Source organism: Rhodococcus aetherivorans (genome assembly GCF_025722975.1).
Classification (GTDB): domain Bacteria; phylum Actinomycetota; class Actinomycetes; order Mycobacteriales; family Mycobacteriaceae; genus Rhodococcus; species Rhodococcus aetherivorans.
In genome coordinates, this window is the sequence record NZ_CP106982.1 from 3,838,293 (window position 1) to 4,068,978 (window position 230,686).

General features: G+C 70.7%; 213 protein-coding genes, 3 tRNA genes and 2 pseudogenes (2 of these 218 only partly in view). 70 read left to right on the forward strand and 148 right to left on the reverse strand.

Annotated elements, in window-relative coordinates:
- The 4 genes from infB to rimP form a co-directional block, all read right to left on the reverse strand.
- Window positions 1-163: the 5' end (the start) of a translation initiation factor IF-2 gene (infB, locus tag OCS65_RS17295; RefSeq protein ID WP_185712710.1), read on the reverse strand. The gene continues 2,762 nt to the left of window position 1, outside the view; 163 of the gene's 2,925 nt are visible here — the first part of the coding sequence; it begins with the start codon at window positions 161-163; the stop codon falls past the left edge of the window.
- Between the two features lie 150 nt (window positions 164-313).
- Window positions 314-634, reverse strand: a complete 321-nt coding sequence (locus OCS65_RS17300) for a YlxR family protein (RefSeq protein WP_080688557.1) — start codon at window positions 632-634, stop codon at window positions 314-316.
- Between the two features lie 44 nt (window positions 635-678).
- Window positions 679-1,707, reverse strand: coding sequence for a transcription termination factor NusA (nusA, locus tag OCS65_RS17305; RefSeq protein WP_006937408.1), 1,029 nt, complete (start codon window positions 1,705-1,707; stop codon window positions 679-681).
- A complete protein-coding gene (gene rimP, locus OCS65_RS17310) occupies window positions 1,704-2,312 on the reverse strand; it encodes a ribosome maturation factor RimP (RefSeq protein ID WP_006937409.1) in 609 nt (202 codons plus the stop codon). Before rimP ends, nusA begins: the two co-directional genes overlap by 4 nt.
- 164 nt (window positions 2,313-2,476) lie before the next feature.
- Here rimP and OCS65_RS17315 point away from each other — a divergent pair, with 164 nt between their 5' ends.
- Complete coding sequence (locus OCS65_RS17315) at window positions 2,477-2,989, forward strand: hypothetical protein (RefSeq protein ID WP_029543274.1); 513 nt, start codon at window positions 2,477-2,479, stop codon at window positions 2,987-2,989.
- Window positions 2,986-3,432: a ferritin-like domain-containing protein gene (locus tag OCS65_RS17320; protein ID WP_006937411.1), complete on the forward strand. Its 447-nt coding sequence runs from the start codon at window positions 2,986-2,988 to the stop codon at window positions 3,430-3,432. Before OCS65_RS17315 ends, OCS65_RS17320 begins: the two co-directional genes overlap by 4 nt.
- 54 nt (window positions 3,433-3,486) lie before the next feature.
- On the opposite strand, the gene OCS65_RS17325 is transcribed toward OCS65_RS17320, so the two are convergent.
- Together OCS65_RS17325 and OCS65_RS17330 are read right to left on the reverse strand one after the other, a co-directional pair.
- Window positions 3,487-4,143, reverse strand: coding sequence for an O-methyltransferase (locus tag OCS65_RS17325; protein ID WP_029543269.1), 657 nt, complete (start codon window positions 4,141-4,143; stop codon window positions 3,487-3,489).
- A gap of 59 nt (window positions 4,144-4,202) precedes the next feature.
- On the reverse strand, window positions 4,203-5,936 hold the full coding sequence (locus OCS65_RS17330) for a proline--tRNA ligase (RefSeq protein WP_006937413.1): 1,734 nt from the start codon (window positions 5,934-5,936) through the stop codon (window positions 4,203-4,205).
- Between the two features lie 53 nt (window positions 5,937-5,989).
- Here OCS65_RS17330 and yaaA point away from each other — a divergent pair, with 53 nt between their 5' ends.
- Window positions 5,990-6,733 (forward strand): peroxide stress protein YaaA, encoded by a 744-nt coding sequence (gene yaaA / locus OCS65_RS17335; protein ID WP_185712709.1) that lies wholly within the window; start codon window positions 5,990-5,992, stop codon window positions 6,731-6,733.
- Here the strand turns inward: yaaA and OCS65_RS17340 are convergent.
- From OCS65_RS17340 to mqo, 5 genes are all read right to left on the reverse strand, one after another.
- The gene (locus tag OCS65_RS17340; protein ID WP_168579554.1) at window positions 6,704-7,855 is read right to left on the reverse strand and encodes an FUSC family protein; all 1,152 of its coding nucleotides are present in this window, start codon (window positions 7,853-7,855) and stop codon (window positions 6,704-6,706) included. The genes yaaA and OCS65_RS17340 overlap by 30 nt on opposite strands.
- Window positions 7,856-7,915: 60 nt before the next feature.
- Window positions 7,916-9,397: an MFS transporter gene (locus OCS65_RS17345; RefSeq protein ID WP_006937416.1), complete on the reverse strand. Its 1,482-nt coding sequence runs from the start codon at window positions 9,395-9,397 to the stop codon at window positions 7,916-7,918.
- 11 nt (window positions 9,398-9,408) lie between these two features.
- Window positions 9,409-10,665 carry a uroporphyrinogen-III C-methyltransferase gene (gene cobA / locus OCS65_RS17350; protein WP_373566473.1) on the reverse strand — a complete coding sequence of 419 codons (1,257 nt, stop codon included), beginning with the start codon at window positions 10,663-10,665 and terminating at the stop codon, window positions 9,409-9,411.
- A 142-nt stretch (window positions 10,666-10,807) separates the two neighbouring features.
- Entirely contained in the window at window positions 10,808-12,490 is a 1,683-nt protein-coding gene (locus OCS65_RS17355) for a long-chain-fatty-acid--CoA ligase (RefSeq protein WP_029543258.1), read from the reverse strand.
- Between the two features lie 135 nt (window positions 12,491-12,625).
- Window positions 12,626-14,155 (reverse strand): malate dehydrogenase (quinone), encoded by a 1,530-nt coding sequence (gene mqo / locus OCS65_RS17360; RefSeq protein WP_263507324.1) that lies wholly within the window; start codon window positions 14,153-14,155, stop codon window positions 12,626-12,628.
- Between the two features lie 234 nt (window positions 14,156-14,389).
- Between mqo and OCS65_RS17365 the strand changes: the two genes are divergently transcribed.
- Window positions 14,390-15,397, forward strand: coding sequence for an alpha/beta hydrolase (locus OCS65_RS17365; protein WP_029543255.1), 1,008 nt, complete (start codon window positions 14,390-14,392; stop codon window positions 15,395-15,397).
- Window positions 15,398-15,428: 31 nt separating this feature from the next.
- On the forward strand, window positions 15,429-16,802 hold the full coding sequence (gene mtr, locus OCS65_RS17370; protein WP_102800118.1) for a mycothione reductase: 1,374 nt from the start codon (window positions 15,429-15,431) through the stop codon (window positions 16,800-16,802).
- Between the two features lie 66 nt (window positions 16,803-16,868).
- Here the strand turns inward: mtr and OCS65_RS17375 are convergent, their stop codons facing one another.
- The 3 genes from OCS65_RS17375 to OCS65_RS17385 all read right to left on the reverse strand — a co-directional run bounded on the left by OCS65_RS17375 (window position 16,869) and on the right by OCS65_RS17385 (window position 20,072).
- On the reverse strand, window positions 16,869-17,435 hold the full coding sequence (locus OCS65_RS17375; protein WP_029543250.1) for an alpha/beta fold hydrolase: 567 nt from the start codon (window positions 17,433-17,435) through the stop codon (window positions 16,869-16,871).
- A 48-nt stretch (window positions 17,436-17,483) separates the two neighbouring features.
- A complete protein-coding gene (gene map / locus OCS65_RS17380) occupies window positions 17,484-18,341 on the reverse strand; it encodes a type I methionyl aminopeptidase (protein ID WP_065922640.1) in 858 nt (285 codons plus the stop codon).
- Window positions 18,342-18,413: 72 nt separating this feature from the next.
- Entirely contained in the window at window positions 18,414-20,072 is a 1,659-nt protein-coding gene (locus OCS65_RS17385; RefSeq protein ID WP_065922641.1) for an AMP-binding protein, read from the reverse strand.
- Between the two features lie 106 nt (window positions 20,073-20,178).
- Here OCS65_RS17385 and OCS65_RS17390 point away from each other — a divergent pair, with 106 nt between their 5' ends.
- Window positions 20,179-21,039: a helix-turn-helix transcriptional regulator gene (locus OCS65_RS17390; RefSeq protein ID WP_102800117.1), complete on the forward strand. Its 861-nt coding sequence runs from the start codon at window positions 20,179-20,181 to the stop codon at window positions 21,037-21,039.
- 55 nt (window positions 21,040-21,094) lie between these two features.
- On the opposite strand, the gene OCS65_RS17395 is transcribed toward OCS65_RS17390, so the two are convergent.
- The 5 genes from OCS65_RS17395 to dxr all read right to left on the reverse strand — a co-directional run bounded on the left by OCS65_RS17395 (window position 21,095) and on the right by dxr (window position 27,521).
- Entirely contained in the window at window positions 21,095-22,936 is a 1,842-nt protein-coding gene (locus tag OCS65_RS17395) for a penicillin-binding transpeptidase domain-containing protein (RefSeq protein ID WP_180987038.1), read from the reverse strand.
- Window positions 22,937-23,003: 67 nt separating this feature from the next.
- Window positions 23,004-23,840, reverse strand: a complete 837-nt coding sequence (locus OCS65_RS17400) for a GNAT family N-acetyltransferase (protein ID WP_102800115.1) — start codon at window positions 23,838-23,840, stop codon at window positions 23,004-23,006.
- An 84-nt stretch (window positions 23,841-23,924) separates the two neighbouring features.
- A complete protein-coding gene (gene ispG / locus OCS65_RS17405; RefSeq protein WP_006937431.1) occupies window positions 23,925-25,079 on the reverse strand; it encodes a flavodoxin-dependent (E)-4-hydroxy-3-methylbut-2-enyl-diphosphate synthase in 1,155 nt (384 codons plus the stop codon).
- Window positions 25,080-25,124: 45 nt separating this feature from the next.
- Complete coding sequence (locus tag OCS65_RS17410) at window positions 25,125-26,342, reverse strand: M50 family metallopeptidase (protein WP_072635106.1); 1,218 nt, start codon at window positions 26,340-26,342, stop codon at window positions 25,125-25,127.
- 15 nt (window positions 26,343-26,357) lie between these two features.
- A complete protein-coding gene (gene dxr / locus OCS65_RS17415; protein ID WP_263507332.1) occupies window positions 26,358-27,521 on the reverse strand; it encodes a 1-deoxy-D-xylulose-5-phosphate reductoisomerase in 1,164 nt (387 codons plus the stop codon).
- A gap of 142 nt (window positions 27,522-27,663) precedes the next feature.
- Here dxr and OCS65_RS17420 point away from each other — a divergent pair, with 142 nt between their 5' ends.
- Window positions 27,664-27,909 carry a DUF2631 domain-containing protein gene (locus OCS65_RS17420; protein WP_006937434.1) on the forward strand — a complete coding sequence of 82 codons (246 nt, stop codon included), beginning with the start codon at window positions 27,664-27,666 and terminating at the stop codon, window positions 27,907-27,909.
- Between the two features lie 75 nt (window positions 27,910-27,984).
- On the opposite strand, the gene rlmN is transcribed toward OCS65_RS17420, so the two are convergent.
- Window positions 27,985-29,094 carry a dual-specificity RNA methyltransferase RlmN gene (gene rlmN, locus OCS65_RS17425; protein WP_065922642.1) on the reverse strand — a complete coding sequence of 370 codons (1,110 nt, stop codon included), beginning with the start codon at window positions 29,092-29,094 and terminating at the stop codon, window positions 27,985-27,987.
- Window positions 29,095-29,181: 87 nt separating this feature from the next.
- Here rlmN and OCS65_RS17430 point away from each other — a divergent pair, with 87 nt between their 5' ends.
- Together OCS65_RS17430 and OCS65_RS17435 are read left to right on the forward strand one after the other, a co-directional pair.
- Window positions 29,182-29,550 (forward strand): LapA family protein, encoded by a 369-nt coding sequence (locus OCS65_RS17430; RefSeq protein WP_006937437.1) that lies wholly within the window; start codon window positions 29,182-29,184, stop codon window positions 29,548-29,550.
- Window positions 29,551-29,655: 105 nt separating this feature from the next.
- A complete protein-coding gene (locus tag OCS65_RS17435; protein ID WP_263507335.1) occupies window positions 29,656-30,519 on the forward strand; it encodes an HpcH/HpaI aldolase/citrate lyase family protein in 864 nt (287 codons plus the stop codon).
- Window positions 30,520-30,541: 22 nt separating this feature from the next.
- Here OCS65_RS17435 and OCS65_RS17440 read toward each other — a convergent pair whose 3' ends face one another.
- From OCS65_RS17440 to rpsB, 6 genes are all read right to left on the reverse strand, one after another.
- Window positions 30,542-31,240 (reverse strand): class I SAM-dependent methyltransferase, encoded by a 699-nt coding sequence (locus OCS65_RS17440; RefSeq protein WP_065922643.1) that lies wholly within the window; start codon window positions 31,238-31,240, stop codon window positions 30,542-30,544.
- Window positions 31,241-31,277: 37 nt separating this feature from the next.
- The gene (locus OCS65_RS17445) at window positions 31,278-32,240 is read right to left on the reverse strand and encodes a phosphatidate cytidylyltransferase (protein WP_006937443.1); all 963 of its coding nucleotides are present in this window, start codon (window positions 32,238-32,240) and stop codon (window positions 31,278-31,280) included.
- Between the two features lie 2 nt (window positions 32,241-32,242).
- Window positions 32,243-32,800 (reverse strand): ribosome recycling factor, encoded by a 558-nt coding sequence (frr, locus tag OCS65_RS17450; RefSeq protein WP_006937444.1) that lies wholly within the window; start codon window positions 32,798-32,800, stop codon window positions 32,243-32,245.
- Window positions 32,801-32,828: 28 nt separating this feature from the next.
- Window positions 32,829-33,557 carry a UMP kinase gene (pyrH, locus tag OCS65_RS17455; RefSeq protein WP_006937445.1) on the reverse strand — a complete coding sequence of 243 codons (729 nt, stop codon included), beginning with the start codon at window positions 33,555-33,557 and terminating at the stop codon, window positions 32,829-32,831.
- Window positions 33,558-33,719: 162 nt separating this feature from the next.
- Window positions 33,720-34,544 carry a translation elongation factor Ts gene (gene tsf / locus OCS65_RS17460; protein WP_006937446.1) on the reverse strand — a complete coding sequence of 275 codons (825 nt, stop codon included), beginning with the start codon at window positions 34,542-34,544 and terminating at the stop codon, window positions 33,720-33,722.
- A 159-nt stretch (window positions 34,545-34,703) separates the two neighbouring features.
- Window positions 34,704-35,564 carry a 30S ribosomal protein S2 gene (rpsB, locus tag OCS65_RS17465; RefSeq protein ID WP_185712707.1) on the reverse strand — a complete coding sequence of 287 codons (861 nt, stop codon included), beginning with the start codon at window positions 35,562-35,564 and terminating at the stop codon, window positions 34,704-34,706.
- Window positions 35,565-35,885: 321 nt separating this feature from the next.
- Here rpsB and OCS65_RS17470 point away from each other — a divergent pair.
- A pseudogene (locus OCS65_RS17470) lies at window positions 35,886-36,368 on the forward strand (M23 family metallopeptidase); the annotation flags it as partial.
- A gap of 131 nt (window positions 36,369-36,499) precedes the next feature.
- Here the strand turns inward: OCS65_RS17470 and OCS65_RS17475 are convergent.
- Both OCS65_RS17475 and OCS65_RS17480 read right to left on the reverse strand, forming a co-directional pair.
- Window positions 36,500-37,540 carry a MinD/ParA family ATP-binding protein gene (locus OCS65_RS17475; protein WP_373867505.1) on the reverse strand — a complete coding sequence of 347 codons (1,041 nt, stop codon included), beginning with the start codon at window positions 37,538-37,540 and terminating at the stop codon, window positions 36,500-36,502.
- 575 nt (window positions 37,541-38,115) lie between these two features.
- Window positions 38,116-39,042 (reverse strand): tyrosine recombinase XerC, encoded by a 927-nt coding sequence (locus OCS65_RS17480; protein ID WP_006937450.1) that lies wholly within the window; start codon window positions 39,040-39,042, stop codon window positions 38,116-38,118.
- A gap of 97 nt (window positions 39,043-39,139) precedes the next feature.
- Here OCS65_RS17480 and OCS65_RS17485 point away from each other — a divergent pair, with 97 nt between their 5' ends.
- Window positions 39,140-40,300: a multidrug effflux MFS transporter gene (locus OCS65_RS17485; protein ID WP_029543234.1), complete on the forward strand. Its 1,161-nt coding sequence runs from the start codon at window positions 39,140-39,142 to the stop codon at window positions 40,298-40,300.
- A gap of 6 nt (window positions 40,301-40,306) precedes the next feature.
- Here OCS65_RS17485 and OCS65_RS17490 read toward each other — a convergent pair whose 3' ends face one another.
- Window positions 40,307-41,101 carry a siderophore-interacting protein gene (locus OCS65_RS17490; protein WP_037200801.1) on the reverse strand — a complete coding sequence of 265 codons (795 nt, stop codon included), beginning with the start codon at window positions 41,099-41,101 and terminating at the stop codon, window positions 40,307-40,309.
- A 133-nt stretch (window positions 41,102-41,234) separates the two neighbouring features.
- On the opposite strand from OCS65_RS17490, the gene OCS65_RS17495 reads away from it, so the two are divergent.
- A complete protein-coding gene (locus tag OCS65_RS17495; protein WP_231385896.1) occupies window positions 41,235-41,471 on the forward strand; it encodes a hypothetical protein in 237 nt (78 codons plus the stop codon).
- A 3-nt stretch (window positions 41,472-41,474) separates the two neighbouring features.
- On the opposite strand, the gene dprA is transcribed toward OCS65_RS17495, so the two are convergent.
- From dprA to OCS65_RS17545, 10 genes are all read right to left on the reverse strand, one after another.
- Complete coding sequence (gene dprA / locus OCS65_RS17500; RefSeq protein WP_006937456.1) at window positions 41,475-42,599, reverse strand: DNA-processing protein DprA; 1,125 nt, start codon at window positions 42,597-42,599, stop codon at window positions 41,475-41,477.
- Window positions 42,596-44,104 carry a YifB family Mg chelatase-like AAA ATPase gene (locus OCS65_RS17505; RefSeq protein WP_006937457.1) on the reverse strand — a complete coding sequence of 503 codons (1,509 nt, stop codon included), beginning with the start codon at window positions 44,102-44,104 and terminating at the stop codon, window positions 42,596-42,598. Before OCS65_RS17505 ends, dprA begins: the two co-directional genes overlap by 4 nt.
- A complete protein-coding gene (locus OCS65_RS17510) occupies window positions 44,104-44,460 on the reverse strand; it encodes a YraN family protein (RefSeq protein WP_006937458.1) in 357 nt (118 codons plus the stop codon). Before OCS65_RS17510 ends, OCS65_RS17505 begins: the two co-directional genes overlap by 1 nt.
- Before the next feature lie 178 nt (window positions 44,461-44,638).
- A complete protein-coding gene (locus OCS65_RS17515; RefSeq protein ID WP_029546562.1) occupies window positions 44,639-45,802 on the reverse strand; it encodes an IS30 family transposase in 1,164 nt (387 codons plus the stop codon).
- A gap of 95 nt (window positions 45,803-45,897) precedes the next feature.
- Window positions 45,898-46,212: a DUF2469 domain-containing protein gene (locus tag OCS65_RS17520; protein WP_003939014.1), complete on the reverse strand. Its 315-nt coding sequence runs from the start codon at window positions 46,210-46,212 to the stop codon at window positions 45,898-45,900.
- 37 nt (window positions 46,213-46,249) lie between these two features.
- Window positions 46,250-46,948, reverse strand: a complete 699-nt coding sequence (locus OCS65_RS17525) for a ribonuclease HII (protein ID WP_263507355.1) — start codon at window positions 46,946-46,948, stop codon at window positions 46,250-46,252.
- Window positions 46,945-47,703: a signal peptidase I gene (gene lepB / locus OCS65_RS17530; RefSeq protein WP_044476372.1), complete on the reverse strand. Its 759-nt coding sequence runs from the start codon at window positions 47,701-47,703 to the stop codon at window positions 46,945-46,947. The genes OCS65_RS17525 and lepB overlap by 4 nt, the downstream gene beginning before the upstream one ends.
- 108 nt (window positions 47,704-47,811) lie before the next feature.
- On the reverse strand, window positions 47,812-48,153 hold the full coding sequence (gene rplS, locus OCS65_RS17535; RefSeq protein ID WP_003939017.1) for a 50S ribosomal protein L19: 342 nt from the start codon (window positions 48,151-48,153) through the stop codon (window positions 47,812-47,814).
- Window positions 48,154-48,238: 85 nt separating this feature from the next.
- Window positions 48,239-49,144 carry a hypothetical protein gene (locus tag OCS65_RS17540; protein WP_006944315.1) on the reverse strand — a complete coding sequence of 302 codons (906 nt, stop codon included), beginning with the start codon at window positions 49,142-49,144 and terminating at the stop codon, window positions 48,239-48,241.
- Window positions 49,145-49,291: 147 nt separating this feature from the next.
- Entirely contained in the window at window positions 49,292-51,649 is a 2,358-nt protein-coding gene (locus OCS65_RS17545; RefSeq protein WP_263507361.1) for a Tex family protein, read from the reverse strand.
- A 116-nt stretch (window positions 51,650-51,765) separates the two neighbouring features.
- On the opposite strand from OCS65_RS17545, the gene OCS65_RS17550 reads away from it, so the two are divergent.
- Entirely contained in the window at window positions 51,766-52,722 is a 957-nt protein-coding gene (locus OCS65_RS17550; protein WP_006933696.1) for a hypothetical protein, read from the forward strand.
- 10 nt (window positions 52,723-52,732) lie between these two features.
- Here the strand turns inward: OCS65_RS17550 and trmD are convergent, their stop codons facing one another.
- The 16 genes from trmD to OCS65_RS17630 form a co-directional block, all read right to left on the reverse strand.
- Window positions 52,733-53,434 carry a tRNA (guanosine(37)-N1)-methyltransferase TrmD gene (trmD, locus tag OCS65_RS17555; protein WP_006933695.1) on the reverse strand — a complete coding sequence of 234 codons (702 nt, stop codon included), beginning with the start codon at window positions 53,432-53,434 and terminating at the stop codon, window positions 52,733-52,735.
- 6 nt (window positions 53,435-53,440) lie between these two features.
- Entirely contained in the window at window positions 53,441-53,998 is a 558-nt protein-coding gene (rimM, locus tag OCS65_RS17560; protein WP_029543205.1) for a ribosome maturation factor RimM, read from the reverse strand.
- Between the two features lie 10 nt (window positions 53,999-54,008).
- Entirely contained in the window at window positions 54,009-54,251 is a 243-nt protein-coding gene (locus OCS65_RS17565) for an RNA-binding protein (protein WP_006933693.1), read from the reverse strand.
- A complete protein-coding gene (gene rpsP, locus OCS65_RS17570; protein ID WP_006933690.1) occupies window positions 54,251-54,691 on the reverse strand; it encodes a 30S ribosomal protein S16 in 441 nt (146 codons plus the stop codon). Before rpsP ends, OCS65_RS17565 begins: the two co-directional genes overlap by 1 nt.
- Window positions 54,692-54,867: 176 nt before the next feature.
- Window positions 54,868-55,614 carry a CPBP family intramembrane glutamic endopeptidase gene (locus OCS65_RS17575; protein ID WP_006933689.1) on the reverse strand — a complete coding sequence of 249 codons (747 nt, stop codon included), beginning with the start codon at window positions 55,612-55,614 and terminating at the stop codon, window positions 54,868-54,870.
- Entirely contained in the window at window positions 55,611-56,705 is a 1,095-nt protein-coding gene (locus tag OCS65_RS17580) for an amidohydrolase family protein (protein ID WP_065922647.1), read from the reverse strand. The genes OCS65_RS17575 and OCS65_RS17580 overlap by 4 nt, the downstream gene beginning before the upstream one ends.
- 6 nt (window positions 56,706-56,711) lie before the next feature.
- The gene (gene ffh / locus OCS65_RS17585) at window positions 56,712-58,292 is read right to left on the reverse strand and encodes a signal recognition particle protein (protein WP_006933683.1); all 1,581 of its coding nucleotides are present in this window, start codon (window positions 58,290-58,292) and stop codon (window positions 56,712-56,714) included.
- Between the two features lie 102 nt (window positions 58,293-58,394).
- Entirely contained in the window at window positions 58,395-60,908 is a 2,514-nt protein-coding gene (locus OCS65_RS17590) for a [protein-PII] uridylyltransferase (protein ID WP_006933681.1), read from the reverse strand.
- Window positions 60,898-61,236 (reverse strand): P-II family nitrogen regulator, encoded by a 339-nt coding sequence (locus tag OCS65_RS17595; protein WP_006933679.1) that lies wholly within the window; start codon window positions 61,234-61,236, stop codon window positions 60,898-60,900. Before OCS65_RS17595 ends, OCS65_RS17590 begins: the two co-directional genes overlap by 11 nt.
- A 43-nt stretch (window positions 61,237-61,279) precedes the next feature.
- A complete protein-coding gene (locus tag OCS65_RS17600; protein WP_029543203.1) occupies window positions 61,280-62,587 on the reverse strand; it encodes an ammonium transporter in 1,308 nt (435 codons plus the stop codon).
- Window positions 62,588-63,058: 471 nt separating this feature from the next.
- The gene (gene ftsY, locus OCS65_RS17605) at window positions 63,059-64,660 is read right to left on the reverse strand and encodes a signal recognition particle-docking protein FtsY (RefSeq protein ID WP_043800027.1); all 1,602 of its coding nucleotides are present in this window, start codon (window positions 64,658-64,660) and stop codon (window positions 63,059-63,061) included.
- The gene (gene smc / locus OCS65_RS17610; protein WP_006933676.1) at window positions 64,657-68,292 is read right to left on the reverse strand and encodes a chromosome segregation protein SMC; all 3,636 of its coding nucleotides are present in this window, start codon (window positions 68,290-68,292) and stop codon (window positions 64,657-64,659) included. The genes ftsY and smc overlap by 4 nt, the downstream gene beginning before the upstream one ends.
- A gap of 25 nt (window positions 68,293-68,317) precedes the next feature.
- Window positions 68,318-68,608, reverse strand: a complete 291-nt coding sequence (locus OCS65_RS17615; protein WP_006933673.1) for an acylphosphatase — start codon at window positions 68,606-68,608, stop codon at window positions 68,318-68,320.
- On the reverse strand, window positions 68,605-69,531 hold the full coding sequence (locus tag OCS65_RS17620; protein ID WP_006933668.1) for an SMP-30/gluconolactonase/LRE family protein: 927 nt from the start codon (window positions 69,529-69,531) through the stop codon (window positions 68,605-68,607). The genes OCS65_RS17615 and OCS65_RS17620 overlap by 4 nt, the downstream gene beginning before the upstream one ends.
- A 26-nt stretch (window positions 69,532-69,557) precedes the next feature.
- Window positions 69,558-69,995, reverse strand: a complete 438-nt coding sequence (locus OCS65_RS17625; RefSeq protein WP_006933666.1) for an OsmC family protein — start codon at window positions 69,993-69,995, stop codon at window positions 69,558-69,560.
- Between the two features lie 19 nt (window positions 69,996-70,014).
- The gene (locus OCS65_RS17630; protein WP_185712706.1) at window positions 70,015-70,962 is read right to left on the reverse strand and encodes a LysR substrate-binding domain-containing protein; all 948 of its coding nucleotides are present in this window, start codon (window positions 70,960-70,962) and stop codon (window positions 70,015-70,017) included.
- A gap of 114 nt (window positions 70,963-71,076) precedes the next feature.
- Between OCS65_RS17630 and pcaH the strand changes: the two genes are divergently transcribed.
- The 11 genes from pcaH to OCS65_RS17685 all read left to right on the forward strand — a co-directional run bounded on the left by pcaH (window position 71,077) and on the right by OCS65_RS17685 (window position 83,411).
- Window positions 71,077-71,829, forward strand: a complete 753-nt coding sequence (gene pcaH / locus OCS65_RS17635; RefSeq protein ID WP_006933662.1) for a protocatechuate 3,4-dioxygenase subunit beta — start codon at window positions 71,077-71,079, stop codon at window positions 71,827-71,829.
- Window positions 71,826-72,491, forward strand: a complete 666-nt coding sequence (gene pcaG, locus OCS65_RS17640; protein ID WP_006933660.1) for a protocatechuate 3,4-dioxygenase subunit alpha — start codon at window positions 71,826-71,828, stop codon at window positions 72,489-72,491. The genes pcaH and pcaG overlap by 4 nt, the downstream gene beginning before the upstream one ends.
- 109 nt (window positions 72,492-72,600) lie before the next feature.
- Window positions 72,601-73,839, forward strand: a complete 1,239-nt coding sequence (locus tag OCS65_RS17645; protein WP_029543196.1) for a cation:proton antiporter — start codon at window positions 72,601-72,603, stop codon at window positions 73,837-73,839.
- 65 nt (window positions 73,840-73,904) lie between these two features.
- A complete protein-coding gene (locus tag OCS65_RS17650) occupies window positions 73,905-74,609 on the forward strand; it encodes a TetR/AcrR family transcriptional regulator (RefSeq protein WP_006933655.1) in 705 nt (234 codons plus the stop codon).
- Window positions 74,610-74,639: 30 nt separating this feature from the next.
- The gene (locus tag OCS65_RS17655; RefSeq protein ID WP_006933653.1) at window positions 74,640-75,554 is read left to right on the forward strand and encodes an ABC transporter ATP-binding protein; all 915 of its coding nucleotides are present in this window, start codon (window positions 74,640-74,642) and stop codon (window positions 75,552-75,554) included.
- Window positions 75,551-77,152, forward strand: coding sequence for an ABC transporter permease (locus OCS65_RS17660; RefSeq protein WP_263507377.1), 1,602 nt, complete (start codon window positions 75,551-75,553; stop codon window positions 77,150-77,152). Before OCS65_RS17655 ends, OCS65_RS17660 begins: the two co-directional genes overlap by 4 nt.
- Before the next feature lie 74 nt (window positions 77,153-77,226).
- A complete protein-coding gene (locus tag OCS65_RS17665) occupies window positions 77,227-77,805 on the forward strand; it encodes a TetR family transcriptional regulator (protein WP_006933647.1) in 579 nt (192 codons plus the stop codon).
- Entirely contained in the window at window positions 77,802-78,536 is a 735-nt protein-coding gene (locus OCS65_RS17670; RefSeq protein WP_006933645.1) for an ABC transporter ATP-binding protein, read from the forward strand. Before OCS65_RS17665 ends, OCS65_RS17670 begins: the two co-directional genes overlap by 4 nt.
- Window positions 78,533-79,312, forward strand: a complete 780-nt coding sequence (locus OCS65_RS17675; protein ID WP_006933641.1) for an ABC transporter permease — start codon at window positions 78,533-78,535, stop codon at window positions 79,310-79,312. The genes OCS65_RS17670 and OCS65_RS17675 overlap by 4 nt, the downstream gene beginning before the upstream one ends.
- A gap of 216 nt (window positions 79,313-79,528) precedes the next feature.
- A complete protein-coding gene (locus OCS65_RS17680; protein WP_263507378.1) occupies window positions 79,529-80,596 on the forward strand; it encodes a potassium channel family protein in 1,068 nt (355 codons plus the stop codon).
- 49 nt (window positions 80,597-80,645) lie between these two features.
- Window positions 80,646-83,411: a cation-transporting P-type ATPase gene (locus OCS65_RS17685; protein ID WP_029543184.1), complete on the forward strand. Its 2,766-nt coding sequence runs from the start codon at window positions 80,646-80,648 to the stop codon at window positions 83,409-83,411.
- A gap of 686 nt (window positions 83,412-84,097) precedes the next feature.
- Here OCS65_RS17685 and OCS65_RS17690 read toward each other — a convergent pair.
- The 11 genes from OCS65_RS17690 to OCS65_RS17740 all read right to left on the reverse strand — a co-directional run bounded on the left by OCS65_RS17690 (window position 84,098) and on the right by OCS65_RS17740 (window position 97,138).
- Window positions 84,098-85,108: an alpha/beta fold hydrolase gene (locus OCS65_RS17690; protein WP_065922655.1), complete on the reverse strand. Its 1,011-nt coding sequence runs from the start codon at window positions 85,106-85,108 to the stop codon at window positions 84,098-84,100.
- Window positions 85,109-85,563: 455 nt separating this feature from the next.
- Entirely contained in the window at window positions 85,564-86,328 is a 765-nt protein-coding gene (gene istB / locus OCS65_RS17695; RefSeq protein WP_263507379.1) for an IS21-like element helper ATPase IstB, read from the reverse strand.
- A gap of 57 nt (window positions 86,329-86,385) precedes the next feature.
- The gene (gene istA / locus OCS65_RS17700; RefSeq protein WP_006938289.1) at window positions 86,386-87,924 is read right to left on the reverse strand and encodes an IS21 family transposase; all 1,539 of its coding nucleotides are present in this window, start codon (window positions 87,922-87,924) and stop codon (window positions 86,386-86,388) included.
- A 694-nt stretch (window positions 87,925-88,618) separates the two neighbouring features.
- On the reverse strand, window positions 88,619-91,633 hold the full coding sequence (locus tag OCS65_RS17705; RefSeq protein ID WP_263507380.1) for a UPF0182 family protein: 3,015 nt from the start codon (window positions 91,631-91,633) through the stop codon (window positions 88,619-88,621).
- A 171-nt stretch (window positions 91,634-91,804) separates the two neighbouring features.
- Window positions 91,805-93,031 (reverse strand): Na+/H+ antiporter NhaA, encoded by a 1,227-nt coding sequence (nhaA, locus tag OCS65_RS17710; protein WP_037201635.1) that lies wholly within the window; start codon window positions 93,029-93,031, stop codon window positions 91,805-91,807.
- A gap of 194 nt (window positions 93,032-93,225) precedes the next feature.
- Window positions 93,226-93,705 (reverse strand): hypothetical protein, encoded by a 480-nt coding sequence (locus OCS65_RS17715; RefSeq protein ID WP_185712700.1) that lies wholly within the window; start codon window positions 93,703-93,705, stop codon window positions 93,226-93,228.
- A gap of 91 nt (window positions 93,706-93,796) precedes the next feature.
- Window positions 93,797-94,666 carry a bifunctional DNA-formamidopyrimidine glycosylase/DNA-(apurinic or apyrimidinic site) lyase gene (mutM, locus tag OCS65_RS17720; RefSeq protein ID WP_185712699.1) on the reverse strand — a complete coding sequence of 290 codons (870 nt, stop codon included), beginning with the start codon at window positions 94,664-94,666 and terminating at the stop codon, window positions 93,797-93,799.
- 6 nt (window positions 94,667-94,672) lie between these two features.
- Entirely contained in the window at window positions 94,673-95,434 is a 762-nt protein-coding gene (rnc, locus tag OCS65_RS17725) for a ribonuclease III (protein ID WP_072635061.1), read from the reverse strand.
- 20 nt (window positions 95,435-95,454) lie between these two features.
- On the reverse strand, window positions 95,455-95,637 hold the full coding sequence (gene rpmF / locus OCS65_RS17730) for a 50S ribosomal protein L32 (protein ID WP_003939052.1): 183 nt from the start codon (window positions 95,635-95,637) through the stop codon (window positions 95,455-95,457).
- Between the two features lie 2 nt (window positions 95,638-95,639).
- Window positions 95,640-96,254, reverse strand: a complete 615-nt coding sequence (locus OCS65_RS17735) for a YceD family protein (protein WP_006933624.1) — start codon at window positions 96,252-96,254, stop codon at window positions 95,640-95,642.
- Window positions 96,255-96,376: 122 nt separating this feature from the next.
- The gene (locus OCS65_RS17740) at window positions 96,377-97,138 is read right to left on the reverse strand and encodes a DivIVA domain-containing protein (protein WP_006933622.1); all 762 of its coding nucleotides are present in this window, start codon (window positions 97,136-97,138) and stop codon (window positions 96,377-96,379) included.
- A gap of 97 nt (window positions 97,139-97,235) precedes the next feature.
- On the opposite strand from OCS65_RS17740, the gene OCS65_RS17745 reads away from it, so the two are divergent.
- Window positions 97,236-97,661 carry a hypothetical protein gene (locus OCS65_RS17745; RefSeq protein ID WP_263507381.1) on the forward strand — a complete coding sequence of 142 codons (426 nt, stop codon included), beginning with the start codon at window positions 97,236-97,238 and terminating at the stop codon, window positions 97,659-97,661.
- Here the strand turns inward: OCS65_RS17745 and coaD are convergent.
- The 5 genes from coaD to OCS65_RS17770 form a co-directional block, all read right to left on the reverse strand.
- Complete coding sequence (gene coaD, locus OCS65_RS17750) at window positions 97,571-98,065, reverse strand: pantetheine-phosphate adenylyltransferase (protein WP_006938042.1); 495 nt, start codon at window positions 98,063-98,065, stop codon at window positions 97,571-97,573. The two genes, OCS65_RS17745 and coaD, sit on opposite strands and share 91 nt — an antisense overlap.
- A complete protein-coding gene (rsmD, locus tag OCS65_RS17755) occupies window positions 98,062-98,748 on the reverse strand; it encodes a 16S rRNA (guanine(966)-N(2))-methyltransferase RsmD (RefSeq protein WP_255326740.1) in 687 nt (228 codons plus the stop codon). Before rsmD ends, coaD begins: the two co-directional genes overlap by 4 nt.
- Window positions 98,651-102,052: a pyruvate carboxylase gene (locus OCS65_RS17760; RefSeq protein ID WP_006938037.1), complete on the reverse strand. Its 3,402-nt coding sequence runs from the start codon at window positions 102,050-102,052 to the stop codon at window positions 98,651-98,653. The genes rsmD and OCS65_RS17760 overlap by 98 nt, the downstream gene beginning before the upstream one ends.
- Window positions 102,053-102,236: 184 nt before the next feature.
- Entirely contained in the window at window positions 102,237-104,534 is a 2,298-nt protein-coding gene (gene recG / locus OCS65_RS17765) for an ATP-dependent DNA helicase RecG (protein ID WP_006938036.1), read from the reverse strand.
- Window positions 104,535-104,594: 60 nt separating this feature from the next.
- Window positions 104,595-106,235 carry a DAK2 domain-containing protein gene (locus tag OCS65_RS17770; RefSeq protein ID WP_006938035.1) on the reverse strand — a complete coding sequence of 547 codons (1,641 nt, stop codon included), beginning with the start codon at window positions 106,233-106,235 and terminating at the stop codon, window positions 104,595-104,597.
- A gap of 195 nt (window positions 106,236-106,430) precedes the next feature.
- On the opposite strand from OCS65_RS17770, the gene rpmB reads away from it, so the two are divergent.
- Complete coding sequence (gene rpmB / locus OCS65_RS17775) at window positions 106,431-106,622, forward strand: 50S ribosomal protein L28 (RefSeq protein WP_003939060.1); 192 nt, start codon at window positions 106,431-106,433, stop codon at window positions 106,620-106,622.
- A 114-nt stretch (window positions 106,623-106,736) separates the two neighbouring features.
- Entirely contained in the window at window positions 106,737-107,528 is a 792-nt protein-coding gene (locus OCS65_RS17780) for an enoyl-CoA hydratase-related protein (protein WP_029543161.1), read from the forward strand.
- A gap of 11 nt (window positions 107,529-107,539) precedes the next feature.
- Here the strand turns inward: OCS65_RS17780 and OCS65_RS17785 are convergent, their stop codons facing one another.
- From OCS65_RS17785 to OCS65_RS17795, 3 genes are read right to left on the reverse strand one after another with little or no spacing between them, the layout of a single operon-like run.
- The gene (locus OCS65_RS17785; protein ID WP_006938032.1) at window positions 107,540-108,217 is read right to left on the reverse strand and encodes a uracil-DNA glycosylase; all 678 of its coding nucleotides are present in this window, start codon (window positions 108,215-108,217) and stop codon (window positions 107,540-107,542) included.
- 17 nt (window positions 108,218-108,234) lie between these two features.
- Entirely contained in the window at window positions 108,235-108,756 is a 522-nt protein-coding gene (locus OCS65_RS17790) for a gamma carbonic anhydrase family protein (protein WP_006938031.1), read from the reverse strand.
- Window positions 108,757-108,766: 10 nt separating this feature from the next.
- Entirely contained in the window at window positions 108,767-109,678 is a 912-nt protein-coding gene (locus OCS65_RS17795) for a thiamine-phosphate kinase (protein ID WP_420833252.1), read from the reverse strand.
- 145 nt (window positions 109,679-109,823) lie between these two features.
- Between OCS65_RS17795 and OCS65_RS17800 the strand changes: the two genes are divergently transcribed.
- The gene (locus OCS65_RS17800; protein WP_043796598.1) at window positions 109,824-110,423 is read left to right on the forward strand and encodes a DUF3515 domain-containing protein; all 600 of its coding nucleotides are present in this window, start codon (window positions 109,824-109,826) and stop codon (window positions 110,421-110,423) included.
- Between the two features lie 20 nt (window positions 110,424-110,443).
- On the opposite strand, the gene OCS65_RS17805 is transcribed toward OCS65_RS17800, so the two are convergent.
- Complete coding sequence (locus OCS65_RS17805; protein WP_029543155.1) at window positions 110,444-111,997, reverse strand: acetyl-CoA hydrolase/transferase family protein; 1,554 nt, start codon at window positions 111,995-111,997, stop codon at window positions 110,444-110,446.
- Window positions 111,998-112,564: 567 nt separating this feature from the next.
- Here OCS65_RS17805 and OCS65_RS17810 point away from each other — a divergent pair.
- The 6 genes from OCS65_RS17810 (at window position 112,565) to OCS65_RS17835 (ending at window position 118,963) form a co-directional block, all read left to right on the forward strand.
- The gene (locus OCS65_RS17810) at window positions 112,565-114,667 is read left to right on the forward strand and encodes a RecQ family ATP-dependent DNA helicase (protein ID WP_006937211.1); all 2,103 of its coding nucleotides are present in this window, start codon (window positions 112,565-112,567) and stop codon (window positions 114,665-114,667) included.
- A 249-nt stretch (window positions 114,668-114,916) separates the two neighbouring features.
- Window positions 114,917-115,348, forward strand: coding sequence for a diaminobutyrate acetyltransferase (gene ectA, locus OCS65_RS17815; RefSeq protein WP_006937213.1), 432 nt, complete (start codon window positions 114,917-114,919; stop codon window positions 115,346-115,348).
- A 43-nt stretch (window positions 115,349-115,391) separates the two neighbouring features.
- Entirely contained in the window at window positions 115,392-116,672 is a 1,281-nt protein-coding gene (ectB, locus tag OCS65_RS17820; RefSeq protein ID WP_006937215.1) for a diaminobutyrate--2-oxoglutarate transaminase, read from the forward strand.
- 55 nt (window positions 116,673-116,727) lie between these two features.
- Window positions 116,728-117,123: an ectoine synthase gene (locus OCS65_RS17825; protein WP_006937217.1), complete on the forward strand. Its 396-nt coding sequence runs from the start codon at window positions 116,728-116,730 to the stop codon at window positions 117,121-117,123.
- 49 nt (window positions 117,124-117,172) lie between these two features.
- Window positions 117,173-118,108, forward strand: coding sequence for a D-isomer specific 2-hydroxyacid dehydrogenase family protein (locus OCS65_RS17830; protein ID WP_029543149.1), 936 nt, complete (start codon window positions 117,173-117,175; stop codon window positions 118,106-118,108).
- A 21-nt stretch (window positions 118,109-118,129) separates the two neighbouring features.
- The gene (locus OCS65_RS17835; RefSeq protein WP_072635053.1) at window positions 118,130-118,963 is read left to right on the forward strand and encodes an NAD-dependent protein deacetylase; all 834 of its coding nucleotides are present in this window, start codon (window positions 118,130-118,132) and stop codon (window positions 118,961-118,963) included.
- A 10-nt stretch (window positions 118,964-118,973) separates the two neighbouring features.
- Here the strand turns inward: OCS65_RS17835 and proB are convergent, their stop codons facing one another.
- From proB to OCS65_RS17880, 9 genes are all read right to left on the reverse strand, one after another.
- Window positions 118,974-120,074 carry a glutamate 5-kinase gene (gene proB / locus OCS65_RS17840; protein ID WP_006937225.1) on the reverse strand — a complete coding sequence of 367 codons (1,101 nt, stop codon included), beginning with the start codon at window positions 120,072-120,074 and terminating at the stop codon, window positions 118,974-118,976.
- A gap of 32 nt (window positions 120,075-120,106) precedes the next feature.
- Window positions 120,107-121,564 (reverse strand): GTPase ObgE, encoded by a 1,458-nt coding sequence (gene obgE / locus OCS65_RS17845; RefSeq protein WP_006937227.1) that lies wholly within the window; start codon window positions 121,562-121,564, stop codon window positions 120,107-120,109.
- A gap of 200 nt (window positions 121,565-121,764) precedes the next feature.
- Window positions 121,765-122,028 (reverse strand): 50S ribosomal protein L27, encoded by a 264-nt coding sequence (gene rpmA, locus OCS65_RS17850; protein ID WP_006937229.1) that lies wholly within the window; start codon window positions 122,026-122,028, stop codon window positions 121,765-121,767.
- A gap of 36 nt (window positions 122,029-122,064) precedes the next feature.
- Window positions 122,065-122,376: a 50S ribosomal protein L21 gene (gene rplU, locus OCS65_RS17855; protein ID WP_006937230.1), complete on the reverse strand. Its 312-nt coding sequence runs from the start codon at window positions 122,374-122,376 to the stop codon at window positions 122,065-122,067.
- 205 nt (window positions 122,377-122,581) lie between these two features.
- On the reverse strand, window positions 122,582-125,689 hold the full coding sequence (locus OCS65_RS17860; protein WP_072635051.1) for a translation initiation factor IF-2 N-terminal domain-containing protein: 3,108 nt from the start codon (window positions 125,687-125,689) through the stop codon (window positions 122,582-122,584).
- Between the two features lie 385 nt (window positions 125,690-126,074).
- A complete protein-coding gene (gene ndk / locus OCS65_RS17865) occupies window positions 126,075-126,494 on the reverse strand; it encodes a nucleoside-diphosphate kinase (RefSeq protein WP_006937234.1) in 420 nt (139 codons plus the stop codon).
- Between the two features lie 16 nt (window positions 126,495-126,510).
- On the reverse strand, window positions 126,511-126,936 hold the full coding sequence (locus tag OCS65_RS17870; protein ID WP_006937236.1) for a DUF4233 domain-containing protein: 426 nt from the start codon (window positions 126,934-126,936) through the stop codon (window positions 126,511-126,513).
- Window positions 126,933-128,366 carry a bifunctional tetrahydrofolate synthase/dihydrofolate synthase gene (gene folC, locus OCS65_RS17875; RefSeq protein WP_263507382.1) on the reverse strand — a complete coding sequence of 478 codons (1,434 nt, stop codon included), beginning with the start codon at window positions 128,364-128,366 and terminating at the stop codon, window positions 126,933-126,935. Before folC ends, OCS65_RS17870 begins: the two co-directional genes overlap by 4 nt.
- Entirely contained in the window at window positions 128,363-131,038 is a 2,676-nt protein-coding gene (locus tag OCS65_RS17880; protein ID WP_050035073.1) for a valine--tRNA ligase, read from the reverse strand. Before OCS65_RS17880 ends, folC begins: the two co-directional genes overlap by 4 nt.
- 101 nt (window positions 131,039-131,139) lie before the next feature.
- Here OCS65_RS17880 and OCS65_RS17885 point away from each other — a divergent pair, with 101 nt between their 5' ends.
- On the forward strand, window positions 131,140-132,090 hold the full coding sequence (locus OCS65_RS17885; RefSeq protein WP_263507383.1) for a TIGR03621 family F420-dependent LLM class oxidoreductase: 951 nt from the start codon (window positions 131,140-131,142) through the stop codon (window positions 132,088-132,090).
- Window positions 132,091-132,208: 118 nt separating this feature from the next.
- On the opposite strand, the gene OCS65_RS17890 is transcribed toward OCS65_RS17885, so the two are convergent.
- The 5 genes from OCS65_RS17890 to OCS65_RS17910 form a co-directional block, all read right to left on the reverse strand.
- Window positions 132,209-134,212, reverse strand: a complete 2,004-nt coding sequence (locus OCS65_RS17890) for a S9 family peptidase (protein ID WP_006937243.1) — start codon at window positions 134,210-134,212, stop codon at window positions 132,209-132,211.
- A gap of 94 nt (window positions 134,213-134,306) precedes the next feature.
- On the reverse strand, window positions 134,307-134,627 hold the full coding sequence (locus OCS65_RS17895; protein ID WP_051445967.1) for a MarR family transcriptional regulator: 321 nt from the start codon (window positions 134,625-134,627) through the stop codon (window positions 134,307-134,309).
- 13 nt (window positions 134,628-134,640) lie between these two features.
- Window positions 134,641-135,267, reverse strand: coding sequence for a maleylpyruvate isomerase N-terminal domain-containing protein (locus OCS65_RS17900; protein ID WP_043796586.1), 627 nt, complete (start codon window positions 135,265-135,267; stop codon window positions 134,641-134,643).
- Between the two features lie 19 nt (window positions 135,268-135,286).
- A complete protein-coding gene (locus OCS65_RS17905; protein WP_029543135.1) occupies window positions 135,287-135,703 on the reverse strand; it encodes a toxin-antitoxin system YwqK family antitoxin in 417 nt (138 codons plus the stop codon).
- Between the two features lie 136 nt (window positions 135,704-135,839).
- A complete protein-coding gene (locus OCS65_RS17910; protein ID WP_231771670.1) occupies window positions 135,840-136,454 on the reverse strand; it encodes a GNAT family N-acetyltransferase in 615 nt (204 codons plus the stop codon).
- Window positions 136,455-136,605: 151 nt separating this feature from the next.
- Here OCS65_RS17910 and OCS65_RS17915 point away from each other — a divergent pair, with 151 nt between their 5' ends.
- Together OCS65_RS17915 and OCS65_RS17920 are read left to right on the forward strand one after the other, a co-directional pair.
- Complete coding sequence (locus OCS65_RS17915) at window positions 136,606-137,796, forward strand: NAD(P)/FAD-dependent oxidoreductase (RefSeq protein ID WP_006937253.1); 1,191 nt, start codon at window positions 136,606-136,608, stop codon at window positions 137,794-137,796.
- A gap of 97 nt (window positions 137,797-137,893) precedes the next feature.
- Window positions 137,894-139,906 (forward strand): SpoIIE family protein phosphatase, encoded by a 2,013-nt coding sequence (locus tag OCS65_RS17920; protein WP_029543130.1) that lies wholly within the window; start codon window positions 137,894-137,896, stop codon window positions 139,904-139,906.
- Window positions 139,907-139,947: 41 nt separating this feature from the next.
- On the opposite strand, the gene OCS65_RS17925 is transcribed toward OCS65_RS17920, so the two are convergent.
- The 9 genes from OCS65_RS17925 to OCS65_RS17965 form a co-directional block, all read right to left on the reverse strand.
- A complete protein-coding gene (locus tag OCS65_RS17925) occupies window positions 139,948-140,187 on the reverse strand; it encodes a WhiB family transcriptional regulator (RefSeq protein WP_044476011.1) in 240 nt (79 codons plus the stop codon).
- Window positions 140,188-140,465: 278 nt separating this feature from the next.
- Window positions 140,466-141,353 (reverse strand): DMT family transporter, encoded by an 888-nt coding sequence (locus OCS65_RS17930; RefSeq protein ID WP_029543126.1) that lies wholly within the window; start codon window positions 141,351-141,353, stop codon window positions 140,466-140,468.
- 99 nt (window positions 141,354-141,452) lie between these two features.
- Window positions 141,453-142,613 (reverse strand): lycopene cyclase family protein, encoded by a 1,161-nt coding sequence (locus OCS65_RS17935; RefSeq protein WP_231771671.1) that lies wholly within the window; start codon window positions 142,611-142,613, stop codon window positions 141,453-141,455.
- A gap of 70 nt (window positions 142,614-142,683) precedes the next feature.
- A complete protein-coding gene (locus OCS65_RS17940) occupies window positions 142,684-143,691 on the reverse strand; it encodes a heme-dependent oxidative N-demethylase family protein (RefSeq protein WP_050035069.1) in 1,008 nt (335 codons plus the stop codon).
- A gap of 24 nt (window positions 143,692-143,715) precedes the next feature.
- Complete coding sequence (locus OCS65_RS17945) at window positions 143,716-144,192, reverse strand: dimethylamine monooxygenase subunit DmmA family protein (protein ID WP_006937269.1); 477 nt, start codon at window positions 144,190-144,192, stop codon at window positions 143,716-143,718.
- Window positions 144,189-145,196: a heme-dependent oxidative N-demethylase family protein gene (locus tag OCS65_RS17950; protein ID WP_065922668.1), complete on the reverse strand. Its 1,008-nt coding sequence runs from the start codon at window positions 145,194-145,196 to the stop codon at window positions 144,189-144,191. Before OCS65_RS17950 ends, OCS65_RS17945 begins: the two co-directional genes overlap by 4 nt.
- Window positions 145,193-146,188: a PDR/VanB family oxidoreductase gene (locus tag OCS65_RS17955; protein ID WP_029543120.1), complete on the reverse strand. Its 996-nt coding sequence runs from the start codon at window positions 146,186-146,188 to the stop codon at window positions 145,193-145,195. Before OCS65_RS17955 ends, OCS65_RS17950 begins: the two co-directional genes overlap by 4 nt.
- Window positions 146,188-146,700 (reverse strand): 50S ribosomal protein L32, encoded by a 513-nt coding sequence (locus OCS65_RS17960; protein ID WP_263507384.1) that lies wholly within the window; start codon window positions 146,698-146,700, stop codon window positions 146,188-146,190. Before OCS65_RS17960 ends, OCS65_RS17955 begins: the two co-directional genes overlap by 1 nt.
- A gap of 10 nt (window positions 146,701-146,710) precedes the next feature.
- Window positions 146,711-147,088 (reverse strand): cupin domain-containing protein, encoded by a 378-nt coding sequence (locus OCS65_RS17965; RefSeq protein ID WP_029543116.1) that lies wholly within the window; start codon window positions 147,086-147,088, stop codon window positions 146,711-146,713.
- A 301-nt stretch (window positions 147,089-147,389) separates the two neighbouring features.
- Here OCS65_RS17965 and glnT point away from each other — a divergent pair, with 301 nt between their 5' ends.
- The 5 genes from glnT to OCS65_RS17990 all read left to right on the forward strand — a co-directional run bounded on the left by glnT (window position 147,390) and on the right by OCS65_RS17990 (window position 152,625).
- Window positions 147,390-148,766 carry a type III glutamate--ammonia ligase gene (glnT, locus tag OCS65_RS17970; protein WP_010592825.1) on the forward strand — a complete coding sequence of 459 codons (1,377 nt, stop codon included), beginning with the start codon at window positions 147,390-147,392 and terminating at the stop codon, window positions 148,764-148,766.
- Between the two features lie 56 nt (window positions 148,767-148,822).
- Complete coding sequence (locus OCS65_RS17975; RefSeq protein ID WP_006937281.1) at window positions 148,823-149,710, forward strand: class II glutamine amidotransferase domain-containing protein; 888 nt, start codon at window positions 148,823-148,825, stop codon at window positions 149,708-149,710.
- Between the two features lie 44 nt (window positions 149,711-149,754).
- The gene (locus tag OCS65_RS17980; RefSeq protein WP_231771673.1) at window positions 149,755-150,483 is read left to right on the forward strand and encodes a GltB/FmdC/FwdC-like GXGXG domain-containing protein; all 729 of its coding nucleotides are present in this window, start codon (window positions 149,755-149,757) and stop codon (window positions 150,481-150,483) included.
- Between the two features lie 34 nt (window positions 150,484-150,517).
- Window positions 150,518-151,843 (forward strand): FMN-binding glutamate synthase family protein, encoded by a 1,326-nt coding sequence (locus OCS65_RS17985; RefSeq protein WP_006937284.1) that lies wholly within the window; start codon window positions 150,518-150,520, stop codon window positions 151,841-151,843.
- A 134-nt stretch (window positions 151,844-151,977) separates the two neighbouring features.
- Window positions 151,978-152,625 (forward strand): helix-turn-helix domain-containing protein, encoded by a 648-nt coding sequence (locus OCS65_RS17990; protein ID WP_029543111.1) that lies wholly within the window; start codon window positions 151,978-151,980, stop codon window positions 152,623-152,625.
- Between the two features lie 167 nt (window positions 152,626-152,792).
- Here the strand turns inward: OCS65_RS17990 and OCS65_RS17995 are convergent, their stop codons facing one another.
- Entirely contained in the window at window positions 152,793-154,145 is a 1,353-nt protein-coding gene (locus OCS65_RS17995; protein WP_043796576.1) for an ammonium transporter, read from the reverse strand.
- A gap of 239 nt (window positions 154,146-154,384) precedes the next feature.
- Between OCS65_RS17995 and OCS65_RS18000 the strand changes: the two genes are divergently transcribed.
- Complete coding sequence (locus tag OCS65_RS18000; RefSeq protein ID WP_263507385.1) at window positions 154,385-156,694, forward strand: FdhF/YdeP family oxidoreductase; 2,310 nt, start codon at window positions 154,385-154,387, stop codon at window positions 156,692-156,694.
- Window positions 156,694-157,506, forward strand: a complete 813-nt coding sequence (gene fdhD, locus OCS65_RS18005) for a formate dehydrogenase accessory sulfurtransferase FdhD (RefSeq protein ID WP_006937291.1) — start codon at window positions 156,694-156,696, stop codon at window positions 157,504-157,506. The genes OCS65_RS18000 and fdhD overlap by 1 nt, the downstream gene beginning before the upstream one ends.
- A gap of 19 nt (window positions 157,507-157,525) precedes the next feature.
- Here fdhD and OCS65_RS18010 read toward each other — a convergent pair whose 3' ends face one another.
- Window positions 157,526-158,704, reverse strand: a complete 1,179-nt coding sequence (locus OCS65_RS18010; protein ID WP_102800220.1) for an alpha/beta hydrolase family protein — start codon at window positions 158,702-158,704, stop codon at window positions 157,526-157,528.
- 62 nt (window positions 158,705-158,766) lie between these two features.
- On the opposite strand from OCS65_RS18010, the gene OCS65_RS18015 reads away from it, so the two are divergent.
- The gene (locus OCS65_RS18015) at window positions 158,767-159,435 is read left to right on the forward strand and encodes a TetR/AcrR family transcriptional regulator (protein ID WP_029543103.1); all 669 of its coding nucleotides are present in this window, start codon (window positions 158,767-158,769) and stop codon (window positions 159,433-159,435) included.
- Window positions 159,436-159,518: 83 nt separating this feature from the next.
- Here OCS65_RS18015 and OCS65_RS18020 read toward each other — a convergent pair whose 3' ends face one another.
- Window positions 159,519-160,391, reverse strand: coding sequence for a shikimate dehydrogenase (locus OCS65_RS18020; RefSeq protein ID WP_050035064.1), 873 nt, complete (start codon window positions 160,389-160,391; stop codon window positions 159,519-159,521).
- Window positions 160,392-160,493: 102 nt separating this feature from the next.
- Here OCS65_RS18020 and OCS65_RS18025 point away from each other — a divergent pair, with 102 nt between their 5' ends.
- On the forward strand, window positions 160,494-161,144 hold the full coding sequence (locus OCS65_RS18025) for a TetR/AcrR family transcriptional regulator (RefSeq protein WP_029543099.1): 651 nt from the start codon (window positions 160,494-160,496) through the stop codon (window positions 161,142-161,144).
- 166 nt (window positions 161,145-161,310) lie between these two features.
- Window positions 161,311-162,654 (forward strand): MFS transporter, encoded by a 1,344-nt coding sequence (locus OCS65_RS18030; protein WP_029543097.1) that lies wholly within the window; start codon window positions 161,311-161,313, stop codon window positions 162,652-162,654.
- Between the two features lie 217 nt (window positions 162,655-162,871).
- Here OCS65_RS18030 and clpX read toward each other — a convergent pair whose 3' ends face one another.
- The 5 genes from clpX to OCS65_RS18055 form a co-directional block, all read right to left on the reverse strand.
- Window positions 162,872-164,149, reverse strand: a complete 1,278-nt coding sequence (gene clpX / locus OCS65_RS18035; protein ID WP_003938129.1) for an ATP-dependent Clp protease ATP-binding subunit ClpX — start codon at window positions 164,147-164,149, stop codon at window positions 162,872-162,874.
- A 228-nt stretch (window positions 164,150-164,377) separates the two neighbouring features.
- A complete protein-coding gene (locus OCS65_RS18040; protein WP_006937299.1) occupies window positions 164,378-165,040 on the reverse strand; it encodes an ATP-dependent Clp protease proteolytic subunit in 663 nt (220 codons plus the stop codon).
- 49 nt (window positions 165,041-165,089) lie between these two features.
- Window positions 165,090-165,716: an ATP-dependent Clp protease proteolytic subunit gene (locus tag OCS65_RS18045; protein ID WP_003938127.1), complete on the reverse strand. Its 627-nt coding sequence runs from the start codon at window positions 165,714-165,716 to the stop codon at window positions 165,090-165,092.
- Window positions 165,717-165,897: 181 nt separating this feature from the next.
- On the reverse strand, window positions 165,898-167,274 hold the full coding sequence (gene tig, locus OCS65_RS18050) for a trigger factor (RefSeq protein WP_006937300.1): 1,377 nt from the start codon (window positions 167,272-167,274) through the stop codon (window positions 165,898-165,900).
- A 79-nt stretch (window positions 167,275-167,353) separates the two neighbouring features.
- Window positions 167,354-167,430 (reverse strand) — tRNA-Pro (locus tag OCS65_RS18055).
- A 138-nt stretch (window positions 167,431-167,568) separates the two neighbouring features.
- Between OCS65_RS18055 and OCS65_RS18060 the strand changes: the two genes are divergently transcribed.
- Window positions 167,569-167,642: transfer RNA gene (locus tag OCS65_RS18060), tRNA-Gly, on the forward strand.
- A gap of 8 nt (window positions 167,643-167,650) precedes the next feature.
- On the opposite strand, the gene OCS65_RS18065 is transcribed toward OCS65_RS18060, so the two are convergent.
- The 5 genes and pseudogenes from OCS65_RS18065 to OCS65_RS18085 all read right to left on the reverse strand — a co-directional run.
- Window positions 167,651-168,019 (reverse strand): carboxymuconolactone decarboxylase family protein, encoded by a 369-nt coding sequence (locus OCS65_RS18065; protein WP_029543093.1) that lies wholly within the window; start codon window positions 168,017-168,019, stop codon window positions 167,651-167,653.
- Between the two features lie 60 nt (window positions 168,020-168,079).
- On the reverse strand, window positions 168,080-169,471 hold the full coding sequence (locus OCS65_RS18070; protein WP_231771675.1) for a wax ester/triacylglycerol synthase family O-acyltransferase: 1,392 nt from the start codon (window positions 169,469-169,471) through the stop codon (window positions 168,080-168,082).
- A 169-nt stretch (window positions 169,472-169,640) separates the two neighbouring features.
- Window positions 169,641-169,811 (reverse strand): hypothetical protein, encoded by a 171-nt coding sequence (locus tag OCS65_RS18075; RefSeq protein ID WP_164528111.1) that lies wholly within the window; start codon window positions 169,809-169,811, stop codon window positions 169,641-169,643.
- Between the two features lie 37 nt (window positions 169,812-169,848).
- Entirely contained in the window at window positions 169,849-170,223 is a 375-nt protein-coding gene (trxA, locus tag OCS65_RS18080) for a thioredoxin (protein WP_043796566.1), read from the reverse strand.
- Window positions 170,224-170,256: 33 nt separating this feature from the next.
- Window positions 170,257-171,231: pseudogene (locus OCS65_RS18085) on the reverse strand (rhodanese-like domain-containing protein); the annotation flags it as partial.
- 256 nt (window positions 171,232-171,487) lie between these two features.
- Here OCS65_RS18085 and OCS65_RS18090 point away from each other — a divergent pair.
- From OCS65_RS18090 to OCS65_RS18105, 4 genes are all read left to right on the forward strand, one after another.
- A complete protein-coding gene (locus OCS65_RS18090; RefSeq protein ID WP_006930562.1) occupies window positions 171,488-172,087 on the forward strand; it encodes a rhodanese-like domain-containing protein in 600 nt (199 codons plus the stop codon).
- A gap of 2 nt (window positions 172,088-172,089) precedes the next feature.
- On the forward strand, window positions 172,090-172,968 hold the full coding sequence (locus OCS65_RS18095) for a sulfite exporter TauE/SafE family protein (protein ID WP_006930561.1): 879 nt from the start codon (window positions 172,090-172,092) through the stop codon (window positions 172,966-172,968).
- 166 nt (window positions 172,969-173,134) lie between these two features.
- Window positions 173,135-174,508, forward strand: a complete 1,374-nt coding sequence (locus OCS65_RS18100; RefSeq protein ID WP_029543084.1) for a wax ester/triacylglycerol synthase domain-containing protein — start codon at window positions 173,135-173,137, stop codon at window positions 174,506-174,508.
- 50 nt (window positions 174,509-174,558) lie between these two features.
- Window positions 174,559-175,335, forward strand: coding sequence for a hypothetical protein (locus tag OCS65_RS18105; RefSeq protein ID WP_050035063.1), 777 nt, complete (start codon window positions 174,559-174,561; stop codon window positions 175,333-175,335).
- On the opposite strand, the gene OCS65_RS18110 is transcribed toward OCS65_RS18105, so the two are convergent.
- The 3 genes from OCS65_RS18110 to OCS65_RS18120 form a co-directional block, all read right to left on the reverse strand.
- Window positions 175,332-176,129, reverse strand: a complete 798-nt coding sequence (locus OCS65_RS18110) for an Fpg/Nei family DNA glycosylase (protein ID WP_006930558.1) — start codon at window positions 176,127-176,129, stop codon at window positions 175,332-175,334. The genes OCS65_RS18105 and OCS65_RS18110 overlap by 4 nt on opposite strands.
- 20 nt (window positions 176,130-176,149) lie before the next feature.
- Window positions 176,150-176,629, reverse strand: coding sequence for a ribose-5-phosphate isomerase (locus tag OCS65_RS18115; RefSeq protein ID WP_029543077.1), 480 nt, complete (start codon window positions 176,627-176,629; stop codon window positions 176,150-176,152).
- An 84-nt stretch (window positions 176,630-176,713) separates the two neighbouring features.
- The gene (locus OCS65_RS18120) at window positions 176,714-177,334 is read right to left on the reverse strand and encodes a mycothiol-dependent nitroreductase Rv2466c family protein (protein ID WP_029543074.1); all 621 of its coding nucleotides are present in this window, start codon (window positions 177,332-177,334) and stop codon (window positions 176,714-176,716) included.
- A gap of 139 nt (window positions 177,335-177,473) precedes the next feature.
- Here OCS65_RS18120 and OCS65_RS18125 point away from each other — a divergent pair, with 139 nt between their 5' ends.
- Window positions 177,474-178,718 carry an NAD(P)/FAD-dependent oxidoreductase gene (locus tag OCS65_RS18125; protein WP_263507386.1) on the forward strand — a complete coding sequence of 415 codons (1,245 nt, stop codon included), beginning with the start codon at window positions 177,474-177,476 and terminating at the stop codon, window positions 178,716-178,718.
- 62 nt (window positions 178,719-178,780) lie between these two features.
- The gene (pepN, locus tag OCS65_RS18130) at window positions 178,781-181,363 is read left to right on the forward strand and encodes an aminopeptidase N (protein ID WP_263507387.1); all 2,583 of its coding nucleotides are present in this window, start codon (window positions 178,781-178,783) and stop codon (window positions 181,361-181,363) included.
- 82 nt (window positions 181,364-181,445) lie between these two features.
- On the opposite strand, the gene OCS65_RS18135 is transcribed toward pepN, so the two are convergent.
- From OCS65_RS18135 to OCS65_RS18145, 3 genes are all read right to left on the reverse strand, one after another.
- Window positions 181,446-181,922 (reverse strand): DUF5130 family protein, encoded by a 477-nt coding sequence (locus tag OCS65_RS18135; RefSeq protein ID WP_006930552.1) that lies wholly within the window; start codon window positions 181,920-181,922, stop codon window positions 181,446-181,448.
- On the reverse strand, window positions 181,909-182,172 hold the full coding sequence (gene ctaJ, locus OCS65_RS18140) for an aa3-type cytochrome oxidase subunit CtaJ (RefSeq protein WP_006930550.1): 264 nt from the start codon (window positions 182,170-182,172) through the stop codon (window positions 181,909-181,911). The genes OCS65_RS18135 and ctaJ overlap by 14 nt, the downstream gene beginning before the upstream one ends.
- Window positions 182,173-182,236: 64 nt before the next feature.
- Complete coding sequence (locus OCS65_RS18145; RefSeq protein WP_006930548.1) at window positions 182,237-182,860, reverse strand: HNH endonuclease; 624 nt, start codon at window positions 182,858-182,860, stop codon at window positions 182,237-182,239.
- A gap of 174 nt (window positions 182,861-183,034) precedes the next feature.
- Between OCS65_RS18145 and OCS65_RS18150 the strand changes: the two genes are divergently transcribed.
- Genes OCS65_RS18150 through OCS65_RS18160 form a run of 3 tightly spaced genes read left to right on the forward strand, consistent with a single transcriptional unit; the run spans window position 183,035 to window position 185,983 of the window.
- Window positions 183,035-183,427, forward strand: a complete 393-nt coding sequence (locus tag OCS65_RS18150; protein ID WP_006930544.1) for a globin — start codon at window positions 183,035-183,037, stop codon at window positions 183,425-183,427.
- A gap of 55 nt (window positions 183,428-183,482) precedes the next feature.
- Window positions 183,483-185,072 carry a glycoside hydrolase family 13 protein gene (locus OCS65_RS18155; protein ID WP_043798962.1) on the forward strand — a complete coding sequence of 530 codons (1,590 nt, stop codon included), beginning with the start codon at window positions 183,483-183,485 and terminating at the stop codon, window positions 185,070-185,072.
- Window positions 185,060-185,983, forward strand: coding sequence for a DMT family transporter (locus OCS65_RS18160; protein WP_006930541.1), 924 nt, complete (start codon window positions 185,060-185,062; stop codon window positions 185,981-185,983). Before OCS65_RS18155 ends, OCS65_RS18160 begins: the two co-directional genes overlap by 13 nt.
- Here OCS65_RS18160 and OCS65_RS18165 read toward each other — a convergent pair.
- The 8 genes from OCS65_RS18165 to OCS65_RS18200 all read right to left on the reverse strand — a co-directional run bounded on the left by OCS65_RS18165 (window position 185,970) and on the right by OCS65_RS18200 (window position 197,721).
- The gene (locus OCS65_RS18165; RefSeq protein ID WP_006930539.1) at window positions 185,970-186,674 is read right to left on the reverse strand and encodes a DUF8010 domain-containing protein; all 705 of its coding nucleotides are present in this window, start codon (window positions 186,672-186,674) and stop codon (window positions 185,970-185,972) included. The genes OCS65_RS18160 and OCS65_RS18165 overlap by 14 nt on opposite strands.
- Window positions 186,667-187,101 carry an acyl-CoA thioesterase gene (locus OCS65_RS18170; RefSeq protein WP_006930531.1) on the reverse strand — a complete coding sequence of 145 codons (435 nt, stop codon included), beginning with the start codon at window positions 187,099-187,101 and terminating at the stop codon, window positions 186,667-186,669. The genes OCS65_RS18165 and OCS65_RS18170 overlap by 8 nt, the downstream gene beginning before the upstream one ends.
- Window positions 187,102-187,152: 51 nt before the next feature.
- Window positions 187,153-191,976, reverse strand: a complete 4,824-nt coding sequence (locus OCS65_RS18175; protein WP_006930528.1) for an NAD-glutamate dehydrogenase — start codon at window positions 191,974-191,976, stop codon at window positions 187,153-187,155.
- Between the two features lie 108 nt (window positions 191,977-192,084).
- Complete coding sequence (locus tag OCS65_RS18180; RefSeq protein WP_168579522.1) at window positions 192,085-192,501, reverse strand: acyl-CoA thioesterase; 417 nt, start codon at window positions 192,499-192,501, stop codon at window positions 192,085-192,087.
- Window positions 192,494-194,167, reverse strand: a complete 1,674-nt coding sequence (gene ettA / locus OCS65_RS18185; protein WP_006930524.1) for an energy-dependent translational throttle protein EttA — start codon at window positions 194,165-194,167, stop codon at window positions 192,494-192,496. The genes OCS65_RS18180 and ettA overlap by 8 nt, the downstream gene beginning before the upstream one ends.
- A gap of 81 nt (window positions 194,168-194,248) precedes the next feature.
- Window positions 194,249-195,376 carry a lipase family protein gene (locus OCS65_RS18190; protein WP_029543063.1) on the reverse strand — a complete coding sequence of 376 codons (1,128 nt, stop codon included), beginning with the start codon at window positions 195,374-195,376 and terminating at the stop codon, window positions 194,249-194,251.
- Window positions 195,377-195,454: 78 nt separating this feature from the next.
- Window positions 195,455-196,519: a lipase family protein gene (locus OCS65_RS18195; protein WP_044475560.1), complete on the reverse strand. Its 1,065-nt coding sequence runs from the start codon at window positions 196,517-196,519 to the stop codon at window positions 195,455-195,457.
- Window positions 196,520-196,593: 74 nt separating this feature from the next.
- Window positions 196,594-197,721 (reverse strand): alpha/beta hydrolase family protein, encoded by a 1,128-nt coding sequence (locus OCS65_RS18200; protein ID WP_006930518.1) that lies wholly within the window; start codon window positions 197,719-197,721, stop codon window positions 196,594-196,596.
- A 98-nt stretch (window positions 197,722-197,819) separates the two neighbouring features.
- Here OCS65_RS18200 and OCS65_RS18205 point away from each other — a divergent pair, with 98 nt between their 5' ends.
- Window positions 197,820-198,653, forward strand: a complete 834-nt coding sequence (locus OCS65_RS18205) for a tryptophan-rich sensory protein (RefSeq protein WP_044475557.1) — start codon at window positions 197,820-197,822, stop codon at window positions 198,651-198,653.
- Here OCS65_RS18205 and OCS65_RS18210 read toward each other — a convergent pair.
- The 7 genes from OCS65_RS18210 to OCS65_RS18240 are packed head-to-tail and all read right to left on the reverse strand — an operon-like array spanning window position 198,650 to window position 207,501.
- Window positions 198,650-200,683 (reverse strand): cytochrome c oxidase assembly protein, encoded by a 2,034-nt coding sequence (locus OCS65_RS18210; RefSeq protein ID WP_006930510.1) that lies wholly within the window; start codon window positions 200,681-200,683, stop codon window positions 198,650-198,652. The two genes, OCS65_RS18205 and OCS65_RS18210, sit on opposite strands and share 4 nt — an antisense overlap.
- 31 nt (window positions 200,684-200,714) lie before the next feature.
- A complete protein-coding gene (locus OCS65_RS18215; RefSeq protein ID WP_185712688.1) occupies window positions 200,715-201,935 on the reverse strand; it encodes a vWA domain-containing protein in 1,221 nt (406 codons plus the stop codon).
- Complete coding sequence (locus OCS65_RS18220) at window positions 201,932-202,801, reverse strand: AAA family ATPase (RefSeq protein ID WP_006946617.1); 870 nt, start codon at window positions 202,799-202,801, stop codon at window positions 201,932-201,934. The genes OCS65_RS18215 and OCS65_RS18220 overlap by 4 nt, the downstream gene beginning before the upstream one ends.
- Window positions 202,802-202,826: 25 nt before the next feature.
- Window positions 202,827-203,714 (reverse strand): XdhC family protein, encoded by an 888-nt coding sequence (locus OCS65_RS18225; RefSeq protein ID WP_006946618.1) that lies wholly within the window; start codon window positions 203,712-203,714, stop codon window positions 202,827-202,829.
- 28 nt (window positions 203,715-203,742) lie between these two features.
- Window positions 203,743-206,139, reverse strand: a complete 2,397-nt coding sequence (locus tag OCS65_RS18230; RefSeq protein WP_043798973.1) for an aerobic carbon-monoxide dehydrogenase large subunit — start codon at window positions 206,137-206,139, stop codon at window positions 203,743-203,745.
- Complete coding sequence (locus tag OCS65_RS18235; protein WP_006946620.1) at window positions 206,136-206,615, reverse strand: (2Fe-2S)-binding protein; 480 nt, start codon at window positions 206,613-206,615, stop codon at window positions 206,136-206,138. The genes OCS65_RS18230 and OCS65_RS18235 overlap by 4 nt, the downstream gene beginning before the upstream one ends.
- Window positions 206,616-206,619: 4 nt before the next feature.
- Window positions 206,620-207,501: an FAD binding domain-containing protein gene (locus tag OCS65_RS18240; RefSeq protein WP_006946623.1), complete on the reverse strand. Its 882-nt coding sequence runs from the start codon at window positions 207,499-207,501 to the stop codon at window positions 206,620-206,622.
- 120 nt (window positions 207,502-207,621) lie between these two features.
- Between OCS65_RS18240 and OCS65_RS18245 the strand changes: the two genes are divergently transcribed.
- The 5 genes from OCS65_RS18245 to OCS65_RS18265 all read left to right on the forward strand — a co-directional run bounded on the left by OCS65_RS18245 (window position 207,622) and on the right by OCS65_RS18265 (window position 209,494).
- Window positions 207,622-208,344 (forward strand): dienelactone hydrolase family protein, encoded by a 723-nt coding sequence (locus OCS65_RS18245; protein ID WP_185712687.1) that lies wholly within the window; start codon window positions 207,622-207,624, stop codon window positions 208,342-208,344.
- 35 nt (window positions 208,345-208,379) lie between these two features.
- Window positions 208,380-208,456, forward strand: a tRNA-Arg gene (locus OCS65_RS18250).
- 161 nt (window positions 208,457-208,617) lie between these two features.
- Window positions 208,618-208,743 (forward strand): hypothetical protein, encoded by a 126-nt coding sequence (locus OCS65_RS18255; RefSeq protein WP_263507388.1) that lies wholly within the window; start codon window positions 208,618-208,620, stop codon window positions 208,741-208,743.
- Complete coding sequence (locus OCS65_RS18260; protein ID WP_263507389.1) at window positions 208,740-208,910, forward strand: hypothetical protein; 171 nt, start codon at window positions 208,740-208,742, stop codon at window positions 208,908-208,910. Before OCS65_RS18255 ends, OCS65_RS18260 begins: the two co-directional genes overlap by 4 nt.
- Window positions 208,911-209,329: 419 nt before the next feature.
- A complete protein-coding gene (locus OCS65_RS18265; protein WP_263507390.1) occupies window positions 209,330-209,494 on the forward strand; it encodes a hypothetical protein in 165 nt (54 codons plus the stop codon).
- A gap of 101 nt (window positions 209,495-209,595) precedes the next feature.
- Here the strand turns inward: OCS65_RS18265 and OCS65_RS18270 are convergent, their stop codons facing one another.
- Window positions 209,596-210,138, reverse strand: coding sequence for a hypothetical protein (locus tag OCS65_RS18270; protein WP_263507391.1), 543 nt, complete (start codon window positions 210,136-210,138; stop codon window positions 209,596-209,598).
- A gap of 208 nt (window positions 210,139-210,346) precedes the next feature.
- Between OCS65_RS18270 and OCS65_RS18275 the strand changes: the two genes are divergently transcribed.
- The 4 genes from OCS65_RS18275 to OCS65_RS29960 all read left to right on the forward strand — a co-directional run bounded on the left by OCS65_RS18275 (window position 210,347) and on the right by OCS65_RS29960 (window position 212,529).
- A complete protein-coding gene (locus OCS65_RS18275; protein WP_263507392.1) occupies window positions 210,347-210,763 on the forward strand; it encodes a hypothetical protein in 417 nt (138 codons plus the stop codon).
- A gap of 184 nt (window positions 210,764-210,947) precedes the next feature.
- A complete protein-coding gene (locus OCS65_RS18280) occupies window positions 210,948-211,172 on the forward strand; it encodes a hypothetical protein (protein ID WP_263507393.1) in 225 nt (74 codons plus the stop codon).
- Between the two features lie 300 nt (window positions 211,173-211,472).
- On the forward strand, window positions 211,473-212,147 hold the full coding sequence (locus tag OCS65_RS18285) for a DUF433 domain-containing protein (protein ID WP_263507394.1): 675 nt from the start codon (window positions 211,473-211,475) through the stop codon (window positions 212,145-212,147).
- 7 nt (window positions 212,148-212,154) lie between these two features.
- Window positions 212,155-212,529, forward strand: a complete 375-nt coding sequence (locus OCS65_RS29960; RefSeq protein WP_420833208.1) for a PIN-like domain-containing protein — start codon at window positions 212,155-212,157, stop codon at window positions 212,527-212,529.
- A gap of 348 nt (window positions 212,530-212,877) precedes the next feature.
- Here the strand turns inward: OCS65_RS29960 and OCS65_RS18290 are convergent, their stop codons facing one another.
- From OCS65_RS18290 to OCS65_RS18360, 15 genes are all read right to left on the reverse strand, one after another.
- Window positions 212,878-213,348: a hypothetical protein gene (locus OCS65_RS18290; protein WP_263507395.1), complete on the reverse strand. Its 471-nt coding sequence runs from the start codon at window positions 213,346-213,348 to the stop codon at window positions 212,878-212,880.
- 332 nt (window positions 213,349-213,680) lie between these two features.
- Window positions 213,681-214,178 (reverse strand): hypothetical protein, encoded by a 498-nt coding sequence (locus OCS65_RS18295; protein WP_263507396.1) that lies wholly within the window; start codon window positions 214,176-214,178, stop codon window positions 213,681-213,683.
- A gap of 70 nt (window positions 214,179-214,248) precedes the next feature.
- Window positions 214,249-214,422: a hypothetical protein gene (locus tag OCS65_RS18300; protein ID WP_263507397.1), complete on the reverse strand. Its 174-nt coding sequence runs from the start codon at window positions 214,420-214,422 to the stop codon at window positions 214,249-214,251.
- Window positions 214,423-214,611: 189 nt separating this feature from the next.
- The gene (locus OCS65_RS18305; RefSeq protein ID WP_263507398.1) at window positions 214,612-215,346 is read right to left on the reverse strand and encodes a hypothetical protein; all 735 of its coding nucleotides are present in this window, start codon (window positions 215,344-215,346) and stop codon (window positions 214,612-214,614) included.
- Between the two features lie 23 nt (window positions 215,347-215,369).
- Complete coding sequence (locus OCS65_RS18310; protein ID WP_263507399.1) at window positions 215,370-215,651, reverse strand: hypothetical protein; 282 nt, start codon at window positions 215,649-215,651, stop codon at window positions 215,370-215,372.
- Between the two features lie 32 nt (window positions 215,652-215,683).
- Complete coding sequence (locus OCS65_RS18315; RefSeq protein ID WP_263507400.1) at window positions 215,684-220,594, reverse strand: phage tail tape measure protein; 4,911 nt, start codon at window positions 220,592-220,594, stop codon at window positions 215,684-215,686.
- Window positions 220,595-220,597: 3 nt separating this feature from the next.
- On the reverse strand, window positions 220,598-220,900 hold the full coding sequence (locus OCS65_RS18320) for a hypothetical protein (protein ID WP_263507401.1): 303 nt from the start codon (window positions 220,898-220,900) through the stop codon (window positions 220,598-220,600).
- Window positions 220,897-221,337, reverse strand: coding sequence for a helix-turn-helix domain-containing protein (locus tag OCS65_RS18325; RefSeq protein WP_263507402.1), 441 nt, complete (start codon window positions 221,335-221,337; stop codon window positions 220,897-220,899). The genes OCS65_RS18320 and OCS65_RS18325 overlap by 4 nt, the downstream gene beginning before the upstream one ends.
- On the reverse strand, window positions 221,334-221,846 hold the full coding sequence (locus OCS65_RS18330) for a WhiB family transcriptional regulator (protein ID WP_263507403.1): 513 nt from the start codon (window positions 221,844-221,846) through the stop codon (window positions 221,334-221,336). The genes OCS65_RS18325 and OCS65_RS18330 overlap by 4 nt, the downstream gene beginning before the upstream one ends.
- Before the next feature lie 116 nt (window positions 221,847-221,962).
- Window positions 221,963-223,186 (reverse strand): AAA family ATPase, encoded by a 1,224-nt coding sequence (locus OCS65_RS18335; protein WP_420833209.1) that lies wholly within the window; start codon window positions 223,184-223,186, stop codon window positions 221,963-221,965.
- Window positions 223,117-223,479, reverse strand: a complete 363-nt coding sequence (locus OCS65_RS18340) for a hypothetical protein (protein WP_263507404.1) — start codon at window positions 223,477-223,479, stop codon at window positions 223,117-223,119. The genes OCS65_RS18335 and OCS65_RS18340 overlap by 70 nt, the downstream gene beginning before the upstream one ends.
- A 169-nt stretch (window positions 223,480-223,648) precedes the next feature.
- Window positions 223,649-223,849 carry a helix-turn-helix domain-containing protein gene (locus tag OCS65_RS18345; RefSeq protein ID WP_263507405.1) on the reverse strand — a complete coding sequence of 67 codons (201 nt, stop codon included), beginning with the start codon at window positions 223,847-223,849 and terminating at the stop codon, window positions 223,649-223,651.
- A gap of 233 nt (window positions 223,850-224,082) precedes the next feature.
- Window positions 224,083-225,216: a tyrosine-type recombinase/integrase gene (locus OCS65_RS18350; protein WP_263507406.1), complete on the reverse strand. Its 1,134-nt coding sequence runs from the start codon at window positions 225,214-225,216 to the stop codon at window positions 224,083-224,085.
- Window positions 225,217-225,465: 249 nt separating this feature from the next.
- The gene (locus OCS65_RS18355) at window positions 225,466-226,335 is read right to left on the reverse strand and encodes an SDR family NAD(P)-dependent oxidoreductase (protein ID WP_006946625.1); all 870 of its coding nucleotides are present in this window, start codon (window positions 226,333-226,335) and stop codon (window positions 225,466-225,468) included.
- Window positions 226,332-226,862 carry an NUDIX hydrolase gene (locus OCS65_RS18360; RefSeq protein ID WP_044476531.1) on the reverse strand — a complete coding sequence of 177 codons (531 nt, stop codon included), beginning with the start codon at window positions 226,860-226,862 and terminating at the stop codon, window positions 226,332-226,334. The genes OCS65_RS18355 and OCS65_RS18360 overlap by 4 nt, the downstream gene beginning before the upstream one ends.
- A gap of 100 nt (window positions 226,863-226,962) precedes the next feature.
- On the opposite strand from OCS65_RS18360, the gene OCS65_RS18365 reads away from it, so the two are divergent.
- From OCS65_RS18365 to otsB, 3 genes are all read left to right on the forward strand, one after another.
- Window positions 226,963-227,130 carry a hypothetical protein gene (locus tag OCS65_RS18365; protein ID WP_006946627.1) on the forward strand — a complete coding sequence of 56 codons (168 nt, stop codon included), beginning with the start codon at window positions 226,963-226,965 and terminating at the stop codon, window positions 227,128-227,130.
- Between the two features lie 141 nt (window positions 227,131-227,271).
- Window positions 227,272-227,553 carry a hypothetical protein gene (locus OCS65_RS18370; protein WP_263507407.1) on the forward strand — a complete coding sequence of 94 codons (282 nt, stop codon included), beginning with the start codon at window positions 227,272-227,274 and terminating at the stop codon, window positions 227,551-227,553.
- Window positions 227,554-227,674: 121 nt separating this feature from the next.
- Window positions 227,675-230,686: the 5' portion of a trehalose-phosphatase gene (gene otsB / locus OCS65_RS18375; protein ID WP_263507408.1), read on the forward strand. The gene runs 240 nt beyond the window's last position; only the first 3,012 of its 3,252 coding nucleotides appear in the window; the start codon lies at window positions 227,675-227,677; the stop codon falls past the right edge of the window.

Below are 230,686 nucleotides of genomic sequence, written 5' to 3' on the forward strand. Positions count from 1 at the left end.
TCGCCTTCGCGAAAGATTCGCGCAGTCGACGCGCGACCGGCGGCTCGACCGTCGAGGACGCCGACTTCACGAATTCGCCCTGTTCCTTCAAACGGGCGAGAAGTTCCTTACTGGTGACACCGAGTTCCTTGGCCAACTCGTGTACACGGGCCTTGCCTGCCACTGCTCTCCTCACTGATGAGGTCGAGCGGCTGGTGCCCGCACGACCTCGGGTTATCTCCGATGGACGTTCATCGCTGGTGCTTCACGGTGTGCTCATGAGTGCTTGTACCTGTTCTTCTCAGAGTTGGTGTCCCCGGTCCGGCGCGTATCGCTACGCCGAGTCCTCCTCGTTCCGGACCCCGACCAGCTGAACAAGCGCAGACGGGTCGATTGTTCCCGACACCCGCAGCGCTCTGCCGAATGCTCGACGCCGTTCCGCCTGACCGAGGCATTCCGGATCGGGGTGCATCCACGCGCCCCGACCGGGCATCCTCCGCCCCGGGTCCGGCACCAGCACGAAGCCTGACGGCTCCGTCGCCCGCGCCACAACCCTCAGCAGATCGGCAGCCAGCACCCGCTGCCGACACCCGACACAGGTGCGCACCGGACCGGTGCGCTCTCGGTCGACCGAGGGCAGCTCATGCTGAGCCATCGACCACTCTACCGCTGATCGGGCCGGAACCGTGCATTCCACGCCTATCTGCCTGTCGCGGGCGATCCCGCCGACGCCGGACCGCCGGCCGCGGCATCGCTGCGGATGTCGATCCGCCACCCGGTCAGCCGCGCGGCCAGCCGGGCATTCTGCCCTTCCTTGCCGATCGCGAGGGACAGCTGGTAGTCGGGAACGACGACCCGCGCGGCGCGCGCGTCGGGGTCGACGACTGTGACGGATACCACCTTCGAGGGGGACAGCGCGTTACCGACGAACTTCGCCGGATCCTCGTCGAAGTCGATGATGTCGATCTTCTCGTCACCGAGTTCGCGCATGACGTTGCGCACCCGCTGCCCCATCGGGCCGATGCACGCGCCCTTGGCGTTCAGTCCCGGCACCCGCGAATGGACGGCGATCTTGGAGCGATGGCCGGCCTCCCGCGCGACGGCGACGATCTCCACCGACCCGTCCGCGATCTCCGGCACCTCGAGGGCGAAGAGCTTGCGCACCAGGTTGGGGTGCGTCCGCGACAGGGTGATCTGCGGGCCGCGCTGCCCCCGCGACACCCCGACGACGTAGCACCGGATCCGGTCGCCGTGCTCGTACGTCTCGCCGGGCACCTGCTCGGCCGGCGGGATCAGCCCTTCGGTGCCGGTGGTCTCGGCGCCGATCTTCACCACGACCATGCCGCGGGCGTTGGCGCGGGTGTCGCGCTGGACCACGCCGGCGACGACCTCGCCCTCGTGCGTCGCGAACTCCCCGAACCGCTGCTCGTGCTCGGCATCGCGGATGCGCTGCATGATCACCTGGCGGGCGGTGGTCGCCGCGATGCGACCGAAGCCCTCCGGGGTGTCGTCCCACTCGGAGACGAGGTTGCCGTCCGCGTCGAACTCCTGCGCCATCACCCGCACGGCACCGGTCCGGCGGTCCACGTCGACGCTCGCGTGCGGCTGGTGCCCGTCGGTATGCCGGTAGGCCGTGAGCAGGGCCGTCTGGATCGTCTCGATCAGCGCATCGAACGGGATGTTCTTGTCGGCCTCGAGGACCTTCAGGGCTGCGATGTCGATATTCACTTGTCCACCTTCACTTCGTCCGTGCCGTTGTAGTCCGTGCCGCTCTCGTCGTCCGGGTCGTCGCCGTCGCCCTCGGCGATCTCGCCGGCACGCACCCGGCCGTCCGGCAGGCCGCCCGCGAGCTCGAGTTCGCGCGGATTCGGCGCGTTGAACTCCACCTCGACGACGGCGCGGCGCACCTCCGCGAGCGGGATCGCCCGCACCGAGGGCCCACTGCGGCCGGGAACGACGATCCGGACCTCGTCCCCGACGAGCTCGCCGATGCGGCCGACGATCGTCTCGTCGTCCAGTTCGATCCGGGCCTTGCGGGCCTGGGACCGGCGCCAGTGCCGCTCGCGGGTGAGCGGGCGGCCGATGCCGGGGCTGGTCACCTCGAGCACGTAGGGCGACTCGCCGAAATCGGAGACGGCGTCGAACGCCTCGGAGACCAGGGTGCTCAGGCGGGCGGCCTCGTCGAGGCTCAACCCGGCGTCGCTGTCGACGAACAGCCGCACCGTGCTGTGCTTGCCCGCAGACGTGATCACCACGTCCTCGAGGTCGTATCCCTCGCGCTCGATCGGGCCGGAGACGAGTTCGGCAATTCTCTCCGGGGGCGGCACCGGCATCGCGACAGGCTCCTCGTTCAGTTGTGATCGCAGCGGACGTCATGCCGGCGCACGAGCGGACCGGCAGGTATTCAAGGGTATCGCGCATCCGGCGCTCCCGTGACCAACCCCCCGCGGCCCGACCACCGTCGGATCCGCCCGGACCGGGCTGGCACGATGGTGCGGTGCCGACGCCCGCATCCTCACCGCCCGTGTCCCGACGCACCGTGCTGCGCTGGTCCGGCGCCGCGCTCGGCGGCGTCGGTGCGCTCGCCGTCGCCGGGTGCGGCGCCGGCACGGACGACGGCGCCGGGGAGGTCGATCCCCTGATCGCCCAGGCCGAGCGGGCGCGCGTCGACGCCGCGACCGCCGGTCTGCTCGTCGCGCTGCTCCCCGACCGGGCGGGCGCCCTGAATGCCGTCGGCGCCGAGCGCACGACCCACGCCCAGGTCCTCGACGCCGAGGTGGCCCGGCTCGCCGGGGCCGACCCGGCGTCGACCACCACGGCGTCGACCACCACGACGACGACCGTGGCCCCGGCCGCGGATCCACCCACCCTCGACCTGCTGCGCGAGCGACTGAACGGCTCCCAGCGGGCCGCCGCGGACCTGGCCCGCACCCTGCAGGGCTACCGGGCGGGCCTGCTCGCCTCGATCAGCGCCGCGTGCGCCGTGCACAAGGGGGTGCTGCTGCCGTGAGTTCACAGTCGCTGGGCGTCGAGCAGCAGGCCCTCGTGGACGCGTTGAACGCCGAGTACGCCGCGGTGTTCGGCTACGGCATCGTCGCCGCGTTCTCCAATCCCGCCCGCGCGGCCGAGGTGTCGGCGGACACCGCCGCCCACCGGGCCCGGCGCGACGCCACCACGGACGCGCTGCGGGCCGCCGCCGTCACCCCGCCCACCGCGGCCGCCGGGTACACGACGCCCTTCCCGGTGACCGACGCGGTTTCCGCCGCACAGTTGGCGGTGCAGATCGAGACCGATGTCGCGGTGGCGTGGCGCTCCGTCGTCGAGCGGGCACGCAGCGAGCACACCCGCGGGGCGGCGATCGAGGCCCTCACCGAGTCCGCGATGCGGGCGGCCCGGTGGCGCGCGAACCTCGGGGTCGTCCCGCCGTCCGTCGCGCTGCCCGGGCAGCCCTGACCTCGACCGGGACGCCGCGGCATCCGCTCGCGCCGACCGCCGCGGGCGAAGTGCTCAGTCGGTCACGACCGCTATCGCGAAGCCGTCCCAGCCCTTTGCGCCGACGGTCTGCAGCGCGGTCGCGTCGAGCCGAGGGTCGGTGGCCATGAGTTCCAGCACCTCTCGGGCGCCGCGCACCCGCTCGTCGTCGAGATCGGCGTTGGTGACCGAACCGCCGCGGATCACGTTGTCGACGACGATGACGGTGCCGGGGCGGCCGAGCCGCAGCGCCCACCGCACGTAGTGCGGGTTGTTCTCCTTGTCCGCATCGACGAACACCAGGTCGAACGGGGCCCCGCCCTCGAGGGACGGCAGGGTGTCGAGGGCGGCGCCCACCCGGATGTCGACCCGCTCCCCCACGCCGGCGCGATCGAGGTTGGCGCGCGCGACCCCGGCGTGCCGGGGCTCGTACTCGAGGGTGACCACGCGCCCGTCGTCGCCGACGGCCCGCGCGAGCCAGATGGTGGAGTACCCGCCGAGCGTGCCGATCTCGAGGATGCGCCGCGCACCGCGGATCCGCGCCAGCAGATGCAGGAACTTGCCCTGCACGGGTGCGACGTCGATCGGCGGCAGGCCCGCCGCGGCGTTCGCCGCGAGCGCGTCCTCGAGCTGAGGGTCGGCCCCGATCAGGGTGTCGGTCAGGTAGGCGTCGGTGCGCTCCCAGTCGTCCATGGCATCAGTGTGGTGCCCCGGTGGCCCGCACGCGATCCCGAGGGCCACCGGGGGTGCTACTACGCGCCGAGGATCTCCTTCAGGGCCGCATCGGCCGGCACCTCGCGGGACTCGCCGCTGAACCGGTCGCGCAGCTCGACCTTGCCGTCGGCCCAGCCGCGGCCGACGACGACGACCAGCGGCACGCCGAGCAGCTCGGAGTCCTTGAACTTCACGCCGGGCGAGGCCTTGCGATCGTCGAGCAGCACCTCGACGCCCGCCTTGTCGAGCTCGGCGGCCAGATTCTCGGCACCCTCCCGGGCCGCCTCGTCCTTGTTCGCGATCACCAGGTGCACCCCGAACGGGGCGACCTCGGCGGGCCACCGCAGGCCCTTGTCGTCGTGCTGCTGCTCGGCGATCACGGCGACGAGCCGGGAGACACCGACGCCGTAGGAACCCATGGTCGGGCGCACCGGCTTGCCGTTCTCGCCGAGCACGTCGACGGCGAAGGCGTCGGTGTACTTGCGGCCGAGCTGGAACACGTGGCCGATCTCGATGCCGCGCGCCGACACGAGCGGGCCCGCACCGTCCGGGGACGGGTCACCGTCGCGCACCTCGGCGGCCTCGATGGTCCCGTCCGGGGTGAAGTCGCGCCCGGCGACGAGTCCGACGACGTGCCTGCCGGGCTCGTCGGCGCCGGTGATCCACGACGTGCCGTTTCCGACGCGCGGATCGACGAGGTAACGAACTCCGTTGTCGAGCAACGCTTTCGGACCGATGTACCCCTTGACGAGGAACGGGTTGGCCGCGAAGTCGGCGTCCGTGAGCAGCTCGTACTCGGCCGGCTCGAGCGACGCGCCGAGCCGCTTGTCGTCGACCTCCCGGTCGCCGGGGATGCCGATGCCGAGCAGTTCCCACTCCCCGCCGGGTCGCCGCGTCTTGACGAGGATGTTCTTGAGGGTGTCGGCGGCGGTCACCGGGCGGTCGAGCGCACCGTTGGCCCACTCGACGAGAGTGTCGATGGTCGGGGTGTCCGGGGTGTCGTGCACCACCGCCTCGGGCAGCCCGTCGAACGGAACCGGCTCGGGGGCCAGGGTCTCGACGGCCTCGACGTTCGCGGCGTAGCCCGACTCGAGGCAGCGCACGTACGTGTCCTCGCCGGCGTCGCTCTCGGCGAGGAATTCCTCCGACGCGCTGCCGCCCATGGCGCCCGACGTCGCGGAGACGATCACGTACTTCACGCCGAGTCGGGCGAAGATCCGCTCGTAGGCGTCACGATGCGCCCGGTACGACTCGGCCAGGCCCTCGTCGGTGAGGTCGAAGCTGTAGGAGTCCTTCATCACGAACTCGCGGCCGCGGAGGATGCCGGCACGGGGACGTTCCTCGTCGCGGTACTTCGTCTGGATCTGGTACAGGGTGACCGGAAAATCCTTGTACGAGTTGTATTCACCCTTGACGGTGAGCGCGAACATCTCCTCGTGGGTGGGGCCGAGCAGGTAGTCGGCGCCCTTGCGGTCCTGGAGCCGGAACAACCCGTCGCCGTACTCGGTCCACCGGTTCGTGGTCTCGTAGGGGTCGCGCGGCAGCAGCGCCGGCAGCGAGATCTCCTGCCCACCGATCGCGTTCATCTCCTCGCGCACGACACGCTCGACCTGCCGCAGTACCCGCAGACCCAGCGGCAGCCACGAGTACACCCCCGGGGCGATGCGGCGGACGTAGCCGGCGCGCACGAGCAGCTTGTGGCTGGCGACCTCGGCGTCGGCCGGGTCGTCGCGGAGGGTGCGGAGAAACAGGTGCGACATGCGGGTGATCACGGGAGAGCAGCCTACCTGCCGCCCCGGAACCGACCTCGGTACGGTTACCGCTTGTGCTGGTGCTTCTGCCTCCCTCCGAAACCAAGTCCGACGGCGGCGACGGTGCGCCCCTCGACCTGGGCGAGCTGTCGATGCCGCAACTGACCGCGACCCGCGAGGAGCTGGTGCAGGCGCTCGTCGACCTGGCCGCGGATCCGGAGGCGTCGAGCCTCGCCCTGGGCCTGGGTCCCACGCAGGCGGACGAGATCGAACGCAACGCCAAGCTGTGGGTCTCGCCCACCCGGCCGGCTCTCGCGCGCTACACCGGGGTGCTGTTCGACGCCCTCGACGCCGGCTCGTTCACCCGGGCGCAGCGGGAGAAGGCCCACCGGCGACTCGCGATCGGATCGGCCCTGTTCGGCGCGGTGCGCGCGGGCGATCCCATCCCGGCCTATCGCCTGTCGGGCGGATCGAAGCTGCCCGGCGTCGGGACCCTCGCGTCGCTGTGGCGGCCGGAGCTGAGCGGCGCCCTGGCCGCCGAGGCCGCCGGGCAGCTCGTGGTGGACCTGCGGTCGGGGGTGTACCGGGAGCTCGGGCCCGTCCCCGGCGCGGTCACCGCGACCGTGCTCACCGAGCAGCCCGACGGGAGCCGCAAGGTGGTCAGTCACTTCAACAAGCACCACAAGGGCCTGCTGGCCCGCGCGCTCGTACTGACCCGCGCGGAGCCGGCCGACGTCGACGGTGCCGCCCGCGTCGCGGCCCGGGCGGGCCTGCGGGTCGAGGTGGCGTCAGCCACCGAACTGGTGATCCTGACCTGACTGCGGCACGCGCCGGGTGTCCTGCACCGCGGTGAGGAACCGGTGCGCCGGGTGCCAGAAGCTACCGAGCACGGCCGCCACCCGAGGATCGGCGGACCCGGCGGCCGATCGCTGCAGTTCGGCCAGCCGGTCGGCGCACTCGCCGCAGGCGTCGTCGAATCGGACGGGTTCGGCGAATCGGACGGGGTCGGCAGCGGTGTCCCCGATCCGGTCCACGAGCTCGGCCAGGGCTGTCAGGAGAGCAGGCACCGAGCAGCGCGCCGCGTCGTCCGCCCCGTCGAGAACGCCGTCCGACGCCGCCTCCGCCACGCGGGCGAGTTCGCGGAGCGCCGGCACGGCGTACCACAGCCGGTCGAGGACGTCGTCGGAGGCCGAGGCCTGATCCCGGACCCGGGCCGCGATCGGGCGCGGATTGAGCCGCACACTCTCTCGTGCCCACTGCGACGACTCCGCCGCGCGGTCCATCATCCGGTCGATCTCCCCCGTGCGACGCACCCAGCCCCCGGGCCCCGGACCCGCCTCGTCGCCCAGCCCGGCGGCCATGTCACACAGCAGGGATCGGGCCTCACGGGCGAGTACCCCGAGTTCGTCCCCGACCGGGTAGACCGGCGGGAACAGCACCGCGGTCACCACGAGTCCGCACGCTGCCCCGATCGCCGTCTCGAGCAGCCGCTCCCCCAGCATCACGGGGCTGCCGGCGGCGCCCGTCGCGATCACCAGCAACGCGGTGATCGCCACCCAGATCCCGTTCGAACCGAACCGCCGCCAGCGGCCGACGAACCAGCCGACGAGCACCACGACGCCGATCGCCGCCGTCTGCCCCGGCACCAGCCATTCCGCCGTTGCCGCGAGCAGCACGCCGGCGACGACCGTTCCGATCTGCACCACCGCCTGCCGGAGGGACCTGAACACCGTGGTCTCGACGAGGAACACCGCGACGTAGGGGGCGAGGAAGGCCTGCGGCAGCGTCAGCCACTCGGCGGCGACGAGCCACGCGAGGACCGCCGCGAGGGCCGACTTCAGCGCCTGCGCGGCGACGTACCGCTCGTGCCCGCGCACGCGTACCGCGCGTGCGGTCCACGTCGCCGGGAACCGCATCCACTCGGTGATGGTCGACAACATGTCCGTCGGCTACCCCGCCGCTGGGGCCGGGCACACCTCGGCGGCAGGGCCGGTACGGGGCTACGCGCCCTGCGCCGCCTTCTCCGCCACCTGGGCCTGCGCCACCTGCTCGGGGGTGAAGCGGATGAACAGCGCCGCGGCACCCGCGATCACGGCGCACACCGCACAGCCGACGAGGGCAAAGAGGTAGCCCTCCCCCAGCGCGTAGAGCTGGCCGGGATCCATGTCGGCGACGGCGCCGGACGTGCCGCCCAGCGACAGGGTCCGCGACGTGGCCATCGCGCCGATCACGGCCAGGCCGATGGGGCCGCCGAGGGTCTGCGCCACCTGGGCGATCGCCGCGAGCGGGCCGATCTCGTGCGAGCCGACGCCGGCGATCGCGCACAGCGGCAGCGGCACCACGGCCAGGCCCACCCCGAACCCGACGACGAGCACCAGGACGAACAGCGTCGGCAGGTAGGCGACGGTGTGCGACATCGTCGAGCCGTACAGGAGGCTGACCGCCATGATCAGCGCCCCGGTGACGACCAGCCAGCGGGGCCGCACCCGCACCGCCAGCTTCGACGCGACCGCCGCGGCGGCGCCCAGGCCGAAGGCGAAGGGCACGAACGCCAGGCCGGCCTGCAGCGGCGAATAGCCGAGGATGTCCTGCACGAACAGGGCGACGAACGCGGCGAGGCTGAACATGACGGCACCGGCGAAGAAGATGGACACGAACGTCGCGACCCGGTCCGCGTTGCGGAACAGCACGAACGGCAGCAGCGGGTTCTCGGCGCGGCGCTCGACGACGAGGAACACCGCGAGCAGCGCGGTACCGGTGATCAGCGCGCCGACCACCGCAGGACTGGTCCACCCCATCTCCGGGCCCTCGGTGAGCCCGAAGACGAGACCGGTGCAGCCGAGTGTGGCGAGCACCGCGCCCGGCACGTCCAGCGGCAGCCGCTCGGCCGCGGTCTCGCGCAGCGCGACCACCGCCAGGCTCACGATCAGCATCCCGATCGGCACGTTGATCAGGAAGATCCAGCGCCAGGACACCTCGGTGAGGGCGCCGCCGATGATCAGCCCCGCGATCGATCCGACGCCCGTCATGGCCGCGAAGATGGCGATCGCCTGGTTGCGTGCCGGTCCGGGCGCGAAGGTGGTGGCGACCAGCGCCAGGGCCGTGGGCGAGGCCACGGCGGCGCCGACGCCCTGCAGCGCGCGGGCCGCGACGAGGGTGCCCTCGTTGACGGCGAGGCCGCACAGCAGCGACGCGACGGTGAACAGGCCGACGCCGGCGATGAACATGCGTTTGCGGCCGAAGGCGTCGCCGAGACGTCCGCCGAGGAGCATCAGCCCCCCGTAGCTCAGGGCGTACGACGTGAGCACCCAGTTGCGGCCCGCGTCACTCAGACCGAGGTCCTCCTGCAGCGGCGCCAGCGCGAGATTGGCGACCGTGCCGTCGAGCACGACCATCAACTGCAGACCGCTGAGGACGATGATCGCCAGGCCCAGCGCACGCGTGGTGACGGGGTAGCTCACGGGCGAGGAGGTTTCGGCCATGTGGATCAACGTTACCGAGCGCCCGGGGCGACCCCGGCCACCGGCCCGATGTCGAACCCGGCCACCGGCCCGATCACGATGATGGCCGGCGGGCGGATCTGCTCCTCCCGGACGCGGGCGGCGACGGTCTTCAGGTCGGCGCGCAGCACCCGCTGGGTGCGCAGCGTGCCCTCCTGGATCACGGTGACCGGGGTCTGCGCGGGCCGGCCGCCCTCGAGCAGGGCGGCGGCGAACTGCTCGATCCGCTCGACCGCCATCAGCAGCACGAGCGTGCCGCGCAGGCGCGCGAGCGCACCCCAGTCGGTGAGCGAATCCGGGTGGTCGGGCGCCACGTGGCCGCTGACCACGACGAACTCGTGAGTGACGCCGCGGTGGGTGACGGGGATCCCGGCCGCGGACGGCACCGAGATGGCGCTGGTGATGCCGGGGACGACGGTCACGGGCACTCCGGCGGCGACGCACGCCTCGAGTTCCTCGTAGCCGCGGCCGAACACGTACGGGTCGCCGCCCTTGAGCCGGACGACGAACTTTCCGGCCTTGGCGCCGTCGATCAGCGCCTGGTTGATGGCCTCCTGCGCCATCGCCCGGCCGTAGGGGATCTTGGCCGCGTCGATCACCTCGACGTGCGGGCCGAGCTCGGCGAGCAGTTCCGGCGGGGCCAGCCGGTCGGCGACGACGACGTCGGCGCGACCCAGCAGGCGCCGCCCGCGGACCGTGATCAGGTCGGGATCGCCCGGGCCGCCACCGACCAGCGCGACCCCGGGGCGGGCGGGCTCGGCGTCGGCGACGACGGCACCGGACTGCAGGGCCTCGCGGATCGCGGTGCGCACGGCCGCGGAGCGGCGGTGGTCGCCGCCGGCCAGCACACCGACGGTCATCCCGTCGTAGTGGGCGGTGGCCGGGGTGACGGCCGTGCCGCGGCGGGCGTTGTCGGCCCGGACGCAGAAGATGCGGTGACGTTCGGCCTCGGCGACGATCGCGGCGTTGGTGTCCGGTTCGTCGGTGCAGGCGATGGCGTACCAGGCGCCGTCGAGATCCCCGTCACGGTAGTCGCGCAGTTCCAGGGTGACCTGCCCGGCGGTGGCCATGCCCTCGACCGCGGGCGTCGCCGCACGGGTGATCACGTGCACGTGGGCACCGGCGGCCACGAGCAGACCGAGCCGTCGCTGTGCGACGGTACCGCCCCCGACCACCACTACTCGCCGGCCCCGCAAATTGAGCCCGACCAGGTAGTTGGTCTCGTCATCGGCAGCACTGGACACCGGCACTTCCCATCTTTCGGCACTGTGCAACGCGCATCACGCTGCGGGGAACGCACAAACACTACGGGCCGGGCCGATCGCGGCGCCATCCGCCGTACGAACATCGTGAGGGACGCCGCAGGCCCGGCACGCACGGCGTCCGAAGGACTCAGCCGACGAGGAGGGACTCGCGGACCTGCCGGCGGAGCACCTTCCCGATCAGGGACCGCGGCAGGTCGTCCACCACCACCACACGCCGCGGGACCTTGTAGGCGGCCAGGCGCGAACGGCAGTGCTCCCGCGCCGCCTCGGGGTCGAAGTCGTCGCCCGAGACCAGCACCGCCGCCACCACCTCCTCGCTGCCGTCAGGGGTCGGCAGACCCACCACGGCGGCGTCGACTACTCCCGGGAACAGCCGCAGCGCCGCTTCGACCTCGGACGGCATGACGTTGAAGCCACCGGTGATGATCAGTTCCTTGATCCGGTCCACGACCGTGACGAATCCGTCGCGGTCGACCTGGACGATGTCACCGGTCCGGAACCAGCCGCCGTCGAGCAGCGCCTCCGCCGTCTGTTCGGGCTTGTTCCAGTATCCGGAGAACACCTGCGGTCCGCGGATCAGCAGCTCTCCCCGCTGCCCGGGTTCGACGTCGCGCTCAGGGTCGGCCGGATCGACCACCCGGATCTCGGTGCTCGGGAAGGGAACTCCGACCGCACCGGGCCGGCGGGCGAGTCCGATGGGATTGCCGACCGCGACCGGCGACGTCTCGGTCAGCCCGTACCCCTCGACCAGCACGCCCCCGGTGACCGCCTCCCACAGTTCCAGTGTCTCCGTCGGCAAGGGCATCGCCCCGGAAATCGACCAGCGCGCCGACGTCAGATCCACCGACCGCTCCCGGGCCGCGCGGGCGAGGCGCTCGTAGATCGGCGGCACCGCGGGCATGAACGTGGGTGGGTGCTTCTTCGCGGCGGCGAGCACCAGATCCACGTCGAACTTGGGGAACAGCACCAGACGGGCGCCGATGCTCATCGCGAAGGTCACACACAGGGTGAGCCCGTAGGCGTGGAACATCGGCAGCACCGCGTAGACGACCTCTGCGCCGTCGACCAGCCCCGGCACCCAGGCGCGGCCCTGCGCGGCGTTGGCGCCGAGGTTCGAGTGCGTGAGCATCGCGCCCTTCGGGGTGCCGGTGGTGCCGCTCGTGTACTGGACGACCGCCAGATCGCCGACGGAGGGGCGCGGATGCTCCGGGTCGAGGGGTCCGTCGGCCAGCAACCGCTGCCACGGAATCGTCCCCGGCGCCGGCCCCGTCAGCGCGTCCCGCAACGCGCGCGCTCTCGGGACGGGGAGGGTGAGCGCGAGCCGCTTGGACCACGGCATCGAACGAGTGATGTTCACCGCCACGATGTGCTCGACGGCCGTGTCCCCGGCGATCCGCTGCAGCAGCGGACAGACCTTGTCCCAGGCGACCGCCACCGTGGCGCCGTGGTCCGCGAACTGGTGGGCCATCTCCTCGCCGGTGTAGAGCGGATTGTGCTCGACCACCACGCCGCCGATCCGCAGGACCGCATAGAACGCGATCACGTGCTCCGGACAGTTCGGCAGGACGAGCGCCACCCGGTCGCCGGGGCGCACGCCGAGCCGTCGCAGCCCCTCCGCGGCACGGTGCACCCGGTCGCCGAGTTGCGAATAGGTCAGTTCCGCGCCGAAGAACTCGAGCGCCGGACGTGGCCCGAACCGAGCGACCGACGCCTCCAGCATGTCGACCAGCGAGTGCTCGGGGGGTGCGATGTCCGACGGCACCCCCTCGGCGTAGCTGTCGAGCCAGATCCGTTCCATACCGGTGCCCACAGCCCCGCCCCTCTCAGCGACTGGGATCAGGGTATCCCGCCGGGGCGCGGGCGCCACGGCGTTCCGGCGGACGGCGCGGCCCGCGAGGGCCGGACCCGGCCGAGACCCTCGCAGGCCGCATCGGAGGACGGGCGGTCAGACCGTCGCCGGCTCCGCCGGGGCGGTGGCCTCCACCGCGGAGGCGACATCGAGCTGCAGGGACTTGGTGCCCCAGCGCCAGACCTTGTCGAACAGCGCGGTGTCGTCCGAGAGCTTGACCCCGAGGGACGGCACCATCTCCTTGAGGGTGTCCTGCCACGCCGTCCACCGGTCGGGGAAGCAGCGCTCGAGGACGTCGAGCATCGCCGGAACGGCGGTCGAGGCGCCGGGGGACGCGCCGAGCAGACCGGCGATCGTGCCGTCGCCGGCATTGACCACGGCGGTGCCGAACTCGAGCACTCCACCCGCACCCTTGCGGCGGATCACCTGCACCCGCTGACCGGCGGTGATGAGCTCCCAGTCCGCCATGCGGGCCCGCGGCACGAACTCGCCGAGGGTGCCGATGCGGTCGCGCGGCGACTGCATCAGCTCACCGATCAGGTACTTGGTCAGACCCATCTCGGTGAGGCCGACGCCGATCATCGACAGCAGGTTGTTGGGCTTGACCGAGCCGGGCAGGTCGGTGAGCTTGCCGTTCTTGAGGAACTTCGGGGACCAGCCGGCGTACGGGCCGAACAGCAGGCCCTGCTTGCCGCCGATCACGCGGGTGTCGAGGTGCGGGACCGACATCGGTGGCGCACCCACGGCCGCCTTGCCGTACACCTTCGCGCTGTGCATGGCGATCAGCTCCGGGTTGGTGCAGCGCAGGAACTGGCCGGAGACGGGGAAACCGCCGAAGCCCTTGGCCTCCGCGATACCCGACTTCTGCAGCAGGTGCAGCGCTCCGCCGCCGGCACCGACGAACACGAACCGGGCATGCACCTTGCGGGCCTGGCCGGTGCGGCGGTTGCGGACCTTGACGATCCAGCTGCCGTCGGACTGCTTGTCCAGGTCGGTCACGTCGTGGCCGAAGTGCACGGTGCCGCCCGACGCGGCGACGTTGTTGAGCAGCTGCTTGGTGAGGGCACCGAAGTCGACGTCGGTGCCGTCCTGGGTCCAGTTCAGCGCGATGGGCTCGGAGAAGTCACGGCCCTGCGCCATCAGCGGCAACCGCTCGGAGAAGTACTCGGGGCTCTCCGAGTACTCCATGCCGGCGAAGAGCGGGTGCCCGGCCAGCGCGTCGTAGCGGGCACGCAGGTACTTCACGTTGTCGGCGCCGTGGACGAAGCTGACGTGCGGAACGGGATTGATGAAGTTCTTGGGATCGGTGAGGATGCCGTTGTCCACCGCGAACGCCCAGAACTGGCGCGAGACCTGGAACTGCTCGTTGACGTTGATCGCCTTGGTGATGTCCACGCCATCGCCCGGCTTGGCGGGCGTGTAGTTCAGCTCGCACAGCGCCGAGTGACCGGTGCCTGCGTTGTTCCAGGGATCGCTGCTCTCCGCCGCGGCGGCGTCGAGCCGCTCGAAGGCGGTGATGGACCAGTCGGGCTGCAGCCGGCGCAGGATTGCGCCGAGCGTCGCGCTCATGATGCCCGCACCCACGAGCACTACATCGGTCTTGGCCTCTACCACGTTCTCTGACACTGGAGGATCGACTTCCTTGTCTGTTCGCACGCGCCGTTGCGTTCCGCACTGCTCCGCGTGAGTGTCCCGTGCACGTCCGTGCTCGTCGGCCGGGTCTCGCTGCACTCGCGGATCCCGGCGACGTCGCGGCCGCGCCGACTGCGACGAACAGGTTACCCGCGCGTTGTCCGGCGTTTGTCTTCACCCAATTGTGCCCCCACGACAGGTCCGCGTAGTGACCAATACAGTGTGATCGTGACTACTTGGATGCCCGATATCCTCGGCGACGGATACGAGCAGCTCACGCTGCCTCTCGGCCCCGATCCGGACGGCGAGGGCGAGGTCACCGCCACCCTCGTCCGCTATCAGCCGTCCGTCTACCCCGGCGGCGAGTCCGCCCCGGACCGTGCCGTGATCTACGTGCACGGATTCACCGACTACTTCTTCCAGCAGCACCTCGCCGAGCACTTCGCGGCCCAGGGGTACCGCTTCTTCGCCCTGGACCTGCGCAAGTGCGGCCGCTCCCGGCAACCGGAGCAGACGCCGCACTTCGTCACCGACCTGACCTACTACGACGCCGAGCTCGAGGAGGCGCTGCGGGTCGTCCGGAGCGAGGTCGGCGGCGGCATCCTCCTCGTGGCGCATTCCACCGGCGGGCTGGTCCTGCCGCTGTGGCTCGACCGGCTGAACCGCCGGCCCGGCGGCACAGGCGGCGCCGGGATCCAGGGCCTGATCCTCAACAGCCCGTGGTTCGACCTGCAGGGGCCCTCGATCCTGCGCAGCCTCGGCACCGTCGCCGTCGACACCGTCGGCCGGGTCCGCAGCCGAGCCGTCATCCCGGGGCAGAGCCTGGACACCTACGGGATGAGCCTGCACAGGAACGCCAACGGCCAGTGGGAGTACGACCTGGACTGGAAGCCGCTGGCCGGGTTCCCCGTCACGTTCGGCTGGCTCCGCGCGGTCCGTCGCGGCCACGCGCGGCTGCACCGCGGCCTCGACGTCGGGGTCCCGTCGCTGATCCTGCGGTCGAAGGACACGCGCTGGGCCCCGGCGTACGACCCCGCGGTGGACACCGCCGACGCGGTCCTCGACGTCAAGCAGATCGCCCGCTGGGCCGGGTGCCTGGGCGACCGCACGACGATCGTCCCGATCACCGGTGCCCGCCACGATGTGTTCCTCTCCACACCGGAGGTCCTCGAGGTGGCATTCCGGGAATTGGATCTGTGGCTGGACTGGTTGGACGGTCACAGCAGAACCCTGTGACCGTCCGCGCGAACCTGACTACGGGAGAACAGTGAGCCACTACGACCTGGCCATCATCGGCACCGGATCCGGAAACTCGATCGTCGACGAGCGATACGACGGCAAGAAGGTGGCCATCCTCGAGCAGGGCACCTTCGGCGGCACCTGCCTCAACGTCGGCTGCATCCCCACCAAGATGTACGTCTACGCGGCGGAGGTCGCGCAGACCGTGCGCAAGGCCGCGAAGTACGGGGTGGACGCGACGGTCGACGGGGTCCGGTGGAACGACATCGTCGACCGCGTGTTCGGCCGGATCGACCCGATCGCGGCAGGCGGAGAGCGCTACCGCACGGAGGACTGCGCGAACGTCACCGTCCACCGCGGGCACGCCCGGTTCGTCGGCGAGCGCGCCCTCGACACCGGCACCGGGGAGATCATCACCGCCGACCAGGTCGTCGTCGCGGCGGGCGCGCGGCCCGTGATCCCGCAGGAGGTACTCGACGGCGGGGTGCGTTACTACACCAACGACGACATCATGCGGCTGCCGAAGCTGCCCGAGTCGCTCGTGATCCTCGGCTCCGGGTTCATCGCGATGGAGTTCGCCCACGTCTTCTCCGCCCTCGGCACCCGGGTGTCGGTGCTGGCCCGCACCGGTCAGCTGCTGCGGCACCTCGACCACGACCTCGCCGAGCACTTCACCGGTCTGGCCACCGACCGGTGGGACGTGCACCTGTCCAACCCCGCGACCGCCTTCCGCGCCGTCGGCGACGGCGTCGAGGTGGACCTGGCCGACGGCACCACCGTCAGCGGCGACGCGCTGCTCGTCGCGGTGGGACGCACGCCCAACGGGGACGCACTGGACGCCGCCGCCGGCGGGCTCGCGCTGCACGAGGACGGCCGGATCGTCGTGGACGAGTTCCAGCGGACCACCGCGCGCGGGGTCTTCGCGCTCGGTGACGTCTCGTCGTCGCACCAGCTCAAGCACGTCGCGAACCACGAGGGCCGGGTCGTGCAGCACAACCTGCTCCACGACGCGTGGGGCGGGGACACCTCCGCGCTGCGCCGCTCGGACCACCGTTTCGTGCCGTCCGCGGTGTTCACCGACCCGCAGATCGCGACGGTCGGGCTGACCGAGGAGCAGGCCCGCGCCCAGGGCTACGACGTCGCGGTGAAGATCCAGTACTACGGCGACGTCGCCTACGGCTGGGCGATGGAGGACACCGAGGGCTTCTGCAAGGTGATCGCCGACCGCGCCACGGGCAAGCTGCTCGGCGCGCACATCCTGGGCGCCCAGGCGTCGTCGGTGATCCAGCCGCTGATCCAGGCGATGAGCTTCGGTCTCACCGCGCGAGAGACGGCCACCGGCCAGTACTGGATCCACCCGGCCCTGCCGGAACTGGTCGAGAACGCGCTGCTGGGTCTGTAGGCCGCGTGCGTCCTTCGGGCGGTTCCGGCCTCCCGAAGGACACACCGGCGGCGAAGCCGCCCGCTGCTACCAGCTGCCGGTGCGCAGGGCGATCGCGCTGGCCAGCTCCGCCGGCGCCTCGGCCGGGATGTTGCCCACCCCGCTCAGCTCGACGACGCGGAACTCCGACAGGACGTACCGCATCGAGGCGTCGGCCTCCGCGCGCCGCGCAGCGCTGCCCACGAGCACGGTGGTGGGCACCTCGGCGGGGGCGGCGTTCGCGTCCCGCACGACGCCCTCGGCGTCCGGCACCGCCGGATGGCCCCGGTCGGCGACGACGAGGCTGGCGAACCGGCCGAACCGGCCCGACGCGACGGCCCACGCCAGCTCCGCCCCGGCGCCGCTGCCGACGAGGTGCACCCACGGCAGCTTCAGGGCGTCGAGCAGGGCGTGCACGCCCGCGACGTCGAGACCCTCGATGGTCTCGGGCACGAACGTGCGTAGATCCGAATGGTGCAGCCGCTCGCACACCGCGTCGTAGACGTCGGCGGATTCCCCGGCGCCGGGCAGCAACAGCACCGCGTGCCGGCTCTCGGGGCCGTCGATGCGAACGGTGAAGGTGCCGGCCGGGATCGCCACGTCAGTCGGTTCCATGCCGAAGCACGGTACGCGACACGGCGCCGCCGCCGGCACCCGGCCGAGTCACGGCAGCGTGAGGATTTCCGCCCCCGTGTCGGTGACCACGATGGTGTGCTCGAACTGGGCGGTCCACTTGCGGTCCTTGGTGACCACGGTCCAGCCGTCGTCCCAGATCTCGTAGTCCACCGTGCCGAGGTTGATCATCGGCTCGATCGTGAACACCATTCCCGGTTCGAGCACGGTGTCGACGGACGGCTGGTCGTAGTGCAGGATCACCAGCCCGTTGTGGAACGTCTCGCCGATGCCGTGACCGGTGAAGTCGCGCACCACCCCGTACCCGAACCGGTTCGCGTAGGCCTCGATGACCCGGCCGACGACGTTGAGCGCCCGGCCCGGCTTGACGGCCTTGATCGCCCGCATCGTCGCCTCACGGGTCCGCTCGACCAGCAGGCGGTGCTCCTCGGAGACGTTCCCCGCCAGGAACGTGGCGTTGGTGTCGCCGTGCACTCCCCCGATGTAGGCGGTGACGTCGATGTTGACGATGTCCCCGTCCTCGATCACCGTCGAATCCGGAATGCCGTGGCAGATCACCTCGTTCAGCGACGTGCAGCACGACTTGGCGAAGCCCTTGTAGCCCAGCGTGGACGGGTACGCGCCGTGGTCGCACATGTACTCGTGGGCGATGCGGTCCAGCTCGTCGGTGGTCACGCCCGGCGAGACGGCCTTGCCCGCCTCGGCCAGTGCCTGCGCGGCGATGCGGCCGGCGACCCGCATCTTCTCGATGGTCTCCGGGGTCTGCACCCACGGCTCGTGACCTTCCTTCGCCGTCGGCTTCCACGCGTACTCCGGTCGCTCGATCCCGTTGGGGACGGCACGGACAGGCGAGACGGTTCCGGGGACGAGTGCGGTGCGAACAGGCATGCCCACCAGAATAGGCCCCGCGCAGCGGGGGGCGACGCGGCCCGGCGGCCGCACCGCCCCCCACCCGGGGGCTCAGCCCTGGCGCAGGATGTAGCGCTGGATCTTGCCGCTGGGCGTCTTCGGCAGCTGGGGCACGAAGTGCACGGTCCGCGGGTAGGCGTGCGCCGCGAACTTGCGCTTGACCAGCTGCTGCAGCTCCGCCTCGAGCTCGTCGGTGCCGTCGACACCGTCGCGCAGCACCACGAACGCCTCGAGCACCTCACCGCGCAGCTGATCGGGCATGCCGACGACGGCGGCCTCGACGACGTGCTCGTGCATCACCAGCACGCTCTCGACGTCGAACGGGCCGATCCGGTAGCCCGCCATGATGATCACGTCGTCGTCGCGGGCCGAGAAGTAGAAGAAGCCGTCCTCGTCGACCTGCCCGGCGTCGCCGGTGAGGTACCAGCGGCCGTCCTCCGTGAACCGCTGCGCGGTCTTCTCCGGGGCGTCCACGTAACCCGTGAACCACAGCAGGGGGCTGGCGTGGGTGTCGATCGCCACGCGCCCGGGCACGCCGGGGGCGGCGATCTCGTCGGAGTCGTCGGACAGCACGGCGCAGGACCAACCGGGCAGCGGCTTGCCCATCGACCCGGGCCGCACCTCCTCGCGCAGCCCGTCGGCCCACGCGTTGACGACGAACATGCCGTGCTCGGTCTGCCCGTAGTGGTCGCGCACCACCGCGCCGAGGGTCTGCTCCGACCACGCCACGACGTCGGGCGTGAGCGGCTCGCCGGCCGAGGACGCGCGGCGCAGCGAGATCGACTCCGGCACGGGCGCCGAGTCCGCTCGCAGGCTGCGGTAGACGGTGGGCGCGGCCGCGAAGTTGGTGACCCCGAACTTCTCCATCACCTGCCAGGTGAGGGAGGCGGAGAACCCGGCATGCAGCAGCAGGCTGCGCACCCCGGCGGCCAGCGGCGCGAGCAGCGCGTAGTACAGCCCGTAGGCCCAGCCGGGATCGGCGGCGTTCCAGAACACGTCGTCCTCACGCACGTCGAGGCCGAAGTCCAGGTAGGCGTGGAACGACGCGAGCGCCCGTACCGGCACGGGCACGCCCTTCGGAGTGCCGGTGGTGCCGGAGGTGAACAGCTGCACGAGTCCGCCGTGCCCGCCGACGGCGACCGCGGCACCGCGCGGATCGTCCGCGTCGTGCGAGGCCACCAGGTCGGCGAAGCTCACTCCGATGCCGGCGGCACCGCCCTCGGTGTGACCTGCGACGACGATCTGCCAGGGCGCGTCGGCGGGGATGTCCTCGCCGGGCGCGAGCTTGCCCACCTGGTCGGCGTCCGAGACCACCACCTTCGCGCCGCTTGCCTGCAGCCGGAAACCGATCGCCGGGGGTGCGAACGCGGTGAACAGCGGCACGTGCACGGCACCGCGGCGCCAGATGCCGAGCAGCGCCACGACCAGGTCCGCGGACTTGCCCATCAGGGTGGCGACGTGGTCGCCCGGCTCGACGCCGAGGTCGGCCAGGGCCGCGGCGAAGCGGGAGGACTGCTCGCGCAGGTAACCGAAGGTCAGATCGGTCGCGCTCAGGTCCGCCTCGACCACCGTGAACGCGACGGCGTCCGCGGGATGCCCGTCGCACAGCAGCTGTGCGGCACACGCGTCGGCGGTGTCGTAGCGGTCCAGCAGTTCCCGCACTCGTGCCTCCTGCTCGGAATACGCACGCGCGGTGGTCTCGGTGGTCATCGAATCCGTCCTCTCGTGAAGCGCCCCGGGGTGAACGTCCCGAGGATCGATTCCTTTATGATCCAAGTCACAAGTACGTCCCGATACCCCCGGAAAGGGGTGACCGATGGCGCCGGCCGGCACCTCGCCTCTCCTTCGTCCCCGTGACAGCGACGCACTGCGCGGCGAGCTCCGCCGCACCGCGGCGGAGGCACTGATTCCCGTCGTGTTCGCCGGGGAGGTCCGCGACGGGAACCTGCACCTGACCGAGTTCTTCGGCACCCGCACGAACGGCCTCGAGGGGGTCGTGGTGCCGCCGCGGGCGGGCCTGGGTGGCCTCGTGGTGGACCGGGCCCGGCCGGCGACGGTGCCCGACTACGGCCGGTCGTCGTCGATCACCCACCACTTCGACCGGCCCGTGCTCAGCGAGGGGCTGCGGTCGATCCTCGCGGTGCCGGTGATGGTGGGAGGGGCGGCCCGCGCCGTCCTCTACGGCGCGATCCGTGAGTGCTCACCGCTCGGCGATCGCGCGGTGGGGGCGTTCGTGCAGGCGGCGCGCCGGCTCAGCAGCGAGATCGCCATCCGGGACGAGGTGGACCGGCGGCTGGCGCTGCTCGGCTCCCTCGATCGGCCGTCCGAGAACCCGGTCGCGGCGGCCCAGATCCGGGACGTGCACGCGGAACTGCGCGGCCTCGCCCAGTCCGTGGACGACGCCGGCCTGCAGCGCAAGCTGCGGGCGCTGTCGGACCGGCTGGCCGGGGCGCTCGGCGGCCCGGCCCCGCAACCGACCGACGTGGTGCTCTCGCCGCGCGAGACCGACGTGCTCGCGCACGTGGCACTGGGATGCACCAATGCCGAGATCGCCGACCGGCTGTCGGTCGGCCCGGAGACGGTCAAGAGCTACCTGCGCAGCGCAATGGGCAAGCTCGACGCCCACACCCGGCACGAGGCGGTGGTGTCCGCGCGGCGCCTGGGTCTGCTGCCCTGAGCGACCCGGCCGGTGGCTCGTCCGGGTGCCGGCCGGCAACCCCCGCCCGGGCCGGTCAGTACCCTTCCGGGAGGGCCGCGAACATGTCGCGGGTGACGGCGACGGCGTTGTCGGAGCTGCCGCCGCGCACGACGAGCGTGGCGAAGGCCAGGTCGCCGCGGTAGCCGACGAACCACGCGTGGGAGCCACCCTCGACCTCGGCCTCACCCGTCTTGCCGTACACCTCGCCCTGGTCGCGGATGCGGTCGGCGGTGCCGCTGGTGATCACCAGCCGCATCATGCCGCGCAGGCCGTCGATCATCTCCGGGGTGACGGGCGGCCGGTCGCCGGTGACGGCTGTCTCGCGTCCCTGCAACAGGTAGGGCACGGGTGCGCTGCCGTGCGCGACGGTCGCGGCGGCCAGGGCCATCCCGAACGGGCTGACGACGACCTTGCCCTGACCGAAGCCGTCCTCGGCGCGCTGGACCAGGTCCTCGGCCGGCGGCACCGACCCGGAGAACGTGGGCATGCCCACCACCTCGTACTCGGGTCCGATGCCGAACTGCGCGGCCGCGACGGTGAGGGCGTCGGGCGCCATCTCGGAGGCGAGTTTGGCGAACGAGGTGTTGCACGAGCGCGCGAACGCCGTCGCCATCGGCACGGTGCCGACCGAGAATTCGTTGTAGTTGGGGACGCTGCGCTCGCCGATCGTGATCCGTCCCGGGCAGGCCACCATGGTGCCGGGCGTGGCGAGACCGCTGGAGATGGCGGCGCCCGAGGTGATGATCTTGAAGGTGGAGCCGGGAGGGTACTGCCCCGCCAGCGCGACCGGTCCGTCGCGGTCGGCCGCCTTGTTCTGGGCGACGGCGAGGACCGCGCCGGTGGACGCCTCGATCACCACCATCATCGCCTGTTCCGCGCGGGCGTCGACGGCGGCCTGCGCCGCCACCTGGATGGGACGGTCCAGGCTGATGGAGAACGACGGCGCCGGCTCGGGCGGGGTCTCGGTGAGCACACCGGTGTCGACGCCGTTCTGGTTGACGGCGACCACGCTCCACCCGGCCTTGCCGTCCACCTCGTCGATCACGGTCTTCTTGATCTGGCCGACCAGATCGGGGGCGAAGCTGCGGTCGGTGGAGACGAGGTCGGCCTGCTCGGTGATCGTGACGCCGGGAATCGCCGCGAGGGTGCCGGCGACGCGTTCGTAGTCCTCCTCACGCAGCCGCACCACCGAGTGGGCGCCCTCGGCGGCGGTGGCGGTCTCGGCGATCGACTGCGCGGTCAGCGACGGGTCGAACTGTGTCAGCGCCGCCGACAACGCCCGCGCCGCACCCCGGACGTCGCCGGCCGCCGTGGCGTCGAAACCGACACCGTAGACGATGCCCGGAACGAGCACATCCGAGCCGGAATGCTCGTTGACGCGCGCGCGGGGGGCGGGATTGGTCCGCAGCTGCATCCGCTGCCGATCGCCGAGTTGGGGATGCAGGTTCGACCGGGTCCAGCGGACCACCCAGTCGTTCCCGCTGCGGCCCATGTTCATCTCGCCGGAGTACCGCCACACGCGCTCACCGGGCAGGCCCCATTCGTAAACGTAGGTGACCGTCGCAGTGTCCCCGTCGATCCGCACGCCGTCGGTGTCCACCGCCAGCGTCTCCGCCTGTAGTCCGTTCCACGTCTCCGCCAGCGCCTCCTCGGCCGGCTCGGGACGGTCGGTCAGGGCGGCGGCCGCGGCGAAGTCCCGGTCGGCGAAGTCGGTGAGGAACTCCTGTGCGGCGGGCTCGGGTCCGGCCGGCTTCGGGGTACACGCGACGACACCGCCGGCCAGCGCGACGGCGGCCACCAGGACCGCCCCGCGCCGCAGCAGTCGACGCGGTGCCGGGACGAGCGGGGCCGAGACGCGGGCGGATCGAGTTCTCATCGCCGTCATCGTAGGACCGGCGGCCACGCGGATCGGGGAGGCGACACGGGCCGGGCGGAGCGGCCCCTCAGTCCAGCAGCACCGTGCAGAACGTCGCGACCTGACGGAAACCGATGCGGGCGTAGGCCGCGCGGGCCCGGTGGTTGAAGCTGTTGACGTACAGGCTCGGCAGCCGGCCGCCGGCGGTGACGGCGGCGGCGACAGCCGCGGTGCCGGTCGAGCCGAGGCCGGCGTCGCGCCTGCCGGGATCCACCCACACGCCCTGGATCTGCCCCACCGACGAGGACTGGGAGCCGATCTCGGCCTTGAACACGACCCGGCCGTGCTCGAAGCGGGCCCACGCCCGTCCGGTGGCGATCAGGCTCTGCACCCGGCGGCGGTAGCCCGAGCCCCCGTCGCCCGCGCACGGATCGACGCCGACCTCCTCACGGAACATCGCGATCGCGGCCGGCATGTAGGCGTCGATCTCCTCCGGCCGCACGCGGCGCACCAGCGGGTCGGGGACGACGCACGGTTCCCGGTCGAGTACCAGCAGCGGCTGCTCGGCCCGCACCTCGCGCGCGGGACCCCATTCCGGCTGGAGGACCTCCCACATCGGCAACGCGAGTTCGGCCCGGCCGACGAGCGACGAGCACAGGCGGGGGCCGCGGGCGGCGCGGTCCGCGAAGGCGTGCAGATCGTCGCGGTCGCCGAGCAGCGGAACGAGGTTCGCCCCCGAGAAGCACAACGAGTCGTCGGGTCCGCCCCGGCTCCACATGTCGCCGCCGACGGCGCGGGAATCGAGGCCGTACTCCTCGATCCGGCCGGCCACCATGCACGCCGCCACCGGATCGTGGGCCAGCACCCGCAACACGTGTGCGGTGTCACGGCCACCGAGAGACCGGACTCCCAGAAGCTTGAGCACGTCCCACCACCTGTCGACTGCGGATACGCAATCAGACTGCCAGAAGCCGGGGCCGCGCGGGAGTCCTGCGCCCGCCGAACCGGTTCAGCCGACGGAGACCACCGGGTTTCCGGTGCCGGCGTCACCCTCCATCTCCTCGGCGATGCGCATGGCCTCCTCGATCAGCGTCTCGACGATCTGGGCCTCGGGGACGGTCTTGACGACCTTGCCCTTGACGAAGATCTGGCCCTTGCCGTTGCCGGAGGCGACACCGAGGTCGGCCTCGCGGGCCTCACCGGGGCCGTTGACGACGCACCCCATGACCGCGACCCGCAGGGGCACCTCCATGCCCTCGAGGCCGGCGGTGACCTCGTTGGCCAGGGTGTACACGTCGACCTGCGCCCGGCCGCACGACGGGCACGAGACGATCTCGAGCTTGCGGGGCCGCAGGTTCAGCGACTGCAGGATCTGGGTGCCGACCTTGATCTCCTCGGCCGGCGGCGCCGACAGCGACACCCGGATGGTGTCGCCGATGCCCTCGCTCAGCAGCGCACCGAACGCGACGGCCGACTTGATCGTGCCCTGGAAGGCGGGCCCGGCCTCGGTCACGCCCAGGTGCAGCGGGTAGTCGCACTGCGCGGCGAGCTGGCGGTAGGCCTCGACCATCACGACCGGGTCGTTGTGCTTGACCGAGATCTTGATGTCGCCGAAGCCGTGCTCCTCGAACAGGCTCGCCTCCCACAGCGCGGACTCGACGAGCGCTTCCGGCGTGGCCTTGCCGTACTTGCTCAGGATGCGCGGATCCAGCGAGCCGGCATTGACGCCGATACGGATCGGGATGCCTGCCTCGCCGGCCGCCTTGGCGACCTCCTTGACGCGGCCGTCGAACTCCTTGATGTTGCCGGGGTTGACGCGCACGGCGGCGCACCCGGCATCGATGGCGGCGAAGATGTAGCGCGGCTGGAAGTGGATGTCCGCGATGACCGGGATCTGGCTCTTCTTCGCGATCGCGGCGAGCGCGTCGGCGTCCTCCTGCCGCGGGCATGCGACGCGGACGATGTCGCAGCCGGACGCGGTGAGCTCGGCGATCTGCTGCAACGTCGCGTTGATGTCGTGCGTCTTGGTGGTGCACATCGACTGCACCGACACCGGGTGGTCGCTGCCCACGCCGACGTCGCCGACCATCAGCTGACGGGTCTTGCGCCGGGGCGCGAGGACGGCGGGGACTTCGGGCATGCCCAAACCGACGGGGCTGGTCACGTTTCGCCTTCTTTCGTAGCTACGCGGCAATTCTAGCGATGCGGGTCAGAACAGCTGGATGGGGTTGACGATGTCCGCGGTGAGTGTCAACAGCATGAACGCGCCGCCGATGAGGACGAACACGTAGGTGACGGGCAGCAGCTTCGTGTAGTCGACCGGACCCCCGACCGGCAGCCCGCGCAGCCCCCGGATCCAGTTGCGGACCTTCTCGTACGCGACCACGGCGATGTGGCCGCCGTCGAGCGGCAGCAGCGGGAGCAGGTTGAACATGCCCAGGAAGAAGTTGAGCTGCGCGAGCAGCAGGACGAACATCTGCCAGATGCCCCGCTCGGCGACCTGCCCGCCGATGACGGACGCGCCGACGACGCTGATCGGGGTGTCGGGATCGCGTTCGCCGCCCGTCACCGACTCCCACAGCGCCCCCACCTTGCTCGGCAGGTCGGCGAGGGCCTGCGCGGTCAGGACGAACATGTCACCGGTGAACCGCAGCGTGCCACCCACCGCGGTGAACGCGGTGTACTCGGTGACGGACGGCGGTGCGGCGACGCCGATTGCGCTGACGGTCTCCGAGGTGATCTCGCCCGTCTCGGGATCCTGCACCCACCGCTGGGCGGACTCGACCGGCACCGGGATCGTCAGCGTGCGGTCGTCGCGTTCGACGACGAAATCCACCGTCCCGGTCGCGGCGCGGGTGGCCTCGACCAGGTCCGCGAACGTCGCTACCTCGGTGCCGCCGACGGAGACCACGACGTCCCCGACCTCGAGGCCCGCGGCCGCGGCGGGACCCGGCCCGCTGCACGGCGCCAGCTCGTAGCCCCCGGCCTCACCGGCCTGAGTCGGTGCGACGCACGAGAGCTCCCCGATCTCCGCCGGGGTCTCCCCCAGACGGGGCAGACCCCACGCCACGGCGAGCCCGAAGATCAGCACCATGCCGAGGACGAAGTTCATCGCGATGCCGCCGGACATCACCACGACGCGCTTCCACGCCTTCTGCTTGTACATGGCGCGCTCGTGCTCGTCGGGGGCCAGTTCGTCGAGCGCCGTCATGCCCGCGATGTCGCAGAAGCCGCCCGCAGGGATCGCCTTGAGGCCGTACTCGGTCTCGCCGCGACGGAACGAGTACAGCCGCGGCCCGAACCCGATGTAGTAGCGCCGCACCTTCATCCCGAGGCGCTGCGCGGTCCACATGTGCCCGGCCTCGTGCAGGGCGATGGATACGGCGATGCCGAGGGCGAACAGCACGACGCCCAGAACGAACATCATCGGTGGCCGGTCCTCCTACTTCACGAGCGCGCGGGCTCGGTCCCGAGCCCAGCCGTCGGCGGCGAGCACATCTTCCACGGTAGCGGGTGCCGCGGACCAGTCGTCGGCGTCGGACAGGACCGCCGCCACCGTGCGCACGATCCCCGGGAACGGCAGGGCGCCGGCGAGGAAGGCCTCCGCGGCCACCTCGTTGGCGGCGTTGTACACCGCGGTCAGGCATCCGCCGCCCACCCCGGCGGCCCGCGCCAGTTCGATCGCGGGGAACACCTCGTGCGCCACCGGTTCGAACTCCCAGGTCGAGGCGGTCGCGAAGTCGAGGGCCGGCGCCGCGTCCGCGATCCGGTGCGGCCAGCCCAGCGCGAGTGCGATGGGCAGCTTCATCGACGGCGGTGACGCCTGGGCCAGGGTGGAGCCGTCGGTGAAGGTGACCATCGAGTGCACGATCGACTGCGGGTGCACGGTGACGTCGATCCGGTCGTAACCGATGCCGAACAGCAGGTGCGTCTCGATCAGCTCCAGGCCCTTGTTCACCAGCGTCGCCGAGTTCAGGGTGTTCATCGGGCCCATCGACCAGGTGGGATGGGCGCCGGCCTGCTCGGGGGTGACCGACTCGAGCCGCTCGGCCGGCCAACCGCGGAACGGCCCGCCCGAGGCCGTGAGCACGAGCCGGGCCACCTCGTCGGGGCTGCCGCCGCGCAGGCACTGGGCCAGCGCCGAGTGCTCCGAGTCGACGGGCACGATCTGGCCCGGGGCCGCGGCCGCGGTGACCAGCGCGCCGCCGGCGACGAGCGATTCCTTGTTGGCCAGCGCCAGGCGCGCGCCCGTCGCCAGTGCGGCCAGCGTCGGCTCCAGGCCGAGGGACCCGACGAGGGCGTTGAGCACCACGTCGGCCTCGACGTCGCGCACCAGCCGCGTGACCGCGTCGGGCCCGCTGCGCACCTGCAGACCCGGGACGTCGAGCCGCGCGGCGGCCTGCGCGTTCGCGACGGCCACCTCGGCGACACCGGTGACGCGGATCTGCTCGGCGAGCAGATCGATGTTGCCGCCACCGGCGGCGAGACCGACCACCTCGAACCGGTCGGGGTTGGCGGCGATCACCGCGAGGGCCTGGGTGCCGATGGAGCCGGTGCTGCCGAGCAGCAGGACACGGGTGCGGGAGCTGGGTTGCGAGTCGACCACGCCGACATTGTCCCCGACCGTCCTGAGGGGATGCTGAATCACCCGTCCGGCGCGCGCGAGAGCGCCCCCACTTCGTACGACGGACGGTCGTATGTCACGATTGGCCCAACAGCGAAGATCTTTGCGAGCAGGAGGACAAGCGGTGGCCGGTACCGAGTTGAAGACCACTGGCGTCGACACGGCCGAGGTGCCGTCGGCGGAGTGGGGTTGGAGTGGCGAAGCCCCCCGCCTGTTCCGCGTCATGGGCTGGCTCGTCGCACTGTTCCTGCTGGCGATGATCATCGGCAACCACAACGGCAACGTCGAGAACTGGTTCCTGATCGGCTTCGCCGCGGCGCTGGTCGCCATCCTGGTGCGCGACATCGTCCAGCGGCGGCGCCGGCGGTAGCCGCACCCCCGCAGCAGCGTCGAAGGGCCCGCCCGGTTCGTCCGGACGGGCCCTTCGCGTCCCGGGGGGTGGCGCTCAGTTCTCGGCGGCGAGCTGACCGCACGCGGCCGCGATCTCCTGCCCCCGGGTGTCCCGCACGGTGCACGAGACCCCCTGCGCCTGGACGCGACGGACGAATTCGCGCTCGACCGGCTTCGGGCTGGCGTCCCATTCGCTGCCCGGCGTCGGATTGAGCGGGATCAGGTTCACGTGCACCAGCGGGCCGAGCGCCTTGTGCAGCTTCTTGCCCAGCATGTCCGCCCGCCACGGCTGGTCGTTGACGTCGCGGATCAGGGCGTACTCGACGGAGACGCGGCGACCGGTCCGGTCGGCGTAGTAGCGCGCGGCGTCGAGCACCTCGGCGACGGGCCAGCGGTTGTTGACCGGCACCAGCGTGTCGCGCAGTTCGTCGTCCGGGGTGTGCAGCGACACGGCGAGCGTCACGCTCAGATCCTCGTCGGCCAGCCGGCGGATGGCCGGAGCGAGGCCGACGGTGGAGACGGTGACCGACCGCTGCGACAGGCCCAGTCCCTCCGGGGGCGGCGCGGTGATGCGCCGCACGGCGGCCACCACACGCTTGTAGTTCGCCAGCGGCTCCCCCATGCCCATGAACACCACGTTGGACAGCCGGCCCGGTCCCCCGGCGACGTCACCGTCGCGCAGGGCCGCGGCGGCGGCGCGCACCTGGTCGACGATCTCGGCGGTCGACAGGTTCCGGTTCAAACCGCCCTGGCCCGTCGCGCAGAACGGGCAGGCCATACCGCAGCCGGCCTGGCTCGAGATGCACAGCGTGGCACGGTCGGGGTAGCGCATGAGCACGCTCTCCAGGAGGGTGCCGTCCCCGGCGCGCCACAGCGTCTTGCGGGTCTCGCCGCCGTCGCAGGCCACGTGCTTGACCGGGGTCAGCAACGCGGGAAAGAACGCGGCCCCGACCTGCTCGCGCACCTTCGCCGGCAGATCCGTCATCTTCTCCGGATCGGCTTCGAGGCGCCCGTAGTAGTGCCGAGCCAACTGATCGGCGCGGAAGGCCGGCAGGCCGAGTTCGCGCACGGCCTCGCGGCGCTGCTCGGCATCGAGATCGGCGAGGTGGCGCGGCGGCATGCCGCGTTTGGGCGCGTCGAAAACCAGGGGAAGAGAGGAGGGCATAATGAACCATTATCCATCAGGGCGGCAACGCCGGTTTTCCTCGCCGAATGCGGTGTGCACCGGCGGCCGGAGCGAGATGATCGAGCCATGACCGAACGCCCTGCGGATCTCCCCGAACCGCCACCGGACCTTCCGGTCCGGGGCCAGCTCGAGCCTCAGGGGGCGACGAAGGCCACGCCCGAGTCCAACGTCCGCCCGGCACCGGAGATTCCCCTCGACCGCAGCCGGGCGGCCTCCACGTGGACCGGCCTGGTCATCGGTGTTCTGGTGCTGATCCTGCTGCTCGTGTTCATCCTGCAGAACCTCGACCCGGTCACCATGGAAATGTTCGTGTGGGAGTTCACCCTGCCGCTCGGGGTGAGCCTGCTCCTGTCGGCCATCGCCGGGGCCCTCGTCATGGCACTGGCGGGCGGTGTGCGGATCCTGCAGATCAAACGCGCCGCGAAGCGGCGGTAACACCGCGCCGCCCCGCGGCGGGTGACGAACACAACGCACCCAATTTCCCCAAGGCGGCGACAACAGGGCACCCTGGAGACAAGACCTTCACCCGAGGAGCCTGACGTGACCGCCCACCTGGATGCCCCCGCCTCCGCCACCGTCGCACCCGAGCTCGCCCGATCCTGGCTGCTCGTTCCGGGCAACGCCCCGGAGCGGTTCGCCGCGGCCGCCGCGTCCCCGGCCGACGCCGTGATCCTCGACCTCGAGGACGCCGTACCGGCGGCCGGTAAGGCCGCCGCGCGCGATGACGTCGTCGAATGGTTGCGCGGTGGTGGCCGTGCCTGGGTGCGGATCAACGACGCCACCACTGTGCACTGGGCCGACGATCTCGCCGCGCTCGCCGGGGTGCCCGGCCTGCAGGGCGTGATGCTCGCCAAGACCGAGAGCGGCCAGCAGGTCGACGCCACGGCCGCTCAGCTGCCGGCCGGCACCCGCATCCTCGTGCTCATCGAATCGGCGGTGGGCCTCGAGGCCACACCCGAGATCGCCCGCGCCGACGGTACGTTCCGGCTGGCGTTCGGCAGCGGCGACTTCCGCCGCGACACCGGGATGGACGACTCCCCCCTCGCCATGGCCTACCCGCGTTCCCGCCTGGTGGTGTCGAGCCGGGCGGCCCGCCTGCCCGGTCCCGTCGACGGGCCGTCGCTGACCGACGACCCCGAGGTCCTCGAGCGGGAGGCGAAGCTGACCGCGTCGATGGGAATGACCGGGAAGCTGTGCATGACTCCGGCCCGGGCACCGTTCGTCAACGCCGCCCTCAGCCCCAGCTCCGACGAGGTCGGCTGGGCACACGAGGTGATCGACACGCTCGGCGAGGACGGCCGCGGGGTGCGCGACGGCAGCGACCTGCCCCGCCTGGCCAAGGCGAAGAGGATCAGCGAACTGGCGCGGGTGTTCCGCATCCGCGGCACCCACCACCGCCGCTAGGTCCGCGGCACGCGCCGCACGCTCAGGGGATCTCCAGGCCCCGGGGCTTGCGGCGCACATGCAGCCGGTAGCGCACCGTGAGGGTGGTGCCCGGGGTGCCGTGCACCGCTCGCTCGGCGACGCGCGGGCCGAACTCGATGCCGAGTACGCGCTCGAGGGTCGCACGGTCCGGGAAGCGCCATTCGGTGTCGACCCGGCGCAGGTCGAAGCCCTGGGCGGCGAAGAACGCCTCCACCGCCGCCGGGTCGTAGTGCGGCAGGTCCGCGCGCATCCATTCGCCGTACGGATGGGCGGTCGCGTCGAGGTCGACGATCGCGAGCGCGCCGCCGGGCCGCAGCACGCGCATGGCCTCGGCGATGCCCGCCCCGCACCCGGGCCCGAAGAAGTAGGCGGTGCGCGCGTGCACGACGTCGACGGTGCCGTCCGGAAGCGGCAACTGCTCGGCCGAACCGGCCTCCACCCGGACGCCCGGCTGGTCCCGCACACGTCGGCGGGCCAGCTCCACCAGCGGCGGGTGCGGTTCGATGCCGGTCACGGTGCGCGCGGTGGCCGCGAACATCGGCAGGTGGAAGCCGGTGCCGCAGCCCACGTCGAGGACGTCGCGACCGGCCCAGTCGCACGCCTCGCGCAGCGCCGCGTACACCACGCCGTGGACGTCCTGGGCGCGGTTCTCTTCCTCGTAGACCTCCGGCCAGTGCCAGATGTTGGGGCTGGGGACCACCCCGTGCGCGTCGGACCGCTGTCTCCTCGCCACCGGCCTAGACGAAGGCGCCGAGGACGAGCCAGGTGACGAACGCGGACGGCAGGATCGAGTCCAGCCGGTCCATGATGCCGCCGTGGCCGGGCAGCAGGGTGCCCATGTCCTTGATGCCGAGGTCGCGCTTGACCTGTGACTCGATCAGGTCGCTCGCCGTGGCCGTGGCGGCGAGGACGACGCCGAGGAGCGCACCGATCCACCAGGCGGCGTCGAGCAGCAGGGTCACCGTGAGGATTCCGGCGACGGTGCAGGCGAGGACCGAGCCACCGAAGCCCTCCCAGGACTTCTTCGGGCTGATCGCGGGCGCCATCGGGTGCTTGCCGAACAGCACCCCCGCCGCATACCCGCCGACGTCGGACGCGACGCACACGATCATCAGGCAGAACACGCGTGCGGCGCCGTTGTCGTCGAGGACCATCAGCGTCGCGAACGACGCGAGGAACGGCACCCACGCCGCGGTGAAGACGGTGACCGCGGTGTCGCGCAGGTAGTTGCGGGGCCGGCCGCGCAGTCCACGGTCGAACAACCGCCACAGCATCGACACGACCGTGGTGCCGGCGAAGGCGCCGAGCACACCGGTGGTGCCGTAGGGCCAGCCGAGCCAGATCATCGCCTGCCCCCCGACCAGGAGCGGGATCCGGGGAACCAGGACGTCCGCCTCACGCAGGCGCTTGGTGACCTCCCACGTGGCGATCGCGATGGCCACCGCGACGACGACGAGCCACGCCTTGGGAGCGAATGCGAGCACCACGATGACGAGGGCGCCGAGACCGGCGCCGACGCCCACGGCCGCGGGCAGGTTCCGGCCCGCCCGGGAGGACTTCTTCGCCGGCTCCGCGGTGGGGGTGGCATCGGGCCGCACCGGCGGGACCTCGGGGTCCGCCTTCGCGGCCTCGGCCGCCGAGTCGGCGTCGGTGACGCCCAAGGGGAGCTGCGGGTCGGACGACCCGGCGGCTGTACCCACGGTTAAACCTCCAGCAACTCGGCTTCCTTGTGCTTGACCAGTTCGTCGATCTGCGCCACGTACTTCGCCGTGGTCTTGTCGAGTTCCTTCTCCGCGCGGGTGACGTCGTCCTCGCCGGCCTCGCCGTCCTTCTGGATGCGGTGCAGCTCCTCCATCGCCTTGCGTCGCACGTTGCGCACGGACACCTTGGCGTCCTCGCCCTTGGCCTTGGCCTGCTTGACCAGCTCGCGGCGGCGTTCCTCGGTGAGCTGCGGGATGGAGATGCGGATCAGGGACCCGTCGTTGGTCGGATTGACGCCCAGGTCGGAGTTGCGGATCGCGGTCTCGATCGGACCGAGCTGCGATGCCTCGTAGGGCTTGACGACCACCATGCGCGCCTCGGGGACGTTGATGCTGGCCATCTGCGTGACCGGGGTGGGCGCGCCGTAGTAGTCGACGACGATCCTGGAGAACATGCCGGGATTCGCGCGGCCGGTGCGGATGGATCCGAGATCGTCCTTGGCCACCGTGACGGCCTTCTCCATCTTCTCCTCGGCCTCGAAGAGAGCTTCATCGATCACGGCAGTTCCTCCATGTTCCGTTGTCCGTTCATGACCGTACGAGTGTTCCGATCTTCTCACCGGCGACGGCCCGAGCGATATTCCCCTCGGTGAGCAGGTTGAAGACCATGATCGGCATGTCGTTGTCCATGCAGAGGCTGAACGCGGTCGCGTCCGCCACCTTGAGCCCCTTCTCGATGACCTCGCGGTGGGTGATCTCGGTGAACAGGGTCGCGTCGGGGTCGATCCGCGGATCGGCCGAGTAGACACCGTCGACGGCCTTGGCCATCAGGACCACCTCGGCGCCGATCTCGAGGGCGCGCTGCGCGGCCGTGGTGTCGGTGGAGAAGTAGGGCATTCCCATGCCGGCGCCGAAGATCACCACGCGGCCCTTCTCGAGGTGCCGGCGGGCCCGCAGCGGCAGGTACGGCTCGGCGACCTGCCCCATCGTGATGGCGGTCTGGACCCGGGTGTCCACGCCCTGCTTCTCCAGGAAGTCCTGCAGCGCAAGAGAGTTCATCACCGTGCCGAGCATGCCCATGTAGTCGGAGCGGGCGCGGTCGAGGCCGCGCTGCTGCAGTTCCGCGCCGCGGAAGAAGTTGCCGCCGCCGATGACCACAGCCACCTCCACCCCGGAGCGGACGACCTCGGCGATCTCCTCGGCCACGGTCGTCACCACGTCCGGGTCGAGACCGACCTTGCCCCCGCCGAACATCTCCCCGCCGAGCTTGAGCAGCACCCGACGGAAACCGGGACGTTCCTGGGCGTGTTCGGACATGGTTCTCCTCGGATCGAGCGGTGGATCGGCCCTTTCATCCTGCCTCATCCGACCCCGTGGAACCGAGACGGGGGCGCGAGTGTCCGATCGGCCCGGATATCGAGCCGCCGACGCGCCTCGACCCCGCCGGCGAGCGCCGACGGGGTCGAGGAATCGAGAGATCTAGCTGGCGCCGACCTCGAAACGCACGAAGCGCGAGACGGTGGCGCCGGCCTCGTCGAGCAGCGCCTTGACGGTCTTCTTCGAGTCCGTCACCGAGGCCTGCTCGAGCAGCACGACGTCCTTGAAGAAGCCGTTGAGACGGCCCTCGACGATCTTCGGCAGGGCGGCCTCCGGCTTGCCCTCGTTCTTGGCGGTCTCCTCCGCGATGCGGCGCTCGTTCTCGACCGTGTCGGCCGGGACCTCGTCGCGGGTGAGGTACTTCGCCTTCAGCGCGGCGACCTGCATCGCGGCGGCGCGGGCGGCCTCGGCGGCGGCGTCGCCCTCACCGGAGTACTCGACGAGCACGCCGACGGCCGGCGGCAGGTCGGACGCACGCTTGTGCAGGTACACGGCGACGGGGCCGTCGAACACGGCGAGGCGGCGCAGTTCGAGCTTCTCGCCGATCTTGGCGGAGAGCTCCTGCACCAGGGTGTCGACGGTCTTGCCGTCCACCTCGACAGCCTTGAGGGCCTCGAGGTCGGCGGGCTTGGCCTCGGCCGCAGCGGTGACGATCTTCTCGGCGAGAGCCTGGAACTCGTCGTTCTTGGCGACGAAGTCGGTCTCGGAGTTGAGCTCGATGAGCACGCCGTTCTTCGCGGCGACCAGGCCCTCGGCGGTGGAGCGCTCGGCGCGCTTGCCCACGTCCTTGGCGCCCTTGATGCGCAGCTGCTCGACGGCCTTGTCGAAGTCGCCGTCGTTGTCGGCGAGCGCGTTCTTGCACGCCAGCATTCCGGAGCCGGTGAGCTCACGCAGACGCTTGACGTCGGCGGCGGTGTAGTTCGCCATGGGAAGCGAGCCTCCTGTGTCTGTTGTGCGCGATGGGTGCTCGCGCGGGAGTTTCCTCTGATGCGGCTCGGTCGCGTGCGTGTGCACTGATGCGGCGCGGTCGCGTGCGACGGCCCCGACCATGATCTCAGGATCTACCGGTCGGGGCCGCGCATCGGATCAGGCTTCGGCGGAGGGCGCCGCGTCGGCGGCGGGGGCCTCGGCCTCGGCCTCGGCGGCCGGAGCCTCGGCCTCGGCGGCGGGGGTGGCCTGCGCGAGCAGCTCCTGCTCCCACTCGGCGAGCGGCTCGCCGGCGCCGGACTCCGGCTTGGCGTCCTTGTCGGCGCTCTGGCCGGCACGGGCCTGCACGCCCTCGGCGACGGCGGAGGCGACGACCTTGGTCAGCAGCGCGGCCGACCGGATCGCGTCGTCGTTGCCCGGGATCGGGTAGTCGACGACGTCGGGATCGCAGTTGGTGTCGAGGATCGCAACGACCGGGATGTTCAGCTTGCGGGCCTCGCCGACGGCGATGTGCTCCTTGTTGGTGTCGACGACCCAGATCGCCGACGGCACCTTGGCCATGTCGCGGATGCCGCCGAGGGTGCGCTCGAGCTTGGTCTTCTCACGCGTGAGCATGAGAATTTCCTTCTTGGTGCGACCCTCGAAGCCACCGGTCTGCTCCATCGACTCCAGCTCCTTCAGGCGCTGCAGGCGCTTGTGGACGGTGGAGAAGTTGGTGAGCATGCCGCCGAGCCAGCGCTGGTTCACGTAAGGCATCCCGACCCGGGTGGCCTCTTCCGCGATGGACTCCTGCGCCTGCTTCTTGGTGCCGACGAACAGCACGGTGCCACCGTGGGCGACCGTCTCCTTGATGAACTCGTACGCCTTGTCGATGTACGTCAGGGTCTGCTGCAGGTCGATGATGTAGATGCCGTTGCGGTCGGTGAAGATGAACCGCTTCATCTTCGGGTTCCAGCGACGGGTCTGGTGGCCGAAGTGGGCGCCGCTGTCGAGCAGCTGCTTCATTGTTACGACAGCCATGGCTGTTCTCTCTTTCGGTTCGGTTGCCGCGGGAGATCGGGTGATCCCCGCCCTGGCGTCCGCATGCCCGTCGGACCCTTGCGGGACCGGCCGACGGCCATTTTCCGATGGCGCCCGGCACACCGGGCGGCGATCAGCGCGCGGACGCGCGAAGTCGATCTGCGAACACAGACCGCTCGAACAGTGTACGGCCTTGCCCCGCGGGAACCACAACTGCCTGATCAGCAGGCCGGTTCGGCCGATCTGTGGATGGATCGGGTGGTTGTCCACAATGTCGACGAGGCCCTGTCGCACGCCGGCGCCGCCCGGCACGCTGGGCGGATGAAGATCGCCGGGATCGCCGTCCTGACCGCGCTCACCGCGCTCGCGGGTTCGGTTCCCGCCGCGGCCGCCCCGCGCGAGTTCGGCTGGCCGCTGCATCCACGGCCGACCGTGGCCCGCCCCTTCGACGGTCCCGAGCACGACTGGCTTCCCGGACACCGCGGCGCCGACCTCACCGGCCGGCCCGGTCAGCCGGTGCTCGCCGCCGGCGCCGGGGTGGTGGTGTTCGCCGGGACCGTCGCCGGCAAACCCGTCGTCTCGGTGGCGCACGCCGGCGGGCTGCGCACCACCTACGAGCCGGTGACCGCGACGGTGACGGCCGGCCGGCGCGTGGAACGGGGTGATCCGCTCGGCACCCTCGAACCGGGCCACGAGGGCTGCCGCGCCCCGGCCTGCCTGCACTGGGGTCTGCGCCGGGACCGCGACGACTACCTCGACCCTCTGCCGCTCGTGCGGTCGGTGATCCGTCTCCAGCCGGTTTCCCGTAGGCCGCGGCTCCGCTACGCGCGACGGCCGATCAGGTCGCGGCTCCGCTCCGCTACGCGCGACGGCCCATCAGGTCGCGGCTCCGCTCCGCTACGCGCGACGGCCCATCAGGTCGCGGCTCCGCTCCGCTACGCGCGACGGCCGGCGGCGTGACGCCCCGACACCGTCGCGAAGTCGTCGGCGACCATGGCGGCGAGCTCGAGGAAGGCCCGGCGGGTGGCCGGGCGGAGCAGGCCGAGGTCGATCTCGGCCCCCTCGGCGAGGTGCTCGTCGAACGGCACCACCTGCACGGCCCGGCACCGCGCGAGGAAGTGGCCCGTCACAGCCTCCATGTCGATGTTGGTGGCCCCGGGCCGGGCGGCGCTGATCACCACGACGGTGCGTTCGACGAGCGCCCCGAACCCGTGGTGCTGCAGCCAGTCGAGGGTCGCCGCGGCGCTCCGGGCGCCGTCGATCGCCGGGGACGCGACCAGCACAAGGGCGTGGGCGAGGGCGAGCACACCACGCATGGCCGAATGCATGATGCCCGTGCCGCAATCGGTGAGGACGACGTTGTAGTACACCCGCAGGATGTCCACGACCCGGCGGTAGTCGTCCTCGCTGAACGCCTCCGACACGGCCGGGTCGCGTTCACTCGCAAGCACCTCGAGGCGGCTCGGTGCCTGGGAAGTGTGCGCGCGGACATCGGAGTAGCGGGAGATCCGCGGGGCCGCGGCGAGCAGGTCGCGCACCGTGGACTCGGTCTGCTGCGGCACCCGCTGTGCGAGCGTGCCGAAGTCGGGATTCGCGTCCACCGCGATCACGCAGTCGCCCCGCAACGAGGCGAACGTGGCGCCGAGCCCGACGGTGGTCGTCGTCTTTCCGACACCGCCCTTGAGGGAGAGCACGGCGATCCGGTAGTCGCCGCTGATCGGCTGCCGGACCCGGTCGACGAGCTCGCGCCTGTGTGCCTCGTCGGCCGATTCGCCGGGCGCGAGGATTCCCCCGGTGAGCCGGTGCACGCCGCGCCGCCAGCCGGTCACCGGGGTGCGACGGGACCGCCGGACGAGCGCACCGGAGGTCAGGTCCAGGTTCGACGGCCGCGGCTCCGACGCGTCGAGCTCCGACGAGACCCCTCGGGACGACGCGGATATGGTCGAACAACGCTGCCCCGCATCATCTTCCGACATTCGCGGGTGCACCTCGTCGGGTTCCGAGCCGGACTCCGGCGAAGCCGGCACGGGCTCGGCGGGGCGACGCCCCGCCGGATCACTCGGCGGCACGGCCTCTTCCGGACCCTCGGCGGCTACCGGCCCGGTGACCGCGGCTTCGGCTACCGGTGGTTCGGCGACCACCGGTTCCGTCGCCGCCGGATCGGTCGTCGCCGGCTCGGTCGTCGCCGGCTCGGGAATCGCGGGTTCGGGAATCGCGGGTTCGACGACCGGCGATTCGGGCACGGAGTCGGGACGGCGTCGTGGTGGCATGCCGAACGGAATCGACGGCACCGGAGCCGGGAGGCGAACGGGCTCGGCAGCCGCCGGCGGCTGCACGGGCGGCTCGGCCTCGACGGGCCCCCCGACCGTCCGGTCACTCCCCCGTCGCCTGCCCCGGCGACCGGTCGGCGCCGGGTCGGGCGCCGGCTCGTCCCGAAGCCAGGCCGGCAGAGCGTGCGTCGACTCGTCGTATGCCACTTATCCCCCCGGATTGCACAGCAGATGCGGCGGCGACCGTACCAAACCGCGCCGCGGCCGTCGCCGCGTACAGGTCACGCCCGCGGATGCGCCTGTTCGTGTGCCGCACGCAGCCGTGCTACCGAGACATGGGTGTAGAGCTGGGTCGTCGCCAGGCTCGAGTGCCCCAGCAGCTCCTGCACCACCCGCAGGTCGGCGCCCCCCTCGAGCAGGTGTGTTGCGGCGCTGTGCCGCAGCCCGTGCGGCGCGAGATCCGGCGCGCCAGGGACGGCGGCCACGGTCTCGTGGACCACGGTACGGACCTGGCGCGGGCCCAGCCGACCGCCGCGTTTGCCGAGCAGCAGGGCGGGCCCCGAATCCGGGCGCGCGAGGGCGGGCCGCCCGGTGCGCAGCCACGCGTCGAGCGCGGCGGCCGCGGGCGCCCCGTACGGCACGGTCCGTTCCCTGTTGCCCTTGCCGACCACGCGCAGCGCCCTGCGCTCGGTGTCGACGTCGTCGACGTCGAGTCCGCACAGCTCACCGACCCGGATACCCGTCGCATACAGCAGTTCCAGCACGAGCCGATCCCGCAGTGCCACCGGCTCCATCTCGCGCGCACCGGCTTCCGCAGCGGTCATCACCTCACAGGCCTGGTCGGCACGCAGTACCGGCGGGAGAGTGCGATGGGTGCGGGCCGATGCCAGCCGCGCCGCGGGATCGTGGTCGAGCCGGCCCGTGCGAGCCAGCCACGCGCAGAAGGTGCGGGCGGACGAGGTGCGCCGCGCCAGGGTCGTGCGGGCGGCGCCACTCGTCACCTGGCCGGCGAGCCAGGAGCGGAGCACCTCGAGAGTGAGGTCGGCGATCCGCGCATCCGGGTGGCCGGCCTCGAGGTGAGCGAGGAGGGTGCGGATGTCGGTGGTGTACGCGCGGATCGTGTGGGCCGACCGGCCGCCCTGCAGGTCGAGGTGCTCGACGAACTCCTCGAGGTGCACGGCGAGGGGCGGCGGCAGCGCGGTGTCCATGGCCGTCACCGTGCGCCGTGGGCACCGCCCACGCAACCGAACACGCCGACCGAGGGCACACTAAGGTTAGTTCGTGAGTAAAACGATTCCGTTGCCGATGCTGTTCGGACTGGCATTGCTCTCCGCCACCGCGCCTCTGGCCACCGACATGTATCTGCCCGGACTGCCGGTCATGTCGGAGAGCCTCGGCACCAGCACGGTCGGTATCCAGCTCACTCTCACCACGTTCATGGCCGGCCTGGGTGTCGGGCAGCTGATCGTGGGCCCGCTCTCCGACGGGTGGGGCCGGCGCCGCCTGCTGCTGGCGGGCACCGTCGTCCTGGCCCTGAGCAGCGCCCTGTGCGCGACGGCACCGACGGTGGAGGTGCTCATCGCGGCCCGGTTGATCCAGGGCTTCAGCGGCGGCACAGGAATCGTGCTGGCGCGCGCGGTGATCGCGGACCGCGCCCGCGGCAACGAGGCCGCCCGCCTGTTCAGCGTCATGATGATCATCGGCGGTGTGGCACCGATCGTCGCGCCCCTGCTGGGCGGCGTCCTCCTGGGGCCCATCGGCTGGCGCGGCATCTTCTGGGTCCTGACGGGCCTGGCCGTGCTGATGATCGTCGCGGTGCTCACGGTCGTCCCGGAGACCCTGCCGCCCGAGCGACGCCACAGCGGGGGCCTGGCGATGCTCGCCCGCAACTTCGGCACGGTGATCGGCAACCGACGGTTCGTGGGCTATGCCGCGACGTTCGCGCTCGGCTTCGGCGCGATGTTCTCGTACATCTCCGCGTCACCGTTCGTGGTCCAGGAGGTCCTGGGCATGACGCCGGGACAGTTCTCCCTGATCTTCGCCGCCAACTCGGTGGGCCTCGTCGCAGGCAACATCGTCAACACCCGGCTCATCGGCCGCTTCGAGGTGCGGGACCTGTTGCGCTACGGCGTGACCCAGATGCTGACCGCCGGGGTGCTGCTGGTGCTCGCCGTCCTGGTGGCCGACACGAACCGCTGGTTGGTGCTGCCGCTGCTGTTCCTCGTCGTCTCCAGCCTGGGCTTCGTCATGGGCAACGCGACGGCGCTGGCGCAGGGGCAGGTACCGAAGGCCGCGGGCACCGGTTCCGCGGTCATGGGCGCGTCCCAGTTCGGCCTGGCCGCCCTGGTGTCGCCGCTGGTCGGGCTCGGCGGGGAGGACACCGCGCTGCCGATGGCGCTGGCGATAGCGATCTCGGCCGCGCTCTCCATGACCGCGCTGCTCACCCTCACCCGCGAGCGCGCCTGAGCACCGTCACCGCGCCTCGACCGTCGCGAGTTCGCGCTTCCACTCCCGGAAGCCCTCCTCGCTGCGGCCGCGCCGCCAGTACCCGGAGATCGACGCGCGTGCCGCCGGAACCCCGCGGGTCTTGCGGATGTACGGCCGCAGGTGGTGCATGACGGTCTCCGCCTCGCCGTGGATGAACACGTGCGGATCTCCCGGAAGCCACTCGGCGCCGGTCACCGCGGCGACGAGCGGCGCGTTCGCGCCGGAGAGGTCCGGCCCGACGGCCCCGGCACCGGAGCCGCGGTGCAGCCAGGTGACCTCGACGCCGGGGGGCGCCGCGAGGTCGATCGCGTCGGCGGCGTCGGTGACCTCGAGGAACACCCGGCCCACTGCGTCCGGCGCCAGCGCCTCGAGCGCCGCAGCGACGGCCGGTATCGCGGTGTCGTCACCGGCGAGCAGGTGCCAGTCGGCCTCCGGATCGGGCCGGTAGGCGCCGCCCGGCCCGCGGACCACGACGGTCTGCCCCGGCCGGACGGATGCCGCCCAGGGTCCGGCGACACCGTGATCGCCGTGGACGACGAAGTCGATCGCGATCTGCCTGGACCGCGGGTTCACTGCTCGCACCGTGTAGGTGCGCAGGACCGTCCCGCCGCCCGCCTCCAGTTCGAGTTTGACGTACGAGTCGGTGTACGGGCCGGGTTCGAACTCGTCGAATCCGGGACCGCCGAAGTGGACCCGCACCAGGTGCGGGGTCAGGCGTTCGCTGCCCGTCACTGTCAGGGTCGTCGATCGCGGGGTCTTCGGGGCCACGCCCACCTCCATATTTGCTCAGGCTTACCTAACCATGGCAGCCTACGCGTGCGGTCCGGCCGCAGCCACAGCACCGCCTCGCCGTGGCACCACCGGGATCGCCCGATCCGCCGAAATCACGACGGAATTCCGCCATCGTTGCGGTATGCGAGAAACGATGAACACCGTCACGTCGCAGTACCTGACCAGCCTGGTCGGCGCCCTCGAGGACACCGACCGCCGGCGCGAAACGATCGGCGCACAGCTGGCCGAACTCGAGTACGTCCTGCTCCAGACCGGAGAGACCGAGCTCGCGGCCCAGGTGACGAAGGTACTCGGCGACAGGTACTACAAGCCGATCCTGTCCAAGGCCGAGGAGCTGCGCGGGCACGAGCAGTCCTGACCGTCACACGCTGCGCGCCCAGCCGGCCCCCTCCCGCTGCACGTGTCCCTCCAGCTCGAGCAGCGGCAACGCCGCCCGCACCCGCTCCACGAGCAGCCCCGACGCCTCCGACAGCTGCTGCACCGACACCGCCCCCACCGCCGGCAGGGCCTCGTACACGGACGCCATGTCGCCCGAGAGCCCGTCGAGCGCACGCGCCCACCGCCCGTCGCCGTCGTCGCTCACGCCCATCGGGCCGATCTCCTCGACGACTTCGCGCGCGGTGCCCACCAGCCGCGCCTCCTGCTCCCGGATCATCCGATGACAGCCCTGCGACGCCGCCGATGTCACAGGCCCCGGCACCGCCAGCACCGGACGCCCCAGCCGCCGGCCCCACGCCGCCGTGTTCCGCGCCCCGCTGCGCCACCCCGCCTCCACCACCAGCACACCTCCGCCGAGCGCGGCGACCAGCCGATTGCGGGCCAGGAACCGGAACCGCGCCGGCACCGTCCCGGGCGGATACTCGCTGACCACCGCCCCGTGCTCGGCGATCTGCCGCAGCAACCCGGTGTGCGCCGCCGGATACGCCCGGTCCACCCCGCACGCGAGCACCGCCATCGTCGCGCCGCCGACCCCCAGCGCCGCCCGATGCGCCGCGGCATCGACCCCGAAAGCCGCCCCCGACAGCACCGCCCACCCGTCCATCGCCAGGTCCCCGGCGATCTCCGCGGTCACGTTCTCCCCGTAGCCGCTCGCCGCACGCGTGCCGACCACGGCGACGGACCGCTCGACCAGCTCGTCGATGCGCCGCCGACCCACCACCCACAGCGCCACCGGCGCCGCATCGGTGTCCGCGCCGTCGAGGCCGTCGAACGCCAGCAACTGCCACGCCGGCCACTCCGCGTCGTCCGGCGTCACCAACCGTCCACCCAGCCGCGCGACGAGCTCGAGATCCTGCGCCGCCGAGTCGAGATGGGCACGTGCGACGGTGCGACGGCGTAACGCGCCGCCGATCGAGCCGTCGCGCACGGCCGCGGCGACCGCCTCCGGGCCGTCCGCCTCGATCGCAGCATTCAGCATCCGCGACGCACCCTGGGCGACCGTCGACAGGTACGCCCACGCCAGCCGGCGCGGCTCCGCCGCGCTCACGCCGTCCCCCGATCCCGGAAATCCAGCGCCGCCGCCACCTGCACCTCACCCGGTGCGTCCAGTTCGGCCAGGTCCGCCAACGTCCAGGCGACGCGCAACGCCCGATCGGCCCCGCGGGCGGTGATCGCGCCCTTCCGCAGCGCCCATTCGACCGGCTTGAGCGCCGCGGCGGGCAGGCGGAACTTCTGCCGGAGTGCAGGGCCGGGCACCTCGGCGTTGGTGCTCCAGCCGTGGACCCCCCACCGCTCGGCCGCCGCGGCCCGGGCGCGGGCCACTCGGGCGCGGACGTCCTCGGTGCTCTCCCCCGCCTCCCCCATGAGGGCGCCGGTGGCCACCGTCTCCATCCGGACCCGCAGGTCCACTCGGTCCAGCAGCGGACCCGACAGCCTGCCCAGGTAGCGACGTCGGGCGGTGGGCGGGCACACGCAGTCGGCGTCGCGCGGCGGGGCACACGGGCACGGATTGGCGGCGAGGATCAGCTGGAACCGCGCCGGATAGCGCGCGACGCCGTCGCGGCGGGCGATCCGCACCTCGCCGTCCTCGAGCGGGGTCCGCAGCGCCTCGAGCGCCTTGGTGCCCATCTCGGCGACCTCGTCGAGGAACAGCACGCCCCGGTGTGCACGGCTGACCGCGCCGGGTTTGGCCATGCCGCTGCCCCCACCGACGAGCGAGCTGACCGAGGCGGTGTGGTGTGGAGCGATGAACGGCGGGTCGGTGACGAGCGGCCGGTCCGCCGACAGGGTTCCGGCGACGGAGTGGATCGCGGTCACCTCGAGCGCCTGTTCCTCCGTCAGCGCCGGCAGCACGCCGGGAAGCCGCTGGGCGAGCATCGTCTTCCCGATTCCGGGTGGGCCGGTGAGCATCAGGTGGTGCGCGCCGGCGGCGGCGATCTCGATGGCCCGTCGCGCCTCGTGCTGACCGACCACCTCGCTCATGTCCGCCCGCCCCGGCCGCTCCCCCACCGGCCGGGGACCGGGCCGCTCGAGGGGGCCGTCTCCGCGCAGCCACAGCACCACCTCGGTGAGGGTGTCCGCCCCGTAGATGTCGATGCCGTCGACCAGCCCGGCCTCGGACATCGTGGAGGCCGGGACCACCACCCGCTCCCACCCGGCGCGTTTGGCGGACAGCACCGCCGGCAGTACCCCGCGCACCGACCGCACCCGGCCGTCGAGCGCCAGCTCTCCGAGCAGAACCGTCCGCGAAACACCCTCGGGCGGAATCGACTTGGCGGCGTTGAGCACCGCACACGCGAGGGCGAGGTCGTACACGCTGCCCACCTTCGGCAGCGTCGCCGGCGACAGGGCCAGCACCACGCGCGAATCCGGCCATTCACCACCGGAATTCGTCACCGCCGCGCGCACCCGATCCCGGGACTCCTGCAGCGCGGTGTCGGGCAGGCCCACCATCTTCACTCCCGGCAGGCCGCGGCCGATGTCGGCCTCGACTTCCACGACCTGCCCGTCCACCCCCGTGACGGCCACCGAGTACGCCTTCCCCAGCGCCATCACAGCACCTGCCGCCGGTGGGTGATCAAGGGTTCGCCCCGCTGTGGAAGCAGCACCGTGACCACGTCGACCCGCACCCGCCGCCACCGTTGCTGCCGGCCGGACAACCACAACGCGGCCAGTCGGCGGATCCGGTCCGCCTTCACCGCGGTCACCGCCTCGGCGGGCGTGCCGTATCCGAGGCCGGTGCGGGTCTTGACCTCCACGAACACCACCGTGTCGCCGTCCTCGGCGATCAGATCGAGTTCCCCGTACCGGCTGCGCCAGTTGCGCGCGAGCACCACCATGCCCGCCGACTCGAGAAACTCGGCCGCCAGGTCCTCCCCCAGCGCCCCCACCTGCTGATTGCGTCCCATCCCCGTCCCTCCCTGTGTGGCGACCACTGTGCGCCACGCGAAGGTCCTCCGCGGTCCGCACCGGGCCGGATCACGAAATCTGTGGATGAACTCGCCGGGTGTGGACAACTTCGGCCGACGCGGAGGAGGCCCGGAACGGCACGTGGCCGAATGTCACACCGCTTCGATCAGGGCGGTTTCAGGCGGCCGATGCGACAAGCTCGGTGAACGCTTCGGTTGGCGTGCGCCAGCGTAGCGTCTGCCGGGGGCGGCCGTTGAACTCGTCCTGGACCTGCTGCAGGTCCTCGGGCGTGTACACCGACAGGTCGGTGCCCTTGGGGAAGTACTGCCGGAGCAGACCGTTGGTGTTCTCGTTGGTGCCGCGCTGCCACGGCGAGTGCGGATCGCAGAAGTAGACAGCGACGTCGGTGGCCATGGTGATCTGGGCATGAGCACGCATCTCGTGGCCCTGATCCCAGGTCACCGACCGCTGCATCACCTCCGGCAACGACCGCATCGCGGCGATCATCGCATCGCGGACGCCGGACACGTCGCGGACCTTCGGCAGGTGCAGCAACACCACGTACCGGGTGGTGCGCTCGACCAGGGTGCCGATCGCCGAGCGGTTGCGCGCCCCCATGATCAGATCTCCCTCCCAGTGCCCGGGCACCGCCCGGTCCTCGACCTCGGCGGGCCGCTGGGAGATGAGGATCTTGTCGGGAATATGGCGGGCACTGCTCGGCACTCGCCCCTGCGGCACCCGACGGGTGTGCCGGCGCCGCAGATACTCCGAAAGCTCTTTTCGCAGTTCGCCTTTCAGTTGCACATACACGGCCTGGTAGATGGTTTCGTGGGACACCCGCATCTCCGCTCGGTCGGGGAAGTCGACCACCAGCCTGGCCGAGATCTGCTGCGGGGACCAGCGCAGCTTCAGCTTGGCGACGACATACGCGCGCAACTCGGGTGCGGCCATCAGCTTGGCGACTTTCGGTCGCAGTGCTCGGGTCCAGGCCCGCGCGTGGGCCGACACGGCGCGGTAGCTACCGTCGCGGTTGCTGTTGCGTTCGATCTCCCGGTAGATCACCGACCGGTGCCGGCCCAGGTGCGCGGCGATCGTCTGGACCGACTCGTTGCGGGCGAGTCCGAGGGCGACAAGCTCCCGCTCGCCCAGGGACAACGACCGTCCGCCGTGCTCCCAGTGCGGGGCACGGCGGACGGTGCCGTTGGCCTCGTCCTCCCACCGGTAGCCGGTTTGTCGGCTGACACCGACCGCGGCTGCGGCCTTGGCGATCGACACCTTCGTCATGCGCATGGCGAAGAACCTAGCCTTCTTCGCCTCTCGTGCTGCTCGACCCACTGACATCTCCCCTGGTCAGGGAGCGTGTCGCATGGACCACCTGAGTCAGCCCAGATCGAAGGAATGTGACATTCGGCCACGTACGGGAGGTCGTAGGGGCGCTACCCCAGCTTGTCGGGCAGGCGCAGGTCCGGCTTGTCGAGCTCTTCGATGTTGACGTCCTTGAAGGTGATGACCCGGACGTGCTTGACGAAGCGGGCGGGGCGGTACATGTCCCACACCCACGCATCGGACATGCGCACTTCGAAGTACACCTCGCCGCCGGAGTTGTGCGGCAGCAGCTCGACCGCATTGGCGAGATAGAACCGTCGCTCGGTCTCCACGACGTACGCGAACTGACCGACGATGTCCCGGTACTCCCGGTACAGCGAGAGCTCCATCTCGGTTTCGTACTTCTCGAGATCCTCGGCACTCATCGGTCTCGGTGTCCTCCCGTTCTGGTGTGTTGATCCATCATCCCGCATCCGCCTCGTCGGAGCCGAATCGGCCGGGGCCGGCGTCGTCGCCGAGGAGGGCGGCAACGTTGGCGTACCGCAGCCGATGCTCCCGGCTGGGGCCGAGGTCCCGCAATGCCGCCATGTGCGCGGGGGTGCTGTAGCCCTTGTGGACGGCGAAGCCGTAGCCGGGCAGTTCGCCGTCGAGGTCGACCATGATCCGGTCCCGGGTGACCTTGGCGAGCCCGCTCGCCGCCGCGATGCAGGCCGCCGCGGCGTCGCCGCCGATGACCGGCAGCGACGGCGCCGGCAGGCCGGGCACGCGGAAGCCGTCGGTGAGGACGTACCCGGGCGCGACGGACAGCCGCATCACCGCGCGGCGCATGCCCTCGATGTTGGCCACGTGCACGCCGATGACGTCGATCTCGGCCGCCGGCACGATCACCACGCTCCACGCCACCGCGCGACGGCGGATGATCGGGAACAACTCCTCGCGGGTCTTCTCGGTGAGCCTCTTGGAGTCGTCGAGGCGCGCGAGCGACGGGTGCGGTTTGGGATCGAGGATGCAGGCGGCGACGACCAGCGGCCCGGCGCAGGCGCCGCGGCCGGCCTCGTCGACACCCGCGACCGGCCCGAGCCCGCACCGCACGAGCGTCGACTCCATGGTGCGCAGGCCCGCGGACCTGCGGATCACGGCACGCGGCGGCCACGACGTCACGGTTGCTGGATCTCCGGGGAATCGATGGTGCCCCACCGCGACGGCGGCAGGACGATGAACCGGGCCTTGCCGATCACGTTGTCGATCGGGATGGTGCCCTGGTTCTCGTCGGCGACGTGGTAACGGGAGTCCGCGGAGTTCGAGCGGTTGTCGCCCATGACCCAGAGGTGACCGTCCGGCACGGTGACCGGCCCGAAGCACCGGCCCGAGCGCACCTCGGTCTCGCAGGTGACCACGCCGGGTGTGAACGGGAAGTCCATCTCGATGTACGGCTCGTCGAGGGGCTTGCCGTCGACGAGGACGCGGCCCTGGTCGTCGCAGCATTCGACGGTCTGCCCGCCGACGGCGATAACACGCTTGACGAGGTCGTTCTCGTCGGGCGGGACGAGTCCGACGAGGGATCCGACCTCCTGCACGCCGCGGATCACGACGTTGTCGGAGCGGGTGGAGACGTAGCCGGTGGACCAGGAGTCGGGGCCACGGAAGACCACGACGTCGCCGGGCCGGGGGTCGCCGAAGCGATAGCCGATCTTCTCGACGACGATCCGGTCGCCGGTGCAGCCGGGGCAGCCGTGCAGCGTGGGTTCCATCGACTCCGAGGGGATGAGGTAGACCCGCGCGACGAAGGTCTGGAGCAGGAAGCTCAGCACGAGTGCGACGAGGATCAGGACGGGCAGTTCCCGCAGGAACGACTTCTCCTTCTTGTCCTGTTTCCGATCGCGTTCGGGGGTGTCGTCGGTGCTGCGCTGCTGCATCTCCGGCACGGCCGGGTCTCGCGATGAATCTGCCACCGAATCAGAGTAGCCCGGCCCGGAACGAATCCGGACCGGGCTACTCGGGGCCTGGCGGTCAGCGCGACGAGGTCAGCGCTTTTCCTTGATCTTGGCGGCCTTGCCCCGCAGCTCGCGCAGGTAGTACAGCTTGGCGCGACGCACGTCACCGCGGGTGACGACCTCGATCTTGGCGAGGTTGGGGCTGTGCACCGGGAAGGTCCGCTCGACGCCGACGCCGAACGACACCTTGCGCACGGTGAAGGTCTCGCGGATGCCACCGTTCTGGCGACGGATCACGACGCCCTTGAAGACCTGCACGCGCTCCTTGGAGCCCTCGATGACCTTCACGTGCACGTTCAGGGTGTCGCCGGCACGGAAGTCCGGAATGTCGTCGCGCAGGGACTTGGCGTCCAGGAAGTCCAGGGTGTTCATCGGTTGTCATCCTCGCTTGTTCGCATGAGCAGAGGAACCGAGCGGCAGCCGCCGGAAGGCGGTGCTCGACTGGTTCGTGCCCAGGTCAGGTATGCGTGCCCGAGCCGGGCAACCCGTCAATTGTGCCAGACGGTGCCGGGGTGGCGGAAATCGGCGGGGGCGCGGCGTGCACCGTGCGGGCCAGTTCGGCTTCGGCGGCGACGCGGGAGTGCTCGACGGCCCCGTGCACGGTGTCCATCGTCGGTTTGCCCGCGACGAGGTCCTGCACGAAGATCTTCGCCCGGATCACCGGGCGCCGATAGCGCCTCTCCCGCTCGATCGCGCGGCGCATCTTGCGGACCTTGCCGCTGTAGCGCCACCGCGCCCAGGGGGCGCCGGGCCGCGACAGGCGCACCGCGCCGATCAGCAGCAGTGGGAAGACGAACAGGCCGATCAGGCCCGTCCAGATCTTGCCCTTGGCCAGCACGACCGCCGCGAGGGCGAGATTTGCGAGCGCGGAGAGGGCGATCAGCGTGCGGGTGACCCACGACGGGTCCTCCCGGAAGTTGGTGACGTCGGCGAACTCGAGGGGCTGCAGGCCGAGCAACACCAGGCCGGTGACGGCGATCGCGACGAAGACCGCATCCACCGAGACGCGTCCCTCCTGCTCCCAGTACACGTCGTTGAGATAGAAGATCAGGGCGAACTCGTCGAGCACGAGCGCGGTCCCGATGCCGAAGAGCGTGGCCAGGGCCGCTCCGGTGGTCTGCGTGCCGTCCTCGTAGACCGCGATCAGGGACCCGCCCGCGATCACCATGGTGACCACGCCGAACACCACGTGGTGCACGTGGTGCCCGCCGGGGGTGACATTGCCGGGCCACCAGCGCACCTGGGCGCGGATCATGCGGACGCTGAATCGGATGAAGAGGAACGCGAGGAGGAATCCGAGCAGGAAGAACAGCAGCGGCAGTCGCCCGCGCTCGATGATCTCGCGCTGCAGCCACTCGGTCACCGCAGTCACCGCGCAATCGCCCTCGGAACGCCGTCGACGAGGCGGAGCGGGTCCTTCGGCGCGCGGCCGGTCGTCACGGTGGGCTGCATGCTCCCGAGGATGTCAGGAACCGGGCCGCGCCGGTAGTCGGCGCGGCCCGGGGCGCATCTACTTGCCGAATCCGGCACGCCGCAGCGCGTCCGCCATCGATCCGGCGGCGGGCGCGGCGTCCTGGCGACGGTCGCCGCGGCGGCCGCCCTGCCCCTGCCGCTGTCCGCCCTGCCGCTTCCCACCCTGCCGCTGGCCGCCGGGCCGGCGCCCGCCGCGGTCCTGCGGACCGCCCGGGTCGGCACCGCCGGCGGGGGCACCGGGGGCGGGGATCTCGTCGTCGAGGCGCAGCGTCAGGCTGATCCGCTGCCGGGGCACGTCCACGTCGAGCACCTTGACCTTGACCACCTCGCCGGACTTCACGACGTCGTGCGGGTCCTGGACGAAGCTGCGGGACATCGCGGACACGTGCACGAGGCCGTCCTGATGCACCCCGACGTCGACGAACGCGCCGAACGCCGCGACGTTGGTGACCACACCCTCGAGCACCATGCCGGGCTTCAGGTCGGCGACCTTCTCCACGCCGGCGGCGAACGTCGCGGTCTTGAACTCCGGGCGCGGGTCGCGGCCCGGCTTCTCGAGCTCGGCGATGATGTCGGTGACGGTGGGCAGGCCGAAGCGGTCGTCGACGAACTCCGCCGGCCGCAGCCGGCGCAGCACCGCGGTGTTGCCGATGAGCTCGCGCACGTCGCCGCCGTTCCGTTCGACGATACGCCGCACCACCGGGTACGCCTCGGGATGCACGCTCGAGGTGTCGAGCGGGTCGTCGCCGTTGGGAATCCGCAGGAAGCCGGCGCACTGCTCGAACGCCTTCGGACCGAGGCGCGGCACGTCCGTGAGGGCCTTGCGGGTGCGGAACGGGCCGTGCTGGTCTCGATGGGCGACGATGCTCTCCGCGAGGGACGAGGCGATGCCCGACACCCGGGCGAGCAACGGCACCGAGGCGGTGTTGACGTCCACGCCGACGGCGTTCACCGCGTCCTCGACGACCGCGCCGAGGGAGCGGGCGAGCATCGTCTCGGACACGTCGTGCTGGTACTGGCCGACGCCGATGGACTTGGGATCGATCTTGACGAGCTCGGCGAGCGGGTCCTGCAGGCGCCGGGCGATGGACACCGCACCGCGGATCGACACGTCGAGATCCGGCAGTTCCTTCGACGCGTACGCCGACGCCGAGTACACGGACGCGCCGGCCTCGGACACCACGATCTTGGTGAGATTCGTGGCACCGGACTTGGCGATCAGCTCGGTGGCGAGGGCATCGGTTTCGCGGGAGGCGGTGCCGTTCCCGATCGCGATCAGTTCCACCCCGTGCTGCGCGACGAGCCGCGCGAGGGTGGCCAGGGCCTGGTCCCACTTGTTGTGCGGCTGGTGCGGGTAGATCGTGTCGTGCGCGACGACCTTACCGGTGGCGTCGACGACGGCGACCTTGGTGCCGGTGCGGAAGCCGGGGTCGAGTCCCATCGTCGGCCGGGTGCCGGCGGGGGCGGCGAGCAGCAGGTCGCGCAGGTTGGCGGCGAACACGTCGACGGCGTCCTTCTCGGCGGACTGCCGCAGCCGCATACGGGTGTCGAGGGCCAGGGAGACCAGCAGCTTGGTGCGCCACGCCCAACGGACGGTGTCGAGGAGCCACTTGTCGGCGGGCCGGCCCTCGTCGGCGATGCCGAAGCGGGCGGCTATGCGGCCTTCGAAGTAGGTGCGCTGCCCGGGCTCGGGTTCCTCGGTGTCCGGCTCGAGCGACAGGCTGAGTACCTCCTCCTTCTCGCCGCGCAGCACCGCGAGGATGCGGTGCGAGGGCAGGTCGGTGAAGGGCTCGGAGAAGTCGAAGTAGTCGGCGAACTTGGCGCCCTCGGTTTCCTTGCCGGGACGCACGGTGGACTTCAGCTGTCCGCGGGTCCACATCGCGTCACGCAGTTCGCCGACGAGGTCGGCGTCCTCGGCGAAGCGTTCGACGAGGATGGCGCGGGCGCCGTCGAGCTGTTCGGCGCTGCACTGCGCGGGATCGGTGGTGGGGTCGCCGATCAGGGCGTCGGCGACGGGCTCGTGGCCGGCCTCCCGCGCGATCTGCGCCTTGGTGCGCCGCTTCGGCTTGAACGGCAGGTAGATGTCCTCGAGCCGGGCCTTGGTGTCGGCGAGGAGGATCTGCGTGCGCAGCTCGTCGTCGAGCTTGCCCTGCGACTCGATGGATTCGAGCACCGCGGTGCGGCGCTCGTCGAGCTCACGCAGGTATCGCAGGCGTTCCTCGAGCTGCCGGAGCTGGGCGTCGTCGAGCGCGCCGGTGACCTCCTTGCGGTAGCGCGCGATGAACGGCACCGTTGCGCCGCCGTCGAGCAGGTCGACCGCCGCGGCGACCTGACCTTCCCGGACGTCGAGTTCCTCGGCGATGCGCTGATTCACGGTCTTGAGAGCGGTCGTCACAGCGGTCGACCCTACCGTTATCCTTCCTCCGCCCTCGGTGACGCGCGTGGGCGCGCCCGTCTCCGAGGTGGACGGTGGGGCGAGCTCGCCGGACAATCGACTACAGGAGCGTGGGAATGTCCCGGGTGCGCGGCGGCCGCTGGGCGGTGCTGGCGCTGTCGTTGCTGACGGCGGCGACGGTGGGTGCGTGCGGCCCGGAGCCGGTCGTGTCGCCGGTCGCCCTGCCGTCCGCCGCCGTCGAGTCCCCGGGCCCGCTGGAACCGTTCGGTTCGCTGCCCGACCGGATGACGGCCGCGGCGGCGACCGCCGCCGGACGCGGCGCCGACGTGACGATCGCCGCGCTCGATCGTCGGACCGGGCGCCGGGTCGTCGGGGGCGTCGACGCGCCGATCGAGACCGCGTCGGTGGCCAAGCTGTTCATCGCCGACGACCTGCTGTACCGGGCGGCGACCGGCGAGTTGCCGCTCGGCGGCAGTGACTACGACCGGATCACCGCGATGCTCGAGTCGTCGGACGACTCGGCGGCGAACGACCTGTGGTTCCGGCACGGCGACTCGGAGATCGTCGAGCGCACCGCCGCACGGCACGCGTTCACCGGCACCGTCGCGCCCGCGGACGGGCTGTGGTGGAACACCGTCACCACCGCGTCGGACCTGCTCACCTGGTACGCGGACCTGCTCGACGGCACGGGCGGGCTGGACGAGTGGGGCCGCGCGACGATCGTCGGGCACCTGCGGGCCGCCGCTCCGGTCGGCGCCGACGGGTACGACCAGCATTTCGGGTTGCCGGACGGGCTGGTCGACACGACGGGACTCGGCGTGAAGCAGGGCTGGATGTGCTGCCTCGACGGGCGCTGGATCCACCTGTCCACGGGGTTCGTCGGCGAGGACGAGCGGTATGTGCTGGTGGTGCTCGCCCGCGAGCTCGTGCATTACGACGACGGCGACGACCGGTGGGCCGATCTGCCGGACACGGCGCTGTTCGACGTGACCGGGGATGCGAGTGCGCAGCACGCGCGGGACACGGTCACCGAGGTGGTCCGCACGGTGTTCGGCGGCGCCGGCGCGCACTGACCGTGACCGGTCAGTCGGCGAGCAGGTCGGGTCGGCGTTCGCGGGTGCGCTCGAGCGCCCGCTCCCGGCGCCATGCGGCGACCTTGGCGTGGTCCCCGGACAGCAGCACCGGCGGCACCTCGAGGCCGCGCCAGCTGACGGGGCGGGTGTAGCTGGGGCCCTCGAGGAGGCCGTCGGAGAAGGAGTCCTCCTGGTGGGACTGCTGATTGCCGAGAACGCCGGGCAGCAGTCGCACGACGGCCTCGGTCATGACGAGGACGGCGACCTCGCCGCCGATGAGGACGTAGTCGCCGATGCTGACCTCTTCGACCCGGACCCGGCGGGCGGCGTCGTCGAAGACGCGCTGGTCGATGCCCTCGTAGCGGCCGCAGGCGAACACGATGCGCTTCTCGCCGGCCCAGCGCTGCGCGGTGGCCTGGTCGAACGGCACGCCGGCCGGGGTGGGGACGACGAGCAGCACGTCGGGGTCGGGTTCGCCGTCGGGGCCGGCGAGCACGTCGTCGAGGGCGGGCCCCCACACCGTGGGCTTCATGACCATGCCCGGTCCCCCGCCGTACGGGGAGTCGTCGACGGCCTTGTGCACGTCGTGGGTCCAGTCCCGCAGGTTGTGGATCCCGACGGAGACGAGGCCCTTGTCGATGGCCTTGCCGAGCAGCGCGACGCGCAGCGGCTCGAGGTATTCGGGGAAGATGGTGACGACGTCGAATCGCACGGGAGGTTATGTCTCCGAGCCGAAGTCGGGGTCGAGCAGACCCTCCGGCGGGTCGATCTCGATGACGCCGCCCGCGAGCGACACCGTCGGCACGATCGCGGTGACGAACGGGATCAGCAGTTCGCGCCGTTCGTCGCCGGCCGGGCGGACGGCGAGCAGTTCGCCGGCGGCGGTGTGCAGCACCTCGCGAACGGTACCGATCTCGGTGCCGGCGTCGGGCCGTCCCGCGACGATGCGTACGGCCAGGCCCTCGAGCTCGTGGTCGTAGAACTCGTCCGGGTCGTCGGACGGCGGCAGGTCGGCGCTGTCGACGAGGAACAGGGTGCCGCGCAGGGCGTCGGCGGCGCTGCGGTCGGCGATCCCCCGCAGGCGCAGCAGAAGCCGCCCGGAGTGTTCCCGGGCGGCTTCCACCGTGTACGTCTGCAGGGTCTGCTCGCGGGGCTTGCGGCCGTGCAGCACGGCGCCGACGGCGAAGCGCTCCTCGGGTTCGTCGGTGCGAACCTCGACGACCACCTCACCCTTGATGCCGTGCGACTTGGCGACACGGCCCACCACGAGCTCCACCGCGGCGCGCCTACTGGTCGGTGTCGACGACGTCGACGCGGATCCCACGGCCCCCGATGCCGGAGACGAGGGTCCGCAGGGCGGTCGCGGTGCGGCCGCCGCGGCCGATGACCTTGCCGAGATCGTCGGGGTGCACGTGCACCTCGACGGTGCGCCCCCGACGGCCCGTGATCAGCTCGACGCGCACGTCGTCGGGGTTGGCGACGATCCCACGGACGAGATGCTCGACGGCATCGGCGACAACGGTGCTCATTACTCGGCAGCCTCGGTGGACACGGAGGACTCCTCCGCGGTGTCTTCCTTGGCGGCCTTCTTCTTCTTGGGCGTGACGGCCTCGGCAGCCGGCGCGTTCTCGGCCTGCGCGAGGGCGGCCTGGAACAGCTCGAGCTTGGACGGCTTCGGCTCGGCCTTACGCAGGGTGCCCTCGGTGCCGGGGAGACCCTTGTACTTCTGCCAGTCGCCGGTGATCTTGAGGAGGTTCTCGACCGGCTCGGTCGGCTGCGCACCGACGCCGAGCCAGTACTGGGCCCGCTCCGAGTCGATCTCGATCAGCGAGGGCTCTTCCTTCGGGTGGTACTTGCCGATGGTCTCGATGGCGCGGCCGTTGCGGCGGGTGCGCGAATCGGCAACCACGATGCGGTACTGCGGGTTGCGGATCTTGCCGAGACGGGTGAGCTTGATCTTGACAGCCACTGCTGTGAATCTCCTTCGGCGCATGCGAAATACGCCTGTCACGTGCAATTCGGACGACGTGCCCTTCTGGCACGTCCGGTTTTGCCTCTATCCTGTGACCGCCGCGCGGTACGTAACCGGATGCGACGACAGCGATCCATTCTGCCAGATCCGCCCGCCGGGACGAAAACGGGAGGTCAGAGCAGAAACAGCAGGCTCAGCGCGGGCAGGGTGTTGTTGAGCGAGTGCGCCACCCAGGAGGAGAACACCGACCCGCCGCGCAGCCGCGCGAACCCCATCGCCGCTCCGCCCCACAACAGGACCGGCAGCCGCCACCACTCCTGATGCCACATGGCGAACACGACGGTGGTGATCGTCAGGACGCCGATCGGGCGTCCCCACCATCGCTCGGGCCGGCGTTCGAGCGCCCCCCAGAGCATGCCGCGGAACATCAGCTCCTCGCCGAGCGGGGCGCCGAACCACACCCAGGCCACGAGCAGCAGTTTCCACACCGTGGGCAACCCGACCAGGGCGGTGAGCGGGGAATCGGCGGCGTCGATGCCGAGGGCGACGACGAGGATCGCTGCCAGGATCAGCGCGCCGAGCAGCGCGATTCCCCCGCCGAGCAGACCGATTCCGAGCTGGTTGCGGAACTCGGGCCACGACCGCGGCAGTCCGAAGTCGGCGACGGGTCCGCAGCCACGCCACACGCTGAACGCCACGGCCGCCGCCCCCGCGAGCAGGGTGGGGGCCATGATGGCGAGCACGTATGTCTCGGCGACGAAGCCCTCCCCGGCCAGGACCGGTCCCAGCGTGAAGCCGGCGAGGTTCACGGCCAGCACCACCAGCGCGGCCGGGAGGCCCCACCGGTGCGCGGGGGGCGAGGGCGCGGGCCGGGGCGGGGCCGCAGCGGTCTCCGGGTCGGGTGGCTCGGGGACGGTCATGCGAAGGCGGCGCGGCGGGTGACGACGGCACCCCGGAGCATCACCAGGCCCGGCCGGGCCAGCACGTCCGGCCCGGTCCGCGGATCCAGCTCGTACACCGTCAGGTCGGCGGGGGCGCCCGGCTCGAGGCTCGGATGCCCCAGCCAGGCCCGGGCCGTCCAGCTGGCGGCGCCGAGCGCCTCGGTCGGGGTCAGCCCCACCTTGCCGAGGGCGGCGACCTCGTCGGCGATGCGACCGTGCCGCACCGAGCCGCCGGCATCGGTGCCGGCGTAGATCGGGATCCCGGCGTCGTGGGCGGCGCCGACGGTGTCCGCGACACGGGCGTGCAGGTCCCGCATGTGCGCCGCGTAGACCGGGAACCGGGTGGCCGAGTCGGCGATCTCGGGAAAGTTCTCGATGTTGACCAGGGTCGGCACGAGGACCGTGCCCTGCGCGGCCATGGTGGCGATCGTGTCGTCCGTCAGCCCGGTGCCGTGTTCGAGGCAGTCGATGCCGGCGGCGAGCAGGCCGGGCAGCGCGTCCTCCCCGAACACATGGGCGGTCACGCGCGCTCCCGCGCGGTGGGCCGCGGCGATCGCCTCGACGAGGATCCCGTCCGACCACAGCGGCGCGAGATCGCCGGTGCCGCGGTCGATCCAGTCGCCGATGAGCTTGACCCAGCCGTCCCCCGCGCGGGCCTGGCGAACCACCTCGTCCGGCAGCTGCGATTCGTCTTCGAGGTCGACGGGCAGCCCGCGGATGTAGCGCTTGGGGGCGGCGATGTGCCGTCCCGCGCGCACGATCCGCGGCAGGTCGGCCCGCTCGTCGAGGTGCCGGGTGTCGACCGGGGATCCCGCGTCGCGCAGCAGCAGCACCCCGGCGTCGCGCTCGGTGACGGCCTGCGCGATCAGCCCGTCCGCGTCCTCCGCGCCGCCGCCGAAGCGGATCCCGACGTGGCAGTGGGCGTCGACGAGACCGGGCAGGATCCAGCCGTCGGCGGTGAGCAGCTCGGCCCCGGGGATCGGCTCGCCGGCGAACGTGCCGTCGTCGCCGATCCACAGCTCGATCGGTTCGCCGTCCGGCAGGGACCGTCCGCGCAGGGTGAACGCCACGGCGGACTACTTCTTCGGCAACTTCAGCTGCGAGAGGTCGAAGTTCTCGAGACCGGGCGGCAGCTCGTCGAGGCCCTTCGGCATCTTCGACAGGTCCGGGAACCCGGCGGGCATCCCGCCCATGCCGGGCATGCCGGCGGGCATGCCACCGGGGAATCCGCCCTTGATCTTCGGCGGGGTCGGCCCGCGGCCGCCCTTCTTGCCCTTCTTGCCCTTCTTCGCGCGCTGCGGCTTGCGGGACCCGGGCATGCCCATGCGCCCGGCCATCGCGGCCATCATCTTGCGGGCTTCGAAGAACCGGTCGACGAGCTGGTTGACGTCGGAGACCTTGACGCCGGAGCCGTTGGCGATGCGCAGCCGCCGGGAGGCGTTGATGATCTTCGGGTTGGCGCGTTCCGCCGGCGTCATGCCGCGGATGATCGCCTGGATCCGGTCGAGCTGCTTCTCGTCGACGTTCGCGAGGGCGTCCTTCATCTGTCCCGCACCCGGCAACATGCCGAGCAGGTTCGCGATCGGGCCCATCTTCCGTACGGCCATCATCTGCTCGAGGAAGTCCTCGAGGGTGAGTTCACCGGAGCCGATCTTCGCGGCGGTGGCCTCGGCCTGCTCGGCGTCGAAGACCTGCTCGGCCTGCTCGATGAGGGTGAGCACGTCGCCCATGCCGAGGATGCGGCTGGCCATGCGCTCGGGGTGGAAGACGTCGAAGTCCTCGAGCTTCTCACCGGTCGACGCGAACAGGATCGGCTGACCGGTCAGCTCGCGGACGCTGAGCGCGGCACCGCCGCGGGCGTCGCCGTCGAGCTTGGTGAGCACCACGCCGGTGAAGCCGACACCGGCGCGGAACGCCTCGGCGGTGCTCACGGCGTCCTGGCCGATCATCGCGTCGAGCACGAACAGCGTCTCGTCGGGCTGCACGGCGTCGCGGATGCCGGCGGCCTGGGCCATCAGCTCCTCGTCGATGCCGAGGCGGCCGGCGGTGTCGACGATGACCACGTCGTAGTGCTTGGCGCGGGCCTCGGCGACGCCGTCGCGGGCGACGTTCACCGGGTCGGCGGCGGTGATGCCGAGCGGGTTCTCGCCGCCGCCGATGGAGGTGCCGGGGTGCGGGGCGAACACGGACGCACCGGCGCGTTCACCGACGATCTGCAGCTGGGTGACCGCGCCGGGCCGCTGCAGGTCACAGGCGACCAGCAGCGGGGTGTGGCCCTGGTCCTTGAGCCACTTGGCGAGCTTGCCGGCGAGGGTGGTCTTACCGGAGCCCTGCAGACCGGCGAGCATGATCACCGTGGGCGGGGTCTTGGCGAACTGCAGCCGCCGGGTCTCGCCGCCGAGGATCCCGACGAGTTCCTCGTTGACGATCTTGACGACCTGCTGGGCGGGGTTCAGCGCGCCGTGTACCTCGGCGCCCTTGGCTCGTTCCTTGATCTTGGCGATGAACGAGCGCACCACGGGCAGGGCGACGTCGGCCTCGAGCAGCGCCAGGCGGATCTCCCGGGCGGTCGCGTCGATGTCGGCGTCGGAGAGGCGCCCCTTGCCGCGCAGGTCCTTGAGGGCTCCGGTCAACCTGTCGGAAAGGGATTCGAACACCGAATGCGCTCCTGGGTCTGGCGAAGATGCGGACAGTTCTGCGCTCCAGGGTAGCCGCTCGCGGCACGAGTTCTCGCACGTGCACGAGCGGCCGCCCCGCCCTCAGCCCTTGTCCTCGGGTTTCTTCGGCTCCGGAGCGGGCACCACGGCGAGCACCGCCCGCTCGACCCGCTCCCGGTTCTCCCGGGTGTCGGAACCTCCCAGATCGATGCAGAACGCGTCCACGACGGTGCGGCCGAGGGTGGAAACCCGGGCCCAGCGCACGTCGGTGCCGCACCGTTCGAACGCGTCCGCGAGCCGGCACAGCATGCCCAGCCGGTCCTCGGCGCGCAGCTCGAGGATCGCCTGACCCGGATCCGGGGCGTCGATCCAGATCAGGTGCGGCGGCGCCTGCGCGTAGGTGCCCGGCACGGCCCGCTCCGGGCGTTCGGGCAGCTGCGCCTCCCGCGCCGCCTGCTCCTTCGCGTCGAGCGTGGCGAGCAGGTCGAGGTCCCCGGCGCGGGCCCGGATGAGTTCCTGCCGCAGCAGACCCGCCGGCGGCGGGGCCCCGAACAGCGGCGCGACGGCGAAGCTGTTGACCGCACTACCGGCGTGGCTGCCCACCGAGGCGGACAGCACGCGCAGGCCGTGCAGGGCCAGCACCCCGGCGGCGTCGGACAGCAGGCCCGGCTCGTCGGGCGCGACCACCGTCACCGTGTAGGCGTGCGGGTTCTCGCCGGGTTGGAGCTCGACGTGGATGCCGCCCTGTTCCGCCTGCTCGGCGAGCTGGGGGTCGATCGGGTCCGGTCTCGGCAGCTCCTCCCCCGCCATCACCAGCCGGCAGCGCCGGACCAGCTCCCGGATGAGCGCCGCCTTCCAGTCGCCCCACACCCCCGGGCCCGTCGCGAGCGAGTCCGCCTCGGCGAGGGCGTGCAGCAGCTCGAGCAGCACCGGGTCGCCGTCGATGGCCTCGACGACGGACTCCACCGTGGCGGGGTCGTCGAGGTCACGGCGGGTCGCGGTGTGCGGAAGCAGCAGATGGTGGCGGACCAGCGCGGACAGCACGGCGACGTCGGACGGCCACAGACCCATCCGGCGGCCGATCTGGGTGGCGAGTTCCGCGCCGACGACGCTGTGGTCGCCGCCGCGACCCTTGCCGATGTCGTGCAGCAACGCCCCGAGCACCAGCAGGTCGGGGCGTGCGACGCGGGTGGTCAGCCCGCCGGCGTACACCGCGGTCTCCACCAGGTGCCGGTCCACCGTCCAGGTGTGCACGGCATCGCGCGGGGGCAGATCCCGCACCGCCCCCCATTCGGGGAGCAGCCGGCCCCACAGTCCCGTCCGGTCGAGCGCCTCGATCGGGTCGATCGCGCGGGTTCCCGAGCCGAGCAGCACGAGCAGGTCGTTCAGCGCGGTGCGCGGCCACGGTTCCCGCAGTTCGGGGGCGCTGTCGGCCAGGCGGCCGAGGGTGGACGCGGAGATCGGCAGGTCGTGCTGCGCTGCGGCCGCGGCGACCCGCGTGATCAGGCCGGGGTCCTTGCGCGGGTGCGCGTCGCGGGCCAGCGTCACTTCGCCGCCGTGTTCCACCACACCCTCGTCGAGCGGGCGCCGGACGGGGACGCGGCGCAGCCGGGACAGGCCCTTGCGGGGCAGCGAGTTTCCTGCCGTGCGTACCCCGACCTCCACCGAGTAGCTCACGGTCCGGGCCGCCTCGGTCAGCACGCGGGCCAGGTCGAACCGGTCCCCGATGCGCAGAGCGGCGCCGATCTCGTCGGCGTCCTGGGCGCGCAGCTGGTCGCGGGCCCGGCCGGCGACGCGGTGCAGCTCGGTGCGAACGTCCAGCAGGCGGCGGTGCGCGGCCGCGAGCCCGCCGCCGGGAACGTCGGGCCCGAGCCCGGGCATGCCGTCGGTGAGCTGCGCGACGGACAGTGCGTTGAGCAGTTGCACGTCCCGCAGCCCGCCGCGGCCGCTCTTGAGGTCGGGTTCGGCCCGGTGCGCGATCTGCCCGCTGCGTTCCCACCGGGCCTCGGTCAGGGCGATGAGCTCCTCGAACCGGCTGCGGATGCCGGTGCGCCACTGCCGCCGCACGCCGCCGATCAGCAGATTGCTCAATTCGAGGTCGCCGGCGATGTGCCGGGCTTCGAGCAGGCCGAGCGCGGCGGTCAGGTCGGACGCGGCGACCTGCAGGGCCTGCGGGACGGTCCGGACGCTGTGGTCGAGCTTGATGTGCGCGTCCCACAGCGGATACCAGAGCCGGTCGGCGACCCGGGACACGACAGCGGGGTCCATGTCGTCGTGCAGCAGGACCAGATCCAGGTCGGAGTAGGGGAGCATCTCGCGGCGGCCGAGGCCGCCGACGGCGACGATGGCGAAGCCGCAGTCGGGCTTGATTCCGAGTTCGGTTCCCTTGGTGACGAGCCAGAACTCGTGGAGATCGACGAGGGCGTGGCGGAGGGCGGGGGCGTCGAGCCGGCGGTTGCGGGTGCCGCCGGCGAGCAACTGGGTACGAGCCCGGGCGAGGTCGGTGGCGGCGGTGCCGGATCCGGCCGGCCCCGGAGACACCGGCGGCCCCGATCCCGCCGCGGAGGCAGCGGGACCAGGGCCGCGAGTTCCGGACCCCTTCGGGTCAGAGTGCATCGGCGCCTCGTTCACCGGTGCGCACTCGGACGACCGTTTCGACCGGGGTGACCCACACCTTGCCGTCGCCGATCTTGCCGGTGCGGGAGGCCTCGACGATGGTCTCGACCACCTTGTCGACGGCGGCGTCGTCGACGACGACCTCGACGCGGACCTTGGGAACGAAGTCGACGGAGTACTCGGCTCCGCGGTAGACCTCGGTGTGGCCCTTCTGGCGACCGTATCCCTGCACCTCGCTGACGGTCATGCCAAGCACACCCGCCTGCTCGAGGCCTGCCTTGACGTCCTCGAGGGTGAACGGCTTGACAATTGCCGTGATCAGCTTCATATCCTCATCCCTTCCCAGTCTCCAGTGCCCTGATGTCTTCTTATCACTTGAGGGCGGCGGCGAAGTCGTATGCCGACTCCGCATGCTCGGCCTCGTCGATGCCGCGTGCCTCTTCCTCCTCCGACACCCGCCAGCCGAGCGGCTTGAGCGCGAAGGCGACGATCGCGGTGATGATGCCGGTGTAAACCAGGGCGAAGACTGCGATGACGATCTGGATCACGAGCTGCTTGTAGTCGCCGCCGTAGAACAGGCCCGTCTCGGTGCCGAGGAACCCGATCGCGATGGTGCCCCACAGGCCCGCGACGAGGTGCACGCCGACGACGTCGAGCGAGTCGTCGTAGCCGAACTTGTATTTCAGGCCGACCGCCAGGGCGGACAGGACGCCGGCGATCGCGCCGAGCACGATCGAACCGACCGGGCTGAGCGCACCGGCGGCCGGAGTGATGGCGACGAGGCCGGCGACGGCACCTGAGGCGGCACCGAGGCTGGTGCCCTTGCCGTCGCGGATGCGCTCGGTGAGGAGCCAGCCGAGGATCGCGGCGGCCGCGGCGGTGGTGGTGTTGACCCAGGCCAGGCCGGCCACACCGTCGGCGGCGAACGCGGAACCGGCGTTGAAGCCGAACCAGCCGAACCACAGCAGGGCAGCACCGAGCATGACGAACGGCAGGTTGTGCGGACGGAAGGCGGTGCGGCCGAAGCCCGCGCGCTTGCCGATGATCAGCGCCAGGACGAGCGCGGCAATGCCGGCGTTGATGTGCACGACGGTGCCGCCGGCGAAGTCGATGGGCGCCACGGTCGCGACGAGCCCGCCTTCTCCGTCGTCGGAGGTGCCGAAGATCTTGGCGGCGAGGCCGTCCGCGGAGCCGGAGAGCAGGCCGCCGCCCCACACCATGTGGGCGAGGGGGAAGTACGCGAGGGTGACCCAGATTCCGGAGAAGGCCAGCCAGGTGCCGAACTTCACGCGTTCGGAGAGGGCACCGCTGATGAGAGCGGTGGTGATGACCGCGAACGTGACCTGGAAGCCGATGTCGATGATCTGCGGGTAGTCGCCGAGGCCGGGCAGGAACTCACCGGCGTCGTCGTAGATGGCACCCTGCAGACCGAACATCTGGAACGGGTTGGCGAAGATGCCCCCGATGTCCTCGGTGCCGTAGGACATCGACCAGCCCCACAGCACGTAGATCACCGCGATGACCGCCATTGCCCCGAAGGACATCATCATCATGTTCAGGACGGCCTTGGTGCGCGACATGCCGCCGTAGAAGAACGCCAGACCGGGCGTCATCAACAGCACCAGGGACGCCGATATCAGCATCCATGCCGCGTCGCCGGTGTTCACCACTTCCTCCACTGCAACCTCCCTGTTGGCCGCGCCGGTCAGCGCGTCGTCGAGAGAAGAATGCTGTGGTGATGTTTCGGCCGGAGCGCCGCGCTGTTTCGGCGGAGTGAACGCAAATCGGACATGTGTTTCGTTCCTGTTTCGCGGCGCATCCACCGGCGCCGGCGGCCGAACCGGGTCCCTCGCACGGCGTTTCGCGGCGGTGCTCCCGCGAGCCGGGAGGGGGTGGATCGGGACGGATCGCGACCCGAGCCGGGACGGACCCGGCGGGGCCGGGTGGCCAGCGCGGCGAGCTCCCGCAGGAGCCTCTCGTCGCTGCTTCCCCGTCGCCACCCGCCCCGCGGGATCCGTCCGGCACCTGTTTCTACCGAACCGGAGTGGCAGATGGGAACCGAGTGACGATTTGTGACCTTTCCGTGACCAAAACCGGCCACCCGGTCGGAGGCCGGGTGGCCGGTGGTGAGCTGGCGGTGGTGCGGTGGATCAGCCCAGCAGGGCGTCGACGAATGCGCCCGGCTCGAACGGCGCGAGGTCGTCCGCGCCCTCACCGAGACCGACGAGTTTCACGGGGACCCCGAGCTCGTGCTGGACCTGGAAGACGATCCCGCCCTTGGCCGTGCCGTCGAGCTTGGTCAGCACCACGCCGGTGATGTCCACGACCTCGGCGAACACGCGCGCCTGCATCAGGCCGTTCTGCCCGATCGTCGCGTCGAGCACGAGCAGCACCTCGTCGACCGCGGCCTTCTTCTCCACGACCCGCTTGACCTTGCCGAGCTCGTCCATCAGACCGGTCTTGGTGTGCAGCCGGCCGGCGGTGTCGATGAGCACGGCGTCCACACCCTGATCGGTGCCCCTGGCGACGGCGTCGAAGGCGATCGCGGCCGGGTCGCCTCCCTCCTTGCCGCGCACGACCTCGGCGCCGACCCGCTCGGCCCACGTCTGCAACTGGTCGGCGGCGGCCGCACGGAAGGTGTCGGCAGCGCCCAGCAGGACGCGGCGGCCGTCGGCGACGAGGACCCGGGCGAGCTTGCCGGTGGTGGTGGTCTTACCGGTGCCGTTGACCCCGACGACGAGCAGCACCGCCGGGTGATCCTGGTGCGGCAGCGCCCTGATCGACCGGTCCAGCTCCGGGTGCAGCGCCTCGACCAGCACGTCCCGCAGGACGGCCCTGGCCTCGGCCTCGGTGCGCACACTGCGGGCGGCCATCTGCACCCGCAGCCGCTCGACGATCTGAGTGGTGGTGGCGGCACCGAGGTCGGCGATCAGCAGGGTGTCCTCGATCTCCTCCCACGAGTCCTCGTCGAGGTCGCCGCCGCCGAGCAGGCCGAGCAGGCTCTTGCCCACCGCCGACTGCGACCGGGCAAGTCGGCCGCGCAACCGGTCCAGCCGGCCCTCGGTCGGGGCGATCTCCTCGATCGGGGGAACGAGCGGGACAGCCGCTACCTCGGGCTCGGCGGTCGGCGGCGGGGCCACCTCGGGTTCGACGGCGGGTGCCGGCGGAGCTTCCTCGACCGGCGGGACGACCTCGACCGGCGCAACTTCCTCGACCGGCGCAACTTCCTCGACCGGCGGGACGACCTCGGACGGCGCCGGGGCGGTCTCCGGCTCGATGCCCGGGACGGGCTCGACCCTGGGGGCCGGTTCCACGGTGGGGGCGGCACCGGCCTCCGGGGCCCGCTCGGGCTCCACCCGGGGTTCGACCGTCGGCGCCGGAGCCTCCGACACCTCCTGGGGCAGTGACACGACCTTCGGTTCCGGCACGACCTTCGGTTCCGGCACCACCGTCGATTCCGGAGCGACCGGCGGTTTGGGGGACGCGGGCGGTTCCGGGACCACCGGCGGTCTCGGAACCGGCCGCTCGACCGGCTGGGGCGGCGCGGTCGCGGTCGCCCCCTGGGTGAAGCTGAAGCCGCCCGCGGCCTTGTAACCGCCGGAACGATCCTTCTGCTCGGCGGTGCCGAGCTGCGGCGTCTGCTCGGCCGTCAGCGACACCCGCCGTCTCCGGTACAGGGTCAGGCCGACGACGAGCGCGACGAGGAGGACGGCAAGTGCCGCCGCGATGGCTATCCAGGCTCCGGTACTCACGCCCCCATACTGTCAGGCGCAACGGCCGCGCTCAGCTCTGGGCGAGAAAGATCCTGACCACGCATCCGCTGCGAGATGACGCGGGTGATGCCGTCGCCGCGCATGCTGACCCCGTACAGGGCGTCGGCGATCTCCATCGTCGGCTTCTGGTGGGTGATGACGATGAGCTGGGACTTCTCCCGAAGCTGCTCGAACAGCCCGATGAGCCGGCGCAGGTTGGTGTCGTCGAGAGCGGCCTCCACCTCGTCCATGACGTAGAACGGGGACGGCCGGGCCCGGAAGATGGCGACGAGCATGGCCACCGCCGTCAGCGACTTCTCGCCGCCGGAGAGCAGCGACAGCCGCTTGACCTTCTTGCCCGGCGGCCGGGCCTCGACCTCGATGCCGGTGGTGAGCATGTCCGACGGATCGGTCAGCACGAGGCGGCCTTCGCCGCCGGGGAAGAGCTTGGCGAACACCTGCTCGAACTCGCGCTCGACGTCCGCGTACGCCTCGGTGAACACCTGCAGGATGCGGGCGTCGACGTCGGCGACCACGCCGAGCAGGTCCTTGCGGGCGTTCTTGACGTCCTCGAGCTGCGTGGCGAGGAAGTTGTACCGCTCCTCGAGCGCGGCGAACTCCTCGAGCGCCAGCGGGTTGACCTTGCCGAGGGTCGTCAGGTCCTTCTCCGCGCGCTTGGCGCGCCGCTCCTGGGTGGCGCGGTCGTACGGCTGCGGCTGCGGCGCGACGACCTGTTCTCCGCGTTCCCGCGCCTGTTCGAACTCGGCGATCTCGAGGTCGGACGGTGGCAGCGGCACCTCGGGGCCGTACTCGGCGACCAGATCGTCGGGCGCGATGGCGTACTGCTCGACGACGGCCTGCTCGAGCTGTTCGATCCGCAGCGCGGCCTGCGCGCGGGCGACCTCGTCCCGGTGCACCGCGTCGGTGAGCTGGGCCCGCTGCGCGGAGAGGTCGCGCACCCGCTCCTTGACCTTGTCGAGCTGTTCGGCCCGCTCGGCGCGCTGACGGGTCAGCTCGTCCCGGTGGGCGGAGGCCGCGGCGACCACCTCGTCCAGGTGGGCCGCGACCCGGGCGCCGGACTCGGCCACGGCCGCGGCGACGGCCGCGGCCTGCTTGCGGGCGCGCTGTGCCCGTTCGGCCCGGGCCCGCGCCTCGCGCTCGGCCTGGGCTGCGCGGCGCAGCGAGTCCGCCTTGCCGCGCAGCGCCTGGGCGCGCTCCTCCGCGGTGCGGGCCGCGAGCCTCGCCTCCATCTCGACGGCCCGGACCTCGGCGAGGGCAGCGGCGGCGACCTCTCGGTCGACTGCCGTCGAGTCGGTGCCCGGATCGGCGCCCGCGTCGCTCTGTTCCTGTTCGGCCAGTCGCAGCCGCTCCTCGAGCTCGACGACCTCGCGGCGGGCCGTGTCACGCTCCGTCTCGGCGTTGGTGCGCTGCGCCGCGAGGCGCTCGGACTCGGCGTGGGCGGCGCGCGCGGCCTGCCCGAGCCGGCCGAGCTGCTCGTACACCGCGGACATTGCGGCGTCGGATTCGTTGAGGGCCGCGAGGGTCTGTTCGGCCACCTCGGCGCGGGCCGCCTGTTCGGCCAGGGCGCCGGCGAGAGCCGCCGAGAGTTCCTCGGAGCGCCGGACCGCGCGGTCGAGGTCGGCGCGGGACGCGTCGATCGCGGCCTGGACCTCGAGGGTGCTCGGCGCGCGCCCGGATCCACCGACGACCCAGCCCGAGCCGGCGAGGTCACCGCTCCGGGTCACTGCCCGCAGTTCGGGGCGCACGTGGCACAGTTCGATCGCGGAGCGCAGGTCGTCCACGACGACGGTGCGCGCCAGCAGCGCGTCGAGTCCGCCGCGCAGTTCCGGCGGGCAGTCGATCACGTCCCGCACCCAGCGCGTCCCGTCGGGCAGGCTCGCCGGCTCGGCCGGCGCGGTGGTGCCCCCGGCGACGAACGCGACCCGGCCCTGGTCGGCGTCCACCAGCGCGGCGACGGCCGCGGCGGCCGCCGGGACCGAATCCGCGGCCAGCGCCTCCGCGGCCGGGCCCATCGCCGCTGCGACGGCGACCTCGTAGCCGGCCTCGACCCGGACGCGTTCCGCGAGGGGACCCGACAATCCCAGGTCGGGGCGGTGCTCGAGAAGCCAGGCGGCGCCGTCCTTGCGTTCGAGACCCATCGCCAGCGCCTCGATGCGCGCCCCGAGGGAGGCGACCTCCTTGCCGGCCGCGCGCTCGGCGTCCTGCAGTTCCTTCAGGCGGGCGTCGGCGAGTCGCAGCGCCTCGAGGGCGCGTTCGTGCTGTGCGTCGGCGTCGATCTCGCCGGCGTCGAGGTCGTCGATGCGGGCCTGGGCCGTCTCGAACTCGGCCTGGGCGGCGACACCGCGCAGCCGGGCCTCTTCGATGGCGACGGTCAGCCGGGCCACCTCCGCGTCGATGGACTCGGCGCGGGTGCGCACGGTGTCGACCTGTCCGGCCAGGCGCGCGAGTCCCTCCCGCCGGTCGGCGACGGCCCGCACTGCGGCCAGGTGCGCCCGCTCGGCGGCCGCGGCGGCCTCCTCCTGGACGGCGAGCTGCTCCTTCGCGGCCTCGAGGGTGCCGTGGGCGACCTCGACGGCCTCGAGGAGTTCGGCCTCCTCTTCGGCGATGCGGTCGGCGCGGGCCTCCATCTCGTCCGGATCCTGGCCGTCGCGGACCGCCGGGGCGGTGTCGAGGTGGCGGGCGCGTTCCTGGGCGATGCGCACGGTGGCGCCGAGACGTTCGGCGAGCGCGGAGAGCCGGAACCAGGTCTGTGACGCGGCCTCGGCGCCGGGAGTGAGTCGCGCGACCGCCTCCTCGTGGCGTGCGAGTTCGGCGTTGGCGTCGTCGAGCTCGGCGGAGACGTGGTCGAGTCGCTCGCGCAGGACGCGTTCCTGCTCGTCCTGGTCGGCGAACTCGGAGCGCCGGGTCACGAGGTCGTCGGCGGCGAGCCGCAGCCGGGCGTCGCGCAGGTCCGCCTGGATGGTCTGGGCGCGGCGCGCCACCTCGGCCTGGCGGCCGAGCGGCTTGAGCTGCCGGCGCAGCTCGGCGGTGAGGTCGGTCAGGCGCGCGAGGTTGGCCTGCATCGCGTCGAGCTTGCGGACCGCCTTCTCCTTGCGCTTGCGGTGCTTGAGGACTCCGGCGGCTTCCTCGATGAATGCGCGGCGGTCCTCCGGCCGGGACTCGAGGATGGCGGAGAGGCGGCCCTGACCGACGATGACGTGCATCTCGCGGCCGATGCCGGAGTCGGACAGCAGTTCCTGCACGTCCATCAGCCGGCACGAGTTCCCGTTGATCTCGTATTCGCCGGCCCCGTCGCGGAACATCCGCCGGGTGATGGACACCTCGGAGTATTCGATGGGCAGCGCGCCGTCCGAGTTGTCGATGGTGAGGGTGACCTCGGCACGGCCGAGGGGTTGCCGGCCGGCGGTCCCGGCGAAGATGACGTCCTGCATCTTGCCGCCGCGCAGCGCCTTGGCGCCCTGCTCCCCCATCACCCAGGTGAGGGCGTCGACGACGTTGGACTTGCCGGAACCGTTCGGCCCCACGACACACGTGATGCCCGGTTCGAACCGCAGAGTCGTCGCGGACGCGAAAGACTTGAAGCCCTTGAGCGTCAGACCCTTCAAATACATGTGCGAAAACCTTACCGGCGGGCCGTCACCGCTCGACGAAGCCGGTCAGGTCACCGCGCGTCGGCTCCCAGCTCTCCACCACGAGCCGCACCTCTCCCGGGGTCTCGCCCGAGCGCAGCGCGGCGAGGAGTCGTTCGAGGGCGTCGCGGGGGCCCTCGGCGATGACGAGCACGCGCCCGTCGGGATGGTTGGTGGCGTGACCGGCGAGGCCGAGTTCGAGGGCTCGCGACCGCGTCCACCAGCGGAACCCCACACCCTGCACGCGCCCGTGCACCCAGGCGGTGAGCCGGACGGCGTCCGGCGGCGACTGCGTCATGGCTGCTCCCCCGAACTGCGGACCGGACGGACGGCGTGGACGGCGCCGTCGAAGCCGGTGGTGTAGAGGACGTCCGGGTCCCAGCCGGGGCCCTCGCCGAACGCGACCGCGGAGACGAAGGGCACCCCCGTGGCGACCGCGCAGCCGGTGCCGGTGACCGGGTCGACCCGCAGGATCTTCCCGGCGACGTTGAGCGGGACGTACAACGCGCCGTCGGGTCCGACGTCGAGATCGTCGGCGGTCTCGAGGGGCCCGGGCCCGGACGGGTCCAGGGTCCGGACCGGACCGGTGAGGTCGCCGGCGTTCAACGCGTGAATTCGGGTAGTCGGATCGAAAGTCGTAGCTGCATAAACGGTTTCGCCGTCGACCGCGAGTCCGTTGACGGAGCCGAGGTCGGTGCGGATCGTTTCCGGGGCCCCACCCTCGACCGGGACGCGCGTCAGGCCCGGGGGGCTGCCCAGGTTCCGGCTGACGAGGAAGTCCCCGTCGGGCAGGCGGACGAGACCGTTGGGCATGGTCAGACCCGACGCGACGGTGCGCCGCGTCCCGGTGTCGAGGTCGACGGCCTCCAGGGTGCCGTCGGTGCGGCCGAGCAGTCCGGAGACGGTGCCGTTGCCGGTCGTGAAGTACGCCGTGCCGTCGTCGACGACGATGCCGCCGGGCGCCGGGACCTCGGCCACCACGGCGTCGGCCCGTCCCTCGGGCGTGAGCGCCAGCAGCGACCCGCCGCCGGCCGGGGTGGACGCCGAGGCCAGCAGCCGGCCGCGACCGTCGAACGCGAGATTCTCGAGCACGCCGAGCCCGGACGCGACGACGTCCACCCGCCACGGCGCGCAGTCCGCCGGAGCGGGCGCGGCCGTCGCCGGCGCCCCGCCCGCCAGGAACCCCACGGCGAGCGCGAGTCCGGCCGCTGTACGAATCATCCGCCCTCCCTGCCGAGATCCACCGCTCACGCGTCCGGAACGATCTTCAGCGTCACCTCGGTGCCGGCCTCGAGCGTACGGCCGACGGTGCACACCTTGTCGACGGATCGCTCGACGAGCGCGACGAGGCGCTGCTGCGCCTCCTCGTCGAGTTCGCTCAGGTCCAGCGCCATCTCCTCGACGAGGTGCGGGTACACCTCGTTCTCCCGGTCCGCGGCGCCGGAGACACGGATCGTGACGTCGTAGGTGTCGCCGAGCCGGCGCGACAGCGGGAAGTCCGAGCTCATCCCCGAACAGGCCGCCAGCGCGATCTTCAACAGCTCGCCGGGGGTGAAGACACCCTCGACGGTCTCCGACCCGATCAGGACCTCGGCACCTCGGGAGCTGCGGCCCGTGTAGCGGCGGGTGCCGGTGCGCTCGACCCACAGTTCGGTCGTCGGCGTGTCGGAAGTCTGTTCAGCCATGCGGGAGATCCTGCCATGATCACCCGACGGCCAGTTCGCGCAGGATCCCGATGAGCTCGTCCGCGACGACGGGGGTGTCCGCGCTGCTGCGGCGCAGCAGTCCGACGGGTTCGGCGGTGCCCGGGGTCGGTACCGGCAGCCGCACGAGCGTGCCGTCGTCGAGGTCGTCCTGCGGCACTCGCTCGGGTGTCAGCCACACCGCGTCGCCGGCGCGCACCAGCCCGCGCGCGACCGAGACGTCGAGGGTCTCGACGCTGCCGGACGGCAGCCGCAGGCCGTGCCGGGCGAGGAAGCCCTCGGTGTGGTGCCGCGGCACGGTTCCGGCGGTGGCGACGACGAGGGGGTGGTTCAGCACCGCCGGCACCGATACCGGACCCCCGGCCAGCGGATGCCCCGGGCGCACGATCAGGGCCAGCGACTCGGCGTACAGCAGTTCGAACGAGAGCCCTTGCATGGTCTCCGGGTCGGCCATCCGGCCGAGGACGAAGTCGAGCTCGCCGGCGCGCACCGCGCCCAGAAGTGCGGTGTTCGGGGCCGTGCGGATCTGCACGCCGACGTGCGGACGCCGGTCCCGCAGCCGGGTGACCGCACCGGGCAGCAGGGTGCTCGCGACGGTGGGCAGGGCGCCGACCCGCACGGGGGCGACGGCCGGCTGCCCGGTCCCGGAGAGGGCGCGGGCGGCGGACGCCAACGCGTCGGTGACCTCGACGGCGTGGCCCAGGAACTCCTCGCCGGCGGGGGTGAGCCGGGCGCCGTGCCGCCCGCGGTCCACCAGGCGCAGGCCGGCCAGGGATTCGAGTTCGTTGAGGGTCTTGGTGACCGCCGGCTGGCTCAGATGCAGCCGGCCGGCGGCCCGGCCGAGGTTGCCCTCCTGGGCGACGGCGACGAAGCACGTGAGGTGGCGCAACCGGATGCGATCCAGGAGCAGCGACGCCCGGTCGACCGGGGGCACGAAACCGCGTTCCATCACTGCAGGTTATGAAATTCGGCCGAAACCGTCAATTTACATGACTCATGCTCACCCATAACGTGGATCACATCCAGTCCGTCGCAGTGCGACAGTCCCCAGGAGTACCGCCTCATGATCATCGCCGCCCCCGGCGCCGCGTCCGGCGAATTCGTCGAACGCGACCACACTCAGCACCCGCCCGCCCTCACCCCCGGATACCGCACGTCGGTGCTGCGCTCCCCGCGCAATGCCCTGATCGCGCCGCGCAACACGCTCTCGGAGACGACCGGGCCGGTCTTCGACCGTCGCGAGCTGGGCGAGAAGGACAACGACCTCATCCTCAACTTCGCCAAGGACGGCCTGCCGATCGGCGAGCGCCTGATCGTGCACGGCTACGTCCGCGACGAGTTCGGCAACCCGGTGAAGGGCGCCCTGGTCGAGGCGTGGCAGGCCAACGCCGGCGGACGCTACCGCCACAAGAAGGACCGCTACCTCGCGCCGATCGACCCGAACTTCGGCGGTTGCGGCCGCATGATCACCGACGACAACGGCTACTACTTCTTCCGCACCATCAAGCCCGGGCCGTACCCGTGGGCCAACAGCACCAACGCCTGGCGGCCCGCCCACATCCACTTCTCGATCCACGGCACCGGCTGGGCGCAGCGCTTGATCACCCAGATGTACTTCGAGGGCGACCCGCTCATCGAGCGCTGCCCCATCGCGAAGACCATCCCGACGCTGGACCAGCTGCGCAGCCTGATCGCGCAGGAGGATCCCGCCAACAACGCCCCCTTCGACGCGCGTACCTACCGCTTCGACCTCACCCTGCGCGGCCGCCGCGCCACCTTCTTCGACAACGCCAACCTCCCCGGAGCCCCCCGATGAGCCTTTCCCCGCACAGCATGATCGAGCGCCGCCCGGAGACCCCCTCGCAGACCGGCGGCCCGTACGTCCACATCGGGCTCGCACCGCAGCAGGCCGGGTTCGACATCTTCGACAACAACTTCGGCAACGTGCTGACCGCCCCGGAGACGAAGGGCGAGCACATCACCCTCGAGGGCCGCGTCTTCGACGGCACCGGCACGCCCGTGCGCGACGTGCTGATCGAGATCTGGCAGGCCAACGCCGCGGGCAGGTACGCCCACCCCGGCGACACCCAGGACGGACACGCCCAGGACAGGGCGATCGATCCGACCTTCCGCGGCTGGGGCCGCACGGGCGGCGACTTCGACACCGGCGTCTACACCTTCGAGACGATCAAACCGGGACCGGTGCCGGCGAACGTCGGCGGGTTCCAGGCCCCGCACATCCTCATGGTGCTGTTCGCACGGGGCATCAACATCGGCCTGCACACCCGGGTCTACTTCGACGACGAGGCCGATGCCAACGCCGCCGACCCCGTACTCGACGGGATCGAGTGGGAGGTCCGCCGCGACACGCTGATCGCGAAGCGCTCCGAACGCGACGGCAAGGTGGTCTACACCTTCGACGTGCGTCTGCAGGACACCCCGGAAGGCGGGATCGAGACCGTGTTCTTCGACATCTGACCGGGACCCGGGTGGCGCGGGGGCGCGCGTTTCGGACGACGGTCGCCTGGGCATCCTTGCGCCGACCACGTCGCAGCGAACGAAGGCCACGGCACTGGACACCGCGATCATCTACGTTTCCGCCGGGCTCGCGCTGCTTCTCGCCGTCACCGTGCCGCGGCTGTTCCACAACCGGGCGATCTCGGCACCCATGATCGTGCTGGTGGCCGGCGCGGTGCTGGGGCTGTTGTTCGACAACGCCGAAGCCCTCACTCCCGGCGGGCACCCGGCCGTGGCGGAGTACCTCAGCGAGGTCTGCGTGATCGTCGCGCTCATGGGCGTGGGCCTCGCGATCGACCGTCCCCTCGGGTGGCGGTCGTGGAAGTCCACCCGGCGGCTGCTGCTGATCGCGATGCCCCTCGGCATCGCGGCCGTCGCGGTGCTGGGCTGGTGGGCCGCGGCCCTCACCCCCGCGGCCGCGGTACTGCTCGGGGCCGCCCTGGCTCCCACCGATCCCGTGCTGGCGTCCGACGTGCAGGTCGAGGGCCCCACGTCCGGGGAGGGTTCCCACCGCGAAGACGACGAAGTGCGGTTCGCGCTCACCTCCGAGGCCGGCCTCAACGATGCGCTGGCGTTCCCGTTCGTCTACCTCGCGCTGTTCCTGTTCACGAAGGGACCGATCGAGGACTGGATCATCTCCTGGGTGCTGTGGGAGCTGCTCGGCAAGATCGTCCTGGGCGCCGTGGTGGGAGGGCTGGCGGGCCATCTCGTCGGGCGGGCGGTGTTCCACTTCCCCGTCGAGCACGTCCGGCTGGCCGACCGGGGCGAACCGATCGTCGCGCTCGCCGCCACGTTCGCGGTGTACGGAATCGCCGAACTGATCGGCGGCTACGGCTTCCTGGCCGTGTTCGTGTGTGCCGTGGCCATGCGGCGCATCGAACGCGCACACGAGTACCACGCCGAGATGCACAGCCTGATCGAGCAGCTCGAGCACGTCCTCACGCTGGCGGTCCTGCTCCTGCTGGGGGCGGGCCTCACCACCGGCCTGCTCGCCGAGTTGTCTTGGGGGTCGGTTCTCGTCGGCGCCGCCCTGGTCCTCGTGATACGGCCGGTGGTCGGCTGGGTCTCGCTCCTGGGCTGTGACGAGATGGATGTCCGCGAACGCCGCGTCACGGCCTTCTTCGGCGTGCGCGGGATCGGCTCCGTCTACTACCTCGCGTACGCGGCGGCGGAGCTCGACATCGCGCAGGAGCAGGAGCTGTGGGCCGCCGTCGCCTTCACCGTCGTCCTCTCCGTCCTCGTGCACGGGGTGAGCGCGACGAGGGTGATGCGCATGCTCGACAACGCCCGCGTGAAGGGTCCGCCGTAGGCGCCTCGGGGCGGGCCTCCTCCCGGCTCTTGCCGACGATTGAACACGCGGTTAATATACTGACCATGCGTTCAACGCCGGGTCGCCTCTCGGCAGCCGATCGCCGGGACCTCACGTCCGCGGCGCGCATCCGGGAGGCCGCAATCCTCCGTTTCGCTCGCGACGGCTTCGACGCGAGCCTGCGGACCATCGCCGCGGACGCGGGGGTAAGCGGGGCGTTGATCGTGCACCATTTCGGGTCCAAGAAGGACCTGCGACGTGCGTGCGACGAGTGGGTCCTGGGACAGATCCGCGATTCCAAGCGGACGACCCTCGCCACCGGCGACTCCGGTCCGTGGCTGGCGCAACTCGGGCGGGCCGAGCAGTACGCCCCGCTCGCCGTCTACGTCGCCCGCACCTTCCAGGCCGGCGGCGAAAGCGCGGCGGAGTTCTTCGATCACCTGGTCGACGACGTGGTCGACTACCTCGCAGAGGGCGAACGCAACGGGCTGATCCGGCCCTCCCGGGACAACCGCGCCCGGGCCCGCCTGCTCACCGGCATGAGCGTGGGGTCGATGCTGCTGCAGATGACCCTGCACCCGGAACTCCTGCGGGGCGGGGACTTCACCGGGTTCTTCCGGCACCTGACCGAGACCGTCACCGCACCGGCCCTCGAGCTGTATTCCGAGGGTCTGCTCACCAGCCGCAAGCTGCTCGACGACTACCTGATGTACGTCCCGGACCCGCCGGCGGCCGCCGGGGGCGGCGAATCCGCCGCTCCCCCTTCCTGATCCGGAACCCGCCTACCCCAGGACACAATCATGAACACGATCGTGGAGGTCCACGACCTCACCAAGACGTTCGGCGCCACGACCGCGCTGGACGGTCTCAGCCTGCACGTCGGCCGCGGTGAAGTGGCCGGCTTCCTCGGCCCCAACGGTGCCGGCAAGTCCACGACCATCCGGATCCTGCTCGGGCTTCTGCGCGCCGACGGCGGCTCCGCATCCGTGCTCGGGTTCGATCCGTGGCGCGACGCCGTCGAAGTGCACCGGCACCTCGCGTACGTCCCGGGCGACATCGACCTGTGGCCGTCGCTCACCGGCGGCGAGGCCATCGACTTCCTGTGCCGCCTGCGGGGAGGGGCCGACCGTGCGCGCCGCACCGAGCTGGTCGAACGCTTCGAACTCGACCCTCGCAAGAAGTGCCGCGCCTATTCCAAGGGCAACCGCCAGAAGGTGGCGCTGATCTCGGCACTCGCCTCGGACGTGGAGCTCCTCGTCCTCGACGAACCGACGTCCGGCCTCGACCCGTTGATGGAACGGGTGTTTCAGGACTGTGTTGCCGAAGCGAAGCAGCGCGGCTCGTCGGTGTTGCTGTCGAGTCACATCCTCGCCGAGGTGGAAAAGCTCTGCGACACCGTGACCATCATCCGGGACGGACGTACCGTGGAATCCGGGTCGCTGGCCCAGCTGCGGCATCTCACCCGGTCGACGATCACGGTCCGCACCGACCTCGACGCGTCCGGCCTGGCGCAGGCCGAGGGCGTGCACGCACTGCGAAACGAGCACGGGCACACCGTGTTCGAGGTCGACAACGGTCACCTCGACGAGGTGGTCCGCCGGCTCGCGGAGTACGGCGTCCGCAGCCTCGAGAGCGCACCGCCGTCGCTCGAGGAGCTGTTCCTGCGCCACTACGGCAGCGATCGACAGATCGCCGGCGTGGGCGGCGTGCGATGAACACCTTCACCGGGACCGCGTCCCTCGTCCGCTTCGACCTGCGCCGGGATCGGATCAAGCTGCCGCTGTGGGTGATCGGCATCTCGGCCCTGGCGGCGTACTTCGTCGCCGCCCTGCAGCTGGCGTATCCGGCCGCCGAGGACCTCCGCGGCGTGGCCGGTTTCGCCGACAACCCGGCAGGGGTGATGATGTCGGGTCCCGGCTACGGCATGGACGACCCCACGCTCGAGGCGTTCGTCGCGAACCAGTACGGGCTGTACCTGCTGGTCGCCGCCGCGTTCATGAACGTTCTCCTCGTCGTCCGGCACACACGGGGCGAGGAGGAGAACGGTCGCACCGAACTCGTCCTGGCCGGCGCGGTGGGCCGGCGCGCCCCGCTGACCGCGGCCCTGGCGACCGCAGTCGTCGCGAACGCCGCCCTCGTCGTGGCGGGCAGCGCGGCAATGACGGCCGCCGGGGTGGACGCCGGCGGGGCGGTGCTGTTCGCGGCCGGGTTCGCGGCGCTGGGGCTGTTCTTCGCCGCGCTCACCGCCCTGGTGTGCCAGGTGTGCGAACACGGGCGCACCGCCACAGGACTGGCCGCAGCGGCGCTGGGAACGGCCTTCGTCGTGCGGGGCGTCGGCGACGTCCTGGAGCGGCACGGCAGCGCGGTGTCCTGGCTGTCCCCCGTCGCCTGGTCGCAGCAGACGCGAGCATTCGTCGATCCGCGATGGGGCCCGCTGGCCCTGTCGTTGGGGTTCGCGGCGGCCGCCGCGGCGGCCGCGTACCGTGTCGTGGACCGTCGCGACCTCGGGGCCGGACTGGTGCCGCCACGGCCGGGCCGGGCCGAGGCGGCACCGGCGCTGGCGAACCCGTTCGCCCTGGCGCTACGGCAGCAGCGCGGCAGCATCGCCGGGTGGGGCGCGGGCCTGGCGCTGATGGGGTTGTTCTACGGCTCCCTGACCGGCTCGATCGCCGAGAGCTTTGCGAACCTGCCCGAGGACATTCTTGCGCTCATGGGTGGTTCGGCCGCGAATCTCGTCGACGGCTTCCTGGGCCTGACCGGATACACGACGGCCTTCCTCGCCTCCTGCTTCGCGATCCTGTCCGTCCGCCGCCTGCGGGGCGAGGAGCAGTCGGGCCGGATCGAGCCCGTTTTGGCGACAGCTACGAGCCGTGCCGGATGGATGGCAGCGGGGCTGTCCGTGACCGCTCTGGGCGTGGTGGCACTCTTGGCACTCGCCGGCGTGGGGACCGGGCTCGGGGCCGCGGCGTCCACCGGGGAGCCGACTCGGGTGCCCGCATCGGTATGGGCGCATCTCGGATACGCCCCCGCCGTCCTCGGCATCGCGGCGATCGGAGCGGCGCTGTTCGGTCTCGCCCCCCGCGCCTTCGATCTGGTCTGGGTGCTGGTCGTCTACGGCTACCTGGTGGGCAGTTTCGGACCGATCCTCGACCTGCCCGACAGCGCCGGCGTCCTCTCCCCGCTGAACCATGTCCGGCAGATGCCGCTCGAACCGTTCGCCGCGGGCTCCTTCGTCGCTCTCGTCGTTCTCACCGCGCTCGTCACGGCGGCAGGGCTGGCCGCGTTCCGGAAGCGCGACGTCGTGAGTACGTGAGAACCCGCCGGGTGGACCGGGCAGTGGCGGCACACCCCTTGATCGCCCGAACTGTTAGTGGCTAACATTATGGGGTGTCCAAGTCCGAGCGGACCCGGCAGCGCATCCAGGCAACGGCGGTGCAGCTGTTCACCGAGGACGGCTACGACGCCGTCACCGTCGACCGGATCGCCTCCGCCGCCGGGGTGTCGCACATGACCTTCTTCCGGTACTTTCCATCCAAAGACGCTGTTCTGCTTGATGATCCCTACGACCCTGTCATTGCGGACGCCGTGGCCGCGCAGCCGGCGGACCGGAGCCCGCTGGAACGGGCGTGCCGGGGGATCCTCGACGCCTGGGCGCTGATTCCCGAGACGGATCTCGGGGACGTGCGCACTCGCCTGCGGATCGTCGCGGCACACCCCCGGCTGCGCGCGCGGATGTGGGAGAACACCCTGCGCACCCAGGAGGCCGTCGCCGCCGCGCTCGCCGAACCGGGGACACGACGACTCGAGGCCGCAGTGGCCGCCGGGGCCTGCATGGGCGCACTCATGGCGGCGCTGACGGACTGGGCAGAAACCGGCGACGAGGCTCTCGGCAACCGGATTGCGTCGGCCCTGCACCAGCTCGCACCGGAGGCCCGTCCCTCACGGCAGCCACGGGAGGTGCCGTGACCGAGGTCGGCGACGTCGTGCTCGAGTGCCGGAACGTGTGCAAACGCTACGGCTCCGCGCCGGTACTCGAGGGCGTCACCACCGAGGTGCGGGCGGGCGAGGTACACGCGTTCGTGGGCCTCAACGGGGCGGGAAAGACGACGTTGATGCGCCTGTTCCTCGGCATGATCGAGCCCGACGACGGAATCGTCCGCGTGCGGGGCCTGGCGCCGTCGACGATGCCGGCGCGGCACTGGACGGGCGTCGGGCACCTGGTCGAAACACCGCTGGCCTATCCCGAACTGACCGTCGCGCAGAACCTGCGCATCGCGGGCCGCCTCGCCGGCCTGTCCGCGGCGGGCGCCACCGCCGCGGCCGACCGGTGGATCGAGGAACTGGTCCTGTCCCGGTGGGCGCGGACCAGCGCACGGAAACTCTCCCTCGGCAACCGGCAGCGGCTGGGTCTGGCCGCGGCGCTGATCGCGGACCCGGATGTGCTGATCCTGGACGAGCCGACCAATGCGCTCGATCCGGCCGGGATCATGCTGCTGCGCACGCTGCTGCAGCGCAGCCGGGAGCGCGGCGCGGCGACGCTGGTGTCCAGCCACCATCTCGACGAGGTCGCCCGCGTGGCCGACCGCATCACAGCCGTCAACGAGGGACGCGTCGTCGGCTCCCTCGACCCGGACGGAATCGATCTCGAGCGGCAGTTCTTCGACCTGGTGTACCGCGACAGCGAGGCGCGACGATGACCACCTCCGAGCAGATCCGGGCCGCGCTGGCGGTCGAGTGGGCCAAGTTCCGGCGGGCACGCCCCGTATGGGTCACCACCGCCCTTCTCACGACGGGGGTGGTGGCCATGTGCGTGCTGACCCTGCAGTCCGTGCACGGTGCCAACGCGGTGATGGCGGGTAAGGCGCAGACCATCGTCGGCGACGGCGGCCGAGCGGGACTGTTCGCCGCAGCCGACACCATCGTCTCGGTGGGCGGGCTTCTCGGATTCGGTGTGGTCATCGGCTGGGTCTTCGGCCGCGAGTTCACCGACGGAACGATCACCGGTCTGTGGGCCGCGCCGGTCTCCCGCCCGGCCCTCGCCGCCGCAAAGCTGCTGATCCTGCTGTCGTGGGCGGCCGCCACCAGCCTCGCGCTGGGCGCCGCACTGGCGGTGGTGGCGGGAACGCTCGTCGACGACGAGCCCCTCGACCCGGGGACGCCGGCGCTCGTGGGCAGATTCCTCGCCGTCGCCCTGCTCACCGCGGGGCTCGCATTCCCCTGCGCCTGGGTCGCCACCGTTGCGCGGGGATACCTGCCCGCGGTCGGGACGATCATCGCCGTGGTGGTCGTCGCCCAGATGGCGGTCATGGCCGGAGCGGGCGGCTGGTTCCCGTTCTCGGCTCCGGGCCTGTGGGCGGCGGGACCGCAGGCCGGTTCCGTCACCGGTCCGCAACTCGCGCTCGCCCTCGTCGTTCCTGCCGTCTCGGCGGGCCTGACGCTGTGGTCGTGGCGCCGGCTCGCCCTCGTGCACTAGGACTCCCCAAGGGGCCGAAGTCCCGTCGATCCGGACCGCCCGCACGATAGGGTGATGCCCGGAGTGCCGGGAAGTCTGGTCGGCGAGTGGCGTTCGCATTTCACGACCAGGGAGGGCACCGTGGACCAGGATTCGTTCGCAGGTCGGGTTCCGAGCCGGGTACTCGGCGGATGAGCACATCGAACATCGCGCGACCACGCATGCACAGGTTTCACGATGCCGGCTAGGTGGCGTGCTCGGTTGACGGGCGCCGACGTGCTCACCGAACGCCCGGGCTTCGCGCTGGTGGGCGTCCTGCGGGTCCCGCAGTTGCAGACCAGTCCCGGCCGGGCCATCGTCCGCCGGATCGGCTACGCCCTGATCGCCCTGGCCCTGGTGGTGCTCGTCGTCTACCTGGACCGCGACGGCTACACCGACAACCAGGACGACGAGCTGTCCCTGCTGGACTGCATCTACTACGCGACGGTGTCGCTGTCGACCACCGGCTACGGCGACATCGCTCCGATCACCGAACAGGCTCGCCTGGTCAACATCCTGATCATCACTCCGCTACGGGTCTTCTTCCTCATCGTCCTGGTCGGCACCACGCTCTCGGCTCTGACCGAGAGCTCGCGGCAGGCGTTCCGTATCCAGCAGTGGCGACGCCGGGCGCGCAACCACACGGTCGTCGTGGGTTACGGCACCAAGGGCCGTGCCGCAGTGGACGCGATGCTCGGGGACGGCGTCCCGCCGTCCGAGATCGTGGTCGTCGACACCGACCCACTGATACTCGAGGCCGCCGCCGGACAGGGTCTGGTGACGGTGCAGGGCTCGGCCACGAGATCGGACGTGCTGCGCCTGGCCGGGGATCCGCACTGCACCTCGATCGTCGTTGCCGCCGATCGCGACGACACCGCGGTGCTCGTCACCCTCACCGCCCGCGAACTCGCGCCCGCTGCGAAGATCGTCGCCGCCGTTCGCGAGTCCGAGAACACCCACGTCCTCCGCCGGTCCGGGGCCGACACCGTGGTCGTCTCCTCCGAAACCGCCGGGCGGCTGCTGGGCGTCGCGACGGCCACACCCGGCGTGGTGCAGATGGTCGAAGACCTGCTCACCCCCGAGGCCGGGTTCGCCATCACCGAACGGGCGGCCGAGGCCGCCGAGATCGGCGAATCCCCCCGCCACCTGACCGACATCGTGCTCGGGATCGTCCGTGACGGCCGGCGGCTGCACGTCGGATCACCGGAGGCCGCCACCATCGGAGCCGACGACCGACTGCTCTGCATCCGGCGCGTGCCGGACTGATCCCGTTCCTGCCCCCGTCGCGCCCGCAACCGATGCCGGAGGTCGCATCATGGTCCTGCCCGTCGATCCGTCGCCCGTCAATACGCACCACGACCTGTCGGTCCACGAGGTCGTCCTCCTGCACGAGACCGATCCGCATCGCGGCCTCGACGCGGACGAGGCCACCCGCAGGCTGGAACGATTCGGGCCCAACGTGCTGCCGGCGGCCTCGGGCCACGGGTTGCTGCGGCGGATTCTGCGCCAGTTCCACAATCCCCTCATCTATGTGCTGCTGTCCGCAGCGGCGATCACGCTGTGGCTCGACGAATACGTCGACTCGGCCGTCATCCTCGCGGTCGTCCTGGTCAACGCCACCGTCGGCTTCGTCCAGGAGTCCAAGGCCGAAGCGGCGCTCGACGCACTCCGGTCCATGGTGCGCACACAGACACGCGTGATCCGCGGTGGACGCCAGCAGACCCTGCCGTCGGACGACCTCGTACCCGGCGATCTCGTCGTCCTCGAGGCCGGCGACAAGGTTCCCGCAGACCTGCGCCTGATCCGCGTCGCCGAATTGCAGATCGACGAGTCCGCCCTGACCGGGGAGTCCGTTCCGGTCGTCAAGGACGAGGTGGTACTGCCGCCTGCCACGCCGGTGGCGGATCGCCGCAACATGGTGCACTCGGGCACGTTGGTGACGGCCGGGGCGGGCGCCGGGGTCACCGTTGCGACCGGCGACCGGACCGAACTCGGGGAGATCCATCGCCTCGTCGGGGCCGCGGACGTGCTGGCCACGCCGCTCACCGCCAAACTGGCCTCGTTCAGCAGGGTTCTGACCGTGGCGATCGTCGTGCTGGCGGCGGCGACCTTCGCGATCGGTCTCGTCCGCGGTCAGGATGCGCCGGAAACGTTCACCGCCGCGGTGGCGCTTGCGGTCGGCGCCATCCCGGAAGGGCTTCCCGCGGTCGTCACCATCACGATGGCCATCGGTGTGGCCCGGATGGCCCGGCGCCGGGCGGTGATCCGCCGGCTGCCCGCCGTCGAGACGCTCGGCAGCACGACCGTCATCTGTTCGGACAAGACCGGAACACTCACCGCGAACCAGATGACGGTGCGCCACCTGTGGACGGTGCACTCCCTGTATTCCGTGACCGGTTCGGGATACGCGCCCGAGGGCGTGGTCCACGATTCCGCCGGCGCCGTGGCCGCACCCGATTCGGACGAGGCCCTGCGGTGGACGATCGTGGCGGGTGCCGGATGCAACGACGCACACCTCGACCGGCGGGACGGGCGGTGGTCCGTCGTCGGTGATCCCACCGAGGCCGCGATGCTCGTCGTCGCGGGCAAGGCCGGCCTGGCACCCGAGGACGTCCGCGCCGGGCACCCCCGCATCGGCACCATCCCCTTCAGTTCCGAACGCCAGTTCATGGCGACGCTGCACGCCGAGCCCCGCACGGGTGAGCGGGTCGTGCTCGCCAAGGGGGCCGTCGAGCGGATCCTCGAACGTTGCCGCTACGGCATGGGTTCCGACGGCAGCCTCCTTCCCCTGGACCGGGACTCGGTCCAGGGGGCCGCCGAGGACCTGGCGCGGCAAGGGCTGCGTGTGCTGGCCACGGCCGTCCGCGCGATCGATGCGGAGGCGGAGTTCGACCTGTCGGTGGTCTCCGGCGAGATGGTGTTCGCCGGCCTGCACGCGATGCTCGACCCGCCCCGGCAGGCCGCCGTGGACGCCGTACGTGCGTGCCACGTCGCCGGCATCGCGGTCAAGATGATCACCGGCGACCATGCGGCCACCGCAGCGGCGATCGCCCGGCAGCTCGGGTTGATCGGCGAGGCCGACGACGGACTCGTGCTCACCGGACAGGATCTCGACGCGATCCCGGCCGAGGAACTCGCGGACGCGGTCGACCGGGCCCGGGTGTTCGCACGGGTCTCCCCCGAACAGAAGCTCCGGTTGGTCGGGGCCCTGCAGGAACGTGGCCACGTCGTCGCCATGACGGGCGACGGCGTCAACGACGCTCCCGCCCTGCGGCAGGCCGACATCGGGGTGGCCATGGGCCACGGTGGAACGGAAGTGGCCAAGGAGGCCGCCGACATGGTGCTCACCGACGACGACTTCGCCACCATCGAGGCCGCCGTGGAGGAGGGCCGCGGCGTCTTCGACAACCTCACGAAGTTCATCGTGTGGGTGCTTCCCACCAGCCTCGGTCAGGGCCTGGTCATCCTCGCCGCGATCGTCTTCGGGACGACCCTGCCGATCCTGCCCACCCAGATCCTGTGGATCAACATGACCACCGCCGTCGCACTGGGTCTCATGCTGGCGTTCGAGCCGAAGGAACCCGACACGATGACCCGGCCCCCACGGGATCCCACGCGGCCGCTGCTGACCGGCGCGCTCGTCACCCGGATCCTGCTGGTGTCCGGCCTCATCGTGGGCGGCGCGTGGTGGCTGTTCGAGTGGGAGCTCGGCATCGGTGCCGACCTCGCCGAGGCACGAACCTCGGCCGTCAACCTCGTCGTGGCGGTGGAGCTGTTCTACCTCTTCAGCTGCCGCTCGCTCACGGCGTCGGTATGGCGGATCGGGTTCTTCGGCAACCGGTGGATCCTCGTCGGGGTGCTCGCCCAGACAGTCGCGCAGCTCGCCATCACCTATGTGCCCGCCATGAACACCCTCTTCCAGACCGCTCCGATCGACGCGCAAGCATGGTTGCGCATCGTCGGCCTCGCCACGCTCGCGGTGCTCGTCGTCGCCGTCGACAAGTCCCTGCGCGCCCGGGCCGCACGAGGGAGCGCGGACCTTCCGGTGGCCGGGACCCTCGCCCCGCCGGACGAGTCGTGAGTAGGTGACCTCTCATGGACCTGCACTCCTTCCCGCTCGTCGCCACGATCCTCGCCCTCGCTGCACTGGCAGGCTTGCTCGCGACCCGGCTGCGGCAGTCACCACGGGTTCCACGGCAAGGTCGCCGTCACCGCCCACGGCAGCCAGGACTCCGAACGGCTCCTCACCGCCGGCGCCGACCTCGTTCTCGACCCGTTCGAACTGGCGGCCACCACGACCGACGTACTGGACCGGCTCGTCGGCATCGCCGACCACGAGCAACCGGACGGTTGACAAGCACGGGTCGCTCGTCGCGGCCGGATCCCACCGGCACCTTGCGCGTTCGGCGACCCACCCGAAGCGCCGCTGCGCCGCGGCGGATGCGCCCTAGAGGACGTGCATCGCCTGCATCGGGGCAAGACGGACCTCGCCGAACGGGTTTGCCCGGCGACCACCGCGTCGGGCGGCCGCCTGACGGAGGCCGGAGGGCGGCTATGGGGCGCGGCTCCGGCCGAACGACGGGCGGGCCGCGGGCCGGACGACGGCAGGGCCCTCATGTAGGTTCCACTGCTCGGTGTCACTTATCGGTGCTTCCGAGCTGCGGGTTCTCAACGGCGTGTCAGTGCCTGATTCGCGTAGGCCGATCCCCGAGCCGTGAGGGACTGGTCTCCGCGGTGCCGTTCTGCTGGGGTCGGGAAGACACCGATCTACGTAGGACGCCCGAATCCGGGAATCTCGAGGCTGTCGGAGAGCCACTGGCAGACTGCCTGCGCGTAGAGGTCGGGCGCCTCGACGGGAAGCAGGTGGCCGACGTCCTCGATGGGGCGGGGTGTCCAGCCCGGCCGTCGGGCGTGCTGCATGAGCGACGTGGGGTCGACAAGGTGATCGTCGCTTCCCCACAGCACGAGTACGGGCATCTGCACGGAATCGAGAGCCTCGTTCGTCGGCTTCTGCGTGATGAACATGGCTTTGACGATCGACGCGAACGCCGTGGCCGTGCCCGCGAGCCGTTCCGGGTGCTCGCGGGCCGCCTCGAGGTCATCGAGCCACAGGTCGACCTGTGCTCGTGAGACACGGCCCCGGTTTCCACCGAGGAGGTCGGTCCGGCCACCGGAGATGGAGCCCGCGTCTTCGATCGCGGTTCGCTTGGCGTCCAGTATGCGCCGGCCCGCCAGTCGCAGCACCAGGCGTGTCGTGGGCGGGCCGGCTGCGACGACGAGACGTCCCAGCGTCTGCCACCCGAATGCCTCGGCTGGTGACGTCCGGCGCCACGGCAGCGCCGGAGCCACCAAGACGACTCCCCGAGTCTTCTCGGGCATCATCGTGGCGGCCAGCGCCGCCACCGGGCCACCCGTCGACCAGCCGTGCAGCAGCACCTGGCTCTCGAGGCGGAGCTGCCGGGCGAAGGCCGCCACGAAGCGAGCGTCCAGGTCCGCGCGTGGCCCATGCCGATACGGATCACCGGTGTGGCCGACAATCGTCCCCGGGAGGTCGACGGAAATCACCGGCCCGAGCCGGCGCAGGGGAGGAACGAGATCGAGCCACATGCTCGCGCTACCGGTCATCGGGGGCACCAGCAGGTGAACCGGCGCGTCGGGAGGCGCGGTCGACGCGGGCTCCGCTCGGACATAGTGCACGGGCACGCCGCACACGCTCGTCGACACGCTGCGCAACCCCGCCCACTGCGGCGACCGGGCGCCCCAGTCGTCGTATCGCACGGTGATCCCTCCCTCTTTCCCAGGGTATTCGGAGGCTGGATGGAGGGCGACGATTTGGACCCGGCAGCGCAACACGTCCATGACCGGGTCGATGCTGCGCGAGTACTACCCGGTCGCGGTGGCTGCTTTCGACGACTTGGCCGGACGTGATGCCCACGCCGTGCTGTCCGTCGCACCCAGCCCGGAGCAGGGGTTCGCATTCACCGTCACGCGAGTCGAGGCCCTGGTCCGCAGAGTCGGCCGACAGCGATACGTCCGAACTCGCGCCACCGAGATCGTCGCTGCTTGCGCAGTGAGCAACTGCCGGCCCGAGCCGGTGCGGGCGACACCTACGCCGCCGCCGTCTCGGCATTGGTCGTGTCGACCGTCACGCAATTCCCCAGGGGTTTCCTTCACGTAATTCCCCATGCTCGGGCGTGCTGAGTCGAGGGTAGCCCGAGCGGCGGACATGCGGATCAGGTTGCGTTGGCGGCCCGGTTGCCGGGTCGTTTTCGGGGTCGGTAGGACGGTCCGTCCATCAGGGCTTGATGGCTGGTGTTGATGAGCCGGTCGAGGAGGGACTCGGCGACGATCGGGTTCGGGAACAGTGGATACCAGTCCTTCGGGGCGCGGTTGCTCGTCAGAATCAGCGGTTTGCCGGCGATCGCCCGGTCCGAGACCAGATCGTAGAGGTCGTCGGACTGAGTGGTGGTGTGCTCACGCATGGCGAAGTCATCGATGATCAACACCAGCGGCCGGGTGTATTCGCGCATCCGCTGGCCGATGGTGCGGTCTGCATGGCCGCCGGCGAGATCGGCGAGCATGCGGGAGCATTTGACGAACCGCACGTCCCCGCCGCGGCGGGCGACATGATGGCCAAGCGCCTGTGCCACATGGGTTTTGCCGACGCCAACGGGTCCGTAGAGGATGACCGACTCGCCGGCATCGAGCCAGCGCAGGGCGGCCAGATCCCGCAGCATCGCCGCCGGGAGTTTCGGGTTCGCGCTGAAATCGAAGTCCTCGAAGGTGGCCTGTTGCTCGAACCTCGCCCGCCGCAACCGACGGGCCAGCGCCGCCGTTTCCCGGCGGGCGATCTCGTCCTCACACAGCACTTGGAGGAATTCGAGGTGTCCGAGCTTCCCGTCCCGGGTTTGGGCGAGCCGGGCGTCGAGCGTGTCGAGCATCCCGGTCAACTTCAACGTCTTGAGCGCAGCCCGCAGGCTGGGATCATGAATGGTCATCACAGAAACCTCACTGGTTCAACGTGATTGCAGGAACAGTTTGGGGCGGGGTCACGGTCAGGCGGTGCGTTCGGCGTCGAAGGCGTCGGGTCCGCGCAGGAACGCCGACGTCGGCGCGGCGGCCGGGGCAGGCTGTCCGTCGTGCTCGGTGCCGGCGGCGAGGATGCCCTTGACGGTGCGGTAGCTGGGGTCACCGACCTCGAGGGCGCGGGCGCACGCCGCATCCAGGCGCCGATCCTCGTAGCGATCCCGCAGCCGGACAATGCCCTGGATCGCCCGTAGCCGGTGCAACGCGTTGACCTGCGACAACTCGGCGACCACTGCGACCGCCGCCGGGCCGATCTGCTCGGCCTGCGCCCGGCACCAGGACACGGTCTGCAGCGTGTAGGCGATCTTGTGCGGCGGATAGTGCTCAGGGTTCGTCGACCGCCCCGACAGGTGCAGCACGTGGGTGGCGACCACCTGCTCGGCGTGGAAGATCTGCACCACGTCGCCGCTGGTGCGGACCAGCACCTGCTGGCCGATCAGCCGCCAGGGCACCGAATACAGGGCCTTACCGGCCTTGACATGGCAGTCCGGGGCGACCTTCCCGACCTGGTAGAGACCCGGTTCGAATGGTCGCGGTGGCAGCTTTGTGAGACGGTGCTTTTCGGCGGCTTCGAACACCGCTGTCGGTTGTGCTCCGTCGAGACCGCGGTGCTGGTGCCGGCCGTAGACGTCGGTGCACCAGGTCAGGGCGGCGTCCTGCATCTGCGCCAGGCCGGTGAACTCGCGGCCCTTGAAGAACGAGTCGCGGATATAGGGCATCGGACGCTCGATCCGCGGTTTGTCCTTCGGCTTGCCGGCGCGGGCCGGATCGATCAACAGCCCGTAGAACAGGGCGAGCTCGGCATAGGCGCGGTTGATCTTCGGGTCGTACAGGTCCGGCCGGTCCACCCCGGTTTTGAGGTTGTCGCACACCATCCGGGCCGGGACACCGCCGAAGAACTCGAACGCCGCGACGTGCGAGGCGCACCACGAGGACTGGTCCATCCGCAGCACCGGCTGGACGAACAGCATCCGCGAGCAGGTCAGGATCATCGCGAACGCCCACACCGCCACCCGCCGGTCGGTGGCGGGATCGCGCCACATGCCGAGCTTGCCGTAGTCGACCTGGGCCTCGTCGCCCGGCGGGACCGGGCCACGAGGCACCGTCACCTTCGTCTCCGCGATCTGGTCGGCGAATTGCGCTGCCACATAACGACGTACCGTCGACTCGGACACCGCGGTACCGTGGTCGTCCCGCAGGCGTTGCGCGATCGTCGCGACCGTCACCGACGCCTTCAACTGTGCGTCGATCCAGTCGTGGTGCGCGGCGATCGCCGGCCACGTCACCGCCCGCGCTGCCGGGTCGCCGACCTCGGGAAACCATCCCGAGATCAGCTCCCGCCAGAGCGCGTCGTCGAACTTGCCGCCCTCGCCGGGCGCCAACCCGGCCGCCAACGCGGGTGCCAGGTATTTCCGGATCGTCTTGCGGTCGATCCCCAGGGCCGTCGAGATCTGCACCTGAGACCGGCCGGCATGCCAATGCCGGAACAACTCCATCAGATCGATCATCGTCCACGTTCTCCTTGCCACCGTCAGGCCCCTTCCCGGGCCTTGTCGGTGGCCCAGTCAGGAGCGAACCTGCAGCAGCGCCGGAACCCCGGCCGACACGCCCCAGGGTGGGGAATTACGTGACGGCCGGGTGGGGAATTACGTGACGGACGAACCCCTCAACCTGGGGAATTACATGACCGCTGACAGTCGCCGTCACTACTGAGATGGCCCGACAGATCGCCGGACTGGAGGAACAGGTGAAGGCGGGTTCTGGTCGACACCCGGGCGCCGAGATCTACCTGGGCCAGCCTGGTCTGGGAGTGGTTCTCGGTGCCTGGGTGCTCGCAGAAATTGGGGATGATCCGGGACGCTGGGCCGATGTCCGAGCCCGGAGGAAACTACTCTGGCATGGCGCCGGTGACCCGAGCCTCCGGCATCAAACGGGTCGTGCTCGCCCGGAACCGACGGTTGGGTGATGCGCTCTATCCGCAGGCCTTCGCTGCACTCAAGGCCTCTGCCGGGCGCCCGCCCCTACTACGGCCGGCACCGTGCCGGCGGCGCCACCCGCCACATCGTGCTTTGACGAACCGCCTCGTCGGCATTCTCCACGGTTGCCCTGCTCATCACACCACCTACGACGAAGAGACCGCACGGACCGACTCACGGCGCACCGCGGCCGCTTGACAGGTTGGAAGCGTCGGACAGCAACACCTCAGTTGAGGCTGCCCCCGGCGGCCAGGAAGTTGTCGATGGCACGTTGGAGCCGGTCGAGTGCGGCGCCGTACGACGTGAAGTCGCCGGTGCGCTGGGCGTCGCGCAGATCAGCCAGGGCGCTGTTCAGTTCGAGGACGGCAGCGGTGAGCTGCTCCGGGGTCGGCTCTGCGGGCGGCGCGGTGGGTGGCGGCACCGTCGCGCCCTCCTCGGGTGGCGGAGCGGTCGCCGCAGGATCGGGGGGTGGCGGGGTCGCGGCGTCGCCGCCGGGCGCCGTCGCCATCCGGCCCGTCCCCGCACCGAAGACCTGGTCGAGGGCCTCGGCGAGGGTGGGTGCGTATCCGACGCGGACGCCGCCGGCGCTGGGTTCGCGATAGCTGACCAGCACTCGCGACAGTTGCGGGAAGGTCGAACCGTCGGCGGTGCTGGTGAGGCGTTCGGTGTACAGGGGCTCGACGTAGAGCACCCCGCCGTCCGCGATCGGCAGCGTCAGCAGATTGCCGTAGTGGATCCGATTGGACCGCTCGAGCAGGGTGCGTTCGGAGGCCACCCGGGTGTCGGAGATCATCGAATTCTGGGTCTGTTGCGGCCCCTGGGTCTGCGTGTCGGTCGGCAGCTGCAGCACCTCCATCCGGCCGTAGCCGTCCGGGTCGGAGTTCACCGAGATGTAGGCGGAGAGGAACTCGCGGTTGAACCCGACCATCGCGCTGGCGAGACGGAACGACGGTGCCGCGCTCTCCCGGTCACCGACCAGCACGTAGTACGGCGGCTGCGACCCCACGGCCTCGGAGGTCGGGTCGCTGGGGACGGACCAGAACGCGTTGTTGGTGAAGAACTCCCGCGGGTCGTCGACGTGGTACTTGGCGAGCCGGTCCCGTTGAAGACCGAAGAGGTCCTCGGGGTAACGGAAGTGGGAGCGCAGTTCCGGGGTGATCGATTCCGGCGGTTGCACGGCGCCGGGAAAGGCCCCCATCCACGCCGCGAGCACCGGGTCGTCCGTGTCCACCTGGTAGAGGGTGACGGTGCCGTCGTAGGCGTCCACGGTGGCCTTGACCGAGTTCCTGATGTAGGAGACGGGCTCACCCGGAAGCAGCCGGCCGGTATCGCTGACGTGGGCGTCGGGCAACGCGCCGGCCTGGGCGTACGGGTAGTGCGCCAGGGTGGTGTACCCGTCGACGATCCAGACGATCCGTCCGTCCACGACCGCCGGGTACGGATTGCCGTCGGTGCGGAGCCACGGCGCGACCCGTTCCACGCGGGTCTTCGGATCGCGATCGAAGATGATCTTCGAGTCCGCTCCGATGGCGCCGGAGAACAGGATGTTGCGCTCGCCGTACCGGACCGCGAACGCCAGCCGGTTGATCCAGCTTCCGATCGGCACGCCCCCGCTGCCGGTGTAGGTGTACTGCGAGGTATCCGTGTCGTACTCGCGCGGCGCCGCACCGGCGGACCCGCCGACAATCGCGTAGTCCGGGTCCGACGCCGCGATCAGCTCGCCGAAGTAGATGCGCGGCTGCTCGACCGGGATCAGTTGCCGACCGGAGGCCTGGGAAGCGATGTCACTGACCGTGTAGATGGGGTATCCACTGTCGCTGCCGCTTCCGGCCGCGGCTGCGTCCCGGACGGCGGCGTTGACCCGGTTCGCCGGCGCCGCCACGAATCCGTTGCCGTGGGTGTAGACGGTGTGCCGGTTGATCCATTGGGTCTGATTGCCGCTCAGGCTCTTCGGGGACAGTTCCCGGGCGGCGACAATGTAGTCGCCGACCTCCCCGTCGATGGTGTACCGGTCGATGTCCAGTTGCGGAGTGAAACCGTAGAAGTTCTTCAGCTGCTGTTGCTGGGTGAAGGTCCTCGAGAGCACGTTCGGGTCCAGCAGCCGGGCGTTGGCGATCGTGGTGACGTCGGCCGGGATCTCGCGCGGCGGCCGGGTTCCGACCCCGGGATAGTCGAGGTACTCGACGCGATCGGCCTCGATCCCGTACGCCTGCCTGGTCGCGGCGATGTTGCGCTCGATGTACGGGCTCTCGCGATCGGCCGCGTTCGGGCGCACCGAGAACTGCTCCGTGAGGGCCGGGAAGATCCCGCCGACGACGATCGACGACAGGACCAGCAGCGCGGTTGCCATCAACGGCACCCGCAGGTCGTCCAGCAGGATCGAAGCGAAGAACGCTGCCGCGCACAGCACGGCGATCGCCACGAGGATCAGGCGAGCCGGCAGCACCGCGTTGATGTCGGTGAATCCGGCCCCGGTGAACGTCGGTTCCTTCCGGCCGCTCCACAGCAGCTGGTAGCGGTCGAACCAGTACGCGACCGCCTTGAGCGCGACGAAACTCCCGGCGAGCACGGCGATCTGGATTCGGGCGGCGCGCGTCGTCGCACCCGCCGCGCCGGTGGCACCACGACGGTCCCCGGCGCCGGCTGCGAACGGCAGCCGTAGTCCCCCGAAAAGGTAGTGGGTGGCCGTGCAGAGCACGAGTGCCAGGAACAGCGCGAGGAACGCCCATGTCAGCACGAGCCGGTAGAACGGCAGGTCGAAGACGTAGAACCCGACGTCGTACCCGAACTGCGCGTCGACGCTACCGAATGATCCGCCGTGGAGGAACAGCTGCACTCTGGCCCACTGACTCTGTGCGCTCAGGCCGAAGAACAGTCCCAGCAGCAACGGGATACCGATCGCGAACAGTTTCGGGCGCCTCAGCACCACGATCCGGTACCGCTCGATCGGATCGTCCGGGCCGACGGCAAACAACGGTCGCGCTCGGTACGCCCACGCCGTCACCCCGAAGAGCAGACCGGTCACCACCAGCGTGACCGCGGCGAACAGCACCAACCGGGTCACGATGATGGTGCCCCACACTTCCCGGTAGCCGACCTCTCCGAACCAGAGCCAATCGGTGTACACCGCGATCAGCCGGGGTCCGGCGATCAGCAGAGCGAAGAGGACCAGAAGGGCGACGATCGCCCGACGCGCCCGGCGCGGCAGCAACCGCCCTGGTTCGGAGGGATGCACGTCCACCTCCGATCGCCCGCATACACCGCGGCGGCCGGTGGACGGGGCCGGGTCCACACGATGCGGCCGCGATGTCCGTCCACCCATTCTAGGTGGGGGACATCACTCCGCCCAGGGAATCGCCGACCGGCGCCGATTCCTCCCGCACAGAACTGGGTCGTGCAGGCCCCGCCGGGTTCAGTGCTGGTAGACGTCCGGGATCCCGTCCTGGTCCTCGTCGAGAGACTCGAGCTCCGCGATCCTGCGGTAGGCGCGGTTCCGGGAGCGGAGCACCACCGACGCGGCGAGCGCCGCGGTGAGGGAGCCGACGAGGACCGCAACCTTCACGTGGTCGGCCGCGACGGTGCCGGCGCCGTAGGCGAGGTCTCCGATCAGCAGGGAGACGGTGAAGCCGATGCCGCCGAGCAGCGCGACGCCGAGCACGTCCAGCCAGCTCAGTCCCTCGTCCAGGTGGGCGCGGGTGAACCGGGCCATCAGGTAGGTGACGCCGAAGATCCCGACGACCTTGCCGAGCACGAGGCCCGCGACGACACCGACCGAGATCGGATCGCGGAGCGCCTCACCCAGGCCGTCGAGGCCACCGATCGTCACGCCGGCGGCGAAGAACGCAAAGATCGGGACGGCGACCCCGGCCGACAGCGGCCGGAGCCGATGCTCGAACTGCTCGGCCATGGCCTCCGTGCCGGTGCGCGTCCTGCGGGCGACGGGCACGGTGAAACCGAGCAGGACGCCGGCCACGGTGGCGTGGACACCGGATTCGTGGACCAGGAACCACGTGAGCACCGCCAGCGGCACCAGGAGCCACCAGGCCCGGATGCCGCGCTGCACCGCCACGGCGAACGCGAGCAGCGGGAGCATCGCGAGCCCGAGATACGCCAGGTCGAGCTCATCGGTGTAGAACACCGCGATCACGGTGACGGCGAGCAGGTCGTCGACGACGGCGAGCGTGAGCAGGAAGGTGCGCAGGGCCGCCGGGAGATGCGTCCCGATGACGGCCAGGATGGCCACGGCGAAGGCGATGTCGGTGGCGGTGGGCACCGCCCATCCGGTCAGCGCGTCCGCTCCGCCGCGCAGGTTCACCGCGACGAACACCGCCGCGGGTACCGCCATCCCTCCCACCGCTGCGGTGATCGGCACGGCGGCGCGCCGCAGGTCCCGCAGGTCGCCGGCGACGAACTCACGCTTGAGTTCCAGGCCGACGACGAAGAAGAAGATGGCCAGCAGACCGTCGGCCGCCCACGTCCCGAGTGACAGGTCCAGGTGCAGCGCGGACGGCCCCACCGTGGTGTCGCGGAGGCTGTGGTAGGCGTCGGACCACGGGGTGTTGGCCCAGACCAGGGCCGCGAGCGCGCCGATGAGCAGCAGGACACCACCGACGGTCTCCTTGCGGAGAATCTCGGCCACCCGCTTGGATTCCTCCCACGATCCACGGGAGAGCAACGGCAGGCGGGCGAAGGGTGTCGTCATCGAATGTCCTCGGATGTCGGGCAGCAGTCGTCGTCTGCCGACCAGACTTCCCGGCGCACCGGTTCCACCGTATCCCACCCGGCGCGCGGATCCGAGCCGAGGCAGCCGGGCGGCCCCGTCAGGGCGACGGATCAGGGTGACGGATAGGTGCTGATCGAGACCAGCGTCCCGTCCCCGCCCGAGGACACCGAGATGGAGGCGCCCTTCCCCGGCTTCCTGATCGTGAGACTCGTGCTGTAGGGAGTGACGCTCTCGGAGACCGTCTGCCAGCCCTCCCGGTCCACGAAGTCGAGGTAGAAGGTGCTGACCTGCTCGATCGGGTCGGACGTCGTCAGGACGGCCGAGCCGATCGCCCGGCTGACGAGCGTCGACGGCTGATAGGCCGGGATTCCATCCGTCGTCTCGGTGCCCTGTGCCTCGGTGCCCTGCGTCTCGGTACCCGCCGGCTCGGACTCGGCCGTGCCGGTCGGCGGGGCCGTTTCCCGGGCTGCCTCGGTGGTCGTCTGCGCCGACTCGCTCGGGTACGAGTCGTCGGTGCCGCATCCGACGACCGCGAGTGCCACTACCAGCGCCGCCGCGGCAGCCGGTACGACTCTCCTCGATGTTCGCATGTGCGTCCTCCTCCGCCGTTCCCACTGTGCACGGTCGGCAGGGATCGCGGGACGGATTCACCGCTTCGACGGCCGCGGAGGACGGCCGAAGTCAGGCTCGCCGTGCGCCCCGTGGCGGCGGCTGGCACCGGGGGCAGCTGAACGACGAGCGGTTCATGAATTTCTCCCGCCGCACCGGCGTCCCGCACCGTGGGCACGGCAGGTTCTCCTGGCCGTAGACGTTCAGCGACCGGTCGAAGTATCCGGACTCGCCGTTGACGTTGACATAGAGGGCATCGAACGAGGTACCGCCCTGGGCGAGCGCCTCGCCCATCACGTCGCGGGCCGCGTCGAGCAGCCACCGCAGGGTCGGCCCCCCGAGCCGGTCGGCCGCGCGGTTGCCGTGCACGCCGGCCCGCCACAGCGATTCGTCGGCGTAGATGTTGCCGATGCCGGACACGACGGTCTGGTCGAGGAGGACGCGCTTGATCTCGGTGTGCTTGCCGCGCAGCACCTTCACCACGGCGGCCGCGTCGAACGCCGGATCCAGGGGGTCGCGGGCGATGTGCGCGACGGGCTCCGGCAGGACGGCACCGTCGACCTCGACGAGCGGGGCGAGGGCCCAGCCTCCGAAGGTGCGCTGGTCCACGAACCGCAGGTCGGCGCCGTTGTCGAGAACGGCGCGGATGCGCAGGTGTTTCTCGTCCGGCACCGCCGGCGGCTGGACCAGCATCTGCCCGCTCATCCCGAGATGGACGACCAGTGCGACGTCGGCGGGCCCCAAGACGAGCCACAGGTATTTGCCGCGGCGCTGGACGGCAGCCACGGTCTGCCCGGTCAGCCGCAGCGCGAGATCCCGCGGGCCGGGTTCGTGACGGCGTACCGCACGCGGGTGCAGCACCTGGACGGACTCGATGGTGGCGCCGCGGACGTGCGCGTCGAGGCCGCGGCGGACGACCTCGACCTCGGGCAGTTCGGGCACGTCGGGTCAGCTCTGGTCGGCGGCGGCACCGGTGGGGGTGGCGTCGCTGTCGGACAGGCTCTGCCAGGCCGCGGCGGCGGCCTTCTGCTCGGCTTCCTTCTTCGTCCGACCCATGCCGACACCGCGGGCGTCGCCCGCGACGATCACGGTCGCGGTGAATTCCTTGTCGTGGTCCGGGCCGGTGGCGGTGATCTCGTACGCCGGCACGCCGACGCCTCGTTCCGCGGTCAGCTCCTGCAGGCTCGTCTTCCAGTCGAGACCGGCGCCGAGCCGCGGACCCCGCTCGAGGAGTTCGGCGAACAGGCGCAGCACAACGGTGCGTGCGACGTCGATACCGTGCTGCAGGTGGACGGCGCCGAGCAGCGACTCCATGCCGTCCGCGAGAATGCTGGGCTTGTCGCGGCCACCGGTGAGTTCCTCACCTTTGCCGAGCAGCAGGTGCGGCCCGAGGCCGCCGTCACCGAGAGACCGCGCGACCTCGGCGAGGGCGTGCATGTTCACCACCGACGCCCGGATCTTCGCGAGTTCACCCTCGGACTTGTCCGGATGCGACAGGTACAGCTTCTCGGTCACGGTGAGGCCGAGGACGGCGTCGCCGAGGAACTCGAGACGCTCGTTGGTCGGCAGGCCACCGTTCTCGTACGCGTAGGAGCGGTGCGTGAGCGCAAGCGTCAGCAGCTCCGGATCCACATCGACACCGAGGGCGGCGAGAAGGGACGCGTGTTCCCCTTCGCCGCCCTCGGATGCGGTGGTCGAATCGCTCGTCACGATGTCTCAGAATTCGAGAACTAGACGGCAGCGGTCACCTGACGGCCGTTGTAGGTGCCGCAGGACGGGCACGCCACGTGCGGCAGCTTCTTCTCGCCGCAGCCGCGGTTCGGGCAGGTGACGAGCGTCGGCGCAGTGGTGTTCCACTGGCTCCGCCGCGACCGGGTGTTCGAACGCGACATTCTGCGCTTGGGGACGGCCACGTCTACTTCTCCTCGTTGTTCTTGCTGTCGGATGCACTGCTGGGTTCTTCGGAGCCTGCGCCGAAAGCGGCTGCCAACCCAGCCCAGCGAGGATCCATTCTCTCATGCCCGTGCCCGGATTCCGCAATCGCCAGGCGAATGCCGCATTCGGGGCACAGTCCCGCACAGTCGTCACTACACAACGGCCGCAGCGGAAGCTCCAGTCCGACGGTGTCGACGATGACCGGCTCGAGGTCGATCGTGTCGTCCACCAGGCGGTAGACCTCGTCCTCGTCGGTGGTCTGCTCCGTGACGCTGTTCGGGTAGGCGAACAGCTCCGTCAGGTACAGCTCCACCGAGTCCTCGAAGGGCTCGAGGCAGCGCGAGCACTCGCCGACTGTATCGGCACGGACGGTCCCGGTGACGAGGACCCCCTCGGACACCGCTTCCAGCCGGAGATCGAGTTCCACATCCGTGCCTTCCTCGATCGCGATCGAGTCGAGTCCGATCCGCAACGGCGCAGGTACCACCGTGTGGACCGTGCGCATGGAGCCCGGACGGCGTCCGAGCGAGCGTACGTCCAGCACGAGACCCGAATCCCGGTCGGGATGCTGGGGGCTGTGACGGCGGGCAGACACGGGAATGCTACTTCCTCTTTCCAGGTGACGGACGCCGCCCCCACGGGGCGACTGGGCAACCACTCCACGATACGCGACGGACCCGGGCGCGACGAAATCGCCCGGCGCGGGAGCCGGATGCGTCAGCGGCGCCGCTCGGACCGGCGTTCGGCCTCCGTGTAGTCGGGCACACCGGCGCCCGTCCGCAGCTGCTGCCGGCCGCGGCCCACCGACCGCAACGTCGTGCCGAGCACGTCTTCGAACTCGGCGAGCTTGGAATCGACGTACTCGTCGCATTCCGACCGCAGCCGATCCGACTCGGCGTGGGCGGCATCGATGACCCGCGCGGATTCGGCGTGGGCGGCCTGCACGACCTCCGTCTGCGACACCAGACGGGCCTGCTCGGCCTCGCCGTCGGCGACCGACCGCTCGTACGAGGCCTTGCCCGCCTCGATCATGCGGTCGGCCTCCGCCTGCGCGCGGGCCGTCACGGACTCGTACTGCTCCTTGGCGTCGGCGATCGTGTCGTCGGCCTCGGCCTGGGCGTCGCGCAGCAGATCGTCGGCGTGGGCGCGGGCCTCCTGCACCATCCGGTCCGCCTGTGCCTTCGCGTCGGCGAGCATGCGGTCCGCGTCGGCGCGGGCGTTGTCGAGGGTCTCGCGGGCCTCCGCGTCGGCGTCCGCGACGGTCTTGTCGGCCTGGGCCCGCGCGTCGCCGATGAGCTTGTCCCGATGATCCAGGACGTCCTGCGCGTCGTCCAGTTCGGCCGGCAACGCGTCGCGGACGTCGTCGAGCAGGTCCAGTACGTCGCCGCGTGGGACCACGCAGCTCGCGGTCATCGGGACACTGCGTGCTTCCTCGACGATCGCGACCAGCTCGTCGAGTGCCTCGAATACCCGGTACACGCCCCACCCCAATCATCGTCCCGGCGCGGCCGGTGCGACCGCCGCCGGATGCAAGTCTGCCGCAGGTGCCGCCGGAGTCGCGCATCGCGGACCCGGTGTGTCGGCGATCGAACGGGCGGGGTCAGCCTCGGCCGCTGTGCCGGATCAGCGCTTCGCCGCTGTGCCGGATCAGCGCTTCGCCGCTGTGCCGGATCAGCGCTTCGCCGCTGTGCCGGATCAGCGCTTCGCCGCTGTGCCGGATCAGCGCTTCGCCGCTGTGCCGGATCAGCGCTTCGCCGCTGTGCCGGATCAGCGCTTCGCCGCTGTGCCGGATCAGCGCTTCGCCGCTGTGCCGGATCAGCGCTTCGCCGCTGTGCCGGATCAGCGCTTCGCCGCTGTGCCGGATCAGCGCTTCGCCGCTGTGCCGGATCAGCGCTTCGCCGCTGTGCCGGATCAGCGCTTCGCCGCTGTGCGCTCCGCGATCCGCGCGAGCAGCCGCTTGTGCACCGTCGCGGGGAGCATGTCGGCGACGTCGCCGCCGTAGGTGGCGACCTCCTTGACGAGAGAGCTCGACAGGTAGCTGTAGGCCGGGTTGGTCGCGACGAACAGGGTGTCGACGCCGGTGAGCTTGTGGTTCATCTGCGCCATCTGCAGCTCGTAGTCGAAGTCGTTGGCGCCGCGCAGGCCCTTGACGATGGCCGTGATGCCGTGGGCGCGTGCATAGTCCACCAGCAGGCCCTGCCAGGAGTCGACGCGCACGTTGCCCAGGTGGGCAGTGGCTTCGGTGAGCATCTCGATGCGCTCGGGAACCGAGAACATTCCCTGCTTGTTGGGGTTGATCACGACGGTCACCGTCACTTCGTCGAACTGCACGGCAGTCCGAGAGATGACGTCGAGGTGGCCGTTGGTCACGGGGTCGAACGAACCGGGGCAGACCGCACTGCTCATGAGTCCGAACCGTAGCAGGTAGCGATCTCGATCCGGGTCTCGCCGTACTTGCGAACGCGGTCCGGTTCGAGGGCCTGCGGCCACACCGTCTCCGGCGAGCGGGAGGAGCGTTCGAGCACCACCACCGAGCCCTCCCCCACCCAGCCCCCGTCGACGAGGGCGGTGAGCATCGCGGACACCGCCTGCTCGGTCACCGCGTACGGCGGATCGGCGAGCACGAGGTCGTAGACCCGGTCCGGGGCACCGCCGAGCACGGCGGCGACCGGCGCAGCCCGCAGCACCGCCGGCAGACCGAGTTCGGTGATGTTGCGGCGGATCACGGCGGCGGCCTGCGCGTCGGACTCGACGAGCAAGGCGTGGACGGCGCCCCGGGACAGCGCCTCGAGCCCGAGCGCGCCGGAGCCGGCGTACAGGTCCAGCACCGACGCGCCGTCGAGCTCCATCCGGGCCGTGAGCGAACTGAACAGCGCCTCGCGGACCCGCTCCGAGGTGGGCCGGGTCCCGCGGGGCGGCACCTTCAGGCGCCGCCCCCCGGCCCGGCCGGCCACGATCCGGGTCATCGCACCGTCCCGGAGAACCGTCCGATCACTCCGCGCTCTCCTCGGTGGACACGACGACCAGCAGGTCGCCGCCCTCCACCTGGGACACGCCGGCGAGGGCGACGCGGGTGACGGTGCCGCCACGCGGCGCGGTGATCGCGGCCTCCATCTTCATCGCCTCGATGGTGGCGACGGTGTCACCGGCCGCGACGCGGTCGCCCTCGGCGACGAGGAGGGTCACGGCGCCGGCGAACGGCGCGGCGACGTGCCCGGGGTTGTTGCGGTCGGCCTTCTCCGCGGCCGGAACCTCGCTGGCGACGGACTTGTCGCGCACCGAGACCGGGCGCAGCTGCCCGTTGAGGATGCACATCACGGTCCGGAAGCCGCGCTCGTCCGGCTCGGAGATCGCCTCCAGCCCGATCAGCAGCTCGACACCCTTGTCCAGGCGCACCCGGTGTTCCTCACCGCGGCGCAGACCGTAGAAGAACTGGTTGGCGGACAGCTCCGAGGTGTCGCCGTAGCGGTCCCGGTGCTCGAGGAACGCCTGGGTCGGACCGGGGAACAGCAGCCGGTTCAAGGTGGCGCGCCGCTCGCTGGAGGTGTCGTCGAGCGCCTTCTCCTCCTCGGAGGTCAGCGGCACCTCGGGCTTGGGGGCGCCGCGGCCCTCGAGGGCCTTGGAGCGGAACGGCTCGGGCCACCCGCCGGGCGGGGTGCCGAGCTCGCCGCGCAGGAATCCGACCACCGAGTCCGGGATGTCGTAGCGGGCCGGGTCGGCCGCGAACTCGTCGCTGGCGACGCCGGAACCCACCAGGTGCAGGGCGAGGTCACCGACCACCTTCGACGACGGAGTGACCTTGACCAGCCGGCCGAGCATCCGGTCGGCCGCGGCATACTTGGCCTCGACCTCCTCGAACCGGTCGCCCAGACCCAGCGCGATGGCCTGCTGCCGCAGGTTCGACAGCTGCCCGCCGGGGATCTCGTGGGTGTACACCCGGCCCGTCGGGGCGGGCAGGCCCGATTCGAACGGCGCGTACACCTTGCGCAGCGCCTCCCAGTACGGCTCGAGGTCGCACACGGCCTGCAGGTCCAGACCGGTGTCGTACTCCGAGTGCGCGGCCGCGGCGACGATCGCCGACAGCGCGGGCTGGCTGGTGGTGCCGGCCAGCGCGGCGGAGGCGCCGTCGACGGCGTCGGCGCCGGCCTGCCACGCCGCGAGGTACGTCGCGAGCTGACCACCGGGGGTGTCGTGCGTGTGCACGTGCACCGGCAGGTCGAAGTTGCTGCGCAGCGCCGAGACCAGGGTGGCGGCCGCGGGTGCGCGCAGCAGCCCGGCCATGTCCTTGATCGCCAGCACGTGGGCCCCGGCCTCGACGATCTGCTCCGCCAGGCGCAGGTAGTAGTCGAGGGTGTAGAGCGTCTCGCCGGGATCGGAGAGGTCCCCGGTGTAGGACATCGCGACCTCGGCCAGGGCGGTGCCGGTCTCGCGGACCGCGTCGATCGCCGGCCGCATCTGGTCGACGTTGTTCAGCGCGTCGAAGATGCGGAAGATGTCGATGCCGGTGTCGGTGGCCTCCCGCACGAACGCGCGGGTGACCATCTCCGGGTACGGGGTGTAGCCGACCGTGTTGCGGCCGCGCAGCAGCATCTGCAGGTTGATGTTCGGGATCGCCTCCCGCAGCGCCGCCAGACGCTCCCACGGGTCCTCGTGCAGGAACCGCAGCGCGACGTCGTAGGTGGCGCCGCCCCACGCCTCGATCGACAGCAGCTGCGGGGTCATCCGCGCGACGTGCCCGGCGACGGTGAGCAGATCCTTGCTGCGCACGCGCGTCGCGAGCAGCGACTGGTGCGCGTCGCGGAAGGTGGTGTCGGTGACGGCGAGGGCCTTCTGCTCGCGCAGCGCCTTCGCGAAGCCGTCCGGGCCGAGGGCGAGCAGCCGCTGCCGCGAACCCTCCGGCGGGGCGACGTCGAGGTCGATCTTCGGCAGCTTGTCGTGCGGGTACACCGTCGTCGGGCGCTCGCCGTGCGGCTTGTTCACCGTCACGTCGGCGAGGTACTCGACGATCTTCGTGCCGCGGTCGGCGGAGGTCTTGGCGGTCAGCAGCTGCGGCCGCTCGTCGATGAACGACGTGGTGACGTTCCCGGCCCGGAAGTCCGGGTCGTCGAGCACGGCCTGCAGGAAGGGGATGTTCGTCGACACGCCGCGGATGCGGAACTCGGTGACCGCGCGGCGGGCGCGGGCGACGGCCGTGGGCAGGTCGCGGCCGCGGGCCGTGAGCTTGACCAGCATCGAATCGAAGTGGGCGGAGACCTCGGCGCCGACGGAGGTGCCGCCGTCGAGTCGGATCCCGGCGCCGCCGGGCGTGCGGTACGCGCTGATGCGCCCGGTGTCGGGCCGGAAGCCGTTGGCCGGATCCTCGGTGGTGATGCGGCACTGCAGCGCCGCCCCGCGGATCGCGACCTTGTCCTGCGACAGGCCCAGGTCGGTCAGCGACTCACCGGAGGCGATGCGCATCTGCGCCTGCACGAGGTCGACGTCGGTGATCTCCTCGGTGACCGTGTGCTCGACCTGGATGCGCGGGTTCATCTCGATGAAGACGTGGTTGCCGCGGGAATCGAGGAGGAACTCGACGGTGCCGGCGCAGCTGTAACCGATCTGCTTCGCGAACGCGACGGCGTCCGCGCAGATCCGCTCGCGCAGCTCGGGGGCGAGGTTCGGTGCCGGGGCCAGCTCGATGACCTTCTGGTGGCGGCGCTGCAGCGAGCAGTCCCGCTCGAACAGATGCATCACATTGCCCTGTCCGTCGGCCAGGATCTGCACCTCGATGTGCCGGGGATCGACCACCGCCTGCTCGAGGAACACCGTGGGATCGCCGAACGCCGCATCCGCCTCCCGGGACGCCGCCTCGATCGCCTCCCGCAGCTGGCCACGCTCGGCCACGCGCCGCATGCCACGCCCGCCGCCGCCGGCGACGGCCTTGACGAAGATCGGGAACTCCATGGACTCGGCAGCCGCGAGCAACTGCTCGAGATCGGCCGACGGCTCCGACGACGCCAGCACCGGCAGACCCGCCGCCTTGGCCGCCGCGATCGCCCGCGCCTTGTTTCCGGTCAGCTCCAGCACGTGCGCCGACGGACCGATGAAGGTGATGCCCTCCGCCGCGCACGCCGCCGCCAGGTCCGGGTTCTCGGACAGGAAACCGTAGCCGGGGTAGACCGCGTCGGCGCCGGCCTTCTTCGCGGCGGCGACGATCTCCGCCACGGACAGGTACGCACGGACCGGATGTCCCTGCTCCCCGATCTGGTAGGCCTCGTCGGCCTTGAGCCGGTGCAGGGAATTGCGGTCCTCGTACGGAAACACCGCGACGGTCCCGGCACCCAGTTCATAGGCGGCGCGGAACGCGCGGATCGCGATCTCGCCTCGGTTGGCGACAAGCACTTTGGAGAACATTGGACGACGGTACCGCGACGTAACACTCCGTTCGGCGTCCGCATCCCAGATCGTGGGACGGATGCACGTCTTTGTCCGACTGAAACGATGCAGGTCGAGGGATCCTTAACGTGCCGGAAACGTCGCGGGTGCGGCGGGCGTCACCTCACAACGGCGCCGCGCCCGGCGTGCGCGGAACGTAACCTCACGACTTCTCGAGGTACGCGACCCGTTCGGTGTCGAGCGCGGCCGACACCATGCGGGCCAGACCGGGGTGTTCCTCGAGCCGCGGATCGCGGTCGGTCACGGCGCGGGCGAAGTCCTGCGCGGCCGCGATGACCTCGACGTCGTCGACGAGCGAGAGCATCCGCAGCGTCGAGGTGGTGCCCGACTGGGCGACACCGAGCACATCGCCCTCGCGGCGCTGCTGCAGGTCCAGCTGGGCGAGCGCGAATCCGTCGGTGGTCGCGGCGACGGCCTCGAGGCGGGCCATGGCGGGCGCGCCGGGCTTCGAATCCGACACGAGCAGGCACAGCCCCGGATGCCCGCCCCGGCCCACCCGGCCGCGCAGCTGGTGCAGCTGGCTGACCCCGAACCGGTCGGCGTCCACGATCACCATCACCGTCGCGTTGGGCACATCCACGCCGACTTCGACGACGGTGGTGCACACCAGCACGTCGATGTCTCCGGCGGCGAAGTCGCGCATCACCGCGTCCTTCTCGTCCGCGGGCAGTCGCCCGTGCAGCAACCCGACCCTCAGGTGGGCCAGCGGGCCGCCCGCGAGCTCCTCGAACTGCTGGAGCACCGACTTCGTCTCGGGCGGCTTGCCCCTGCCCCCGCGCCCGCCGGTCGTCTCCGCCTCGTCGAAGCCGACCAGGTCGGCGTCCTCGTCGCTGTCGCCGTCGCCGATGCGCGAGCACACCACATACGCCTGGCGGCCCGCCGCGACCTCTTCGCCGATGCGTTCCCACGCGCGCGCCACCCAGCTGGGATGCACCTTCGCCGCCACGACCCGGCTGGTGATGGGCGACCGGCCGCGGGGCAGTTCCCGCAATGTGGACACCTCGAGGTCGCCGAGGACGGTCATCGCGATGGTGCGCGGGATGGGTGTCGCCGTCATGACCAGCACGTGCGGGCTGGCACCGTCGCGGCCGCGGTTGCGCAGCACGTCGCGCTGCTCCACGCCGAACCGGTGCTGTTCGTCGACGACGACGAGGCCGAGGTCGTAGAACTCGACGCCCTGCTGGATCAGCGCGTGGGTGCCGATCACGAGCCCCGAGTCGCCGCTCACGATGTCGAGCAGGGCCTGCCGCTTGCGGACCGCGCTCATCGAGCCCGTCACGAGGGTGACCTTGGTGGCCAGCTCGTGGGCGGCGAGTTCGCCCGCCGCGGCGAGATCGCCGAGCATCTTCGCCAGCGAGCGCGCATGCTGGGCGGCGAGCACCTCGGTCGGCGCGAGCAGTGCGCACTGGTGTCCCGCGTCGATGACCTGCAGCATCGCCCGCAGCGCCACAATCGTCTTGCCCGAGCCGACCTCGCCCTGCAGCAACCGGTTCATCGGGTGCGATCCGGCGAGGTCCGCCGCGATCTCGTCGGCGACCGCGAGCTGCCCGGCGGTCAGTTCGAACGGCAGCCGGCGATCGAACTCGTCGGCGATACCGCCGCTGCGGCGCGGGCACGCCGGGGCCGTGCGCACCGCGACGTCGTGGCGGCGCCGGGCGAGGACGAGCTGCACCGCCGCGGCCTCGTCGAACCGCAGGCGCTCCCGGGCGGCGGTGACGTCGTCCCGGTCGTCGGGCAGGTGGATGCGGCGCAGCGCCTCGTCCAGCCCGATCAGGCCGTGCTCGCCACGCACCCACTCGGGCAGCGGGTCGTCGACGGTCTCGAGCTGATCGAGGATCTGCCGCACGCAGCGCATCACGGTCCACGACTCGACGTCGCGGGTTGCGGGGTACATCGGGATGAGGGCCCGATCGAAGATCGACATGTCGATGCCGCCGTCGCCCTGGGCACTGCGGGCCATGCCGGCGAGCGCGCCGGCGCCGCGCACCCGGGTGGGCCGCGGGGCCGCGCCACCGATCTCGGGGCCGCGAGGCTCGGGCAGGATGATGTAGCTCGGGTGGGCCAGGCTCCACTTGTCGCGGAAGTACTTGACGGTGCCGGAGAACATGCCGCGCACCCCGGGCTTGATGTTGTACTTGACCTTCTGCGGGTTGAAGAAGGTCACGTCGATCTTCTGCCGGTCCGATTCGAGCACGACGGCGAGCCGGGTGCCGGGCCGGCTCTTCATCCGCACCTCGTCGGCCCTGGCCACCCGCGCGATGATCGTCACGTGCTGGCCCTCGACCGGTTGCGAGTCGCCGAGCTCGGCGCCCTGGGTGGCGTACCGGTGGGGATAGTGGCGCAGCAGGTCCTCGACGGTGGTCATGCCGAACGAGTCGGCGAGTGCATCCGCGGTCTTGCGGCCGAGAAGATGATCGAGTCGGTCCGCGAGTGTCGCCACTGCCGTCCTCTCCGCTCCGATCGACGCCGGGGGGCCGGCGTCCGACTGTTCCTGTGCCGGCTACTCCACACCGAGCTGCAGCAGGTCGCTGCGCTGTCCCCCGTGGTACACCAGCACCTCCACCTCGGGGTGGCGGTCGTTGACGTGCCGGGTCAGCCGCTCGGCGAGTCCGTCGGGCGCGTCGAAGCCGACGAGCATCGTCACGAGCTCTCCGCCCGCGGCGAGCACCTTGTCGAGCAGCGACGCTCCCGCCGTCACCAGATCATGCTCGATGACTACGACATCATGACCCGACAGGCCCAGGCTGTGCCCCGGCTCGCACGTTCCCACCCAGGTCAGGGCCCGCTCGTTCGCGATGCGCAGCGAGCCCCACCGGGTCGCGGCGGCCGCTTCGGACATGGCGAAGGCGTCGTCGGCGGCCTCGCGGCCCGGGTCGTGCACCGCAAGCGACGCCAGTCCCTGCACCATCGACGAGCAGGGCAGGAACATCACCTCGCGCCGGTGGTCGCGGGCCGCCGCGCCGACCGCGACGAGTTCCTGGGCGGGCAGCGCACCGTTGGGCAGGACCATCACGTCACGGCTGCCCAGCCGGCGGATCGCGTCGAGCAGGTGCCGGCGGGTGATCGGATCGTCCGCCCGCACGATCGCCGCGCCCTCGGCTTCGAACAGCTCCGCTGCCCCGTCGCCGGCCACGACGGCGAGCACCGAGCGGCTTCCGGCCCCGGAAGCCACCGGGCCGACGCCGATCCGTTGCTGTGCCTCCAGCGCGAAGCACGTGACGGTGACCTGGTGCAGCCGCCCGGCCTCCAGGCCGGCCTCGACGGCAGCGCCCGCGTCGCAGCAGTGCACGTGCACGGACCAGGTGCCGGCGCCGTCGCCGACGACGGCGACCGAGTCCCCGAGGGCGTCGAGGCGGGTACGCAGGGTGTCCATGCGGGCGGTGTCGGAGCCCTCGACGAAGTACATGACCTCGAAGTCCTGATCGCCGCCGTGGCGGGGTTCGTGCCCGTTGTGCCCGCCGTGCCGGGCGGGAGCGCCGGGCTTCGACGTCGCGATCGGTGCCCGGTCCGGACGCCGGCCCGACACCGTCTCGACGAACGCGTCGAGCAGCAGGAGCAGACCGAGGCCCCCTGCGTCGACGACGCCGGCCTCGGCCAGCACGTCGAGTTGCGCGGTGGTGCGCTGCAGGGCCTCGGCGGCGGCGTCGGCCGCTGCGGTCGCCACCGTCACGAGCGAACCGGAGCGGCCGGCCGCGTGCGCGCCGTCGGCGGCCGCGTGCAGCACGCTGACGATGGTGCCCTCGGCGGGGCAGCTCAGCGCGCGGGTGACGAGGTCTGCGGCGTGCCGCCAGGCGCGCCCGAGTGCGGCGCCGTCGACGACCACGGCCCCGTCGAGGGCGTCGGCCAGGCCCCGCAGCATCTGCGCGAGGAGGACACCGGAGTTGCCGCGGGCGCCGTGGAACGCGCCGCGCGCCAGGGCGCCGACGATCGTGGCGACGTCCTCGGCGTCCGCCGCGGAGGTGTCGAGTTCGGCCGCCGCGGAGCGCAGGGTGACGAGCAGGTTGGTACCGGTGTCGCCGTCGGGGACGGGGAAGACGTTGAGGCTGTTGATCTCGTCGCGGCGCTCGGCGAGCGCCCGCAACCCGAGATCCACCCATCGGCGCAGGGCAGTCCCGTCGACTGCTTCCCCGACCTCGAGCACCTGCTTCCCCCCTTCGCCACCACGCAACCGGTGACGCAAGGGTAGCGGTGCCCCCGTCGGACGGCCGGTTTGGCCATTGCCACCCCCACCCGCTACGCTTGCAGGGTTGCCTCGCACGGATGGCGGACGCCTCCTCGTGTTCGCAGGCCGACGAAGACACGAAAATATCCACTACTCACCAAGGAGTTCGCGACTATGGCTGCCGTCTGCGACGTATGCGCCAAGGGCCCCGGCTTCGGTAAGTCGGTCTCGCACTCGCACCGGCGTACCAACCGTCGTTGGAACCCGAACATCCAGAGCGTGCGCGCTCAGGTTGCCCCGGGCAACACGCGTAAGGTCAACGTGTGCACCTCCTGCCTCAAGGCGGGCAAGGTCGTTCGCGGCTGATCCCCGGTTCGGCATACGAGGCCCCGGCGTTGCGACGCCGGGGCCTCGTCGTGTTCCGCCATCGTCGCCGTGACCCCGTACCCGCCGGGCGGGGCGACCGGTAGGGTGCCCCGGGTGACCGAATCAGTACTGTCCCACGTCCGCCTCGAGGACGGCGTCCTGCGCATCGCCGTGGCGACCGCCGAGCGCGGCACGTCCCTCTCCCCCGCGGGCATGGCCCAGGGCATCGAGGCCCTGCGCACCGCCGGCCCCGAGGTCGGCGCCGTCCTGCTCGTCGGTGAGGGTGCCAACTTCTGCGCGGGCGGCGACGTCCGCGCCTTCGCCTCCGCGCCCGACCGCGGCGAGTTCGTCGGCGACGTCGCACGCCTGTTCCACGACTTCGTCCGCGCCCTCGACGCGGCCCGCGTGCCCGTGGTGGCCGCCGTCCAGGGCTGGGCGGCGGGCGCGGGCATGAGCATCGTGCTGCACGCCGACATCGCGCTCGGGGGCCCCTCGACGAAGCTGCGGCCGGCCTACCCGTCGATCGGGTTCACCCCCGACGGCGGCATGTCGTGGACCCTGCCGCGCATCGTCGGAGTCGCCCGGGCGCGGGAGATCATCCTCACCGACTGTGTCCTGAACGCCGACGAGGCCGTGCGGCTCGGGGTGCTCAGCCGCCTCGTCGCCGACGACGAGGTGCCCGGCGAGGCGATGCGGGTGGCCCGCACCCTCGCGAACGGCCCCACCGCCGCCTACGCCGGGATCCGGCAACTGCTCGCCGATTCGGCGGGGCGGTCGCTGTCCGAGCAGCTCGACGCGGAGGCCGCGGCGATCGCGGCGGCCGCGAACGGCCCGACCGGCATCGAGGGTGTCGACGCGTTCGTCGAGAAGCGGCGCCCCGACTTCGAGTCGATTCGCCGCGGCTGAGCCACGCCCGTTCAGGCCAGGCGCCAGTCCACCGGGTCCCCGCCCTGCTCGGTCAGCAGCGCGTTCGCGCGGCTGAAGGGGCGGGACCCGAAGAACCCGCGGGAGGCCGACAGCGGCGACGGGTGCGCCGACTTCACGGTGGGCACGTCGCCGAGCATCGGTTCGAGGGTGGCCGCGTCGCGGCCCCACAGGATCGCGACGAGCGGCGCGGTGCGCGCGACGAGCGCCCGGATCGCCTGCTCGGTCACGCTCTCCCAGCCCTTGCCCCGATGCGACGCCGGCTGGCCGGGTTGCACCGTCAGGACGCGGTTGAGCAGCAGCACCCCCTGTGCCGACCACGGTGTGAGGTCGCCGTTGGGTGGTGTCGGCAGGCCGAGGTCGTCGCTGTATTCGCGGTAGATGTTGGCCAGGCTGCGCGGCACCGGACGCACCTCCGGCGCGACCGAGAAGCTCAGTCCGACGGCATGACCCGGCGTCGGATACGGGTCCTGGCCGACGATGAGCACCTTCACCCGGTCGAACGGCTGGGTGAAGGCCCGCAGCACGTTCGCGCCGGAGGGCAGGTAGCCGCGTCCGGCGGCGTTCTCGGCGCGCAGGAAGTCGCCCATCGCGGCGATGTCGGCGGCAACGGGAGCCAGCGCCCGCGCCCAGCCTTCCTCGACGATCTCCGGCAGGGGTCGTACAGCCATCGGTGGTGCCCGGCCCCTCAGTCGATCCTGCGCAGCGCGCTGCGGTAGTACTCGGCGTTCGCCGCGTACATCTTGGCGTTGGCGTCGACGTGGCCCTCCGGCACCTCGTAACCCTCCCGGATCTTCGCGGGTACGCCGATCGCCATGGACCGCGGCGGCACCTGGAAACGCGGGGCCACGAGCGCGCCGGCCGCGACGATCGCCCCGTCGCCGACGGCGGAGCCGTTGAGTACGAGCGAACCGGACCCGATCAGGCAGCCGTCGCCGATGGTGGAGCCTTCGATGTGGGCGTTGTGGCCGACCACGGTGCCGGCGCCGATGACGGTGGCGTCGACGGCGGTGCAGTGGATGATCGTCCCGTCCTGGATGTTGCTCTCGGCGCCGACGACGATCCGGCCGTAGTCACCGCGCAGGACCGCGGTGGGCCACACCGAGGCGCGGGCGCCGAGGGTGACGTTGCCGATGACCACCGCATCGGGGTGGACCCAGGCGTCGGGATGGATATCGGGCACACGGTCGCCGAGCGCATACACAGCCATGCTGTGAAACCTATCTCGAGAAGCTCTGCCAGCCTCCGGGACCCGGCCGGCCGTGGCCGTCGACGGTGACGCCGCCGCCCTCGCGCACCGTGCCGACGGGCCGCCAGCCCGCCGGCAGCGGCACGTGCGGCGGGAAGCACGCGGCAAGGGCGTGGTCCTCGCCGCCGGTGAGCACCCACTCCCATACGTCGGCCCCGAGTTCCGCGGCGGCGGCCCGCAGCTCGGCGCCGGGTTCGAGCAGCTCGCGCGAGACGTCGATCGCGACGCCGGATGCGGCGGCGATGTGCCCGAGGTCGGCGAGCAGGCCGTCGGAGATGTCGGTCGCGGCGTGGGCGCCGCCGGCCGCCGCCGCGGGTCCCGCGGCGTACGGGGGCGCCGGCACCTGGTGGGCGGCCACCAGGTCCGGGTGGCCGGCGAGGCCGGCGGTGAGCACGGCCAGCCCGGCGGCGGAGCGCCCGGTGGATCCGGCCAGCGCGACGGTGTCGCCGGGCCGGGCCGCAGACCGCAGGAGCGGCGCGCGCCCGTCGAGGTCGCCGAGGACGGTCACCGCGACGATCAGTTGCGACGCCTGCACCAGGTCGCCGCCGACGACGCCGGCGCCGAGCGCCTCCGCGGCCTCGCCGATCCCGGCGGAGACACCGTCGAGCACGTCGACCGGGGTGTCCGGCGGGCAGCCGAGCCCGACGAGGAAGGCGGTGGGGCGCGCGCCCATCGCGGCGACGTCGGCGCCGTTCTGGGCGACGGCCTTGCGCCCGACGTCGTGCGGGGTGGACCAGTCGAGCCGGAAGTGCCGGCCCTCGACGAGCATGTCCGTGGAGACGGCGACGCGCCCGTCGGCGGCGGCGACGAGGGCCGCGTCGTGGCCCGGTCCGACGAGCGTGGTGGCGGGCTGGCGACGCCCGGCGACCGCACGGTCGATCACGGGGAACTCGCCGAGGTCGGCGACGGTGGGGCCGGTGCGGTCGGGCGCGGTGATGCGGTCCTCCCGTTCGTGGGTCGGTGGGGTGCGGGCGTCGGTGGTCACGGTAGTTTCGACCACGCTACCGTCCCCGCAAATTCGAGAGATTATGACCGAGCCGACAGTCTCCCCCGACCCCGACCCCGACCCCGCCCCCGCTGGCGACGCCGAACACCACCGCAGTCCCGCCCTGATCGCCACGGCCGTCGCGCTGCCGGTGGCGTTGCTGATCGGCATCGTGGTGGCGGCGGTGCTGGCGAACCGCACCCCGGAGCTGGCGCCCGTAGCGCTGGGGCCGGTGGTGGCGCCGCAGGCCGAGTCCCCGGAGTGCGCGGCGCTGCTGGGGGCGCTGCCCGAGGAGGTCGGCGACCTCCGCCGCGCGGAGCTGGCCGACCCGGCCCCGGTGGGGGCCGCGGCCTGGCAGCCCGTCGAGGGCGAGCCGGTGGTGCTGCGGTGCGGGCTCGAGCGACCGGCGGAGTTCGATCAGGCGGCGGCGCTGCAGGTGGTCGACGGCGTCCAGTGGTTCGAGGTGTCCGGCGCCGCGGAGGGCATCGATGCGAGCACGTGGTTCGTCGTGGACCGCCCGGTGTACGTGGCGCTGACAGTGCCGAACGGCTCGGGTCCGACTCCGCTGCAGACGATATCGGCGGCGGTCACGCAGTCGCTCCCGCAACAGCCGATCGACCCCGCGCCGGTCGCCGGCGGCTGACGGCGCCGGCCCCTCGGAACCTACTGTGCCAGCATGGATCCCGACTCCAGGAAACGCTGGTGGAAGGACAGGGACTCGCCGAGCAGGTGCGGGGTGTGCCCGGCGTCGGGCACGGCCTCGGCCCGGTCGACGTAGTCGTGCAGCATGTCCCGGTAGTCCGGATGGGCGCAGTTGTCGACGACGACCCGGGAGCGGCGCCGCGGCGACAATCCGCGCAGGTCCGCAAGTCCCTGCTCGGTGACGAGGACCTGCACGTCGTGCTCGGTGTGGTCCACGTGCGGCACCATCGGCACGATCGACGAGATGCTGCCGCCCTTCGCGGTGGAGGGGCTCAGGAACATCGACAGGTAGCCGTTGCGGGCGAAGTCGCCGGATCCGCCGATCCCGTTCATGATCTTGGTGCCCATGACGTGGGTGGAGTTGACGTTGCCGTAGATGTCGGCCTCGAGCATGCCGTTCATCGCGATGATGCCGAGGCGGCGCACGATCTCGGGGTGGTTGCTGATCTCCTGAGGGCGCAGCACGATGTGCTCGCGGTAGAAGTCGATGTTCGACACCAGCTCGTCGATTCCGGCCTCGCTCAGCGCCAGCGACGTGGCGGACGCGAAGCGGACCGTGCCGTGCTTGATCAGGTGCAGCATCCCGTCCTGGATGACCTCGGAGTAGCAGGTCAGACCCTTGTGGGGACCGGCATCGAGACCCTGGAGGACGGCGTTGGCCACGTTGCCGATGCCGGACTGCAGCGGCAGGAGCGTGTCCGCGGGCAGCCGGCCGCGGGAGATCTCGTGCTCGAAGAAGTCGAGCACGTGCGCGGCGATCGCCTGGCTCACCGCGTCCGGCGGGGTCAGCGGGCTGGCGCTGTCGCGGGCGTGGGTCTCGACGACGGCGACGACCTTGTCCGGGTCGACGCGGAACGTGCTCTGGCCGATGCGGTCCTCGACGTCCGTGAGCATGATCGGCTTGCGGTGCGGCGGCAGCGCGGTGCCGTAGTACACGTCGTGGATGCCCGTCATCGCGGCCGGAATCCACGAGTTGACCTCGAGGATCACCTTCTCGGCGACGTCGAGCCAGGTCTTGTTGTTGCCGATCGACGCGGACGGGATCAGCTCACCGGTCTCGGTGACGCCGGAGACCTCGACGACCGCGACGTCGACGTGCCCGTAGTAGCCCTCCCAGACCTGCTGGGCGACGTGGGACAGGTGGATGTCCACGTAGTCCATGCGGCCGTTGTTGATGTTGCGGCGGGCGGTGGGCTCGGCCTGGTACGGCATCCGCAGGGAGATGCCGGCCACCTCCGACAGCATCCGCTCGGTCTCGGCGGAGACCGACGCGCCCGTGAGGAGGTTGACCGTGAAGTCGGTGCCGGCGGCGCGCGCGGCCCCGATGCGTTCCGCGAGCGCCGGGGTGATCGCCTTCGGCGTGCCGGCACTGGCGAAACCGCTGATGGCGACGGTGTGGCCGGGCTGGATCCAGCGGACGGCTTCCTCCGCCGACACGACCTTCTGCCGGAACGCCGGATGGTCGATTCGGCTCGGAGAGGAGTCGGATGCGGGGCGGAGGAACTGCGTCTGCATAACGAACAGGGTACGAGCACGCCCGGCGGCCGACGACGCCTCCGTCACAGCGGCGGACCGGATGGGGCGCGGACCACTCACCCCGCCGCGTGCCGCACCCACGGCCCCCGGCCGAACGAACCGCCGTCCCACCGGTCCTCGAAAGCAACTGTCTCGCAGTCGGTTCGATTGCAACGAGCGCAGCGGCTCCGGGTCGGGGCGACCGTGGCGCCGACGACTCCGGCGCGACCGACGTGCCGCGCCGCCGCCGGGCCGGGCGGCGGCGGCCCGACGGGACCGACGGGTCGTTCGCCGATGGAACGACCCCGTTCGTCGCGCAACACGGCACGTTCGTCCCCGAAGCGAACGCCACGGCCGGCGCGGACGCCCCTCGCGGCGGCACGGACGGTGTCGTCCTCGTCCGGCACGGACGGTGTCGTCCTCGTCCGGCACGGACGGTGTCGTCCTCGTCCGGCACGGACGGTGTCGTCCTCGTCCGGCACGGACGGTGTCGTCCTCGTCCGGCACGGACGGTGTCGTCCTCGTCCGGCACGGACGGTGTCGGCGCGGTCCGGCACGATAGGTCCCATGAGCACCGCCACCACGGATCTGCGCGACGAAGCCGAACGACTGCTCCGCGACCTGGCGGGACCCGGCGCCCGGTTGCGGGAGGACCAGTGGAGCGCCATCGAGGCACTGGTGGTGCATCGCCGGCGAGCGCTGGTCGTGCAGCGCACGGGCTGGGGCAAGTCGGCCGTCTACTTCATCTCCGCCAAGCTGCTCCGCGCCCACGGGCACGGGCCGACCGTGATCGTCTCCCCGCTCCTGGCCCTGATGCGCAACCAGGTCGAGTCGGCGCAGCGCGCGGGCGTCCGCGCGGCCACGATCAATTCCGGCAACGTCACCGAGTGGGAGGAGATCCACCGGCAGGTCGCCGAGGGCGCGGTGGACGTCCTGCTCGTCAGCCCGGAGCGGCTCAACAACCCGGACTTCCGCGACCAGGTGCTGCCGGCGCTCGCCCGCGACGCCGGACTGGTGGTGGTCGACGAGGCGCACTGCGTCTCGGACTGGGGACACGACTTCCGGCCGGACTACCGGCGCATCCGCACCCTCGTCACCGAAATCGGCGAGGGCATTCCGGTGCTCGCGACCACCGCGACCGCGAACGACCGGGTCGTGGCGGACGTGGCCGCGCAGCTCGGCGTCGGGGAGGGCACGGGCGAGACCCTGGTGCTGCGCGGTGGTCTCGACCGGCCGTCGCTGCACCTGTCGGTGCTGCGGATCGACGAACCCGCGCGCCGGGCGGCGTGGCTCGCCCAGCACCTCGACGAGCTGCCCGGTTCCGGGATCGTCTACACCCTCACCGTGTCGGCCGCGCACGACCTGGCCGCGCTGCTCTCCGAGCACGGTCACACCGTCGCGGCATACACGGGGCAGTCCGATCCGGCCGAGCGGGAGCAGCTGGAGGCGGACCTCCTCGCCAACCGGGTCAAGGCCCTGATCGCCACCTCGGCCCTGGGCATGGGTTTCGACAAGCCGGACCTCGGGTTCGTGGTGCACCTGGGAGCACCGTCCTCACCCATCTCCTACTACCAGCAGGTCGGTCGCGCGGGCCGTGCGACCGAGCGGGCGGAGGTGATCCTGCTTCCGGGTCCCGAGGACCGGCAGATCTGGAGCTGGTTCGCGTCGGTGGCCTTCCCGGGGGAGGAGGTGGTGCGGCGGGTGATCGAGGTGCTCGAGCCGGAGCGGCCGCAGTCCACGCAGGCCCTCGAGCCGTTGGTCGACCTCAACCGGTCCCGGCTGGAGATGGTGCTCAAGGTGCTCGACGTGGACGGTGCGGTACGCCGGGTGAAGGGCGGCTGGATCGCCACCGGCGTGCCCTGGGAGTACGACGCCGCCCGGTACGCGACGCTCGAGCGGGCCCGCGAGGCCGAGCAGGAGGCGATGCTCGAGTACGAGCGGACCACCCGGTGCCGGATGGTGTTCCTGCGCACCCAGCTCGACGATCCCGACCTGACGTCCGACACCCCGGGCTGCGGGCGGTGCGACAACTGCTGCGGGGCGCGGTGGCCGGCGGACGTCGACGACACCGAGCTGGGCCGGGTGCGGGCCCGGCTGGACCGGCCGGGGGTGGACCTGCCGCCGCGGCGGCAGTGGCCGACGGGAATGGCCAAACTCGGCGTGGCATTGTCCGGGAAGATCACCGACGGGCCCGAGCCGGGCCGGGTACTCGGCCGGCTGTCGGACCTCGGATGGGGTCCGCGGCTGCGGGCGCTGCTGGACGGCCCCGACGCGCCGGTGCCCGACGCGGTGGTGCAGGCCGCCGTGGCGGTGCTCAAGGCGTGGGACTGGTCGGATCGCCCGACCGCGGTGATGGCCGTGGAGTCGGCGACCCATCCTCGCCTGGTCGGTTCCCTCGCGGCGCGGCTGGCGCAGCTCGGCCGGCTCGAGGATCTCGGCGTGCTGCGTGCCCGGCCCGGCCGGCCCCCGGTGACGGCAGCGAACTCGGCGTACCGGATCGCCGGCCTCGTGGACGCGTGGGAGAGCCCCGACCTCAGCGGAACCCGGGGGCCGATCCTGCTCGTCGACGCGGTCACCGACACCGGCTGGACGATGACGATGGCGGCGCGGACCCTGATCCGGGCCGGGGCCTCCGCGGTGCTGCCGCTGGCGCTGGCGAGCCCGAAATAATCGCCGCGCTCGGCCCGGGCGCTACACGAAGTGACTCTTCTCACATGGGTGTCTCACCTGCGCGGAGCCGGGGTACCCGGCGACGGATCCCGACAAGGCGGGTGAATCCCGCCCACGAAGTTGTTAGGTTCGAGACCGCTTATGACGCCTGTGACGCAGAGAAGTACCCCGCCCCGTACGCCCGCCGAAACGGCGAGCGCGCCGACCGAGCCGAATTTCCGCGCACCGCGTATTTCCGACGGAATTCGCATGTGGCAGATCGCGCGTGATTCGAAAGTGCTCGACGTCAATTCCAGTTATGCATACGTGCTCTGGTGCCGCGATTTCGCGGCGACCTCGGTCGTCGCCACCGGCGGGGACGACGAGGCGGTGGGTTTCGTCAGCGGCTACCGCCGTCCCGAGTCGCCGAACACGCTGTTCGTCTGGCAGGTGGCCGTCGACCAGGCCCAACGCGGCCGCGGCATCGCCGGCCGGATGCTCGACAGCCTGTGGGACCGGCTCGCCGACACCGGCGTGAACCGGCTCGAGACGACCGTCAGCCCGGACAACGAGGCGTCCATCGCGCTGTTCACCGCGCTCGCCCGGCGACGCGGACTGCGCATCACCCGGAGCGAATTGTTCACCCCTTCGGATTTTCCCGATTCCCACATGGCCGAGGATCTCTACACGATCGGCGAATGAATACACGACCGGCGAAAGCGAATTCGCCGCAGGAGGACGACGAATGACCATCCTGGAGCACCCCGAAACCCCCGCCAAGCACAGCGTTTTCGATTACCTCGAATCCGAGGTGCGCAGCTACAGCCGCGGCTGGCCGACCGTGTTCGAAACGGCGTCCGGATCGTGGCTCCGCGACGAGAACGGCAAGGACTACCTCGACTTCTTCGCCGGCGCGGGAGCCCTCAACTACGGGCACAACAACCCGGTCCTGAAGACCGCGCTCGTGGACTACATCATGGGTGACGGCATCACCCACGGCCTCGACATGTCCACCGTCGCCAAGCGGGAACTGCTCGAGTCGTTCGAGAGCCACATCCTGGCCCCCCGCGGCCTCGACTACAAGGTCCAGTTCCCCGGCCCGACGGGCACCAACTCGGTCGAGGCGGCGCTCAAGCTCGCCCGCAAGGTCACCGGCCGCGAGTCGATCATCAACTTCACCAACGCATTCCACGGGATGACCCTGGGTGCGCTGTCGGTGACGGGCAACTCCATGAAGCGGGCCGGGGCCGGTGTGCCGCTGGTGCACGCCACCCCGATGCCGTTCGACAACTACTTCGACGGCGTCACCGAGGACTTCCACTGGTTCTCCCGCGTGCTCGACGACTCCGGCAGCGGTCTGAACCGCCCGGCGGCGGTGATCGTGGAGACCGTGCAGGGCGAGGGCGGCGTGAACGTCGCCCGCCCCGAGTGGCTGCGTGCCCTCGCGGATCTGTGCGCCGAGCGCGACATCCTGCTCATCGTCGACGACGTGCAGATGGGCTGCGGCCGCACCGGCCCGTTCTTCTCGTTCGAGGTCGCCGGGATCACCCCGGACATCGTGACCCTGTCGAAGTCGATCGGCGGGTACGGCCTGCCGCTGGCGCTCACGCTGTTCAAGCGCGACCTCGATGTGTGGGGCCCGGGCGAGCACAACGGCACGTTCCGCGGCAACAACCCGGCGTTCGTCACCGCGGCGAAGGCGCTGCAGCACTACTGGGCCGACGACCACCTCGAGCGCGAGACGCTGCGCAAGGGCGAGCGGATCCGGCAGACCTTCATGAACCTGTCCGACATGTTCGACGGCGTCTCCACCCGCGGTCGCGGCATGGTTCAGGGCCTGGTCTTCGACGAGCCGAACGACGCACAGAAGGTGTGCGCCCTCGCGTTCGAGCAGGGCCTGCTCGCGGAGACCTCCGGCCCCTCCGACGAGGTCGTCAAGCTGCTTCCGCCGCTGACGATCAGCGACGACGAGCTCGAGCACGGTCTGAACATCCTGTGCGAGGCCACCTCGGTGGTCCGGGCCTGACCCCCGGCCGCCGTCGACCCATGCACGAGAAGACAAGCTTCCGAAGGACTTACGTATGATCGTCCGTACCACCGAGGAAATCACCGGCACCGAGCGCGACATCACGTCGGACAACGGCAACTGGCGCAGCAAGCGCATCGTGCTCGGCGGCGACAAGGTCGGGTTCTCGTTCCACGAGACCACGATCGAGGCCGGCACCGTCAACGAGTTCCACTACGCGAACCACATCGAGGCGGTGTGGCTCATCGAGGGCACCGGCACCCTCACCGACCTCGAGACCGGCACCGTGTACCCGCTCGCACCCGGCACGATGTACCTGCTCAACGGCCATGAGCGGCACCGCGTCGAGCCGGACACCCGGATGCGCATGTTCTGCGTGTTCAACCCGCCGGTCACCGGCCGGGAGGTCCACGACGAGAACGGCGTGTACCCCCTCGTCGAGGTCGTCTGAGTGCCCGCAGCGAGTGACCGGCCGGGCGTTCGCGCCTAGAGTCGGAGCCATGACCTACGAGCGACAGCCGCGCATCGCCGTCGGCCCCGCCCCGGACATCGTGTTCGACCGGGCGATCGGGGCCGGCGGCGGTCGCGTGTGCGGGTTCGACGACCGCCCGGACGCGGTGGTCTGGACCGCCGGACCGGACGAGTTCCCCGCGGTGCTGCCGGCGTCGGTGCGGTGGGTTCAGCTGCCCGCCGCCGGCGTGGAGGACTGGTTCGACGCCGGCGTCATCCGCGCTCACCCCCAGGTGACGTGGACGTCGGCCGCCGGGGCGTTCGCCGCGACGGTCGCCGAACACGCGCTCATGCTGCTGCTCGCCGGCGTGCGGGCGCTGCCCGACCACCTGGCGGCCACGTCGTGGACCCCGAGCGTGTTCTACCCCCAGCTGGGCACCCTGCGCGGCGCCACCGTCGGGATCATCGGGGCGGGTGGCATCGGCCGGGCCCTGATCCCCATGCTCGGTTCGCTCGGCGCCCAGGCGCTCGCGGTCACCCGCAGCGGCCGCCCCGTCCCGGGCGCCGTGGAGACGGTCCCCGTCGCACGGATCGACGAAGTATGGCCCCGCGCAGACCATTTCGTGATCGCCGCCCCCGCCACGGCCGAGACCGAGCAACTGGTGGGCGCCGACGAGCTGGCCGCGATGAAGCCGACCGCCTGGGTGATCAACGTTGCCCGCGGCAGCCTCGTCGACACCGACGCGCTGGTGGACGCCCTGAGCCGCCGCGTCATCGCGGGCGCCGGCCTGGACGTCACGGACCCGGAACCGCTGCCGGACGGGCACCCGCTGTGGTCGCTGCGCAACGCCATGATCACCCCGCACGACTCCAATCCCCCGGCGCTGCGCATCCCCGCGTTCGCCGAGCACGTGACCGAGAACGTCACGCGCTTCGCGGCCGGCCTCGATCTCGCCGCGGTCGTCGACCCGAGCGCCGGGTACTGACACGCCGCTACCCTGGACGGGGTGATCGAACCGCTGCACCACCTGCTCGACGGCCGGCGGTTGTGCGTGCTCACCGGCGCGGGCATCTCGACCGACTCCGGCATCCCGGACTACCGCAGCCCCGGCGCGCCACCCCGCAACCCGATGACCTATCAGCAGTTCGTCGGGGATCCGGAATTCCGGCGCCGCTACTGGGCGCGCAACCATGTCGGGTGGCGGCACATGGACTCCGCACGGCCGAACGCCGGGCACCGCGCCCTCGCCGCGCTCGAACGCCGCGGCACCGTCCTGGGCGTCCTGACCCAGAACGTGGACCTGCTGCACACCAAGGCCGGGAGCCGGCGGGTGATCGACCTGCACGGCTGCTACGCGCAGGTGCGCTGCCTGGCGTGCGACCTCCGGATCTCGCGCTTCACCCTCGCCGAGCGGCTCACCGCCGCCAATCCGGGCTTCCTCGAACGGGTTCGGGGGACGACGGGTCTCGAGGTGGCGCCGGACGCCGACGCGGTCGTCGACGACACCGGCAGCTTCCGCATGGTGGACTGCGAGCGGTGCGGGGGGATGCTCAAGCCGGACATCGTCTACTTCGGTGAATCGGTGCCACGCGAGCGCGTGGAGCGCGCCTTCGCGCTCGTCGACGAGGCGGAGGCCCTGCTCGTGGTCGGCAGTTCCCTGACGGTGATGTCCGGGTTGCGGTTCGTGCGGCACGCCGCCAAGCGCCGCATGCCGGTGGCCGTGGTCAACCGTGGCGTCACGCGCGGCGATCCCCTCGCCACCGTGAAGGTCGACGCGGGCTGCTCGGAGGTGCTCACGGCCCTGGTCACCGCGGCACCGGCGGCCACGTCCGGCCGGTGACCGCCCGCGCCTACAGCGTCACGAGATCGTCCGCGTGCACCACCGGCCGCTGCAGGTCCGCCGGCAGCTGCCGCGTGGAGAACCCGATCATCCAGTCCAGCTCGGCGGCATCGTAGGCCACCACGCCGCGTCCCACCGTGCGGCCGTCGGGACCGACCAGCGCCACCACGTCCCCACCGTGGAAGCGCCCGCTCATTCCCGTGATGCCCGCCGCGAGCAGCGAGCGGCGCCGTTCCACCACCGCCCGTACCGCGCCCGCGTCCAGGTGCAGGGTGCCGTGGGTGTCGGCGGCGTGCCGCACCCAGAAACGCCGCGCCGACATCCGGTCGGGCCGGGCCGCGAACGCGGTGCCCACGTCCGCGGCACCGAGGGCACGGTCGGCCTGCGACGCGGCGGTGAGCAGCACCGGCACACCCGAATCCGCGGCCAGGCGCGCGGCGGACAGCTTCGACGCCATACCGCCCGTGCCGAGGGCGCCCCCGGACCCGGCGACGACGCCGTCGAGGTCCTCCGGGCTCGTCACCTCCGCGATGAGGTGGGCGTCGCCCTTACGGGGATCGCCGTCGTAGAGGCCGTCGACGTCGGAGAGCAGGATCAGCGCGTCGGCGCCGACGAGGTGCGCGACGAGCGCGGCGAGGCGATCGTTGTCGCCGAACCGCAGCTCGGCGGTCGCGACGGTGTCGTTCTCGTTGACCACGGGCACGGCGTGCAGCGCGCGCAGCCGGTCGAGGGTGCGCTGGGCATTGCGGTGCTGGGTGCGCCGCGCGATGTCGTCGGCCGTGAGCAGCACCTGCCCGACGGTGCGGCCGTATCGGGCGAAGGAGGTGCCCCACGCGTGGGCCAGGGCAAGCTGTCCGACGCTGGCCGCGGCCTGCTTGGTGGCCAGGTCGCGGGGCCGGATGGTCAGGCCCAGCGGGGCGAGGCCGGCGCCGACCGCGCCGGAGGACACCACCACGACGTCCGAGCCGGAGCGCATGCGCTCTTCGAGAGCGTCGACCAGGCAGTCGAGACGGTCCCGGTCGAGGCCGCCGACCAGGCTGGTGATGGCGGACGAGCCGATCTTCACCACGACGCGGCGCGCGCCGGCGACGGCCTCCCGGGTATCGCTCACGATCTCCTGCTTCTGGGCTCGAGGTGCAGTGGTCAGAACTCGTCGTCGTCGGTCGCGAGACCGCGGCGGACCCGCTTGGCGTGGCGGCGTTCGGCGGCGCCGACCCGATCGACCTGGTCGAGGCGGGCGTCGGTGCCCCGGCCGGTGGGCACGACGTCCACGCCGGCCTGGGTCTGCGGCTCCCACTCGAACGAGACGTCGCCGATGGTGACGGAGGCACCCGGTTCGGCGCCCTGCTTGACGAGTTCGTCCTCGACACCGAGGCGGGCGAGCCGATCCGCGAGGTAGCCGACGGCCTCGTCGTTGTCGAACGCCGTCTGACGCACCCAGCGCTCGGGCCGGGTGCCGCGCACGATGAAGCCACCCGGCGTCTCGGGGTCGGCGACGACGCTGAAGCCGGTCTCGTCGACGGCGACGGGCCGGATGACCGGCCGCCGCGGCGCGGCCGGCGGATGCGCCTGCCGGTACTCCTCCACCATCCGCGCCAACGCGAAGGTCAGCGGCCGCAGCCCTTCCCGGCTGACGGCGGAGATCCGGAACACCGGCCAGCCCCGCTCCTCGAGCTCGGGGGTGACGAAATCGGCGAGTTCCGCGGCGTCCGGCACGTCGACCTTGTTGAGGATGACGATGCGGGGACGATCGGCGAGGTCGCCCAGGCTGCTGTCGCCGGACAACGCCGGCTGGTAGGCGGCCAGCTCGGCCTCGAGTGCGTCGATGTCGGAGACGGGATCGCGCCCCGGCTCGAGCGTCGCGCAGTCGACGACGTGCGCGAGCACGGCGCAGCGCTCGAGGTGACGCAGGAAGTCCAGGCCGAGACCGCGGCCCTGGCTGGCGCCGGGGATCAGGCCCGGCACGTCGGCGACGGTGAACGTGGTGTCGCCCGACTGCACGACCCCGAGGTTGGGAACGAGGGTGGTGAACGGGTAGTCGGCGATCTTCGGCTTGGCCGCGGAGAGCACCGACACCAGCGAGGACTTGCCTGCGGACGGGAACCCGACCAGCCCGACGTCGGCGACGGACTTGAGTTCGAGGACGAGGTCGCGCTCCTCCCCCTCCTCGCCGAGCAGGGCGAAGCCGGGGGCCTTGCGGGCCTTCGACGCCAGGGCCGCGTTGCCGAGGCCGCCGCGGCCACCGTGGGCGGCGACGAAGCGAGTGCCGGCGCCGACCATGTCGGCCAGGATCCGGCCGTCCTTGTCGAGCACGACGGTGCCGTCGGGCACCTTGAGCACGAGGTCGCCGCCGTTGGCGCCGTCGCGGTTGCTGCCCGCGCCCTGCGTGCCGTTCGTGGCTTTCGCGTGCTGGTGGAAGTGGAAGTCGAGGAGGGTGTGGACCCCCTCGTCCACCTCGAGCACGACGTTGCCGCCGTTGCCGCCGTTACCGCCGTCGGGGCCGCCGAGCGGCTTGAACTTCTCGCGATGGACGGAGGCGCAGCCGTTACCACCCTTGCCGGCGGTGACGTGCAGCACCACCCGGTCGATGAAGCGGGACATGGGGTGGACCTCCGTCGAATGGTGGAACTGTTGTGTCGACCGGTAGCCCCACTGTGCCGGGACTACCGGAGTTGTGCCGGAACGACCGGTACCGGTCGTCCCGAAAACAGTAGGGGCGGACCCGGGTGTGCGACCCTGGTCCGCCCCTACTGGGAGTATGTGCGAAGGGAACCTCCGCGGTGTCCGATTCGGACGGCAGATCAGGCGTCTGCCGCGACCGGAACGATGTTGACCGTCTTGCGACCACGCTTGGTGCCGAACTCGACGGCACCGGCAGCGAGGGCGAACAGCGTGTCGTCGCCGCCACGGCCGACGTTCACGCCGGGGTGGAAGTGGGTGCCGCGCTGGCGCACCAGGATCTCACCGGCGTTGACGGCCTGGCCGCCGAAGCGCTTGACGCCGAGACGCTGGGCGTTCGAATCGCGACCGTTACGGGAGCTGGATGCGCCCTTCTTGTGTGCCATGACGAACCCTCCTGGGGTTTGAAGCGGAAGCCCGAATTACTTGATGCCGGTGACCTTCAGGACCGTCAGCTTCTGACGGTGACCCTGGCGCTTGTGGTAGCCGGTCTTGTTCTTGAACTTGTGGATGCGGATCTTCGGGCCCTTGGTGTGCTCGACGATCTCGCCGGTGACCGTGACCTTCGCCAGCTTGTCGGCGTCGGTGGTCAGCTCGGCTCCGTCGACGACGAGGACCGGAGCAAGCGAGACAGCAGTGCCGGGCTCACCCTCGATCTTCTCGACCTTGACGAGATCGCCCTCAGCGACCTTGTACTGCTTACCGCCGGTCTTGACGATCGCGTACGTTGCCATCGGACGGCTACCCCTTGCTAGTTCGAACGTGCTCGCGCCACGGTGTGCAACGCGACTGGTCTGGTGTGGTTGCTGACTCGGGGCCCGCCACCTTCCCGCATCGGGCGCAGCAGGGCCGTATCGCCGAGTAGCGACTGACCAAGATTACGGGAAGGTGACTGCCAGGGTCAAACCGGGCCCGCGCGGTGTCGGGCCCGGTCGGACCTCATGCCTGTGCTTCGACCGGCGGGCCGGCGGGCCGGCCCGCGGCCCGGCGACGACGCGGCCGTCGAACGACCACCGGCTCGGCGTTCTCCCCGTCCGGGACCGGCGCGGCGGCCACCGCCGCAGGCTCCGGTGCGGGGGCCGGTGTGGGCACCACGAAGACGGTGCCGGCGCCGGTGCCGTCGCCCGTCGGGGCCGCGGCGGCCCGTGAGACCCGGCGACGGCGACGGGCCGCCGGCTCCGCTGCCTGCTTTTCGGCCTCCGGTGCTTCGGCCGGCCGCGCCTCGCGCGTGTCGGCGGGCCCAGCCTTGCGTGATTCGGCCGGCTCAGCCTCGCGTGTTTCGGCCGGCTGGGCCTCGCGTGTTTCGGCCGGCTGGGCCGGCGCGGCCGGCGCTGCCTGCGCCTGCTCGGCGCCGGATTCCGCCGGGTTCTCGTCGTGGTTCCCGTGGTGCGCAGCCATCGCCAGGGCCACCGGGTGGGCACGCTTGACGGTCGCGTCCACTGTCGCCACCTCGGGTACCGGCGCGGGCGCGGCCGTCTCGGTCGTCGCCGCCTCCGGCTGGGCGCCGCGGTCACGGCCCCGGCGGCGCCGGGAGCCGCTCTCGGCACGGGCGGGCCGCCCACCGTCCTCGGCCGCGCCGGCCTCGACGGGTTCGCTGTGCACGACGATGCCGCGGCCGTGGCAGTGCTCGCACGTGGTGGAGAACGCCTCCACCAGACCCGTGCCGAGCCGCTTGCGCGTCATCTGCACGAGCCCCAGCGAGGTCACCTCGGAGACCTGGTGGCGGGTGCGGTCCCGGCCGAGCGCCTCGGTGAGGCGTCGCAGCACCAGGTCGCGGTTCGACTCGAGCACCATGTCGATGAAGTCGACGACGATCATGCCGCCGATGTCGCGCAGCCGCATCTGCCGCACGATCTCCTCGGCCGCCTCGAGATTGTTGCGGGTGACGGTCTCTTCGAGATTGCCGCCGGCCCCGGTGAACTTGCCGGTGTTGACGTCGACGACGGTCATCGCCTCGGTGCGATCGATGACGAGCGTGCCACCGGACGGCAGCCACACCTTGCGGTCGAGCGCCTTGGCGAGCTGCTCGTCGATGCGGTGGGCGGCGAACACGTCGCGTCCACCCGAGTCGGGATCGTGCCGCTCCACGCGGGGCACCATGTCCGGTGCGACGGTGCGGATGTAGCTCTCGACGGTGGTCCAGGCGTTCTCGCCCTCGATGACGAGTTTGGAGAAGTCCTCGTTGAACAGGTCGCGAATCACCTTGACCAGCAGGTCGGGCTCTTCGTAGAGGGTCTTCGGCTGCCCCGAGCCGTCGGACTCGAGCTTGGCGGCCTGCTCCTCGATGGAAGCCCACTGCGTCTGCAGGCGCTGCACGTCGCGGGCGAGCTCGTCTTCGCTCACGCCCTCCGCCGCGGTGCGGATGATCACGCCGGCCTCGGCCGGGACGATCTCGCGCAGGATCTCCTTGAGCCGCTTGCGCTCGGTGTCGGGCAGCTTGCGGCTGATGCCGGTGGACGAGCCGCCCGGCACGTACACCAGGAATCGGCCGGCGAGGCTGATCTGCGTGGTCAGGCGGGCGCCCTTGTGCCCGACCGGGTCCTTGCTGACCTGCACGAGCACCCGGTCACCCGGCTTGAGGGCCTGCTCGATCTTGCGGGAGTTGCCGCCGAGCCCGGCGGCCTCCCAGTTGACCTCGCCGGCGTAGAGGACGCCGTTGCGGCCCCTGCCGATGTCGATGAACGCCGCCTCCATCGAGGGAAGCACGTTCTGGACACGGCCGAGGAAGATGTTGCCGACCATCGAACCGGATCCGGCGCTGGTCACGAAGTGCTCGACCAGGACGCCGTCCTCGAGGACCGCGACCTGCGTGATGTTCCCGGGGTGCGCACCGTCACCGGTCTTCTCCCGCACCACCATGACGCGGTCGACGGACTCGCGACGGGCGAGGAACTCCGACTCGGTGAGGATCGGGGGCCGACGGCGGCCCGCGTCCCGGCCGTCGCGGCGGCGCTGGCGCTTGGCCTCGAGCCGGGTGGAACCGGTGATGCCCTGCACCTCGTCCTTGGCGGCGCGGGCCTTGGGCCGCGGCTCGCGCTCGTGGACGACGGTGGGGACCGAGTCGTCCTCGGCGACGGTCTCGGCGCCGTCCGCGCTGCCCTTGCGGCGACGACGACGGCGACGACGGCGCGAGGGACCTTCCGCGGACTCCTCCTCGGCCTCGGCCTGCTCGGCCTCGGCCTGCTCGGCCTCCCCGCCTTCGGCCTCCCCGGCCTCCGGCCCGGCGGTCGCGGCTTCCTCCGTCGTCGGCTCCTCGGCCTCCGTCGGCTCCTCGGCCTCCGCTTCCTCGGCCTCCGCCGCAGCTGTCCCCTCCTCGGCGGTGGTCTCGTCCTGCGTCTCGGGCTGTTCGCCGCGGCCACGGCCACGGCCACGGCGGCCACGACGGCGCCGACGCGGCTCCTCCTCCTCGGCGGTCTCCTCGGCCGGTTCCTCCACCGCGGCGGTCTCCTCGGTGACCTCCTCGGCGACGGCGGGCTCGGGTGCCTCGGCCGCTCGCCGGGAACGGCGTCGACGGGGCGGGGCCTCGACGGGAGTGGTGACCTCCGGCTGCAGGAACAGCGGTGCGCTGACGACGGGCTCGGCGGTGCTCGGTTCCGGCGCGGCGAACACCGGGGTCTCCTGCTCCACGCCGGTGAACAGGGCCGGGGCCGCGGGTGCCTCGACGGACTCCGCGGCGGGTTCCTGAGCGGTAGTGTCCTGGACCGCGGCCGCCGGCTCCTCCACGGGGACCTCGGCGGGCACCGCGACGGCGGCCTCTCCGGCGGGCACCTCGGGCGCCTCACCCACCGGTTCCGGTGCGGCTTCCGCGGTGGGCACCGGTTCGGCCTCGGCCGGTGCGCCGAGCGCGGCGCGGATCTGTTCGGCGAGGTCGCGCTGCAGGCTCGAGTGGGCACTGCGCAGCTCGGTGCCGAGGTCGGCGGCCTTGGCCATGACCTGTTTGCTGGTCAGGCCGAGCAGTTTGGCAAGGGCGTGCACGCGCATCTTCGGCGGCAGCACCACGGTGCCCTCTTCGTTGGAATTGTCGTTCGGCGGCGCTTGTTCGGCCACGTAGGTCTCCTCGGGCCCCCGGGCGCGTCCATCCTCGTCTCGAGCGATGTGACGCGGCCACGCGAGGGCGCTGTCTGTGTGTGCTCGCACCGGGAGGCGCGAGATGTGCGGTCTCGCATCGCGCGGTCGTCCGGTGCCCGTTTTCACTGCACGGCCGAGCGGTGCCTGGCTGGATCGCGGATCGAGCGCCGGTGCATCCAGCGTGCAACCGAGCGAGGTGTCTCCTGCGTCCCCGGTCACAGCGATGTCGGGCATCGATCCGTGATGTCGTTCGGTCGTTCCGCAACACTCGAAGCGGGGCGACCTACCTCAGTATCCCACACAGAGGTCCGTGGATACGCCAACGGCGCCCCGGAGGGCGCCGTGGCGGGGCAGTCGATACGGATCAGGACCCGGCGAGGGCGGGGAACCAGAGGGCGATCTCGCGCTCGGCGGACTCCACCGAGTCGGAGCCGTGCACCAGGTTCTCCCCGGCGTCGAGCCCGAGATCACCGCGGATGGAGCCGGGAACGGCCTTCTCCACCGGATCGGTGCCGCCCGCGAGCTGACGGAACGCGGCGATGGCCCGGGGGCCCTCGAGCACGGCCGCGACCAGCGGGCGCGAGGTGATGAACTCGATCAGGCCGGGGTAGAAGGGTTTGCCCTCGTGCTCGGCGTAGTGGGCGGCGGCCACCTCCTCGGTGGCGGTGCGCAGCTCGAGTGCCACGATGTCGAGTCCCTTGCGCTCGATGCGCGAGAGGATCTCTCCGACATGACGACGGGCCACGCCGTCGGGCTTGATCAGTACCAGGGTCCGCTCAGTCACGCGCACAGCGTAGTGGTCAGCCCCGCTGCCCCGGCAGCAGACCCCGCGCCTCGCGGTCCTTCATGTCCTTGCGCAGGTACAGGATGTAGCCCCAGACCACGCTGAAGAGCACGCCGACGATGCCGAGCGACAGGTCCACCACGAAGCCCAGCAGGGTCAGCACCTGCAGCGCGAGGTTGTACCAGAGCGCCCACGGCCGGCCCTGCAGCCCGGCGCCCGCGATCATCGCGACGGCGAGGAGCACGATGTAGCCGCCCGAGAACCACGTCAGCCCCCCACCGATGACCGCGACGACCGGCAGCACGAGCAGGACCACGATGGCCTCGAGGACGAGCGTGCCGGCCATGACGCCGCGCAGTCCCTTCCACGGGTCCTTCGCCGGGGGCCGGACGGCGGAGTCCCGATCCGGCGATTCGCCGGGGTTGTCAGCTGCCTCGCTCACGCGGGGTCCTTTCCGAAGAGAGTGCGGGCGGCGCCGGCGGTCACCACCGAACCGGTGACCACGACGCCCGCCCCCGATACTGCCTCACCCGGCTCGGCGACCTCCTCGGCGATGGCGATGGCCGTCTCGAGGGCGTCGGGCAGTGTCTGCGCGACCACCACGCGTTCGTCGCCGAACCGGGCCACGGCCAGGTCGGCGAGCTCGTCGACGTCCATGGCCCGCGGCGAACCGTTGTGGGTGACGACGATCTCGTCGAACACCGGCTCGAGCGCGTCGAGCAGGCCGGGCACATCCTTGTCGGCCATCACCGACACCACTCCGACCAGCTTGCGGAAGTCGAACTCGTCGGCCAGGGCCGCGGCGAGCGCCTTCGCCCCGTGGGGGTTGTGGGCGGCGTCGAGGAAGACCGTCGGGGCGCTGCGCACCCGTTCGAGCCGGCCCGGGTTGAGCACCGACGCGAACGCCGCGCGCACCGCGTCGCCGTCGAGCTGCCGGTCGGCGCCGGCGCCGAAGAACGCCTCCACGGCGGCGAGCGCGAGCGAGGCGTTGCGGGCCTGGTGCTCGCCGTGCAGCGGCAGGAAGATGTCGGTGTACACCCCGCCCAGGCCCTGCAGCTCGAGCTGCTGACCCCCCACGGCGATGCGCCGGGCCAGGACCTTGAACTCGGAGCCCTCGCGCGCCACGGCGGCATCCGCCTCGACGGCCCGTCGCAGCAGCACCTCCATCACCTCGGGCTCCTGCTGGGCCAGGACGGCGACGGTGTCGCGGGGAACCAGCCCGTCGTCGGCAGCCTTCTTGATGATCCCGGCCTTCTCCCCCGCGATCGTGGGGAGGTCGGGACCGAGGTACTCGGTGTGGTCGAGCCCGATCGGGGTGATCACCGCGACCTGCGCCTCCACGACGTTGGTGGCGTCCCAGGTGCCACCGAGCCCCACCTCGACGACGGCGACGTCGACGGGAGCCTCGGCGAACGCGGCGAAGGCCATCGCCGTGGTCACCTCGAACTTGCTCATCGCCGGGCCGCCCGCAGCCTGCGACTGGGCGTCGATCATCGCGACGTACGGCTCGAGTTCGCGATAGGTGTCGACGTAGGTGCGCGGCGAGACCGGCGCTCCGTCGATGCTGATCCGCTCAGTGGCCAGCTGCAGGTGCGGGCTCGTGGTGCGGCCGGTCCGCCGGTGCAACCGGGTCAGCAGGGCGTCGATCATCCGGCTCACCGACGTCTTGCCGTTGGTGCCGGCGATCTGGATGGCCGGATAGCTGCGCTGCGGGGATCCGAGCAGATCCATCAGCGCCGCGATCCGGGTGAGAGACGGCTCGATCTTCGTTTCGGGCCAGCGCTTGTCGAGTTCGGCCTCGACGAGGGTCAGCTCGGCCAGGTCGACCGGCGAAGGCTGCGCCGGCGTCGCCGCGGACCGGTCCTCGCTCACGCCGACCCCAGCTCCTGGAGTCGGGAGGTGATCCGGGCGATCTCCTCCTCCGCGATCTGCTTGCGGGCGGTGATCTTCTCGACGACCGCCGCGGGCGCCTTGGCGAGGAACGCCTCGTTGCCGAGCTTGGCGGACGTGCCCGCGAGCTCCTTCTCGGCGACCGCGAGGTCCTTGCCCAGCCGGGCACGCTCGGCCGCCACGTCGACGGTGCCGGAGGTGTCCAGCTCGACGGTGACGGTGGCGCGGGACAGGCGCACCTCGATGGAGGCGGTGGCGGAGAACCCGTCCGCCGGCTCGGTCAGTCGCGCCAGCGACCGCACGGCCGGCACCTGGGCGGCCAGGTCGGCGGCGTCGATCTCGGTGAGCCGCGCGGCGACCTTCTGCGACGGCTTGAGGCCCTGGTCGCTGCGGAAGCGGCGGACCTCGGTGACGAGCTTCTGCAGATCCTCGACGCGGCGCGCGGAGTCGGCGTCGGCCGCGACCCCGCTGGTGCCCGGCCACGACGCGACGACCACGGACTCGCCGCCGGTGAGCACCTTCCAGAGGGTTTCGGTGACGAACGGGATCACCGGGTGCAGCAGGCGCAGCAGCTGGTCGAGGACGTTGCCGAGGACCGCCTTGGTCCCCTCCGCGTACTCGCTGCCGTCGGCGAGCTGCACCTTGGCGAGCTCGAGGTACCAGTCACACACCTCGTCCCACGCGAAGTGGTAGAGCGCCTCGCACGCCTTGGAGAACTCGAACCGTTCGAACGCCTCGTCGACCTCGGCGCGGACCTGCTCGAGCCGGTCGAGGATCCACCGGTCCGCGTCGGTGAGCGCAGCGCGCGCCGGCAGCTCGGTGACGACGGCGCCGTTCATCAGGGCGAACTTGGTCGCGTTGAACAGCTTGTTGGCGAAGTTGCGGGAGGACTGCGCGTGGTCCTCGCCCACGGCGAGGTCGCTCCCGGGGTTGGCGCCGCGGGCCAGGGTGAAGCGCAGTGCGTCGGCGCCGTACCGCTCCACCCAGTCCAGCGGATCGATGCCGTTGCCGCGCGACTTGGACATCTTCTTGCCGTACTGGTCGCGCACGAGGCCGTGCAGGAACAGGTCCTTGAACGGCACCTGGACGCCGGACTTCCCGCCGGCGGTGATCGCCTCGTCGTTCGCGACGTACAGGCCGAACATCATCATCCGGGCCACCCAGAAGAACAGGATGTCGTAACCGGTGACGAGCACGCTTGTGGGATAGAACTTTTCGAGCTCCGGCGTCTTGTCGGGCCAGCCCATCGTGGAGAACGGCCACAGGCCCGAGGAGAACCAGGTGTCGAGCACGTCGGGGTCCTGCTCCCACCCCTCGGGGGCGGTCTGGTCCGGACCGAAGCACTCGACCTCGCCGTCGGGGCCGTACCAGATCGGGATGCGGTGCCCCCACCACAACTGCCGCGAGATGCACCAGTCGTGCATGTTGTCGACCCAGGCGAACCAGCGCGGTTCCTGGCTGGCCGGGTGAATCACGGTGTGGCCGTTGCGGACCGCGTCGCCCGCCGCCTCGGCGAGCGCATCGACCTTGACCCACCACTGCATCGACAGCCGGGGCTCGATGGTCTCGCCGCTGCGCTCGGAGTGACCGACGCTGTGCAGGTAGGGACGCTTCTCGGCGACGACCCGCCCCTGCTCGGCCAGCGCCTCGCGCACCTTGACCCGCGCCTCGAACCGGTCCATGCCGTCGAATTGCGTTCCGGTGTCGGCGATCTTGCCGGCCTTGTCCATGATGGTGGGCATCGGCAGGTTGTGCCGCAGGCCCATCTCGAAGTCGTTGGGGTCGTGCGCGGGCGTGATCTTCACGGCGCCGGTGCCGAATTCGGGGTCGACGTACTCGTCGGCGATCACGGGGATCCGCCGGCCGGTGAGGGGGTGCTCGAGGGTGGTGCCGACCAGGTGCTTGTAGCGCTCGTCGTCCGGGTGCACCGCGACGGCCGTGTCGCCCAGCATCGTCTCCACCCGGGTGGTGGCGACGATCACGTGCGGCTCGTCGTCGTTGAGGGAGCCGTAGCGCAGCGACACGAGTTCGCCCTCGACCTCCTCGAACTTGACCTCGATGTCGGAGATCGCGGTCTGCAGCACGGGCGACCAGTTCACCAGTCGCTCGGCCCGGTAGATCAGCCCGTCGTCGTAGAGCCGCTTGAACATCGTCTGCACGGCCCGCGAAAGGCCCTCGTCCATGGTGAACCGGTCGCGGGACCAGTCGACGCCGTCGCCGATGCGGCGCATCTGGCCCTGGATGGTGCCGCCCGATTCGCGCTTCCAGTCCCAGACCTTGTCGACGAACAGTTCGCGGCCGAAGTCCTCCTTGGCCTTCCCGTCCACCGCGAGCTGCTTCTCGACGACGGTCTGGGTGGCGATGCCGGCGTGGTCCATGCCGGGCAGCCAGAGCACCTCGTAGCCCTGCATGCGTTTGCGGCGCGACAGCGCGTCCATCAGGGTGTGGTCGAGGGCGTGGCCCATGTGCAGGCTTCCGGTGACGTTCGGCGGCGGCAGCACGATCGAGTAGCCGGGCTTGTCGCTGGACGGATCGGCGACGAAGTAACCGGCGTCCACCCAGCCCTGGTACAGCTCGTCCTCTACGGTGCTGGGGTCCCAGCTCTTGGGGAGGGCGTCGGCGGGGTTCTGGTGGTTCTCTGGCGCACTGGTCACCCCGCAATCGTAGTCAGCGGAGGCAAACCGCCTGCACACGCCCCACGGACCCGGAGCGGGCCTGCTGGACTGCGGATCACGGGTACGGCACCGTGACAGATGTGAACGAGTTCCGCTTCGCCACGAACGTCTTCGCCCTGGAGTCGGCCGGCGCGTTCGCCGGCCGGTGCCGCCGCATCGAGGCCCTCGGGTACGACACGCTGTTCGCCGCGGACCACCTGGGGGTCGCCGCGCCGTTTCCCACGCTCGTCGCCGCGGCGCAGGCGACCGAGCGGCTGCGGGTGGGCACGCTCGTCCTCAACGCCCCGTTCTGGAATTCGGAGCTGCTGGCCCGCGACGTCGCGACCACCGACGTCCTCACCGGCGGCCGGCTCGAGCTCGGCCTCGGCGCCGGGCACATGAAGTGGGAATTCGACGAGGCCGGCATCGGCTGGGAGCCGATCGGCCGCCGCGTCGATCGGCTCGAGGCCCTGATCGACGGTCTGGGGCGCCGCTTCGCGGAGGGTGGGTACCCGCAACAGGCCGAGCTGCGCGCCGGCATGGGCCTGGCACCGCTGCAGCCGGTCCAGCGGCGCGGGTTCGGCGGTACCGGTCCCCCGCTGCTGATCGGCGGCACCGGGGACCGGGTGCTGCAGCTGGCGGCCGAGCGCGCCGACATCGTGGGGGTGGCCGGTGCCGTGCAGGTGCCGGGGCAGGCGCCCGGGGTGCTGCGCATCGCGACGGCCACCGAGGCCGACGAGCGCGTGCGGTTCGCCCGTGAGCGCGCCGGCGCCCGCGCGGACCGCCTCGAGTGGCAGGTGCTGGTCCAGGCGGTCGTGGTGACCGACGACCGAGAGGGCGCGGCGCGGGCACTGCTCGAGCGCTACGGTCCGATGATGAGCGTCGAGGAGCTGCTGGACACGCCGTTCGCACTGATCGGCACGGTGGAACGGATGGCCGATCAGGTCCTGCGCAACCGCGACCGCTACGGCTTCACCTACTACACCGTCCACGGGCCGTATCTCGAGGCCTTCGCCCCGGTGCTGGAACGGGTGCGGATGCTGGGCGGGTGAGCGTCGCCCCCCGGCGGAGATGCTGCTCGAATCCCGAGCCGCGCACCGGTGCGATCCGCGTCGTCAGCCGCGCACCGGCGCGATCCGCGTCGTCAGCCGCGCACCGGCGCGATCCGCGTCAGCCGAGCACCTCGGGCAGTTCCCGGGGGCGCGCGAGCACGTGCTCCGAGAGGAACGCCTCGACCACCTCGTACCAGATCTTCGCGTGCTGGGGGCTGAGCACCCAGTGGTTCTCGTCGGGAAAGTAGAGGAAGCGGTGCACGGTGGAGCCGTCGGCGGCGGCGGGTACCCCCGACTCGGACAGCAGCTCGTACCACAGCCGCAGTCCCTCCCCGATCGGCACGCGATAGTCCTTGTCGCCGTGGATCACCAGCATGGGGGTGACGATGTCGGCGACGTACAGGTGCGGCGAGTTCTCCACCGCCATCTCGGGAGTCATCTCCCGGGCCCAGTACCAGGCCGAGTCCGTGGTGGGCCCGAACTGGTCCAGGGCCCACAGGCTCGCGTGGGTGACGATCGCGTGGAATCGGTCGGTGTGCCCGGCGATCCAGTTGGCCATGTAGCCGCCGAAGGATCCCCCCATCGCGGCGGTGCGCTCGGCGTCGATCTCGGGTAGTTCGATCGCCGCATCGGTCAGGGCCATCAGATCGGTGTAGGGCTCCTTGCCCCAGCGGCCCCACCCGCGTTGGACGAAGTCCTGCCCGTAACCGGAGGACAGCGCGGGGTCCGGGAGCAGCACGGCGTAGCCGCGGGCGACGAGCAGCCACGGGTTCCACCGCCACGACCAGGTGTTCCAGGAGCCGAGCGGGCCGCCGTGGATCCACAGCAGCAGTGGCGCGGGCGCGTCGGGATCGGCGGTGGCCGGCAGGGCCAGCCAGGCCCGCAGCGGGGTGCCGTCGGCGGCGGCGGTGGTGATCTCCGTGAGGCGGCCGGGCAGTTCGGGCTGCTCCGCGGGGGCGCGCAGCGCGGTGACGGTGCCGGGGGCGTCGAGCGCGATCCGCACCGGGTGCGGCGGTGTGTCGTAGGCGGCGCGCAGGGCGTAGACGCACGTTCCGTCGGGCGCGACGCGCAGGTCGGTGTAGGCGGCGGCGTCGGTGGTCAACGGCGTGGGGACGTCGGCCCACAGCGCCACCTGGAAGATCGGGGCGCGGCCGTGTTCGTCGGCGGTCACGAGCAGGGCCCCGGAGTCGGGCCGCCAGACGACCGACGTCGGCCACCGGTCCCACCCGGGCACCAGCTGGGTCGTCTCACCCGATCGAAGGTCGAACAGCCGCAGAGTGATTCGCGGCGCCGTCTCGGGGTCGGAGTGCGTCTCGTGCAGGAACGCCACCCGGGTGCCGTCCGGCGCGATCGCGGGGGCGAACACGTCGGCGGCCTCGTCGTCGACGAGGACGGTGCGCAGTCCGGTGTCGGTGTCGATGCGCACCAGGGTGGTGCGGCGGGACGCGAGCGGCCCGGGCACCGACCAGGTGGTGACGACGAAGCTGCCGTCGGCGGCGAGGTCGAGGGACGCCTCACGCAGGGCGCCTCCGGGCCCGGGGGTCAGGTCCGACAGGGGCGCGTGTGGGCCGTCCGCGAGGGCGAGCAGGTGCGGTTCGGCCGGTCCGAGGTCGTGATCCCAGTGGCGCACCGGGTATCCGGTGTGCAGCACGGCGGAGACCTTGCGCTTCTTGCGGGCGTCCCGGATCCGCTCGTCGTCGCCGTCGGTGCGGCCGAGTACGTCCGCCGTCACCACGATCCGGTCCGCCGCCTCGGCCGCCCACACGCCGCGCACCCCACCCTTGCGGGAGACCACGCGCTGTGCTTCGCCGCCGGCGGCGGGCAGCCGCCACAGCGCGGCGGGGGCGTCGTCGCCGTCCGTCCCGTCGGCCCGGGCGGCGGTGAACAGCAGGTCGCCGGCGGCGGTGAAGACGGGATTCGACTCGCCCTTCGCACCCCATGTGAGCCGCCGGGCGGGCGCATGCCCCTGCGGGTCGACCTCCCACAGCGCCCCGACGTACCCGGTCCCCTCCTCGTCCAGGGTGGACTGGGCGATCACGACGCGGGTCCCGTCCGGCGACAGCGCGAGCGCGGTGACGCGAGGGAGAGCGAGATAGTCGTCGAGGTCGTCGAATGCGGTCATGGTGCCCGAGGGTAGTGCTCGCCGGAGGCGTCACCGGGGAGCCGACACGGCCCGGTCGGGATACGCCGCCGGCGCGCCGCGCGGGAACGAGCGGTCAACCCACCAGCGGGTGGTCTGCGGACAGCGCGGCCAGGCGCTCGAGCAGCGGGGCGACGGCGACGAGGGCGGCCGCGTCGTCCGGCTCCATCTCGGACAGCAGGCGCGCCACACCGGTGATCCACATCCGGCGGATCAGGTGGTCGTTGCGTTCCGCCAGGGGCGGGGGCGTCCGGTGCAGGGGGTGGGACCGTCCGTCGCGGGGGTTGGACGTGCGGGCCACCAGTCCCAGCTGGACCAGGCTGCGCACCGTCGCGCTGACGTTGCTGCTCTGCAGTCCGAGCACGCGGACGAGATCGCGGGAGCCGTGCCGCGTCACATGCGCGGTTGCCTCATCGCATCACCGGCAGTATCCGCGCGCCCGACCGGCCCGATGCCGCCTCGATGAAGGCCCGCGCATCCGGGACGGCGGCGAGCACGTTGCGGGTGCGTTCGAGTGCCTCCGGTTCGGGCGGCGGTCCGCCGACCGTGTCGACGACGTCGAGCAGGTGAACGGTCGTTTCGAGGATGGCCAGGTCGAGGAGCGCGCCGAGCGTCACCGAGCCCAGCAGAGGATGTGGGACGACGGTCTCACGGCCGAGGCCGGTCAGGCGATCGAACGCCTGCGGCAGTTCGACGGCGAATCGCTCGACGAGCGTCTCCCGGCCGACGTCGGTGGCGGCGCGGCGAACCATCTCGGCGATCCGTCGGTGCATCGGTTCGGCGGCGACCGGGTCGGCGTTGAAGACGCGGAGCATCTCCGCGGCGCTGGTGACCTTCGCCGTGCCGTCGGACGCGGGGTCGGCGAGCAGGGCGATCAGGGCGTCCGGTGTGACGTGGACGTAGAGGTCCCGAACGGTCCAGCCCGGCAGCCGGGTCGGGGCCGTCCACTGCTCGTCGCTCAATTCCCGTGCCCGTTCGGCCCACGAGCGCCACAGCCGTATCAGCAGGGCTCGATCCCGGTCGAAGGTCGATGTCACCGCACTCCCCCTCGTTCGGTCACCCGCGCGGCGGCCTCGGCCGGTGGGTGGTCGTCTTCCTGATGCTCCCGTCGGTGTCGTAGTAGGTCCACTCGCCGGTCTTCCTGCCGTGCTCCCAGTTTCCGCTGTCGACGAGCGTTCCCGCCGTGGTCCAGCGCTCCCAGTGGCCGTGCTTCTCACCGCGGGCGAACCCGCCGCGCTGCAGCAGGCCGCCGGTGGCGCGGTACCAGGTCCAGGGGCCGTGCAGGACGCCGCGGTCGTAACCGCCCTCGGAACGCAACGCCCCGCCGGCGAAGTAGTGCCGCCACGTGCCGTGGCGCTCACCGTCGACGTAGTTGCCCATCATCACCCCGCCGTGCGGGTCGGGCTCCGCCCACTCGCCGGTCTTGCGGCCGTGACCGTCCACGGCGTTCGGACTCTCGGCCGGCGTGCTCATCCGGAAGTCCCGAACCGGCCCAGGGTGCTGCGCGCGCCGTCAGGTCCTGCGGTGACCGTCGAGAGATCTCCCACGAGCGACGAGTATATGCAAGCGATTGCTTGCATATCAACAGCTCGGCGGGACGCGCGCCGAGTCACCGCGTCACGGGCTCGCGCCACATCTTCCACAGGGTGGGGCCGCCGTTCGGGACGGCGATCTCGCCGGTGACCCGGAAGCCGAACCGCTCGTAGTAGGAGATGTTCTTCTCCTTGCTCGATTCGAGATAGGCGGGCACGCCTTCGGCGTCACAGCGGTCCAGCCGGGACCGCAACAGCGCCTTCCCGAATCCCCCTCCACGCGTGGCGTTTCCGGTCCCGATGGCGGAGAGGTACCAGTGCGGCTCGGCCGGATGCGCATCCTCGAGCGCGCCGTTGACCTCGGCGCCGACGCGGGCGCGGCCGCCGAGCGCGTGAATCATTCCCGCGGTGACCAGGACCGACCGCCAGCCGGTGACCTTCCATCGGCCCGGTGGCGCCCACATGGTCGCACCCCCGGTGGCACCGTCCGGACCCTCGGCGATCTCGAGTCCGCCGTGCGCCAGCAGGTGGTGGCGCGCCTCCGCGGCGAACATGCGTGGCAGACCTCGGCGCCGGCGCTCGTCGTCGGGCCACATCCACATCATCACCGGATCGTCGAAGAACGCATCGGCGAGGGTGCGGGCGAAGACCGGTATGTCCCGTCTGGTGACCGGGCGGACGGCGGGGGTCATGCGGACGAGGCTACCGGCGTCAACGATGGAACGTTGCCGCCCAGCAGGTTTTACGTCGTTGTCACACGGGGGCGGACACAACTGTTTCATTTCGTGCAACACTGTTTCTCAACACGAAACCACCCCCTGTTGCGAGTTGTGAGGAAGCACGATGACCGAAACCGCGAACATCGTCATCGTCGGCGGCGGACTCGAGGGCCTGGCTGCGGCCTGGTGCCTCGCCGAGCGCGGCGAAACCGACGTTCTCGTCCTGGAACGCGGAACTCTGTGTTCCGGCATGACCGGCAAGTCGAGCGGCATCGTCCGCTGCCACTACGGCGTTCCGTCGCTGGCGGCGATGGCCTGGCACGGCGTGCAGGTCTTCTCCGAGGCCGAGCAGATCTTCGGCACCGACATCGGCTTCCGGCAGACCGGATACGTCGTCGGCGTCGGGCCCGACAACACCGCCCCGCTCGCCGCCAACGTCGAGATGCACCGCTCCCTCGGTGTGCCCGTCGAGACGATCGACGCCGACGAGGTCCGCCGACTGCTGCCCGGAATCGCCCTCGATCCCTTCGCGGCCTTCGCGTACGAACCACTCGGCGGCCACGGCGACGCCTACATGACCGGAATGGCCTACGGCACCCGCGCCCGTGCCCTCGGCGTGCGAGTGCGTCAGAGCACCACCGTCACCTCGCTCCTGCAGCGCGACGGCGGCGAGGTCTACGGTGTGCGGCTCGCGGACGGCTCCGAGATCCACGCGGGCACCGTCGTGCTCGCGACCGGCGTGTGGTCGCCGGCGCTCGGCGCGACCGCCGGGGTGGACATCCCGATCCGGGCCCAGCGGGAACAACTCCTGCTGGTCGACCAGGGCGAACCCACCCCGGACATCCCCACCTTCTCCGACCTGGTGAACCTGCAGTACATCCGGCGCGAGCCCAACGGGGACCTGCTGGTGGGCAACAGCGACCACTCCACCCCGGAGTGGGCCGACCCGGACGACTACGTCAATCGCGCCGACGACCCGTTCGTGGAAACCGCCATCGCGAAGCTGGACCGGCTGCTGCCGGCCATGCCCGATCCGCGGCTCGCCTCGTCGTACGCGGGGTGCTACGACACCACCCCCGACTACAACCCGGTCATCGGGCCGTCCCCCGCCCCGGGGCTGTTCCTGCTCGTGGGCTTCAGCGGCCACGGCTACAAGATCTCCCCGGCCGTGGGCCGCCTCGCCGCCGACCTCCTGCTCGACGGCATCAGCAGCGACGCCGCCGTCGACGGCGCCGACTTCCGCTACTCCCGTTTCGCCGAGGGCAAACCGCTCGCCAGCCTCAATCCGTACGTCGGGGCCGGAGAGATGCGCTGACGAACCGGGCCGGCCGGCACGCCGCTGTACCGAAGCCCCGGAGGGGTATAGAACTGAAGGTGACGCTTCACCGCGGAAACCGGAGAAGGTACACGGCATGCCGGAAGGCGAGGACCTGTTCTCGGCCACGGGAGAGCCGGACACGGTTCTCCGCGTGTTCGAAGCACTGCCGTTCGCCCTCGGCGCGTGGCAGGGACCCGATCACGTGTACGTCGCGACCAACGCCGCCTACCGGGCGCTGCTGGGGCGCGACGACCTCCTCGGCCGGCCGGTGCGCGAGGTCGTACCGGAACTCGAGGGCCAGCAGTTCTTCGAGCTGCTCGACCGGGTGGCGGCGACCGGCGTCGCCGAGACCGCCAAGGAGTGGCGCCTGCAGATCGATACCGACGGTAGCGGCGTGGTCCGGGAGCGCTACTTCGACTTCACCATCGCCCCCCGTCGCGACCCCGACCGCGGCGTCGCCGGGCTGCTCTTCTTCGCCTCCGACGTGACCGACAGTGTCCTGGCCCGGCGCGGCGCCGAGGCACGGGCCCAGCTGATGTCGGAGAAGTACGAGCAGGCCCGCGACGCGGTGACGGTGATGCAGCAGGCGTTGCTGGCGCCGTCCGTCCCGGTCGTGCCGGGGGCCGAGGTGGCGGCCGCCTACCTGGTCGCCGCCGAGGACACGGCCGCCGGCGGCGACTGGTTCGACGCGTTGGCCCTTGCGAACGGCGAACTCGTGCTCATCACCGGGGACGTCGTCGGGCACGGCGTCGAGGCCGCCGCCGTGATGGGGCAGCTCCGCGCGGTGCTGCGCCAGCAGATCCTCGCGGGCGCGGACGTCGCCGCCGCCCTGTCCACCCTCGACGCCTTCTCGGCGCACGTCCCCGGCGCCCGCACCGCGACGGTCTGTGTCGTCGTCCTCGACACCGCCACCGGCCGGGTCCGCTACTGCACGAGCGGGCATCCCCCGCCGCTGGTGGCGAGCCCGGCCGGGGCGGTCCGATACCTCCCACCCTCGGGCGGAACGCCGATCGGTACCGGCTCGACGTTCCCCGTCGCCACCGACGCCCTCGCCGCCGGCGACGTCGTGCTGCTCTACACCGACGGACTGATCGAGCGCCCCGGCCGGCCCCCGCCGGCGAGCACCGCCGAACTCGCGGAGCGGGCGGCCCTGAGCGTGGCCGGCCGGTCGTTCCCGATCCCGGACACGCGCGCCCGGACGGTGGATCGGGTGTGCGCGGAGATCCTCGAATTCCTGCTCCGGGAAACCGGATACAGCGACGACGTGACCATCGTGGCCGCTCAGCGCACGGCCATGCCGGATCCCCTGCAGCTTCGGCTCCACGCCGACCGGGAGGCACCGAGGTCGGCACGGACGTCGTTGCGGCGATGGCTCGTGCGCATCGGTGCCGACCATGCCGGAACTGTGGCCGTCGAGCACGCGGTCTCCGAACTCGTGTCCAACGTCGTCGAGCACGCCTATTCCGGCGGCGACGCCGGGCATGCCCCGGTCGACATCGACGGGACGCTCGACGGCGACGGCTGCCTCCGGGTCCGCGTGCGGGACCGGGGCCGCTGGAAGACCCCCGCGAAAACCCCGGAGCCACATCGGTTACCGACCAGCCGCGGCCGCGGGCTCACGATGGTCCGGATCTTCGCCGACGACCTCGTCGTCGACAGCGACGACACGGGCACGACCGCGACGGTCACGTTCCGGCTCACCCGCAGCGCCCGCGTCGTCACCGAGTTCACGGAAGGCGCGATCGTCGGCCGTCCCGAGGTCTCGCCCGAATTCGCCGTCGCCGAAACCGAACCCGGTCGTCTCGCGGTGCGGGGGGACATCGACATCGACACCGCGCCCATCCTCAAGGGGTGCCTCGACGCCGTATCCCACAGCGGAACGCTGTCGGTGACAGTCGATCTGAGCGAGGTCACCAACCTCGGCTCCGCCGGGGTCTCCTTGCTCTCGACGGCCCGCGACCGCGCGGCCAAGCAGCACTCCACCGTCACGTTGGTGGCGCCACCCGGCAGCACCGCCCACCACGTGCTCAGCCTGGTCGGACTCCACGGCCGGGCCGACCCCGGCGGCGGCGACATCCCGGAGCCGTCAGGGGATCCGGAGACGTGAACCCGGCACCGACCGGGGGTCGGTGCCGGGCGAAATCCGGCTCAGCTCGCGATCTTCCGTCTCCGGGACTGCACGTACTTCTCCCGCTCGGAGACCGACATCCCGCCCCACACTCCGTAGGGTTCGCCCATGGTGAGCGCGTGCTCGCGGCACTGCTCGATGACCGGGCACCGATGGCACATCTCCTTGGCCTTCGACTCTCGCTGGTACCGCGCTCGGCCCCGTTCGCCGTCGGGCGAGAAGAACACCGACGAGTCGACGCCGCGGCACAAGCCCTGCATCTGCCAGTTCCAGACATCGACGGTCGGCCGGAGCGGGTGAGGTGACAATGGCACGGGGCTCTCCTTGACAGCAGGCTCGCACGCAGTGCGAGCGGACCGGACGAAAGTCTGCGACCTTTCGCTCACTTCGATCCACGCGCCGGGACCGCCCCGAAGGGCCGATTCTCGGTTCGTCGATCTCATGGACCGGGGAGTACCCCGCGCCACCGAAATTCATGCCAACAAAGAGCGAGATTTGTCGAAGGTTCGCGAGACCGTGGGCGGCGCCGCCGGCCGGGCTATTCCCCCGGAGGACATACCGCCTGGTCGGGGGACGACGCGGCCGCGTCGCCCCGCGCGAGGGCGACCGTCGCGGCCACCATCACCGCCGCCGCGGTGACCAGAACCACACTCATGGCGCGGTCCGCGTCGAGGTATTCCCCCAGGACCACGAAACCGAGCAGCGACGCCACGACCGGTTCCAGGACGGTGGTGGCGGGCAACGACGCCCGCAGATCACCGGCCTGGAACGCCGCCTGCTGAACCGTCACCGCCCCCGCGGCGAGGAGCAGGAGCGCCCACAGTTCGGGAGCGGTGGCGAGCGGCAGCACACCGCGGGACGCGATGTCGACCACTCCCTTGGTCAGTACGGCCGAGACCCCGAACAGGGCGCCGCCCACGGCGCCGAGCAGCAGCGCCTTGCGCGCGCCGCGCACCCGCCGGGCGGCGATCAGACCGGCCGCCACCAGCGGGGCACCGACGAGACAGGTGAGCACCCAGTGCAGCGGCTCGGCCCGGGCGAGTCCCGGCCGGGGATTCCCCAGCACCACGAGCACGGCGACCGACCCCGTGAGCGCCGCCGCCCACAGCCACTCACTCCGGCCGACGCTGCGATCGGCGAGGCGGGCACCCAGTGGCAGCGCGAACAGGAGTGACAGCACCAGCAGCGGCTGCACGAGCAGCAGAGAGCCCCGGCCGAGCGCCGCGGCCTGGAAGGCGTATCCCCCGACGCCGGCGACGGTGCCCAGCCACCACACGGGGTTGCGGACGAGAGCGGTGATCGGGCCCAGCGTGCCCACGGCGTCGTCCGGCACACCGGCCGCCGTGCGTTGACGCACGACCGTACCCACCGCGATGCACAAGGCCGCGGCGATCGCCAGCAGCGCTGCGCCCACCGAGTCCGACACGCGCCCAACCCTAGGGCGAAGCGCGGTACCTCGCCGATCGAACGAGCCGGGCCCGACCGGGTCGCCCGCGGCCGGTCGCGCGGTACCACCCGGGGACGGTCAGCGGCCGGCCATCGCCCTGAGCAGCGGGGCTGCGGGCAGCGACGCGAACAGCGCCGCCTCGTCGCGCCACGTCGACTCCTCGTCGAGGAACCGCAGGATCGGCTCCGCGGAGGACCGGTCGAACAGCCCCGCGAAGGCGCGCTCGAGCACCGCGGGCCGCTCGACGACGGCCCGCAGCAGCCCCTGGTCGTACCGGGCGAACCGGGACGGAGCAGGCCGCACGTCGAAGGGATGCCCGTGCCGGGCGAGCGACTGCGCGATCGCCGCACTGTCGCACTGGATCCGCTGGTACGCATATCCGCTGCTGCCCTTGAGCATTCCGCCCGCGGCGCCGATGCGCACGATGTTGCCGCTGCGCCGCGCGGGCGGCCGCGACGCCAACGGAAGCCGTGCGGACTCGTCCGCCTCCACGATGTAGGTGTCCTCGTCCGCGCCGAGCACGGCCGCCAGGTACTCCCGGAGCGCCTCGTCGTGAGCGGCGGTGCCGACGGGCCCGCCGTCGGGGTGCGCGAAACTCGTGTGCTCGACGAGGGCGTGCCGGGTATCGGTGGGCAGCACGTACACGAAGGACGCCGCCCGGCGCTGATCGGTGCGGAAGTCGAACAGGGTGGGGACGTCGGGATCGAACAGGGGAGCTTCGGTGCGGATCCGCCACCCGCGGAAGTCCAGCCACGCATCGGGGCTCGTCCCCCGGTCGTCGGCGTCGGGGCCCCGGCCGTCGAAGACCCACTCGGGGTGCAGCTCCGTGCCGTCGGACAGGGCGACACGCGGGCGGGCCCCGTCGTGCACCTGCGCCACCCGGCCGGTGCGGAGCCCGATGTCGTCGACTCGGTCCGTAACCTCGCCGACCACCGACGCCAGGTCGGCTCCGCGGACGACGCCGTACCGGTACCGGCCGAGGCCGAGCGTGCGGGCCCGTCCGCCCGCATGGACCCGGATCCGGGCGAACCGCGCGGAGACGGCCGCGTCGAGCAGCCCGGACCGGCGGGACCAGAACGCCCAGCCGGCGTCACGGATGTCGCGGGCGCCGTCGTCGACGAGCACCACCGGACCGGGTCGCGCCGGGACGGCGGCGAGATGGGCCGCCAGCGACAGTCCGCTCAGGCCCGCACCCAGGACGGCGATGCCGCCGTCGACCGGTCCGCTCCACGCTCGCACGCTCGCTTCTCCCCTCGCCGGAGACCCTCCCTCCGTCACCGTACCGGCCGCCGGTGAATCCGGTGCGCCACTACGCGGCCCGGGCGCGCGTCCGCTCGCGCAGCCAGGCCATCGCCGGCATGCGGTAGGAGTCGATGCCCTTGTACGCGGCGATCTCGGCGGGCAGTTCCTCGACGATGTCGGCGAGTTGCTCGGCCCACGCCGGGACCTGCGCGATCTCCTCGAGCGGTGCCATGTAGGTGCGGATGTTGAACACCAGCGCCCCCGTCATCGGCAGGCGGATCAGGTGCTCGAGTTCGATGCGCAACTGGATGCGGCCCCAGTCGCGTTCGGCGATCAGCCGCGGCATGTCGTCCATCCACTCGGGCATCGTCTCGAGGCTGGTGTCCCGGCGCCGCGAACCGACCGCGGAGAAGGTCCAGTTCACCCGCCGGTACGGCCGCTCGGTGGTGAGGCGCCGCATGAATTGCTCGGCGCGGTCGGTCACCCCGTTCGGGGTCAGGCCGGGAACGGGCCGGTGGATCTCGTGCAGGCTCATGCCGATGTCGAACTTGACGGACCAGTCGGCGGACGACGTGACCAGCGCCGCGTCGAACCACAGGTGCCCGTCGCGCTCGGTCACCAGCAGCACGTCGTCGGGCAGCTGACACCCGATGAACACCAGCGGATGCTCCGGCAGGGTGCCCGAATCCCCCGGCACGAACCATTGATCGATTCCGAGAAGGTCGTTGCGCCAGCGGTATCCGCCGTTCTCGACGTCGAGATGCATGACGTCGGGAAACGAGGCCGCCATGTCGCGCATGTAGTAGAGCATCAGGTCCCAGCACGCCGGCGTCATGTGCGGCAGCATCTGCACGCGCCCGGGGTCGGCCTCGACGATCGAGCGACGCAACCGCATCATCTCGACGTACTCGTCGTGGCTCTTGCCCAGGTCGACGATGTGCTCGCCCCAGGCCCCGGCGGCGGTCTCGGTGCGGCGCGGCGCCGGTTCGACGTTCACGGCGTAACGGAACGTCCTGTCGCCCTCGGGGAAAGGCCACGGCAGGCAGGACAGGTCGCTGGCGACGGAGGTGGTCACGAAGGTTCCTTTCCGGATGGCGGGTCAGGCCACGGCGCCGAGGTAGGTGCCGTGATGTCCCGACAGATGAGGACGGATCTCGAGGTCCAGGCCGCACGAACCGCAGGCGACGACCGCCCCGGGAGCGGCGTCGACGGACTGGGTGGTGGCGCAGTGCGGGCAGAACAGCGACACTCCGTCGGCGGCGGTGACGTAGGTGGTCATCTCGCACGGCAGCACGCCGGCGGTACGCGCCGCAGCCGTCGCGGCCATCGCCTCACGCCGCGGGCCGGCGATCAGCACGCGGGCGCCGGCGCGGGCCTCACGCACGAGCCGCGACACCTCGTCCGCGCTCGCGTTCGGCACCGTGGTCGCGACGCGGCCGAGGGCGAGTGCCTGCGCCGCCCAGGCCGTCACCGCGGCCCGCGCGTCGGCGCAGTCGCCGAGGCTGAACAGCAGGTGGATGCGCCCGCCCGGATCGATCGGGGGCACCGCACCGGTGACGAATCCCGAGTTCTTCACGGCCGCACACCTCCGAACTCGCGCAACCACTTCAGACCGGGTTCGCGGGTGCGCGTGATGCCCTTGTAGTCGGCCATGTCCTCGGGCAGTTCCTCGAGCACCCGGTAGAGCCGGTCGGCCCATTCCGGCACCAGCGCGATCTCCTCGAAGGGCAGCAGGTAGGTGCGGATGAGGAACATGATCGCGCCGGACGCGCCGAGCCGGATCAGGTGCTGCACCTCGACCCGCAGGTGCAGGCGACGGCCGACGTCGTCGAGTGGGCCCTCGGCGAGCAGGCGCCGATCGCGTCCCCATTCGGGATACGTCTCGGTGGCCGTGTCGAGCCGGCGGTCCACGGTGAGGGTCCAGTTGGTGCGCCGATACCGTTGCCCGGCGTGCAGTCCCATGAGGAAGGACTGGGCGCGGGTGATCACCCCTTCGGTGTGGATGCGGGGCACGGGACCGTGGATCTGCAGGAAGCTCATCCCGACGTCGAAGCGCAGCGACCAGTCCGCGGCGAACGTCACCAGGCCCGCGTCACCCCACAGGGCGCCGTCGCGCTGATCGAGCAGCACGACGTCCTCCTGGATCTGCCGGCCGATGTACAGCAGCGGCGGCTCGGGCAGGGTGGCGGACTGCCCGTAGACGAACGTCTGCTCGAGGTCGAGGGCGCGGTTGCTCCACCGCCGGACGGTGCCGTCACGGTCGAGCGCGAACGTCTGCGGGTATGCCTCGGCCAGCATCTTCATGAGGGTGAGCATCGCGTCCCACTGCGCGACCTCCATGTGCCCGAGCGCCTGGAAGCGGCTCGGGTCGGCGTCGAGCACGCGCCGTCGTTCGGCGAGTTCGTCGAGAAGGAAGCCGTCCATGTCGACCGGGTGCTCGCCCCAGCCGCCGGCCGCCGTGTCCGCGCGGGTCCCGGCCGGCTCGACGTTGGTGCTGTACCGGTAGGTGTCCCGCGGGAAGGGGAACGGGAACCGCGCGACGCGTTCCGGGAGCACCTCGAATTCGGTTGCGGCAGTCACAGGTCCAGCTCCAATCGCTCGCCGCCGGCGCGGGAGACGCACGGCATCATGCAGTCGCCGGCGTGCTTCTCCGCGTCGGTCAGGTACAGGTCGCGGTGCTCGATCGCGCCGTCCGCCACCGGGATCCGGCACTCGCCGCACACCCCCTGCCGGCACAGGTTGGGCACCGGTACCCCGCGCGCCTCGAGCGCTTCGAGCAGGCTCACGCCGGAGTTCACGGCGATGTCGACCCCGGTGCGGCGCAGATGCGCGGTGAACGGGGTTCCGGGCTCGAGGTCGCCGACACCGAAGTGCTCGTAGTGGATGCGGGCATCCGGCCAGCCCGCGCCGCGGGCGCGACGGGTGAGTTCGTCGATGAGACCGGAGGGCCCGCACACGTACAGGTGGGTGCCGAGCGGCTGATCGAGCAGGGCCGGGCCGAGTGCGGCCCAGAACTCCTCGGGGGTGTGGTAGGTGTGCAGGCGGTCTCCGCACAGTTCGCGCAACTCGCCGAGGTGCGGGCCGTCGCCCTCGCGGAAGGTGTAGTGGACCTCGAAGGAGCGGCCCCACTGAGCGGCGGCGCGCGCGTGCGAGAGGATGGGTGTGACGCCGATACCGCCGGCCACGAGCATGTGGTGACGCGCGGTGAGGATCGGCGCGAAGGCACTTCGGGGCCTGCTGACCTCCACGACGTCCCCGACCTCGAGGGCGTGGATCCAGCGGGAGCCGCCCCGGCCGGTCTCGTCGAGCCGCACGGAGATCGAGTAGCTCTGCGGTTCGAGCTCCGGACCGGTCAGGGAGTAGGAGTTGCGGCGGGGCCGGCCGTCGTCGTGGGCGCCGCAGGAGAGCACGACGTGGCTGCCCGGGGTGAACGACGGCAGCGGCGCACCGGTGGGGTCGACGAACCGCACGTGCCGCACTCCGGTGGCGACGGTGGCCACCTCGGCGACGGTGAGGGCGAGGGTCGCGTCGCTGCGCCGGACGGCCGCTCCGGCATCGGATACGAGGGTCATCAGCTTTCCTCCGCGTCGAGCTGGTAGCCGAGATATGCGCCGTGGTGGCGCGAAACGTGGTGGTACACGACGAGTTCCGCCGAACACGCGGGGCACGTGCTGGCCTGCCCGATCGCGGCGGTGGCGTCGTGGGTGTGTCGGCAGTGGGCGCAGTACACCGTGCGCGTGTCCGTGGTCAGCACCTCGGGCAAAATCTCGTCGTCGAGCGCCCCCGCGGCGACGGCCACGGCCCGGGCGGCGAGGACGGCGGCCTCGTCGCCCACCAGCACGAGCCGCCAGCCGACGCAGGCCGCGGAGAGCTGACGCTGCAGCACCTCCGCGGCCGCGTCGCCCCAGGTGGCGGGCGCCCGTAGCCAGCTCACTCGCCGGCCTTCGAAGGAGGTCACCAGGCGGCGAGCGTGGTCGGTGGCGGCGTCGCCGAACGACAGGACGGTGACCGTCCTGCCGCCGTCGGCCACGGTCCGCTCCTCGTCCCAGCGCGGCACGCTGGTGGTCTCCATACAGACGCTCATGGCCGGATCCTTACGGCGCGAACGTGCGCTGGCCGACGTAGAACGCCAGGGCGCCGTCGGGGGTGGTGAAGCGGATCCGCGAGCCCTTGGGGAAGAAGATCGCGTCCTTGGCGCGGGCGATCTCCACCTGGCCGGTATCCAGGTTCTCCAGGCGGAACTCCCCTTCGAGGACGACCTTCATCTCGTCGTACTCGTACAGGTAGTCCAGCGGGGCGTCGGTGTGCGCGAGCTTGAAGTAGCCCGCGGCCATCTCCGACCCCTCGGGGTTGGGATAGACGTCGTCGATGAAGCCCTCGGTGCCCGGGAATTCCTCGGTGGACATCTGGGGCAGGGTCTTCCAGAAGTCGGCGGTGACGCGGAATGCGGGAACCGTGGTGGTTTCTGCCATGAGTGCTCCTAGGAACGAGGCCGGCTGCACCGGCCGTGGGCGGGAGGACGGAACGTCGATCGCTGACGTGAAACAGACAGTAATGAGATGAAACGCACCGACGGTTGCCGACGCGTTAACGCGTGTAACCGAATCCTCTCAGCGTCAGGAACATTCGTTTCTCCCCCGAGCGGCGCGGGCCGAGCCGGACCGTCACCACAAACTCACGGCGGCGTAACACGCCCGTCATGCATGCTATGTTTCATTGCATTCGACAGCGATTCACCTTATGAAACTTCGCAGCCGAACCCCAGGAGTCCCCATGACGCTCGAAGCCACCGACCTCCCCGTGATGCGTCTGCCCTCCACGGACGCCCCCGCCGATGCCGCCGGCTCCGCCGATCTCGCCGCACTCGCCCGCGCCACCGACACCCGCTTCATCCTCGCGGTGTTCACCAACCTCGCCGGCAAGCCCTGCGCCAAGCTCGTCCCGGTCGAGGCGGTCGACGAGCTGCAGTCCGACGGGGTCGGCTTCGCGGGCTACGCCGCCGGAGCCATGGGTCAGGTCCCCAGGGATCCCGACCTCGTCGCCATCCCGGATCCCACCTCCTTCACGCCGATCCCGTTCGTGCGCCCGGGCCTTGCGCTGGTGCACTGCGATCCCCACGTCGAGGGCAAGCCCTGGCCCTACGCCCCGCGGGTGATCCTGAAGGAGGTTCTCGGCAAGGCGGCCGAACGGGGCCTGTCCGTCAAGGTCGGCGCCGAGATCGAGTACTTCCTCGTCCAGCGCGACGAGGACGGGACGCTGCGCACCGCCGACGTGCTCGACACCTCCCGGCAGCCCTGCTACGACGCCCGTGACGTCACCCGCATGTACGAGCACCTGACCTCGATCTCCGCGGCGATGAACTCCCTCGGCTGGGGCAACTACGCCAACGACCACGAGGACGGCAACGGGCAGTTCGAGCAGAACTTCCAGTACGCCGACGCGATGACCACCGCCGACCGCGTCGTCACCCTGCGCTACCTGATCTCGGTGCTCGCCGAGCAGCGCGGCATGACCGCGACCTTCATGCCCAAGCCGTTCGCCGACCGCACCGGCTCGGGCATGCACATGCACCTGTCGCTGTGGCGGGAGGACGGCTCCGCCTTCCCCGACGCCGAGGACCCGCGCGGTCTCGGCCTGTCCGAGACCGCCTACGCGTTCATCGCCGGCATCCTCGACCATGCCTGCGCCCTGCAGGGCGTGATCGCCCCGACCGTCAACTCCTACAAGCGGACCGGCGCCACCGCGACCAGCTCCGGCGCGACGTGGTCGCCGCGGCACGCCACCTACGGCGGCAACGACCGCACCCACTACCTCCGCGTTCCGGACGGCAACCGCGTCGAGCTGCGCGGCGGGGACGGCTCCGCCAACCCGTACCTCGCTGCCGCCGCGACCGTCGCGGCGGGCCTCGACGGCATCGACCGCAAGCTCGATCCCGGCGCACCCGGCGGCACCCCGAACTCGGAGACGCTGCCGATGACCCTGCTGCACGCGATGGACGCGCTCACCGCCGACCCCGTCGTCACCGGCGCCCTCGACGCCGCCGGCCCGGGCGTCGCCGAGTACTTCGCCTCCCTCAAGCGGGAGGAGTTCTTCCACTGGCACAACACCGTGACCTCGTGGGAGATCGACAGCTACCTGACCGCCTTCTGACCCGTTCGGTCCGAACGGGCCACCGCGAACGACGACCTGTAAAGGAGAGACGACCCATGTGCGGAATCGTCGGGCTTCACCTGCGTGACGCCTCCCTCGCCCCCCGGCTGGGTGGCCTGCTGACCGGCATGCTCGGCCAGATGGTCGACCGGGGACCGGATTCGGCCGGAGTCGCCCTCTACGGCGACCCCACCTTCTCCCCCGCCGGCCACGCGTCGGTGTCCCTGCTCGGCGCCGCCCCGGACGTCGCCGCCACCGCCGGTGCCGCACTCGGCGTGACCGTGACCGCGATCGACCTGGCCCCCACCACCGTGCTCCACGCGCCGGTCCCGGCCCAGTTGCTCGCCGACACCGTCCGCGCCGTCGACCCCGGTGCAACGATCATCGGCTTCGGCGACGACGTGACCGTCCTCAAGGGCATGGGCGATCCGGTGGCGCTGGCCGAGCGCTTCGGGATCCCGGCCGCCTCCGGCTGGCAGGGCGTCGGCCACACCCGCATGGCCACCGAATCGGCCGTCACCGCCGCCGGCTCGCACCCGTTCGCCGTCGGCCCGGACCAGTGCCTGGTGCACAACGGCTCGTTCTCCAACCACCTGTCGGTCAAGCGCGAACTCGAGGCCGAGGGTGTGGCATTCGACAGCGAGAACGACACCGAGGTCGGGGCACGGTTCGTCGCCAAGCACCTCGCCGAGGGCGCCGACCTGGAGAAGGCCCTGCGCCTGCTCGGGGAGCGCTTCGACGGGTTCTACACCCTCCTCGTGTCGACGTCCGACTCGTTCGCCGTCGTACGCGACCCGATCGCCTGCAAGCCGGCGATCGTCGCCGAGACCGACGCGTACGTCGCGATGGCCTCCGAGTTCCGGGCCCTCGCCGGCCTGCCCGGCATCGCGGACGCTCACATCTTCGAGCCCGAGCCGGAGCGGGTCTACGTATGGCACCGCTGACCAGCACCGACGCTTCCCCCATCTCTTCGACGCCGGAGACGCCCATGACCACCGAGACGCTGCGCACCGACACACTGCCCACCGACACGCTCCCCACCACGGCGACGTACGACCTGGACGTCACCACCACGCGCGAACTGAACGCCGCACTGCAGGCCACCGAGGCCCCGGCCGCGGTGACCGTGACCAATCCCCAGGGCAAGCACGCCCTCGCGTGCGGGCTCGACCGGCCGATCGACGTGCGCATCGAAGGCCACGTCGGCTACTACGCCGCCGGGATGAACAAGCATGCGACCGTCACCGTCGCGGGCAACGCCGGGGTCGGGGTCGCCGAGAACATGATGTCGGGCACCGTGCGCGTCACCGGGGACGCCTCCCAGTCCGCCGGCGCCACGGCCCACGGCGGGCTGCTGGTGATCGAGGGCAATGCCGCCGCCCGCTGCGGCATCTCCATGAAGGGCGTCGACATCGTCGTCGGCGGCAGCATCGGCCACATGAGCGCCTTCATGGGACAGGCCGGACGGCTCGTCGTCCTCGGCGACGCCGGCGAGGCCCTCGGAGATTCGTTGTACGAGGCGCGCATCTACATCCGCGGCACCGTCGCCTCCCTCGGTGCGGACTGCGTCAAGAAGGAGATGCGGCCCGAGCACCTCGAGGAACTGCGCGAACTCCTCCGGGCGGCCGGCTTCGACGCCGACCCCGCCGAGTTCACCCGCTACGGCTCCGCCCGCGGGCTCTACCACTTCCACGTCGACAACGCCTCGGCGTACTGATCGCACCGCCCGCACCGCATCCCAGGAGACTCCCATGACCTTCCAGCCCGGACTTCGTGAGTCGGCCACCTTCGACCGCAACGTCATCCACGAGATCCAGCGTGCCGCCGAGACCGGCATCTACGACATCCGCGGATGGGGCGCCAAGCGCAAGCTTCCGCACTTCGACGACCTGCTGTTCCTCGGCGCGTCGATGTCGCGGTACCCGCTCGAGGGTTACCGCGAGAAGTGCGAGACCGACGTGGTCCTCGGCGACCGGCACGCGAAGTACCCGCTGCACCTCGACATCCCGGTCACCATCGCCGGCATGAGCTTCGGGGCGCTGTCCGGGCGGGCGAAGGAGGCTCTCGGGCGCGGCGCCAGCGAGGTCGGCACGTCCACCACCACCGGCGACGGCGGCATGACGCCGGAGGAACGCGGTCAGTCCAAGCACCTCGTCTACCAGTACCTGCCGTCGCGCTACGGGATGAACCCCGACGACCTGCGCAAGGCCGACGCGATCGAGGTCGTCCTCGGCCAGGGCGCCAAGCCCGGCGGCGGCGGCATGCTGCTCGGGCAGAAGATCACCGAGCGCGTCGCCGGAATGCGCACCCTGCCCGTCGGTATCGACCAGCGCAGCGCGTGCCGGCACCCCGACTGGACCGGCCCGGACGACCTCGCCGTCAAGATCATCGAACTGCGCGAGATCACCGGGTGGGAGAAGCCGATCTACGTCAAGGTCGGCGCAACCCGCACCTACTACGACGTCAAGCTCGCCGTGAAGGCCGGGGCCGACGTCGTCGTGGTCGACGGCATGCAGGGTGGCACGGCCGCCACGCAGGACGTGTTCATCGAGCACGTCGGCATTCCCACCCTCGCCGCGATCCCCCAGGCCGTGCAGGCGCTGCAGGAGATGGGAATGCACCGCACCCCCGGTGGCGTGCAGCTCGTCGTCTCCGGCGGCATCCGGTCCGGCGCCGACGTCGCCAAGGCCATGGCCCTCGGCGCGGACGCCGTCGCCATCGGCACCGCGGCGCTGATCGCGTTGGGCGACAACAACCCCCGGTACCAGGCGGAGTACGAGAAGCTCGGCTCGGCCGCCGGGTTCTACGACGACTTCCAGGACGGCAAGGACCCCGCCGGCATCACCACGCAGGATCCGGACCTGCAGGCCCGGTTCGATCCGGTCGAGGGCGGCCGCCGCCTCGCGAACTACCTGCGCGTGCTCACCATGGAGGCCCAGACCATCGCACGCGCCTGCGGCAAGTCGCACCTGCGCAACCTCGAGCCGCAGGACCTCGTGGCCCTGACCATCGAGTCGGCCGCCATGGCGCGGGTGCCACTGGCCGGCACCAACTGGGTGCCCGGCCAGGGCTTCTGAGCCGCTGCCCGCCTTCCACCGAGCGAATGTGCCTTACTGTCGGCCTGTCCGACGGTAAGGCACATTCGCTCGTTCCGTGTGCCTGCCCCTCGCACGATCGTCCACTGTCGGGAAACAGCACGTACAGTGAGGACATGAGCAGCCCCGAGCGCCCCGTACTGCACGACGCGCCGGGCCGGGAGGTCCCGCGGGACACCCCGACCGGGGTGGACCTGGAACGCGCCATCGCACAGGAGGTCCGCAAGTTGCGGATCGCCAGCGGGCTCTCCGTGGGCGACATGGCCGCGAAGGTGGGCATCTCCAAGGCGATGCTGTCGAAGATCGAGAACGCCCAGACGTCGTGCAGCCTCTCGACCCTCGCCCGCCTGGCCGCAGGTCTCGACGTACCGGTGACGTCGCTGTTCCGCGGCGCCGACGCGCAGCGCGAGGCGGTGTTCGTCAAGGCCGGCCAGGGCGCGGAGATCGTCGGCCGCGGCACCCGCGTCGGACACCACTACGAGTTGCTCGGCACGCTGCGGGGCCAGCACAAGCGGCTCGAGCCCGTGCTGGTGACGCTCACCGACGCGAGCGAGGTCTTCCCGCTGTTCCAGCATCCGGGGACCGAGCTGCTCTACATGCTCGAGGGCGAGATGGTCTACGGGCACGGCGAATCCGAGTACCGGCTCCAACCCGGCGACGCCCTGCTGCTCGACGGCGAGGGCATCCACGGGCCGAACGAGCTCGTCACCCTGCCCATCCGGTTCCTCGCGGTCACCGCGTACCCGGACAAACACCAGGACTGATCCCGCTCTCCACCACGAGCGGGGGGGTTTCCGCGTCGAGAGGGACACCGCCGCGGTGCATCGCGGGTGCAGGCAGCGGTAACCGCCCCCTCGTCGCGAGAATCTCCCGCTCGACGACGAACGAGGCCCCCGCCGTAGCGGGGGCCTCACCCGTTGTCGGTCCTCGGTCAGAGCTTCTCGGCTGCCGCCTTGGACGTGAGTGCCGTCGCCGCCTCCGCGACCGACGCCGCCTCCGTACGGGACGTGCCGGTGAAGCCCACCGCGTCGAGCACGTAGGCGGTCTCGCCGTGCACGACGACGTCGAGACCCTCGTACTCGGCCTCCGGATCGACGCGCAGGCCCATCACCAGGTCGAGACCCTTGGCGATGATCCAGGTGACGACGAAGGAGTAGGCCAGCACCGCGAGCACCGCGACGGTCTGGGTGCCGAGCAGGCCGATTCCGCCGCCGTAGAACAGCCCGGCCGCGCCGCTGGGAGCCTCCGGCACCGCCAGTAAACCGATGAGCAGCGTGCCGAGAACACCGCCGACGAGGTGGATGCCGACGACGTCGAGAGCGTCGTCGTAGCCCAGGCGGAACTTCAGCGAGATCGCGAAGCAGCACAGCGCACCGGCCAGGGCACCGACGACCAGTGCGCCGAGCGGCGAGACGGCACCGCAGGCCGGGGTGATCGCGACGAGCGCGGCGATGAGGCCGGACGCGGCGCCGAGGGTCGTGGCGTGACCCTCCCGCAGCTTCTCGACGATCAGCCAGCCACAGATGCCGGCGCACGACGCGGCGATGGTGTTGAGCACGACGACCGAGGCGTTGTTGTCCGCGGCGAGCGCGGAACCGCCGTTGAACCCGAACCAGCCGAAGAACAGGATGCCGGCACCGAGAACGGTCAGCGGAAGGCTGTGCGGGCGGGGCGGATTCAGGAACGAGCGCCGCTTGCCCAGGACGATGATGACCGCGAGGGCCGCGATGCCGGCGTTGATGTGCACGGCGGTGCCGCCGGCGAAGTCGACCGCACCGAGGGTGTTGGCGATCCAGCCGCCGACGACGGACCCGTCCTCGGAATCGAACGCGAAGACCCAGTGCGCGACGGGGAAGTACACCAGCACAGCCCACAGCCCGGCGAACACCATCCAGGCCGAGAACTTCATGCGGTCGGCAAGGGCGCCGCACACGAGGGCGACCGTGATGCCCGCGAACAAGAGCTGGAATCCGGCTATCAGCGCCGGCGGGAGTCCCGGTTCGGCCGGCGCCTCGAGCAGCTGGCCGAGCCCGAGATACTCGAGGGGGTTGCCGAGCAGTCCGGCACCGCCGAGCGAGTTTCCGAGCACCGCCGAGTAGCCGAACAGGACCCACAGAACTCCGACGAGCGCGAAGCCCGCGAACGTCATCATGATCATGTTGAGCGTGCTGCGGACGCTCACCATGCCGCCGTAGAACAGCGCCAGCCCGGGAACCATCAGCGAGACCGCCGTGAAGGCCGCGAGAATCCAGGCGGTGTCGGCGGCAGCGATTGCCTCTTCCATAGGTGTCCACCTTGTTCAGTCCCGAGGGATCGCCCCTCGTACGTGTCGCGGTGACTGTCTTATGTTGTTAATCACCGTCATCTGAGAGTGAACCCAGTGTGTAATCTGCGTGGGAGCCGCCGGTGAACTTCGTGTAACGGCGGCTCGCCCCCGGCACTGCCCACCGCCGAGCGCTCGCTCGGGGGCGACCGGTAGCGTTCGAACTGGTATGCGCATCGCTCGCGGGTGAGGATGGACACATGACTCGACACGGTCCGCTGCACGACATCGTGGAATCCGACCTCGAGGTCACCGGACCCAAGGACCACGCCGCCGGTGTCCCGGCGGTCCTGGTGTCGCTGAAACGCGCCTACGAGCAGATGGGCGTGGCCCGCACGGCGGCCACGCTGCCGCGGCTCAACCAGCGGCACGGTTTCGACTGCCCGGGGTGCGCCTGGCCCGAGACGCCCGGCCACCGCAAGCCCGCGGAGTTCTGCGAGAACGGCGCCAAGGCCGTCGCCGAGGAAGCCACCCTGCGGACGGTCACGCCCGAGTTCTTCGCCCGTCACTCCGTCGCGGAACTGTCGGAGAAGACCGGCTACTGGCTCGGGCAGCAGGGCCGCCTGACCCATCCGATGGTCCTCCGCCCCGGCGCGACCCACTACACCCCCGTCGACTGGGACGACGCGTACCGGCTGATCGCCGACCACCTGCGTGCGCTCCCCACCCCGGACCACGCCGTCTTCTACACGTCGGGCCGCATCAGCAACGAGGCCGCGTTCCTCTACCAGCTGCTGATCCGCAGCTACGGCACCAACAACATGCCGGACTGCTCCAACATGTGCCACGAGTCCTCCGGCAGCGCACTCGTCGAGACCATCGGAATCGGCAAGGGCTCGGTGTCGGTGCCGGACCTCGAGCACGCGGACCTCATCCTCGTCGCCGGTCAGAACCCGGGCACCAACCATCCGCGCATGCTCTCCACCCTGGTGAAGGCCAAGGAGAACGGGGCCAAGATCATCGCGATCAACCCGCTCCCCGAGGCGGGGCTGCTCCGGTTCAAGGACCCGCAGCGCGTCGACGGCGTGCTCGGCCACGGCACGGACATCGCCGACGAGTTCCTGCAGATCCGCCTCGGTGGCGACATGGCGCTGTTCCAGGGGCTCGGCAGGCTGCTGTTCGAGGCGGAGGACGCCGCGCCCGGCACCGTGATCGACCGGGCCTTCGTCGAGGCCCACTGCGCCGGCTTCGACGACTACGAGCGGCACGTCCGCGCGGTCGACCTCGGCACCGTCCTCGAGGCCACCGGGCTGAGCGAGGCGCAGCTGCGGTCCACCGCCCGGGACCTGGCCACCTCCCAACGCACCGTGGCGTGCTGGGCGATGGGCCTGACTCAGCACACCCATGCCGTCGCCACCATCGCCGAGGCGGTCAACCTGCTGCTGCTGCGCGGGATGATCGGCAAGCCCGGGGCCGGGGTCTGCCCGGTGCGGGGGCATTCGAACGTGCAGGGTGACCGGACGATGGGCATCTGGGAGAAGATGCCCGAGTCCTTCCTCGCCGCGCTGGACCTCGAGTTCGGGATCACGAGCCCGCGCAGGCACGGGTACGACACCGTCGAGGCGATCCGCGCGATGCGCGACGGCCGGGCGAGCTTCTTCATGGCGATGGGCGGCAACTTCGTCGCCGCGACCCCGGACACCCACGCCACCGAGGAGGCGTTGCGCCGCTGCGAGCTGACCGTGCAGATCTCGACCAAGCTCAACCGCAGCCATCTCGTGCACGGGTGCACAGCGCTGATCCTGCCCACCCTCGGACGCACCGACCTCGACATCCAGGAGAGCGGCAAACAGCTTGTTTCCGTGGAGGATTCGATGTCCATGGTGCACCTGTCACGGGGCCGGTTGCAGCCGGTCGGCGACCAGCTGCACAGCGAGGTCGCGATCGTCTGCCGGCTCGCCCGCGAGCTGTTCGGCCCCGACCATCCGGTCCGCTGGTCGGCGTTCGAGGGCAACTACGACCTGATCCGCGACTCGATCGGGCGGGTCGTGCCCGGCTGCGAGGACTACAACACCAAGGTCCGCCGGCGCGACGGGTTCCAGTTGCCGCACCCGCCCCGCGACAACCGCGAATTCCGCACGCACACCGGCAAGGCCAATTTCAGCGTCAACGACCTGGTGTGGGTGCCCACTCCCCCGGGCCGGCTCGTGCTGCAGACGCTGCGCAGCCACGATCAGTACAACACCACCATCTACGGGCTCGACGACCGCTACCGCGGCGTGAAGAACGGCCGCAAGGTCGTGTTCGTCCACACGGACGACATCGCCGAACTCGGATTCGCCGACGGCGACCTCGTCGACATCGTGTCCGAGTGGCCCGCCGACGGCGCGGTGCAGGAGCGTCGCGTCCGCGACTTCCGGATCGCCGCGTACAGCACCCCGCGCGGCAACGCGGCCGCCTACTACCCGGAGACCAATCCGCTGGTCCCCCTCGACCACGTCGCGACGAAGTCGAACACCCCGGTCTCCAAGGCGATCGTCGTCCGACTCGAGCGGGCCGGGGCCGACTGATGGGGCGGGTCACCGCGCGCCGGCCCGTCCTGCGGATCACCGCGGACGGGCAAGCACGCCGACCGGACAGCCTCGCGGTAGAGGAACCGCTGGAGATCCGCCTCAACGGCCGCGCCCTGACGGTCACGATGCGCACGCCGGGCCACGACGTGGAACTCGCCCACGGATTCCTGCTCGCCGAGGGGATCATCGGCGGCCGCGAGGACGTCTCCGTGGTGCGCTACTGCGACGGCGTCGACGACAGCGGCGCCAACACCTACAACGTGCTCGACGTCCACCTCGCGCCGGGGATCTCCGTTCCCGACGGTGCGGGCGCCCGCAACTTCCTCACCAGCTCCGCGTGCGGGGTGTGCGGGAAGGAGTCCCTCGACCGGATCCGCGGGCGCACCCGGTTCCCGCTGACCGACGGCTTCGTGGTCTCCGCCCGCGCGCTGGCCTCGATGCCACCACGAATGCGGCAGCGGCAGAAGGTTTTCCAGAGCACGGGTGGGTTGCACGCCGCCGCGCTGTTCACCCCCGACGGCACCCTGCTGGCGTTGCGGGAGGACGTGGGCCGGCACAACGCGGTCGACAAGGTGCTCGGCTGGGCACTGACCGAGAACCGGGTCCCGTTGCCGGACACCGTCCTCGTCGTCAGCGGGCGGGCCTCCTTCGAGCTGGTGCAGAAGGCCGTGATGGCCGGCGTCCCGGCGCTCGGAGCGGTGTCGGCCCCCTCGTCGCTGGCGGTCGATCTCGCCGCGGAGTCCGGCCTGACCCTGGTCGGTTTCCTCCGCGGCGACTCGATGAACGTCTACACCGGATCCGTCGTATGAGCGGGGGCCCGGGAGCGGCTCAGCTGCAGGCCTGTTCGGGCGCGTCGCCCGAGCGGACCCCGTCGACGAAGGCCCGCACGTCGTCGTGGGAGGCCTCGAGCACGCCGCGGTGGTCGGCACCGTCGTAGACCCGGTAGGCAAGGGGGGAACCGTTGCCGCACAGGGTCTTCGTCACCTCGTCGGTGACCTGCCGGGCCACGAGCACATCCGCGGTGCCCTGCACGACGAGGGTCGGCACCGAGAGGGCGAGCTGCTCGAGTTCCTGCGTGGCGAAGTACTCGGTCAGGCGCCCGACGTCCGCACCGGGCGCGAACACCTGGTCCACGGGAACGGTCGCGGCCACCTTGCGCACGTCGTCCATGCACCCGGTGCGCGCCGCCGCGAGCAGCGGACGGGACGCGTCCGTGAGCATCGCGTCGGCGGACACCTCGGGGTCGGCGGCCTCGGCGCCGAGCAACAGGACGGGCAGGAAGGTCAGGGCCTGCGCGATCCCCGGGCCCCCGGTTGCGAAGTAGGCGGCGGTCTCGCTCGTCCGGCTTCCCGGCGCGAACGCGACCGCGCCCTGCAGTTCCAGTTCGGGGGCGCGCTCCGCGCCCTGGGCGGCGGTGAACAGGGCCGCATGCCCGCCCTGGCTGTGCCCCATCACCGTCCACCGGTTTCCGATGCCGGGCTCGGCCTCGCGTGCGGCACGCACGATGTCGACGACCGTGTTCGCGGCGCTGTCGCCGTTCATGTAGGGATGTCCGCCCGGCGTTCCGAGGCCCTCGTAGTCGGTCTGGACCACGGCGTAGCCGTCGGCGACCCACCGATCGAGCATCGCGGTGGTCCGCGAGAGGTAGCTGTGGGCGGGTCCGCCGACCGTGTCGGCCGAGGGCGCGCAGGCATCTCCGACACCCGTCGTGCCGTGCGCCCAGCTGATCACCGGCCATCCTCCGCCGGGGGCGTCGCCGCGCGGGATCGCGACGGTGCCCGACACGAGGATCGGGCGTCCCGTGGCGTCCTCCGAGAGGTAGGTGATCAGTTCCGTGCGCGCCGCGCTGGGCAGCGCCGCCGCGCTCGTCAGCGGCCGGGTGCTGATCAGCGAGCCGGGGGAACGCTCGGCAGCGGGGGCCGGTTCGGAATCCGCGCAGGCCGTGGCGGCCAGCACCGAGGTGACCGCGAGCGCCACGAGGACGCTCCGGGAGGAGAGATGACCCATGGAATCCTCCGTTAAGAAGTTCTTATTAATTGGAAAGTCGAACTTCTTAGTACAGTGGACGCATGGCAGTGTCAACAGGTCGTCTCGCTCTGCTGGATGCCGCGGAGGAACTCGTCGCCCGTCGCGGCATCCACGGCGTCTCGGCGCGCGAGGTGGTCACAGCCGCCGGTCAGCGCAACAATTCGGCGATCGCCTATCACTTCGGCTCGTGGCACGGACTGCTCGACGCGGTCTGGAGCCGGCACGCGCCGCACGTCAACGCCCAGCGGGCGGCACTGACGGACGCAGCCCACCTCGACGGCTCCCCGGCACTCGAACGGCTCGTCTATGCCTACGTCCATCCGCTCGTCACCGAGATCGCCCGCGGAAGGCCCAGCTACTGGGCTCGCTTCAACGAGCAGTGGCTCGCCACCGCCCCCCTGGTGTTCCTGGCGGTCCCCCAGCCGGGGGCCGTCCAGGCCGACTACTACCCGTCCGACGAGTCGCTCACCGTCCTCGCCTCCCTCCTGGAGACGATCGCGCAGTGTCTCGACCTCCCCGAAGCCGACGCCCGTCGGCGTGTGGGGCTGACGGTGCGCTTCGTCATCGGCTCGTTCGCCTCGTGGGAGCGCGCCCACGAGGCCGGGGACGCGACCGACCTGTCCACCTTCGAGTCGGAGATCGTCGAGCTCGCCTGCGCGATGTTGCGCGTGCCGGGCGGTGATTCGGCGCCGTCGTCCCGACCGCGGTGACACGGCGCCGTCGTCCCGACCGCGGTGACACGGCGCCGTCGTCCCGACCGCGGTGAGGCGGCGCCGTCGTCCCCACGGACAGATCAGGCCGGCACCCGCTCCGCCTCGATCAGGGCCGTCATGTGGGCAAGCATGCGGTCGGCGTCGGGCTCCACCCCGGTGAAGATGCGGAATGCGTCGACGGCCTGGAAGACGGCCATGCCCGCGCCGGTGAGGGTCGGGGCGCCGAGTGCGCGGGCACGCAGGACGAGTTCGGTCTCGATGGGCCGGTAGACGACCTCGGCGACCCACAGGTCGGGGCGCAGCAGTGCCGGGTCGAAGGCCGTTCCGGGATGTGCGGCCATGCCGACGGGCGTCGCGTGGATCAGGCCGTCCGCGGCGGCCAGCAGCCGCGGCAGCTCGGCCGGCGTCGCGGACGAGACGGCAACGTCCGGGAACAGCACGGTGAGCGTGTCGCGCAGCGCGGTGGCGCGCGCGAGGTCGGGATCGACGACGGTGAACGCGCGCACCCCGCGGGTGAGCGCGGCGTACGCGACCGCCGCCCCGGCCCCACCGGCCCCGAGCTGGACGACCGCGTCGAGCGCGACGCTGGGGAGTCCGCGGTCGAAGTTGCGGCCGAAGCCCGACCAGTCGGTGTTGTGACCGATCGCGCGCCCGCCGTCGAACAGCACGGTGTTGACGGCGCCGAGGCGGCTCGCCTCGGGCGACAGGTCGTCGAGATGGTCGAGGACGGCCTGCTTGCAGGGATGGGTGATGTTCAGGCCCCGGAAGCCCAGCTCGCGCGCGGTGCGCAGCAGCCGCGGCAGGTCGGCGACCGAGAGGCCCAGCTCGTCGAGGTCGATGATCTTGTAGACGTAGCGCAGACCCTGCCGCGCGCCCTCCTCCTCGTGCATCGGGGGTGTCAGCGAGGCACCGATGCCGGTTCCGATGAGGCCGCAGAGAATCGAGTCGGTCATGGCGGGCCTTTCACGTCACAATGTACGAACTAGTGAGTTACAAGCCATAGCGTACGGCCACGGGCGGCACGGAGACAAGACCCCGGTCGATAGGGTGGCGCCATGGCACCCGAGCAGACGACCGGCCGACGACGCCGCAACAGCGACCTCACCAGGGAGAACATCCTCGAGGTGGCCACCGCGGAGTTCGCGGACAAGGGACTGTCAGGAGCCCGGGTCGACGAGATCGCCGAGCGCACGCAGACCACCAAGCGGATGATCTATTACTACTTCGGCGACAAGGAGGGCCTCTACCGGGCCGTCCTCGAGAGTTCCTACGGGACGATCCGCGCCCAGGAGCGCGAGCTGGACCTCGAAGACCTCGGCCCCGTCGACGCCATCCGCGTGCTGGCCGAGGCCACGTTCGACCACCACGACCAGCATCCCGACTTCATCCGCATCGTCGCCAACGAGAACATGCTCCGGGGCGAGCACATCCGGCAGTCTCCCCATCTCGCCGGCCTGGGCGCCCCCGCCGTCGACGTGCTCACCGGCATCCTCGAACGCGGCCGGGCCGACGGCCTCTTCCGCGACGACGTCGACGCCCTCGACGTCCACCTGGTGATCAGCAGTTTCTGCGTCTTCCGCACCGCCAACCGGTACACCTGGCAGGCCCTGTTCGACCAGAACCTCGCCGCGGACGAGCTGCGGACCAGGCATCGGAGGATGCTGGGCGACCTCCTCGTCGCGTTCCTGACGACCCTGCCCGACTGAGGGACCTCGGGGGAATGCGCACGGGGACGCGTTCCGAAATTTTATGAACTATCTAGTTCATACATCTTGCGTTCACCGTGTGATGGCGCCTACATTCGAGACAACGCAGTACGAACCCGGGTTCGTATCTCGAACATCCCCTCCCCTTTTCCGCACAGGAGACGCGATGACCGCGCACACCCTCGACACGCCGGAGAATTCCGGTATGACGACCGAAACCCGCCCGCACGACACCACCAAGGTCAAGCGCGCAGCGTCGTCGGCCTTCCTCGGCAGCATGCTCGAGTACTACGACTTCTACATCTACGCATCCGCCGCCGCCCTGATCTTCCCGACCGTGTTCTTCCCCGACAGCGGCCACGCGGCGCTGCTGTCCCTGTCGACCTTCGGTGTCGCCTACGTCGCGCGGCCGCTCGGCGCCGTGGTGCTCGGCCACTTCGGTGACCGGGTCGGACGCAAGAACGTCATGCTGTTCACGCTCATCCTCATGGGCGTCGCCACCTTCGGCATCGGCCTGATCCCCAGCGCCGAGTCGATCGGCGTACTCGCCCCCGCGCTGCTCGTGTTGATGCGAATCTTCCAGGGCATCTCCGCCGCCGGCGAGCAGTCCGGCGCCAGCTCGCTGACTCTCGAGCACGCCCCGCAGAACCGGCGAGCATTCTTCGCGAGCTGGACGCTCAACGGCACCCAGGCCGGCTTCATCCTCGCCAGCCTGGTGTTCCTGCCCGTCGCGGCCATGCCCGACGACATCCTCTACAGCTGGGGCTGGCGCGTACCGTTCTGGGGCAGCCTGTTCGTGCTGGCCGCCGCGTACGTCATGCGGCTCAAGCTCGAGGAGCCCGAGGAGTTCGCGGAGACCAAGAAGTCCCACGAGGTCGCCAAGCTGCCGGTCGCCGACCTGCTGCGCACCCATCCGGCCAACCTGACCCGGGTGATCTTCTGCGCCTTCGTCGCCGTGGTGAGCACCATCTTCTCCGTGTTCGGCCTGGCGTTCGCGACCAGCGCCGAGGTGGGCATCGCCAAGTCGACGATGCTGGGGGTCGCGATCGCCGCCAACGCCGTCGCCTTGTTCAGCCAGCCCGCCCTCGCCGCCTTGTCGGATCGCGTCGGCCGTAAGCCCGTCTTCGTCACCGGCGTCCTCGGCTCGGCGGTGTTCATCTTCGTGTACTTCCAGGCCATCTCCACGGGCAACGTCGCGCTGATCTTCGCCGCCGGCATCGCCCTGATGGGCCTGCTCTACGCCGCGCCCAACGCGATCTGGCCGGCGTTCTACGCCGAGATGTTCAACACCAAGGTCCGCTACTCCGGCATGGCGATCGGCACCCAGCTCGGCTTCGCCATCGCCGGCTTCGCCCCCGCCATCGGCACCGCGCTCATGGGCGGCGATCCGACGAACTGGCTGCCCGTCGCCCTCCTGACGTCCGGCGCCTGCCTGGTGTGCGCCGTGTCCGCCCTGTCGGCGAAGGAAACCTTCCGCACCCCGCTGCGCGAACTCGGCAACCGCATCTGACCTCCGCTTACGTGGCCGAATGTCACATCACGTCGCTTCGAGTGACGTGATGTGACATTCGGCCACTGTGGCGTCGCGGGCACTGTGGCGTCGCGGCCACCGCGGCGTCGCGGGCACTGTGGCGTCGCGGCCACCGCGGCGTCGCAGGCTCCGGCGGAAGCACCCCACCTACGGCGAAGGCCCCGGCACGGATGCCGGGGCCTTTCACGCGGTCGGATCAGGCGGTCTTGTCGCGACGCTCCCGTTCGGGTTTGCGCGGCACGATAGTCGGCAGCACGTTGTCGTTGACGGTTTCGGCGGTGACGACCACCTTGGCGACGTCGTCGCGGCTCGGGATGTCGTACATCACCGGCAGCAGGACCTCTTCCATGATGGCGCGCAGGCCGCGGGCACCGGTACCACGCAGGATCGCCTGATCGGCGACAGCTTCCAGCCCGTCCTGGGTGAACTCGAGCTCCACCCCGTCCATCTCGAAGAGCCGGACGTACTGCTTGACGAGCGCGTTCTTCGGCTCCGACAGGATCTGCACCAGCGAATCCTTGTCCAGGTTCGTCACCGAGGCGACGACCGGCAGGCGGCCGATGAACTCGGGAATGAGACCGAACTTGATCAGATCCTCGGGCATGACCTCGGCGAAGTGGTCGGTGGTGTCGATCTCGGCCTTGGACTTCACCTCGGCGCCGAAGCCGATTCCGCGCTTGCCGACCCGGTCCGAGACGATCCTCTCGAGCCCGGCGAACGCACCGGCGACGATGAACAGCACGTTGGTGGTGTCGATCTGGATGAATTCCTGGTGCGGATGCTTGCGTCCGCCCTGCGGCGGCACCGACGCCTGGGTGCCCTCGAGGATCTTCAGCAGCGCCTGCTGGACGCCCTCACCGGACACGTCGCGGGTGATCGACGGGTTCTCGCTCTTGCGGGCGATCTTGTCGACCTCGTCGATGTAGATGATCCCGGTCTCGGCGCGCTTGACGTCGTAGTCGGCCGCCTGGATGAGCTTGAGGAGGATGTTCTCGACGTCCTCACCGACGTACCCGGCCTCGGTCAGGGCGGTGGCGTCGGCGATCGCGAACGGCACGTTCAGCATCTTCGCCAGCGTCTGCGCCAGGTACGTCTTCCCGCAGCCGGTGGGCCCGAGCAGCAGGATGTTCGACTTGGCCAGCTCGACCGACTCACCCCGGGTGTCGCGGGCCTTCTCCCCCGCCTGGATCCGCTTGTAGTGGTTGTAGACCGCCACCGCCAGGGTCCGCTTCGCGGAGTCCTGCCCGATGACGTAGTTGTCGAGGAACTCGCGGATCTCGGCCGGCTTGGGCAACTCGTCGAGCTTGACCTCGTTGGACTCGGCCAGTTCTTCCTCGATGATCTCGTTGCACAGGTCGATGCACTCGTCGCAGATGTAGACCCCTGGGCCCGCAATGAGCTTCTTGACCTGCTTCTGGCTCTTTCCGCAGAAAGAGCATTTCAACAGGTCGCCCCCGTCACCGATACGTGCCATCTGTCAGGTCCCTACTTCCTCGTAAGCGTGCAACCGATCCCGCGACCGCCGACAGCGCCGGTCCGGGGAGCGGGCCCTTGGAACGACCGTACCCGGAGACTGCGACGGCGGTCGACCGGTTCCGGGCGATTCGGGCCATATTTTGTGCGGGGCGGCGGTAATGCCGCTCGAGCACACCGGCCCGGCCGCGAAGGCGCGCGAGGCGCGCTCCGGGCCGGGCCGAGGCGGTTACTTCTGAGCCGAGAGCTTGCGGTACTCGAGCACGTTGTCGATCAGACCGTAGTCGACGGCCTCCGCGGCGGTGAGGATCTTGTCGCGGTCGGTGTCCTTGCGGATCTGCTCGGGGTCCTTGCCGGTGTGCTTGGCCAGGGTCGTCTCCATCAGGCGGCGCATGCGCTCGATCTCCGCGGCCTGGATCTCGAGGTCGGACACCTGGCCCTGGATGCCGCCGGTGGCGGGCTGGTGGATGAGCACGCGCGCATTGGGCAGGGCGAGCCGCTTGCCGGGGGTACCGGCGGCGAGCAGCACCGCCGCGGCCGAGGCGGCCTGGCCGAGGCACACGGTCGTGATGTCGGCACGCACGTACTGCATGGTGTCGTAGATCGCCATCAGCGACGTGAACGAGCCGCCGGGCGAGTTGATGTACATCGTGATGTCGCGGTCCGGGTCCAGCGACTCGAGCACCAGCAGCTGCGCCATGACGTCGTTGGCCGAGGCGTCGTCCACTTGCACGCCGAGGAAGATGATGCGTTCCTCGAACAGCTTGTTGTACGGGTTGGACTCCTTGACCCCGTAGCTCGAGTGCTCGATGAACGAGGGCAGGATGTAGCGGCTCGCGGGGGAAGCCGGAGCTTGGCCGCCGAGCTGGCGCGGATCGAACAGGTTGGTCATCGCTTCTCCAGGAATTCGTGGGGCGTAGAGCGGATCGGAGGGCTCGGAACTAGTTGCCGGTGCCGCCGGCCTGCTGCGCCCGCGAGACGACATGGTCGACGAAGCCGTACTCGAGTGCTTCCTTGGCGGTGAACCAGCGGTCGCGGTCCGAGTCCTTCGTGATCTGCTCGACGGTCTGGCCGGTGTGCTCGGCGATCAGTTCCGCCATCTCCCGCTTGGTGTGCGCGAACTGTTCCGCCATGATCGCGATGTCGCTGGCCGTGCCGCCGATACCGGCGGACGGCTGGTGCATCATGATCCGCGCGTGCGGCAGGGCGTACCGCTTGCCCCGCGTGCCGGCCGAGAGCAGGAACTGCCCCATGGAGGCGGCCAGGCCCATCGCGAAGGTCGCCACGTCGCACTCGACGAACTTCATGGTGTCGTAGATCGCCATACCGGCGGTGACGGATCCACCCGGGGAGTTGATGTAGAGGGAGATGTCGCGCGTCGGGTCCTCCGCGGACAGCAGCAGGATCTGCGCGCAGAGCTTGTTCGCGATGTCGTCGTCGACCTGGGTACCGAGGAAGATGATCCGCTCGCGCAGCAGCCGCTCGTAGACCGAGTCGCTGAGGTTGAGCCCAGCGGTGGCCGAGGTCATCGTGGGACCGATGGATGTCGCCGGATTCTGAGGAGTCACGGTACCTGCCTTCTCGTCAATCGTGGATTGCTGACACTGACAGTAACGAAGTGGGGCGGCACCGGATGCCCGGTGCCGCCCCACTTCGCTCAAAGCGGAAATTTCCGCTCTGCGTTCCCTGCGCAGAACCGTTGCGACGTCGCACATGCAATCGCGCGGCGCGGCAACGGGTCTCGCTCTACTACTCGGAGTCGCCCTCGCCGGCCGGAGCCTCGGCGTCCTCGGACTCGGCGTCGCTCTTCGTGCCGAACAGCTCGGAGGTGTCGATCGTGGCGCCACTGGTGTCGGTGACCGTGGCCCGGTCCACGACGTTGCCGAGGGCCTTGCCGCGCCGGACGTCCGCGTAGACGGCGCCGAGCTGGTTCGCCTGGCCGATCTGCTGGATGAACTGCTCCGGCGGGATGCCGTAGCGCTGCGCCTGGAAGAAGATGCGCTCGGTGAGCTCCTCCTGCTCGACGGTGGTGCCCTCGGCCTCGGCGATCGCGTCGAGCAGCAGCTGCACCTTCACGGCGCGCTCGGCCGACTCGCGGGTGTCGTTGTCGAATTCCTCGCGGCTCGAGCCCTGCTCCTCGAGGAGCTGGTTGAGCTTGGTCTCGTCGTGGTCGAGCGCGTGGATGGCATCGTGCAGGGCGCCGTCGATCTCGGCCTGGACGACGGCCTCGGGCAGCGGCACCTCCACGGCCTCGAGCAGGGCGTCGAGAACCTTGTCGCGGATCTGACCGGCCTGCTCGACCTTCTTGACGCGGGAGACCCGCTCGCGCAGGTCGGCCTTGAGCTCCTCGAGGGTGTCGAACTCGCTCGCGAGCTGCGCGAATTCGTCGTCCTCGGCGGGCAGCTCGCGCTCCTTGACGCTGTTCACCGTGACGGTGACCACGGCCTCCTCGCCGGCATGCTCACCGGCGACGAGCGTGGTGGTGAACTCCTTCGACTCGCCCGCGGACAGGCCGACGAGCGCCTCGTCGAGGCCGTCGATGAGCTGGCCCGAACCGACCTCGTGGGACAGACCGGTGGTGGAGGCCTCGGGGACCTCCTCGCCGCCGACGGTGGCGGACAGGTCGATGGACACGAAGTCGCCGTCCTGCACCGGCCGCTCGACACCGGTGAGGGTGCCGAAGCGCTGACGCAGCGACAGCAGCTGCTCCTCGACCGCCTCGTCGGTGACCTCGACGGGATCGACTGTGACCGCGATGGCGGAGAAGTCGGGGAGGGCGATCTCCGGCCGGACGTCGACCTCGGCGGTGAAGACGAGCTCGACGTTGTCCTCGAGCTTGGTGATGTCGACCTCGGGCTGGCCGATGACCTTGACCTCGTTGGCGGTCACGGCCTCGCTGTAGCGGGCCGGGATGGCGTCGTTGACGACCTGCTCGAGCACGGCGCCACGTCCGACGCGGGCCTCGAGCAGCTTGCGCGGGGCCTTGCCGGGCCGGAAGCCGGGAAGGCGGATCTGGCTGGCGAGGGCCTTGAACGCGCGGTCGAAATCAGGCTGGAGCTCCTCGAAGGGCACCTCAACGTTGATACGGACTCGCGTCGGGCTGAGCTGCTCGACGGTGCTCTTCACGGACATGCTCCTTCTGTCGTGCTCGTTGGTCGTTCGATCAAGCTGTCACCGGGTGCTCGGTCGTCCACCCGGTTCTTCCTGGTCGGGATGACAGGATTTGAACCTGCGACCCTCCGCTCCCAAAGCGGATGCGCTACCAAGCTGCGCCACATCCCGTCAACACCGGCACCCGGAACCTTCCGGGGACCCGAGGGAGAATCCTACGGCCCCCCGATTATGAAATCCAAAGCGAGGTTCGGTACAGTCTGTTCCTGCACGCGGCAGACCCGGCGATCCCGGGTCGATCGCATGCATGGGGATGTAGCTCAATGGTAGAGCCCCAGTCTTCCAAACTGGCTACGCGGGTTCGATTCCCGTCATCCCCTCCACCGGACCGTCACCGGTCCCGCTGTTCCTCCGCGTCGGCGAATTCGCAGAACGCGGTGTAGGCCCGCGACCCGTAGATCGTCGCCGGGCCGCCCTGCATCAGAAATGCGACCCCGATCGCCTCGGCGGCCTCCTGCCTGCTCGCCCCGGCCCGGACGGCGCTGCGCGCATGGGAGGCGATGCAGCCGTCGCATTCGTCGACGACGCCGATCGCGAGCGCGATCAGTTCCTTGGTCCTGGTATCCAGGGCCCCGGGGGCGAAGGCGGCCTTGCTGAGGGCATTGAAACCCTGATACACCTCGGGAATCGCCGCGCGCAGCGCCCGGTGCTGCGGATTCAGTGCGTTCAGGACTTCCTGGTAGTGCCCGTGCTCGCTCATGAGCCGACCGTAGACATCCTCACCCGGAACGGACACCGAATCGGCGGATTCACGTCGCCGTCACACCGCGTGCGAGAGGCGGAGCAGCCCGTCGATCTCCTCGGTGAAGGCGCGGACGAGATTCTCGGGATCGGGCACCCGGTCCGCGTCCGCCTTGAACCCCACCCGGACCTTGCCGCTGTAGCTGAAGATCGAGACGCCGAGGGTCTGATCGCCGGCGCCCGGCACCCAGGCGAGCACACCGCGGATCTTCGCCCCCGCCATGTACCGGTCGCTCGTGGGACCGGGAACATTGGTGGTCACCCCGATCGCCTTGCCGGAGAAGAAGTCCACGAAGAACCGTTCCAGCTCCGGACCGGTCCGTCCGATCGCCTTGATCAGGCCGAACGTGAGCGTCACCTCGGGAGAGTGCTTGATGACCTCCATCCGCCGGTGGGTCTCGACGATGCGTTCGAGCGGGGTCTCCAGTGCCGACGGGTACTTGAAGAGCACCAGAGCGAACTGATTCCCGAGTTCCTTCGGCAGGGGCTTGTCGAGGGGGCGAACGTTGACCGGCACCATCGTGGGCACGTCCTGCGGCTCGCCGCCGTGCTCGCGGATGTACGTCGCGAGCGCCCCGGCGACGGCTCCCATGAGCACGTCGTTGACCGTGGTGCCGGTCCGGTGACCGATGTGCTTGATGTCGTCGAGCGGAAAGGGCTCACACCACACCGCCCGTTTGGCCGTTCCTGGTTCGCCACTGAGCGGAGTGTGCGGCTTGGGGCCGAGCACGAGCTTGTTCGCGATCTCGCCGGTGCGTTCGGCCTGGGTGAAGGCGTCGCCGAGGACATGCGGATCGAGCAGCTTGGGCAGGTCGAGCAGCATGTGCGCAGCGCCGGACGCCGCACTGGCGGTGTTCGACACCGCGGCCCCCGCGAATTTGGCGGCCCCCTCGAGGAGACCGGCATGGTGCTCGGGCACGGCGGTCGGGGCGTCGTCGAGGTCGCTGTCCGGGGTCTCCCCCGTCATCGAGAGCATCACCTGGTTGAGGGCTATGCCGTCACCGATGCAGTGGTGGAGCCGGGTGTAGATCACGGCTCCGTGCCGGTATCCGTCGATGAGGTGCATCTCCCACAGCGGGCGGCGACGATCGAACGGCACCGGCATCCGCCGTTCGATGTACCGCTGCAGCGTCGCGTCGTCGCTGCGGGGCAGGGTCGTCCGGATCAGGTGGTCGTCGAGGTCGAACTCCGGGTCGTCCTCCCAATGCGGCGACCCGACATGCGTGCGCGGTTGCACCGGCCGCTGCCGGAACGACGGGTAGGTGTCGACGAATCGTCGCTGCACGAGGGACACCACGCGCGACCAGTCGACGGGGCCCTCGAAGAACATCAGCGAGTCGATGATCATGAGGTTCTCGGGTCGGTCCATGTTGAGCCAGATGGTGTCCACCGGCCCCATCGCTCTGTTCACCGTGGCCGTCCCTTCTCGAGTGGGCGTTTACGAGTTTTTCACCGGTCGGCCGACCGCGGAAGGGTAATTGGCCCTCGGCCTGCTACGCGAACACCCCGCCCTGCTCGAGCAGGGCGGGGTGTTGCCGCGGCGGAGAGTGCGGTGGAGGCGCAGTCTCCTCGAGGTGCGGTCAGCGGCGGAAGAGCGCGCCGAGGGTGCGTGCCTGCGCCCCCGCGGCGGTGTCCTGGCCGCACGCGCAGCGGTCGGGTGCGGGCACGGAGCGCATGACGGCGTCGACGTGCTGGCCGCAGCCGCCCCAGCCGGTCTTTCCGCAGTTCGGGCAGGTGACGGGGTAACACATAGGGGTCCTCCTCGGGACGGGTAACGGGGGTGGCGGGTCAGGCGCCGGCGGCGGCCTTGTGTTCGGCGACCTGGGCGTGGACCTCGGCCATGTTCAGGGCCTTGATCTGCCCGATGAGGTCTTCGAGGGCGGCCGCCGGCAGGGCGCCGGGCTGGGCGTAGACCAGCACGCCCTCGCGGAACGCCATGATCGTGGGGATCGAGCGGATGTCGGCCATGGCGGCGAGCTGCTGCTCGGCCTCGGTGTCGACCTTGGCGTGCACGACGTCCGGGTGCGCGGCCGAGGACTTGTCGAACACGGGGGCGAACGCCCGGCACGGACCGCACCACGAGGCCCAGAAGTCGACCAGGACGATGTCGTTGTCGGTGATCGTGGACTCGAAGTCCGCGAGGGTGAGATTCGTCGTTGCCATCGGGGGTTCCTTTCGTTTTCCTCGGGTGCGGGATCAGGCGGGGACGTGGGCCTCGGCCCAGGCGTTGTAACCGCCGAGCAGGTCCGAGACGTTGTCGAAGCCCTGCGCCCGCAGCAGCGACGCGGCCACACTCGAACGCCACCCACCGGCGCAGTGCACCACGATCGGCTTGCCGGTCGGCACCTGCCCGAGCCGGGTCCGCAGCTGCGCCAACGGGATCGGCACACCGCCCCCGGAATCACCCCGAACTCGCGTTCACCGGGATTACGGATGTCGACCAGCGTCACCGCATCGGCGGCGAGCCACTCGTCGAGCTGCGCGACGGTGGTCCGCGGCGCGGTCTGCACCAGATCCGCCAGCTCCGCCGGGAACACCCCGTCGTGATCGACGGTGAGATAACCGGCCGCGTTGTCCGACCCGATCCGGGCCAGCCGCACGCGCCGCGTCCTGCTCCTCCCCCGGATAGGTGATCAACACGATCTTCTCCCCCACCTCGGCGACCATCCCGCCGGTCTCGGCGAACCGGCCGTCGAACCCGACGTTGACCGACCCGCGCAGATGCCCCGCCGCGAAATCGTCCACACCGCGCGCATCGAGCACCCGGGTCCCGGCGGCCAGCTCCGCCCGCACCCGCGCCGGGCTCAGCTCCGGGATGGTGCGCCCCCGATCGAGCAGCGGATGCACGCTCTTGTTCAACCCGGCATCGACCGAGAAGTAGGCCGGCGCGGCCGGCTGCCCCTCGGTGACCAACGCCACGAACGCCTCCTCGCTCATCGGCTGCACCGACGGATTGCTCACCCGCTGCTCCCCGATCGTCGAGGTCAGCTCCGTCGACAGGTTCTTCCCGCACGACGAGCCGGCACCGTGCGCGGGCAGCACCGTGACCGCATCGGGCAGGGTCAGCAGCTTCTCGTGCACCGTGTGGTACATCGCCCGCGCCAGATCCTCGGTCGACGAATCCCCCAGATTCACCAGGTCCGGACGGCCCACATCACCGATGAACAATCGGATCTCCCTCTCCTCGGTCACCAAGACCGGTGGCGTTCTGCGTTGACCCATCCTGACATATACCCCCCTGGGTATGTCAAGTACCCCCTGGGGTATACCGGCGAAGCACGTCGCACCGCCGCCACGACCCCGCCGGCACGCCTTGCACATACCCCCTCCCGTATGCTTATCATTGCTGCGGACATACCCCCCGGGGTTTATGCACGAAGCCCGATCGCACACCCCGCGATCACGACCACCGATCCGAAAGGCCCCCATGACCGAGCCGAGTCCCGCCACCCTCGATCCCACCGCCCTGCGCGAGCTCCTCGACTCCGGCAAGAACGTCCGCGTCGTGGACGTCCGCACGCCCGGCGAGTTCGAGTCCGTGCACATTCCCGGCGCCTACAACGTCCCCCTGGACCTGCTGCGCGAGCACCGCGACGAGTTCCTCGCCCACCTCGACGAGAACGTCGTCCTCGTGTGCCGGTCGGGCCAGCGCGCCACCCAGGCCGAGGAGACTCTCCGCACCGCCGGGCTGTTCAACGTGCACATCCTCGAGGGCGGCATGATGGGCTGGGAAGCCAAGGGCTTCACCGTCAACCGCGGCACCGAGCGCTGGGACCTCGAACGCCAGGTCCGCCTCGTCGCCGGCTCCATCGTGCTGACCTCCGTCCTCGGCAGCATCGCGGTACCCAAGCTCAAGTGGCTCGCCGCCGGCGTCGGCGGCGGCCTGAGCTTCGCCGCGCTCTCCAACACCTGCGCGATGGGCATGGTGCTCTCCAAGCTGCCCTACAACCGCGGCGCCTCGTGTGATCCGCAGACCATCGTCGCCCAGCTGGTCGACTCGAAGACCGCTACGGCCGAAAGGAACTGATCATGATCGCGCTGACCGTTGCGCTGGCGGTCCTCGTCGGCGTCACCCTCGGATTGCTCGGCGGCGGAGGTTCGATCCTCACCGTCCCGCTGCTGGCGTACGTCGCGGGCATGGATGCCAAGGAAGCCATCGCCACCTCGCTGCTCGTCGTCGGCGTCACCAGCGCGGTCGGCGCGATCTCCCACGCGCGGGCAGGCCGCGTCCAGTGGCGCACCGGCATCCTGTTCGGCCTGGCCGGCATGGCCGGTGCCTACGCCGGCGGCCTGCTCTCGCGTTTCATCCCCGGCAGCATCCTGCTGCTCGCCTTCGCCGCGATGATGATCGCCACCGCCATCGCCATGCTCCGCGGCCGCAAGAACAAGACCACGGGCCCGGACGGCACCCACTCCATGCCGGTCGGCAAGATCCTGCTCGACGGCGTGGTCGTCGGCCTGGTCACCGGCCTCGTCGGCGCCGGGGGCGGCTTCCTGGTCGTGCCGGCCCTGGCCCTGCTCGGCGGCCTGCCCATGCCCATCGCCGTCGGCACCTCGCTGATCGTGATCGCCATGAAGTCGTTCGCCGGCCTCGGCGGCTACCTGTCCACGGTGCAGATCGACTGGCGCCTGGCGGCAATGGTCACCGGCGCCGCCGTCGTCGGCAGCCTCATCGGCGGCCGCCTGACCGCCATGGTCGACCCGGACGCGCTGCGCAAGGGCTTCGGCTGGTTCGTCCTGATCATGTCCTCGGTCATCCTCGCCCAGGAGATCCATCCCCTCGTCGGCATCACCGCGGCGGCACTCACCCTCCTCGCCGCCGGCACCACCTACGCCTGCAGCCGCAGCGACCGCTGCCCCCTGCAGCGGCTCGGACGACGGACGGAAGCCGCCACCTCGGCCGCCTGACGGACTCACAACCCGGACGAAAGTCACTATCGGCATCACGGCCCGGCGCCTAGAGTTCGGAGTATCCGCTCCGGATTCCCGCGCCGGGCCGTGATGCCGTCCCGGTTCGAGGTGCGGCCGGAGCGAAACCCGACTGTCGCGGCGGCCCGTGTGAGAAGTTACCGAGATGAGCAACGCATCCGACCGCCACATGCAGCAGACGGACTACCTCACCTGGAGCATGGAGAAGGATCCCGCGCTCCGGTCGACGATCGTGGCCGTCGTCCTGCTCGACGCCTCACCCGACTGGGACCGTCTGTGCGAGATGATGGACCGCGGCACCCGGGAGGTGCCCAGCTTCCGGCATCGCGTGGTCGAGGTGCCGTTCGGTCTCGCGCCGCCGCGATGGGTCGCGGATGCGAACTTCGACCTGTCCTGGCACATGCGCCGGGTCTCCCTTCCCGGGCCGGCGAACTTCGACGACGTCCTCGAGTTCGCCCGGACCACGGCCATGGCCGCGTTCGACAAGGACCGGCCGCTGTGGGAGATGACGGTGGTCGACGGACTCGCCGGCGGTCAGGCCGCGCTGCTGATCAAAGTGCACCACGCCCTCACCGACGGAATCGGCGGTATGCAGATCACCGCGCGGCTGGTCGACTTCGACCGCGACGGCACGCCCCGCGATCCGGCCCCGGAACCGCCCGCCCCGGAATCACCGGACAGCCTCGACCTGGCCGCCGAGGCGATCGGCTGGGACTGGTCCCAGCTCCGCGGACTCGCGGGCCGCGGGCTGGCCTCGATCTGGCCGACCACCCGGGCGGTGGTCACCAACCCGATCGGTTCCGCCCGCAACGCCGCGGGGGTTGCGGCGTCCGTCGCCCGCTACCTGCGCCCGATCCTGCGGCTCGAATCCCCGGTCATGACGGAACGCACCCTCAGCCGCCGGCTCCACGTGATCGACGTCCCGCTCGACCGGCTGCGCGACGCCGCCCACCGCGGCGGCGCCACCCTCAACAGCGCCTTCCTGACCGCCGTCCTCGTCGGCCTGGCCGAATACCACCACCGCCACGGATCCGACGTCGACGAGCTGCGGGTCACGATGCCGCTGAGCATCCGTACCGATCAGGACACCCTCGGCGGCAACCGGATCAACCTCGCGCGTTTCCCGCTTCCCGTGCGCTCCGACGACCCCCTCACGCTCATGCAGGAGGTGAACAGGATCGTCGAAGGCTGGCGCCACGAGCCGGCGGTGCCGATGGCGCAGACCCTCGCCACCCCCCTCAATCTGCTCCCCCCGGCCGTCGTCGGCGAGATGCTCAAGCACGTCGACTTCCTCGCCTCCAACGTGCCGGGTTCCCCGGTGGCGCTGTACGTCGCCGGCGCGAAGGTGGAACGGTACTACGCCTTCGGCCCCACCCTCGGCTCGGCGTTCAACGTCACCCTGATGTCGTATCTGCACACGTGCTGCGTCGGGTTCACCCTCGACACGGGGGCGATCCCCGACCTCGAGGTGTTCGACGACTGCATGCGCGACGGATTCCACGCCGTCCTCGAAGCCTGACCCGCCGGTAGGCTGGACGGTGACCGTCCAGTCCGCCGGAAGGGACCGCCGTGGAACTCCTGCTGATCGTCGCCGTCCTCGTCGCCGTCGTGTTCCTGGTGTCCGCGGCGCAGCGGAAGAAGTCGGGGCGTGGCGCCCACGAACTCGACGACGCGAAGGCCGACGCCCGGCAGGCCATCGAGCGGCTCGGCGGCCAGATCTACAACCTCACCGGCACCGACACCGCCTCCAAGCAGGCCCTCGCCGATGCGTCCGAGCGCTACAACGCCGCCGGCTCACAGATCGAGCAGTCCCGCACACCGGTGCAGGCACGGCTGGCCAAGCAGACCGCTCTCGAGGGGCTGTACTACATCCGGGCCGCCCGCCTCGCGATGGGCATGGACCCCGGTCCCGATATCCCCACGCTCGAGGGCCAGCAGACGGCCGGCCGCGTGACCGAGAACCGCGAGATCGACTTCGAGGGACGCACGGTGGCAGCCTCACCGGCCCCCTCGTCGCGCACCCCGAACTACTTCCCGGGCGGGCGCGTCGCGGGCCGGCCCGTGCCGGCGGGCTGGTACTCGGAGCCGTGGTGGAAGCCCGCCCTCGTCGCCGGGGCGTGGGGCGTCGGATCGATGCTGCTGTTCTCGGCTATGTTCTCCGGCATGGCCGGGGTGCCGTACGACGCGCAGGCCTTCGAGCAGGGCTTCGACTCCGGATACGACCAGGGTCTCGAGGCCGGCCAGGACGGCGGGGACTACGGCGACGCCGGCGGCGATTACGGCGGTGGTGACTACGGCGGGAGCGATTTCGGGGCCGGCGGGGACTTCGGCGGGTTCGACTTCTAGCCCACCTGGCAGGCGGGGCACCAGAACAGGTTGCGGCCCTGCATGACCGAGTGCAGCACCGGCGTGGTGCACAACCGGCACGGCTCACCCGCACGCCGGTAGACGTAGGTCCGGGGACGGCCCTTGGCGTAAGCCGGTGCGCCGTGGTCATGTTCGCGCCGCACGACGTGGATCGCGCCGCGTCGCACCCCCGTCCGCATCAGAACGACGAGATCGTCCCAGACGGCGTCGAACTCGGCTCTGGTGAGATCACGGCCGGGGCGCTGCGGATGGATGCCGTGCCGGAACAGGACCTCCGCGCGGTAGATGTTGCCCACCCCCGAGATCACGGACTGGTCCATGAGCAACGAGCCGATGGCGCTGCGGGACTTGGTGATTCGCGTCCACGCCCGTTCGGGTTCGGCGTCCCGCCGCAGCGGGTCGGGACCGATCCGCGCGGCGATCGCCTGCACCTCGCCCGGGGTGAGGACCTCGCACGCGGTCGGACCGCGCAGGTCGGTGCCGAACTCGGCGCCGACCATGCGCATCCGTACCTGACCGACCGGATCCGTCAGCGGAACCGGCGCCTCGGTGAACGAGCCGTACAGACCCAGGTGCACGTGCACCGTCAGGCCGTTGTCGTAGTGGTGCCACAGGTGCTTGCCCAGCGCCTCGGCGCGGAGCAGCACCCGGCCGTCGACGAGCGCCGCGTCGTCGGCGAAGCGGCCCTGCGGGCTCGACACCCGCACCGAGGCACCCGCGAAACGTCGCTGGTGCAGCCGGGCGAGCCGGTGCAGGGCTGGTCCCTCCGGCACGGTGGATCAGGCTCCGTTCGTCAGGCCGGCGCGCCGGGAACTTCCGGGGCCACGCCGGTCTTCTCGTACTCGCTCAGGATGTCGATGCGCCGCTGATGCCGTTCCTCCCCCGACCACGGGGTGGCGACGAACGCATCGACGATGGCGAGGGCCTCCTCCAGGCTGTGCATGCGACCACCGATGCCGATGAGCTGCGCGTTGTTGTGCTCACGGGCCAGCTTGGCGGTCTCCACGCTCCAGGCGAGGGCACAGCGGGCGCCCGGCACCTTGTTCGCGGCGATCTGCTCACCGTTGCCGCTGCCGCCGAGGACGATGCCGAGACTGCCCTCGTCCGCGACGACGCGGCGAGCGGCCTCGATGCAGAATGCCGGGTAGTCGTCGAGGGCGTCGTACTCGTACGCGCCGCAGTCGACGGCCTCGTGGCCGTTGGCAGTGAGATGTTCGATGATCTGGTTCTTACGTTCGAAGCCGGCGTGGTCGGCACCCAGGTAAACGCGCATGCGTCAGATAGTAGGCAGCGCTGCTGCCGGTGCGTCCTTTGGGCGGCAGCAACCGCCCAAAGGACGCACCGGCGCCGCAGGCGCCTACTCGAAGCTCGGGTCCTCGGTGCGCGTGCGCTTGAGTTCGAAGAAGTGGGGATAGGACGCCATGGCCACCACCCCGTCCCAGATCCGGCCGGCGTCCTCGCCGCGCGGGATCCGTGAAAGCACCGGACCGAAGAACGCCACGCCGTTGACGTGGATGGTCGGCGTGCCGACGTCCGGGCCGACCGCATCCATGCCGGCGGCGTGGCTGGCGCGCAGCGCCTCGTCGTAGGCATCGGTGTCGGCGGCCTGCGCCAGGTGCGGATCCAGGCCCAGGTCCGCGAGGGACTTGGCGATCACCGCCGGGAAGTCCTTGTTGCCCTCGTTGTGGATCTGGGTGCCCATCGCCGTGTACAGCGGCTCGAGAATCTCGTCGCCGTACTTCTGCGCCGCGGCGATCGCCACCCGCACCGGACCCCACGCCCGCGTCATCAGTTCGCGGTAGACCTCGGGCAGGTCGTCCTTGCCCTCGTTGAGCACGGCCAGGCTCATGACGTGGAACTTCGCCTCGATGTCGCGGACCTGCGCCACCTCCAGAATCCAGCGCGAGGTGATCCAGCACCACGGGCACAACGGGTCGAACCAGAAGTCGGCGGTGTCCTTGGAAGTCGGGTCGCTCACGGGGTCTCCTCGCTGCAGAAAATCGGACTACGGTCCGATTCAACGTCGGCCGTCGCCCAATTCTTCCCGAACCGCCGGTTCCCGCGCCGTCGCCGACGTACCGTCGAGGAACCGGTGCCGCACGGAACGGGGATGCGCGATGTCCAACGAGAAACTCTTCGTCATCGTCGGCGGCGGGCTCGCCGGGGCCAAAACGGCCGAGCAGTTGCGCGCCCGCGACTTCCCCGGCCGGATCCTCCTCCTGTGCGAGGAGGAACACCTTCCCTACGAGCGACCACCGCTGTCGAAGGACTACTTCGCCGGCAAGAAGCAGCTTGCGGAGTTCACCGTGCAGCACGGTGACTGGTACCGCGACCACCGGGTCGAGGTCGAACTCGGCGTCACCGTCACCGCGCTCGATCCTGCCGCCCACACGGTCACGCTGCCCGACGGTTCCACCGTGCGCTACGACAAGCTCGCCCTCGCGACCGGTTCGCGCTCGCGGCGCATCCCGCTGCCGGGCGTCGACGCCGCGGGCGTGCACATGTTGCGCACCGTCGAGCAGTCCGACGCGCTGCTTGCCGCCGTCCGCCGCGACGCGGGGCCGGCGGCGCACCTGGCGATCGTCGGTGCCGGCTGGATCGGTCTCGAGATCGCCGCCGGCGCGCGCGAGCACGGCGCGGACGTCACCGTCGTCGAGGCAGCCCCCCAGCCCCTGTCCGCCGCGCTCGGTGAGCAGATGGGAGCCGTCTTCGCGAAGCTGCACCGCGATCACGGCGTGGACCTGCGCACCTCGACGACGGTGTCGGAGATCCTCACCGCCGAGAACCGCGCGAGCGGGCTTCGTCTCGGCGACGGCACCGAGATCCGGGCCGACGCGGTCCTCCTCGCGGTGGGCGCAGCGCCCAACGTCGAACTGGCCCGCGACGCCGGACTGGCGACGGAGGACGGCGGAGTGCTGGTCGATGCGTCCCTGGCCACCAGCGATCCGGACATCGTCGCGGTCGGTGACATCGCCGCCGCCGAGCATCCGCTGCTCCGGACCCGGATCCGGGTCGAGCACTGGGCCAACGCGCTCCACCAGCCCGACGTCGCGGCCGCCACCATGCTGGGCCGGCCCGCCTCCTACGACCGTCTGCCGTACTTCTTCACCGACCAGTACGACCTCGGCATGGAGTACGTCGGGCACGCACCCGGCGACGCGCGGGTGATCACGCGCGGCGACGTCGACTCCCGGCAGTTCCTCGCGTTCTGGCTCGACGCGGCCGGGCGGGTCTGCGCCGGGATGAACGTCAACATCTGGGACGCGGGTGACGACATCCGCGCGCTGATCTCCTCCGGCGAATCCGTCGACCCCCACCGGCTCTCCGATCCGGAGGTGCCACTCGCGGAGGTCGCCGGGTGAACCGGTCCCTCACATGATGGGATGGCAGGCGAGTCGCATCCCGTCGTGAGAAGGAGTTTTCCGTGGCACCACCGAATCTGACCCGCGAGCAGGCGGCCGAGCGGTCCGCGGTCCTGACCGTCGACAACTACCGCATCGAACTCGACCTGACCGACGGAGCGGGCGCTCCGGGAACCACCACGTTCCGTTCGACCACCACCGTCACGTTCGACGCCACGGAGGGCGCGTCGACCTTCGTCGACCTGATCGCGCAGACCGTGCACTCGGCCACCCTCAACGGCAAGCCCGTCGACGTCTCCGGATACACCGAGGAGAGCGGGATCGCGCTGAGCGGATTGGCCGCGCGCAACGAACTGACCGTCGAGGCGGACTGCCTCTACACCAACACCGGCGAGGGCCTGCACCGCTTCGTCGATCCCACCGACGGCGCGGTCTACCTGTACTCGCAGTTCGAGACGGCCGACGCCAAGCGGATGTTCGCGTGCTTCGACCAGCCGGACCTGAAAGCCACGTTCGACATCTCGGTGAGCGCGCCCGCCGACTGGAAGGTGATCTCCAATGCCGCGACGGTGAACACCGTCGCCGCCGACCCCGGACGGCACGTCTTCCGCACCACGCCCCGGATGAGCACCTACCTCGTGGCGCTGATCGCCGGACCGTATACCGAGTGGACCGACACCTACAGCGACGCGCACGGCACCATCCCGCTCGGCATCTACTGCCGTGCCTCCCTGGCCGAGTTCATGGACGCCGAGCGGTTGTTCACCGAGACCAAGCAGGGCTTCGGGTTCTACCACGAGAACTTCGGCATGCCCTACGCGTTCGGGAAGTACGACCAGCTGTTCGTTCCCGAGTTCAACGCCGGCGCGATGGAGAACGCCGGCGCGGTGACCTTCCTCGAGGACTACGTGTTCCGCTCCAAGGTCACCCGCTACTCGTACGAGCGTCGCGCCGAGACGGTGCTGCACGAGATGGCACACATGTGGTTCGGCGACCTGGTGACCATGCGCTGGTGGGACGACCTGTGGCTCAACGAGTCGTTCGCGACCTTCGCCTCGGTGCTGTGCCAGTCGCGTGCCACCGAGTACACGAACGCGTGGACCACGTTCGCGAACGTCGAGAAGTCGTGGGCCTACCGCCAGGATCAGCTCCCCTCGACCCACCCGATCGCCGCGGACATCCCCGACCTCGCGGCGGTGGAGGTCAACTTCGACGGCATCACCTACGCCAAGGGCGCGTCCGTGCTCAAGCAGCTCGTCGCCTACGTCGGCGAGGAACCGTTCCTCGCGGGGCTGCGGGACTACTTCCGTGAGCACGCGTTCGCCAATGCCACGTTCGACGACCTGCTGGCGGCCCTCGAGAAGTCGTCGGGCCGGGACCTGTCGGGGTGGGGCGCGCAGTGGCTCAAGACCACCGGGCTGAACATCCTGCGCCCCGATTTCGACGTCGACGACGACGAGCGGTTCACCCGCTTCGCGGTGATCCAGGAGGGCGCCGACCCCGGCGCCGGGGAACGCCGGGTGCACCGGCTCGCGATCGGGGTGTACGACGACGACGGTTCGGGCAAGCTGCTCCGCACACATCGCGTCGAGATCGACCTCGACGCCACCGAGCGCACCGAGGTGCCGGAGCTCGTCGGCGTCGGCCGCGGCAAGCTGGTGCTCGTCAACGACGACGACCTCACGTACTGCTCCGTGCGGCTCGATCCCCAGTCGCTCGAGGTGCTGATGGACCGGATCGGCGACATCGCCGAGCCGCTGCCGCGCACCCTGGCATGGTCTGCCGCATGGGAGATGACCCGGCAGGCCGAGCTGAAGGCCCGCGACTTCGTGGCGCTGGTCCAGCGCGGCGTCGCGACCGAGACGGAGGTCGGCGTGGTACAGCGGCTGCTGATGCAGGCGCACACCGCCCTCGGCAGCTACGCCGATCCCGGCTGGGCGGCCGAGCGAGGCTGGAACGACTACGCGAACCGGCTGCTGGAACTGGCCCGCGAGGCGCAGCCGGGCTCGGACCATCAGCTCGCGTTCGTCAACGCGTTGACCACGGCCCGGCTCGCGCCGTGGCACACCGAGGTGCTCGGGGAACTGCTCGGCGCCGAGCCTTCCAGCGTCGGGCTGGCCGGACTGGTCGTCGACACGGATCTGCGGTGGCGGATCGTGCAGGCGCTGGCCGCGGCCGGGGAGATCGACGCGGAGGGCGTGGAGTCGCCGTTCATCGACGCCGAGGCCGAGCGGGATCCGACGGCCGCCGGTGCACGACAGGCGGCCACCGCGCGGGCGGCGCGCCCGCAGGAGGCCGTCAAGGAACAGGTGTGGGACACGGTGGTGGGCGACGACTCGATCCCGAACATCACCGCCCGCGCGATCATCGGCGGCTTCGCTCCGGCCGGCCAGTCGGAGCTGCTCGAGCCCTTCGTCGCGCGGTACTTCGCCGACGCTCCGGGCGTGTGGGAGCGCCGCTCCAGCGAGGTCGCGCAGACCGTCGTCGTGGGCCTGTACCCGTCGTGGTCGATCAGCGAGGCCTCCGTCGCCGCGGCCGACGAGTTCCTCGCCGGTGAGCATCCGCCCGCGCTGCGCCGGCTGATCAGCGAGGGACGCGCGGGGATCGTCCGGTCGCTGAAGGCGCGGGCGTTCGACGCGTCCTAGCCGCAACACGCGTGTGGCCGAATGTCACATCGTGTCGATCCGATCGACGTGATGTGACATTCGGCCACAGAGGCGAGGGGAACTACGGCGCGGTGATCGCGTTCGCCATGACGCGGATCGCGCTGACGATGCCGTCGATCAGGTCGCCCTGCCCGAACGACGAGATCGCGGCGGTCACGCCGAGCTGCGTGACCCGGTTGTCGACGCGGTCCGCGACGCCGCGGCCGCTGCGGATCTCGATGGAGCGCTGGTTCGGGTACACGGCGATGAGCACCGAGTTCGGCGCCTCCGGCGTGGTCGGGAACACCGCGTCGGTGGTTGCCGCCGGGTCGGTGGCGTCCGCGACGTAGACGTTGAAGCGCACCTTCGTCGCCCGGGTGGCCTCGGTGAGCGCATCGTCGAGAGCGATCATGTCGCGGTCGCGGAACGGCGGGCCCTCGAACAGGCCGTCGAGGGGGCGGGTCCGGGAGATCCGGCCGCTCGCCGTCAGCGCCGCACCGTACGGCAGTTCCGCGGGAGCCACAGCCGTCCGGCTGTGCATCACGTCACCACTTGCCACTTGCCCTACCTCCGATCGGGTCGACCGGCGCGCCGGCGACGAGTTCATGATGCCCACCGTGGTGGCCGTGCGTGGTGACCTCGTCGACCGCGCTCCACAGCATCGGATCGTGGTCCCACTTGTCCCCGAGCTTGTACTCGGCGGGCCGCGTGCCCGGAACCGGCTTCGTGAAGACGGAGAAGACCCCGAGTATCACGATGATCGCCACCGGGATGGCAACGAATATGAGGGTTGTCTCGAGAATGCTCACATCGCAAACGGTAGCCCAGCATGTGCGATCCCGGCGCGCTTGCCCCGACTTGCGGCGACGGGGATCAGGCCGCGCCCTCGCCCAGGTACGGCAACCAGGTCGGATGCAGCTCCGGCAGCGTCGCCAGCAGCCGCCAGTGCCGGCCCTTCGGGGGCACGAGCGCGGCGCGCAGCGTCCAGCCGAGTTCGCTGAGCAACTTGTCGGCCTTGCGGTGATTGCACGAGGCGCAGCACGCCACGCAGTTCTCCCACGAGTGTTCACCGCCGCGGCTGCGCGGGACCACGTGGTCGATGGTCTCGGCCTTGGCGCCACAGTAGGCGCACCGGTTCCGGTCGCGGTGCATGAGCGCGGCGCGGGTCATCGGCACCCGCGCGTGGTACGGCACGTGCACGAAGCTCCGGAGCCGGATCACCCACGGAATCTGCACCGCCCATTCCGCGGATCGCACCAGCGGGCCGAGCGGATCCTCGTGCACGGTGTCGGCCTTGCCGCCGGCCATGAGCACGACCGCGCGACGGGCGGGCAGCGCGGTGAGCGGTTCGTAGGTGGCGTTGAGCAGAAGTACGCGGCGTTTGACCCAGTCCGGGACAGCGTCGTCGCGTACGACACACAGGGAGTTGGCCCCCGGCGCCCCGTTGTGGGCGTCGGCGGGCGGGAGTTGTCGATGTGCGATGCGTCGGTGCTTCATACGACCTCCGGAAGACTGCTCACAAGTGGACCACGGATCTACGCACGTCGCACGCCGATTCTGACGACTTTCCGGGTCCCGGAGGTGAACATCCCGTGCCGGAGACGTCCGATTGGGGCGCGCACTCCCGGAACCGGCACAATGGACGAGCGAGAGGGACGGTGAGCAGAACTGATGAGTGACGAGCAGACCTTCTACGACGCGGTCGGCGGCGCCGAGACATTCCGCAAGCTCACGGCGCGCTTCTACGAGGAAGTGGCCGAGGACGAGATCGTCCGCCCGCTGTACCCGGAGGAGGACCTCGGCCCGGCGGAACGGCGCATGCGGATGTTCCTCGAGCAGTACTGGGGCGGACCGCGCACCTACTCGGACGAGCGCGGGCACCCGCGGCTGCGGATGCGTCACCACCCGTTCCGGATCGGCCCGCTCGAACGCGACGCCTGGCTGCGCTGCATGCACACGGCGATCGCGTCGATCGACTCGCAGACGCTCGACGACGAGCACCGCAGCCAGCTGATCGCGTACATGGAGATGGCGGCGGACTCGATGATGAACTCGCCGATCTGAGGGCCGGCCACGTTCGAGTCGTGGCCCACCTGTCGGTTTGGCACTATGGGTGGCTGTGAGCACTCCCCCCGGCACCCCTGCACAACGCTGGTGGGCGGACGCCGTCTTCTACCAGGTGTACCCCCGCTCGTTCGCCGACTCGAACGCAGACGGCGTCGGCGACCTCGACGGGATCCGCGACAAGCTCGGATACCTGGAGCTGCTGGGGGTCGACGCGATCTGGCTGAACCCGGTGATGCGCTCACCGATGGCCGACCACGGCTACGACGTGTCCGACCCCCGCGACGTCGATCCCCTGTTCGGCGACCTCGCCGCTCTGGACGCCCTCGTCGAGGCCGCCCACGCCCGCCGGATCCGCGTCATGATGGACCTGGTCCCCAACCACACGAGTTCCGAACATCCCTGGTTCCGGGAGGCGCTGGTCGCCGCACCCGACAGCCCCGAGCGGGCCCGGTACCACTTCCGCGACGGCCGCGGGCCGAACGGCGACCTGCCGCCCAACAACTGGCCGAGCGTGTTCGGCGGCCCCGCGTGGACCCGCGTGACCGAACCCGACGGCACCCCCGGACAGTGGTACCTGCACCTGTTCGCACCGGAGCAGCCGGACCTGAACTGGCGCAACGACGAGGTGTTCGAGGACCTGGAGAAGACCCTGCGGTTCTGGCTGGACCGCGGCATCGACGGCTTCCGCATCGACGTCGCCCACGGCATGGCCAAGCCCGGCGGGCTACCCGACTTCGACCACTGGGAGCAGAACCGGCTGCTGCGGCACTTCGACGACGACCCGCGGTTCAACAACGCCGAGGTCCACGACATCCACCGCCGGATCCGCTCGGTGCTCGACGAGTATCCGGACACGGTGGCCGTCGGTGAGATCTGGGTGCACGACCACGTGCTGTTCTCGGAGTACCTGCGCCCCGACGAACTGCACCTGGCGTTCAACTTCCATCTTGCGCTCGCGCGGTGGGATGCCGCCGAGATCCGGGAGGCGATCGACGTGTCGCTCGCCGCGGTCGCGCCGAGCGGCGGGGTCGCGACGTGGACGCTGTCCAATCACGACATCGAGCGTGAGGTGACGCGCTACGGCGGCGGTCCGCTCGGGCGCGACCGCGCGCGGGCGATGATCCTCGTCGAGCTGGCGCTGCCCGGTGCGGCCTTCCTCTACAACGGTGCCGAACTCGGCCTGCCCAACGTCGACGACCTGCCCGAGGACGCGCTGCAGGATCCGGTGTGGGAGCGGTCCGGGCACACCGACCGCGGCCGGGACGGGTGCCGGGTCCCGATGCCGTGGGAGGGCACGCAGCCGCCGTTCGGCTTCACCAGCGCATCGCAGACGTGGCTGCCGCAGCCGGACACGTGGGCCGGGCTGACCGTCGAGGCGCAGCTCGAGGACGTCTCGTCCACCCTGTCGTTGTACCGGGCGGCGCTCGAGGCGCGACGTCGGCGGCCGGAGTTCGACGGCGCCGACGTGGACTGGTACGGCAGTCCGCCCGGGTGCCTGGCGTTCCGCCGCTCCGGTGGGCTGATCTGCGCCCTCAACACCACCGAGCACCCGGTGGAGATGCCGCCGGGCACGGTGATCCTGTCCAGCGCGCCGCTGGTGGACGGGCAGCTGCCCGGCAACGGCGCGGCGTGGCTGATCTGACCGCACACCGCTCGCCGGCGAGCGCGGTCGCCCTGGTGCTGGCGGCGTCCGCCCTGTTCGGGACGACGGGCACCGCGCAGGCCCTCGGTTCGCGTGCGCTCGGTGTCCCGTTGGACGCCGTCGCGGTCGGGGCGGGCCGCATCGTGCTGGCCGGGACGGTGCTCGCGCTGTTCGCGCGGGCCCGTGGCCCGCTGTTCCCGGCGGGCCGCCGGCTGCCGACGCTGCTCGGCGCCGGCGGCGTGGTGATGTATCAACTGGGGTTCTTCACCGCGGTGCAGACCGCGGGCGTCGCGGCGGGCACGATGATCGCGCTCGGGTCCGGACCGGCGTTCACCGGGCTGCTGCAGTGGCTGGTGTCCCGGCGCCGCCCCGGCCGCGTGTGGGCGGTGTCGACGGCGATCGCGGTCGTCGGGCTCGTCCTCATCGTCGCCGGATCGGGCGGCGGCACCTCCGCGGGCGCCGGTTCCGTCGCGGCCGGGGCCCTGCCCGCGCTTGCGGCCGGCCTGGGCTACGCGACGTACACCGTCGCGGGTGCCGCGCTGCTCGGCCGCGGCGCCACCCCGGCCGCGTCGATGGGCGCGATGTTCGGGCTGGCGGCGGTGCCCATGGCGGCGATCCTGCTGGCACAGTGGCCGGGCGGTCTCGACAGCGCGGCCGGCGCGACGACCGTCGTCTATCTCGCCCTCGTCCCCACGGTGCTCGCCTACCTGCTGTTCGCGCTCGGCCTGCGCACGCTGTCGCCCGCGGCGGTGACCACCCTCACGCTCGCGGAACCGGTGGTGGCGGCCGTGCTCGGTGTGCTGGTGCTCGGCGAGCGGCTCGGCCCGGTGGCCCTCGCGGGGACGGTGGTCGTGGTCGCGGCGCTGACGCTGCTGGGCCGGAATCTCGGCGGCGGTGTCAGCGCACGCTGAGGCCGAGACCTCCGCCGCGGCGGAGGTACACGGATCCGTAGCGGGCGTCGAGCCGCAGCCATGTCGCCGACGCCCGCACGCGCACCACTTCGGCCGGGTCGATCCGGTCGAGGTCGATCTCCGCTGTCGCGGGGGCACCGCCCGTGGGCACGAAGCCCATGGCGTTGAGCGCGAACACCAGCCGCATCGGCACCCCGGCCCGCTCTCCCCCACCGGCGACCTCGAGCACCTCCTGCGCCAGCAGCGACGACGGCGGTCCCTGCCCCTGCTCGCGACTGAGCGTGACGCCGCGCTGCGCGAGGTCCACGAGGACGCGGGCGGGGACGTCGTCGAGGTGGACGTACCCGGCATCCGGAGGCAGGGCCCCGCGCCACGCCGAGTCCATCGCCCACCCCGGGTCCATCCCGTCGCCGCCGGCGGCGACGAGGGCCGCGCGCAGCCCGTCCGCGGCGACGGTCGTGTCCGCCGGGGCGATCGTGCCGCGCAGCACCCGGGCGGCGAGGGCGTCGAACCCGGTGTTCACCCACGCCGAGAGCAGCCCGTCGGGGCGTTGCCGCAGCCGCACGACAGCGGCCTCGTCGAGCCGGACCGCGCGGGTCAGGAACGCGACGAGGTCGGAGCGGTCGGCGGGGTCCGGGACCTGCAGCCACCGTTCGGGTGACGTCCCGGCCGCACTGAGGGAATCAGCCACGACGCCACCGCTGCAGGTACTCGCGTTCGGGGCCGGTGAGCCGGCGCAGCCGCTGGGTGCCGATGTCGAACGCCGCGATCTGGGTGGAGGCGACCACCGAGGGCGTGGCGTCGGCGGGCGCGCCGCCGGGCCGGACCTCGTAGCCGATGGTGAAGTCGACCGCCCGCACCTGCTCGACCCACATCAGCACGTCCAGCGGGCTGTCCTCGTGCCGCAACTGGCCGCGGTACCGCACGTGCAGGTCTGCGATGACGGCACCCTCCCGCAGGTTCACGGTGGGCCGGCCGTCGGCGAACAGCCACGGGATGCGGGCCTCCTCGAGGAGGGTGACCATGCGCGCGTGGTTGATGTGCTGGAACGCGTCCATGTCGGACCAGCGCACCTCCACCGCGGTGTGGAAGCCGAACTGCTCGGTCGCGTCCCTCACTGCGCGGGCCCCGCGGCTCCACGGTGCTCCACCCCGGCGTGCTTCAACTGCCTACCTCCTGTCGGGTGCGCCGGCGCGCACCATGCTCCTGACCTGACGCGCCGCCACGGACAGCGTCGCGAGGTCCAGATTTCCAGACAGGAAGATCTCCTCGAGCGCCGACCTCGCCCGCCCGAGCCGCGAGCCGTTGGTCAGCTCCCAGTCCTCGATCATCTCGCGGGTGCTCTCGCCGGGTTCGGCGGTGCCGAGCACGTCGAGGGTGAGCGTGCGCAGCGAACCGTACAGTTCGTCGCGCAGGGCGAGCCGGGCCAGCGAGTGCCACCGGTCGCCGCGCTCGAGGGCCGTGACCGCGGACAGCAGCCAGTCGATCCCCATGTGCGCGTCCATCGCGTAGTACAGCTCGGCGACCTCGGCCTCGTCGCGTTCGGCGATGTCGGCGATGTCGATGACGTCCAGCAGCGGGAACTGGTCGAGGAGGCGGAACACGTCCCACGTCAGCTCCTCCGGGGCGCCACGCGCGAGCAGCGGCTCGGCGCGTTCCTTCAGGTCCTGTACGTGGTGGCCCTGCATCCACTCCTCCACGCGCGGCGCGAGCCGCGCGAACATCGCGCGGTACCGGCTGATCTCGGCACCGACGGCCAGGGGTTGCGGCCGGTTCGACAGCAGCCACCGCGACGCCCGGTCGAGGACGCGGTGCGATTCGAGCAGCAGGTCGTCGGCGACGGCCGCGGTCGTGTCGGCCGCGCGGATGCGCGCCCACAGGCCGGGCAGGCCGAAGATCTCGGTGACGGCAGCGTAGGCGCGGATGGCGTCGGTGCTCGACGCGCCGGCCTCCTCCGAGAGCCGGTAGACGTAGGTGATCCCGCCGTTGTCGACGGTCTCGTTGGCGAGGATCGTCGCGACGATCTGCCGGCGCAGCGGGTGGGACTTGATGCCGGTGCGGAAGGGTTCGCGCAGTTGCCGCGGGAAGTACCCGGGCAGCCGGCCGGCGAAGGTGTCGCTGTCGGGCAGGTCGGTGTCGAGCAGGTCGTCGGCGAGTGCGAGCTTGACGTGGGCGAGCAGGGTGGACAGCTCCGGGGAGGTGAGTCCCTCCCCTTCGAGGCGGCGCCGCTCGATCTCGGCGTCGCCGGGCAGTGCCTCGAGGGAACGGTCGAGACCGCGTTCGGCGACGAGGTCGGCGATCAGCCGCTGGTGCACCCCGAGCATCGTGGGCGCGCCGGTGCGGGAGTAGCCGAGCAGATTGTTCTGGGACATGTTGTCCTTCAGAACGATTCGCCCGACCTCCTCGGTCATGGATTCGAGCAGCGGGTTGCGGTCGGTGGACGTGAGGGCGCCGGCGGTGACCATCGAGTCGAGCAGGATCTTGATGTTGACCTCGTGGTCGGAACAGTCGACACCGGCGGAGTTGTCGATCGCGTCGGTGTTGATCTTGCCGCCGGCCCGGGCGTACTCGATGCGGCCGCGCTGGGTGACGCCGAGGTTGCCGCCCTCCCCGACCACCCGGGCGCGGACGGTGGCGCCGTCGACGCGGACCGCGTCGTTGCCCTTGTCGCCAACGTCTGCGTCGGTTTCGGTGGCGGCCTTGATGTAGGTGCCGATCCCCCCGTTCCACAGCAGGTCCACCGGCGCCCGGAGGATGGCGCGGATCAGTTCGGGGGGCGAGAGCTCGGTGACGTCGTCGTCGAGTCCGAGCACGCTACGGGCCTGGGGGCTGAGCGGGACGGACTTGAGCGAGCGCTCCCACACCCCGCCGCCGGTGCTGATCAGGTCCGCGTCGTAGTCGGCCCACGACGAGCGGGGCAGGTCGTACAGGCGGCGCCGCTCGGCGTACGAGGCGGCGGGCTCCGGGTGGGGGTCGAGGAAGATGTGCCGGTGGTCGAACGCGGCCACCAACCGGATGTGGGTGCTCAGCAGCATGCCGTTGCCGAACACGTCGCCGCTCATGTCGCCGACGCCGGCGACCGTGAAGTCCTCGCTCTGCGTGTCGACGCCCAGTTCGCGGAAGTGCCGCTTGACGCTCTCCCACGCGCCGCGCGCGGTGATGCCCATCGCCTTGTGGTCGTAGCCGGCCGATCCGCCGGAGGCGAAGGCGTCGCCGAGCCAGAACCCGTACTCGCGGGCGACCTCGTTGGCGAGGTCGGAGAAGGTGGCGGTGCCCTTGTCCGCGGCGACCACGAGGTACGTGTCGTCCCCGTCGCGGCGGACCACCCGCGGTGGCGGCACGGCCACGCCGCGGGCGCGGTCGAGGTTGTCGGTGACGTCGAGCAGGCCCGCGATGAACCGCCGGTAGCAGGCCTCCCCCTGCGCGCGCACCGCCTGCCGGTCGGCGGCCGCGTCCCCGGTCGGCGCGACGGGGCGCTTGACCACGAAGCCCCCCTTGGCACCGACGGGGACGATGACGGCGTTCTTCACGGCCTGGGCCTTGGCGAGCCCGAGGATCTCGGTGCGGAAGTCCTCGCGCCGGTCCGACCAGCGCAGGCCGCCGCGGGCAACGGAGCCGAAGCGCATGTGCACACCCTCGACGTCGGGTGCGTAGACGAACACCTCGAACTTCGGTCGCGGCTGGGGCAGTTCGTTGATGCGGGTCGGGTCGAGCTTGAACGACAGGACCCGGGCGGGCGCGGCGTCGGCGCGCGAGAGCGCGACGGCCCCGTCGTCGCCGGACACGAAGTAGTTGGTGCGCAACGTCGCCCGGATGAGGCCGAAGAGACCGCGCAGGATCCGGTCGGCGTCGAGGCTGACGACGGCGTCGATCCGGCCGACCAGTTCGGCGGCGGCGTCCTGCTCGCGGTCGGCGGACGCCTCGTCGGGGTCGAACATCGCCTCGAACAGTTCGGCGAGCAGCGCGGTGGTGTCCGGGTCGGCGAGCAGCACACCTTCGATGTGGTACTGACTGTAGGGGAAGCCGGCCTGCCGCAGGTACTTCGCGTAGGCGCGCAGCATCATGGCCTGCCGCCAGCCCAGCCCGGCCCGCAGGACCAGTTCGTTGAACCGGTCCGGCTCCGAGAGCCCGTGCCACACGGCGGCGAACGCCGCGGTGACACGGGTGGTCACCCTCGGGTCGGGTTCGAGGTCGACGGGCAGGACCAGGCCGAAATCGTAGATCCAGCAGCTCATCCGGTCGGCGCGGATGATCTGGTACGGGCGCTCGTCGAGCACCTCGACGCCGAGGCTCTGCAGCACCGGCAGCACCTGGCTGAGGGTGATGCCCTCGCTGCCGATGTAGAGCGTGAAGCGCCACCGGCGCGGGTCGGCGCCGGGGGGCCGGTACAGCAGCAGGTCGATGCTGCCGTCGCGCAGTGCCTCGAGGCGGGCGATGTCGGCCAGCGCCCGGACGGCGTCGAAGTCCTCCTTGTAACCGTCGGGGAGCGCCTCCGCGTAGCGCTGCACCAGCACGGGATCGACGGTGTGGTCGGTGGCGGCCAGGTCGGCGAGGTGGTCGTCCCAGCTGCGGCTGGCCTCGGTGAGCAGGGCCTGGATGCGCAGGCGATTCTCCTCGGAGGTGTCGATCCGCGGCAGGGCCTGTCCCGGCGGGGTCCGGATGGTCACGTGCAGCAGCGCCAGGTCGCCCTCCGTGACCCGGGCGGTGTAGTGGATGGAACCCCCGCCGTACTCGCGCATCAGGATCTGCTGCATCGCGACCCGGACCCGTGTGTTGTAGCGGTCGCGGGGCAGGTAGATCAGGCACGAGACGAAGCGGCCGTAGGGGTCGACCCGCAGGAACAACCGCAGTTGCCGGCGCATCGCGACCACCGCGGTGACGGTCTCGTAGAGGGTGTCGGTGTCGGCGGAGAACAGTTCCACCCGGGGCAGCGCCTGCAGCACCTCGAGCATCGCCTGTCCGGTGAAGGACGACAGTTCCACGCCGGCGCGGGCCACCACCTCCCGGACCCGGCGCGCCAGCACGGGAATGTCGAGCACGTTCTCGTGCAGCGCGGTCACGGCCAGCACACCGAGGAACCGGTGCTCGCCGACGACGCGACCGTCCGGGCCGAGGACGGCAACGCCCACGAAGTACGGGTACACCGAGCGGTGCACCGTGGCAGGCAGGGACGCCTGGGTGAGCACCAGCAGCGGCCGGTCGGTGGCCTCGACGGTCGCCGACATGTCGATCACGTCGTCGGCGGCGAGGTCGGAACGCAGCACCCCGAGACCACTGCCGGGCACGGCGCGGGCGTGCCGCGTCCCGGAGGCGTCGGCGACGATGTCGTAGCGCCGGTAACCGAGGACGGTGTAGTTGCCACGCGCGAGCCAGCGCAGCAGCGCCGCCGTCTCCCGCAACTCCTCCGCGGCGTGCCGCGGCGGCGGGTTCTCGGCGAGCGCGTCGAGTTCGACGGCGAGATCGCGTTCGCGGGCGAGCATCGCGGCGGTGTCGGCCCCGACCTGCCGCACGTCGGCGAGCACACCGCCGATCTCGGTGCCGACGGTGTCGAGGGTGGCCTCGGAGGTGGCCGGGTGCAGCTGGACGTGAATCCACGACTCCGCGACGAAGCCGTGCGGGGGCGTGGTGTCGGCCACCATCTCGAGCAGGCGTCCGTCCTCGTCGCGCCGGACGGACACGACGGGATGGACGAGTTCGCGGATGGCGACGCCGAGCCGGGTCAGCAGCGCGATGACGGATTCGACGAGCAGCGGCATGTCGTCGGTGACGATCTGCAGGGCGGCGCCGACGCCCCACCGATCGCCGGGCCGGTAGACGCGGGTCAGGACGGCGTCGGCACTCCGCTCGCGGCCGAGGTCCAGGTGGGCGGACAGGGCCGGATCGGGGGCGTCGAGGGTGTCCGCGTAGCGGCGGTAGACGTCCTCGAGCGCGGCCGCCGAGAGCTCACCGCGCCGGTTCGACGAAACCCCCTGGGGTGTGGCGGACTCGGCCATGGTGCTCACTCCCTCATTCGCCGCCGGAAACCGGCAGCGCCGCGGACAGGCTCTGGTTCGAGCCTATCCGCGGCGCCGGGTGTGAGGGGGGAATCCCGCGCCGGGTGGTCAGGCGACCGGCGCGGCGACGTACTCCTCGAGAACCGCCCGCTCCTCGGCGGACAGCGGCCGGGAGGTCTCCGTGCGCGGGTCGAACCCGACGAGCACCGCGTCCCCGGAGCCGCACGGATTGCCCTGCACGTCGGTGATCACGTGCCGCAGGGTGTACGAGCTGTTGCCCACGTGCAGTACCGAGATGGCGACGGTGATCGGGCCGGAGTCGTCCTTGAGCGGACGCAGGAACTCCACGTCCATCTTCCGCACCACCACGGCGCCGCGCGCGAACGGGCCGCTCTGCAGGAACTTGATCCGGGCTTCCTGCATGTACTCCACGAACTTCGTGTTGTTCACGTGCCCGAGACGGTCGGAGTCGGCCCAGCGGACCTCCAGCGTGCAGGTGAAGGTCTTCTGCCCCGGCTCAGTCACGGGTGAGCTTCCGGTGGGTGACGCGGTGCGGACGCGCCGCCTCCGCCCCGAGCCGCTCGACCTTGTTGGCCTCGTACGATTCGAAGTTGCCCTCGAACCAGAACCACTTGCCCTCCTCGACGTTGCCTTCCCACGCGAGGATGTGGGTGCAGGTGCGGTCGAGGAACCAGCGGTCGTGGGAGATCACGACGGCGCAGCCGGGGAACTTCTGCAGCGCGTTCTCGAGCGAGCTCAGGGTTTCGACGTCGAGGTCGTTGGTCGGCTCGTCGAGCAGGATCAGGTTGCCGCCCTCCTTGAGGGTCAGTGCCAGGTTCAGGCGGTTGCGCTCACCACCGGAGAGCACCTCGGCCTTCTTCTGCTGGTCCGGGCCCTTGAACCCGAAGGCGCTGACATACGCGCGCGAGGGCATCTCGTTCTGGCCGACCTCGATGTAGTCGAGTCCGTCCGAAACCACTTCCCACACCGTCTTGTTGGGGTCGATGTTCGCGCGGGACTGGTCGACGTAGCTCAGCCTGACGGTGTCGCCGACCTTCACGGTGCCCGAGTCGGGCTTCTCGAGGCCGACGATGGTCTTGAACAGGGTGGTCTTGCCGACACCGTTGGGACCGATCACGCCGACGATGCCGTTGCGCGGCAGCGTGAACGACAGGTCCTTGATCAGCACGCGGCCTTCGAATCCCTTGTCGAGGTGGTCGACCTCGACCACGACGTCGCCCAGGCGCGGCGGTGTCGGGATCTGGATCTCCTCGAAGTCCAGCTTGCGGAACTTCTCGGCCTCGGCGGCCATCTCCTCGTAGCGGGCCAGACGGGCCTTGCTCTTGGTCTGGCGCGCCTTGGCGCCGGACCGGACCCACTCGAGCTCCTCCCGGAGGCGCTTCTGCAGCTTCTGGTCCTTCTTGCCCTGCACCTCGAGGCGCTCGGCCTTCTTCTCCAGGTAGGTGGAGTAGTTGCCCTCGTACGGGTGCAGCTTGCCGCGGTCGACCTCGCAGATCCACTGCGCGACGTGATCGAGGAAGTACCGGTCGTGGGTGACGGCGAGGACGGCGCCCGGGTAGCTCGCGAGGAACTGCTCGAGCCACAGCACCGACTCGGCGTCGAGGTGGTTGGTGGGCTCGTCGAGCAGCAACAGGTCGGGCTTGCTCAGCAGCAGCTTGCACAGGGCGACGCGGCGGCGCTCACCGCCGGAGAGGTGGGTGACCGGCTCGTCCGGCGGCGGGCAGCGCAGGGCATCCATGGCCTGCTCGAGCTGCGAGTCGATGTCCCAGGCGTTGGCGTGGTCGAGTTCCTCCTGGAGCTTGCCCATCTCCTCCATCAGCTCGTCGGAGTAGTCGGTCGCCATCAGCTCGGCGATCTCGTTGAACCGGTCGAGCTTGACCTTGATCTCGCCGAGACCCTCCTCCACGTTGCCGCGGACGGTCTTCTCCTCGTTGAGCGGCGGTTCCTGCAGCAGGATGCCGACGGAGGCTTCCGGGTCGAGGAAGGCCTCGCCGTTGCTGGGCTGGTCCAACCCGGCCATGATCTTGAGGATGGACGACTTGCCCGCGCCGTTCGGTCCGACCACACCGATCTTGGCACCCGGGTAGAAGCTCATGGTGACGTCGTCGAGAATGACCTTGTCACCGTGCGCCTTGCGCACCTTCTTCATCGTGTAAATGAACTCCGCCATAGGTCCAGCGTATCGGGCGGACCCGCAGAACCCACATCCCGGACGACCGGGCCCGCCCGGCGGGACCCGGGAGCGGGCCGGCTACGACCCGAACAGCCGCGCCACGAACGGGGTGGTGTCGGGCAGGGACCGGGTCATGGTCGTGTTGTGCCCGGCCACGTACACCCGGTAGTCGGCGTCGGCGCCCCCCGCCCGCAGGTCGGCTGCGAGCTTGGCCGACAGCGGCGCCGGAACCATCGTGTCGTGGATGCCCTGGGCGAGGAACACCGGCCGGTCGTACCCGCTCGTCGGGACGCCGAGGTAGTCGGCGAACACGGCGGGGAACCGGCCCGCGGACAGCGGCAGCGCCGCCAGCTCGCCCACCCGCACCCCGTCGGCGAGCGCGTTCAGCTCGTTGTAGCAGAGCTGTTCGGCCGCGTCGACGAACTTTCGCCCGGTCGGGGTCAGGTAGCTGTTCACATCCAGGTCGGGCTGGGCGGCGCGGAGCCCGGCGAAGATGTAGGAACTGAAGGCCACCAGACCCTCGAAGCCCGGATCCGGGAATCCGGGTCCGCCCATGGGAAACAGTTGCTCGAGGTTGGACGGCGCCCCGGTGGTGACGGTGCCGCGGAAGTCGAGCTCCGGGGCCCGCGACGAGGCCCGGTGCGCGGTGTGCAGCGCCGCGTGCCCGCCCTGGGACTGGCCGACGACGACCCAGCGCTGCGACAGCGACGGCTCGGCGGCACGGCCCGCGCGCACGATGTCGACGACGCTGTTGGCGGCGCTCTGCCCGTCGAGATACGGGTGGACGCCCTCGGTGCCCAGGCCCGGATAGTCGGCCGCGACGACGGCGTAGCCCTGGGCGAGCCAATGCTCGAGGTACGGACGCTCGAGATCGGACCACGGGTGCCGCGACGGGGCGCAGCCGTCGGCGATGCCGACGGTGCCGTGCGCGTAGGACACCACCGGCCAGCCGCCCGCCGGGGCCGGCCCCGGCGGGAGGAACAGCACGCCGGTGCCGACGGCCGGAGCGCCGGAGCGCCACTCGGTGCGGTAGGTGAGCCGCTCGGCGACCGCGGCACCCGGCACCGACATCTCGGCCGGCAGCGGCTCGACCGACACGATCGCGCCCGGCGCGGGGTCGGCGGCCGCGACGGACGGGGCGAGCACGCCCGCCAGCACCGCGCCGATCGCGCCCAGCGCCCGTCGCCACCGTCTGTTCCGGCCCATGAAGTCCTCCGCTCGTCCGAGGGGCGTGCCGATCGTCGGCATGCGCCACCTCGCACGTCGGTCGCCGGCCGTCCCGCGTTACCGGACGAATCGGGCGGCCACGAACGGTGTCGTGTCCGGGAGCGCGGCGAAGAGGGTGGCGAAGTGGTCGTCCGGATAGGTGCGGTAGTCGACGTCGGCGCCACCGGCCCACAGGTCGGCGACGAGCTTGAACGACAGCGGCGCGGGAACCATCCGGTCCCGCAATCCCTGGCCGACGAACAGCGGCCGGTCGTAACCGCGGGTCGGGACACCGAGGTAGTCGGCGAGCGCGGCCCGCATCCGGTCGTCGCCCAGCGGCCGGGACAGCAACTGCCCCACATCCACGTCGGCGGCGCGGTCCTCGAGATCCCCATAGCAGAGGTACTCGGCGGCGTCGACGAGATCGCGTCCGACGGGCGTGAGGTAGCTGTTCACGTCGAGGTCGGGGCGTGCCGCCCGCAGCCCGGCCATGATGTAGGCGCTGAACGAGACGAGCCCGTCGAGGTCGAGGTCGGGGAAGCCGGGCACCCCGAACGGGAACAGCAGCTCGAGGTTGGACGGCGCACCGGTGGCGACCGCGCCGCGGAAGTCGAGCTCCGGCGCGCGCGCCGTGGCCCGGCGCGCGGTGTGCAGCGCCGCGTGCCCGCCCTGCGACTGGCCGACGACCACCCACCGCTGCGACAGCGACGGCTCGGCGGCCCGGGCGGCGCGGACGACGTCGACGATGCTGTTCGCGGCGGTGGGCCCGTCGAGATACGTGTGCAGGCCCTCGGTACCGAGGCCGGGATAGTCGGCGGCCACCACCGCGTAGCCCTGCGACAGCCAGTGCGCGAGATACCGCCGCTCCCGTTCGATGCGCCGGTTGCGCGACGGCGCACAGTCGTCGCCGATGCCGACGGTGCCGTGCGCCCACGACACGACCGGCCAGCCTCCGTCGGGTGCCTCACCCGGCGGCAGGAACAGCACCCCCGTGCCGACGGCGGCGACGCCGGACCGCCACTGGGTCCGGTAGGTGAGCCGCTCGGCGACCACGGCACCGGGCACGGAGAGTTCGGCCGGCAACGGTTCCACCGACATCACCGCGCCGGGCACGGGTTCGGCGACCGCGACGGCCGGGCACATCACGGCCACCGACGCGCAGGCCGCCCACAGCGACCGGCGCACTCCCCACCTGCTCACGGCGCAACCCCTCTGCTCTACCTGCCGAGCAATGTCGCCGCGAACGGCGTGGTGGCCGGCAGGGCGTCGAACATGGTCTCGGAATGCCCGTTGGGGTAGGTGCGGTAGTCGACGTTCGTGCCCCCGGACCACAGGTCGGCGACGAGCTTGAACGACAGCGGCGCCGGCACGACCTGATCCCGCAGCCCCTGACCGAGGAACAGCGGCCGATCGTAGCCGCGGGTGGGCACCCCCATGTAGTCGGCGAGCGCGGCACGCATGCGGTCGTCGCCGAGCGGGCGGGCGAGGATCTCCCCCACGCCGATGCCGCGGACGCGGTCGCCGAGGTCGGCGTAGCAGAGCCGTTCGGCGTCGTCGACGACGTCCCGCCCGACCGGGGTGAGGTAGCTGTTCACGTCCAGGTCGGGCCGCGCGACCCGCAGGCCGGCCAGGACGTAGGACAGGAACACGGTGGTGCCGTCCAGGCCCAGATCCGGAAAGCCGGGACCGCCGAACGGGAACACCGTCTCGAGGTTCGACGGCGCGCCGGTGGCGATCATGCCGCGGAAGTCGAGTTCCGGCGCCCGCGTCGTGGCCAGGCGCGCGGTGTGCAGGGCGGCGTGACCGCCCTGCGACTGGCCGATCACGATCCACCGGTTCGACAGCGAGGGCTCGGCGGCGCGGGCGGCCCGGACGACGTCGACGACGCTGTTCGCGGCGCTCGGCCCGTCGAGATACGTGTGCAGGCCGTCGCCGCCCAGGCCGGGATAGTCGGAGGCGACCACGGCGTAGCCCTGGGACAACCAGTGCCCGAGGTACCCCCGGTCGCGGTCGCTGCGCGGGTTGCGCGACGGGGCGCAGTCGTCGCCGATGCCGACGGTGCCGTGCGCCCACGACACGACCGGCCAGCCGCCCGCGGGGGCCTGGCCGGGCGGCAGGTACAGGACACCCGACGCGGTGGTCTCCGCACCGGACCGCCACTGGGTGCGGAAGGTCAGCCGCTCGGCCGTGGCCGCACCCGGCACCGACAGCGCACCGGGCAGTGACTCGACCGCGACCACCTCGCCGGGCGCGGGCTGCGCGCCGGCCGTCGCGGGCACGACCAGCCCGGCCGCCACGGCGCCGATGCACGCGAGCGCCCGCAGCCGCCACCCCGTACCCCTCATCGCACTCCTTCCGTCGTCGGTGCCAGGCGCTCAAGTTAACAGCCGAGCCCGAACGGACGGGACGTTTCGGACACGGCGACGCCGGGCATCTTCCGGGGATGACGACTTCCCCGGCGAGCTCGACGCGACCCCAGGCCACCTCCGCCGACCGGCTCCGCGTCGCAGGCGTCGCCGTGTCGGCGATCACCGCGGTCGCCGTCTCCTTCCTGGGATCCGGGGCCGTGGTGGGCACACCGATCTCCGAGGTGGCCGGTGGGGCGCTGTCCGCCGACGCGACGGCGGTGGCGCCGGGCGGTCCGGCGTTCTCGATCTGGTCGGTGATCTACCTGGGCCTGCTGGCGCTCGCGGTGTGGCAGGCCCTGCCCGCGCACCACGCCGACCCTCGCCAGCGGACGCTCGGCCGGTGGATCGCCGCGTCGATGCTGCTCAACGCCGCGTGGATCCTCGTCGTGCAGCTCGAACTGCTCGCGGTCAGCGTCGCGGTCATCGCCGCGCTGCTGGCCGTGCTGGTCCGGATCTTCCTCGGCCTGACCCGCACCGCGCCGTCGTCCCGCCTCGAGGGCGTCGTCGTGGACGGCACCATGTTCCTGTACCTGGGCTGGGTGGCGGTGGCCACGGTCGCGAACACCGCGGCGGCGCTGCGCGCCGCGGAGGTCGACCCGTTCGCGCTGGGCGCCGACACCTGGGCGGTGCTCGTCCTGGTCGTGGTCGCCGCGGTGTCGGTGCTCCTCGCCGTCGCCGGGCACGGGCGGCTCGCCGTCGCCGCGGCCATGGCGTGGGGGCTGGTGTGGATCGCGGTGGCCCGCAGCGGCGACACCGGCTTCACCTCCACCCCGGCCGCCGTCGCGGCCGGCGGCGCGGCGGCCGTCGCGCTGCTCTCCGCGGTCGGCGTGCGACTGCGCACCGAGACCGCGCGGCGCCGGCGGCCCTAGTGGCCCTCGCGGTCCCGCCGCGCCAGCTCGGCGAACATCGCGTTGTGGGCGGCGAGATCGGCGTCGTCGTCCCGCTCGGCGGCGCGGTCCACCCGTCGCGCGGTGCGCTCGTCGCTGCGCGACCACTGCACCAGCAGGGCCAGCATCACCAGCACCAGCGGGATCTCCCCGGCCGACCAGGCGATGCTGCCGCCCACCTTCTGGTCGGCGAACAGGTCGCTGTTCCAGGCCAGGCCGAGACCGCGGTAGTAGGACTCGGCCATCACCGTGCCCATGCTCATCAGGGTCACACCGAAGAACGCGTGGAACGGCAGCGAGCCGAACACCATCGCCAGCTTCGTCACCGGCGTCACGTCGCGCGGCGACGGGTCCACGCCGATCACGACCCAGTAGAACAGGTAGCCGCTCATCAGGAAGTGCAGGTTCATCAGCACGTGCGCGGCGTGACTGTCGGCGTTGGCCTCGAAGATCCCGCCCAGGTACAGCGCGTAGAAGCCGCCGACGAACATCACCGACGCGACGACCGGATGGGTGAAGAACCGCGACGGCGGGCTGTGCAGGAACGCCAGGAGCCATTCACGCGGGCCGGGGTAGCCGTCGCGGCCCGCCGGTTTGAAGGCCCGCAGCGCCAGGGTCATCGCCCCGCCGAGGGCGAGCAGCACGGGCGCCAGCATCGACATCGCCATGTGGGCGCCCATGTGCACGCTGAACATCGCCGGCGAGTACATGCCCACGCCCGACGACGTGGCGACCAGCAGCACGAAGCAGCCGGAGAACCAGGCGATCGACCGGCCGACGGGCCAGCTGTCGCCGCGCCGGCGCAGCGTCCACAGCCCGATCGCGTAGCCGACCGCGAGAACCAGGGCGATCGTGCCGAAGATCAGGTCGAAGCGCCACGCGCCGAAGAAGAGGGTGCCGACCGTCGGGGGGCCGTCCAGGTTGTAGCCCAGCTCCACCTCGAGCAGCGACGGCACCGTCGCCGGCGGGGGCGGCGGGGTACGGCCCAGCCCCACGGCCAGTCCGACGGTGGCGGCCAGGATGACGGCCTCGACGGCCGCGAACCGGACAAGCGCGCCCCGGTCGTCGGGGTTCGCCTCGAGCGCGGGCAGCGCGCGGCGCCGCTGCATCCATCCGAGGGCGCCCAGGGCGATCAGCGCCAGCGCCTTGGCCAGGACGAGCCGGCCGTAGGTGCTGGTGAGCAACTCGTCGGCCGGCAGCCGCACCGCGGCGTTGACGATGCCGCTCAGGGCCATCACCGCGAAGGCCACCCCGGCGACGAACGAGAACCGGCGGGCGGCGAGGTCGGTGTGCGCGCCGCGGCGCCACCCGTGGGCGAGCAGGGCGAACAGGCCGCCCGCCCACACCGCCGCCGCGACCAGGTGCAGCACCAGGCTGTTGGTGGCCATGTCGTGCGATCCGCCCGACGACGAGTGCCCCGTCAGGGCCAGCGGCATCAGCGTCACCAGGGACAGCAGGAGCAGGTACGGCACCCACGACCAGCGCACCGCGGCGCGGATCAGCACCGCCAGGATCAGGGCGAGCGCCGCCGTCCACGCCCACGCGAGCGCGGTGTCGATCTGCCCGATCGCACCCCACAGGTTCTCCGGCTTCAGCGCCTCGGCCAGCGGCTGCCCGGATGTGTCGGACAGGGTCAGCGGCACCAGCACCGCCGAGCAGAACGCCCAGATCAGGGCGGCGGCGCCCGCGGTGCGCACGGCCCGGTAGCCGTCCACGTCGAGCACCCCGCTGCGCTGCGGCGGTACCAGGAACGCGGCGAAGAACAGCGAACCGACCGCGGCGACGGCCGCGACCTCCGCGATCGCCCGCACCGCGGGCAGCCCGTAGGTAGTGAGCGGACCGGGGTCGGGGATGCCCAGCAGCACCAGCGCCTGCGCGGCGGACAGGCCGACCACGATCGGCGCGACGACCGCGGCGACGAGCCCGAGGAGGACGTACAGTGCCGACGTGTTGCGCCGCCCGGCCGGCGGCGAGGACGTCGGCGCGGCCGACGCGAGCTCGGGTGATGCCATACCTAACAGGGTAGGACCTCGACGAGCGCCGCTACGACGGGCCGTCGGAGACGTGCGCCACCCGGCCGGCGGCCGGGTCGAGATCGAACACCGCGCGCAGGGCATCGAGGGTGTCGGCCGCCAGCAGGGCGTCGCAGTGCGGCAGCGCCGCCGCCATCGGCCCGGTCTCGGGACGGTACCCGGGCCGGCCGGCCCGCGGGTTCAGCCAGATCAGCCGGTGCGCGCGGCGGCGCACCCGCGCGACGGCCCGGCCGAGGGCCTGCGGATGGTCGCTGTCCCACCCGTCGGAGGCGACGAACACGACGGCGCCGCGCAGCAGGTTGCCGTGGTGGGAGGCGAGCAACGCCTCGAGGCTGCCGGCGATGTGGGTGCCGCCGTAGCGGTCGACGACCGTGTCGTTGGCGCGGGCGACCGCGTGCTCGGCGGAGCGGTGCGCCAGGGTCGCGGTGAGCCGGGTCAGGCTCGTGGAGAACGCGAACACCTCGGCGTCGCCGGCGCGCACCGCGGCCCGCATCAGGTGCAGGTAGATGTCGGCGTAGCCGTGCATGGAGCGGCTCACGTCGCACAGCACCACGATCCGGCGCGGACGGCGGATCGGGCGGGCGCGGCGCAGGCGCACCAGTTCGAACCCGGTGTGCCGGGACGCGTCGAGGGTGGCGCGCACGTCGAGGCGGCCGTGGTGGTGCGGCATGCGGCGGCGGCCGAGGCGCCGCGGCCAGCGCACCCGGGCCTGCTCGAGCCACTGTCCCAGGGTGCGCAGGTCCTCGGGCCGCAGGTCGGCGAACGGCTGGTCGGCGCGGATCTCGACGGGGCTCGGGGCCCACGGCCCGGGCCGGACCGTCTCGGGCGGTTCGCCGGACCGGCGCGGCCTGCGGGTGTGCCACGGCACGCCCGGCTGCGGCGACGCCGGCGCCGGGTTCGGCGCCGCACCCTGCACGACGGCGTCGCCGGCACCGACCGTCCCGTCGGGGCCGGTGCGGCGGGCGTGCGGGTCGACGGCGAGGACCTGGTGGTCGAAGACCTCGGCGAACACGGCGTCGAATGCCGCGAGCGCGTCCTGCCGATCGACGAGGGCCACCCGCGCGGTCCAGTACAGCCGGCTGCGGGTGCGCGGCGGGTACAGCCGCAGCGCCCGCACCAAGGTCGCGGCGGCGGTCGCGGCGACGGGCACGCCGGCGCGGCGCAACCGGTCGGTGAGCGCCACGGTGAACGCGGCGAGGTCGACGCCGCGCAGCAGCAGCGCGGTGCTCACGCCCGGTACTCCTCGTACTCGGCACGGATCGTGGTCCGGTCGTCGGGGGTCTTGGCGAGCGCGGTCAGCGTCGCCACCGCGCCCGGGTGGACCAGATCCCCCACCCCGAGCGCGACGAGCGCGGACACCCAGTCGATGGTCTCGGCGATGCCCGGCGCCTTGTCCAGGTCCAGCCGGCGCACGGAGGCGACGAAGTCGGCGGCCGATTCGACGAGCGCGAGGTTCGCGGCGGGGACGGTGCGGCGCAGGATCGCGACGGCGCGGTCCCGGTCCGGGTAGTCGATCCAGTGGTAGAGGCAGCGCCGGCGCAGAGCGTCGTGCAGGTCTCGGCTGCGGTTGGAGGTGAGCACGACGATCGGGGGCCGCGCGGCGGTGAGGGTGCCCAGTTCGGGGATCGTGACGGAGAACTCGCCGAGGAACTCGAGCAGCAGCGCCTCGAACTCGTCGTCGGCCCGGTCGATCTCGTCGATGAGCAGTACCGGCGCGGTGGGGCCGCGGTGCCGCACGCAGCGCAGCACCGGCCGCTCGAGCAGGAACTCCTCGGTGTAGAGGTCGGCCTCGCTCAGACTCTCACCCCGGGTCTCGGCGAGCCGGATCGCGAGCAGTTGCCGCTGGTAGTTCCAGTCGTAGAGGGCCTCGCTCGCGGCGAGGCCCTCGTAGCACTGCAGCCGGATCAGCTCGGTGCCCACGGCGGCGGCGAGGGCCTTGGCGGCCGTGGTCTTGCCGACGCCGGGCTCGCCCTCGAGCAGCAGCGGCCGGCCGAGCTCCACCGCGAGGTACAGGGCGGTGGCGGTGCCCTCGTCGAGCAGGTAATCCTGGTCGTCGAACCGGCGGATGACATCGTCGACGCCGCCGAACACGCTCATCGGCCGGCTCCCGGGGCCGGTCCCGTCACGAACACGCGGCGTGTTCCTTCTGGTAGGTGCGGCGGCAGCCCGGGCAGCAGAACCACACGTCCGTGCCGGCGTCGGTCAGGTGCGGGGTGTCGGCGGTGACGGTGACGGTCATCCCGCACACGGGGTCCACCGCGGTGTGCGGCGGCGCGGCCGGCGCGACGGGCGCACCGAGGCTCTCGCGGCGGATCGCCTGCACCAGTTCGGCGACGATCGACAGCCCGATCTCCGCGGCGGTGCGCGCACCGATGTCGAGACCCGCGGGGGTGTGCACGCGGGCCCGTTCGTCGGGGCGCACCTCGGCCTGCGCGAGCACGTCGGCGCCGCGCCGCCGGCTGGCGACGAGGCCGACGTAGCCGATGCCGGCGTCGAGGGCGGCCCGGATCATCCCGGCCTCCTCGCCGCCGAGGCTCGCGACGACGACGGCGGTGGCGTCGGCGTCGGGGGCGGCGCCCGGGCCGGGGCGGGTGACGGCGAAGTCGAGCCGCGCGGCGATGTCCGCGACGGCCTCGGCCACCGGCGTCGACCCGGAGACGACGAGGATCGGGGTGGGCAGTTGCGGCTCGAGGAAGATCTCCGTCGCGCCGCCGGACAGGCACGGGTTGACCGCGACGGTCGCCCCCGGAGTGTCCGGGAAGGTCTGCGTCGCGCCGGGCAGGACCCGCAGCAGGATGCTCTCCCCCGTGTTCAGGGCCTGCCGCGCGGCGTCGCGCACCGAGGTCTCGGTGCACTGGCCGCCGACGAAGCCCTCGATCGTGCCGTCGTCGAGCACCAGCGCGCAGTCGCCGGCGCGGGCGGACGTCGGCCGCTGGGCGCGCACCACCGTGGCGCGGACGAACGCCCGTCGCCGGCGGGTCAGTTCCGCGGCGCGCACCGTCAGATCCATGTGGCTCTCCCTGGTTCGGGCCGGTCGGTCAGATCGGCGGGGTGGGCCGGCCCTGCATCGCCTCCCACACCCGCGACGGGGTCAGCGGCATGTCGGCATGCCGCACCCCGAAGGGGCGCAGCGCGTCGACGACGGCGTTGACCACCGCGGGCGGCGAGCCGACGGTCGCAGACTCGCCGATGCCCTTCGCGCCGATCGGGTGGTGCGGCGACGGGGTGACGGTGAAGCCGGTCTCGAAGTGGGGCACCTCCATCGCCGTGGGGATCAGGTAGTCCATGAGCGAGCCGCCGAGGCAGTTACCGTCCTCGTCGAACTCGATCATCTCCATCAGTGCCATGCCGATGCCGTCGACGATCCCGCCGTGCACCTGCCCCTCGATGATCATCGGGTTGATGCGGGTGCCGCAGTCGTCGACGGCGAGGAACCGGCGCACCGTCACCTCCGCCGTCCCGGGATCGATGTCGACGACGCAGAAGTACGCCCCGTACGGGTAGGTGAGATTCTCGGGGTTGTAGCAGATCTGCGCCTCGAGTCCGCCCTCGACGCCCTCGGGCAGATCGCCGGCGCCGTGCGCCCGCATCGCGATGTCCTGAATGGTCACCGACGCGGTCGGATCGCCCTTGACGTGGAAGGCGCCCTTGACCCAGTCGAGGTCCGCGACGGACACCTCGAGCATGCCGGAGGCGATGATCCGGGCCTTGTCGCGCACCTTGCGGGCGACGAGGGCGGCGGCCGCGCCGGAGACCGGGGTGGACCGGCTGCCGTACGTGCCGAGACCGAACGGGGTGTTGTCGGTGTCACCGTGCACGACGTCGATGTCCTCGGGTGGGATGCCCAGTTCCTCGGCGACGATCTGCGCGAACGTGGTCTCGTGGCCCTGCCCCTGGGTCTGTACCGACAGTCGCACCACCGCCTTGCCGGTGGGGTGCACGCGCAGTTCGCAGCCGTCGGCCATGCCGAGGCCGAGGATGTCCATGTCCTTGCGGGGGCCGGCGCCGACGGCCTCGGTGAAGAACGCCACGCCGATGCCCATCAGCTCGCCACGCGCGCGGCGTTCGGCCTGCTCGCGGCGCAGTTCGTCGTAGCCGACCATCTCCACGGCCTTGCGCAGGGTGGTTTCGTAGTCGCCGGAGTCGTATTTCCAACCGGTCTTGCTCGTGTACGGGAACTGTTCGGGGCGAAGCAGATTCCGTAGCCGCAGCTGCACCGGATCCAGCTCGAGGTCGTAGGCGAGGCAGTCCACGAGCCGCTCGACGAGGTAGACGGCCTCGGTGATGCGGAACGAGCACGCGTAGGCCACGCCGCCGGGCGCCTTGTTGGTGTAGACGGCGGTCATGTGACAGTAGGCGGCCTCGATGTCGTAGCTGCCGGTGAACACCCCGAAGAACCCGGCCGGGTACTTCACCGGGGCGGCGGTGCCGTTGAACGCGCCGTGGTCGGCGAGGACCTGGGTGCGGATCGCGAGGATCTTTCCCTCCCGGGTCGCGGCGATCTCGCCGACCATCACGTAGTCGCGCGCGAAGCCGGTGCTCACCAGGTTCTCGCTGCGGTCCTCCATCCACTTGACCGGCTTGCCGGTCACGAGCGAGGCGACGATCGCGCAGACGTACCCGGGATAGATGGGCACCTTGTTGCCGAACCCGCCGCCGATGTCCGGGGCGATCACCCGGATCTTGTGTTCGGGCAGACCGGCGACGAGGGCGTAGAGGGTGCGGTGGGCGTGCGGCGCCTGACTGGTCGACCAGAGCGTGAGCTTGCCGCTGATACGGTCGTAATCGGCCACGGCGCCACAGGTTTCCATGGGCGCCGGGTGCACGCGGGGATAGACCATCTCCTGCCGGGCGATCACGTCGGCCTTCGCGAACGCGGCCTCGGTGGCGGCGGCGTCCCCCGTTTCCCAGTCGAAGCAGTGATTGTCGGTCTTGCCCTCGAGGTCGGTGCGGATCACGGGCGCCTCGGGCGCGAGCGCGCGGCGGACGTCGACGACCGGGTCGAGGATGTCGTACTCGACGTCGATGAGCTCGAGGGCGTCGCGCGCCGAGTAGCGGTCGTCGGCGACGACGAAGGCGACCTCCTGGCCCTGGAAGCGGACCTTGTCGGTGGCGAGGACGGCCTGGACGTCGTTGGACAGGGTCGGCATCCATGCCAGGCCCTTGTCCGCGAGGTCGGCGCCGGTGACGACGGCCCTCACCTTCGGGTGGGCCTGCGCGGCGGTGGTGTCGATGCCGAGGATCTTCGCGTGGGCCACGGGTGAGCGCAGGATCGCCAGGTGCAGCATGCCCGGCAGCTGCACGTCGTCGACGAAGCGGCCGTGGCCGCGGATGAAACGCGGGTCCTCCTTGCGCAGCATGCGCCCGTGACCGCACGGCTTCTTGTCGTTGTCGACGGTGTCGAGCAGCTCGGGGGTGGGGTCGACGGCGGTCATGACGGCGCCTTCTCGGTGACGGGGTGCTCGGCGGCCCAGCGGATGGACCGCACGATGGTGGTGTAGCCGGTGCAGCGGCAGATCTGCCCGGAGATCGCCTCGCGGATGGTCTGCTCGTCGGGGTCCGGGTTGCGGTCGAGCAGGGCCCGGGCGGTGATCATCATGCCGGGGGTGCAGAAGCCGCACTGCAACCCGTGGCAGCGCATGAATCCCTCCTGCACGGGGTCGAGCACGCCGTCGCGCTCGAGTCCCTCGACCGTGCGCACGTCGTGGCCGCTCGCCATGACGGCGAGCATGGTGCACGACTTGACGGGCTCGCCGTCGACCGCGACGACGCAGGTGCCGCAATTGCTGGTATCGCAGCCCCAGTGCGTGCCGGTCAGGCCGAGGTGATCGCGCAGGAAGTGGACGAGCAGCAGCCGCGGTTCCACCTCGGCACTGACCTCGTCACCGTTGACGGTCATCGAAACACGCATCGGGTCAACCCCTTTCGGAGGTGGTGAGCCGCTCGACGGCGCGCCGCAGGGTGCGCACCGTGAGCTCCGCGGCGAGGTGGCGTTTGTAGTCGACGGTGCCGCGCTGGTCCGCGACCGGGTCGCTGGCGGCGGCGGCGAGTTCGCCGGCCTCGCGGTAGAGGTCCTCGGACGGTGTCGCGCCGCGCAGCCGGTCGGAGATGCCGGCCAAAGCCTGCGGGTCCGCCCGGAGCGCGGTGAGACCGACGCGGGCGTCGTCGATGGCCCCGTCGCCCATCCACACGGCGGCGCCGGCCGCGGCGATCGCCCAGTCCCCCGTTCGTCGCTCGACCTTGGCGTAGGCGCTCGACCCGCGGCCCCGTCGCGGCAGCCGGACCTCGACGAGCAGTTCGTTGGGGGCGGCGGTCGTCTCGTAGGGGCCGAGATGGAACTCGTCCATCGTCAGCGTCCGGCTGCCGTGCGGACCGCGCAGCACGACCGAGGCGTCGAGGACGTCGCACACGGTGGACAGGTCCTCGGCGGGGTCGGCCTGGCACAGCGACCCGCCGATCGTGCCGCGGTTGCGCACGACGGGATCGGCGATGACCCGTTCGGCGTCGCGGAAGATCGGGAAGATCTCGGCGAGCGCCTCGCTTTCGAGGAGTTCGCGGTGCCGCGCCAGCGCGCCGATCCGCACGACGTCGGGCTCGACGGCGATGTAGCCGAGCTCGCCGGCCAGGTCGTTGATGTCGATCAGGCATTCGGGGGCGGCGAGCCGCAGTTTCATCATCGGCAGGAGACTGTGCCCGCCCGCGACGACCCGGGCTTCCTCGCCGCGTTCGTCGAGGAGTGCGATGGCGTGATCGATGCCGGTGGCGCGCTCGTATTCGAAAGCCGAAGGTACTTGCATGTGGCATACCTCACATTTCAGCTACCTACGGAGTGTATGCCCGCGCTTGCGGCGCGACGGGCGGATTCGCCGCCCGATAGATTCGGACGCAATCACCCGGCCGGAAGGACGTCTGCCCGAATGAACGAGATCCGCACCTCCGTCGTCGCGGTCGGGCCGCTGCAGGGCTACCTCGCGGCGCCCCGGGACGGCAGCGGCGTGGGCATGGTGCTGCTGCCGATGATCACCGGAATCGGCGCGCAGGTGCGCGCGTACGCCGAGGACATCGCAGCCACCGGGATCACCGCGCTGGTGTGGGATCCGTTCCACGGCCCGAACGCCGACGACACCCCGAGGGAACGCCTCTACGAACTCATGAACGGCCTCGACGACGATGCCGCGCTCGCCGAGATCCGCCTGCTGACCGACCACCTGCTGGGCGAGCTCGGCGCCGAACGCGTCGGCATGCTCGGTTATTGCCTCGGCGGGCGCCTCGCGCTGCTCGCCGGCGCGCGCGACGAGCGGCTTGCGAACGTGATCGCCTACCATCCGTCGATCCCGGCCGTCCCGGCCGCGAACCACACTCACGACACCGTCGCCGACGCCGCGCGCATCGCCGCACCGGTGATGGTGCTGCACGCCGGCGCCGACACGATCATGACGGCCGACGTGTTCGCCGACCTGCAGCGGTCGCTGCTGTCCCGCACCTCGGGCGCGACGATCGTGCACGTCTACCCCGGCGCCGAACACGGCTTCAGCACCCGCGCCCGGCACGGCAACCCTGTCAACGCCGACGCGTACGCCCTGTCGTGGCCGCAGGCGCTGAACTTCATGGCGCAGACCCTCGCCGCGGGCCGCCGGTGAGGGCCGCCGCGGCGAACGGTTAAGATTCTGGCCGCGCCTCCGTAGCTCAGCTGGATAGAGCAAGAGCCTTCTAATCTCTAGGTCGCAGGTTCGAGTCCTGCCGGGGGCACCACAGAAACCGCAGCTCAGCGGCGGTTTCCGCCACTTTACCAGCGGTGGTGTGCAATCTCCGGGCAATCGAATTGCCCGATCGGCCTTCCGTCACCCAAGAGAACGGCCCTGGTCAGTGCGGGAACACCGTCCAGGGCCTCGGCCCGATCGGAAGGTCCTCCGATGAACCGTCCCGTCATCGTACGGCGCGCACAGTTCGCGCTGTCCATCCTCCTCGGCTTCGGCCTGGTCTACGGCTTGCCTCTCGCGGTCCTCGATGCCGCGATCACCCTCGGGTGGCACGCATGAGCGCCGCGACGGCCCTCTCCGCCGGCCCCCTCGAGCGCGTCGAGCTTGTGCTCGACTTCCACCAGCACGGCCCGCAGCGGTGCGCAGCCGTGATTCTCGAGCCCGTCGACGGTTGCCCTGCACTCGAGTGCTGCATCCCCGTCGACGAGCTTCACATCGCCGCCTGATACCCGGCTCGCTGCGTCGACCAGGGTCCCCAGGCCCTGGTCGGCCCTGTGAGCCGGGCTTGCGTGCTCGGGCCGCTCCGGTAGCCGAGACGCAACCTTCATCACAACGTCGCTTCTGCCGTCTCCGACGTGAACCGAGACGGTCCGGGATCCATCCCTAGTCCCCGCGAACGGCGCGGGGCACCCGACCGCACGGGAGTGCACACCTCCGGCCGGGTCCAGCACAGCCGCACGCTCATCAGGGCGTGGGGCTACTCGTGCTGGCCGAGACGGTATATCGGGGCATGGTTACCGGGCGACCTTGGGGGAGGGGACAACGACACCGGCACCCTTGGGTGCTCCTTACGGTTAGGTACAGCCGCCCGCAGGGCGTCCGCTTCGCACGGCACTCCGGTGCCCATACAACGAACAGGAAGTACATGAACACGCACGCAATCCGTCCGACCTCCACCGAGTTCACCGCGGAGGCCGACGGGTGGACAGCTGAGCAACTCACCGAACTCGGCATCACAGCTACTGATATCGCTCTCGCCGCCCGGCAGCTCGGCCGTCCCGTCGCCGAACTGGTGAGGTTCCCGGAGTAGTCGGAAACGGTGAATGGACCCAACCCCCGGTGGCTGGGTCCATTCACATATCGCGTCCCGGTCGCATGAACCCTCAATGGCGTCCGCCTCCGGTCCCAGGGTCAACAGCGGGAGAGTCGATCCAATTCGCGAATCAACTTCCTCACCAGCGGATCGCCCGGTTTCTTCCGCAGCGCCCGATCGAACAGTCCCCCACCAGGCTGAGGGATTTGCGGCGAACGCGTCGTGATGATCTGATCGCCGATTCCCACGATTGGAATCCCCTCCGAGGTGCCGTACTCCTTGGCAAGCTCCACAGTCTCGGAACCGAACACCCTCTCGCAAAGGCGCAGCACTCGTCGACGACGGAACCATCCCTGATCCGACGCGATCTTCAGGATCTGAGCGCAGAACTCGCGGTCCTGTCCTTGGACGCTCTTGTCGTCAGGCCGTCTACCTATAGTTGGTAGTTCGCCCCGGTTGAATTGCATGATGTCGCGCAATTTCGGCGCTATCAGCACCGCCAGCTTCCGTCTTGCCTGCTCGGCAGTCCTCGCCCTCTCCTGGCGCACCGTAACGTGACGGGCCGTGATCCACGACACGACGCCACCCACTAATGCCGAGACCACACCCGAAGTCACGACCGAACACAGGTCAACAGGCACACACGCATTATCTCGCGCGTGTCAGCCGCATATGACGATGGACGTTTCGGAACCGCAGCGGCCTTGCCGGCGGACGGCGGAACAGGGTGCCCGATCGACGTACCGATATCGCCGGTCCCCACTTCGCGCGACTTGCACCCTGAGCGGCCGGTTCCTGCAGCAGACTCCGACGGGTAACACGAATCGAGCATCACGGGATGATTCGGGCATGAGACTTCGCGGCGCCATGTTCGCTCCCGCTCTGCTTGTCGTCGCTGCCTGCGGATTCGGAGGCAGCGAACCGTCCGAGCCAGAAAAGCTCTCCGGGATGCAGGAGTACGAATCAATCGAAGCGATGGTCGACGATTTCGGCGAACGCGGCCTCAACTGCGACATCACAATGGACAAGAACACCAGGTACGCCACCGAAGCCGGGCGCTGCCAGATGCTTGATACGGAGATGGTTCTCTCGATCTTCTCCGACACTCGGCAAATGGATAACCAGCGCGGAACCAATCAGCTGCTCGCGAGCGCCGGCATCGACTACGGATTGCTCATCGGGGCGAACTGGACGGTCAACTGTGGCAGCGAGGCCGACTGCGAAGCGGTCAAGGCCAAGATCGGCGGACGGATAGAAGCGGGGTAGACAGCCTCAGCAGTGGACGCACAATCCCTTGTGAGCCCGAGCGTGGCAGACGGAGATTAGTCGCGCCAGCAGACAACCCTCGTAGCCGTAGCGCGTACCCCAGCACCGGAATCCAACAGTCCATATGGTCCAGAAGTCCGGCGAAGGACCCTATGATCATCGTGCTCGAACGGAAAGGACGTCAATGACTGAGTCAGATTGGGAAAAGACGGCACTCGCGGGTTACATGCGATGGGTTGACGCGAATCTTCCCGGGCCGGAAGTTGTGGGCCAACCCCTCTGGGGTGTCTACGCCGAGTACAGAAAAGCCTCCGGAAACGCATTGTCCAGCGAAGACCCAGCGCCCCATCTCCAACGCATGATCGAGCTCGCCAAAAAGGGCGTCACCTTCAACGCCGAAACCACCTAGCTGGAAATTCTCCCGCGGAGCCTACGGAGGACACAATGCGGCACTGTCCAGCACCCGCCCTTCTACAGGACGCCCGTACGGCGATCGCCCGGCACAGAAGCCATGGCATTCCGGGAGTCAGTTAGCGTCCCGCTGCAGCATCGAGAACTCGTCCATCCGGACATGCCTACGACGACTGCCAACGAACCATCTGGCGCGTGCTGGCCAGGCGAACGACCCACCGAGATGGGCTTCCGCGGATATGCAATACTCCGGGTGATCCGGACAACACGAGCGAATGTAGGGGGTGCGATGCCACGGATGGCAGCGAAACAGCGTCAGTCCGACATTCGCTATACCTCGCCCATTTGCACCGCGAGCCAGGCGGCTCGGCTCGCCGAGATGCCGGTCAACACCGTGCGGGCCTGGACTCGCCCTACTGCAACTCGGCCGGCCATCGTGCACACGATCGAAAATTCCCAACGCGGATGGCCCACGGTCCCGCTCGTAGGCGTCATCGAGACCTGGTCCATGCGAGCACTGCGCAAAGCCGGCATCCCCATGCAGAAGCTGACTCGAGTGGCGGAACAACTCCGCGAGGAGTTAAACGATCCCTATGTGCTTGCGCGCCCCCTGCTGTTCACGGACGGAGTCGACCTATATCGCCGAGATCGCGGGGATCTCTTCCGTATCGAGGACGGACAGCAGCCGATTGAACAGGTGATTCAGAATTACCTCTCTCGCGTCGAGCTCGACGACGACCGCGAGCCGAAAGCGTTCAAGATCTCGCTTACGAACGGTGTCGAACTGTCTATCGATCCACGGTTCAATGCAGGTCGGCCGTCCTTCGAACGCAATCGAATACCGGTTTTTGCGGTTCTCGGGGCCCTTCGTGCTGGGGAACCGTCCGCGGTTGTCGCGTCTGACTACGACCTGAGTGCCGAGGAGGTGCACGCCGTTGAGGTCGCCCCGAAGTGGCTCACGGAAGTCGCGTAAGCCGGTTGTGTTGCTGGACCGATGTGTTCCTGCCGGTGTCGGGGCGGCCCTCAAGCACTTCGAAATTGAGTACCGTACGCTCGCCGATTTGTACGGTCCGGGATACGCCCAGAAGGTCACGGACGTTGAGTGGATTCAGGAAAGCGGTATGCAGGGCATGCTGGCTCTTACCCAGAACTTCCGGATTGCTCGAGTACCCCATGAGGCGGAAGCCGTCCGGCGCCACGGTGCGCGAGTCTTGTCGTACCACCGGGCCGATCTGACCAAAGAGGCAAAAAGCCTAGTCCTCGGCCGCCACCTTCAGACGCTTCGCCGCCTGCATGATCACTCCGGTCCAGCGTTTTGGCGCGTATCGCCGCGCGACATATTGCGGGATATCTGAGCACACGGAATTACATCTTGCGCAGCTCCTTGCAGCTGGGTGAATCGTCCACCTGCTTCAGCGTGTGGCGCCTCAACAGCACCCGTCCACTGCCGGAGTCACCGGGCGAGAAATTCACGTCTCCGCTGCATCCACAGCACGCCGCTGTGGCCTCTCCCCCGCGCTTCGGAGCACGCAGAGTTCGGGTCAGCCGTTGGGCCGGAACGGTTTCGGGCTCCTCCGTGTGTCATGTGATCACTCCTCCGGCAGCGTCGCGCCGCCTCGGACGTGCCGCACAAAATAACCCGGCTGGGGATAGTGCCCCGCCGGGTTATCGTTTTTCGAGCTGAGCAGCCCGGAATCCGATCCTCAGTCCTTCGGAATCGGGTCCACCGGTGCAAGACGCTTTCCGTCATAGGCCGGCTCGGGACGAGCGTCGCGGAACGGCGCATGGTAGATCGCCTTCCGTAAGGCCCCGACCGACTCCCGCCCGTTGTTGAGCGCAGCGTTGCGGTACGAATCCGACTTCGACTCTTCAGCGCGGATTGCACTGATGCTTGCAGGCGTCATGCGCTGTGCCAGAAGTTCCGCCTGATAGCGAACCTCGGGATCGGGATGCCCGAATGCAAGGCGGAGCAGCCGCGGATGATGCTTGCTCCGGTACTTATCAACCTCGGCTTGAGCTGATTCCTCGGTCCGCCCCATGTCGGAGCCGTTGATCACGTAAGCCTCGAAGTGATCCCAGAAGATCGTGAAGTCCGTGATCGTCTGTACGGCGTCACCGTGAAGCTGCTTCACGAAGGTGCGGTATTCGGCGTCGAGCTGCGATGTATCAGTCACGAGGCTCAACCGTAGCGGCTGGCGCGGACAGCACCGCCGGCTAGTGGGCTGCAGCATGGTGGGAGGAGGCGGTTACGGCCCACCCGTCGGAAAATCTTGAACCCTCCGCGCCATACAGCGCCCTCCCCCGCGGTCGGGGAGAGGGGTGCTCGAGGTCCCCCCGGGTGGGGTCAGGGCCTCCGACCTGCGGTCCTTCGGTTGCAGCCGCGGTGTTCGGGTCCGCGGTAGCTGTTGCGGTCGTGGTCGTCGCGCCCGAGGCCTTGTGGTGACCATGACTTGGCGAGGTCTCACCCATAGATTGGCGGTGAGCCTTTGGGTGAGTCCATGTCCGACTACATCTGATCGAGGATCTTCGTCCCCAGTGGGCCGATACGGGTTTCATGCACCATGTTCATCAAAGTCGAAGCGAGGTCCTCCAACTCCTGAATCTCTGCCTCATTGGGCGACGGGGTAACCGTGAGTTTCACCTCCACCCGCTTGGAACCGTCGTCATTGACTCGCACCTGCGCGACCGACTGCTCCAACGAGGGGTCGACACGATGGCCGATGTGCTTATCCCTCCAATGGATGACTTGCTCGTGCCGCTCACGCTGAGAGGCATCGAGACTGTCGATTAGCTGCTTCAGTAAGGCGCGTCGCCGTCCGGTCTTGAAGCACCGGCCGTAGCCGATTGCCGCGCCCTCCCAGGCCGCTCGCCGGAGGAACATGTTCGCCGGGGTGTCGGGGATCTCTTTCCGGCAGAACAGCGCCTGACGCACGTAGAGCAGGTCGGTCCACGCGGAGTGCCACTCGCAGTACTCCGCGGCATCAGGCCCTCGCAAAGTGGTCACGTCGGGTAGAGGTGTGGCAGTCATAGACGAAGTGAACCAGCTCGTTGCGACAGTCAGCTGCGGATGCCCTTTACGGGCCCTCCCCTTGACGGTCGGTGGGTCGCTGCTCCTCCGCGTGGGCACGTGCTGCCCGGCCGAACTCCCTCTTCAGGACGTCGAGCTGCTCGACTGTCGGCGGCTTGCTTCTCGAGAGGGTTTCCTCGAGCCATGCCTCTACCTCGGGCGTGAACTGACGTCTCGTCATCGAGCGCCTACCTTCGTCGTGCGGGAGCAGCGGTCGCACCGAGTGTCCCTCTGCCGGGTGGCGCGTTCCACTCCTGCGGTATGGCTGCGTGTCGACGGTGACCCACTGGTGTTCGCCGCAATGGGCTACGCCCGCCCCGGACGGTGAAGGATCCGGGGCGGGCGCGGGCTCTGGCAGTAGCGTGTCCAGTCAGGCGTCGACGCCGGCCGCGGCGCTGGATGCGGTGTCGGTGTCGAGTGCCGCATACACGTCGTACTGGCTGAGCTGTGCGGTGATCGCAGCGGAGAGGGCGTCGCCGCGATCGACCTCGATAGAAGCCTCGCGGTGAGCGGAGACATCGTGGTCGACTCGCCCGGCGAGGCGGATCACCTCGGCATGTTCGGGGGTGAGCTCGGCCAACCGAGCTGTGATGGTCAGATCCAGGTGCTTGAGATCGATCTCCGTACGGACCGTGAGGGGCCGGCCTTCGGCGTCGTAGTGCACGTGGGTGCTCGTCAATCCCGACGCCGTGCCAGCCTTGGTACGCAGGTAGGCGGACGCGAAGCGTTCGGCGCCGAGGACTCCGTCGACGTCGGCATGGGCCAAGGCTTCGCGCAGGCTGCGGCCCTGCTCGAGCTGCGGCAGAACGATGTTGCGCCATGCCTGCTCGGTGCGGATGAGGTCGACCGGCGAGTTGAGGTCGGTGCGCGGGCGCACGACGGCAGCTTCGGTCTTGATGCGCTGGGCGGCCGCAACGACGTCGGCGTCGATTTTCGCGGCCCGGCCGGCAAACTCGGCCTGGATCTGGGCGCGTCGTTCGGCGACACGCTTGGCGTTGCCGGTAGCGGTGTAGTCGGGGTCGTACCTGCCAGCCTTGTGCAGCTGATCCTGCATCTCGCTGGCCAGGCGCAGGCGGGTGGCGGTGAGGGCGTGAATCGCGTTCATGGTGAGTGCCTTTCGGTAGTGGGTCAGAGGTTGGGCCAGCCGGCGCCGGCCGGTGGGGTGGGCCAGTCGTGGCCGATGGGGACCAGGGGCGGCAGCGGTTGGGGGTCGGCGCCGTCCGATGCAGGCGGGTACGGCCGGAGCTTTTTGGTCTCGGCGTCGATGAACCAGCGACGACTGCCGTAGATCGCCTGCCGGTCGTTGTCGAGGATGACGCCGGTCGGGGTGAGCACTCCGCCGCCGTGCGGAAAGACGTAGTTTCCGTCGTCGTCGTAGTGGCCGTTGCCGGGGTCTTGTGCGTCGCGCATGGCCGTGTCCTTTCGTGCTGGTGGTGTGGGGTTCAGCGGCCGAATCCGCCGGAGCGCTGCATCGCCAGCGATCGACGCCGCTGGTGACGCTCGAGGTTGCGGGTGACCTTGTCGGGGTCCATGCCGTAGTTGTTGATGGTGTCGTTGCTGCGGGGCTGGGCGGCGACGCTGCGGGTGATGTGCGCGAGGTCGCGGATCTCGGCGGCCAGGTCGCTGTTGAGGCCGGAGATCGAGGCGGCCCGCAGCGCGGCGAGCTCCCGCATGTCACGGTCGTAGCGGCGCTTGTCCTCCGCGGTCTGCACCCACTCCGTTTCACCGGAGAGGTTCAGGCCGGCCATGCCGTGTGGCAGCGGGCCGCCGGCATCGCGAAGCACGGCCGGGACGCGGAGAGTGTTGATCAGCTCTTCGATCCATCCCGGGGAGCCCGGAGCGACCGGGCCCTGCATCGCGAGTTCCTCCTGCGAGAAGCTCGGCGGGATCGTCGGCCCGACCTGCTGCTGCTGCGCGATCATCGCCGGGATACCAGTCGTGCCGATGCCCTTCAGCAACGGACCACCGATATCGCCGGAACCGAACAGCAGCTTCGGCAGGAACCCGACCGGCGAGTCTTCGAGACCGAACGTCTCGAGGATGCCGCCGGCGAACGTCTCGGCCAGTTCCAGCCCGACCGCACCGATCGACTTCACACCCGACCCGGAACCCGAACCGCTCTTGCCCTTGCGGCCTTCGTCGCGGGCGTTCAGTGCCTTCTGCAGATCGAGATCCGCGGCGAGCCGATCATCATCGGTCGACCGTGGATCCGCATAGACCGCGTTGCGTTCCTTCTCCGCTTCTTTCACGGCCTGCTCGAGCTCGACGAGCCGGATCTGATCGTCGGTCATGCGGCCCTGCAGAGCCGGAGCGGGCGGCGCGATCTCGTCCCGCTGCTCCTCCTGCTCCTCACGGAGCGCATTGATCGCGGCCTGCAGCTTGTCGTCGGCCTCGTCGCGTTCGTACTGCGTCGCATCCGGATCGGCGTAGACGTCGTTCCGATCCCAGCGCGCTTCGTCGACAGAGCGTTCGAGTCGACGCATCCGCAGCTCTTCGTCCGACAGGTTCGACGACAGTTCGGGAGCGGACGGGGAGACAGCGACGCCCGCTTCCGCGGTGCGCTTCTTCCCTTCGAGCTCCCGAACCTTCGCCTCTGCCTGAGCGACCTTGTTCTCGGCCTGGTCCTTATCGGCCTGCGACTTCTTCGGATCGTTCAGCGCCTTGTCGCGATCCTCGATCGCCTGCTGCACAGCGATCCGCGCCGAGTCGAGCTTCAGCTCGTCCTGCTCGTCCCACGTCTCACGGTTGCGCTCTACCCGCCGGTCGTACCGGCCGCCGGTGTACGTGTCGTCCCCGGGCGGAACGAACGCCGACACAGGCAGATACCACTTCAGCGGCAGGCTCGGATCCGCAGCGCCCTGCGTGCCCGTCCCGAAGACCACGCCCGAGCTCGACGACTCGAACGGGATACCGGCGACCGTGCCCGCCATGTGCGAGTACATGCCGCCGCCGCCACGCATGACGCCGATGTTCAGCGCCGACGACGGACCGCTGCCGCTCTTGAATCCGAGCCCGTTGAAATCCGACTCGGTCGTGAACCACCGCTGATACGGGTCGCGGCCGGTGAGCATCGCGTACGCCGCCGAGACGTAGCCGGAGCAGTCCCACGACGGATTACCGACGCCGCCGTACTGGTAGTCCTTCCCGGACTCCGGGCGCAGGAAATCGACCGCGCGGTTCACAGCGATGCGGCCGCCGGTCTCGAAGCCAGGCAGCTTCGGGAACGTGCCCGCGTTGATCATCGCGAGCTCACGGTCGTACCGATCGGACATGACGTCGTTGACGACCCACTCGCCGCCGTTGACCCGCGCCATCGGCAGACCGTTCGGGCCGATCGCGAAGATCCCGTCAGTGATCTCCGTGCCCGGCCCGGTCGTCGGCAGCTTCCCGCCGATCGCATTACCCGGCAGAAGCAGATCCTCGAGGCTGCGGTCGCGAACGTTGCCGTTGGCGTCGACCGGCGGTCGCGAGACGGCCGGATTGTCGGGTACACCGGACCCGGTGATCGCGTCGACGTAGACACCGATGGTGCGGCCCTGGTTTTCCCGGATGAACCGCTCGATCGCCTCCCGCGCGGCCTGGTCGTGAACGACGATCTCGGTCTCGGCCGTCGTGGGCCAGGTCAGGAAGATGTTGGCCAGCGCTTCGGCTTCGGCCCGGGTCCGGCCGGCCTCGACCATGGTGTCGATGAACTGTTCGCGGACCTCGGCCTGCGCCGCATCGACGGCGGCCTGCACGTCCTCCTGCGACATGTTCTGTTCTTCGGCGGACGTGCGCGCGGCCGCGCCGGCTTCGTCCCATGCCGACGCGACACGCTTCATCGCGTCGTCGAGTCGGACACCCGCGGTCGTCGACAGGTCGATCTTGCCGGTCGCCTCGTCGATGACGGCGTCGCCCTCGCTCATGGCGCGGAGCAGCCCGTCGAGCGCCATGGTGACGGCCTTCTGCGCCTCCTCCGCAGTGCGGTTCTCGTCGCGCAGCCGACCGACAGCGTTCGTGAGCTGATCGACACCGTCAGCAGCGCCGACAGCCTTGTCTTCGATCTTCTCGATCGCCGCACCGACCTGACCCGCTGCGCTCTGCGACTCGAGGAACTCCCCGCGCATCTTGATCAGCTCGGCCGCCAGATACGCGGACTCGCCGCCGGCGTTCGTCAGCCGCGTCGTGAACTCCGCAAACTCGGATGCGTTACCGGAGACGATCGCGCCGAGCTCCTGCGACGAGAGCCCGGTCGCGTCCATCGCTGCGACGATCCGGGCTCCGTCGTCGGAGAGCTGCTCGGCAGTGCGGGTCGACTTCAGCGCAGCGCCGTCCATCGATCCGTCCAGCAGATCCCACCCGGCGGCCGCGGCCGCACCGAACTTCCCCCACAGTCCGGGAGCGTCATCGGCGAGACGCTGCGACGTGTTGCGCAGCAGATCGACCCGCTCCGTCATCACGGCGGTAACGCCCTCGTCGACAACGCCGTTCGATGCGTCGAGCGCCTCGCGGAGCTTGCCGTTCGTGTCCGATACGGCCGTGCCGTACTCGGCCCACGCCCGTTCGGCATCCTTGACCCGCTGAGCCGCCGACACGAGCTCGGTGATCGCCATGCTCGCCGCAGCGAGCCCGACCATGAACGGGCCACCGAGAGCGCCGACCACGCCGCCGACCGCCGACTTCATGCCAGACAGCCCAGCCGCAGCGACACCCGTGACCCGGCCACCGAAGACAGACGCGGCCGCGCCGGCGTTGCGCATCGCGCCGACGAACCGACCGGACTCGCCGGCCGCCTCGCGCTGACGCTGAGCAAACTCGCCCGTCCGGGCCGTGACACCGCGGTACGCATCGCCCATCCGGGCGACCGCCGGAGACCGGGCCTCCATCGTTGCCCACGCCGCAGCGACGTCGGAGATCTGCTCCTCGTTCTCCTCGAGGAGGGTATTGACTTCGTCGAGCTGTCCCTCGAACGTGTTCGATTCGAGCTCCGGCATGTCCTGTTCGAGCCGCGCTTCGGCCATTGCCAGACGGACAGAGTCCATCTGCTCCGCGAAGTTGCGGAACGGCTCCGACGCCGAATCGACCCAGCTCGAGATCTTGTCGTCGATGCCGAAGCCCTTGACGGCAGCGAGCGCCCCGACAGCGACCTGCACAGATGCAGGCATGTCCAGGAACGCCGACCCGACGTCACCGAGCACGTCGACGACCGGCATGAGCGCCGATCCGACGTCGCCGGCTACGCCGATCACGGTGGTGAATCCGTCGACGATCGCCGGCGTCGCCTGCGTGATGAACTCGGCGCCCTTCGTCGCGAGCGATTCGAGCGGGCCATCGATGACGTCGTAGACGGCGATCGCGAGACCCTCGGCAGAGTTCTGCACGGCGGACATGGCGCCGGGGAGACCCTGCGTCTTCGCGGCGGCGACCTCGGCGGCTGCGCCTTCCCGCTCGACGGCCTCGCGCATCGCGTCCCAGCCTTCGACGCCCTGCTCAGCGGCGACCGATGCCAGGCGCATCGCGTCGGAGCCGAACAGGGTCGCCGTCGCGGCCTGGTACATCTCCGGCGTCATGTTCTCCGACGCCGTCTGCAGCTGCTCGAACAGCGAGCGGAATCCGACGAACTTACCCGTCGCGTCGTAGACGCTCAGACCGAGATCTTCGATCGCACCCTGAGCAGGGTTCGACTGGTCGGTCAGCGACAGCAGCGTCGTCTTCAGCAGCGTGCCCGCATCCGATCCGGCGATGCCGGCGTTCGCGAGCAGACCGAGCCCGGCGACGGTGTCCTCGAGGGAGACGCCGAAGCTGTTGGCGACCGAGCCGGCTTGCTGCAGACCGAACGCGATCTCTGTGATCTCGGCCGATGATGCGTTCGCGCCGTTGGCGAGGACGTCCGCGGCGGTCGCCGCGTAGCTCGCGTCCAGACCGAACGCCTGCAGTGCCTTCGACTGAATGGTCGCCGCATCGGCCGCGCCGATCTGCGCCGCGGCGGCGAGCTGCAGGGTGCCGCGCGCGGCGGCCATGGCCTCATCTACCGAGAACCCGCCCTTGGCGAGTTCGGTCATCGCCGCCGCGGCGTCGGCCGCGGACGCGTCAGCGATGCTCGAATCGTTGCCGAGTCCCTGCGCGGCCTCGCTGACAGCCTTCATCTGTTCAGCCGTCGCCTGAGACACGGCCTGCATGGTGTTGAGCTCGTTCGTGAAGCTGTTTCCGATATCGAGCACGGCCTGCGTCGCAGCGGTCGCGCCGACCGCGACACCGAGCAGCCCACCGACCTTCGACGCGACGCCCAGCGCGCCGCGCATCCCGGACTCGAGCTGAGCCGGGAACTGTTTCAGGTCGGGTGCGACCTCGATATCGATCCGTCCACCAGCCATGAATTAACCCTCTCCTCGGACCACAGCCGCGAGATCGGCCGTCGAACCTGTTGCCTGCCGCAGACGTTCGGCGACGTCGGCGAGGACCGGAACCAGCGCCAGCAGCGCCACCCCGGCCACCAATGGGGAGGCCGGCCCTTCTGCGTCCGCGATCCGGACAAGAGCGTCGGCGGCCGCGGCCTGGTCGTCGCAGACCTCGATCAGCTCGAGCACGAGCTGCCGCGCCGCCTCATGCACCGCGATCGCGTCGAGCGAGGCGGCAGGAACGCCCTGCTCGTCGAGAATGAGCACACGGTCGTCGGTCATTCGTCCCCTCCGGTGACAAGGCGGTGCAGCTGGTCGATCGGGATCCGCTTCGCGCCGCCGATGGCGACCGGCGCGAGCGTCCCGTCGGCGACCAGCCGGGAGATGCTGCGCTCGGACACGCTTAGCAGCCGGGCGGCCTCGGTGTACGGCACGGCGATCGGATCCATGCCCCTACCGTCATCGATCGGGCGATCGTGGCGGAACTTTGGCGCCGATTGGCGCTGATTGGCGAGCAAAGCGAGCGCCTCAGCGAGATCATGCAGCTCGGCAGGGATCGGCATACCGACCCCGCGCATCCACTTCCGGTGCCGAAACAGAGCGGCGTCCAGGTGACCCGCCACCGACGCAGGCACCACGAGCACCACAGACGTTTTCGCCTCATCGCCTTTCGCGGCGGCGGCCAGTCCGGGGGTCGAGGTCCGGCCATGTGCCATCATCGGCTCCCCTCGCGTCGCGACGTCCGCCCGTCGGGAATGCGGCCGGCCCACACGCCGTGTGCCCTGTCGCCGAGCTCGGCCGCAACGACACGGCACGCCGTCAGCACGGGACAGCCACGGCAGATCTCCGCCGCGGCCGCGTGGCGGGCAGCGCGCGCAGCAGAATCCTCGCGGGCGTTGTCGAGCTCACCGTCGAACAGCTCGTGCCGACCGACGCACGCGGCGCCGGCCAGACGACCGTCGACCATCGTGGCGAGCAGCGGAGGCAGCGGCACCCGTCGGGGCCCTTCGGCCGACTTCGGGGCCGGCTTCCGGGGCGACATGCGCACGATGCCGGCGCGCTGCTTCCGGGCCGTGATCGCGGCCCGAAGCACGGCGGTACTCACGCCCCGCCCGGCTGCCTGTAGTGCCGCCTGGGCGACGGGCCGACCGGCCGCGGCCGGCACACCGAGACGGTCGAGGTCGGCCACCGTCTCGGCGATCCGGTCAGCGCTGCTCTGGTTACTCATTTTCAGCTGTCCCGCCGTCCGGTTGTCCGATTGTCCGACTCTCTTAGAGAGTGAGAGTCGGACGGACAAATCGGCGGGTGCCGGAAAGACGTCGGACGAACGTCGGACAACATCGATCAAGTCCCTTCGAGGTAGGCGGCGGTGGGTACGTACTTGGCGCGCTTCTCGGTGCCGACGTTGCGGAGCGCACCCTTTTTGAGCAGCGCGTTTACGGCTTCGTAGGCCATCGACTTGCTGACGCCGTGCTCGGCCGACAGGTCCCGGATCTCGGCTCGGGTGAGTCCTTCGTGTCCGGCGCTCGTCCGAAGAATGTCCAACACGGTGCGCGTGGAGGGGCGGTCTTCGGACAGGTTGTCCGACGGGTCTCGTCGGACAACGACCAGGGACTTTCGCTGCTCCTCGTCGCAGCCGGGCATGAGAGTTTCGGACACGGTGTGCTTGATCAGCCGGTAGTGGTTCTTGGTTCCGGACACTGCGTCCTTGTGCTTGGCGACCTCGATCGTGGCGACCATGTCCTCGCCGGTGACCCGCAGATCGGTCCACACCTGCCCGTCCCAGGCGCTCGAGCCGCGTCCGCCCGTGCCGCCCTTCGGCGAGTGGTGCACCACCAGCACGGTGCAGTGCGCGGCGTCCTGGACACGCTCGAGGGCGCTGATCGCCCGGCCCTGCTCGGTGGCCGAGTTCTCCTCGAGCCCGATGGTGCAGCGGGCCCGGGTATCGAGCACGAGCAGATCCGCGCCGAGCTCAGCGACGAGTTCGACGGCTTCGGACACGTCGATGACGTTGCCGAGCTGGATCGGGGTGGGGAGCACGTAGAGTCGATCCTCGAGCTCGTCCGGGTCGACACCGGACAGCTCGCACCATGCGAGGATCCGCGCACGCAGGCCCGAGGCACCTTCGGCGGCGACGTACACCACGCACCCCGCTTTCGGGACGTGGTGCCCTTCCCAGTTCTGCCCAGTCGCCACAGCGCACGAAACCCCCAGTGTCACAAAGGACTTGTACGACCCAGGCGGGCCGGACAACTGGGCGAGGGTGTCGCGGTACAGCAGACCGTCGACCAATGGCTCGACGCCGGTCATCCTGCCAAGATCGGACACACTCAGCAGCCGGTCCCGTAGATGCTCCCGCCGCGGCAAGTCAGCCTCGACTTCGGGGCGATCCGGTTCGTCCGGCGCGGGTACGTCGGCATAGGGGTCGGCCGGCGGTCCGAGTTCCGGATCCTTGCCGTTCGGCCATGGCCGCAGCAACCGGGCAAGCTCGTGATCGGTCACCGGCGAGCACGCTCCCGCCGGGTCAGGTACTCGGCGAGGTCCTGATCGCGGCCACCACGGCGCCACAGCGCCCGCAGGACCGGCATCGGCACGATCGGAGCGAGACCGCAGCCGAGCAGGTGATGAGCCGAGTCGCGCCAGCCGTCGAGGTAGTGCTCCGTCAACGCCGGCTCGGCACCGCAGCGACACGTCCACGGATCTGCGCATCCGCAACGCAGGGCGGGCATTCGGCACGCCGTCGCGCGACGGCGGTCGAGTTGTCCGCTGACCTTGGTACCGTCGAGGCACAGCAGCGATTCGTCATCAGTGACAGCGAGGGCCGCCCCGTGAGCGTCGGGGCGGCTTTCGTTTGTGCTCACGCGGGCACACCCCCGATGGGCTCCTCGCCAGCGGACCGGCGCTCGTCTCCATCGGCCGCCGCGTGGCAGACCGGGCATCCGAAGCAGAACAAAACGTGCCGCTCGTCCGCACTGCTGGGATCAAAACGCTCGTCGTGCCAGTACGTGCCGGCTGGCCTTCCTCGACGGATCATGCCGCACCACCGGCGGCCATGGGGCGGAGCATTGCCTCAATCTCGTTGAGGTCGACGCGGATCATGCGCGGGCCGAGCCGGTAGCCGGTGATGTGCCCGGCGCTGATGTAGCGCCGGAGTGTCTTCGTGCAGACGCCGAGTTCCTCTGCGGCTTGCGGGATGGACGCTAGGCGTCGCGGGGGCTTATTCGCGGGCAATCCGATTCCTCCGGTGTCGCGATGATTCCTCTTGAATGACGGGCGGTTCCCCGTATGTCCAAGAAGCTATCGCCGACATCCGCAGTCGAAAAACGACGAATCTGCCTTCAGAAAGGACGATTTCGCGTCCGATCGCAGAAATGCGTCAGTCCGGAGGCGACTCACCTCCAATACGAACTAAGGCGCGTCCGACCGGAGGCGAAGCGTGTCCAAACTGCCCCATGTGTTAATGCTCACATTTCAAGGGGGTGCCTACTGTCCCCCGCGAGCTCAGACAGTCGCGCGGCGATCTGGGCGTCACGTCCGGCCGCGACATGCTGGTAACGGATCGCCATCGCCGGCGTCGTATGTCCAAGCCTGAGCATGAGCTCGGCAGTAGTCGCACCAGCCTGCGCAGCCAATACGGCGCCAACGTGACGCAGATCGTGCACGCGCAAGTTCTCCCGGCCGATTCCCGCGGCCGCCCTCTTGAATGCCTTTCGATACTCGTAGTCGCCCATGTGACTGCCAGCTTCGGCGGGGAACAACAGCGACTCTTTCCCGCGGCCGACATGGGCGTCCAGGTGCTCACTGAGGACCTTCGCGATGTGCGGCGGTACAGCGACGTCACGGCGTCCGGCACTGGTCTTCGGCGTGGATACGATGAACTGTCCGTTCCGGTAAACCACGGCCCGGTGCACGTGCAGAACCGAGCGATCGGCGGACACGTCTTTACGGCGTAGCTCCGACGTCTCTCCCCACCTGAGTCCGCACCAGGCAGCCAGCAGCACGGAGCAGCGCAAACGGTCGGGCATCGCAGCGGCGAGCTGGTCGAGTTCGGGAGGCGTCAGCAAGGTGATCGTACGAGCGCGTTTCGTCTTGCTCGCTCCACGGATGCGGCACGGGTTGGCGTCGATCAGTTCGTCATCGACAGCGGTCGACATGATGGCGTGCAATAAGCCGTAGGCATGCGCATTGCGAGTCGGTGTCGTGGTGCCCAGCCCTGCGTGCCAACTGCGGACGGTCGCAGGTGTGATCGCAGAAAGTTCGGCGTCACCGAGGACGGGCACGATATGCAAGCGCAACAAGTCGCGGTAGAGCGTGCGGGTGCGGGGTTTGAGGTTGCGTTCGGCAAGCCACTGTTCGGCATACGCCGCAAGCGTAAGAGCGGCATCCTCCTTCTCCGGCTCGACGTCGGGCGGTGTCCATACACCGAGGTCTATTCGCCGGCGTTCGTGAGCGAGCCATCCTTCAGCGTCCATCTTGGCGCCGAACGTCGAGTTCGGTCGGTGCAGCAACCCATCAGGTCCGACGTAACCGGCTTGCCATCGTCCGGATGGGAGCTGCCGCAACCGGCCCCATCCGCGCATTCCCTTTTTCGCTGGCATGGTCGTGCAATCTCCCGACTATCCGTGTGTCTTTCAGTGTCCACTGGTGCCCAACTATGACCACAGTGTAGATTGCACGGTTAGCAGGTGAGACAAGCAAATTGCGAGGTCACCTGCTACGACGAGAAGTATGAGAGGGCAGGTTCGAGTCCTGCCGGGGGCACCACACTCCACTCAGCGCCCGTAAGCACTGCACGGAGATCTCGCGTCCTCGCGGGGCCGGCCACGTCCCACCATCGGCGCGACAGGTCAGGCGAGACCGGTGAGATGTTCGGCGATCGTCCAGAAACGTCCGGCCTGGGCAACGTCGTGGGACTGCGCGCTGGAGTCGATTTCGTGACACTCGCCGAAGAACTTTCCGCCCACCCCGTCGAGCGACGGGTCGACCGCCGTGAACACCAGCGAATCGGTGGCCGCATCGACGGACGTGGCGAAGGGCATGTGCGGCAACACGTGCGCCATGAACAGCCGCATCAGACCGCGGGTGCTCGCAGCAGCGGTGGTGGGCACGAAACCGGGACACACGGCGTTCGCAGTGATCGGCCGCCCGGCGAGGCGGCGCTGGAGCTCGTAGGTGAACCACATCACCGCCAGCTTGGAATTCTTGTATGCCCGCTCGGGGTTGTAGCCGTGCTCGAGCTGGACGTCGGCGAAGTCGAAGTCCACCGGCGCTCCGCGGGAGCCGGGCAGGTGCAGCCGCGAGCCGACGGTGACCACACGCGCCGACGGGCTGCGCTCGAGTGCGGGCAGGAGCAGGGCGGTGAGCAGGAACGGAGCCAGGACGTTGACGGCGAGGGTCTCCTCGTACCCGTCGACGGTGAGCCGGCGTTCCTTGCTCGTCTGCAGGATGCCGGCGACATGCAGCAGCACGTCGATCGGTTCGCCCCGCTCGGCTTCCGCGACGCCGAAGAACCGGACCTGCTCCAGAGAAGACAGATCGACCCAGCGCGGCTCGACCCGAGCGTCGGGATCCGTCCGCTGGATCGCTTCGGTTGCGTCCTCCGCGGCAGCGCGGGTTCGCGCGGTGAGCAGGACGCGATGTCCCCGAGCGGCGAGCTTCTCGGCCGTGGCCCGGCCGAGCCCCCGCCCTCCTCCGGTGACGAGCACGGTCTTGCTCATATGCCCGGTTCTTCCGTTCCTGCACCGGGCACCGGCGGACCGGACGCGAACGACCGGCCGGCAGCGTGCACGCGCTCGCCGAGCCGGGCGAGGATCGGGCGTTGCCCCTTCACGAGCTTGATGGCCGCGACGGCGGGCGGAAACCAGCGAGCGTCGTCCACCTCGGGAAAGCTCTGCACCTTTCCGGACCGCGGCGGCCACTCCAGGTCGAAGGTGTTGCTGCCGACGAAGGCCAGATCGTCGGCGGTCTCACCGGCGTAGACGGTGACGATCTTGCCGGAGGGCTGCTTGAACCGCCCGAGCATCTCGTAGTTCACCTGGGGCGCGGGCATCCCGCATTCTTCCTCGAACTCTCGCAAGGCCACGGCGAACGGGTCTTCGTCGTCGCCGTAGACCCCCTTGGGGATCGACCAGGCCGCCTCGTCCTTGCCGACCCAGTACGGCCCGCCCGGGTGCACGATCCACACCTCGAGCACGCCGTCGGCGTCGATCCGGTACAGCAGAAGGCCGGCGCTGGTCACTGCCATCGCTCCCCCTTCCCGTCGCCGTACGCTCCCGCCCCACACGGTAGTTCTTCCGGGCACACTGAGACCCGGCAAGCGCGCCCCCGAACCGGAAGGACTCTCAATGACCGATACGACCGGCGACCATCCCGTCACCGCCCGCGCGAACGGGCCCGGCGTCGTGCTCGACCTGCCGGAAGGCCTCGGCGTCGCCCTCGACATCGTGCAGGCGAAGGCACTGCTGGACCAGTTGCAGGCGGCGATCGAGGAGGCCGAGCGGTTGGAGGACTGAGACCGGATACATACGTACCGGTTCGTGCGAACGCCTGCGCGCCGGGCACCCACCGGTGATCATCGAGAGCGGGCTTCGGCAGAGTTCAGGGTCGCGACGGTGTGCCTGCGCCCGGACCGTTCCCACGCCGAAGGAGTCCTCGTGTCGAAGAACGTCGCCCACAGGGCCGCAGCACTCGCCGGTCTCGTCGTCGCCGCGATCGTCCTGGGGGCCACCGTGGGAGCCGGAACGGCCACCGCCGCGCCGTGGCGCATCGGTCCGCTCTACCGCGCCGAGTTCGCCGGACCGGACGGCGACGCCGTCTGCCCCAAGGCCGAGGCGTTCGATCGGTCCCTCGGCGCCGTCGTCCTCGTGTCCTGTTCGTGGGACCCTACGACGAACGCCTGGTTCTACGTCGTCTTCAACCCGAGGACCTGGTCGTAGCCTGCACCGAAACGGACTGCACGCCGCCGGTCCCGTCATAGAATGGGGAACCCCTTGTGGGCCTGTCCTGCAACGGTGCGGAGGGACAGACTGCCATGCACTCATCATCCGAGCCGAGCCGATGACCACCCCCACGGTCGAACCGCGCCCCCGCGAGCGCCGGCTGTCGGAAATCCCGGACGCCTTGGCATCTCGTCACCAGGCGACCGCCATCCTGCGCACCCGGCGCTACGCCGTGTTCCTGGACTTCGACGGCACCCTCGCCCACCTCGTGAACGATCCCACCGCTGCCACCCTGGTCGAGGGCGCGGCGAAAGAGCTTGCCCGGCTGGCCCGCTACTGCCCCGTCGGCGTGATCAGCAGCCGCGACGTGACCGACGTGCAGGCACGGGTCGGCGTGCCCGGACTCTGGTATGCGGGTAACCACGGTTTCGAACTCGTCGGGCCGGACGGCGAGTACCACCGGAACGATGCCGCCGTCCCCGCGGTGCCCGACCTCGAGCGAATCGCCGGCGCCCTGCGGGACCGCCTGGCCGGCGTGCCCGGCGTTCTGGTGGAGCACAAGCGTTTCGCCGTGGCAGTTCATCACCGCAACGTCGCCGAGGACCGGATCGAGGAGGTCGTCGCAGCGGTGCACGATGCGGCCGACCGGGACGGCCGGCTCCGCGTCACGAGCGGACGCAAGGTCACCGAGCTCCGCCCCGATGTGGACTGGGACAAGGGGCGGGCGGTGGCCTGGGTGCTCGAGCACCTCCGCGGCGCAGACGACCCGATGCCGGTCTACATCGGCGACGACCTCACCGACGACGACGCGTTCGGCACCCTGACATCGACCGGGATCGGCATCGTCGTGCGCTACAGCGAGGAAGGCGATCGGCGGTCGACGGCACAATTCGCGGTCGACGGTCCGGACCGGGTTCGTGAGCTACTGGAGCGGCTGGCGGATCTGCTCGGCAGCGACCCGGGGATCGCGCCGCCCCCGGACGACGCCTGGACGATGTTCTTCGAGGGCTACGACCCGCTCACCGAGAAGCTGCGCGAGGCCCTCTGCACCGTCGGGAACGGCTTCTTCGCCACCCGAGGCTGCGCGCCCGAATCCCGCGCGGACGGCGTGCACTACCCCGGCACCTATGTGGCCGGCATCTTCAACCGTCTCCAGGACGAGGTGGCGGGGAGTGCCATCGACCACGAGAGCCTGGTGAACCTGCCGAACTGGTTGCCGGTGACCTTCCGGGTCGACGGCGGGCAGTGGTTCGACCTCGACACTGCAGAGCTGCTCGACTACCGCCAATACCTCGACCTCCGCCGCGCCGTCCTCATCCGGCGGTTCCGATTCCGCGACGCGGCGGGGCGCACCACGTCGGTGCGGCAGCGGCGCCTGGTTGCCATGCATCTGCCGCACGCCTGCGCCCTCGAGACGACGATCGTGGCCGAAGACTGGTCGGGCCGGCTCGAGATCCGCTCGCTGCTGGACGGCGCGGTCCGGAACTCCCTCGTCGAGCGCTATCGCGACCTCGCCGACCAGCACCTCGAGCCGCTGCAAGCCACCGCGCTGTCCGTCGACTCGGTGCTGCTGGCGGTGCAGACCAACCAGTCGCGGATACCGGTGGCGATGGCGGCCCGGAACACGGTGTGGTGCGACGGGGAGCCCGTTGCCGGCGAGTACCGGCTGGTCGACGGCGACGATCGGATCGGACACGACATCACCGTCGACGTCGAGACGGACCGGCCCGTGACGCTGGAGAAGATGGTGGCGGTGTTCACCGGGCGCGATCAGGCGGTCTCCGAGCCGGCCGACGAAGCCGCCCGCTGGCTTCCCCGGCTGGGCCGGTTCGACGAACTGCTCGACGGCCATGTGCTCGCCTGGGGATATCTGTGGGACCACCTGGGCATCGAGTACGAGGGTCCGGGCCACGGCCACGCCCTGCGAGTCCTCCGGTTCCATCTTCTGCACCTGCTGCAGACGGTCTCCGCGAACACCGCCGACCTCGACGTGGGCGTGCCGGCACGGGGGTTGCACGGCGAGGCGTACCGCGGGCACGTCTTCTGGGACGAGCTGTTCGTGTTCCCGGTGCTGAACCTGCGGCTGCCCACGCTGACCCGGTCGTTGCTGCGCTACCGCTACCGCCGCCTGCGGGAGGCCCGCCGGATGGCGCGCGAAGCCGGTCACCGCGGTGCGATGTTCCCGTGGCAGTCGGGCAGCGACGGCCGCGAGGAGAGCCCGCAACTGCACCTCAATCCCAGATCCGGCCGCTGGAACCCGGACCCCAGCCGGCGCCAGCACCACACCGGCATCGCGATCGCCCACAACGTGTGGCAGTACTACCAGGTGACCGGCGACCTGGAGTTCCTGATCGAGTACGGCGCCGAGATGCTCGTGGAGATCGCCCGCTTCTACGCCGATCTCGCGTCCTACGACGAGGAACGCGGACGGTACAGCATCCGCGGCGTCATCGGCCCCGACGAGTTCCATTCCGGCTACCCCGACGCACCGTACGACGGAATCGACAACAACGCGTACACCAACGTCATGTCGGTCTGGGTGATCCTGCGCGCCCTCGAGGCGCTCGAGCTGATCCCGCTGCAGATCCGCTCGTACCTGACCCAGGCCCTGGGGCTGCACGCGCAGGAGACGGCGCGCTGGGAGGACGTCACCCGCAGAATGTTCGTCCCGTTCCACGATCGTGTCCTCAGCCAGTTCGAGGGGTACGAACGCCTCGCCGAACTGGACTGGGACGGCTACCGGCGGCGCTACGGCGACATCCAGCGCCTCGACCGGATCCTCGAGGCCGAGGGCGACGACGTCAACCGCTACCAGGCGTCGAAGCAGGCCGACGTGCTGATGCTGTTCTATCTGCTGTCCTCCGACGAACTGCGGGAACTGCTCGAACGGCTCGGCTACCAGTTCCCGAACGAGGACATCCCGCGGACCATCGACTACTACATGGCGCGAACGTCGCACGGTTCCACCCTGAGCGGGGTCGTCCATTCCTGGGTGCTGGCACGCGCCCACCGGGACGAGGCCGTCGACTTCTTCTACCAGGCGCTGAAAGCCGACATCGCCGATATCCAGGGCGGCACCACGATGGAGGGCATCCACCTGGCGGCCATGGCCGGCAGCGTCGATCTGTTG

Coding starts and splice junctions, on each gene's coding strand:
- OCS65_RS17345 (WP_006937416.1), bottom strand. CDS start 9,397: ATGGCCGAAACCTCCTCGCCCGTGAGCTACCCCGTCACCACGCGTGCG.
- OCS65_RS18225 (WP_006946618.1), bottom strand. CDS start 203,714: ATGGATCTGACGGTGCGCGCCGCGGAACTGACCCGCCGGCGACGGGCG.
- OCS65_RS18025 (WP_029543099.1), top strand. CDS start 160,494: ATGGCACCCGAGCAGACGACCGGCCGACGACGCCGCAACAGCGACCTC.
- OCS65_RS18015 (WP_029543103.1), top strand. CDS start 158,767: ATGGCAGTGTCAACAGGTCGTCTCGCTCTGCTGGATGCCGCGGAGGAA.
- OCS65_RS18245 (WP_185712687.1), top strand. CDS start 207,622: ATGAACGAGATCCGCACCTCCGTCGTCGCGGTCGGGCCGCTGCAGGGC.
- OCS65_RS17995 (WP_043796576.1), bottom strand. CDS start 154,145: ATGGAAGAGGCAATCGCTGCCGCCGACACCGCCTGGATTCTCGCGGCC.
- rplU (WP_006937230.1), bottom strand. CDS start 122,376: ATGGCAACGTACGCGATCGTCAAGACCGGCGGTAAGCAGTACAAGGTC.
- OCS65_RS18300 (WP_263507397.1), bottom strand. CDS start 214,422: ATGACGAGACGTCAGTTCACGCCCGAGGTAGAGGCATGGCTCGAGGAA.
- OCS65_RS17625 (WP_006933666.1), bottom strand. CDS start 69,995: ATGGCTGAACAGACTTCCGACACGCCGACGACCGAACTGTGGGTCGAG.
- OCS65_RS18200 (WP_006930518.1), bottom strand. CDS start 197,721: ATGAGGGGTACGGGGTGGCGGCTGCGGGCGCTCGCGTGCATCGGCGCC.
- rplS (WP_003939017.1), bottom strand. CDS start 48,153: ATGAACACCCTGGACTTCCTGGACGCCAAGTCCCTGCGCGACGACATT.
- map (WP_065922640.1), bottom strand. CDS start 18,341: ATGCCTGTTCGCACCGCACTCGTCCCCGGAACCGTCTCGCCTGTCCGT.
- OCS65_RS18000 (WP_263507385.1), top strand. CDS start 154,385: ATGACTCGACACGGTCCGCTGCACGACATCGTGGAATCCGACCTCGAG.
- OCS65_RS17620 (WP_006933668.1), bottom strand. CDS start 69,531: ATGATTCGTACAGCGGCCGGACTCGCGCTCGCCGTGGGGTTCCTGGCG.
- OCS65_RS17490 (WP_037200801.1), bottom strand. CDS start 41,101: ATGGAGGTGGGCGTGGCCCCGAAGACCCCGCGATCGACGACCCTGACA.
- OCS65_RS17965 (WP_029543116.1), bottom strand. CDS start 147,088: ATGGCAGAAACCACCACGGTTCCCGCATTCCGCGTCACCGCCGACTTC.
- OCS65_RS17675 (WP_006933641.1), top strand. CDS start 78,533: ATGACCACCTCCGAGCAGATCCGGGCCGCGCTGGCGGTCGAGTGGGCC.
- OCS65_RS17575 (WP_006933689.1), bottom strand. CDS start 55,614: ATGACCGTCCCCGAGCCACCCGACCCGGAGACCGCTGCGGCCCCGCCC.
- OCS65_RS17955 (WP_029543120.1), bottom strand. CDS start 146,188: ATGACCCTCGTATCCGATGCCGGAGCGGCCGTCCGGCGCAGCGACGCG.
- OCS65_RS18075 (WP_164528111.1), bottom strand. CDS start 169,811: ATGTGTTACCCCGTCACCTGCCCGAACTGCGGAAAGACCGGCTGGGGC.
- OCS65_RS17655 (WP_006933653.1), top strand. CDS start 74,640: ATGAACACGATCGTGGAGGTCCACGACCTCACCAAGACGTTCGGCGCC.
- pcaG (WP_006933660.1), top strand. CDS start 71,826: ATGAGCCTTTCCCCGCACAGCATGATCGAGCGCCGCCCGGAGACCCCC.
- OCS65_RS17300 (WP_080688557.1), bottom strand. CDS start 634: ATGGCTCAGCATGAGCTGCCCTCGGTCGACCGAGAGCGCACCGGTCCG.
- OCS65_RS18220 (WP_006946617.1), bottom strand. CDS start 202,801: ATGAGCGTGTTCGGCGGCGTCGACGATGTCATCCGCCGGTTCGACGAC.
- glnT (WP_010592825.1), top strand. CDS start 147,390: ATGACGCTCGAAGCCACCGACCTCCCCGTGATGCGTCTGCCCTCCACG.
- OCS65_RS18020 (WP_050035064.1), bottom strand. CDS start 160,391: ATGACCGACTCGATTCTCTGCGGCCTCATCGGAACCGGCATCGGTGCC.
- OCS65_RS18100 (WP_029543084.1), top strand. CDS start 173,135: ATGAGCAACGCATCCGACCGCCACATGCAGCAGACGGACTACCTCACC.
- OCS65_RS18095 (WP_006930561.1), top strand. CDS start 172,090: ATGATCGCGCTGACCGTTGCGCTGGCGGTCCTCGTCGGCGTCACCCTC.
- OCS65_RS18360 (WP_044476531.1), bottom strand. CDS start 226,862: ATGGCAGTGACCAGCGCCGGCCTTCTGCTGTACCGGATCGACGCCGAC.
- OCS65_RS18305 (WP_263507398.1), bottom strand. CDS start 215,346: ATGAACGCGATTCACGCCCTCACCGCCACCCGCCTGCGCCTGGCCAGC.
- OCS65_RS18125 (WP_263507386.1), top strand. CDS start 177,474: ATGTCCAACGAGAAACTCTTCGTCATCGTCGGCGGCGGGCTCGCCGGG.
- OCS65_RS17650 (WP_006933655.1), top strand. CDS start 73,905: ATGCGTTCAACGCCGGGTCGCCTCTCGGCAGCCGATCGCCGGGACCTC.
- OCS65_RS17920 (WP_029543130.1), top strand. CDS start 137,894: ATGCCGGAAGGCGAGGACCTGTTCTCGGCCACGGGAGAGCCGGACACG.
- OCS65_RS18285 (WP_263507394.1), top strand. CDS start 211,473: ATGGCAGCGAAACAGCGTCAGTCCGACATTCGCTATACCTCGCCCATT.
- OCS65_RS18350 (WP_263507406.1), bottom strand. CDS start 225,216: ATGCCAGCGAAAAAGGGAATGCGCGGATGGGGCCGGTTGCGGCAGCTC.
- OCS65_RS17550 (WP_006933696.1), top strand. CDS start 51,766: ATGTCCCGGGTGCGCGGCGGCCGCTGGGCGGTGCTGGCGCTGTCGTTG.
- OCS65_RS17410 (WP_072635106.1), bottom strand. CDS start 26,342: ATGATGTTCGTTCTGGGCGTCGTGCTGTTCGCCCTCGGCATCGCCGTA.
- OCS65_RS17810 (WP_006937211.1), top strand. CDS start 112,565: ATGAGCACCGCCACCACGGATCTGCGCGACGAAGCCGAACGACTGCTC.
- OCS65_RS18365 (WP_006946627.1), top strand. CDS start 226,963: ATGACCGATACGACCGGCGACCATCCCGTCACCGCCCGCGCGAACGGG.
- OCS65_RS18320 (WP_263507401.1), bottom strand. CDS start 220,900: ATGACCGACGACCGTGTGCTCATTCTCGACGAGCAGGGCGTTCCTGCC.
- OCS65_RS18280 (WP_263507393.1), top strand. CDS start 210,948: ATGACTGAGTCAGATTGGGAAAAGACGGCACTCGCGGGTTACATGCGA.
- OCS65_RS18040 (WP_006937299.1), bottom strand. CDS start 165,040: ATGACCAACCTGTTCGATCCGCGCCAGCTCGGCGGCCAAGCTCCGGCT.
- OCS65_RS18145 (WP_006930548.1), bottom strand. CDS start 182,860: ATGAAGCACCGACGCATCGCACATCGACAACTCCCGCCCGCCGACGCC.
- OCS65_RS18210 (WP_006930510.1), bottom strand. CDS start 200,683: ATGGCATCACCCGAGCTCGCGTCGGCCGCGCCGACGTCCTCGCCGCCG.
- OCS65_RS17800 (WP_043796598.1), top strand. CDS start 109,824: ATGACCGAGCCGACAGTCTCCCCCGACCCCGACCCCGACCCCGCCCCC.
- trxA (WP_043796566.1), bottom strand. CDS start 170,223: ATGGCAACGACGAATCTCACCCTCGCGGACTTCGAGTCCACGATCACC.
- OCS65_RS17520 (WP_003939014.1), bottom strand. CDS start 46,212: ATGAGTGCCGAGGATCTCGAGAAGTACGAAACCGAGATGGAGCTCTCG.
- ectA (WP_006937213.1), top strand. CDS start 114,917: ATGTGGCAGATCGCGCGTGATTCGAAAGTGCTCGACGTCAATTCCAGT.
- smc (WP_006933676.1), bottom strand. CDS start 68,292: ATGTATTTGAAGGGTCTGACGCTCAAGGGCTTCAAGTCTTTCGCGTCC.
- tsf (WP_006937446.1), bottom strand. CDS start 34,544: ATGGCGAACTACACCGCCGCCGACGTCAAGCGTCTGCGTGAGCTCACC.
- OCS65_RS18065 (WP_029543093.1), bottom strand. CDS start 168,019: ATGAGCGAGCACGGGCACTACCAGGAAGTCCTGAACGCACTGAATCCG.
- OCS65_RS17980 (WP_231771673.1), top strand. CDS start 149,755: ATGACCACCGAGACGCTGCGCACCGACACACTGCCCACCGACACGCTC.
- lepB (WP_044476372.1), bottom strand. CDS start 47,703: ATGCAGCAGCGCAGCACCGACGACACCCCCGAACGCGATCGGAAACAG.
- OCS65_RS17495 (WP_231385896.1), top strand. CDS start 41,235: ATGCGAGAAACGATGAACACCGTCACGTCGCAGTACCTGACCAGCCTG.
- OCS65_RS17565 (WP_006933693.1), bottom strand. CDS start 54,251: ATGAGCACCGTTGTCGCCGATGCCGTCGAGCATCTCGTCCGTGGGATC.
- OCS65_RS17615 (WP_006933673.1), bottom strand. CDS start 68,608: ATGACGCAGTCGCCGCCGGACGCCGTCCGGCTCACCGCCTGGGTGCAC.
- OCS65_RS17395 (WP_180987038.1), bottom strand. CDS start 22,936: ATGAGAACTCGATCCGCCCGCGTCTCGGCCCCGCTCGTCCCGGCACCG.
- OCS65_RS17905 (WP_029543135.1), bottom strand. CDS start 135,703: ATGAGCACGCCGGCCGAGAGTCCGAACGCCGTGGACGGTCACGGCCGC.
- OCS65_RS17960 (WP_263507384.1), bottom strand. CDS start 146,700: ATGAGCGTCTGTATGGAGACCACCAGCGTGCCGCGCTGGGACGAGGAG.
- OCS65_RS17430 (WP_006937437.1), top strand. CDS start 29,182: ATGACCGAACGCCCTGCGGATCTCCCCGAACCGCCACCGGACCTTCCG.
- OCS65_RS17510 (WP_006937458.1), bottom strand. CDS start 44,460: ATGGGACGCAATCAGCAGGTGGGGGCGCTGGGGGAGGACCTGGCGGCC.
- OCS65_RS18010 (WP_102800220.1), bottom strand. CDS start 158,704: ATGGGTCATCTCTCCTCCCGGAGCGTCCTCGTGGCGCTCGCGGTCACC.
- OCS65_RS18150 (WP_006930544.1), top strand. CDS start 183,035: ATGAGTGACGAGCAGACCTTCTACGACGCGGTCGGCGGCGCCGAGACA.
- rimP (WP_006937409.1), bottom strand. CDS start 2,312: ATGCCGGTGCCGCCCCCGGAGAGAATTGCCGAACTCGTCTCCGGCCCG.
- fdhD (WP_006937291.1), top strand. CDS start 156,694: ATGGGGCGGGTCACCGCGCGCCGGCCCGTCCTGCGGATCACCGCGGAC.
- OCS65_RS17390 (WP_102800117.1), top strand. CDS start 20,179: ATGGCGCCGGCCGGCACCTCGCCTCTCCTTCGTCCCCGTGACAGCGAC.
- OCS65_RS17660 (WP_263507377.1), top strand. CDS start 75,551: ATGAACACCTTCACCGGGACCGCGTCCCTCGTCCGCTTCGACCTGCGC.
- OCS65_RS18240 (WP_006946623.1), bottom strand. CDS start 207,501: ATGCAAGTACCTTCGGCTTTCGAATACGAGCGCGCCACCGGCATCGAT.
- OCS65_RS17715 (WP_185712700.1), bottom strand. CDS start 93,705: ATGCGAACATCGAGGAGAGTCGTACCGGCTGCCGCGGCGGCGCTGGTA.
- OCS65_RS17990 (WP_029543111.1), top strand. CDS start 151,978: ATGAGCAGCCCCGAGCGCCCCGTACTGCACGACGCGCCGGGCCGGGAG.
- OCS65_RS17825 (WP_006937217.1), top strand. CDS start 116,728: ATGATCGTCCGTACCACCGAGGAAATCACCGGCACCGAGCGCGACATC.
- OCS65_RS17680 (WP_263507378.1), top strand. CDS start 79,529: ATGCCGGCTAGGTGGCGTGCTCGGTTGACGGGCGCCGACGTGCTCACC.
- coaD (WP_006938042.1), bottom strand. CDS start 98,065: ATGAGCAGTGCGGTCTGCCCCGGTTCGTTCGACCCCGTGACCAACGGC.
- OCS65_RS17515 (WP_029546562.1), bottom strand. CDS start 45,802: ATGTCAGTGGGTCGAGCAGCACGAGAGGCGAAGAAGGCTAGGTTCTTC.
- ettA (WP_006930524.1), bottom strand. CDS start 194,167: ATGGCGGAGTTCATTTACACGATGAAGAAGGTGCGCAAGGCGCACGGT.
- OCS65_RS17925 (WP_044476011.1), bottom strand. CDS start 140,187: ATGCAGGGCTTGTGCCGCGGCGTCGACTCGTCGGTGTTCTTCTCGCCC.
- OCS65_RS17890 (WP_006937243.1), bottom strand. CDS start 134,212: ATGACCGCATTCGACGACCTCGACGACTATCTCGCTCTCCCTCGCGTC.
- OCS65_RS18260 (WP_263507389.1), top strand. CDS start 208,740: ATGAGCGCCGCGACGGCCCTCTCCGCCGGCCCCCTCGAGCGCGTCGAG.
- OCS65_RS17785 (WP_006938032.1), bottom strand. CDS start 108,217: ATGGCTGTACGACCCCTGCCGGAGATCGTCGAGGAAGGCTGGGCGCGG.
- OCS65_RS18330 (WP_263507403.1), bottom strand. CDS start 221,846: ATGAGTAACCAGAGCAGCGCTGACCGGATCGCCGAGACGGTGGCCGAC.
- rpmA (WP_006937229.1), bottom strand. CDS start 122,028: ATGGCACACAAGAAGGGCGCATCCAGCTCCCGTAACGGTCGCGATTCG.
- OCS65_RS18255 (WP_263507388.1), top strand. CDS start 208,618: ATGAACCGTCCCGTCATCGTACGGCGCGCACAGTTCGCGCTGTCCATC.
- OCS65_RS17385 (WP_065922641.1), bottom strand. CDS start 20,072: ATGACCACCGAGACCACCGCGCGTGCGTATTCCGAGCAGGAGGCACGA.
- OCS65_RS17630 (WP_185712706.1), bottom strand. CDS start 70,962: ATGGAACGCGGTTTCGTGCCCCCGGTCGACCGGGCGTCGCTGCTCCTG.
- OCS65_RS17480 (WP_006937450.1), bottom strand. CDS start 39,042: ATGGACACCGCGCTGCCGCCGCCCCTCGCCGTGCACCTCGAGGAGTTC.
- OCS65_RS17915 (WP_006937253.1), top strand. CDS start 136,606: ATGACCGAAACCGCGAACATCGTCATCGTCGGCGGCGGACTCGAGGGC.
- OCS65_RS18205 (WP_044475557.1), top strand. CDS start 197,820: ATGACGACTTCCCCGGCGAGCTCGACGCGACCCCAGGCCACCTCCGCC.
- OCS65_RS18235 (WP_006946620.1), bottom strand. CDS start 206,615: ATGCGTGTTTCGATGACCGTCAACGGTGACGAGGTCAGTGCCGAGGTG.
- OCS65_RS17340 (WP_168579554.1), bottom strand. CDS start 7,855: ATGTTGTCGACCATCACCGAGTGGATGCGGTTCCCGGCGACGTGGACC.
- OCS65_RS17485 (WP_029543234.1), top strand. CDS start 39,140: ATGCTGTTCGGACTGGCATTGCTCTCCGCCACCGCGCCTCTGGCCACC.
- OCS65_RS18355 (WP_006946625.1), bottom strand. CDS start 226,335: ATGAGCAAGACCGTGCTCGTCACCGGAGGAGGGCGGGGGCTCGGCCGG.
- OCS65_RS18265 (WP_263507390.1), top strand. CDS start 209,330: ATGAACACGCACGCAATCCGTCCGACCTCCACCGAGTTCACCGCGGAG.
- OCS65_RS17910 (WP_231771670.1), bottom strand. CDS start 136,454: ATGACCCCCGCCGTCCGCCCGGTCACCAGACGGGACATACCGGTCTTC.
- OCS65_RS17505 (WP_006937457.1), bottom strand. CDS start 44,104: ATGGCGCTGGGGAAGGCGTACTCGGTGGCCGTCACGGGGGTGGACGGG.
- OCS65_RS18315 (WP_263507400.1), bottom strand. CDS start 220,594: ATGGCTGGTGGACGGATCGATATCGAGGTCGCACCCGACCTGAAACAG.
- OCS65_RS18115 (WP_029543077.1), bottom strand. CDS start 176,629: ATGCGCGTTTACCTGGGTGCCGACCACGCCGGCTTCGAACGTAAGAAC.
- OCS65_RS18230 (WP_043798973.1), bottom strand. CDS start 206,139: ATGACCGCCGTCGACCCCACCCCCGAGCTGCTCGACACCGTCGACAAC.
- OCS65_RS17325 (WP_029543269.1), bottom strand. CDS start 4,143: ATGGACGACTGGGAGCGCACCGACGCCTACCTGACCGACACCCTGATC.
- OCS65_RS17475 (WP_373867505.1), bottom strand. CDS start 37,540: ATGTCGGAAGATGATGCGGGGCAGCGTTGTTCGACCATATCCGCGTCG.
- OCS65_RS17805 (WP_029543155.1), bottom strand. CDS start 111,997: ATGCAGACGCAGTTCCTCCGCCCCGCATCCGACTCCTCTCCGAGCCGA.
- obgE (WP_006937227.1), bottom strand. CDS start 121,564: ATGTCCCGCTTCATCGACCGGGTGGTGCTGCACGTCACCGCCGGCAAG.
- OCS65_RS18090 (WP_006930562.1), top strand. CDS start 171,488: ATGACCGAGCCGAGTCCCGCCACCCTCGATCCCACCGCCCTGCGCGAG.
- OCS65_RS17760 (WP_006938037.1), bottom strand. CDS start 102,052: ATGTTCTCCAAAGTGCTTGTCGCCAACCGAGGCGAGATCGCGATCCGC.
- OCS65_RS18310 (WP_263507399.1), bottom strand. CDS start 215,651: ATGCGCGACGCACAAGACCCCGGCAACGGCCACTACGACGACGACGGA.
- OCS65_RS17590 (WP_006933681.1), bottom strand. CDS start 60,908: ATGCACTCTGACCCGAAGGGGTCCGGAACTCGCGGCCCTGGTCCCGCT.
- OCS65_RS17595 (WP_006933679.1), bottom strand. CDS start 61,236: ATGAAGCTGATCACGGCAATTGTCAAGCCGTTCACCCTCGAGGACGTC.
- rlmN (WP_065922642.1), bottom strand. CDS start 29,094: ATGCCCTCCTCTCTTCCCCTGGTTTTCGACGCGCCCAAACGCGGCATG.
- pyrH (WP_006937445.1), bottom strand. CDS start 33,557: ATGTCCGAACACGCCCAGGAACGTCCCGGTTTCCGTCGGGTGCTGCTC.
- OCS65_RS18175 (WP_006930528.1), bottom strand. CDS start 191,976: ATGGCCGAGTCCGCCACACCCCAGGGGGTTTCGTCGAACCGGCGCGGT.
- istB (WP_263507379.1), bottom strand. CDS start 86,328: ATGACCATTCATGATCCCAGCCTGCGGGCTGCGCTCAAGACGTTGAAG.
- OCS65_RS18325 (WP_263507402.1), bottom strand. CDS start 221,337: ATGATGGCACATGGCCGGACCTCGACCCCCGGACTGGCCGCCGCCGCG.
- OCS65_RS17685 (WP_029543184.1), top strand. CDS start 80,646: ATGGTCCTGCCCGTCGATCCGTCGCCCGTCAATACGCACCACGACCTG.
- pcaH (WP_006933662.1), top strand. CDS start 71,077: ATGATCATCGCCGCCCCCGGCGCCGCGTCCGGCGAATTCGTCGAACGC.
- istA (WP_006938289.1), bottom strand. CDS start 87,924: ATGATCGATCTGATGGAGTTGTTCCGGCATTGGCATGCCGGCCGGTCT.
- rpmB (WP_003939060.1), top strand. CDS start 106,431: ATGGCTGCCGTCTGCGACGTATGCGCCAAGGGCCCCGGCTTCGGTAAG.
- rpsB (WP_185712707.1), bottom strand. CDS start 35,564: ATGGCTGTCGTAACAATGAAGCAGCTGCTCGACAGCGGCGCCCACTTC.
- OCS65_RS18190 (WP_029543063.1), bottom strand. CDS start 195,376: ATGGGCCGGAACAGACGGTGGCGACGGGCGCTGGGCGCGATCGGCGCG.
- OCS65_RS18275 (WP_263507392.1), top strand. CDS start 210,347: ATGAGACTTCGCGGCGCCATGTTCGCTCCCGCTCTGCTTGTCGTCGCT.
- OCS65_RS17830 (WP_029543149.1), top strand. CDS start 117,173: ATGACCTACGAGCGACAGCCGCGCATCGCCGTCGGCCCCGCCCCGGAC.
- OCS65_RS17790 (WP_006938031.1), bottom strand. CDS start 108,756: ATGGCTGTGTATGCGCTCGGCGACCGTGTGCCCGATATCCATCCCGAC.
- OCS65_RS17985 (WP_006937284.1), top strand. CDS start 150,518: ATGACCTTCCAGCCCGGACTTCGTGAGTCGGCCACCTTCGACCGCAAC.
- OCS65_RS17375 (WP_029543250.1), bottom strand. CDS start 17,435: ATGGAACCGACTGACGTGGCGATCCCGGCCGGCACCTTCACCGTTCGC.
- OCS65_RS18030 (WP_029543097.1), top strand. CDS start 161,311: ATGACCGCGCACACCCTCGACACGCCGGAGAATTCCGGTATGACGACC.
- clpX (WP_003938129.1), bottom strand. CDS start 164,149: ATGGCACGTATCGGTGACGGGGGCGACCTGTTGAAATGCTCTTTCTGC.
- ectB (WP_006937215.1), top strand. CDS start 115,392: ATGACCATCCTGGAGCACCCCGAAACCCCCGCCAAGCACAGCGTTTTC.
- OCS65_RS17975 (WP_006937281.1), top strand. CDS start 148,823: ATGTGCGGAATCGTCGGGCTTCACCTGCGTGACGCCTCCCTCGCCCCC.
- OCS65_RS18195 (WP_044475560.1), bottom strand. CDS start 196,519: ATGTGCCCGGCCGTCGCGGTCGCCGAACCCGTGCCCGGCGCGGTGATG.